The organism is Sphingobium xenophagum NBRC 107872 (assembly GCF_000367345.1).
Taxonomy (GTDB): domain Bacteria; phylum Pseudomonadota; class Alphaproteobacteria; order Sphingomonadales; family Sphingomonadaceae; genus Sphingobium; species Sphingobium xenophagum.
The window spans coordinates 54,580-261,932 of the sequence record NZ_BARE01000001.1 but is presented as its reverse complement, the minus strand read 5'-3'; the positions used below and the strand labels follow the sequence as shown (position 1 = coordinate 261,932).

General features: G+C 63.8%; 206 protein-coding genes, 3 tRNA genes, 4 pseudogenes and 1 riboswitch (1 of these 214 running past the window's edge). Of the genes and pseudogenes, 113 read left to right on the top strand and 100 right to left on the bottom strand.

Features of this window, described 5'->3' with window-relative positions:
* Together SX1_RS01395 and SX1_RS01390 are read right to left on the bottom strand one after the other, a co-directional pair.
* Nucleotides 1-749 (bottom strand): 3-hydroxybutyrate dehydrogenase (locus tag SX1_RS01395; RefSeq protein WP_019051607.1); only part of this gene is annotated, 749 nt, incomplete at its 3' end.
* Complete coding sequence (locus SX1_RS01390; RefSeq protein ID WP_017181544.1) at nt 746-1,921, bottom strand: patatin-like phospholipase family protein; 1,176 nt, start codon at nt 1,919-1,921, stop codon at nt 746-748. The genes SX1_RS01395 and SX1_RS01390, both read right to left, overlap by 4 nt.
* 146 nt (nt 1,922-2,067) lie before the next feature.
* On the opposite strand from SX1_RS01390, the gene ypfJ reads away from it, so the two are divergent.
* Nucleotides 2,068-2,940 (top strand): KPN_02809 family neutral zinc metallopeptidase, encoded by an 873-nt coding sequence (gene ypfJ / locus SX1_RS01385; RefSeq protein ID WP_026149396.1) that lies wholly within the window; start codon nt 2,068-2,070, stop codon nt 2,938-2,940.
* Between the two features lie 2 nt (nt 2,941-2,942).
* Here ypfJ and SX1_RS01380 read toward each other — a convergent pair whose 3' ends face one another.
* Both SX1_RS01380 and SX1_RS01375 read right to left on the bottom strand, forming a co-directional pair.
* Nucleotides 2,943-3,290, bottom strand: a complete 348-nt coding sequence (locus tag SX1_RS01380; RefSeq protein WP_019051605.1) for a hypothetical protein — start codon at nt 3,288-3,290, stop codon at nt 2,943-2,945.
* A gap of 75 nt (nt 3,291-3,365) precedes the next feature.
* Nucleotides 3,366-3,563: a hypothetical protein gene (locus SX1_RS01375; RefSeq protein ID WP_019051604.1), complete on the bottom strand. Its 198-nt coding sequence runs from the start codon at nt 3,561-3,563 to the stop codon at nt 3,366-3,368.
* A gap of 96 nt (nt 3,564-3,659) precedes the next feature.
* On the opposite strand from SX1_RS01375, the gene SX1_RS01370 reads away from it, so the two are divergent.
* The 6 genes from SX1_RS01370 (at nt 3,660) to xth (ending at nt 9,759) form a co-directional block, all read left to right on the top strand.
* Complete coding sequence (locus SX1_RS01370) at nt 3,660-6,350, top strand: bifunctional [glutamine synthetase] adenylyltransferase/[glutamine synthetase]-adenylyl-L-tyrosine phosphorylase (protein ID WP_019051603.1); 2,691 nt, start codon at nt 3,660-3,662, stop codon at nt 6,348-6,350.
* The gene (gene bcp / locus SX1_RS01365) at nt 6,350-6,811 is read left to right on the top strand and encodes a thioredoxin-dependent thiol peroxidase (protein ID WP_019051602.1); all 462 of its coding nucleotides are present in this window, start codon (nt 6,350-6,352) and stop codon (nt 6,809-6,811) included. Before SX1_RS01370 ends, bcp begins: the two co-directional genes overlap by 1 nt.
* Nucleotides 6,808-7,608, top strand: a complete 801-nt coding sequence (locus tag SX1_RS01360) for a ferritin-like domain-containing protein (RefSeq protein ID WP_019051601.1) — start codon at nt 6,808-6,810, stop codon at nt 7,606-7,608. Before bcp ends, SX1_RS01360 begins: the two co-directional genes overlap by 4 nt.
* Nucleotides 7,609-7,729: 121 nt before the next feature.
* Complete coding sequence (locus SX1_RS01355; RefSeq protein ID WP_019051600.1) at nt 7,730-8,443, top strand: M23 family metallopeptidase; 714 nt, start codon at nt 7,730-7,732, stop codon at nt 8,441-8,443.
* A gap of 80 nt (nt 8,444-8,523) precedes the next feature.
* Nucleotides 8,524-8,850 (top strand): iron-sulfur cluster insertion protein ErpA, encoded by a 327-nt coding sequence (gene erpA / locus SX1_RS01350; RefSeq protein WP_017181536.1) that lies wholly within the window; start codon nt 8,524-8,526, stop codon nt 8,848-8,850.
* Nucleotides 8,851-8,985: 135 nt separating this feature from the next.
* The gene (gene xth / locus SX1_RS01345; protein ID WP_019051599.1) at nt 8,986-9,759 is read left to right on the top strand and encodes an exodeoxyribonuclease III; all 774 of its coding nucleotides are present in this window, start codon (nt 8,986-8,988) and stop codon (nt 9,757-9,759) included.
* A gap of 96 nt (nt 9,760-9,855) precedes the next feature.
* Here xth and SX1_RS24125 read toward each other — a convergent pair whose 3' ends face one another.
* The 3 genes from SX1_RS24125 to SX1_RS01330 all read right to left on the bottom strand — a co-directional run bounded on the left by SX1_RS24125 (nt 9,856) and on the right by SX1_RS01330 (nt 11,907).
* Nucleotides 9,856-10,311, bottom strand: a complete 456-nt coding sequence (locus SX1_RS24125) for a hypothetical protein (protein WP_026149395.1) — start codon at nt 10,309-10,311, stop codon at nt 9,856-9,858.
* 123 nt (nt 10,312-10,434) lie between these two features.
* Nucleotides 10,435-11,403 carry a diacylglycerol/lipid kinase family protein gene (locus SX1_RS01335; RefSeq protein ID WP_017181533.1) on the bottom strand — a complete coding sequence of 323 codons (969 nt, stop codon included), beginning with the start codon at nt 11,401-11,403 and terminating at the stop codon, nt 10,435-10,437.
* 9 nt (nt 11,404-11,412) lie between these two features.
* Nucleotides 11,413-11,907, bottom strand: a complete 495-nt coding sequence (locus tag SX1_RS01330; RefSeq protein ID WP_017181532.1) for a DUF2141 domain-containing protein — start codon at nt 11,905-11,907, stop codon at nt 11,413-11,415.
* Nucleotides 11,908-12,035: 128 nt separating this feature from the next.
* Between SX1_RS01330 and lptF the strand changes: the two genes are divergently transcribed.
* Together lptF and lptG are read left to right on the top strand one after the other, a co-directional pair.
* Complete coding sequence (lptF, locus tag SX1_RS01325; protein WP_017181531.1) at nt 12,036-13,247, top strand: LPS export ABC transporter permease LptF; 1,212 nt, start codon at nt 12,036-12,038, stop codon at nt 13,245-13,247.
* A gap of 3 nt (nt 13,248-13,250) precedes the next feature.
* Nucleotides 13,251-14,351, top strand: a complete 1,101-nt coding sequence (lptG, locus tag SX1_RS01320; protein ID WP_017181530.1) for an LPS export ABC transporter permease LptG — start codon at nt 13,251-13,253, stop codon at nt 14,349-14,351.
* Nucleotide 14,352: 1 nt separating this feature from the next.
* On the opposite strand, the gene SX1_RS01315 is transcribed toward lptG, so the two are convergent.
* The gene (locus SX1_RS01315) at nt 14,353-15,420 is read right to left on the bottom strand and encodes a fatty acid desaturase family protein (RefSeq protein ID WP_026149394.1); all 1,068 of its coding nucleotides are present in this window, start codon (nt 15,418-15,420) and stop codon (nt 14,353-14,355) included.
* A 144-nt stretch (nt 15,421-15,564) separates the two neighbouring features.
* Here SX1_RS01315 and SX1_RS01310 point away from each other — a divergent pair, with 144 nt between their 5' ends.
* Entirely contained in the window at nt 15,565-16,722 is a 1,158-nt protein-coding gene (locus SX1_RS01310) for a GNAT family N-acetyltransferase (RefSeq protein WP_026149393.1), read from the top strand.
* Here SX1_RS01310 and SX1_RS01305 read toward each other — a convergent pair whose 3' ends face one another.
* Nucleotides 16,723-17,631, bottom strand: a complete 909-nt coding sequence (locus tag SX1_RS01305) for a diacylglycerol/lipid kinase family protein (RefSeq protein WP_019051594.1) — start codon at nt 17,629-17,631, stop codon at nt 16,723-16,725.
* A 68-nt stretch (nt 17,632-17,699) separates the two neighbouring features.
* Here SX1_RS01305 and SX1_RS01300 point away from each other — a divergent pair, with 68 nt between their 5' ends.
* Entirely contained in the window at nt 17,700-18,566 is an 867-nt protein-coding gene (locus tag SX1_RS01300) for a metallophosphoesterase family protein (protein ID WP_019051593.1), read from the top strand.
* A gap of 310 nt (nt 18,567-18,876) precedes the next feature.
* Here SX1_RS01300 and SX1_RS01295 read toward each other — a convergent pair whose 3' ends face one another.
* Nucleotides 18,877-19,731 carry a class I SAM-dependent methyltransferase gene (locus tag SX1_RS01295; protein ID WP_019051592.1) on the bottom strand — a complete coding sequence of 285 codons (855 nt, stop codon included), beginning with the start codon at nt 19,729-19,731 and terminating at the stop codon, nt 18,877-18,879.
* Between the two features lie 41 nt (nt 19,732-19,772).
* Here SX1_RS01295 and SX1_RS01290 point away from each other — a divergent pair, with 41 nt between their 5' ends.
* The 5 genes from SX1_RS01290 (at nt 19,773) to SX1_RS01270 (ending at nt 22,262) form a co-directional block, all read left to right on the top strand.
* Nucleotides 19,773-20,522, top strand: a complete 750-nt coding sequence (locus SX1_RS01290) for a ComF family protein (protein ID WP_019051591.1) — start codon at nt 19,773-19,775, stop codon at nt 20,520-20,522.
* Between the two features lie 51 nt (nt 20,523-20,573).
* The gene (gene grxC / locus SX1_RS01285; protein WP_017181522.1) at nt 20,574-20,831 is read left to right on the top strand and encodes a glutaredoxin 3; all 258 of its coding nucleotides are present in this window, start codon (nt 20,574-20,576) and stop codon (nt 20,829-20,831) included.
* Nucleotides 20,832-20,836: 5 nt separating this feature from the next.
* The gene (locus SX1_RS01280; protein ID WP_019051590.1) at nt 20,837-21,667 is read left to right on the top strand and encodes a carbon-nitrogen hydrolase family protein; all 831 of its coding nucleotides are present in this window, start codon (nt 20,837-20,839) and stop codon (nt 21,665-21,667) included.
* Entirely contained in the window at nt 21,664-22,149 is a 486-nt protein-coding gene (locus tag SX1_RS01275; protein ID WP_019051589.1) for a DUF1178 family protein, read from the top strand. The genes SX1_RS01280 and SX1_RS01275 overlap by 4 nt, the downstream gene beginning before the upstream one ends.
* A gap of 36 nt (nt 22,150-22,185) precedes the next feature.
* Nucleotides 22,186-22,262, top strand: a tRNA-Arg gene (locus SX1_RS01270).
* A gap of 159 nt (nt 22,263-22,421) precedes the next feature.
* On the opposite strand, the gene SX1_RS01265 is transcribed toward SX1_RS01270, so the two are convergent.
* The 7 genes from SX1_RS01265 to SX1_RS01230 form a co-directional block, all read right to left on the bottom strand.
* A complete protein-coding gene (locus SX1_RS01265; protein ID WP_019051588.1) occupies nt 22,422-23,099 on the bottom strand; it encodes a hypothetical protein in 678 nt (225 codons plus the stop codon).
* Nucleotides 23,081-24,367 (bottom strand): LPD22 domain-containing protein, encoded by a 1,287-nt coding sequence (locus SX1_RS01260; RefSeq protein ID WP_019051587.1) that lies wholly within the window; start codon nt 24,365-24,367, stop codon nt 23,081-23,083. Before SX1_RS01260 ends, SX1_RS01265 begins: the two co-directional genes overlap by 19 nt.
* A gap of 1 nt (nt 24,368) precedes the next feature.
* On the bottom strand, nt 24,369-26,444 hold the full coding sequence (locus SX1_RS23465) for a M23 family metallopeptidase (protein ID WP_019051586.1): 2,076 nt from the start codon (nt 26,442-26,444) through the stop codon (nt 24,369-24,371).
* Nucleotides 26,444-26,713, bottom strand: a complete 270-nt coding sequence (locus SX1_RS01250; protein ID WP_019051585.1) for a hypothetical protein — start codon at nt 26,711-26,713, stop codon at nt 26,444-26,446. Before SX1_RS01250 ends, SX1_RS23465 begins: the two co-directional genes overlap by 1 nt.
* Nucleotides 26,710-27,354 (bottom strand): hypothetical protein, encoded by a 645-nt coding sequence (locus SX1_RS01245; protein ID WP_019051584.1) that lies wholly within the window; start codon nt 27,352-27,354, stop codon nt 26,710-26,712. Before SX1_RS01245 ends, SX1_RS01250 begins: the two co-directional genes overlap by 4 nt.
* Nucleotides 27,355-27,508: 154 nt before the next feature.
* Nucleotides 27,509-27,973 (bottom strand): hypothetical protein, encoded by a 465-nt coding sequence (locus SX1_RS01240; RefSeq protein ID WP_157410053.1) that lies wholly within the window; start codon nt 27,971-27,973, stop codon nt 27,509-27,511.
* Nucleotides 27,974-28,518: 545 nt separating this feature from the next.
* Nucleotides 28,519-30,057, bottom strand: a complete 1,539-nt coding sequence (locus SX1_RS01230; RefSeq protein WP_019051582.1) for a terminase — start codon at nt 30,055-30,057, stop codon at nt 28,519-28,521.
* Nucleotides 30,058-30,124: 67 nt separating this feature from the next.
* Here SX1_RS01230 and SX1_RS22295 point away from each other — a divergent pair, with 67 nt between their 5' ends.
* Nucleotides 30,125-30,451: a hypothetical protein gene (locus tag SX1_RS22295; protein ID WP_019051581.1), complete on the top strand. Its 327-nt coding sequence runs from the start codon at nt 30,125-30,127 to the stop codon at nt 30,449-30,451.
* On the opposite strand, the gene SX1_RS01220 is transcribed toward SX1_RS22295, so the two are convergent.
* The 11 genes from SX1_RS01220 to SX1_RS01170 all read right to left on the bottom strand — a co-directional run bounded on the left by SX1_RS01220 (nt 30,448) and on the right by SX1_RS01170 (nt 36,653).
* Nucleotides 30,448-31,131: a recombinase family protein gene (locus SX1_RS01220; RefSeq protein WP_026149392.1), complete on the bottom strand. Its 684-nt coding sequence runs from the start codon at nt 31,129-31,131 to the stop codon at nt 30,448-30,450. The genes SX1_RS22295 and SX1_RS01220 overlap by 4 nt on opposite strands.
* Nucleotides 31,132-31,518: 387 nt before the next feature.
* On the bottom strand, nt 31,519-31,809 hold the full coding sequence (locus tag SX1_RS22290) for a hypothetical protein (RefSeq protein WP_019051579.1): 291 nt from the start codon (nt 31,807-31,809) through the stop codon (nt 31,519-31,521).
* A 178-nt stretch (nt 31,810-31,987) separates the two neighbouring features.
* Nucleotides 31,988-33,157, bottom strand: coding sequence for an AAA family ATPase (locus SX1_RS23460; RefSeq protein ID WP_019051578.1), 1,170 nt, complete (start codon nt 33,155-33,157; stop codon nt 31,988-31,990).
* Nucleotides 33,154-34,065, bottom strand: coding sequence for a DUF7146 domain-containing protein (locus SX1_RS01205; protein ID WP_019051577.1), 912 nt, complete (start codon nt 34,063-34,065; stop codon nt 33,154-33,156). Before SX1_RS01205 ends, SX1_RS23460 begins: the two co-directional genes overlap by 4 nt.
* 202 nt (nt 34,066-34,267) lie before the next feature.
* The gene (locus SX1_RS24095) at nt 34,268-34,468 is read right to left on the bottom strand and encodes a helix-turn-helix transcriptional regulator (RefSeq protein ID WP_019051576.1); all 201 of its coding nucleotides are present in this window, start codon (nt 34,466-34,468) and stop codon (nt 34,268-34,270) included.
* 100 nt (nt 34,469-34,568) lie between these two features.
* Nucleotides 34,569-34,922, bottom strand: coding sequence for a hypothetical protein (locus tag SX1_RS22280; protein ID WP_019051575.1), 354 nt, complete (start codon nt 34,920-34,922; stop codon nt 34,569-34,571).
* Between the two features lie 3 nt (nt 34,923-34,925).
* Nucleotides 34,926-35,246, bottom strand: coding sequence for a hypothetical protein (locus SX1_RS01190; RefSeq protein WP_019051574.1), 321 nt, complete (start codon nt 35,244-35,246; stop codon nt 34,926-34,928).
* Entirely contained in the window at nt 35,243-35,677 is a 435-nt protein-coding gene (locus SX1_RS01185; protein WP_019051573.1) for a hypothetical protein, read from the bottom strand. The genes SX1_RS01190 and SX1_RS01185 overlap by 4 nt, the downstream gene beginning before the upstream one ends.
* Nucleotides 35,674-36,051, bottom strand: a complete 378-nt coding sequence (locus SX1_RS01180) for a hypothetical protein (protein ID WP_167539628.1) — start codon at nt 36,049-36,051, stop codon at nt 35,674-35,676. The genes SX1_RS01185 and SX1_RS01180 overlap by 4 nt, the downstream gene beginning before the upstream one ends.
* A gap of 226 nt (nt 36,052-36,277) precedes the next feature.
* The gene (locus SX1_RS01175) at nt 36,278-36,478 is read right to left on the bottom strand and encodes a hypothetical protein (protein WP_019051571.1); all 201 of its coding nucleotides are present in this window, start codon (nt 36,476-36,478) and stop codon (nt 36,278-36,280) included.
* Nucleotides 36,471-36,653 carry a helix-turn-helix domain-containing protein gene (locus SX1_RS01170; protein ID WP_019051570.1) on the bottom strand — a complete coding sequence of 61 codons (183 nt, stop codon included), beginning with the start codon at nt 36,651-36,653 and terminating at the stop codon, nt 36,471-36,473. Before SX1_RS01170 ends, SX1_RS01175 begins: the two co-directional genes overlap by 8 nt.
* A gap of 101 nt (nt 36,654-36,754) precedes the next feature.
* On the opposite strand from SX1_RS01170, the gene SX1_RS01165 reads away from it, so the two are divergent.
* On the top strand, nt 36,755-37,441 hold the full coding sequence (locus tag SX1_RS01165) for a hypothetical protein (protein ID WP_157410051.1): 687 nt from the start codon (nt 36,755-36,757) through the stop codon (nt 37,439-37,441).
* Nucleotides 37,438-38,598 (top strand): tyrosine-type recombinase/integrase, encoded by a 1,161-nt coding sequence (locus SX1_RS01160; protein WP_019051568.1) that lies wholly within the window; start codon nt 37,438-37,440, stop codon nt 38,596-38,598. The genes SX1_RS01165 and SX1_RS01160 overlap by 4 nt, the downstream gene beginning before the upstream one ends.
* A 147-nt stretch (nt 38,599-38,745) precedes the next feature.
* Here the strand turns inward: SX1_RS01160 and SX1_RS01155 are convergent, their stop codons facing one another.
* Together SX1_RS01155 and SX1_RS01150 are read right to left on the bottom strand one after the other, a co-directional pair.
* Entirely contained in the window at nt 38,746-38,967 is a 222-nt protein-coding gene (locus tag SX1_RS01155; RefSeq protein WP_019051567.1) for a hypothetical protein, read from the bottom strand.
* Nucleotides 38,958-39,926 carry a magnesium and cobalt transport protein CorA gene (locus SX1_RS01150; RefSeq protein WP_019051566.1) on the bottom strand — a complete coding sequence of 323 codons (969 nt, stop codon included), beginning with the start codon at nt 39,924-39,926 and terminating at the stop codon, nt 38,958-38,960. The genes SX1_RS01155 and SX1_RS01150 overlap by 10 nt, the downstream gene beginning before the upstream one ends.
* A gap of 178 nt (nt 39,927-40,104) precedes the next feature.
* On the opposite strand from SX1_RS01150, the gene SX1_RS01145 reads away from it, so the two are divergent.
* From SX1_RS01145 to SX1_RS01115, 7 genes are all read left to right on the top strand, one after another.
* Entirely contained in the window at nt 40,105-40,635 is a 531-nt protein-coding gene (locus tag SX1_RS01145) for a hypothetical protein (protein ID WP_019051565.1), read from the top strand.
* Between the two features lie 163 nt (nt 40,636-40,798).
* On the top strand, nt 40,799-41,515 hold the full coding sequence (locus SX1_RS01140) for a response regulator (RefSeq protein WP_019051564.1): 717 nt from the start codon (nt 40,799-40,801) through the stop codon (nt 41,513-41,515).
* 143 nt (nt 41,516-41,658) lie between these two features.
* Entirely contained in the window at nt 41,659-42,357 is a 699-nt protein-coding gene (locus SX1_RS01135) for a carbonic anhydrase (RefSeq protein WP_019051563.1), read from the top strand.
* A gap of 3 nt (nt 42,358-42,360) precedes the next feature.
* A complete protein-coding gene (locus SX1_RS01130; RefSeq protein WP_017182200.1) occupies nt 42,361-43,857 on the top strand; it encodes a SulP family inorganic anion transporter in 1,497 nt (498 codons plus the stop codon).
* Nucleotides 43,858-44,123: 266 nt separating this feature from the next.
* Nucleotides 44,124-44,939: a TorF family putative porin gene (locus SX1_RS01125; RefSeq protein ID WP_019051562.1), complete on the top strand. Its 816-nt coding sequence runs from the start codon at nt 44,124-44,126 to the stop codon at nt 44,937-44,939.
* 218 nt (nt 44,940-45,157) lie between these two features.
* Nucleotides 45,158-45,868 (top strand): response regulator, encoded by a 711-nt coding sequence (locus tag SX1_RS01120; RefSeq protein ID WP_006961535.1) that lies wholly within the window; start codon nt 45,158-45,160, stop codon nt 45,866-45,868.
* Entirely contained in the window at nt 45,865-47,187 is a 1,323-nt protein-coding gene (locus SX1_RS01115) for an ATP-binding protein (protein ID WP_019051561.1), read from the top strand. The genes SX1_RS01120 and SX1_RS01115 overlap by 4 nt, the downstream gene beginning before the upstream one ends.
* Nucleotides 47,188-47,247: 60 nt before the next feature.
* On the opposite strand, the gene SX1_RS01110 is transcribed toward SX1_RS01115, so the two are convergent.
* Nucleotides 47,248-48,876: an alkaline phosphatase family protein gene (locus tag SX1_RS01110; RefSeq protein ID WP_019051560.1), complete on the bottom strand. Its 1,629-nt coding sequence runs from the start codon at nt 48,874-48,876 to the stop codon at nt 47,248-47,250.
* Nucleotides 48,877-48,952: 76 nt separating this feature from the next.
* Here SX1_RS01110 and SX1_RS01105 point away from each other — a divergent pair, with 76 nt between their 5' ends.
* The 10 genes from SX1_RS01105 (at nt 48,953) to SX1_RS01060 (ending at nt 59,085) form a co-directional block, all read left to right on the top strand.
* Nucleotides 48,953-50,977 carry a protein-disulfide reductase DsbD family protein gene (locus SX1_RS01105; RefSeq protein WP_019051559.1) on the top strand — a complete coding sequence of 675 codons (2,025 nt, stop codon included), beginning with the start codon at nt 48,953-48,955 and terminating at the stop codon, nt 50,975-50,977.
* Entirely contained in the window at nt 50,977-51,714 is a 738-nt protein-coding gene (locus SX1_RS01100; protein ID WP_019051558.1) for a TlyA family RNA methyltransferase, read from the top strand. Before SX1_RS01105 ends, SX1_RS01100 begins: the two co-directional genes overlap by 1 nt.
* Nucleotides 51,715-51,803: 89 nt before the next feature.
* A complete protein-coding gene (locus SX1_RS01095) occupies nt 51,804-52,847 on the top strand; it encodes an efflux RND transporter periplasmic adaptor subunit (RefSeq protein WP_017182194.1) in 1,044 nt (347 codons plus the stop codon).
* 9 nt (nt 52,848-52,856) lie between these two features.
* A complete protein-coding gene (locus tag SX1_RS01090) occupies nt 52,857-55,961 on the top strand; it encodes an efflux RND transporter permease subunit (protein ID WP_019051557.1) in 3,105 nt (1,034 codons plus the stop codon).
* Nucleotides 55,962-55,985: 24 nt separating this feature from the next.
* Entirely contained in the window at nt 55,986-56,534 is a 549-nt protein-coding gene (locus SX1_RS01085; RefSeq protein ID WP_019051556.1) for a TspO/MBR family protein, read from the top strand.
* Nucleotides 56,535-56,576: 42 nt separating this feature from the next.
* Nucleotides 56,577-56,876, top strand: a complete 300-nt coding sequence (locus SX1_RS01080; protein ID WP_026149389.1) for an accessory factor UbiK family protein — start codon at nt 56,577-56,579, stop codon at nt 56,874-56,876.
* A 42-nt stretch (nt 56,877-56,918) separates the two neighbouring features.
* A complete protein-coding gene (locus SX1_RS01075) occupies nt 56,919-57,425 on the top strand; it encodes a type III secretion system chaperone family protein (protein ID WP_017182190.1) in 507 nt (168 codons plus the stop codon).
* A 7-nt stretch (nt 57,426-57,432) separates the two neighbouring features.
* Nucleotides 57,433-58,245 (top strand): pyrroline-5-carboxylate reductase family protein, encoded by an 813-nt coding sequence (locus SX1_RS01070; RefSeq protein ID WP_019051554.1) that lies wholly within the window; start codon nt 57,433-57,435, stop codon nt 58,243-58,245.
* Nucleotides 58,246-58,262: 17 nt separating this feature from the next.
* The gene (locus tag SX1_RS01065; protein ID WP_019051553.1) at nt 58,263-58,766 is read left to right on the top strand and encodes an asparaginase domain-containing protein; all 504 of its coding nucleotides are present in this window, start codon (nt 58,263-58,265) and stop codon (nt 58,764-58,766) included.
* 79 nt (nt 58,767-58,845) lie between these two features.
* Complete coding sequence (locus SX1_RS01060) at nt 58,846-59,085, top strand: hypothetical protein (RefSeq protein ID WP_019051552.1); 240 nt, start codon at nt 58,846-58,848, stop codon at nt 59,083-59,085.
* A 73-nt stretch (nt 59,086-59,158) separates the two neighbouring features.
* On the opposite strand, the gene SX1_RS01055 is transcribed toward SX1_RS01060, so the two are convergent.
* From SX1_RS01055 to SX1_RS01040, 4 genes are all read right to left on the bottom strand, one after another.
* Nucleotides 59,159-59,686 (bottom strand): CarD family transcriptional regulator, encoded by a 528-nt coding sequence (locus tag SX1_RS01055; protein WP_017182186.1) that lies wholly within the window; start codon nt 59,684-59,686, stop codon nt 59,159-59,161.
* A gap of 245 nt (nt 59,687-59,931) precedes the next feature.
* Complete coding sequence (gene fdxA, locus SX1_RS01050; RefSeq protein ID WP_006963738.1) at nt 59,932-60,270, bottom strand: ferredoxin FdxA; 339 nt, start codon at nt 60,268-60,270, stop codon at nt 59,932-59,934.
* Nucleotides 60,271-60,365: 95 nt separating this feature from the next.
* Nucleotides 60,366-60,662 carry an RNA-binding S4 domain-containing protein gene (locus SX1_RS01045; protein WP_017182185.1) on the bottom strand — a complete coding sequence of 99 codons (297 nt, stop codon included), beginning with the start codon at nt 60,660-60,662 and terminating at the stop codon, nt 60,366-60,368.
* A complete protein-coding gene (locus tag SX1_RS01040) occupies nt 60,655-63,303 on the bottom strand; it encodes a helicase-related protein (protein WP_019051551.1) in 2,649 nt (882 codons plus the stop codon). The genes SX1_RS01045 and SX1_RS01040 overlap by 8 nt, the downstream gene beginning before the upstream one ends.
* A 223-nt stretch (nt 63,304-63,526) precedes the next feature.
* Here SX1_RS01040 and SX1_RS01035 point away from each other — a divergent pair, with 223 nt between their 5' ends.
* Together SX1_RS01035 and SX1_RS01030 are read left to right on the top strand one after the other, a co-directional pair.
* Nucleotides 63,527-65,056 carry a M23 family metallopeptidase gene (locus tag SX1_RS01035; protein ID WP_019051550.1) on the top strand — a complete coding sequence of 510 codons (1,530 nt, stop codon included), beginning with the start codon at nt 63,527-63,529 and terminating at the stop codon, nt 65,054-65,056.
* A gap of 40 nt (nt 65,057-65,096) precedes the next feature.
* Nucleotides 65,097-65,882 (top strand): nucleotidyltransferase family protein, encoded by a 786-nt coding sequence (locus SX1_RS01030; protein ID WP_019051549.1) that lies wholly within the window; start codon nt 65,097-65,099, stop codon nt 65,880-65,882.
* A gap of 115 nt (nt 65,883-65,997) precedes the next feature.
* Here SX1_RS01030 and SX1_RS01025 read toward each other — a convergent pair whose 3' ends face one another.
* Together SX1_RS01025 and SX1_RS01020 are read right to left on the bottom strand one after the other, a co-directional pair.
* Nucleotides 65,998-68,310, bottom strand: coding sequence for a putative bifunctional diguanylate cyclase/phosphodiesterase (locus tag SX1_RS01025; protein ID WP_019051548.1), 2,313 nt, complete (start codon nt 68,308-68,310; stop codon nt 65,998-66,000).
* On the bottom strand, nt 68,307-68,921 hold the full coding sequence (locus tag SX1_RS01020) for a cupredoxin domain-containing protein (protein WP_019051547.1): 615 nt from the start codon (nt 68,919-68,921) through the stop codon (nt 68,307-68,309). Before SX1_RS01020 ends, SX1_RS01025 begins: the two co-directional genes overlap by 4 nt.
* A gap of 112 nt (nt 68,922-69,033) precedes the next feature.
* Here SX1_RS01020 and SX1_RS01015 point away from each other — a divergent pair, with 112 nt between their 5' ends.
* The 3 genes from SX1_RS01015 (at nt 69,034) to SX1_RS01005 (ending at nt 70,654) form a co-directional block, all read left to right on the top strand.
* Nucleotides 69,034-69,909: a DUF3034 family protein gene (locus SX1_RS01015; RefSeq protein WP_019051546.1), complete on the top strand. Its 876-nt coding sequence runs from the start codon at nt 69,034-69,036 to the stop codon at nt 69,907-69,909.
* 7 nt (nt 69,910-69,916) lie between these two features.
* Nucleotides 69,917-70,393: a group I truncated hemoglobin gene (locus tag SX1_RS01010; RefSeq protein WP_019051545.1), complete on the top strand. Its 477-nt coding sequence runs from the start codon at nt 69,917-69,919 to the stop codon at nt 70,391-70,393.
* A gap of 78 nt (nt 70,394-70,471) precedes the next feature.
* Nucleotides 70,472-70,654, top strand: coding sequence for a CsbD family protein (locus SX1_RS01005; RefSeq protein ID WP_017182177.1), 183 nt, complete (start codon nt 70,472-70,474; stop codon nt 70,652-70,654).
* Nucleotides 70,655-70,693: 39 nt separating this feature from the next.
* On the opposite strand, the gene SX1_RS01000 is transcribed toward SX1_RS01005, so the two are convergent.
* A complete protein-coding gene (locus SX1_RS01000) occupies nt 70,694-72,070 on the bottom strand; it encodes an alanine/glycine:cation symporter family protein (protein WP_019051544.1) in 1,377 nt (458 codons plus the stop codon).
* A 123-nt stretch (nt 72,071-72,193) separates the two neighbouring features.
* Here SX1_RS01000 and glmM point away from each other — a divergent pair, with 123 nt between their 5' ends.
* The 8 genes and pseudogenes from glmM to SX1_RS24725 form a co-directional block, all read left to right on the top strand.
* On the top strand, nt 72,194-73,534 hold the full coding sequence (gene glmM, locus SX1_RS00995; protein ID WP_017182175.1) for a phosphoglucosamine mutase: 1,341 nt from the start codon (nt 72,194-72,196) through the stop codon (nt 73,532-73,534).
* 114 nt (nt 73,535-73,648) lie between these two features.
* A complete protein-coding gene (locus SX1_RS00990) occupies nt 73,649-73,873 on the top strand; it encodes a DUF1272 domain-containing protein (RefSeq protein ID WP_017182174.1) in 225 nt (74 codons plus the stop codon).
* Nucleotides 73,870-74,637: a bifunctional hydroxymethylpyrimidine kinase/phosphomethylpyrimidine kinase gene (thiD, locus tag SX1_RS00985; RefSeq protein ID WP_017182173.1), complete on the top strand. Its 768-nt coding sequence runs from the start codon at nt 73,870-73,872 to the stop codon at nt 74,635-74,637. Before SX1_RS00990 ends, thiD begins: the two co-directional genes overlap by 4 nt.
* Nucleotides 74,630-75,229 (top strand): ribonuclease HII, encoded by a 600-nt coding sequence (gene rnhB / locus SX1_RS00980; RefSeq protein ID WP_026149388.1) that lies wholly within the window; start codon nt 74,630-74,632, stop codon nt 75,227-75,229. Before thiD ends, rnhB begins: the two co-directional genes overlap by 8 nt.
* 181 nt (nt 75,230-75,410) lie before the next feature.
* Complete coding sequence (locus tag SX1_RS00975; RefSeq protein ID WP_019051542.1) at nt 75,411-76,058, top strand: L,D-transpeptidase family protein; 648 nt, start codon at nt 75,411-75,413, stop codon at nt 76,056-76,058.
* 263 nt (nt 76,059-76,321) lie between these two features.
* Nucleotides 76,322-76,720 (top strand): VOC family protein, encoded by a 399-nt coding sequence (locus SX1_RS00970; protein WP_019051541.1) that lies wholly within the window; start codon nt 76,322-76,324, stop codon nt 76,718-76,720.
* 137 nt (nt 76,721-76,857) lie between these two features.
* Nucleotides 76,858-78,111 (top strand): annotated as a pseudogene (locus SX1_RS25135) (DUF4062 domain-containing protein); the annotation flags it as partial.
* Nucleotides 78,112-78,147: 36 nt separating this feature from the next.
* Nucleotides 78,148-78,354, top strand: a pseudogene (locus SX1_RS24725) (GcrA family cell cycle regulator); the annotation flags it as partial.
* A gap of 165 nt (nt 78,355-78,519) precedes the next feature.
* Here SX1_RS24725 and SX1_RS22270 read toward each other — a convergent pair.
* The 8 genes and pseudogenes from SX1_RS22270 to ispH form a co-directional block, all read right to left on the bottom strand.
* A pseudogene (locus tag SX1_RS22270) lies at nt 78,520-79,368 on the bottom strand (FAD-dependent oxidoreductase); the annotation flags it as partial.
* 33 nt (nt 79,369-79,401) lie between these two features.
* A protein-coding gene (locus tag SX1_RS00950) for an IS3 family transposase (RefSeq protein ID WP_217996397.1) occupies nt 79,402-80,528 on the bottom strand; the annotation gives its coding sequence in 2 pieces (ribosomal slippage) (nt 79,402-80,297 and nt 80,297-80,528; 1,128 coding nt in all).
* Between the two features lie 63 nt (nt 80,529-80,591).
* A pseudogene (locus tag SX1_RS22265) lies at nt 80,592-81,332 on the bottom strand (thioredoxin family protein); the annotation flags it as partial.
* 92 nt (nt 81,333-81,424) lie between these two features.
* Nucleotides 81,425-81,988, bottom strand: a complete 564-nt coding sequence (gene ahpC / locus SX1_RS00935) for an alkyl hydroperoxide reductase subunit C (protein ID WP_017184095.1) — start codon at nt 81,986-81,988, stop codon at nt 81,425-81,427.
* Between the two features lie 106 nt (nt 81,989-82,094).
* Nucleotides 82,095-82,784, bottom strand: coding sequence for a transcriptional regulator BetI (gene betI / locus SX1_RS00930; RefSeq protein ID WP_019051539.1), 690 nt, complete (start codon nt 82,782-82,784; stop codon nt 82,095-82,097).
* A gap of 73 nt (nt 82,785-82,857) precedes the next feature.
* Nucleotides 82,858-83,307, bottom strand: coding sequence for a ribonuclease HI (gene rnhA / locus SX1_RS00925; RefSeq protein ID WP_017184097.1), 450 nt, complete (start codon nt 83,305-83,307; stop codon nt 82,858-82,860).
* Nucleotides 83,308-83,413: 106 nt separating this feature from the next.
* Nucleotides 83,414-84,391, bottom strand: coding sequence for a homoserine kinase (gene thrB / locus SX1_RS00920; RefSeq protein ID WP_019051538.1), 978 nt, complete (start codon nt 84,389-84,391; stop codon nt 83,414-83,416).
* Nucleotides 84,392-84,394: 3 nt separating this feature from the next.
* Nucleotides 84,395-85,354, bottom strand: a complete 960-nt coding sequence (ispH, locus tag SX1_RS00915; RefSeq protein ID WP_019051537.1) for a 4-hydroxy-3-methylbut-2-enyl diphosphate reductase — start codon at nt 85,352-85,354, stop codon at nt 84,395-84,397.
* Between the two features lie 183 nt (nt 85,355-85,537).
* On the opposite strand from ispH, the gene SX1_RS00910 reads away from it, so the two are divergent.
* The 11 genes from SX1_RS00910 (at nt 85,538) to tatC (ending at nt 94,623) form a co-directional block, all read left to right on the top strand.
* Nucleotides 85,538-86,146, top strand: a complete 609-nt coding sequence (locus SX1_RS00910; protein ID WP_026149387.1) for a hypothetical protein — start codon at nt 85,538-85,540, stop codon at nt 86,144-86,146.
* A 115-nt stretch (nt 86,147-86,261) separates the two neighbouring features.
* Entirely contained in the window at nt 86,262-87,989 is a 1,728-nt protein-coding gene (gene argS, locus SX1_RS00905; RefSeq protein ID WP_019051535.1) for an arginine--tRNA ligase, read from the top strand.
* A gap of 21 nt (nt 87,990-88,010) precedes the next feature.
* Nucleotides 88,011-88,733 carry an SPOR domain-containing protein gene (locus tag SX1_RS00900; protein WP_017184102.1) on the top strand — a complete coding sequence of 241 codons (723 nt, stop codon included), beginning with the start codon at nt 88,011-88,013 and terminating at the stop codon, nt 88,731-88,733.
* Nucleotides 88,734-88,782: 49 nt separating this feature from the next.
* Entirely contained in the window at nt 88,783-89,331 is a 549-nt protein-coding gene (locus SX1_RS00895; RefSeq protein WP_019051534.1) for a TetR family transcriptional regulator, read from the top strand.
* A gap of 86 nt (nt 89,332-89,417) precedes the next feature.
* Nucleotides 89,418-90,473, top strand: coding sequence for a Rieske 2Fe-2S domain-containing protein (locus tag SX1_RS00890; RefSeq protein WP_019051533.1), 1,056 nt, complete (start codon nt 89,418-89,420; stop codon nt 90,471-90,473).
* Nucleotides 90,474-90,530: 57 nt separating this feature from the next.
* A complete protein-coding gene (nagZ, locus tag SX1_RS00885) occupies nt 90,531-91,544 on the top strand; it encodes a beta-N-acetylhexosaminidase (RefSeq protein WP_019051532.1) in 1,014 nt (337 codons plus the stop codon).
* 217 nt (nt 91,545-91,761) lie between these two features.
* On the top strand, nt 91,762-92,538 hold the full coding sequence (locus tag SX1_RS00880) for a segregation and condensation protein A (protein ID WP_019051531.1): 777 nt from the start codon (nt 91,762-91,764) through the stop codon (nt 92,536-92,538).
* Nucleotides 92,535-93,128: an SMC-Scp complex subunit ScpB gene (scpB, locus tag SX1_RS00875; RefSeq protein WP_019051530.1), complete on the top strand. Its 594-nt coding sequence runs from the start codon at nt 92,535-92,537 to the stop codon at nt 93,126-93,128. The genes SX1_RS00880 and scpB overlap by 4 nt, the downstream gene beginning before the upstream one ends.
* A gap of 27 nt (nt 93,129-93,155) precedes the next feature.
* Nucleotides 93,156-93,407 (top strand): twin-arginine translocase TatA/TatE family subunit, encoded by a 252-nt coding sequence (locus tag SX1_RS00870; protein WP_017184109.1) that lies wholly within the window; start codon nt 93,156-93,158, stop codon nt 93,405-93,407.
* A gap of 32 nt (nt 93,408-93,439) precedes the next feature.
* Entirely contained in the window at nt 93,440-93,847 is a 408-nt protein-coding gene (gene tatB, locus SX1_RS00865) for a Sec-independent protein translocase protein TatB (protein WP_019051529.1), read from the top strand.
* Nucleotides 93,844-94,623 carry a twin-arginine translocase subunit TatC gene (gene tatC / locus SX1_RS00860; RefSeq protein ID WP_017184111.1) on the top strand — a complete coding sequence of 260 codons (780 nt, stop codon included), beginning with the start codon at nt 93,844-93,846 and terminating at the stop codon, nt 94,621-94,623. Before tatB ends, tatC begins: the two co-directional genes overlap by 4 nt.
* Nucleotides 94,624-94,695: 72 nt before the next feature.
* On the opposite strand, the gene SX1_RS00855 is transcribed toward tatC, so the two are convergent.
* Both SX1_RS00855 and SX1_RS00850 read right to left on the bottom strand, forming a co-directional pair.
* Complete coding sequence (locus SX1_RS00855; protein ID WP_017184112.1) at nt 94,696-94,824, bottom strand: entericidin A/B family lipoprotein; 129 nt, start codon at nt 94,822-94,824, stop codon at nt 94,696-94,698.
* Between the two features lie 349 nt (nt 94,825-95,173).
* Nucleotides 95,174-96,178, bottom strand: a complete 1,005-nt coding sequence (locus SX1_RS00850; RefSeq protein WP_019051528.1) for a cell wall hydrolase — start codon at nt 96,176-96,178, stop codon at nt 95,174-95,176.
* 157 nt (nt 96,179-96,335) lie between these two features.
* Between SX1_RS00850 and SX1_RS00845 the strand changes: the two genes are divergently transcribed.
* The 29 genes from SX1_RS00845 (at nt 96,336) to SX1_RS00705 (ending at nt 128,362) form a co-directional block, all read left to right on the top strand.
* On the top strand, nt 96,336-97,331 hold the full coding sequence (locus tag SX1_RS00845) for a cysteine synthase A (protein WP_017184114.1): 996 nt from the start codon (nt 96,336-96,338) through the stop codon (nt 97,329-97,331).
* A gap of 41 nt (nt 97,332-97,372) precedes the next feature.
* Nucleotides 97,373-97,702 (top strand): hypothetical protein, encoded by a 330-nt coding sequence (locus SX1_RS00840; protein ID WP_026002570.1) that lies wholly within the window; start codon nt 97,373-97,375, stop codon nt 97,700-97,702.
* Nucleotides 97,699-98,898 (top strand): DUF4350 domain-containing protein, encoded by a 1,200-nt coding sequence (locus SX1_RS00835; protein ID WP_019051527.1) that lies wholly within the window; start codon nt 97,699-97,701, stop codon nt 98,896-98,898. Before SX1_RS00840 ends, SX1_RS00835 begins: the two co-directional genes overlap by 4 nt.
* A 240-nt stretch (nt 98,899-99,138) precedes the next feature.
* Entirely contained in the window at nt 99,139-99,636 is a 498-nt protein-coding gene (locus SX1_RS00830) for a division/cell wall cluster transcriptional repressor MraZ (RefSeq protein WP_019051526.1), read from the top strand.
* Nucleotides 99,633-100,592, top strand: a complete 960-nt coding sequence (gene rsmH, locus SX1_RS00825; protein ID WP_017184118.1) for a 16S rRNA (cytosine(1402)-N(4))-methyltransferase RsmH — start codon at nt 99,633-99,635, stop codon at nt 100,590-100,592. The genes SX1_RS00830 and rsmH overlap by 4 nt, the downstream gene beginning before the upstream one ends.
* Nucleotides 100,589-101,239 carry a hypothetical protein gene (locus SX1_RS00820; protein WP_019051524.1) on the top strand — a complete coding sequence of 217 codons (651 nt, stop codon included), beginning with the start codon at nt 100,589-100,591 and terminating at the stop codon, nt 101,237-101,239. The genes rsmH and SX1_RS00820 overlap by 4 nt, the downstream gene beginning before the upstream one ends.
* Before the next feature lies 1 nt (nt 101,240).
* A complete protein-coding gene (locus tag SX1_RS00815) occupies nt 101,241-102,947 on the top strand; it encodes a peptidoglycan D,D-transpeptidase FtsI family protein (protein ID WP_019051523.1) in 1,707 nt (568 codons plus the stop codon).
* Nucleotides 102,944-104,389 (top strand): UDP-N-acetylmuramoyl-L-alanyl-D-glutamate--2,6-diaminopimelate ligase, encoded by a 1,446-nt coding sequence (locus SX1_RS00810; protein WP_019051522.1) that lies wholly within the window; start codon nt 102,944-102,946, stop codon nt 104,387-104,389. Before SX1_RS00815 ends, SX1_RS00810 begins: the two co-directional genes overlap by 4 nt.
* Nucleotides 104,390-104,513: 124 nt before the next feature.
* A complete protein-coding gene (locus tag SX1_RS00805; RefSeq protein WP_019051521.1) occupies nt 104,514-105,905 on the top strand; it encodes a UDP-N-acetylmuramoyl-tripeptide--D-alanyl-D-alanine ligase in 1,392 nt (463 codons plus the stop codon).
* Nucleotides 105,905-106,978, top strand: a complete 1,074-nt coding sequence (gene mraY / locus SX1_RS00800) for a phospho-N-acetylmuramoyl-pentapeptide-transferase (RefSeq protein ID WP_017184123.1) — start codon at nt 105,905-105,907, stop codon at nt 106,976-106,978. The genes SX1_RS00805 and mraY overlap by 1 nt, the downstream gene beginning before the upstream one ends.
* The gene (gene murD / locus SX1_RS00795) at nt 106,975-108,312 is read left to right on the top strand and encodes a UDP-N-acetylmuramoyl-L-alanine--D-glutamate ligase (protein WP_019051520.1); all 1,338 of its coding nucleotides are present in this window, start codon (nt 106,975-106,977) and stop codon (nt 108,310-108,312) included. Before mraY ends, murD begins: the two co-directional genes overlap by 4 nt.
* A 38-nt stretch (nt 108,313-108,350) precedes the next feature.
* Nucleotides 108,351-109,553, top strand: coding sequence for a putative lipid II flippase FtsW (gene ftsW / locus SX1_RS00790; protein WP_026149384.1), 1,203 nt, complete (start codon nt 108,351-108,353; stop codon nt 109,551-109,553).
* Entirely contained in the window at nt 109,550-110,716 is a 1,167-nt protein-coding gene (murG, locus tag SX1_RS00785; RefSeq protein WP_017184126.1) for an undecaprenyldiphospho-muramoylpentapeptide beta-N-acetylglucosaminyltransferase, read from the top strand. The genes ftsW and murG overlap by 4 nt, the downstream gene beginning before the upstream one ends.
* Before the next feature lie 124 nt (nt 110,717-110,840).
* Nucleotides 110,841-112,268 carry a UDP-N-acetylmuramate--L-alanine ligase gene (gene murC / locus SX1_RS00780; protein ID WP_017184127.1) on the top strand — a complete coding sequence of 476 codons (1,428 nt, stop codon included), beginning with the start codon at nt 110,841-110,843 and terminating at the stop codon, nt 112,266-112,268.
* The gene (locus SX1_RS00775) at nt 112,268-112,465 is read left to right on the top strand and encodes a hypothetical protein (protein ID WP_017184128.1); all 198 of its coding nucleotides are present in this window, start codon (nt 112,268-112,270) and stop codon (nt 112,463-112,465) included. Before murC ends, SX1_RS00775 begins: the two co-directional genes overlap by 1 nt.
* A complete protein-coding gene (gene murB / locus SX1_RS00770; RefSeq protein WP_019051518.1) occupies nt 112,447-113,361 on the top strand; it encodes a UDP-N-acetylmuramate dehydrogenase in 915 nt (304 codons plus the stop codon). Before SX1_RS00775 ends, murB begins: the two co-directional genes overlap by 19 nt.
* On the top strand, nt 113,328-113,849 hold the full coding sequence (locus tag SX1_RS00765) for a DUF4262 domain-containing protein (protein ID WP_255209678.1): 522 nt from the start codon (nt 113,328-113,330) through the stop codon (nt 113,847-113,849). The genes murB and SX1_RS00765 overlap by 34 nt, the downstream gene beginning before the upstream one ends.
* Nucleotides 113,846-114,811, top strand: coding sequence for a D-alanine--D-alanine ligase (locus SX1_RS00760; protein ID WP_026149383.1), 966 nt, complete (start codon nt 113,846-113,848; stop codon nt 114,809-114,811). The genes SX1_RS00765 and SX1_RS00760 overlap by 4 nt, the downstream gene beginning before the upstream one ends.
* Nucleotides 114,804-115,748: a cell division protein FtsQ/DivIB gene (locus SX1_RS00755; protein WP_019051515.1), complete on the top strand. Its 945-nt coding sequence runs from the start codon at nt 114,804-114,806 to the stop codon at nt 115,746-115,748. The genes SX1_RS00760 and SX1_RS00755 overlap by 8 nt, the downstream gene beginning before the upstream one ends.
* A gap of 5 nt (nt 115,749-115,753) precedes the next feature.
* On the top strand, nt 115,754-117,040 hold the full coding sequence (ftsA, locus tag SX1_RS00750) for a cell division protein FtsA (protein ID WP_017184132.1): 1,287 nt from the start codon (nt 115,754-115,756) through the stop codon (nt 117,038-117,040).
* Between the two features lie 108 nt (nt 117,041-117,148).
* Entirely contained in the window at nt 117,149-118,570 is a 1,422-nt protein-coding gene (gene ftsZ, locus SX1_RS00745; protein WP_017184133.1) for a cell division protein FtsZ, read from the top strand.
* Between the two features lie 159 nt (nt 118,571-118,729).
* Nucleotides 118,730-120,547: an SPOR domain-containing protein gene (locus tag SX1_RS00740; protein WP_019051514.1), complete on the top strand. Its 1,818-nt coding sequence runs from the start codon at nt 118,730-118,732 to the stop codon at nt 120,545-120,547.
* Nucleotides 120,548-120,558: 11 nt separating this feature from the next.
* Nucleotides 120,559-121,713 carry a deoxyguanosinetriphosphate triphosphohydrolase gene (locus SX1_RS00735; protein WP_019051513.1) on the top strand — a complete coding sequence of 385 codons (1,155 nt, stop codon included), beginning with the start codon at nt 120,559-120,561 and terminating at the stop codon, nt 121,711-121,713.
* 58 nt (nt 121,714-121,771) lie between these two features.
* A riboswitch (glycine riboswitch) is annotated at nt 121,772-121,872 on the top strand.
* Between the two features lie 166 nt (nt 121,873-122,038).
* Nucleotides 122,039-123,190: a glycine cleavage system aminomethyltransferase GcvT gene (gene gcvT, locus SX1_RS00730; protein ID WP_019051512.1), complete on the top strand. Its 1,152-nt coding sequence runs from the start codon at nt 122,039-122,041 to the stop codon at nt 123,188-123,190.
* A gap of 29 nt (nt 123,191-123,219) precedes the next feature.
* A complete protein-coding gene (gcvH, locus tag SX1_RS00725; RefSeq protein WP_017184137.1) occupies nt 123,220-123,591 on the top strand; it encodes a glycine cleavage system protein GcvH in 372 nt (123 codons plus the stop codon).
* Between the two features lie 119 nt (nt 123,592-123,710).
* Nucleotides 123,711-125,069 carry an aminomethyl-transferring glycine dehydrogenase subunit GcvPA gene (gene gcvPA, locus SX1_RS00720; protein ID WP_019051511.1) on the top strand — a complete coding sequence of 453 codons (1,359 nt, stop codon included), beginning with the start codon at nt 123,711-123,713 and terminating at the stop codon, nt 125,067-125,069.
* A 121-nt stretch (nt 125,070-125,190) separates the two neighbouring features.
* Entirely contained in the window at nt 125,191-126,759 is a 1,569-nt protein-coding gene (gcvPB, locus tag SX1_RS00715) for an aminomethyl-transferring glycine dehydrogenase subunit GcvPB (RefSeq protein WP_019051510.1), read from the top strand.
* Nucleotides 126,756-127,391: a DUF938 domain-containing protein gene (locus tag SX1_RS00710; protein ID WP_019051509.1), complete on the top strand. Its 636-nt coding sequence runs from the start codon at nt 126,756-126,758 to the stop codon at nt 127,389-127,391. Before gcvPB ends, SX1_RS00710 begins: the two co-directional genes overlap by 4 nt.
* A gap of 95 nt (nt 127,392-127,486) precedes the next feature.
* A complete protein-coding gene (locus tag SX1_RS00705) occupies nt 127,487-128,362 on the top strand; it encodes a hypothetical protein (protein ID WP_019051508.1) in 876 nt (291 codons plus the stop codon).
* On the opposite strand, the gene SX1_RS00700 is transcribed toward SX1_RS00705, so the two are convergent.
* From SX1_RS00700 to hrpB, 5 genes are all read right to left on the bottom strand, one after another.
* Nucleotides 128,319-130,316: an ATP-binding protein gene (locus SX1_RS00700; RefSeq protein ID WP_019051507.1), complete on the bottom strand. Its 1,998-nt coding sequence runs from the start codon at nt 130,314-130,316 to the stop codon at nt 128,319-128,321. The two genes, SX1_RS00705 and SX1_RS00700, sit on opposite strands and share 44 nt — an antisense overlap.
* Nucleotides 130,317-130,377: 61 nt before the next feature.
* Nucleotides 130,378-131,604: a serine palmitoyltransferase gene (spt, locus tag SX1_RS00695; protein WP_019051506.1), complete on the bottom strand. Its 1,227-nt coding sequence runs from the start codon at nt 131,602-131,604 to the stop codon at nt 130,378-130,380.
* Nucleotides 131,605-131,715: 111 nt separating this feature from the next.
* The gene (locus tag SX1_RS00690; protein ID WP_017184144.1) at nt 131,716-131,961 is read right to left on the bottom strand and encodes an acyl carrier protein; all 246 of its coding nucleotides are present in this window, start codon (nt 131,959-131,961) and stop codon (nt 131,716-131,718) included.
* Between the two features lie 119 nt (nt 131,962-132,080).
* The gene (locus SX1_RS00685; protein ID WP_017184145.1) at nt 132,081-132,359 is read right to left on the bottom strand and encodes an ETC complex I subunit; all 279 of its coding nucleotides are present in this window, start codon (nt 132,357-132,359) and stop codon (nt 132,081-132,083) included.
* A 55-nt stretch (nt 132,360-132,414) separates the two neighbouring features.
* The gene (hrpB, locus tag SX1_RS00680; RefSeq protein ID WP_019051505.1) at nt 132,415-134,958 is read right to left on the bottom strand and encodes an ATP-dependent helicase HrpB; all 2,544 of its coding nucleotides are present in this window, start codon (nt 134,956-134,958) and stop codon (nt 132,415-132,417) included.
* 148 nt (nt 134,959-135,106) lie between these two features.
* On the opposite strand from hrpB, the gene SX1_RS00675 reads away from it, so the two are divergent.
* On the top strand, nt 135,107-136,732 hold the full coding sequence (locus tag SX1_RS00675; RefSeq protein WP_019051504.1) for an ATP-binding protein: 1,626 nt from the start codon (nt 135,107-135,109) through the stop codon (nt 136,730-136,732).
* On the opposite strand, the gene SX1_RS00670 is transcribed toward SX1_RS00675, so the two are convergent.
* The gene (locus SX1_RS00670) at nt 136,717-137,496 is read right to left on the bottom strand and encodes a TSUP family transporter (RefSeq protein ID WP_017183140.1); all 780 of its coding nucleotides are present in this window, start codon (nt 137,494-137,496) and stop codon (nt 136,717-136,719) included. The two genes, SX1_RS00675 and SX1_RS00670, sit on opposite strands and share 16 nt — an antisense overlap.
* A 130-nt stretch (nt 137,497-137,626) precedes the next feature.
* Nucleotides 137,627-138,655 carry a polyprenyl synthetase family protein gene (locus SX1_RS00665; RefSeq protein WP_017183139.1) on the bottom strand — a complete coding sequence of 343 codons (1,029 nt, stop codon included), beginning with the start codon at nt 138,653-138,655 and terminating at the stop codon, nt 137,627-137,629.
* Nucleotides 138,656-138,752: 97 nt separating this feature from the next.
* Between SX1_RS00665 and SX1_RS00660 the strand changes: the two genes are divergently transcribed.
* Nucleotides 138,753-139,037: a chorismate mutase gene (locus SX1_RS00660; RefSeq protein WP_017183138.1), complete on the top strand. Its 285-nt coding sequence runs from the start codon at nt 138,753-138,755 to the stop codon at nt 139,035-139,037.
* On the opposite strand, the gene SX1_RS00655 is transcribed toward SX1_RS00660, so the two are convergent.
* From SX1_RS00655 to SX1_RS00640, 4 genes are all read right to left on the bottom strand, one after another.
* The gene (locus tag SX1_RS00655; protein WP_019051503.1) at nt 139,038-139,931 is read right to left on the bottom strand and encodes a DMT family transporter; all 894 of its coding nucleotides are present in this window, start codon (nt 139,929-139,931) and stop codon (nt 139,038-139,040) included.
* Between the two features lie 104 nt (nt 139,932-140,035).
* Nucleotides 140,036-140,683 carry a heme exporter protein CcmB gene (locus SX1_RS00650; RefSeq protein WP_026149380.1) on the bottom strand — a complete coding sequence of 216 codons (648 nt, stop codon included), beginning with the start codon at nt 140,681-140,683 and terminating at the stop codon, nt 140,036-140,038.
* Entirely contained in the window at nt 140,680-141,291 is a 612-nt protein-coding gene (gene ccmA / locus SX1_RS00645; protein WP_019051501.1) for a heme ABC exporter ATP-binding protein CcmA, read from the bottom strand. Before ccmA ends, SX1_RS00650 begins: the two co-directional genes overlap by 4 nt.
* Nucleotides 141,288-141,737: a metallopeptidase family protein gene (locus tag SX1_RS00640; RefSeq protein ID WP_017183134.1), complete on the bottom strand. Its 450-nt coding sequence runs from the start codon at nt 141,735-141,737 to the stop codon at nt 141,288-141,290. Before SX1_RS00640 ends, ccmA begins: the two co-directional genes overlap by 4 nt.
* On the opposite strand from SX1_RS00640, the gene SX1_RS00635 reads away from it, so the two are divergent.
* Entirely contained in the window at nt 141,736-142,023 is a 288-nt protein-coding gene (locus SX1_RS00635; protein ID WP_019051500.1) for a 4a-hydroxytetrahydrobiopterin dehydratase, read from the top strand. The two genes, SX1_RS00640 and SX1_RS00635, sit on opposite strands and share 2 nt — an antisense overlap.
* 24 nt (nt 142,024-142,047) lie before the next feature.
* On the opposite strand, the gene SX1_RS00630 is transcribed toward SX1_RS00635, so the two are convergent.
* Genes SX1_RS00630 through SX1_RS00620 form a run of 3 tightly spaced genes read right to left on the bottom strand, consistent with a single transcriptional unit; the run spans nt 142,048 to nt 145,616 of the window.
* Nucleotides 142,048-142,515: a hypothetical protein gene (locus SX1_RS00630; RefSeq protein ID WP_019051499.1), complete on the bottom strand. Its 468-nt coding sequence runs from the start codon at nt 142,513-142,515 to the stop codon at nt 142,048-142,050.
* 29 nt (nt 142,516-142,544) lie between these two features.
* On the bottom strand, nt 142,545-144,878 hold the full coding sequence (locus SX1_RS00625) for a patatin-like protein (RefSeq protein WP_019051498.1): 2,334 nt from the start codon (nt 144,876-144,878) through the stop codon (nt 142,545-142,547).
* Nucleotides 144,879-144,920: 42 nt separating this feature from the next.
* Nucleotides 144,921-145,616, bottom strand: coding sequence for an endonuclease/exonuclease/phosphatase family protein (locus tag SX1_RS00620; RefSeq protein ID WP_019051497.1), 696 nt, complete (start codon nt 145,614-145,616; stop codon nt 144,921-144,923).
* A gap of 89 nt (nt 145,617-145,705) precedes the next feature.
* Here SX1_RS00620 and radA point away from each other — a divergent pair, with 89 nt between their 5' ends.
* Nucleotides 145,706-147,073: a DNA repair protein RadA gene (gene radA / locus SX1_RS00615; RefSeq protein ID WP_026002382.1), complete on the top strand. Its 1,368-nt coding sequence runs from the start codon at nt 145,706-145,708 to the stop codon at nt 147,071-147,073.
* Nucleotides 147,074-147,084: 11 nt separating this feature from the next.
* Nucleotides 147,085-147,597: a CvpA family protein gene (locus tag SX1_RS00610; protein ID WP_019051496.1), complete on the top strand. Its 513-nt coding sequence runs from the start codon at nt 147,085-147,087 to the stop codon at nt 147,595-147,597.
* A gap of 24 nt (nt 147,598-147,621) precedes the next feature.
* Here the strand turns inward: SX1_RS00610 and SX1_RS00605 are convergent, their stop codons facing one another.
* From SX1_RS00605 to SX1_RS00590, 4 genes are all read right to left on the bottom strand, one after another.
* Entirely contained in the window at nt 147,622-148,536 is a 915-nt protein-coding gene (locus SX1_RS00605) for an NAD-dependent epimerase/dehydratase family protein (protein ID WP_017183127.1), read from the bottom strand.
* A gap of 4 nt (nt 148,537-148,540) precedes the next feature.
* A complete protein-coding gene (gene proB, locus SX1_RS00600) occupies nt 148,541-149,683 on the bottom strand; it encodes a glutamate 5-kinase (RefSeq protein WP_019051495.1) in 1,143 nt (380 codons plus the stop codon).
* 97 nt (nt 149,684-149,780) lie between these two features.
* Entirely contained in the window at nt 149,781-150,881 is a 1,101-nt protein-coding gene (obgE, locus tag SX1_RS00595; RefSeq protein WP_026149379.1) for a GTPase ObgE, read from the bottom strand.
* Between the two features lie 90 nt (nt 150,882-150,971).
* Nucleotides 150,972-151,550, bottom strand: a complete 579-nt coding sequence (locus SX1_RS00590) for a TetR/AcrR family transcriptional regulator (protein ID WP_019051493.1) — start codon at nt 151,548-151,550, stop codon at nt 150,972-150,974.
* Between the two features lie 103 nt (nt 151,551-151,653).
* Between SX1_RS00590 and SX1_RS00585 the strand changes: the two genes are divergently transcribed.
* On the top strand, nt 151,654-152,499 hold the full coding sequence (locus tag SX1_RS00585) for a metal-dependent hydrolase (protein WP_019051492.1): 846 nt from the start codon (nt 151,654-151,656) through the stop codon (nt 152,497-152,499).
* A 32-nt stretch (nt 152,500-152,531) separates the two neighbouring features.
* The gene (locus SX1_RS00580; protein ID WP_019051491.1) at nt 152,532-153,083 is read left to right on the top strand and encodes a GNAT family N-acetyltransferase; all 552 of its coding nucleotides are present in this window, start codon (nt 152,532-152,534) and stop codon (nt 153,081-153,083) included.
* A gap of 90 nt (nt 153,084-153,173) precedes the next feature.
* Here the strand turns inward: SX1_RS00580 and SX1_RS00575 are convergent, their stop codons facing one another.
* The 3 genes from SX1_RS00575 to rplU all read right to left on the bottom strand — a co-directional run bounded on the left by SX1_RS00575 (nt 153,174) and on the right by rplU (nt 154,689).
* A complete protein-coding gene (locus tag SX1_RS00575) occupies nt 153,174-153,749 on the bottom strand; it encodes a GNAT family N-acetyltransferase (RefSeq protein ID WP_019051490.1) in 576 nt (191 codons plus the stop codon).
* Between the two features lie 272 nt (nt 153,750-154,021).
* Complete coding sequence (rpmA, locus tag SX1_RS00570) at nt 154,022-154,291, bottom strand: 50S ribosomal protein L27 (protein WP_017183119.1); 270 nt, start codon at nt 154,289-154,291, stop codon at nt 154,022-154,024.
* 32 nt (nt 154,292-154,323) lie between these two features.
* Nucleotides 154,324-154,689 carry a 50S ribosomal protein L21 gene (gene rplU, locus SX1_RS00565; protein WP_017183118.1) on the bottom strand — a complete coding sequence of 122 codons (366 nt, stop codon included), beginning with the start codon at nt 154,687-154,689 and terminating at the stop codon, nt 154,324-154,326.
* Nucleotides 154,690-154,878: 189 nt separating this feature from the next.
* Between rplU and SX1_RS00560 the strand changes: the two genes are divergently transcribed.
* Both SX1_RS00560 and ybaL read left to right on the top strand, forming a co-directional pair.
* On the top strand, nt 154,879-155,271 hold the full coding sequence (locus SX1_RS00560) for a hypothetical protein (RefSeq protein WP_019051489.1): 393 nt from the start codon (nt 154,879-154,881) through the stop codon (nt 155,269-155,271).
* A 225-nt stretch (nt 155,272-155,496) separates the two neighbouring features.
* Nucleotides 155,497-157,134: a YbaL family putative K(+) efflux transporter gene (ybaL, locus tag SX1_RS00550; protein WP_019051487.1), complete on the top strand. Its 1,638-nt coding sequence runs from the start codon at nt 155,497-155,499 to the stop codon at nt 157,132-157,134.
* Here the strand turns inward: ybaL and SX1_RS00545 are convergent.
* The 10 genes from SX1_RS00545 to SX1_RS00495 form a co-directional block, all read right to left on the bottom strand.
* Entirely contained in the window at nt 157,131-158,669 is a 1,539-nt protein-coding gene (locus tag SX1_RS00545; RefSeq protein ID WP_019051486.1) for a cryptochrome/photolyase family protein, read from the bottom strand. The two genes, ybaL and SX1_RS00545, sit on opposite strands and share 4 nt — an antisense overlap.
* Before the next feature lie 265 nt (nt 158,670-158,934).
* Nucleotides 158,935-160,725, bottom strand: a complete 1,791-nt coding sequence (locus SX1_RS00540; protein ID WP_026002380.1) for a DEAD/DEAH box helicase — start codon at nt 160,723-160,725, stop codon at nt 158,935-158,937.
* Between the two features lie 309 nt (nt 160,726-161,034).
* Entirely contained in the window at nt 161,035-161,733 is a 699-nt protein-coding gene (gene rplA, locus SX1_RS00535) for a 50S ribosomal protein L1 (RefSeq protein WP_017183112.1), read from the bottom strand.
* A 4-nt stretch (nt 161,734-161,737) separates the two neighbouring features.
* The gene (rplK, locus tag SX1_RS00530; RefSeq protein ID WP_017183111.1) at nt 161,738-162,169 is read right to left on the bottom strand and encodes a 50S ribosomal protein L11; all 432 of its coding nucleotides are present in this window, start codon (nt 162,167-162,169) and stop codon (nt 161,738-161,740) included.
* Between the two features lie 217 nt (nt 162,170-162,386).
* Entirely contained in the window at nt 162,387-162,923 is a 537-nt protein-coding gene (gene nusG, locus SX1_RS00525; RefSeq protein WP_017183110.1) for a transcription termination/antitermination protein NusG, read from the bottom strand.
* A 39-nt stretch (nt 162,924-162,962) separates the two neighbouring features.
* The gene (gene secE, locus SX1_RS00520) at nt 162,963-163,169 is read right to left on the bottom strand and encodes a preprotein translocase subunit SecE (protein WP_017183109.1); all 207 of its coding nucleotides are present in this window, start codon (nt 163,167-163,169) and stop codon (nt 162,963-162,965) included.
* A 170-nt stretch (nt 163,170-163,339) separates the two neighbouring features.
* Nucleotides 163,340-163,415: transfer RNA gene (locus tag SX1_RS00515), tRNA-Trp, on the bottom strand.
* Nucleotides 163,416-163,468: 53 nt separating this feature from the next.
* The gene (locus SX1_RS00510) at nt 163,469-164,386 is read right to left on the bottom strand and encodes a YihY/virulence factor BrkB family protein (protein ID WP_017183108.1); all 918 of its coding nucleotides are present in this window, start codon (nt 164,384-164,386) and stop codon (nt 163,469-163,471) included.
* 65 nt (nt 164,387-164,451) lie between these two features.
* Nucleotides 164,452-165,675: a dihydroorotase gene (locus SX1_RS00505; RefSeq protein ID WP_019051485.1), complete on the bottom strand. Its 1,224-nt coding sequence runs from the start codon at nt 165,673-165,675 to the stop codon at nt 164,452-164,454.
* Nucleotides 165,676-165,792: 117 nt separating this feature from the next.
* Entirely contained in the window at nt 165,793-166,788 is a 996-nt protein-coding gene (locus SX1_RS00495) for an aspartate carbamoyltransferase catalytic subunit (RefSeq protein WP_019051484.1), read from the bottom strand.
* A 46-nt stretch (nt 166,789-166,834) separates the two neighbouring features.
* Between SX1_RS00495 and SX1_RS00490 the strand changes: the two genes are divergently transcribed.
* The gene (locus SX1_RS00490; RefSeq protein WP_255209677.1) at nt 166,835-167,215 is read left to right on the top strand and encodes a GIY-YIG nuclease family protein; all 381 of its coding nucleotides are present in this window, start codon (nt 166,835-166,837) and stop codon (nt 167,213-167,215) included.
* Between the two features lie 69 nt (nt 167,216-167,284).
* Here SX1_RS00490 and SX1_RS00485 read toward each other — a convergent pair whose 3' ends face one another.
* The 3 genes from SX1_RS00485 to SX1_RS00475 form a co-directional block, all read right to left on the bottom strand.
* A complete protein-coding gene (locus tag SX1_RS00485; RefSeq protein ID WP_026149377.1) occupies nt 167,285-168,895 on the bottom strand; it encodes a phytoene desaturase family protein in 1,611 nt (536 codons plus the stop codon).
* Nucleotides 168,892-170,052: an aromatic ring-hydroxylating oxygenase subunit alpha gene (locus tag SX1_RS00480; protein ID WP_174302217.1), complete on the bottom strand. Its 1,161-nt coding sequence runs from the start codon at nt 170,050-170,052 to the stop codon at nt 168,892-168,894. The genes SX1_RS00485 and SX1_RS00480 overlap by 4 nt, the downstream gene beginning before the upstream one ends.
* A 67-nt stretch (nt 170,053-170,119) precedes the next feature.
* On the bottom strand, nt 170,120-171,106 hold the full coding sequence (locus tag SX1_RS00475; protein ID WP_019051480.1) for a bile acid:sodium symporter family protein: 987 nt from the start codon (nt 171,104-171,106) through the stop codon (nt 170,120-170,122).
* A 95-nt stretch (nt 171,107-171,201) separates the two neighbouring features.
* Here SX1_RS00475 and SX1_RS00470 point away from each other — a divergent pair, with 95 nt between their 5' ends.
* Nucleotides 171,202-171,960, top strand: a complete 759-nt coding sequence (locus SX1_RS00470) for an enoyl-CoA hydratase-related protein (RefSeq protein WP_026149375.1) — start codon at nt 171,202-171,204, stop codon at nt 171,958-171,960.
* Here the strand turns inward: SX1_RS00470 and SX1_RS00465 are convergent.
* The 3 genes from SX1_RS00465 to SX1_RS00455 form a co-directional block, all read right to left on the bottom strand.
* Complete coding sequence (locus SX1_RS00465; RefSeq protein ID WP_019051478.1) at nt 171,947-172,864, bottom strand: DMT family transporter; 918 nt, start codon at nt 172,862-172,864, stop codon at nt 171,947-171,949. The genes SX1_RS00470 and SX1_RS00465 overlap by 14 nt on opposite strands.
* 74 nt (nt 172,865-172,938) lie before the next feature.
* Nucleotides 172,939-173,253 (bottom strand): hypothetical protein, encoded by a 315-nt coding sequence (locus tag SX1_RS00460; RefSeq protein WP_019051477.1) that lies wholly within the window; start codon nt 173,251-173,253, stop codon nt 172,939-172,941.
* Nucleotides 173,254-173,323: 70 nt separating this feature from the next.
* Nucleotides 173,324-173,839 carry a MarR family winged helix-turn-helix transcriptional regulator gene (locus tag SX1_RS00455; RefSeq protein WP_174302216.1) on the bottom strand — a complete coding sequence of 172 codons (516 nt, stop codon included), beginning with the start codon at nt 173,837-173,839 and terminating at the stop codon, nt 173,324-173,326.
* Between the two features lie 288 nt (nt 173,840-174,127).
* Here SX1_RS00455 and SX1_RS00450 point away from each other — a divergent pair.
* Nucleotides 174,128-174,202 (top strand) — tRNA-Gln (locus SX1_RS00450).
* 80 nt (nt 174,203-174,282) lie between these two features.
* On the opposite strand, the gene SX1_RS00445 is transcribed toward SX1_RS00450, so the two are convergent.
* From SX1_RS00445 to SX1_RS24720, 3 genes are all read right to left on the bottom strand, one after another.
* Nucleotides 174,283-178,959 carry an NAD-glutamate dehydrogenase gene (locus SX1_RS00445; protein ID WP_019051476.1) on the bottom strand — a complete coding sequence of 1,559 codons (4,677 nt, stop codon included), beginning with the start codon at nt 178,957-178,959 and terminating at the stop codon, nt 174,283-174,285.
* A 371-nt stretch (nt 178,960-179,330) separates the two neighbouring features.
* Nucleotides 179,331-182,249, bottom strand: a complete 2,919-nt coding sequence (gene uvrA / locus SX1_RS00440) for an excinuclease ABC subunit UvrA (protein ID WP_019051475.1) — start codon at nt 182,247-182,249, stop codon at nt 179,331-179,333.
* Nucleotides 182,250-182,824: 575 nt separating this feature from the next.
* Nucleotides 182,825-182,959: a hypothetical protein gene (locus SX1_RS24720; protein ID WP_019051473.1), complete on the bottom strand. Its 135-nt coding sequence runs from the start codon at nt 182,957-182,959 to the stop codon at nt 182,825-182,827.
* Nucleotides 182,960-183,115: 156 nt separating this feature from the next.
* Between SX1_RS24720 and SX1_RS00425 the strand changes: the two genes are divergently transcribed.
* The gene (locus SX1_RS00425) at nt 183,116-183,448 is read left to right on the top strand and encodes a UrcA family protein (protein ID WP_019051472.1); all 333 of its coding nucleotides are present in this window, start codon (nt 183,116-183,118) and stop codon (nt 183,446-183,448) included.
* A gap of 88 nt (nt 183,449-183,536) precedes the next feature.
* On the opposite strand, the gene SX1_RS00420 is transcribed toward SX1_RS00425, so the two are convergent.
* Nucleotides 183,537-184,280, bottom strand: coding sequence for a LytR/AlgR family response regulator transcription factor (locus tag SX1_RS00420; RefSeq protein WP_019051471.1), 744 nt, complete (start codon nt 184,278-184,280; stop codon nt 183,537-183,539).
* A 5-nt stretch (nt 184,281-184,285) separates the two neighbouring features.
* Nucleotides 184,286-185,398: a sensor histidine kinase gene (locus SX1_RS00415; RefSeq protein ID WP_019051470.1), complete on the bottom strand. Its 1,113-nt coding sequence runs from the start codon at nt 185,396-185,398 to the stop codon at nt 184,286-184,288.
* Nucleotides 185,399-185,532: 134 nt separating this feature from the next.
* Here SX1_RS00415 and SX1_RS22260 point away from each other — a divergent pair, with 134 nt between their 5' ends.
* The 3 genes from SX1_RS22260 (at nt 185,533) to SX1_RS00400 (ending at nt 186,780) form a co-directional block, all read left to right on the top strand.
* Complete coding sequence (locus SX1_RS22260) at nt 185,533-185,745, top strand: hypothetical protein (RefSeq protein WP_241763599.1); 213 nt, start codon at nt 185,533-185,535, stop codon at nt 185,743-185,745.
* Between the two features lie 82 nt (nt 185,746-185,827).
* Entirely contained in the window at nt 185,828-186,082 is a 255-nt protein-coding gene (locus tag SX1_RS00405) for a hypothetical protein (protein WP_017182022.1), read from the top strand.
* A 149-nt stretch (nt 186,083-186,231) separates the two neighbouring features.
* Nucleotides 186,232-186,780, top strand: coding sequence for a hypothetical protein (locus SX1_RS00400; RefSeq protein WP_026002204.1), 549 nt, complete (start codon nt 186,232-186,234; stop codon nt 186,778-186,780).
* A 72-nt stretch (nt 186,781-186,852) separates the two neighbouring features.
* Here SX1_RS00400 and pgl read toward each other — a convergent pair whose 3' ends face one another.
* From pgl to SX1_RS00375, 5 genes are all read right to left on the bottom strand, one after another.
* Nucleotides 186,853-187,542, bottom strand: a complete 690-nt coding sequence (gene pgl / locus SX1_RS00395) for a 6-phosphogluconolactonase (RefSeq protein ID WP_019051468.1) — start codon at nt 187,540-187,542, stop codon at nt 186,853-186,855.
* 4 nt (nt 187,543-187,546) lie between these two features.
* Nucleotides 187,547-188,023, bottom strand: coding sequence for a YbaK/EbsC family protein (locus tag SX1_RS00390; RefSeq protein ID WP_019051467.1), 477 nt, complete (start codon nt 188,021-188,023; stop codon nt 187,547-187,549).
* A complete protein-coding gene (gene galE, locus SX1_RS00385) occupies nt 188,023-189,021 on the bottom strand; it encodes a UDP-glucose 4-epimerase GalE (protein ID WP_019051466.1) in 999 nt (332 codons plus the stop codon). Before galE ends, SX1_RS00390 begins: the two co-directional genes overlap by 1 nt.
* A 66-nt stretch (nt 189,022-189,087) precedes the next feature.
* Nucleotides 189,088-191,265, bottom strand: a complete 2,178-nt coding sequence (locus tag SX1_RS00380; protein ID WP_026149374.1) for a 3-hydroxyacyl-CoA dehydrogenase NAD-binding domain-containing protein — start codon at nt 191,263-191,265, stop codon at nt 189,088-189,090.
* Between the two features lie 118 nt (nt 191,266-191,383).
* Complete coding sequence (locus tag SX1_RS00375) at nt 191,384-192,592, bottom strand: acetyl-CoA C-acetyltransferase (protein WP_019051463.1); 1,209 nt, start codon at nt 192,590-192,592, stop codon at nt 191,384-191,386.
* 181 nt (nt 192,593-192,773) lie between these two features.
* Between SX1_RS00375 and SX1_RS00370 the strand changes: the two genes are divergently transcribed.
* The gene (locus SX1_RS00370; protein WP_017182029.1) at nt 192,774-194,435 is read left to right on the top strand and encodes an MFS transporter; all 1,662 of its coding nucleotides are present in this window, start codon (nt 192,774-192,776) and stop codon (nt 194,433-194,435) included.
* Here the strand turns inward: SX1_RS00370 and SX1_RS00365 are convergent, their stop codons facing one another.
* Nucleotides 194,436-195,035 carry a nucleotidyltransferase family protein gene (locus SX1_RS00365; RefSeq protein WP_017182030.1) on the bottom strand — a complete coding sequence of 200 codons (600 nt, stop codon included), beginning with the start codon at nt 195,033-195,035 and terminating at the stop codon, nt 194,436-194,438.
* Between the two features lie 158 nt (nt 195,036-195,193).
* On the opposite strand from SX1_RS00365, the gene folE reads away from it, so the two are divergent.
* From folE to SX1_RS00340, 5 genes are all read left to right on the top strand, one after another.
* Nucleotides 195,194-195,799 (top strand): GTP cyclohydrolase I FolE, encoded by a 606-nt coding sequence (folE, locus tag SX1_RS00360; RefSeq protein ID WP_017182031.1) that lies wholly within the window; start codon nt 195,194-195,196, stop codon nt 195,797-195,799.
* Nucleotides 195,796-196,632 carry an SDR family oxidoreductase gene (locus SX1_RS00355; protein ID WP_019051462.1) on the top strand — a complete coding sequence of 279 codons (837 nt, stop codon included), beginning with the start codon at nt 195,796-195,798 and terminating at the stop codon, nt 196,630-196,632. Before folE ends, SX1_RS00355 begins: the two co-directional genes overlap by 4 nt.
* An 85-nt stretch (nt 196,633-196,717) precedes the next feature.
* On the top strand, nt 196,718-197,494 hold the full coding sequence (locus tag SX1_RS00350; RefSeq protein ID WP_017182033.1) for an enoyl-CoA hydratase-related protein: 777 nt from the start codon (nt 196,718-196,720) through the stop codon (nt 197,492-197,494).
* Between the two features lie 229 nt (nt 197,495-197,723).
* On the top strand, nt 197,724-200,099 hold the full coding sequence (locus tag SX1_RS00345; RefSeq protein ID WP_019051461.1) for a TonB-dependent receptor: 2,376 nt from the start codon (nt 197,724-197,726) through the stop codon (nt 200,097-200,099).
* Entirely contained in the window at nt 200,099-201,322 is a 1,224-nt protein-coding gene (locus SX1_RS00340) for a dipeptidase (protein ID WP_026149373.1), read from the top strand. Before SX1_RS00345 ends, SX1_RS00340 begins: the two co-directional genes overlap by 1 nt.
* Nucleotides 201,323-201,367: 45 nt before the next feature.
* Here the strand turns inward: SX1_RS00340 and mmsB are convergent, their stop codons facing one another.
* The 3 genes from mmsB to SX1_RS00325 all read right to left on the bottom strand — a co-directional run bounded on the left by mmsB (nt 201,368) and on the right by SX1_RS00325 (nt 204,743).
* The gene (mmsB, locus tag SX1_RS00335) at nt 201,368-202,354 is read right to left on the bottom strand and encodes a 3-hydroxyisobutyrate dehydrogenase (protein WP_255209676.1); all 987 of its coding nucleotides are present in this window, start codon (nt 202,352-202,354) and stop codon (nt 201,368-201,370) included.
* 52 nt (nt 202,355-202,406) lie between these two features.
* Nucleotides 202,407-203,465, bottom strand: coding sequence for an enoyl-CoA hydratase/isomerase family protein (locus tag SX1_RS00330; RefSeq protein WP_019051458.1), 1,059 nt, complete (start codon nt 203,463-203,465; stop codon nt 202,407-202,409).
* Nucleotides 203,466-203,600: 135 nt separating this feature from the next.
* Nucleotides 203,601-204,743 (bottom strand): acyl-CoA dehydrogenase family protein, encoded by a 1,143-nt coding sequence (locus SX1_RS00325; protein ID WP_019051457.1) that lies wholly within the window; start codon nt 204,741-204,743, stop codon nt 203,601-203,603.
* Between the two features lie 144 nt (nt 204,744-204,887).
* On the opposite strand from SX1_RS00325, the gene SX1_RS00320 reads away from it, so the two are divergent.
* Nucleotides 204,888-205,202 carry a GIY-YIG nuclease family protein gene (locus SX1_RS00320; protein ID WP_019051456.1) on the top strand — a complete coding sequence of 105 codons (315 nt, stop codon included), beginning with the start codon at nt 204,888-204,890 and terminating at the stop codon, nt 205,200-205,202.
* 29 nt (nt 205,203-205,231) lie between these two features.
* Here SX1_RS00320 and SX1_RS00315 read toward each other — a convergent pair whose 3' ends face one another.
* Nucleotides 205,232-206,728, bottom strand: coding sequence for a CoA-acylating methylmalonate-semialdehyde dehydrogenase (locus SX1_RS00315; RefSeq protein WP_017182040.1), 1,497 nt, complete (start codon nt 206,726-206,728; stop codon nt 205,232-205,234).
* A gap of 108 nt (nt 206,729-206,836) precedes the next feature.
* On the opposite strand from SX1_RS00315, the gene SX1_RS00310 reads away from it, so the two are divergent.
* A protein-coding gene (locus tag SX1_RS00310) for a LysR family transcriptional regulator (protein WP_026149372.1) crosses the window boundary here: on the top strand, nt 206,837-207,353 show its 5' portion. The gene runs 386 nt beyond the window's last position; 517 of the gene's 903 nt are visible here — the first part of the coding sequence; it begins with the start codon at nt 206,837-206,839; its stop codon lies off the right edge, out of view.

The following is a 207,353-nucleotide window of genomic DNA, read 5'->3' as shown; positions in this document are numbered from 1 at the left end:
GCCATATTGGCGGCGGCGTCGCTGCACAGGAACAGCGCCATGGCGGCGACCTGTTCGACCGTCACGAACTGCTTGGTCGGCTGGCCCGCCAGCAGCACATCGTTCATGACCTGCTCGCGCGTCATGCCGCGCGCCTTCATCGTGTCGGGGATCTGGTTTTCAACCAGCGGCGTCCAGACATAGCCGGGCGAAATGCAGTTGGCGGTAATGCCGCAGGTCGCGACTTCCAGCGCCACGGTCTTGGTAAAGCCTGCCAGGCCATGCTTGGCGGTCACATAGGCGCTTTTGAACGGGGACGCGGTCAGCGAATGCGCGCTGGCGGTCTGGATGATCCGGCCCCATTTCTTGCTCTTCATATAGGGGACGGCCAGCCGCGTCGTATGGAATGCGCTGGTCAGATTGAGCGCGATGATCAGGTTCCACTTGTCGACCGGGAAATCCTCGACCGGGGCGACATGCTGGGTTCCGGCATTGTTGATGAGAATGTCGACCCCGCCAAAGGTAGCGGCGGCCTCCGCCATCATGGCCTCAATCTCTTCCTGCTTGGTCAGGTCATGGCCGCTATAGAGCGCCTTGGCCCCACTCAGTTCCTCCAAGCCCAACCGCTCCTTTTCAATCGCGTCCTTGTCGCCAAAGCCGTTGATGACGACATTCGCGCCTTCGCCAGCCAGTGCCTTGGCATAAGCGAGGCCGATGCCGGATGTTGATCCGGTGATCAAAGCGGTCTTGCCAGCGAGGGACTTGCTCATGCCTTTTTCTCCTTGAGATGATCGGGACGGTCGAGGTCAAACGTGGCGCTCTTGCCATCCAATATGTTGCGGGCGATCAGATCGCCCTTGTGCATCACTTCTTCCACCGCGTCGCGGCCCTGGCTCCAATGGTCCAGCATCGTGGCGCGGGAAAATTCGAAATCCTTCGCGCCGCTTTCCCAGTTGCGGCTGCGGTAGATGAGGTGGACGATGTTGATCGATCCGGTTTCGACATATTGACGCAACTGCTGCGCATCCGCATCGTTCCGCAGCTCTTCGGGCAGTTTGTCGAGCAGGGCGCGGATCGTGCCATGTTCGCGCCGCAGCCGCAGATACTGGTCCGTCACCTGCCGGGTACGGCTGCTATATTGAATGTCCTTGGTCCGCGAATAGACGTCGGTCATCTGCCGCGGCATCGGCCCTTCGGCGGGGAACAGATCGACCTGAAACACCAGCATGTCTTCTGTCTGATGGTCCAGCACATGGGCCAGCGGCGTATTGGATACGATACCGCCATCCCAATACCAGCGCCCGTCAATCTCGACCGGCGGCAGGCCAGGCGGCAGCGCGCCCGACGCCATGATGTGGCGCGCGTCGATCCGGGTGTTGCCGCCCGGCCCGCGCGTGTCCCAATAGGCGAAATTGCCCGTTTCCACATCGACCGCGCCAACCGAAAGCCGCACTGGCCCGTCATTCAGCAAGTCCCAGTCGATACAGGCGTCCAGCGTGTCTTTCAGCGGCGCGCTGTCGTAAAAGCTGATCGCGCCGGCCGATCCTTCGGGCATCATCGTCGCGGGCCACAGGCGCGGGCGGAACATGCCCGGCACGCCGAAGGTCGCGACCGTCCCTGCGGCGGCCAGATGCGCGATCTCGCGGATATGGTCGATGTCGGGCAGCAGGATATTGGGCATCCCGCCCGATACGGTGTACCAGAATTTCTTGAGGCGGCTGATCCGCCGGTGCGGCGGGTTGCCCGCGATGATCGCGGCGTTGACCGCGCCGATCGATATGCCCGCAACCCAGCTGACATCGACCCCCAGTTCGTCCAGCCGTTCATAGACGCCAGACTGGAAGGAACCCAGCGCGCCGCCCCCCTGAAGCAGGAGCGCGACTTCGCGGGGGAGGGGCAAAGGCGTGCGGGCACGGCGGAGGGGCTTTGGCTGAATATCCATGATGCAGTGCAATATAGGCTTTGCGAACGGCAATCCAACTTTATGTCGCCAGATAAAATTTGCTTTGCCCGCAACCCTCTGGCCATTCCGGCGGTTTGCAGCATCCGGTGAATCGGCTAGGCACAGGCCTGAACAGGGAGGGCGTCATGCGTCTCGACGACGAACAGGAAAGCAGTCATTTCGAGGTGCAGGACGGCCGGGGCGGCGGTGGCGGCTTTGGTGGCGGGCTGGGGATGCTCCTGCCGCTGATCGGCAGCAGATTCGGGTGCGGCGGCATTGTCGTGGCGCTGATCATCATGATGGTCATGGGTATGAACCCATTGAGCCTGATCGGCGGCGGCGGGGGCGGCCAGCCTGTGCAGACGCAGCGCCCTGCGACGACCGAACTGACCGACATTCAGCGCACGTCGCTCAAAGTGCTGGGATCGACCGAGCGCCGCTGGGACGAGATTTTCAGGGCGGAAGGACAAAGCTATCCGCCGCCGACGCTGGTATTCTACAGTCAGAACGGCCAGTCAGGCTGCGGCGCGGCGCAGGCGGCGATGGGGCCATTCTACTGCCCCGCCGACCAGCGCATCTATATCGACACCGATTTCTTCAAGGAAATGGAGACGCGGTTCAACGCGCCGGGCGATTTCCCGATCGGCTATATCATCGCCCATGAAGTGGGCCATCACATCCAGACTATCACGGGCGAGGCGGACCGGATTCGCAGGGCGCCGCAGCGCGCATCGGAGGCGGAGGGCAATGCGCTGCAAGTGAAGATGGAATTGCAGGCGGATTGCTATGCCGGGGTGTGGGCGGCGCGCGACACCAATCTGATGGAAGCGGGCGACCTGGAAGAAGGGATGCGCGCGGCAGAGGCGATTGGCGACGACACGCTGCAAAAGGCGGCGGGACGTCGTCCAGTGCCCGAAAGCTTTACCCATGGCAGCAGCGCCCAGCGCATGGCCTGGCTGCGCAAGGGCTTGTCGACCGGCGATCCGGCCCAGTGCGACACGTTCAACGGATCGCTCTGAGCCTATTGTCCTTGATCGTCGGTTGATTCGGCCTGATCTGCCTCCGGGTCGTACATCTGGCCGTTTGCGTCCGTTGGCGCGGCGCTCGTTTCCGGCAGGCCAGCGCCGGGGGCGAGCATCGGTTGCCCCGCTCCGGCCATCGGCTGGCCAAAGGCTGGCGCATCCGCTGGCGGGGGTGGCGGGACGGCCGGTTGGGCTACGGGCACGGTGACGGACGGCGGTGGCGACGTGCCGATTATGGCGGGCTGCGATAGAGAGGATTCGGGACGCCTGGGCAACACGTCCTGCACCGCCAGCACGACCAAGGGTGCTGCGATCACCGTGCAGATGGCAAAATTGCGGTATATCATCGCCTGGACTTCTTGCTGATCGACCGGGCGACAATATCCAAAATCGGTAAATAAATAGCTGTGCCGATCAGCGCTTTACCGGCTGAACACATCGAGTCGGGCCAGCAGGGCGGTCATATCGTCAGGCAGCGCGTCGCGCGGCGGCGCGTAGGTGGAGCGCAGCGCATTGCCAACGCCCTCATAGGGCAGGGGAAGCGCGACAGTCACAACCCGCCCCTTGTCGCCTTGGCGACCCGGTGCCGATCGGCCGGACGATTTGCGCTGCATTTCCATGTCAGTAGAACGGACGTCGCAGGCAAAAGTTTCTGGCATTCGTCGCAAGCCCAAGCGATAGCGCGCGACAGCAGGCCCGGCGCAAGGGGAGAGACGATGGTGACGGACTGGCCCGAAACATTGGCGCGGATACGCGGCCATTCGCCCTTTCTGACGCGCGCGCTGGATCGCTACCCTGAAGTGGCGGCGGCGCTGGCGACCGGAGACATGGACGCGGCTATGGCTGTGGCGCAGGCGCTTGGCCAGCCGGAGGATGGCGTCGCCCGGTCCTTGCGGCGGCGGCGCACGGGGATCGCGCTGGTGACGGCGGCTGCCGATCTGTCCGGGGCATGGGGGCTGGACCGGGTGACGCGCACCCTGTCCGATTTCGCCGATACCGCCGTGGAGGAAGCGCTGGCCGCCGCCATGGCCGAACGCTATCCCGATGCCGAGCATAAAGGGTTCGTCGTGCTGGCGCTGGGCAAGCATGGCAGCCGCGAGTTGAACTATTCGTCGGATATCGACCCCATACTGCTCTACGATCCCGCCACTCTGCCGCACGGCCCGCGCGAAGATCCCGCCGATGCAGCGGTTCGGATCGGGCGGCGGATGAGCGAATTGCTGACTGCGCGCGATGGCGACGGCTATGTATTCCGGGTTGACCTGCGCCTGCGTCCCTCGCCCGAAGCGACGCCGATCGCCCTGCCGGTGGAAGCGGCGATCGGCTATTATGAATCGACCGCCCTGGGGTGGGAACAGGCGGCCTTCATCCGGTCGCGCGCGGCGGCTGGGGACATGGCGCTGGGCGACTATTTCCTGCGCCAGATTCGCCCCTTCGTCTGGCGGCGGCATCTGGATTTCAGCGCGATCGACGCGATCGTCGACATCAGCCGCCGGATTCGCGACCATTATGCGCAGGGGCAGGCGTTCGGGACGGGATTTGACCTGAAACGGGGGCGGGGTGGCATCCGCGAAGTCGAATTTTTCGCGCAGGTTCACCAGTTGATCCATGGCGGTCGCGACCCGGCGCTGCGATCGGGCAATACGCGGCAGGCATTGGCGGCGCTGGCGCAGGCGGGGTTGATCGAGCCTGACGTCGTGGCACGGCTGGACGAGGCTTACGTCCTGTTCCGCACCATCGAGCACCGGCTTCAGATGGTGGAGGATTTGCAGACCCACGAACTGCCCAAATCGGCAGAAGCGATGGACAATGTCGCGCGGCTCCATGGTTTGGCCGATGGCGACGCGCTGCTGGACCTGCTGCGGCCGCAGGTCGAATGGGTCGGGCAGAATTATGACCGGCTCAGCCCCGAACAGGATGACGCCTCCCTGTCGCAGGATGAGGCGCTGCTGGCCGGGCAACTGGTCGAGATGGGCTTTGCCGATCCTGAAACGGCGATGGCGCGGATCGCCCACTGGCGCGCGGGCAAGGTGCGGGTGCTGCGCAGCGGTCCCTCACGCGAAGCGCTGGAAAGCCTGCTGCCCGGCCTGATGCGCGCGCTGGCGACCGCGCCCGATCCGTCGCGCGCGCTCAACCGGCTGGACGACATGATCGGACGACTGCCCAGTGCGATCAATTTCTTCAAGCTGCTCGCCGCGCGGCCTGCGCTGGTCGCGCTGCTGGCGGAGATATTGAGCCATGCGCCGACGCTGGCCGATGCGCTGGCGCGGCGGGCGGAACTGATCGACGGCCTGATCGACGCCACGGCCTTCGACCCGCCGCCGCCGGTCGATATATTGGCCGGGCAACTGGCCGCGCTGGAGCCGGGCGAGGATTATCAGGCCTTGCTCGACCGGGTGCGCCAGCGCGTGGGCGATCGCCGTTTCGCGCTGGGCGCGCAGATCATCAGGGGCGGCGATCCGCTGGAGGCCGGGCGCGGCTATGGCCGGGTGGCGGAGGCCGCGATCGAGGCATTGGCGGCTGGGACGGTTGCGGAGTTCGAGGCTGCACATGGCCGGGTGCCAGGGGGCGAGATCGTCATTCTGGCGCTGGGGCGGCTGGGGGGCGGGGTGTTGACCCATGCATCGGACCTGGATGTCATCTTCCTGTTCACCGGCGATTTCCGCGCCGAATCCGATGGTCGGAGGCCTCTCGGCGCGACCCAATATTTCAACCGGCTGGCGCAGCGCATCGTCAACGCCCTGTCGGTCCATACCGCGTCCGGCCCGCTCTATGAGGTCGATACGCGGCTCCGCCCATCCGGCGCGCAGGGCCTGCTGGCGGTCAGTTTCGACAGTTTCGCCAAATATCAGCGCGAAGAGGCGTGGGCTTGGGAGCATCTGGCGCTGACGCGGGCGCGGCCGATATTCGGATCGGCCAAGGCCCGCAAGACGTTGGCTGCGATTCTGACGGAAACATTAGAAAAAGAGCGTAATATCAATGATCTACAGCGAGAGGCCGTCAAGATGCGCGGCGACATCGCAACCCATAAGCCACCAGCCAGCGAACTGGACGTCAAATTGGTGCCGGGTGGTCTGGTTGATCTGGAATTTCTGATCCACATCAATCAATTCCGCCACGGCATGGCGTTCGACCCCGATCTGGGCAAGGCGCTGGCCATGCTGGTGGAGGCGGGTCATCTGCCTGCCGATCTGATCGAGGCCCATGCGCTCATCACGCGCTATTTGATTGTGTCGAGGTTAGTGTCGCCTTCTTCCACCGAACCGCCCGAAGCGACGCGCCCGCTGGTCGCCCGCGCCTGCGGCGCTGAACATTGGGACAGGTTGCTTGAAAGCTATGCCAAGGCGCGGCAAAGCATAGCCCAAGCCTGGGCCGCGCTCGCCGCGCCCTATCAGGAGGATATGTGATGCTGGTTCAAGGCGACAGCGCGCCCGACGTCGCGCTCAAGGATGCTGATGGCGCGGATTTCACCCTTGCCCGCTATCGGGGCAAGCCGGTCGTGGTCTATTTCTATCCCAAGGCCGACACGCCCGGCTGCACCAATGAGGCCAAGGATTTCACCGAACTGGCCAGCGATTTTGCCGCGCTGGGTGTGCCGGTGGTCGGCGTGTCGAAGGACAAGCCCGCCAAGCTCAAGAAATTCGCCGACAAATATGGCCTGACGGTCACATTGGCGTCGGACGAGCCGGGCGATGCCTGCGAGGCGTTCGGGACATGGGTCGAAAAGTCGCTCTATGGCCGCAAATATATGGGGATCGAGCGGGCGACCTTCCTGATCGGTGCGGACGGCGTTGTCGCGCGGGTCTGGCCCAAGGTGAAGGTCAAGGGGCATGCCGCCGAGGTGCTGGAGGCGGCGAGGGCGCTTTGACCCTGCCCGATAGTGTCGGGGCGGCATGCCGCCATGTCCTGCTGACCGCTGATCCCCATGCCAAGGTGATGGCTGCGCGCGCCGTCGCGCGGGCGTGGCGGCTGGGACGGCTGGCGCACTGCTTCGATGGGGCGATGCCCGATCAGCCCGCGCGCCCGGACGCGCCCGTCCTGCTGCATCCTGGCCAGATGCCCCGGCGCGGCAAGATGGGGTCGGCGCGATCACGCATCGCCATGCTCCACGCGCTCGCCCATATCGAATTTGTCGCGATCGACCTTGCGTTCGACCTGATCGGTCGTTTCGGCGATCAGTTCCCGCCTGCCTTTGTCGACCAGTGGATGCAGGTCGGTGCTGAAGAAGCGATGCATTTCGCGCTGCTCGACCGGCGGCTGCGCCAGTGCGGCAGCCATTATGGCGCGCTCCCCGCCCATGACGGGCTGTGGCAGGCGGCGGAGGAGACGGCGCACGACGTTCTCGCCCGGCTCGCCATCGTCCCGATGGTGCTGGAAGCGCGCGCCCTCGACATCACGCCAGCGACGGTCGAGCGGTTCGAAGGGGCGGGCGACTTTGTGTCGGCAAAGTCCCTCCGCCGTATCATGGCGGATGAGATTCGCCATGTCGCCGCGGGGACGACATGGTTTCTTGCGGCGACGAACCGATTGGGCCTGTCCGCCCCAAATCATTACCAAATGCTTGTGAAAAGGCATTTTCGTGGTTCGGTTAAGCCACCGTTCAACGACTCAGCGCGTCGGCAGGCCGGTTTGACGCTAGAATTCTACGCCGCGCTTGCAACATGACCGCCGATTTGCAGTCTGCCTAACAGCGGGGGCGATCCAGGTCGCCAAAAAGTAACACGGGAAGCGCCGAGGGGCATAAGCCTCCGGTGACATAGTCGGGGTCGGCATGTTTGAACGTCATATGATCAATACTCGTGGTGCGCGTTTGTTCCAATCTGCCGTAAAGGCGACAAAGATTTTCGCAGGACTCGGTATTGCAGGCGCGCTCTGCGCCGCTGCATCGGCCAATGCGACGGAAACTGACGATCCCTATGGTGATGCGTCGGAAATCAACACCAGCGCCCTTGGGCCGCAGGATGTCGGTTTTTCCAACCTCTTCTCCAGCCTTCAACGCCTTGATGGCAATGCCAAGACCGCTGCCTATATCCCGTCGGGCCGCCCGGTCGAAAAACTGGCGCTGACCTCCAATTTCGGCGTCCGGTCCGATCCGTTCAATGGCAGCGCCCGGATGCACAAGGGCATCGATATTCCCGGTCCTGTCGGCACGCCGATCCACGCGACCGCCGACGGCATCGTCAACCGTGCTGGCTGGGCCAGCGGCTATGGCAATCTCGTCCAGATCTCTCATGGCAATGGCATGGAAACGCGCTATGGCCATATGTCCAAGCTGCTGGTGCCCGCCAACAGCTTCGTCAAGCGCGGCCAGATCATCGGCCTGATGGGATCGACCGGCCGCTCGACCGGCAGCCACCTCCATTATGAAGTCCGTGTCGACGGCGCCGCGATCAACCCGCTGCCCTTCGTCGCTGGCACCGACTATCTGGTGGCGATGAACAACAAGCCCCCGGTCGCCATGGGCGGCCCGACCAAGGCGCAGGAAAAGAGCATCGACTGATCGCGCTTTTATCGACTTTCGCAAAAGGCCCGGTACCCTATGGGTTGCCGGGCCTTTTGCGTCATCCTATCTAGGCTATCATGACCGATATTGATCTCACCTCATCTGCCGCTGCCCGTGTTGCCGCGATCGCTGCCAAGCAGGGCAAGCCTGCGATCCTGCGGCTGGCGGTGGAGGGGGGCGGCTGCTCCGGCTTCCAATATCGCTTCGGCCTGGCCGATGCGGTCGAGGCGGATGACCTGGCGGTCGAGCGCGACGGGGTGACGCTGGTGGTGGATGACGTCAGCCTGGACCTGGTGCGCGGGTCGGCGGTCGATTTCGTTTCCGACCTTGGCGGCGCGGCGTTCAAGGTGACCAATCCCAACGCCACTGCTGGCTGCGGCTGCGGCACAAGCTTTTCGGTCTGATTTCATCCATGACGTGCTCCCGCGAAGGCGGGAGTCCGGTCCAGCCATCGGAACGGGGCTCCCGCCTTCGCGGGAGCGCATTTCATGCTATGGGCGGGGCATCGACATTGGAATCGAAACGGATTGGGTCAGGTCATGCGCATCGCCACCTTCAACATCAACGGCATCAAGGCGCGCCTGCCGCGCCTGCTGGAATGGCTGGACGAAACGCGGCCTGACATTGCCTGCCTGCAGGAAATCAAGACGTCCGACGAGACCTTTCCGGCCAAGGATATAGAAGCGGCGGGCTATGGCGTCATCTGGCACGGGCAGAAGGGGTTTAACGGCGTCGCCATCCTCGCGCGCGGCGAAACCCCGGTGGAAGTGCGGCGCGGGCTGGAGGGTGAGCCGGAGGACGAGCATAGCCGCTATCTGGAAGCGGATGTGAAGGGCGTGCGCGTCGCCAGCATCTACCTGCCCAACGGGAATCCGCAGCCCGGCCCCAAATTCGATTACAAGCTGCGCTGGATGAAGCGCCTGCGTGCCCGTGCGGCGGAAATCTGGGCGGAGGAAGTGCCCGCAATCCTGGCGGGCGACTATAATGTCATCCCGCGCGACGATGATGTCTATTCGGTCAAGGCGATGGCGGACGACGCGCTGATGCAGCCCGAAAGCCGCGCTGCCTATCGCCGCCTGCTGGCCGATGGCTGGACCGACGCGCTACGCAGCCGCCATCCCGCGGGTGGGGTGTGGACCTATTGGGACTATCAGATGAACGCCTGGCCCCGCGACGCGGGCTTCCGCATCGACCATCTGCTGCTCAGCCCCGCCGCCGCCGACCGATTGGTCGACGCGCAGGTCGACAAGGCCTTTCGCGGCAGAGAGAAGGCCAGCGACCATGCGCCGACCTGGGTGGAATTGCGGGGCTGAGGAAGAGCGGTTTGGGAGGTGAGTGTAATGGCCGCTTCCGGGAAAGCAGAGCGGAAGCGGTTTCAGGCGTGAAGACATCACTATATCAGGAACGTCTTACCGCCCGTTATGATAATTGATCGGGGTTATTTCCAGGCGGGTTATGTATTCACTCAGCCTATCTAAACTATAGCTCTCATAATATTCTTGTTCGCGCCGTAAAATGAACACACATTGCACCTCGGTTTCGCGATCATACTGTTCGCAAAGTCTATTTTTATCGATCATCCAGACGCCATAGCACGTCCCGTTACAGTCTCTTATGGCTTGTCGGTTTTTGTAGAACTGGCGATAAGCTAAATCGTGAATATTTGGTATTCGAACCAATTTGTGTTCAGCGATCGTGTTTCTTAAATCGTTACCGCTTATTATCTCGTAGGTTAGACCGTTCGCGGTAACGCTGCCCTCTAATGCATTGGACGGGCTTTCGGGCTCTTGCACATTACAAGAAGTCAGGGCCATGATGATCGTGCTGCACATGGTAAGGTTGATTGAAGAAAAACCTTTAGCCATGGCGGCGATCCTGCATCAAAATTATAATGCCCGCTTACATGACATTCTCGGACTACGGCAAGGACGGCAGCTTCGGACTAACGTTGGCGGTTTCGTGATCGGCAACAAAAGGTCGCTTCTTCCCTACGCCGCCAGCCGCAGGAACGGCACCGGCTGGGTCGATCGCAGCACGATCGGCTTGCCCTCCGACGCTTCGAACAGTTCGCCGTCCAGAATGACGCTGCTGTGATTGCCCTCGATCCGGATGGTGTCGCCCTGTTCCAGATGGATGCCCTGCATCTGGCTCTTGCCCACGCGCTTGAAGAGGCTTGCAAAGATCAGGCGCAGCAGGGCTGGCAAGCTCTGCTCCACCGCCATCAGCTTCATATTGCCCCGGCGACTGTCGCCCGGCTGGACGCCGAGCAGCAGTCGTTCCAGCGTGGTGACGATCAGCACGGAGAATCGACCGGCCAGTTGCCCGTCGCGGATCAGGGATATGCTGACCGGCTTGCTGGATGGCGGCAGGAATTTGGCGCGGATGCCGAAAATCAGGGAAACCAGCACCGCCATCGCCGTCAGGAAATGGCTGAGGCCGTTGGACAGGCCCAGCGGATAGATCTGGTTGCGGCAATAGAGCATGTAATCGGCCAGCCCCGCGCCGCCCAAAAACATGCCCAGCACCGGGCGGCTGCCGACCTGCCCGTCCGACAGGGCGATCAGTTCGCGCGCGACGACATGGTCGTCAACGCCAGCCTTGGCCAGCGCGACGATTCGTTCCAGCGCCTTGATGGGATCGCCATGAATGCCAAGGTCGAGCGCGATCAGGTTGGTCTTGCCATTGGGCAGCACGGCGATCGGCGGCACCCGGCCCTTGAAATGTTCGCCCTGGTAAAGCTCGGTCAGCGCCGCCTGCACCGTACCGTCGCCGCCATTGATGACAATGACGACGGGATCGACGCGGGCAATCGTCTGGAGCGCGCGGCCGATCTGGTCGACATGCTCCACTTCATAATGGAAGATGTCCGGGTTGCTGGCGCAATAGCTGCGAACGCGCGGCAGGGTCTGGCGGTTGCCCGTGGACTTGGGATTGGACAGGAGCGCGACGCAGACCATGGCTTTTGATCACATATATTTGAGGGTGATGGTGATTTTCGTCACGCCGGGACCGGCATAGAAAGCGGCCTTTTCGACGCCGGGCTTGCCCAGATTGAAGATGTTGATCGACGGATTGTTGGAAAAACCGCCGCCGTCGCGGCTGATGTCGGTCTTGCCATTGCCATCGCGATCATGACGCACGGCGATGCCATATTTGCCCGGTTGCGGCACCGGCATGCAAAAGCGCATCGTGCCATTGGACGGGCGAACCGGAATGTCGATACGATTGAGCCATTCGCCCTTGCTCAACCAGGCGGATTTGGTGGCGGGGTAGGATTGGACGCGCACCTTGCCGGTTTCCGCCGCAAAGCCGCGCACGTCGACCAATACGGCCGGGCCGTTCCGGCTGCCGCCGCAACGTTCCAGATCGTTGGGAATGACCTGACCATGGGCCATTGCCGGGATAGCTGCGATCATCGCTGCCACCGACATCAGACCCACTGCAACTTTTACCATGACCATTAGACTCCTGGAAGCTATAGCCGCCCGATCGGGTCGGACGGCAGCCCCTGTTCGCCCCGCTATTTTCCTGATTCCAATATGGAATGGGTTTGCGGCCAAAACATGGTGATGGGACGACGACTTAGAGAATGCTGACCGCCACCGATCGTTATCTTGCCCGCCTGATCGCGGTGCCCATGCTGGGTACGCTTGTGATCGCCGCGATGCTGCTGGTGCTGGACAAGATGCTCAGCCTGTTCGATTTCGTCGCGGCGGAAGGCGGGCCGGTCAGCGTCGTGTGGCGGATGCTGGCGAACATGCTGCCCGAATATCTCTCGCTCGGCATTCCCATCGGCCTTATGCTTGGCATCCTGCTGGCCTTTCGCAAGCTGGCGCTGTCGTCGGAACTGGACGTGATGCGCGGAGTAGGCCTGTCCTACGGGCGGCTGCTGCGGGTGCCGTACATGTATGCGATCGCGCTCGCGCTGCTTAATTTCGGCATTGTCGGCTTCGTCCAGCCGCTGTCCCGCCACGCCTATGAAGCGCTGCGATTCGAATTGCGGTCGGGTGCGCTGGGCGCGTCGATCAAGGTCGGCGAGTTCACCAATCTGGGCAAGCGGATGACGATGCGGATCGAACGCAGCCTGGACGGTGGGCGCAATCTGCAGGGGATTTTCGTCCGCGCGGTCAGCCGGGACGGACAATCTGTCGCGGTCACGGCGGCGCAGGGCATGTTCCTGGCGACGGACGATCCCGACACGATCATCTTCCGCCTGCGCGACGGCGTTCTGGTCAACGACGCGCCCAAATATAAGACGCCGCGAATCCTGTCCTTTTCCAGCCACGACCTGCCGATCGACCTGCCGCAGATCGAAAATTTCCGCGGGCGCGACGTCGACCGGGAAAAGACGATCCCCGAACTGATCGTGATTGGTCGCGATCCGGCCACCCCGGACAAATTGCGCAACGAAGTGCGCGCCAATTTCCATTTCCGCATGGTGGAAGTGGTGATGATGATGCTGTTGCCGCTGGCCGCGCTCGCCTTTGCGATCCCGCCCAAGCGGTCGACATCGGCGCTGGGCGTGTTCCTGTCGATCATCTTCATCGTGACCTATCACAAGGTCAACCAATATGGCGAAAGCGTGGGCGCGCTGGGCAAGGTTGATCCGATCATCGCGCTATGGGGACCATTTCTGCTGACGGCGGGCCTGATCTTCTGGATGTATCATGTCATTGCGCACCGCCCCGGCGGGCAGCCGATCGGCGCGCTGGAAGTCGCCTTTGCCAAGGTGGGCAAGCAGATCGTGCGCCTGTTGCGGCTGGGCCGTCGACGCCCGCCTGCGGCGGAAGGAGCCGCCTGACCCATGCAATTTGCTTTCTTCCCCTCGCGCCAGATCAGCTGGTACATGGCGCGCCTGTTCCTTACGCGGACGCTGGCGGTTCTGGCGCTGCTGGTGCTGGTGCTACAGACGCTCGACCTGCTGGGCCAGTCAGGCGACATCCTTGCCTATCCCGGCAATGGCGACGCGCAATTGTGGCATTATGTCGGCCTGCGCGTGCCGCAGATCGTGGCGCGCTTCCTGCCTTTTTCGGTGCTGCTCGGCACGCTGGTGATGCTGGCGACGCTGAACCAGAATAGCGAGATCATCTCGATGAAGGCGGCGGGCCTGTCCGCGCACCAGATATTGGCCCCGCTTGTGGTGTCCGCGCTGGGCGTGGCGATCATCAGCTATGCCTTCAACGACCGGATCGTCGCCCGGTCCACCGCGGCGCTCAGTGCCTGGCAAGCGGTCGATTACGGCCCGATCCCGCGCGATAGCGGGGTCAAAAGCAACCCCTGGGTGCGCGACGGCAATAATCTGGTCAACGCGGCGATCGTCGCCGGGCGCGGTACGCAGGTGCAGTTGCGCAAGGTGGAGATTTTCAACCGCATCAACAACAGCCTGACGACCATCATCCAGGCGCCGCGCGGCCATTATGACGCGGCGGACAAGAGCTGGGTGCTGGAAGAGGCGCGCCAGTTCGACGTGGCGCGCGGCACCGTGACCAATGTCGGCACGGTGCGTTTTGGCCGCGACATTCGCCCCGACCAGTTCACCCTGGCCAAGGTCGATCCCGATGCCCTGACCTTCAGCCAGCTTCAGGCCGCGATTTCCGACCTGCATGATGCCGGGCGGCCCACGGCGGAGTTGGAGGCCAATTTGTGGCACAAGCTGTCCGGCCCGCTTTCGGCCCTGCTGATGCCGATATTGGGGTCGGTCGCGGCGTTCGGGCTGGCGCGATCGGGCCAGTTGTTCGTGCGCGCAGTGATGGGCATGGCGCTGGGCTTTGCCTATTTCGTCGCCGACAATTTCTCGCTCGCAATGGGCAGCCTGGGCGCTTATCCGCCGTTTCTGGCGGCCTGGGCGCCCTTCCTGCTGTTCCTGCTGGTCGGTGAGACTGTGCTGTTCAGGACGGAGGAATAGCCTAGCGCGCCCCCATGGTGCTGCGGGCGATCTTGCCGACCAGCGGTATCATCCCGCGATAATTGCCGCGATGATAGGGCGATTGCGGGTCCAGCGTCGCCACCAGCTTGCGGTGCGCGGCGGCCAGATTGTGATAGGGCACGCTGGGCAGCAGGTGGTGCAACGCATGATAGCGCAGGCCGACCGGCGCCCACAGCGCAGGCAGGCTGCCGGGCGGGGGTACATTGACCGAATCGAGATATTGCGCCGTCACGGTCATCGGTTCGCCTTCATTCTCCCACAAATGCGCGACCAGGGTGCGCAGCTGGTTGATGACGGTCATCGCCGAATGGACGGCCATATAGACCAGCAACGGCTTCCACCCGAACAGGAACACGCTGCCGACCAGCGCCAGCGCGAACAAGGACGCGCCAGCCTCCTGCCACGCCCACATGCGGGCGAAGGCCCCTTCGGGCTTGCGGCGGCGATAGGCCGGATTGATCGACAGCGCGGACAGTTCACCGATCATCTTCGCGCGGAGCGGCGGGATGATCAGCGACAATGGCGTCAGCACAGCAAAGCGCAGGATAAGGCCGACCGGCGCCAGCGCGGCGACGAGGATGAACAGCGGCAGCGACCAGGGCTTCATGAGCGCCAGCGGCAGATATTCCGGATCTTCCGCCGTGCCGTAGCGGGTGCGGGCGTGATGCTGGGTATGGACGCCTTCATACATGAAGGACGGGATCATCAGCGGAATGCCCACGATCAGGTTCCACGCGGCGCGGAAACCGGGCAGCGCGCCGGCGCGGATATGGGTGAGTTCGTGGATGAAGCTGGCCGCCCGATACAGCGCCAGCATCGCAATAACCGCGCAGGCAAGGGCCAGCGGCACGTTGTCGATCAGGATAGCACCCGCCAGCGCACCCCAGCCGATCAGCGCGGACGCCAGCATGTCGGGCCAGTAGATGCGCGGATTGGCGGTGGACAGGTCGCGCGTCAGTTCGGCCGCCGCACGCAGCATCGCCACGTCATCGGGAATGGTCGCACGGGCGCGCTGCGCGGCGGCAAGGATGGGATCATGCATAGTCATGGCAGGCGTCCTAATCTCCAAATGCGCTGACATCGTGGCAGCACGATGACATTATCCGCCCAATAGCGGGCTGGCGGCGGGCTGTGATTGACAATCCGCAAACAAGCGGCGAACTGCTGCCATCTTTTGGTGAAAGCGGCAGCCGTGGCACATTCTGATCTGGTGATTACGCCCGTTTCGGGCAAGGGCGACCTCAAGGCCTTTATCGACCTGCCCTGGTCGATTTACGCCACGGACCCCAATTGGGTGCCGCCACTGAAGGCGGAAATGTACGAATTGCTGACGCCCGGCAAAAATCCCTTTTTCGAACATGCCAAGGCGCAATATTTCCTGGCTCGCCGCAACGGCCGTGTCGTTGGCCGCATTTCGGCCCATTATGACGAACTGGCGCTGTCGATGCCGCCGGAACAGGGCATGGGGGCAGGGACCGGCAATTTCGGCCTGTTGGAGGCGGAAGATGATGCGATTGGCGCGGCGCTGATCGCGCAGGCCGAGCAATGGCTGCGTCAACAGGGCATGACCCGCGTGGTCGGCCCGATCTCGCTGTCGATCTGGGAGGAGCCTGGCCTGCTGATCGCCGGGCATGACCATCCGCCAACGGTCATGATGGGGCATAACAGCCCGACCTATCAGGCGATGGTCGAGGGGGCAGGGTATCAGCCGGTCAAGACGCTCAACTGTTTTGAGCTGGACATCACCCAGAATTTCCCCCCGCTGATCCAGCGCATCGTCGCTTCGGGCCAGAAAAACGAGCGCATCCGCATTCGCAAGGTCGACAAGTCGAAATTCGATGCGGAGGCGGCGATCATCCTCAACATCCTGAACGATGCCTGGGGCCGAAACTGGGGCTTCGTGCCGATCACCGATGCGGAAATCGCGCATACCGGCAAGAAGCTGAAACCCATCGTGTTCGAAGATCTGATCATGATCGCCGAACTGGACGGTGAGCCGGTCGCCTTCATGATGACGCTGCCCGACCTTAACGAGGCGATCAAGCCGCTCAACGGCGCGCTGTTTCCCTTTGGCTGGGCCAAGCTTCTCTGGTGGCTGCGCAAGCCCAAGGTCCGCACAATGCGGGTGCCGCTGATGGGCGTGCTGCAACGGCTGCAATCGTCCCGGCTGGCCAGCCAGCTGGCCTTCATGATGATCGAGGCGATAAGGCTGGAAGCGATCGCCCATTATGGCGCGACGCGTGGCGAGATTGGCTGGGTTCTGGATGACAATCAGGGCATGAACGCCATTGCGCAGGCGATCAACAGCAAGGTCAACAAAGTCTATCAGCTGTACGAAAAGCCGCTCTGATCATGGATCGGCGGGCACGGCGACATCGACCGCGCCTGCCGCAATCCGCGCCACGACCGGCGTTTTCGCCAGCACTTCGCCGTCGATGGATATGCGCTGGCGCGGGCGGGTGGTGATGGTGAAAGCCTTGCCATGCCATTCCTGCGTATGGGCGTCGCGATCGCGCAGCTTGAAGAATTTGGCGTACCAGTCCCACGCCAGCCGCGGCTTGCTGCGCCCGACAACCGCCTGGACCACGATTTCGCCGCTATCGACGTCGGCATGATCGGACAGTTCGACCCCGCCATGAAAGGGGCCGTTCAGGATGCGTACTTCGGTCGACCATAGCCGCCGTTCCTGCTGGCCATCGTCGATGATCAGGCGGAAGGCGCGGAAGCCGACCGAACATTTGATCGCCCATAGCAGATAGCCGATCCGCCCCAGATAGCGTTTCAGCTTGTGCGGCACCGTCCGGCCGATCATCGGCGACAGGCCGAGCGAGGCGGCGTTAACGAAATAATCCTGGTCGATCATGCCCAGGTCCACCCGGCGTCGGCGTCCGTTGGCGATGGCCGCGATCGCGCCGTCCAGATCGAGCGGCAGGCCCAGCGTTCGCGCAAAGCTGTTGGCGGTGCCCAGCGGCAGGACGGCGAACACGCAATCCTTGCCGACAAACTGGTCGACCGTGCTGGACATGGAGCCATCGCCGCCGCCCACGATCACCATCGGCGCGCCATCGGCAATCGCCTTTGCCACGGTTTCTTCCATCAGTGCGGGGTTTTTGACTGCATGGGCGGCGAGCAGGTCGATGCCCGCCTCCTCCAGTTTTTCCTTCGCCTCCGCAAAGAGCGCTTCGCCCTTGCGGCTGTGCGCGTTGACGATCAGCGCGGCCTGACGCGGGAGGGGGCGATTGGAGGATTTCGTTATCATACCACAACAACTCGCGAAGGCGGGTTAGGCTCCGGGGAAACCATGTCCCGCTGGATCGTTACCTGATCATGGCCCGTATCGCTCATCTGTCCGACATTCATTTCGGCGCGCACGATCCGCGCATAGTCGACGCCGCCACAGCCTGGCTGGAGGAGCGTCGGCCCGACCTGGTCATCATCAGCGGCGACCTGACCCAGCGCGCGCGGGTCGAGCAGTTCCGCGCGGCGTCTGCATGGCTCAACCGGCTGCGCGCGGCGGGGCTGAAATTACTGGTCATCCCCGGCAATCATGACATTCCGCTCTATGACGTTGTGCGGCGCTTCGCTGCTCCGCTCAAACGCTACAAACGCTATATCAGTCACGACCTGTGCCCCTGGTATGAGGATGACGAAGTCGCGATCCTTGGCCTCAACACCGCCCGCTCGCTGACCATCAAGGACGGGCGGATCAATCATGACCAGATGGACATGCTGCGGGACTATTTCGCGCCGGTCGCCAGCGGCAAGACGCGCATATTGGTGACGCACCATCCCCTGTTCGCCATGCCGATCGGGCGGGGCGGTGAACTGAGCGAAGCGGTCGGCCAGCATGACGACGCGGTCCAGGCGGCATGCGAAGCGGGCGTCCATCTGGCGCTGGCGGGCCATTTCCACCGCACCTATGCGCAGGCAGCGCGCAAGATGGTGGAACGGGCGGGCGGCGCGTTGATCATCCAGGCCGGCACCGCGACATCGACCCGGCTGCGCAACGCCGAACCGCAAAGCTTCAACTGGCTGCACGTGCGGCGCAACAATGCGATGGAGTTGCAAGTGATCGTCTGGGACGGCGCAGGCTTTCGCCGGGCGAGCCATGTGGAATATGTCCGCGACGGGCAGGATTGGACCGGACACGATATGCGCGATGCGCCCGTCGTTGGGGCTTTGCCGGACGAATAGGATTTGCGGGGCTTAACTTCGCATATTTCCCGGCAATCGAGACATTTACGAACTGAATTTGGTAATAATATTACGTCAATACTTTCTGGCTGGCCGCAGGCCGGACGGAGGGGTATCGCGCCGTGGATAGGGCGACACCCCTCCACCACCGCTACGCGGCGGTCCCCCTCCCCTTGCAGGGGAGGATGGTTTTGTACCGGGTTTGCAAAGCGCATGATCACCAATAGTGTGAGAGTCTGGACAAGCGGCTACTGGAACCAGGCAGGTGCGGCTTTTTAGCATGGGCTATCCTTGTAGGACAGCCGACGGCTCACGCATGATCCTTCCCCTTCAGCGCCTCCGCCAGCGATACTGTCGCGCTGCCGCGTCGGGCCGGGGCGGCCTGGCTGGGGTCGGGTTTCCAGCCTGACAGATAGAGGATCGCCATCTGCTCCGCCGTCCGGCCATCCGGGTCGGCTGCATCGGCAAAATGGCGCGCGGCGGCGACAAGCGCGTCCCGACGCAGCGCGGGGGCGCGCGCCGTCAGCACGTTGCCCGCGCCCATGCCGCGCAGGTCATGCATCAGCCGCAGCAGATCACCATAGCGGATCGTCAGCGTTTCGCCATCGGCCACCGGCATCGCAAAGCCCGCGCGGCTGAGCAGGTCGCCTGCCGATCGCACATCGACCTGCGGGTAGATATGCTGGCCCGGCCGGTCGCCTTCGCCCGCCATCAGCGCGGCGCGCAATCGCGGCAGGCTGCCAGCGCCGGTGAAGGCCGCCAGCATCAGCCCGTCCGGCCGCAGCACCCGCCGCATCAGGATCAGCGCGCCGGGCAGGTCATTGACGCTGTCGAGCGTGCCGCAGGCGATGACCAGATCGAAACTATTGTCGGCAAAGGGCAGGGCGTCCTCATCCCCCTGCACCCCATTGCCGGCACGGGCGGCGCGGAAGCCGGGGTCGATGCAGGCGACCCGCTTGCCCATCGCTTCCAGAGCGGCCCTGGCGCTGCCGTCCGGGCAGCCGATCACCAAGGCTTCGGGCAGGTCGCGCTGCACATCGCCCAGCCGGTCGAGCAGTTCGTCCAGCATGGCGCGATAGAGAAAGTCATGGGTCGCAAAATCGGCCAGCATCCGGTCCCGCCGGATGCTGCGCAGGGAACGGTCGAATATGTCGGGGCTGCTCATGCCGGGCCTTGTGCAACGGGCGGGAAGGGGGGACAAGGCAGATGATGCCTTTCCTGCCGCTTCTCAAGAGCGCGATCCGCCCCGCGCTTGATTATACATTGCCGCCGCGCTGTCCCGGTTGCGGCGTGATCGTGGGGGAAGATCATGGTTTCTGCCTGTCCTGCTGGGACGGCATGGAATTTTTGGGCGAACCCTGTTGCGCGCGCTGCGGCACACCCTTTCCGCATGACATGGGGGAGGGCGCGGAGTGCGGTGCCTGTCTGGCCGATCCGCCGCCCTTCGACAGCGCGCGGGCGGTGCTGGCCTATGGCGATGTCGCGCGCACGGTCGCGCTGCGGTTGAAATATGGGCGGCGCATCGGCCTTGCCCGGCTGGTCGCGCGGCAGATGTTGCGCCATGTGCCCGCGACCGGCGAAGATCCGCCGCTGATCGTGCCGGTGCCGCTGCATCGTTGGCGATTATGGGGGCGGGGGTTCAACCAGTCGGCGCTGATCGCGGATCATCTGGGGCGACTGACCGGGCTGGCGGTGGACAAACATGGTCTGCTGCGGGTCAAGCGGACGGCGCCCTTGCGCGGCATGCATCCGGGGCAACGGGCAAGGGCGGTGCGCGGCGCCTTTGCGCTGGCGGCCGGGCATGGGATGACGGGACGACGCATCCTGCTGATCGACGACGTTCATACCAGCGGCGCGACGGCGGCGGCCTGCACCCATATTCTCAAGCGCGGCGGGGCTGGCGAGGTGCGGTTGCTGTGCTGGGCGCGGGCCTTGCCACGCGAAAGCGCTGATTGACAATGCGGAGCAAAGCCCCAATTTCAGGGAATAAGGAGCAACGACGGACAGATGGCAAAGGTCGAAATCTATACCAAGGCGTTTTGCGGCTATTGCGCGCGGGCCAAGGCACTGCTGAACGACAAGGGTGTCGCGTTCGAGGAATATGACATCACGATGGGCGGGCCGAAACGCGCCGAGATGCTGGAACGCAGCCGGGGCGGCAGCACCGTGCCGCAAATCTTCATCGACGGACAGCATATCGGTGGTAGCGACGACATGGCGGCGCTGAACCGGCAGGGCAAGCTCGACCCGCTGCTGGGGTTGTGACCACGATGCGCGCCGCGCTGTTCCAGATGACCAGCGGCATTGATCCTGCCGCCAATGCCGCTGCCATCGTGGCGATGGCGGCGCGGGCCAGGGGGGAGGGGGCGGACATGCTCTTCACCCCGGAAATGGCGGGCTATCTGGACCGCGACCGCGCGCGCGCTGCTGCCACATTGCGATCCCAAGCCGATGATGCCGTGCTGGCCGCCGTGCGCGATGCGGCGGCCAGGGAGGGCCTGTGGATTCATATCGGATCGCTGCCTCTGAAAGATGAGCGTACCGACGGTCGCTGGGCCAATCGCAGCTTCCTGATCGACGACACCGGCGCGATCCGGGCGCAATATGACAAGATCCACCTGTTCGACGTCGATCTGGCGACGGGAGAAAGCTGGCGCGAATCGTCGGTCTATGGACCGGGCGAACAGGTGGTCGCTGCCGATACGCCCTGGGGCCGTATGGGTTTTTCGATCTGCTACGACATGCGCTTTCCCGACCTGTATCGCGCGCTGACCAATGCCGGGGCAACGATCCTTCTGGCCCCGGCCGCCTTCACCGTGCCGACCGGACAGGCGCATTGGCATGTGCTGCTGCGCGCCCGCGCGATCGAGGCGGGCTGTTTCGTCATTGCGACGGCGCAGGTCGGCGCGCATGCGGACGGTCGCGTGACCTATGGCCATAGCCTGGTGGTCGATCCATGGGGCGAGGTGCTGCTCGACATGGGGGAGTCCGGGGGACTGGGGCTTGTCGATATCGACCTGACGCGGCTAGGGGAGGTGCGGGCGCGTGTGCCCGCCATCGCCAACCGCCGTGCCATTGCGCAGGAAGTGCAAATTTCGTGATCGTGTTCGACCTCAAATGCCAGTCGCAGGGCCATGTGTTCGAAGCCTGGTTCGGTTCCAGCGCCGACTATGCGGACCAGCAGGAACGCGGACTTCTGGCCTGCCCGATATGTGGCGACCCGCAGGTGACCAAAGCGGTGATGGCGCCCGCGGTGGCGGCCAAGGGTAATAGCCGCTCGGTCGTGGTGCAGGATGCTGCCGCGCCCACGCCCGACGCCCCTGTCGCGATCAGCACGGGCGACGCGGCCAAGATGCGCGCGATGGTCGAAGCGCTTGCGCAGGCCCAGCAAAAGCTGCTGGAAGGGTCCACCTGGGTCGGCCGCGGCTTTGCCGAACAGGCGCGCGCCATGCATTATGGCGAACAGGCCAGCGGCAGCATCCATGGCGAGGTCGCCCCGGCAGAGGCGAAAGCGCTGATGGAAGAGGGCGTGCCGGTCGCGCCGCTGCCTTTTCCCGTCATTCCCCCCGAAGCGAAGAATTGACCGCGTCGTCTGCCCATAATAGAGGCCAAGCGATGGGCACCCGTAGCTCAGCAGGATAGAGCATCAGATTCCTAATCTGAGGGCCATGGGTTCGAATCCCGTCGGGTGCACCACTTTTCACATATAATTCAATGGCTTAGATTCTCCTGCTGCGGCCTAGCCGGATTTTCATGTGCCAAGTGTGTGCCGCGCTTTTCCTTGGTTTTCCGCCGATTCCCGCACCATTCCGGCAAGTCCATGGCACATAGATGGCACATGGACTGCGTATCTTGTTACGCGCAAACTCGATCACCAACACGATCGTTATGCTGGCTCAAAATCTCAAAGTGCAACCCCCGTGCAGACACTTCAGTCATCAGCACATCACCCGCCACTCGGCTCCCGTCCGCTACGCCATGGCTCCAGCCAATAATTTTGCGACGCTGCGCGGCGACCAGCTCGCGCCCATCAGCGATAGGATCAAACGCCGCCGATGACGTGACGTTAATCTTACGCTCCCCGAACGCATCAGACGGCGGCACCATGGGCGCAATCACTATGTCAGCGGTGTGATATTCATAGGGTGCCTTGCCATCAGGCCCCATGCCGGGCGTAAAAAGCGTAAGCCCAAATGCGCGTCGATAAGCATGGGAGTAGAGGCCAATCACAAAGCGCCGGTCCTCCCGATCAGGGCCGGTCGCGTCATCAGGACATAGTTCACAAACCAGCAGCCGAAATGCCGCCACAAAATCTATCTGGTCGAGCTTGTCCAGGCCGCGCCGCTCGATCTCATCGAACAGACTAGTCGCGCTCAATTTTCCCGCACCGACCATGGCGATCGCCAACGACTGGCGAGGGAAAGGCATAATCTTGTGCTCAAGCCGAAGGACACACCCCTCACGGTCAAAATAGCCCTGATCGGTGTAGAGATAGGCCGCTTGAGGCTGAACAATCAGGTTCGCCAGGGACATGCTTCGTCTCCAAAATAGTTGTTGTCGACATCGGCGGAAAGATAGGCGTCAACAGCCTCACCGGGCAGGAACACGCGATCGGTGCCGGTATCATCGCCGAGCTGCTGCACCAGATCGGCAATAGCATCAGGCGAGCGCGTGGCCGTCTTAGCCTTCGCGGTGGCTTCCGCGATCTGGTCGAGGAATGCACCGCCAGCCTTGGCCTGTTGGGCTTTCTCGCGACGATCTATGATTTCACCCACAACGCGCGCAGTGCGTTCGCCCGCCTTAGCCAGTGATACCGTGGTCCCCACGCCAGCAGTGGTTGCGACCAGCGTATCGAGCGCAGCACCGGGACGGGCAGCCCAAAAGTCCTTCACCGTCTTATCGGGATTGAGCGTGGCCCATTCGTTCAGGTCTTGCAAGAATGTCGCGGCCTGCTCCCCCGGCACTTCCGCCATTATCTGGCGCACGAATGTCTTGCCCAGCGGAGTCTTGTTGGCGATGTCGCCCACCAACTTACTGACTGGCAGCTTTTCGGTCAGAATTTCGATAGAGCCTTGCACCAAGGCATAACCTTGCGCAGCAAACGGGTCCAACCCCTTGCTCCGCGCTGCCTTGTATTCGGTCCCCGCCGTTGCAGCCCCCGCAAACGACACACCAGCCTGTGGCCCGGCAGTCAGCCCAACTGCTACCGATCCAAGGGCAATCGGGGCGCTCTCGACCCCAGAAAATGCAGCATCGACAAAACGATTGCCTGAGCGAACCCGCCAGCTATCAGCCTTTTTGTCCGCCCAATTCTGAACACTGGTGGCACCTTCCGCGAGAAGTCCCTCCAGCGATCCGCCAAACAGCTTCTCTTGCGCCCACGCGATTGGGCTATTCTGTTCCGCAGTCTCAGACAAGCCACGGATGAACCCAGCAGGCGCACCAACAAGGGCGCTGTAGCCGCCAGTGGCAAGGCTAGAACCAACTCCTTTGACGGTGTAGAACGCCTTACCGAACAGTCCCAGATTGTCGTAATCGTCGGCGGCGATGGCGGCGTTGTCCGGCTTGGCGGACCAGCGCCCGATGGCGGGATGTTGGCGCATGACCTCATTTGCACGGGCCGCGCGCTGTTGTGCCTCGAAATTTGGTAGATCAGATTGGACGACAACTGCGGGGAGGCCACGCTCTTTGGCTATGGCATTTGCACGCGCTGCCTCATCAGGCTTTGCGACCTGTATGCGGAAAGCAGTCTGGGCCGAGCGCTGCTTCTCGAAATAGTCGTCATAAGGATTGGTCGCCATATCAACGCACCTTCATTGACTGATAGGCCTCGGCCACAACTTCCGGAGGAACGTCCTTCACACCAAACTTGCGCTTGTAAGCGTCCTCAATCTGCCACCTGACATTGGGAGGAATGTCGTCTACCTTGATCTCATATCGTCTAAACTTCTTGTCAGACACACCGCCAAAGAAGCCTTTGTGTGGGATGATCACCTCTTTGGTAGCCGAGATGAAGGCCTGATATAATTCCACTTCTGTTGGCTTGCGCTTGCCGCCAGTGGCCGCGATCAGTTCGCTCTCCATGATTTTCTGCACCGCGACCCGCTTAACAGCGCCGGTTTCCTTATCGCTGAACCCCAAGTCGGGCGTGTCATATGTGCTAATCGTTGCGGCAACCTTGGCGCGGATACCTGCGTCCGGGTCACCCTTCTTCATCTTTGCCTGGGCGATGAGGAAGCCCTGAAGCTCGGCACGGGTCATCTCGCCAGCAAAACGACCAAGTGGCCTGTTCATAAACGCTTCGGGTTTGTTAATTCGTTCGATTTCAAGCTCAGTCGCGCGCGCGCCGTGGGCCGCCACATCTTTTGGCGTGGCATTTGACTTTGCTGTGCTGATGTATCCCTTCAATGCGTCGGCGTTGAGGCCACTACGGATGCCTAATGGCATCTGCGAAATGTCGGTGAAGGCGTCGCCGCGCTTGATTACCCACTCGCTGGCCGCACGGTCGGCGTCAGCCTCCTTGCGGGCGATCAGGCTATCATTCACTGACACATACCGCCTGATACCATCCTTCACGCGCTCGCGCTTTTCCGGTGTCCAGTCGGTACGGGCATCGACCTGCGCCAGTTTGCTTTCCAGATCAATGCGCGTGGACGACTGCTGCGCCTGCCCGATGACCTTGGTAGGATCGACCACCTTGCCGTTCTGTTTGACCACCATGTGGAGGTGCGGCCCTGTCGAATGGCCAGTAGAGCCAACCCCACCAAGCCGCGTGTCTGGCGTCACCATGTCGCCAGGCTTGAGCGCCGAAGCACCCTGCATGTGCGAATAACTGGAGGTCATGCCGTTGCCATGGTCGATGACCACGAAATTGCCGCTCTTATCGTCATAGCCCGACCGCACAACCTTACCCGCGCCGGTCGCATAGATCGGCGTGCCGGGGAAGGCAGGGAAATCGACGCCGTTGTGCCTTTTGCCGCCGCCACGATCCACGCCGAAGGCAGATGAAACACCCTTGCCAGCGCCCCGGAGAGGATCGGAATAGTTGACGCCAGCCCCGTCAGCCGGGAGCGAGAGGCCCAATATCTCCCTGACGCCATAGTCCGTATCGCGGGCCAGCAATGGAGACTTGAGAGATTGCAGGGCCGCATTGCGATCCTTGCCCGTCATGCCATCCTCATTGGCGTCGAAATAGGCCTTCGCCAGATCAACATCCTCACCAGAAAGGTAGCGATCTACGATTGATAGGTGGATGCCAGAGACGGCTTTACGCTCTTCCGCCTTGATAATATCGGGATCGTTCAAACCAGCCATGCGGGCGTTTTCTGCTACTTGCGCGCGGGCGCTGGCGATGAATTGCGAGCGCTCATCGGGACTGGCGGAATCGATCGCGCTTTCCATGAAGTTTATCAGCTTCGCGCTGCCGGTTTCCTGGCCATAAACGCGCGCCTGGCTTGCTGCATAAAGGCCGATTTCGTTGCGGGCGCTCGCGCGAAGGCGGGCAATCTGTGGCTCCAGATATTTTTTGGTCCGAGGATCAGCCTGCGTCAGCACCTCATTGAGTGCCTCATCTATGGACTTTTCAGCATCAGGGATTGCATCAAGCGCCAGCTTCCCCGGCTTCGATTTGAGATCAGCCAATATGCCCGATACGGACGAATGGGCAGTCAATTGCCGATCGTCCGAGTTCGTTTTGGCCAAACCTTCCTGAATCTGATCCTGCGCGACAGCATAGTCACCTACCGCACCGCCAATTTGCTGCAAACCGCGAGCGATGGCTCCAGCTACGCCCCCATCGTTGTCTGCTGCACGAAAGCGCGCCCGCGTCGCTTCGACCGGACCAACGGCAGGACTGCCATATGTCTGGATACGGGGCATCAGCTCGCTAAGCCGCTGACAGGCAGAGCCTTGGCACCGACAGGCGACCAGACGCCCTCTGGCGCAGGAACCTCCTCTTGGGGGCCAAACTGGCGTCGGTTCTCAGACACCCGAAAATCGTCGCGGTGGTCGGCTTCCCATTCCGCCAGTTCGCCGGGATCTGTCGGCTTCAGCTTCCAGTTGAGGCCCGACCATTCGACCAGATCGCCGGGCAGGCCCCACGCGCCATCGGGCAACTGGAGGCGGACTAGAGCGAGCTGGATGCTCATGCGACGGCCCCCGGTTCGATGGCAGCGCAGCGCTGGCGCAAACTCGAATTCGTTCTCTCCACCAAGCCCATCACGCCGCCTTGGCGCTCCAACTCAAAGCGATCATTCCCCGGATTGGTCATGCTCATATCGAGACCATTGTTGAACAGTAGGCCCGCGATCATGCGGAGGTGGCGAGAATCGCGCGCGTCCGACATGATAAATTGAAAGTCATCCTGCCGAATGACCCCGGCATCATACATCGGCTTTACCGCGACTACGACTGCCTCCCCGGCTTCGCGATAGATGACGGCCTGCTCTGCCAATTCCTTGGCGAATTTTTCCATCTTCCGTGCCGCTGCGAGCCGCGTTTTGATCTTGCCCTCGACCATGTCGATCACGGCTTGCTGGTCTGCGCGGCGCGCATCTGCCTTTTCCGCCGCAGCCTGAATCTTGGTTGCTTCCCACGCGCCATCCAACTGGCGACGCTGCGCCTTCACAGCCTCCAGATGGACGAATGCCTTATCAACATCGTCCTGTGTCGCTTCACCGATAGTTTTGCGATAGGCCGCGAGATTGTGGTGCTGTTGCGCCCCGGTCAGCAGCGCCTCCAGTTCAGCGCATTGCAGATCATAGTCGGCCTGGGTCAGTCGTTCCGTCATTGTCACACTCCTTTTTGATCGTCGGAGCCGACGATAGGGTCAGGAGGGCGGCGGGTTGAATCGACTACAAAGATGGTTGTGAAAGTGTCTCGGAGTGCGTGGCTTGTTCGGTCGGTGGAGAAATCGGGCTTTCGCTGCAATGGGAGATTGCGCGTCAGCCGAGCATCGAAGAGCGCAGCTGGTGATCTTGCAAGTTATCGGGCAGAGGGTGGCGCTTCGGCCAATACCCTACGCCCTTGATGTTGTGGAAGCGTTTAGACCGCCAGATATTGGTGCCCAAAACCTTAGACTTGTCGCCACCTTCTATATGGAAGCCGCGCGATTGCAGAGCATCTAGTAGCTCCGATCGCGTCAATGGCCTCTTGGTCGCCATGATTATCTCTTCGGCTGCGTCCATCATTTCAAAAACGTATTTGGAGCGCTCTGCCCTGTTCATAGCAGGGGCGGCAAATAGGTCCGCTTGCTGACTCCCATCGCGGCGCGGCTTACGCGCCCCGGAAATCAAATCTTGATAGCTGTTAACGAGTGCATTTAGGTTCTCGACACGTTCCTGCCACTCGCGCGCGGCTTGAATTGCTTGGTCCCTTTGCTCGATCAGCTTTTTCAGCACATCGTCCATGACACCCTCCGAGGACTCCAATACACGACTTTCCTAGGAATTCAACCCTTGGTTGGATTTGGAGTCCAGAGAATTGCAACAGACACTCGCATGTGTTATGCCCTGAGCGTCTTTAGTGAAGGAATCGGTTATCAAGATCATGCAAGCCAGCGCGGCGCTGATGAAAACGACAGAAAAAAAAGGGCCAGCAAAAGCCAGCCCTCTTCCGATTTCTGTCCCGGTAGGAACATGCGAAACCGTCGTTGCAGACAAAGAATCGCACTTCCTATCGGGCAGGTCAACACTTGTTTGAAGGATTTGCGACAATGGCAAAGACTGTTATTTTCCGACAATGCATAACCCTCAAAAACGGAAGGCGCATTTGCCTTCCCAAGGGCAGAGCCTTTCCCATCACCATTGATGTGGACGAGCCTGAAAAGCCGAAGGGCGAATAAGACAAGGAACAGGGCCGGAAGTTACCGGCCCTGTTTTCATTCGGCCCGCTGCGAATACCCCTTTCACTGGGGGCTACCTTGCCAGCCTGCGCAACATTGGCCCCGCAGTGCTCAGTGGTAGCGGACATCAGGTCCGTCCAATTCTGCATAGCGATCAATCGGGCGCATCGACGTGTAGTTGTCGGGATTGAGATAGCCCGGCACATCCACCGGCATCACCGCCTCCGCAAAGGTCAGAGCCAGCGCGTCGCCATCATCAGGAGACGATAGACCGCGCGCCTTCATGTCCTTCTTGCGCTCCAGCTGGATCGACACCTGATCGGGACCATAGCCATATTCAGGCCCGGTCAGATCGGCCTCCAGATCGTCGCAGTCAGGGATAGCGCCAGTGGGCAACCAGGCGCGCAGCTTCGTCCACATCTCGGCCCGCTTGTTGGCCGTTTTCACCCGAACGCCGGTGGCCCAATCGACCTCCCGCCCCTTGCCCCCGAAATTGACCTCAAAGACGTTCTGAACCTGAAGCTGGCGCAAGCGATCCACCACGCCCGCACCCATTGCGCCCACATCGACAAAGATGGCTTCGGGGTTCCAACGCCGTGCCTCCAGCGCAATATCACCGGCCACCGTCATAGTGTCAGCGCCGTGCCAGCGTTTCCATTCTATGCCCCGCGCGTCTCGCCCACGCCGGATTGCCAGCGTGCTATGATCATCGCCGAAACGGGCAATATCGACGCCAAAGATCAGCGGATCGGAACGCAGCGGGTCTAGCGCCTCCCGTTTGCGCGCCTGCTGCACGATTTCCGAGGATATGAATTGCGTCGACCCGGCGCGGGGGAATTGCCCTTTGACACGGACGCGGACAAAATCGCTGTCCTCCCCGTAGGTTTCGATCCACGTCTGAAGGAGCGCCTTGTTGGTTCGCTTCACATATCGGCCATCAACCTGCCGGTGCGTCCACTGATTGCGGAACCGGCCCGCTATCGCCTCCCTAAAACGCCCGGTGTTTCGCGTTGGGTTGCCATAGGCCATCCACAGGATTTCGGTCTTGGCATCGGTCAGGCCTCCCGACGCGGTATCCCAGATGGCATCAAGGATGGCCGACGCTTCATCGAATAGCAGGATGACGCGTTTCCCGGCATTGTGCAGCCCGGCGAATGCTTCCGTATTGCGCTCGCTCCATGGGATCGCGTCGATACGCCACGTCCGATCATGCCCGGCCTCCGTCGAATGGATGCTGGTTGCCTCTAGGGCGAACATGTCGCGCAGCACGTCGAATTGCAGAAGGCCATACCACTTGGCCAGTTCCGGCCATGTTTTGGTGCGCAACTGCGTGTCGGTATTAGCCGTCACGACGCCGCGCGTATCCTCCCGCGTCATGATGGCCCACAGGATCAGCCAGGACACTTCAGACGATTTGCCGATGCCGTGGCCCGATGCCGTAGCGTCCTGAATGACCTTGAAGGGATCAGCCGTCAGGCTGTCACCGATCGCAACGAGCTGCTCGCGCTGCCACTGGTCGGGGCCGTCCTCATCGACCAGTGAGGTTCCCTCTCTACCCCATGGGAAAGCCCAGAGGACGAAGCCAAGCGGATCATGGGTAAAGCGGGCAAGGTCGCCTATGACCTCACGGCGAATTTCATCTGGTGTCACTGTCACGCTCCTTATCGGAGCGAGGGTAGCGGGGTATGCCGGGGGTTGAATCGACGGGTCGCCAACTATGACGTTGGTAAGCGCCGATGCTGTGCTACTGGGCGGAACTAAGAATTTTGGGGGAATTCAGATGCTCAAGCAAACCGTCGCAGTCATGGTCATCAGCCTGATAGCTACAGAGGCAAATGCCGAACGCTACAGCGTTTCCCTCACCCGCAAAGAGTCGAATTTCTACCAGGTCGACGGCCAGCAGATATTTGTGCGAACGAAATATTGTTACGAATATGGCTATAGCGAAGAGGCTATCATCGACACCAATAAGCGCGAAGTGTATTTCCTTGGCTCTACTCCAGCCAAGTGCGATTTGGATATGCTACTAAAGCAGATCGGTTAGCCGGATTGGCCAATCCTACCAATCAGGTTCCGCACCGATGAGGCGTGCCATTGGCCACCGCGCGCCGTGACAAACCCGCCATCGTTTAAGGCCTTCGCCAGCGCACCGAGCGACGCAATGCCCCGACCCTGCATATCCTCGATCACAGGGCGCATCTGGTCGGCACGAGACGCTGCCCCTGACTTGATCGCATCGACGCTGGCCACATTGCCCTTGGCTGCCCGACGCAAAGCCGCTGCGCCGTTAGGGTTGCCCAATCGCTGCCCACGCGCCTTTGCGGCCTGTAGGGCTTCCTGCGTCCGCTTTGAGATAGCTTTGCGCTCAGCCTGCGCGACGGCAGCCATGATATGCACGGTCAGTTCATTCGCTTCTGGCATGTCGGCGGCAATGAATTTGACGCCACTGTCCTGAAGCGCCGCAAGGAAGGCGACATTGCGCGACAGCCGATCCAGCTTTGCAACAACCAGCGTAGCGCCAGTGACTTTGGCGCGGTGCAGAGCCTTCAAGAGTTCAGGGCGATCAGCACGCTTGCCGCTCTCTACCTCTGTGAAAGGCGGCGCGGTCAGTTCCCAACCCCGCGACCGACAAAGGCTCTCTACGGCCTCCCGCTGCGCCTCTAGCCCCAAGCCTGACCGTCCCTGCGCGGCGGTTGATACGCGGTAATAGGCAACGGCTTTCATCGCTCGATAATCCCATACAAAATAGACTAACGAACGATACGCCATTTTGTATGACATGGGAAGAGCGCTTTTTGCAGGACATTCAGCTATTACAGCGAGATTATTACAGGGGCGGCGCTATGGGCTTTGATGAATGGTGGGGCAGGACATTCGAGCGGCGCGGATCAGTGTCCCTCCACAATATGCCAGACAGTACGATAGTAACTCTGCGCCGCCTATCGACCGAAGACGTGGCAGAACTCATCAGGTCGGAGGAAAACAGATCGACGCGGGGGATATTGGCTCAGGCCGAATTGCGCCGTCGCGAAAACTGGACTGCACGGTTTGCCCTAATCGTCTCTGTAGCCGCGCTGGTCGCGTCGATCCTAGCCATCGTCGCAGAGCGCCCTAACCAGCCGCCCGCTTCCGTGCCGCCTCCAGCAGCGCCGCAATCCCCTCATCAGACTTCATCTCAACCCCAACGTCCTGGCGCGGTCGACCCCAGCCGCGATCCAGCAGCGCAGTAGCAGCCGACACGCGGGCCGCGTCGGAAGTTTCTGCGCCTTCCAGCACGTCCACCAACGCTTGCACCGCCTTGGGCGTATGCTCGCGGGCAAGGTCCGTCAGCGTCTTGCCGTCAGCCATGGTCACCTTTGCACGGCCACCCGGATTGCCGCTCTGTCCCTTCTTAAATCCCATCACCGTCGCCCTGAATGTTGAGAGCAACAGATAGGCTGGAACGGGAGATGCCTTGAATCGACATTACACCCCCACTTGGAACCGGGACACAGGGACAGGGTCTAAAGACCCTTGTCCCGGTTGTCCCGCTGTCCCGCCTCTGTCCCGATCATCGTCCCGCCTCTGTCCCGCTTAATCATCAAAGCTGGTGCGTGATCCATGCCCAATCGTTCCAAACACGCGCAATTCCAGCCTTTCGCAGAGCAGGAAGCGCCCGATTAAATGCACGCTTCCCGCTGTCCCGGTTATGTCCCGCCTCTGTCCCGGCAGCCGAAATGGACTTGTCCCGCCAAGCTTCCAGCGAGACCACCCGGCAAACCCAATCGCGGTTGATTTCGGTGTCGGGAATGTCGGCAGGGACCGGTTCCCCAGCAGCCTCGATAAGCTCGCCCAACTGTTCATAGACCAAGCGATTTCCCACGCTCAGCTTGCCAACAGCCTGCGCAAATGGACTGACAACCGGGTTCATATTGGTGGCAGTATGTTCCACCACGCACGAAGTCACAGGATCGCCATCCTCATCTACGCCCAATTCAACGACGCCCAGATTGAACAGGAACCGCTCGCCTATCTCCCCGTCCTTTTGCTTCGTCACCTCCGCGCACTTCGTCTTACCCGCCTCGATCAGGATCACCGTATCAACGCCGCCCTTGAGGCTACCATGCCCGCGCGGCTCAATACTTTCCGCGTCCTTGGGCCGATGGTGGACGGGCATCACGAGGCAATCGAACTCGGACGCAATGCGCTGGCAGTTGGCGATATAGGTGGCCATGTCGTCGGTGTTTTCTTTGCCGCCACCAAAGGTCTTGCTCAGCGTGTCGATGATGACCAGCGCAGGGACAGCGCCAGATTTAAGGGCAGCGGCACGGACAGTCTCCGCCAGGCGTCCGGTGTCCGCATTTGGGTCCTGCATGTCGATCGGCGTAGGGATCAGCGCGAAGGGTATCTCGCCTTCAATGTTGTGCTGTATGCGGAATGCCGCGAGGCGATTGCGCAGGCCCGCGCCACCTTCCGCCCCCACATAGACGACAAGACCTTGCTTGACGCGACGGGACGCCCATTCCCAGCCCAGCGACACATGCAGCGCAATATCGAGCGCGAAGAAGCTTTTGCCGCTACCCGGATGGCCATAGACCAGCGCCAGCCCCTGAGACGGTAGCAAGCGCTTTATCAGCCACATGCCGTCCAGTTGCGGTTTGATGTCCGCGAACCATTCGACGGGCAGAGGTTCCGGCAAACGGTTAGCAGCGGCAGGATGGCTTTCCACCACGCGCGCACGCGCCCGATCTTCCAACGCCGCCGCCTTCACTGGCCCACCCCGCGCAATTCATCGTTGAAGTCCTTGAACCCGTCGACCGGGAAGAACACGCGCGTCGAAAGCCCACGCTCTGCATAGGCGCTGGCCGCAGCCCCCGCCGCGTCACGCCCGGCCTGATCGCCATCGCCGCCGATCGCCACCTTCCGCACCCCGACAGGGAATTGCATTTTCGGAAGCATTGAAGCGCCAGCAGCGACCCAGACGGCCCGGCCAAGTTCCTGCATCAGCGTCAGGCCATCCTCCAGCCCTTCGCAGACGATCAGGTCAGACGCAGCAGGCGCGAGACGGATTGCCCCGCCCGCAACATGCCCCAGCGACAGTTTCGCCTTGGGAACGCTCGCCTTGCCCGTCCCCGCCTCGTTGAGAAACGTCCGCTGGATACCCACGATCTTGTTATCGATGGACCCGACGCAAGCCACCAGACAGGGACGCTCAGGGCCGCGCTTGCCATAGCGGAGGCGCGCAAAGCGGATGCTGCGCGGGATTGGCAGGTGCAGGCCGCGAAAGCGCAAATAGCGTTCAGCCTCCGTCCCCTCGATCGGCACGGCATTGCGCCATATCTCCAGCGCCTCCCCAGACCGATCAGGCCCAGGACCAGACTCAACCACAGGCGCGACCTCTACCGATGGCAGATTGCCGCCGCAGAGCATGTCAGCCGCCGTTCGCAGGTCAACGCGGTGCGCGCGCTGCACGAAATCCAGCACGTCGCCCGTTGCGCCACAGCCGAAGCAATAGAAGCGCTGGCCATTCGCAAAGATCGTGAACGAGGGCGAGCTGTCATCATGGAAGGGACAGCAGCCCTTAAACTCATTGCCAGCCTTGAACAGCTTGACGCTGGCCCCGGCGATGGCTGGCAGAGGATGGGCGGTGCGGATCGCCATCACATCGAGCAGACTCATGCCGCGCCCCCAACGCCGTGTCGCGCAACAGGGAACGCAACCACATTGCCGCCGATCGTCCCGCCATGGCCCGTCGATTCAACCGAACCGCAGCCAGAAGTATCAGAGCGGGGTCCACACTCCTTATGGGAAGCGGCTCCGGGTTCACGTCCGGGGCCGTTTTCTTTTGGGGGGCCGTCTGCCCAGAAGGGACCGCGCGCCATTATGCCGCACTCCGTTCCGACGCGCGCCGCGCGATCCAGTCGTTGACCTCATGTTCCAACCAGCCGACAGCGCCGGGGCTGAGTTGCAGCGGCTCAGGGAAATCATTGTTGCGCCGAAGGGTGTGGATCGTGACGCGGCAGAGGCCTGTGCGCGCACAGACCTCCCTTACCCGCAGAATCCGAGAAATCTGGTTATTCATGGGTCGCTCCGTCAAAAGTGCGACCCCCCTAATAAACAGGTTTTGGCCGGGTTGAATCGACGCAAACCGGTTTTTACGGGCGCGGTGATGTTCCTTGAAATCAGCATAGCAGCGCCTCCCAGCCGATAGCATCGCCATCCTCTGCGGGGTCGTCGTCCTCTGCGTCCTCGCTGTCCTGCAACAGCGCCGTTGTCCGCATTTCCGGCCCGCCTAGATAGAGGGTTTGCCGGTCGCGATTGTGCCATTCGATCCAACTAAGATCGCCCTGATCGTCGCCTTCATAGGCTTCCTGATCGTTGCCGTCCTCCAGGTCGGTGTCGCCGTCCATAAGGTCGAGCAAGTCAATGGCCGTGGAAACAAAGTCCTCTAGTAGGCCACGGTCGAACCGCGCGAGAATGCCGGATATAACAGCGGCTGGCACCGGCATGGCGGCGGGGTGGTTCATGACGCCCATGGCTCAAGCCTCCCCAACAAAGCGCTTGCCCTGCGCGATCATGAGGGCAATCCGGTCATCAGGCGGCGGCGCGTCAAAGTCGTGAAACATCGTGACGACCTTGCGGATAAAGTCCCGCTGTGTGACAGGCTCCCAATAGTCGAGAGCATCCATCGCCCGCGCGAAAGCATCCTGCGAAACGGTGCCGTCATTGATGCCGTGCCACGCTGCCCAATAGGCCGCGACAGGATCGGGCGAAGGTGTGGCCATGATGGCCATGGCAGGCGCGGCGGCGATGACTGGCGCGAGCGCCAGCCCCGTGATGAAGTTGCGGCGGTCGGTCATGCTGTTACACTCCCGCCAAGGCGTCGGACATCGGCGGCGATCAGTTCGAGCATTCGGGTCGCTTCGCTGGTCCCGTCGAATATCCAGTCTTTCAGCCCCCACTCGATCTTGACGGCAATGTCCGCGATCGTAGGTGCTGGCATCATCACCAAAGCTTTTACGGCATCCGCATAGACATCGACATAGGTGTCAAAGCGACCCTCTGCCGCCGCTGCCGCTTCATAGGTTCCGGTGCCGTTGTCGTGGGCATCATTGAGCGGGCGGACATGATCGTTGTAGTAGGCGTCCATGGCGCTGTGGGTTGCCGCGACAGCGGACAGCGCGGCGCTCCATGCTGTGGTATCGACGGCCATGGGCGCGGCAATAGCTGGAGCGACAAGGGCGACGGGAGCGAGCATCAAGCCCGACAGGAAAGCGCGACGGTCGGTCATGCCACAGCCTCCCCGATCAGAAGCCTTTGGAAGTCGGACCGAATGGTCAGCGCGATCGTTTCAGACCAGAGCGCAATCTCGCCATCGTCATCGAACGTCTGTTCCAGCTTCCACCGCAATGCGGCCATGTCAGGCGCGGGCAGGCGCAGCAGCGCCGTATGCGCTTCGCCTTCAACCTGGGTCATCAAATCCCAGCGATCCATGACAGCCTCATAGCCGCTGGCCTCGCGCCACTCCTTGTATTCCGCCCAGCCGGGGGCGTCCTTCATCGGCTGTTTGTTGCCGAATTTGGCCCGCGCTGCTTCAAACTGCGGCCCAAGGCGCTCGCGATCGAACGTCTCCCCGTCCGCCTTCGCCTTGAGGTAATGCGTCATGGCAGCATTCCACGCGCGGGCTTCGACGGCTATTTGGTCGGCAGGTGCGCAAACCAGCATCGTCGCAGCGCTGGCCATGGTCGGCACAGACGCGACCGAAAGAGTTGCAAGCGCACGGATGACATCGCGCCGCGAGGGCGCTATAGAGCATTCAATCATTGTTGGTTCCTCCACTATGATAAGGTCGGGGTTGATGGGTTCCAGCCATCGCCTCGACCGCCTTCCTTCACTTCATGCTGTCGACTACCTCGGTGCGATCCACGATCCGCCAGCCGCGCGTCAGACGAAGGCCACTGGCCCACCCCCGCGCCTTGCGGTGCGTCTGAAACTCAGCATCGAGATGCTCACCCTCGACAGGCGGCTTTACCCGCACATCAAAGCCCGCACCGAACGGCTCGTAGGTGATTTCGATAATGCGCTCAGCCATTGGCCGCGTCCGATCGGAACGCTGCTTCCAACTCCGACTTACGGAAATATAGGCGCTTGCCCTTGCGGATCACCGGTAGGTGGCCCGCCTCGACAAGGTGATAAATGGCGCGGGGCGTGAGGCCCGCATAGGTCGCGGCAGCCGTAGCCCCCGCGATAAGGTCTTGTGACAGCATTTACGTTGCCTCCATTAATACCGGGACGAGTATTCGTCTTTCGTGACATACCGCTAATTCCGTGCCACACGCAAGACTATATTTCGTCCTTGGAGATTCGAGTGGTCGATTTGGCCTTTGCAGACGTGGAAGCGACGCTGGCTGCTGTGCATCGTATCCGGCCAGAGAAGCGTGTTGCGTTCAGGGCGCGGCTTAAGCATCTACAGCGCGAGGGGTGGCCGCTTGGAGCCAACACTGGCACCGGAAAGCGATTCAGTTATTCCATAGACTCGTTGATGCAGCTCGCGCTTGCGTTGGAATTAATGCAAGCGGGCCTCAGTCCCCGGAGGATCGTTGCAATCCTCAAAACCGATTGGGGAGAAACCGCCGTCAGTTTGGCGCTGGCGCGCGTCACTGAGAACGTCTTGATCGAATGGGGTTTGCTAGGTTCTGAAGACCTCAAGGAATTCTTTTGGTGCGTCCATCCTGAAGCCCTTGCCGAACTGGCGAGGGAACGTAAGGAATCTGCACATGAAAGCCCCGTTGAAATACTGCGCCCCTCTCAATTGGCCTTTCACTTGTCCCAAGCCATAGAAGACGCTGGGTTTGGTGGACAAAATAGAACTTTGGTTGTGGGCTTGCGGGCGCTCACTATCGCGGTAGATATGAGTCTCTTAGACATTTTGCCGACACTTGACCCAGAGGCTCTTCCGCTATTGTATTTTGAAGAATTGCTTCAGTCACCTCTCTCAAATCGTCATTCTTCTACCATTCAATCGCTGCACCGATTTATCGTAGGTAGAAGATGACCTCGATCCGCAAGCGTAGCTGGACCGCTCCAGACGGCACCGCCAAGACAGGCTGGCAGGTCGATTACGTCGATCAGGCGGGCAAGCGCCGCCGCAAGCAATTCGCCCGGAAAAAGGATGCCGATAGCTGGATCACGCAAGCCGCGTGGGAAGTGTCCAAGGGCGTCCATACCGCCGACAGCCAGAGCGCGACCGTTGCCGCCGCCGCGAAGCTGTGGATCGCCAAAGCGGAACAAGAGGGCAGGGAGCGCGCTACGCTCCAGCAGTATTGCCAGCTTGCCGACCTGCACATAGCGCCGCTGATCGGTGGCGAGCGTCTGACACGCCTTACCCGGCCCATGGTCGAAGGTTTCCGCGACGAGCTGGTCAGGACGCGATCTAAGGTCATGGCGGGAAAGGTGGTGCGCGCGCTGTCCAGCATCCTATCGGAGGCGCAGCGCCGGGGTCTGGTCGCGCAAAACGTCGCCAGCGATGTAAGGGTGATTCGGTCGGCGCGGGAAAAAGGCAAGGTCGAGATACCCACTAAGCCCGAATTGAAAGCCTTGCTGGATCATGCGCCCGCCACCTTGCGGCCTATGGTGATGACCGCGATCTTCACCGGCCTGCGCGCGTCGGAACTGCGCGGCCTGCGCTGGTCGGACATAGACTTGAAGGCCGCGACGGTCACGGTTGCCCAGCGCGCGGACAAGTTTGGTGAGATTGGCGCGCCCAAGTCCGATGCGGGCCATCGCTCGATACCAATCCCCCCGGCGCTGGTCGCGGAACTGCGCGAATGGAAACTGGCCTGCCCGAAAGGCGACCTGGGGCTGGCGTTCCCGAACTCGCAAGGCGGGGTCCAGCAATATGGCCATCTGCTCCGGCGCAAATTCTTCCCGCTCCAGATAGAGGCGGGCGTCTGCGACCTGGCGCTGGTCGCTGGCAAGCCAAAGCTGGACGCGAAGGGCAGGGCGGTCATGATCCCCCGCTATGGCTTCCATGCCCTGCGCCACGCCGCCGCGAGCGCATGGATCAAGCAACGGATCGACTTGAAGCGCCTACAGGTATGGATGGGCCATTCGTCGGTGCAAATCACTCTCGACACATACGGCCATCTGCTATCGGACGCCTCTGGAGACGCCGCACTGATCGCCGCCGCGCAGGCCGAACTGTTAGGCTAGTTGGCACACGGTTGGCACATGGGGCATTAAACCATAGCTTTCCGTAGGGTCAGAAAAAGATTCCTAATCTGAGGGCCATGGGTTCGAATCCCGTCGGGTGCACCATTTTTTCCAGCCTCAGGCGTCACGCGGGCATGCGTGTCCCGTTCAGCCTTCTGCCAGCATGGCGTCGATGATCGCCTGCCAGGCGGCAAGCGCGGTGCTATCCATCGACAGGTCGGGATCGCGGATCGTGGCCAGCACGACGCGGGCATTGTCGCGATACATGCGCCGCATCGGTTCTGCATCGGGATCGTCCCAGTCCCAGTCGGGTGCGATATTGGCGTACATGGCGCGGGCGGCGCGCTCCAGGGTGTTGGTTACAGCCATTTGAGTTTCCTGAAGCGAGCATAGAGCAGGGCGCAGATGATGCTGATCACGCCCAGCACCACGAAATAGCCATAGCGGGTGCGCAGTTCGGGCATATGTTCGAAATTCATGCCGTAAATGCCCGCAATCGCGGTCGGTACGGCCAGGATGGCGGCCCAGGCCGCCAATTGGCGGGTGATGACCCCGGTGCGCTGCTGTTCCAGCAAATTGCTGAATTCGAACACGGACGCCAGAATCTCGCGCAGATCCTCCACCATCGTCTGGACCCGGCGCACATGGTCGCGCACGTCGCTGAAATAGGGGCGGGCCTCCGCATCGATGCAGGGCAGTTCCTGCTTGACGAATTTGGTCGCGACTTCGTGCATCGGTGTCAGGATGCGCTGGAAACGCAGCAGCTGGCGGCGCAGATTGAAGATGCGGGTGATGTCGTCATGCCCCAGGAACGTGTCGATGGTATGCTGTTCCATCGCCAGCACCTCTTCTTCTATCCCCTCGATGATCGGCAGATAGCCATCGACCACGAAGTCGAGAATGGCGTGCAGGACATAATCGACCCCCTGGGCGAGGCGGGCGGGCACCGCCTCCAGATCCTGCCGCAGGGCAAGGTGCGCGCGGGAAGAGTCGTGGCGGACGGTGATGATATGGCTGTGCCCCACGAAGATCGCGGTTTCGCCGTAGCAGATGCTGTCATCTTCGACATGGGCGGTCCGGGCGACGACGAACAGCTGGTCGCCATAAAGGTCGACTTTGGGCAGCTGGTTGGCCTTGACCGCATCCTCGACAGCCAGCGGATGCAGATCATAGGTGCGCTGGAGCGCCTGCATTTCCGCCAGCGTGGGGTCGGCGACGCCGATCCAGACAAATTCGGATTTGTCGTGGGCGCAGTCGATTCGCTCGTCGATCGACACCGACCGGACACGGGCGCCGTTGCGATAGAGATAGGCAGCGATGACAGTCATGAACAGGTCCGGCTTGGGGCAAGGCGAGGTTCGATTAGCAGATGGCGGGGACGGCGTCCTATCCCAATCAGGCCACGGCCCGCATGATTTTTCGACGAAGCGGTGGCAGGTGACTTCGCCCTGACATAGTTGGGGGCGAGAGGGGGATTGGAAATAGCAGGCGAAGGCGGTCCCCATCATGTTGGCCATAGATTTCGAGGCATCCTGCCTGCCGCGCCACGGGCGGTCCTTTCCGATCGAGGTCGGACTGGCGGGAGCGGATGGCGCGCGCAGCTGGATCATAAGGCCGCATCCCGACTGGGCGGGCTGGGGCTGGACGGCGGAGGCCGAGGCCTTGCACGGGCTGAGCCGAGCGCGGATCGAACAGGACGGGCTGCCTGCCCATGTCGTGCTGGATCAACTGGTCGAGGCGGTGGGTGGCCAGCGCGTGGTCGCCGACAGCCTGATCGACCCCTATTGGCTGGAGACGCTGGCGGCGGCGGCCGGTCGGTCGGCCCCCTTTGCGATCGATCATGTCGCAACGCTGCTGGACGAACGGCAGGTCGATGAAGCGCAAATCAGCGCGGCCGTGCGGATCGCCGACCAGCGCTGTCCGACGCGGCACCGGGCAGGCAGCGACGCCCTGTGGCTGGCATGCGTCATGGCGCAGCTCTGGCCCGACCTTGCCGCTGCTCCGCCGGTGCGGATGCCGCTGATGTCCTGCTACTGATCCAAATCTGCCGTCGGCCATTAGCAACAATTTGTTACCTCCGGCAAATTTCGGAGACATTCGCCTGCCCTAATTCGGGCGCGCCGGCTTCGCAGGGGCCGGATGCTTTCGCCTGAGCAGGAGTTGCGATGATGACGCACAATGCCGCGCCGAATGGTCCGCGATGCCGGTAACCGCGCCGTTGATCATGGTCGCCGAGACGCAGCCGGATCTGCGCCGGACGATCCGCGAGTTTCTGGAGGAAAGCGGCTTTCGCGTCCTGCCTGCCCAATCGTCCGACGATGTGTTTCAGGCGCTTGGTAAAGTGCCTGTGGGCGTCGTGGTGCTGGATTCGGCGTTGCGCGGGGCGGATGGGCTGGACCTGTGCCGCGACGTGCGCGAACGCAGCGACGTGCCTGTCATACTGGTCGGCGCCAACAGCAGCGAAGTGGACCGGGTGGTCGGGCTGGAACTGGGGGCGGACGATTATATGGCCAAGCCCTATTCGGGACGGGAACTGGCTGCGCGCGTGCGGGCCGTGCTGCGCCGCGGGAGGAGCGATCGGTCCTCCGGCCTCAATCGCCAGACCCAGGCGGTGTTCGACGGCTGGACAGTCGATTTCGGACGGCGGACCATCCTTGATCCAGCCGGCGCGCCGGTCGATCTGACGGCGGCGGAGTTTACATTGCTGACTGTGTTGCTGGACCATCCCCAGACGGTGATCGCGCGGGCGCGGCTGATGGAACTGGCCGGTGTGCGCGACGCGCCATCGTCGGATCGCAGCGTCGACGTGCTGATCAGCCGCCTGCGCCGCAAATTGCGCCATGGCGACCAGCCCGCGCCGATCGTGACCGCCCGCGGCATCGGCTACATGTTCAGCGCCACCGTCGATCGCTGCTGAAATATGCTTTCGCCGCACTGCAACATCGATTCAACGTTCAGACATACTATTTAACAAAGCCGCTGCGACCTAGCAAAGCCGCTCTCCTATCTATCCTGACAGGCCGGTCTGTTCCGACTGGCAAACAACGAAGGAGAGACTCCATGAACGAGCTCATCGGTCGCGTTTTCAACTTCGAAAAGCACACGTTTCCGAACGAAAGCGCGCTTTACAACCGACTCGCCAGTGACGGTCAGAGCCCCAAGGCGCTGATGATCTCCTGCGCCGATTCGCGAATCGTTCCCGAACATATCATGCAGGCGCAGCCGGGCGATCTGTTCGTATGCCGCAATGCAGGCAACATCGTCCCGCCGCACGCGACGCAGAATGGCGGCGTCACCTCCACGGTCGAATATGCCGTCATGGTTCTGGGCGTCCGCGACATCATCGTTTGCGGCCATAGCGATTGCGGCGCGATGAAGGCTTTGTCGACCGAGGCCGACCTGACCGCCATGCCCAATGTCGCTGCCTGGCTGCGGCACAGCCATGCCGCGCAGCAGGTCTGCAAGGCAAGCTATCCCGCCGATCTGAGCGACGCGGACAAGCTGCGCAACATGGCGCTGGAAAATGTCGTCGCGCAACTCGCCCATCTGCGCACCCATCCATCGGTCGCATCGGGCATCGCCCGTGGCGAGATTGCGCTGCATGGCTGGTATGTCGACATTCATGCCGGTCTGGTGATGGGCCTTGATGGCGAAACCGGCCGTTTCTCGCCGCTGCGCGAAGGCCAGCCGCTGCCCGTAGCGCTCCCCCACGCCCGTCGCCTCGCTGGCGAAGGCGAATATGCCCTGGCGGCGGAGTAAGCCATGTTGAAAGCCTTTTCCGGCGGCACATTCAGCCGCGATTTCGTAGCGTCGATCGTTGTCTTTCTGGTGGCGATGCCGCTGTGCATGGGCATTGCGGTTGCTTCCGGCGTGCCACCGGAAAAGGGCCTGATCACCGGGATCATCGGCGGCATCGTCGTTGGTCTGATGGCAGGTTCGCCCTTGCAGGTCAGCGGGCCGGCGGCGGGCCTGGCCGTCATCGTCTTTGAAATCGTCCGCGAACAGGGGCTTTCCGCCCTTGGCCCCATCCTGATCCTGGCAGGCGCGATCCAGGTGATCGCCGGGCTGTTGCGGGTCGGCGGCTGGTTCCGCGCGATTTCGCCCGCGGTCGTACACGGGATGCTGGCTGGCATCGGCGTGCTGATCGTGGTCGGCCAGTTCCATGTGCTGTTCGACGACAAGCCCTTGTCGAGCGGCCTGCACAATCTGATCGCTATGCCGGGCCAGATTTTCGGCCTGACCAACGGCGACGCGGCGACGGCCTTCGCGGTCGGCCTCATCACCATCTTTGGCATGCTGGGTTGGGAGAAATTCCGCCCCGCCTCGCTCAAGCTGGTGCCCGGCGCGCTGGTTGGCGTGGTTGCGGCCACGCTGGTCGCCTTCCTGCTTGCCCTGCCGGTTGCGCGGGTCGTCGTGCCGGAATCGATTGTCGGCGCCATCACGCTGCCCGAAGGCGGATTGCTGGCGCAATTGCTCAATCCGACCGTGATCACCACCGCCGTTGCGATCGCCTTCATCGCGAGCGCCGAAACCCTGCTGTCGGCTGCTGCCGTCGACCGGATGCATGATGGCGTACGCACCAATTACAACCGGGAACTCAGCGCGCAGGGCGTTGGCAATCTGCTTTGCGGCTTTGCCGGGGCGCTGCCGATGACCGGCGTTATCGTGCGCAGTTCCGCCAACGTGCAGGCGGGGGCCAAGACCCGGATGTCCACCATATTGCATGGCATCTGGATTTTGGGCTTCGTGGCGCTGCTCCCCTGGTTGCTGCGTGAAATTCCGATGGCTGCGCTGGCGGGCATATTGGTTGTCACCGGCGTCCGTCTGGTCAGTGTCGATCATGTTCGCCATCTGCTGCACCGCTATGGACCGTTGCCGGCCATCGTGTGGGCCGCAACGCTGATCTGCGTGGTCGCGACGGACCTGTTGACCGGTGTGCTGGTCGGCATTGGCCTGTCGATGCTGGAACTGATCCCGCATCTGAGCCGTCTGCGGCTGAAGATGGAGGAAGAAAGCCGTGGCGACACGCATGAAGTGGCGCTGCGCGGTTCGGCCACCTTCCTCAACCTGCCCAAGCTGTCGGCCAAGCTCGACTCGCTGCCTGCGGCCGGCCTCGTCATCCTGAATGTCGAGCGGCTGGGGCATATCGACCATACCTGCGCCGAAATGGTGCGGGAATGGGTCGATCGCCGCCGCGGTGCCGGTTCCCCCGTGGAGTTGTTCGGTGCAACCGGACGGATGCGCCAGCTCGTCGCCTGATCATCCCCCCCCCTGATCAGGCGACCAAAATGCCGCCGTGTTCCTCCCGACACGGCGGCATTTTGCCGTTTCAGAGCGGCGAGGGCGACGGTCAAATCGTTACTTTTATGTCACAGCAATTTCCAACATCTCGCATATGCGAGAAAAACCTGTTTGCCTGTCGGGCATTTGAGAATTAGTCAGACGTCGACCACAGGCACTGGAAGCGGCAGCAACAGACTTTCGGGCCAGTGGACGCAGGACGGAACATTCTTTCGTAAAGGGGAATGTTCATGAAGTATAAGATCGCTACCGCCGCCCTCGCCCTTATGTCGAGCGTCCCGGCTTTCGCGCAGGAAGAACCTGCCGGTCCCATCACCGTATCGGGCAGCGTTGCCCTGGTTTCCGACTATCGCTTCCGTGGCGTGTCGCAGACGGACAAGGGCATGGCCGTTCAGGGCGGCATTACCGCCACGCATGAAAGCGGCGCCTATGTCGGCACCTGGGCATCGAACCTGGGCGGCTGGGGCCGTTTCGGTGGTTCCAACATGGAACTCGACCTGTTCGCCGGTTACGCCATTCCGCTGGGCAGCGCGACGCTCGACGTCGGTCTGACCTGGTACATGTATCCGTCGGGTGCCGACACGACCGATTTCGCCGAACCCTATGTCAAGCTGTCCAGCACCGTTGGTCCGGTCAAGGGTCTGGTTGGCGTCGCCTATGCGCCCAAGCAGGAAGCACTGGGTAATGTGTGCAGCGACGCGGCTTGTACGATCTTCAACCCGGGCGACAAGGAAGACAACCTCTACGTCTGGGCTGACGTGAGCGGCGCCATCCCCAACACACCTGTCTCGCTGAAGGCGCATATGGGCTGGTCGAACGGCAACCCCGGCCTTGGCCCGAACGGCACGTCGATTGCCCCGACCGGCAAATATCTCGACTGGCTGGTCGGCGCGGACGTCGCCATTCCCGGCACGCCGCTGACGCTGGGCGTCGCCTATGTCGATACCGACATTGCGCGCGTCGAGGAAAATTACCTGCGCCCCAACTTCATGGTGTCGGGTGACAGCAAGGATGTCGGCAAGTCGATCGCACGTAGCTAGGTCGTCTTCTCGCTGACCGCAGCCTTCTGATCCAGATGCGCCGGGCCTGTCACGCAGGCCCGGCGCAACCTGTCGTGCCGCGTCAATCCGCCGATGTCGCGGGCATGACAAATTGTTGCTGTCGCGCTTGCAGTTCGTTTCCCAAGCGTCTCATGGTTGACCCCTGTTACGGGCGACCTTATCCCTGCTGACATGACCAACGTCCTGTCGTTCCCATCATGACCGCCCCCACCATCATCCTGGTCGAGGACGACCCGCCGCTGCGTACGCTGACCGCGCGGGCGTTGCAGGAACATGGCTATCAGGTCCGTCCTGCCTCTTCGGGACCGGAAATGTGGGTGGCGTTCGATGCCGGGCCGGTCGACCTGGTCGTGCTGGACGTCATGTTGCCGGGCACCAACGGCATAGACCTGTGCCGCCAGATCCGGCGCAAGAGCGATGTTCCCATCATCTTCATCAGCGCCAAGGGCAGCGAGACCGATCGTATCGTCGGGCTGGAACTGGGCGCGGACGATTATCTGCCCAAGCCGTTCGGCACCCGCGAACTGATCGCCCGCATCCGCGCCATCCTGCGCCGTGTCGGGCTGGAGCGCGGGCCGGACGATCATCGCGAAAATGAAGCGCGCTTCGACGATTGGGTGGTCAATTTCCCCCGCCGCGAACTGCGGTCGCCCACGGGCGCTATCGTCGACCTGACGGGCGCGGAATTCGACCTACTGGGCAGCTTCCTCAGTCATCCGCAGCGGGTGATCGCGCGTGAGCGGCTCATAGAATTGTCGCGCACCCGCATGGGCGACAGCAGCGACCGCAGCATCGACGTACTGGTCAGCCGCTTGCGCCGCAAGCTGACCACCGAGGATCGGCCAGCGCCCATCACCACCGTGCGAGGCGTCGGCTATATGTTCAATGCTGAGGTCAGCCGCGCTTGAAACGGCATTTCAAAGGATCGCTGGGGCTGGTCGGCCGCATTTTCGCGATCCTTTTGCTGACGGTGACGCTGGAATTTGCCGTTGGCACGCTGATGTACGAGCGGGCCAGCCAGCTATCCTTGCAGGATGACGAGGCGCGGCGGCTGGCCGAGCATCTGGTGATCGCGCGCAAGCTGCTGACCGAACAGCCGGTCGAGGAGCGGCGCACGATGGGCGTTCAGCTGACCACGGACCGCTATGACGTGCATTGGTCGCCCGCTGCGCCACCGCCGCCGCCCCTGTCGCCCGAACTGGAGCGGATGCGCCAGCAGATCATCGCCTGGGAACCCAGTCTGGAACGATCCCGCCTGTGGCTGCGGCTCGCGTCGCCGGGCCGCCATTCGGAAATCAATGGCGGGCTGCAATTGCCCGATGGCAGCTGGCTCTATTTCGGCATGCATCATGGCGGGGGCAAATGGGCCTTCACCATCGGACGGATGGGGATGGCGCTCATTCCCGTGCTGGCGCTGTTGATTGCGGGTTGGGTTCTGATCCGCAAGACGCTGGACCCGCTGCGCGACCTGACCCGCGCGACCGAGCAGATCGGCCTGGGGCGCGAGGTGATCCTGCCAGAAGCGGGCACCAACGATGTGCGCAACCTGATCCGCGCGTTCAACGTGATGCAGACCCGCATCCATCGTCTGATCGATGAACGGACGGAGACGCTGGCGGCGGTTGGCCATGACATGCGTACGCCGCTGGCGCGGCTGCAGTTGCGGCTGGAAACGGTGCCCGACGGGGAAACGCGCGAGGCGATGGATGGCGACCTGGAGGAAATGGGGCAGATGATCGAATCGCTGCTCGATTTTCTGGGCGGTGAGAAAGACCCCGAGCCTGCGGTGCGTACGGACCTGGCAGTCACGGTCGCGACGATCGTCGATTCGTTTCAGGACCATGGCCATGATGTCGAATATGCCGGGCCGGATCATCTGGAACTGGCGGTGCGGGCGCTATCGCTCCGCCGGGCGGTGCGCAACCTCATCGAAAATGCGCTGCATTATGGGAAGCGCGCCCGCGTGAGCCTGGAGCGCAAAGGGAATGAGGTGCTGATCCGCGTCGATGATGATGGACCGGGCATCCCGCGCGACCAGCTTGACGCCGTACTCAAACCCTTTGCCCGGCTCGACACCGCGCGCCAGCGCAATACCAGCGGATTGGGGCTGGGGCTGGCGATCGTGCAGAAGGCGGTCGATGCCGAAGGCGGCAAGCTGACGCTCGCGAACCGGCCCGAAGGGGGCTTGCGCGCTGAAATCTGCCTGTTCCTGCCTTCGGGCAAATGAGAAACCGCGGCCGCGAGCGATATTCGCGGCGCGAACCGGAATAGCCCGGCCAAAGCCTCGTCATTGCGCGGGGCAACTGCTCCCTTCACCCGCCACCAGATCCAGGCAACGGCCATCAATCTCGCTCTTGGGGACGGGCAGGCCGATCAGAGCCGCCAGCGTCGGCATGATGTCGACCGTTTCCACGCCCAGCGGCTGCTCGAAATGGGTTAGCCCATGGCGCCAGAACAGGATGGGCACGCGGCGATCATAGTCCCATGGGCTGCCATGGGTGGCGACATAGCCCTTGGTCGGATCGACGATCGGCGTGATCCGGGGCTTGAGCAGCAACAGGATGTCGCCCGACCGCGCCGGATCGAAACTGGCGCGCGCTTCCTGTAGCAGCGACCAGCTTTCCGGCGGGCCGGACGGGGATGGGACGGCGGCGATCTGCGCCTTGGTATAGGCGGCCTCGACCTGCGGATGCGCGCGCAGCAGCTTGAGCGTCTCGGCCTCCACCTTCGCGCGCTGGGCGGCAGTCAGCCCCTTGTCGATATAAAGGTCGCCCGCCGGGCCGTCGCCCCAGATCAGCGTCTTGCCGGACAGGCCGGTCATGGCCCCGATCGTCGCGCTCAGCGCCTTGGGCGTCAATGCCGCGTCGACACGGTTTTCCATCGGCATGGCATTTTCGCGGTGACGTTCGGGCAGGTCGTGGCCGCCATGGTCGGCGGTCAGTACCACCGCATAGTCGATGCCATCCTTGTCGAGCCGGTCGAAGAAAGCGCCCAGTTCGCGGTCCAGACGGTCGATCTGGATGCAGCTTTCGGTGCCTTCGGTGCCGTAGGTGTGGCCGACATAATCGGTCGCCGACAGGCCGATCGAGATGATGTCGGTCTGCGCCTGCTTGCCCAGCGCCATGCTTTCGATCGCACCAGCAGCCAGCACAAGCGTCATCGCATCCTGTTCGGGCGAGGCGCGGAAGGCCTTGAAATCACCGGCTGCGCGCGCGAAGCGCCCGGTGCCAACGCTCTTGCCAGCGCCGATCGCGACCGGGAAATCCTTGGCCACGCATTGCTGCGGCAGGTCGAATCCCGCATTGGGCTGGGCCAGGCGCGCGGCAAAAGCGTCGTTGATCTTCGCCACCAGTGGCGGGGTGACGACGCCCTTGTAGCTGACGAAGCCTTGCGCGCCGCCGATCCACCATGTCTGATCAGCGGTCGGTCCGCCCATCATGATCGCGGCGCGATCCTTCCCCGCGACCGATACGACGCGGGTGGTGGGGTTGGCGATCTTCATCCGGCCGCCCAATGTGGGGACTTTCAGGTGAATGGGGGAGGCGACATAATTGCCGCTGTTGCTGCCCGGCTGACTTTCATCCTCGGCGCAATAGACAGCCTTGTCCTCTCGCGCGGTCGACAGGTCGAACCATGTGTTTGCGATGATCCCGGTGCGCGACGGGCGGCTGCCGGTCAGGATGGTCGAATGGCCGGGGCAGGTTTCGGTTGCGGCATGGCTTTGATAGCCCTTGGGGAACACGACCCCTTGCGTCAGCCGCTTCAGGCCGCCGCTATAATATTGGCGATATTCGCTGAACAGGTCGGCGGAAAACTGGTCGACCGATATGGCGACGATCAGCTTGGGCGGCGTCGTCTGGGCCGTGGCCGGGATCGCGGTGGCGAGCAGCAGAGCTGTGGCGACTTTTCTCAACATCTACTCTACCTTCTCCAGCCTTGACGGCGAACGTCACCCGACCTAGCCCGCTGACACCCACGCGACCAGAGGCCCGATGCGGATTTTTCATGTCATATTGATGACGCTGGCTTTGCTGGCCGGGGTTTCAGGCGCGCAGGCGCAGGGCGCGTTCGGGGGCGGTGCGCCGCATATTTCCGCGCATCTGGTGGCCGAAAGCGCCACGCCCGCACCGGGCAAGACGACGAACATAGCCTTTGCCATGGTGCCGGAAGCGGGATGGCACGGCTATTGGGAAAATCCGGGCGACGCGGGCCTTGGCATGACGGTGAGCTGGACATTGCCCAAGGGCGTGAGCGTCGGTCGCCTGCGCTATCCGGTGCCCGAAACGCTGCTGATTTCTGGCCTGATGAACCATGTGTATGAAGGCCCCTATGGCATATTGGCGACCCTGACGGTTGCGCCCGATGTCGCGGCAGGCACGCGCCTGCCGGTGCGGGTGAAGGCGCAATGGCTGGCCTGCACCGACAAGGTGTGCGTGCCGGAAAGTGGCGAGATGGCGCTGGATCTGGTCGCGGGCGACGGGCAGGTGGCGGCAGCCGATCGGGCGCGGTTCGACGCCTGGCGCAGCCATCTGCCGCGGCCGCTGGGGTCCGAAGCGACCTACGCGATTGCCGATGGCAAGCTGCGCCTGTCCGTACCCTTTCCCGCCGATGCGCAGGCGGATCAGGTGCATCTGTTTCCCTTGGGCGAAGGGCTGGCGCGCTATGCCGCGCCGCAGAGCGTGACCCGCGATGGCGACCGGCTGCTGGTGGAAACCGATGCGGGCGAGGGCGGCAAGGGCGGCGCGGTGCAGGCGGTGCTGGCCACGGGCGACCATGTCGGCTTTCTGCTGACGGCCCGTCCCGGCCAGGTGGCGGCATCGGGCGGCGGCGTGACCGGCGCGATCCTGATCGCGCTGGGCGGGGCGCTGCTGGGCGGGTTGCTGCTCAACATCATGCCCTGCGTCTTCCCGATACTGGGCCTTAAGGCCATGAAACTGGCCAAGGCTGGGGGCGATGAACGGACCGTGCGGCGCGAAGCGATCGCCTATGCCGCCGGGGTGATCGCCACCTGCCTGGCGCTTGGCGCAGCGCTGCTCGCGTTGCGCGCGGCGGGGGCGGCTGTCGGCTGGGCGTTCCAGTTGCAGGACCCGCGCATCATCCTGACGCTGCTGTTGCTGGTCGGCGCGATCGCTTTCAATCTTTCGGGCCTGTTCGAATTGCAGGCGGTCGGCGGGGGCGAGGGGCTGGCGGGCAAGGGCGGCATGGCGGGCGCCTTCTGGACCGGGGCGCTGGTCGCCTTCGTCGCGACGCCCTGTACCGGGCCATTCATGGGCGCGGCGATGGGCGCGGCGCTGGTGCTGCCGCTGGCCGCCGCGCTGGCGGTGTTTGCCGGGCTGGGGCTGGGGTTGGCGCTGCCCTTCCTGCTGTTGGCCTATATTCCCGCGCTGCGCACACGGCTGCCGCGACCGGGGCCGTGGATGGGGCGGTTCCAGAAGATATTGTCGATCCCGATGTTCCTGACCGCGCTGGGCCTGGCATGGCTGCTGGGGCAACAGCGCGGCGTGACGGGCATGACGATCGGGCTGGCCGCGATGCTGGCGCTGGTGCTGCTGCTCTGGTGGCTGGGCAGCCGACAGCGGGCCGGGCGGGGCGGCGGCTGGATCGTGGCGCTGGCGGCCCTTGCGGTGCTGGGCGGGGCGGCGGCGCTGCTGCCGTCGCGCGCGCCTGCCGCCGCCGCGCAGGAGGGGGCGGCGCTGCCGTTCGACGAAGCGCGGCTGGCCAGCCTGCGCGCGGCGAACAAGCCGGTATTCCTCTATTTCACCGCCGACTGGTGCCTGACCTGCAAGGCCAATGAAGCCGCCGCGATCGACCGCGCCGAGACCCGCGCCGCCTTCGACAAGGGGGGTGTGACGGTGATGGTCGGCGACTGGACCAATGCCGATCCGGCGATCACCCGCTTTCTGGAAGGTCAGGGCCGGTCGGGCGTGCCGCTCTATCTCTGGTATGCGCCGGGCAAGGACGCGCAGACGCTGCCGCAATTGCTGACGCCCGCGACGCTGACGGCGCTGGTGGGCTGATGGCGAAGATTCGCGCCGACCAGTTGCTTGTCGACAATGGGCTGGCGGAAAGCCGCGCGCGCGCGCAGGCGCTGATCCTGGCTGGCCTCGTCTTTCTGGGCGACAGGAAGATCGACAAGGCCGGGCAGCAGGTCGCGCCCGATGCCGAACTGGACGTACGGGGCCGGGACCACCCCTGGGTGTCGCGCGGCGGCATCAAGCTGGCCCATGCGCTGGCCGAATATGCCATCGACGTGACTGGCATGGTAGGGCTGGACGTGGGCAGCTCGACCGGCGGCTTTACCGACGTGCTGCTGACCAATGGCGCGGTTCGCGTCTATGCGGTGGACAGCGGCACCAATCAGCTGGCGTGGAAGTTGCGCAGCGATCCGCGCGTCATCGTGCATGAACAGACCAGCGCGCGCATCCTGACACAGGCCCATATTGCCGAGCCGATCGACATCATCGTGTGCGACGCCAGCTTCATCGCGCTTGCCAAGGTATTGGAACGGCCGCTGACCTTCGCCCGGCCCGGCGCGTCGCTGGTGGCGCTCATCAAGCCGCAGTTCGAGGCGGGACGTGAGGAGGTCGGCAAAGGCGGGGTGGTGCGCGATCCGGCGATCCATGATCGTGTCTGCCAGGACGTGCGCGCGTGGATAGAGGGGCAGGGCTGGACCACCATCGGCATCACGCCCAGCCCGATCACGGGACCGCAGGGCAATGTCGAATTTTTACTCTATGCCCGGCTTGGTGGATAAGCGTCCTGTATTCGTTATTTGCGACGTTGTTACATCTTGCGACAAAAGGCCATGTTGTGTCGCATCGAAAGGCCCGATAGCCCTCCACCATGCGCAAATCCCTGTTTCTTATCACCGCCCTATGCCTTGCCGGTTGCAGTGGCGACAAGACATCCAAGCCGCGCCAGGCCGCGCTGGTCGAGGCAGCGCCGATTGCGAAGGCGGATTTTGCCGATACGCTGGATGCCGTCGGCACGGCGCTGGCCAATGAACAGGTGATCCTGTCCGCGCCCGTGACCGAACGGGTCACTTCGATCAACTTCGCCGATGGCGGCTATGTCGCCAAAGGGCAGGTGATCGCGACCATGGCGATCGCGCAGGAACAGGCCGAACTGGCCGCGGCGCAGGCACAGGCATTGCAGGCGGGACAGCAACTGCAACGGGTGCAGGCGCTAAAGGCGCGCGGCTTTGCCACGGCCGCCTTGCTGGACCAGCAACTTGCGCTGGCCAACGCAGCCAAGGCCAGTGCCGATCAGAGTCGTGCCGCGATCAACGACCGGGTGATCCGCGCGCCCTTTGGCGGCTGGCTCAGCCTGCGCACCGTGTCGCCCGGCGCAATCGTGACGGCGGGCACGGCCATCGCCACGGTCAGCGACATTTCACGGATCAAGCTGGACTTCACCGTGCCCGAAACCCGCCTGTCGACCATTCGCGAAGGGCAGACTATCCGCGCCGTGTCCGCCGCCTGGCCCGACCGGCCGTTCAACGGCACGATCGCGACCATCGACCCGGTGATCGACCCCGCCACGCGCGCGGTGCGTGTCCGCGCGATCCTGCCCAATCCTGATCATGCGCTGAAACCCGGCATGTTGCTGACCGTCAGCATCGTGTCGCGCCAGCGCCAGTCGCTCGCGCTGCCCGAACTGGCGGTGGTGGGCGATGGCGAGGATCGCTTCGTGTTCGTGGTGGAGGATCGCAAGGCCAAGCGGGTCAAGGTCGATACCGGGCTGCGGCAAAACGGGCTGGTCGAGATATTGGGCGGGGTGAAGGCGGGCCAGCAGGTGGTGACCGATGGCGTCGTCAAGCTGAGCGATGGCGTGCCGGTGCGGCTGGCGGGGGACAAGCCTGCGCCGTCTTCCAAATCGGCGGGGTAGGGCACCGCCATGCAATTGTCCGACCTGTCCGTCCGCCGCCCGGTATTCTCCGCGGTCATCGCGATCCTGCTCTGCATCGTCGGGGTGGTCGGCTATCTCAGCCTGTCGGTGCGCGAATATCCTGACACGGACCCGCCGATCGTGTCGGTGGAGACCATCTACACGGGTGCTGCCGCTTCGGTCGTCGAAACCCGGATCACCCAGCTGATCGAGGATGCCGTCGCAGGCGTTCAGGGCATTCGCACCATCACGTCGACATCCCAGGACGGCACGTCCGACATCAGCATCGAATTCGATCCCTCTCGCGACATCGACACTGCGGCGAACGATGTGCGCGACCGGGTGGGATCGGTGGTGGAGGATTTGCCGGAAGAGGCGCTGGCGCCCGAAATCCGCAAGGTGGATGCGGATGCGCGGCCGATATTGTTCCTGTCCTTTTCCCGCCCCGGCTGGAGCGAAATCCAGCTGAGCGACTATATCGACCGCAACATCGCCGATCGGTTTTCCGCCATTGACGGGGTGGCCCGCGTCACGATCGGTGGCGAGGCGCGTCCATCGACGCGTGTGTGGATGAACGCCGAACGGCTTGCGGCCTTCGGCCTGACGCCAGCCGACGTCGAAAATGCGCTGCGCACGCAGAATGTCGAACTGCCTGCCGGTCGATTTGAATCGAAGGATCAGAACCAGACGCTGCGCGTCGAGCGGCCCTTCGCCACGCCCGACGAGTTCGCCCAGCTGGTCGTTGGCCGGGGCGCGAATGGCTATCAGGTCAAGCTGGGCGATGTCGCCCGGATCGAGGAAGGGGCGGAAAACCCCTATAGCAGCTTCCGTTCCAACGCGGGGACGGCCATCGGCCTGGGGATCGTGCGGCAATCGGGCGCCAACACGCTGGAGGTGGCGGACAAGGCCAAGGCGCTGGTCGAGCAATTGCGCCCGAACATGCCGCAGGGGATGCGGGTGGCGGTCGGCTCCGACGAGTCGCTGTTCATCAGCCGCGCGATCGACAACGTCTATGACACGCTGCTTGAAGCGGCGCTGCTCGTCATCCTCGTCATCTTCCTGTTCCTGGGATCGGTGCGTGCGACGATCGTTCCCGCCATCACCGTGCCGATCTGCCTGCTGGCGACCTGCGCGGTCATGTGGCTGCTTGGCCTGTCCATCAACCTGCTGACCTTGCTGGCCTTCGTGCTGGCGATCGGGCTGGTGGTGGATGACGCGATCGTCGTGCTGGAGAATGTCTATCATCGGATCGAGCAGGGAGAAGACCCGCTGGTCGCCTCCTATCTCGGTACGCGGCAGGTGGGTTTTGCGATCATTTCCACCACATTGGTTGTGTGCGCGGTGTTCGTGCCGGTGATGTTCCTGGCGGGGCAGACCGGGCTGCTGTTCCGCGAACTGGCGGTCGCGATGATCGCCGCCATCGCTTTTTCGGGCTTCATATCGCTCAGTCTGGCGCCGATGCTCTGTTCCAAGCTGCTCAACAATGCCGAACGCGGGCGACTGGCGCGCTGGGTGGATGCCCGGTTCCAGCGGCTGGAGGGCGGTTATTCCCGCTGGCTGGATCATGTGCTGCGCAAGCCGCTGCTGCCGTTGATCGGCGTCGGACTGTTCCTGGTGCTTGCCGGGGGGATGTTCACCCTGCTGCCGAGCGAACTGGCGCCGGCGGAGGATACCGGCGTCGTCGACAGCCAGATCAGCGCGCCGGAGGGCACCGGCTATGACCGGATGCTGGCCTATATGCGCAAGATCGAAGCGGCGCTGGCGCCGCTGCGGGAAGACGGGACGCTCCAGAATCTGGTCGTCCGCACCCCCGCCGGTTTCGGCACGTCGGACGATTTCAACAGCGGCAACGTGATCGCCTTCCTGCGCCCATGGGAGGACCGCACGATCACGACGGCGGAAGTCGCGACCATCATCAACAAGGTGATTGCCGAGCAACCCGGCGTGCGCGGCAACGCCGCCCCCCGGTCGGGCCTGGGGCGCGGGCGCGGGCTGCCGGTCAATATCGTGCTCGCTGGTTCGACCTATGAAGGGCTGGTGGCGGCGCGCGATCGCGTCTTTGCGGCGGCGGCCAACTATCCGGGGCTGATCAACCTGGACAGCGACTATAAGGAAACCAAGCCGCAGATGCGGATCGACGTCAACCAGCAGCGCGCGGGCGATCTGGGCGTGTCGGTGAACGACATCAGCCAGGCGTTGCAAAGCCTGCTGGGGTCGCGCCGCGTGACCACCTATGTCGACCGGGGCGAGGAATATCGCGTGCTGGTGCAGGCGGAGCAGGAGGGACGCCAGACGCTCGCCGATCTGGAGCGGATTCAGGTGCGCGCGAACAAAGGGGCGCTCGTCCCGCTGTCGGCGCTGGTCACCGTGCGCGAAGTCGCCGGGCCGCGCCAGCTCAACCGCTACAACAAGCTGCGCGCGATCACTTTGTCAGCAGCGCTGGCCCCCGGCACGTCGCTGGGGCAGGCGCTCGCCTTTCTGGAAAATGAAGCGCGCCAGTCGCCGGAAGTGCTGGCGATCGGCTATCGCGGCGAAAGCCAGTCCTTGCGCGAAACCGGCGGGTCGATCTGGCTGATCTTCGGCCTCACCATATTGATCGTCTATCTGTTGCTGGCCGCGCAGTTCGAAAGTTTCATTCACCCCGGCGTGATTATCGCCACGGTGCCGCTGGCGGTGGCGGGCGGTGTGCTGGGGCTGATCGTTACGGGCGGATCGGTCAATCTCTACAGCCAGATCGGCATCGTCATGCTGGTCGGGCTGGCGGCCAAGAACGGCATATTGATCGTCGAATTCGCCAACCAGTTGCGCGACGAGGGCATGGAGGTGGCGCAGGCCATTCGCGAGGCGGCGACCCGGCGTTTGCGGCCGATCCTGATGACGTCGATCGCCACGGTCATCGGCGCGGTTCCGCTGGTGATTCGCGGGGGCGCTGGCGCTGCTGCGCGCAATTCGATCGGCGTGGTCATCGTGTTCGGGGTCAGTCTGGCGACGCTGATAACATTATTCCTGATCCCCATATTCTATTCGCGTGTTGCGAAGCGGACCGTTTCTCCGCAAACCGTTGGTCGCAAGCTGGATTCGGCGTTGAAGGATTCGCCCGATCCAGCCGAATAGGATGAGCGTGGAGAAGCGTTGCCGATGAACGAAATCGCGTCCCCCGGCCAGTTGCGCCTTGCTTATCTGCGCTGGGCGCTGGTGACTGTGCCGGTCATCGTCCTGCTGGGCTTTCTGTCGGGCCAGCTCGCCAATAGCGGCTTTGACAATCGCTGGTTCGACGCGCTGGAAAAACCGGCGCTGATGCCGCCGGGCTGGGCGTTTGGCGTTGCCTGGACCATCCTGTACATCGCCATGGCGCTGGCGCTGGCAATCGTGCTGCATGCACGCGGGGCCAACGGGCGGGGCACCGCCATCGCCCTGTTCGTGGTCCAGTTCGTCCTGAACCTCGCCTGGTCACCGCTATTTTTCCGCGCACATCAGGTCGGCAGCGCGCTGGTGCTGATCCTCGTCCTGATTGTGCTGGTCGCCATCACGACCTGGCTGTTCAGCCGCATCCGCCGTGTCGCGGGCTGGCTGCTGCTGCCCTATCTGGCATGGCTGGCCTTCGCGTCTTTCCTCAATTTTGAGATTAATCGCCTGAACCCGGACGCGGAAACCCTTGTCGCGCCCGCGCTCCAGACCCAGATATGAGTTTTGGCGCGGCTTTCCGCGCCCGTTGAGAGGATGAGCATCATGCAGAGCGAGAACCGCTTTTTCGACGATCTGGCCAAGCTGGTGAACGGCGCAGCCGGGACCGTGGCGGGCATGAGCCGTGAGTTTGAAGCCAATGCGCGCGAGAAGGCGCGGGAATGGATGGGCGGCGCGGACTTTGTGTCGCGTGAGGAATTCGACGCGGTCAAGGCGCTGGCCGCAAGCGCGCGCGAAGAGGTCGAATTGCTCAAGGCGCGCATCGACGCGCTGGAAGGCAAGACCCCTGAACCTGTCAAGAAAAGCGTCAAGGCGACCAAGCCCAAGCCCGGCGAGGTGGACTGATCCTGTCTGTCCTTTCATCCTTCACGGTGTTAAGGCGCGCCGATGATGGACAGTGACGAGTTTGAACATGGCGGCCAGGAAGCCGCGCCGATCGACATGCTGGCGGCGTATTTCGAGGCGCATGGCTGGACCTACGAGCAGGTCGGCGAGGATGAGATCGTCGCCAATACGCAGGGGTCGTGGGCGCAATATGAACTGCGCGGCATCTGGCGTGACGAGGATCAGGTGCTGCAACTGCTGGCGCTGCCGGACATTCGCGTCACCGACGAAAAGCGCGGCACGATCTATGAGGCGCTGGGGCTGATCAACGAACAGCTGTGGCTCGGCCATTTCGAGCTTTGGTCGTCGAGCGGCATCATCCTGTTCCGCCACGGCGCGCTGCTGGGCGTTGGCGGCACGTTGACGCTGGATCAGGCGCAGTTGCTGGTTGAAACCGCGATCGACGAGTGCGAGCGTTTCTATCCGGTGTTCCAGTTCGTGCTGTGGGGCGGCAAAAGCCCGACCGAGGCGATTGCCGCCAGCCTGATCGAAACCCGCGGCGAAGCCTGAGCGCGCGATGACGATCTGCTGGCCCGATCATCTTTTCCTTGTCGGCTGCGGTAATATGGCCGGTCAGATGCTGGCGCGCTGGCTCGACTGCGGGCTTGATCCTGCGCGGGTAACGGTGCTGCGGCCAAGCGGGCGGTCGGTTGCCGATGGCGTGGCAGTCGTGACGACCTACCCCGCCACATTGCCGGCCGGGACGACCATCTTGCTGGGCATGAAGCCCTATCAGATTGCTGATGTCGCCACGGCGCTGGCGCCCTTGTGCGGGGCGGACGTGCGGATCGTCTCCATCCTGGCGGGTACGCCGATCGCCGATTTGCGGGCGCGCTTTCCGGCCGTGCGCGACATGGTGCGGGCGATGCCTAACTTGCCGGTGGGGCTGGGGGAGGGCGTCACGGCGCTGTTTGCCGACGACGGGACATCCGCGCAGGCCAGGGCCGATATTGGCGGACTGATCGAGCCGCTGGGCCTGGCCGAATGGATTGGCGATGAAGCGCTGTTCAATCAGGTGACGGCGCTATCGGGATGCGGCCCTGCCTTTCTGTTCCGCTTCATCGACGCGCTGGCGCGGGCTGGCGAAGCGCTGGGCATTCCCGCCGATCAGGCCGCGCGCATGGCGCTGGCGACGGTGCAGGGTTCGGCCAACATGGCTGCGCGGGCGAGTGACAGTCCCGGCGTGCTGGCCGACCGGGTCGCCAGCCCCGGCGGGATGACGCGCGAGGGAATGAATGTGCTGGACGCCGACGACCGCCTGCTGACCCTGATGACCGACACGCTGGCCGCAGCCCGCGATCGTGGCGAAGCCATGGCGCGCGGGGCTTGAACCTGACCGGAGCCATTATGCTGACCCCCGACACGCCTATCCTGATCCTGACCACTGGCGGCACGATCGACAAAATCTATTTCGATGCGCTGTCCGACTATCAGGTCGGCGAAACCGTCATGGCCCGTTTGCTGGATGTGGCGCGGGTCAAGCGGCCCTTCCGCGTCGAGGAAGTCGTGCGCAAGGACAGTCTGGAACTGGACGATGCCGATCGGGCGTTGATCCGTGCCCGCGTCGCCGCTGCGCCGGAAAGCCATATCGTCATCACCCATGGCACCGACACGATGACCGATACGGCCAAGCTGCTGGCCGATATTCCCGGCAAGACGGTGGTGCTGGTGGGCGCGCTGGCCCCGGCGCGATTTGGCGAGAGCGACGCGAGCTTTAATCTGGGCATGGCCTTTGCCACCGTTCAGGTGGCGGAGCCTGGCATCTACATCACGATGAGCGGGTCCGTGTTCCGGGCCGACGCGGTCGTGAAGGACCGCGCGAAGGGCGCCTTCGTTCCGATCGACCAATAGGTCCGACCCCGCCGGGCGGGAACCTCCCTCAACAGCCGCGCATTATGCGGCCATCTATTGTGTTGAGGAGGAGAGGATCATGGCCGATTATCAGGAGCGTCCGGCAACGACGACGACAGTGATCGAAAAGCGCGGCAGTGGCGGCATGACATTTGCGATCCTGCTGCTGGTCGTCGTGGTGGCGGTCGCCGCCTTCTTCCTGGTCAGCAGCGAGACGAGCAAGGATAATGCCGTGACCAGCGCTGCGACGCAGGTGGGGCAGGCCGCCAGCGATGTCGGCGACGCGGCACAGGATGCAGTTGGCAGCAAGGGCGAATAAGCCCGCATTGCGCTCATAAAAAAGGGGCGCGCCTTGCGAAAGGCGCGCCCCTTTTTTGCGTCAGTGGCTGATGTCAGCCTTCGACCTTGGCATATTTCGGCGCGGCTTCGTTGAGGATCGCGAGGATCTTCTTGAGCGCGGCAGGCTCGTCCGTCTCTTCCATCGCCGCCAGTTCGCGGGCGAGGCGGCTGGACGCAGCCTCGAAAATCTGGCGTTCGGAATAGCTTTGTTCCGGCTGGTCATCGGCGCGGAACAGGTCGCGCGTCACTTCGGCGATCGACACCAGGTCGCCCGAATTGATCTTCGCTTCATATTCCTGCGCGCGGCGCGACCACATGGTACGCTTGACCTTGGGCTTGCCCTTGAGCGTTTCCATCGATTCTTCGAGCGTCTTGTTGGACGAAAGCTTGCGCATGCCCACGCCTTCCGCCTTGTTGGTCGGCACGCGGAGCGTCATGCGCTCTTTTTCGAAGCGGAGCACATAGAGCTCCAGCTCCATACCTGCGATCTGCTCCTTTTGCAGTTCGATCACACGGCCCACGCCATGCTTGGGGTAAACGACATAATCACCAACGTCAAAGGACAGCGCCTTGGCAGCCATTTGGAACCTTTCCAATCAACCGGGGAACGGGGCCGTCGCGGAACATATGCGCTAGGGGCATATGCATGAGGGGTCCACGGCGCCACCGTCAGGACATGAAGCTAATTCTCCAGGGACGGACAGGAGGGTGTCCGACCGTTGGGAAGGTACATAGCAGATTCGTAACAAAATTGCCACCCCCGGACATAATCGCCGGGCGTGGTTGGCAAAAGGAACAAGAAGGCAGCGGCGCGGGGCCGCCCGGATCAGTCGCCTGAGCCGGGTTCGGGAGAGAAATATTTCTCCAGCTTGCCTTCAACACCCTTCATTTCGTCGGCGTCGGCGGGCGCTTCGCCCTTGACCGTGATGTTGGGCCATTCAGCCGAATATTTGGTGTTGAGTTCCAGCCATTTTTCCAGGCCATTCTCGGTATCGGGCAGGATCGCTTCGGCCGGGCATTCCGGCTCGCACACGCCGCAGTCGATACATTCGCTTGGATTGATGACCAGCATATTCTCGCCCTCGTAGAAACAGTCCACGGGGCAGACCTCGACGCAATCCATATATTTGCAGCGGATGCAGTTGTCGGTCACGACATAGGTCATTGTCAGGGCACTCTTGGTTGGAAAAGCGCGGTCCTGCTATGCGCAGGCACGCCCAAGGTCAATGAGGATAATCTTGGCAGCCGACAGCTTGGGCTTCATCCCCCGACCGTCAATTCCTCATAACAGCGCTGCGCTTCCACCGCGGGGCCACGGCGGACCGGCAATTGCGCCACGCGCACCACGCGCACGCCCTGCCCGTGGGGAAAGGTGATGAGGTCGCCCACGCGGATGGCGGCGTGGGCGCGTTCGATGCGGCGGCCATTGACGCGGATATGGCCGTCCTCGGCCAGTTTCTGCGCGCTCGACCGGCTGGGGCACAGGCGGACGAACCACAGATATTTGTCGATGCGCAGCGTGGGGCCATGGCCGCCCACCGCGACCGGATCAGCCATTGCGGCCGAGCAGCGCGGCAAGACCGGCAAAGGCGTTGTTGGCTGGCGCTGCGGGCGCTCTGGCGGGCGTTGCGGCGGCAGGGCGGGGCGCTGGCCTGCCGCCGCGTGGCTTGCCCTCGCGCGCCGGGGCGGGCTGCTGCTGGGGTGCGCGCGCTTTCTGGCGGCCCTTGAATATCCAGTTGGGCTTGCCTTCTTCCGCGCCTTCGACCGGGCGGAAGCCCGCCGCGCGCATCAGCGCCAGGAAGGCGGGTTCGGACAGGCCGAGCGAGACGATCTGCGGACTGGCGACGGTGAAGGCTTCGCCCTTGGCAATGGCTTCATGCGCGGTGCGGGCCATGCGTTCGGCCATGTCGATGCGCAGCATCTGTTCGCCAAAGGTGCGGAAGCCCGCGATCCGCGCGCCCATCTGGTCGAATTTCTCGCCCGCCGGGATCAGGGTAAGGCCGGGCAGGGGCAGCGGCAGGCAGGGCTTGCCGATCCGCGCCGCCAGCAACGCGCCGCGCCAGCGCGCAGCGCCGGGCTTGAGCAGGCCGGGATGATACAGGTCGAGCACGCCAATATCGATGCCTGCCCGGCGCAGCAAATGGCGCTGATCCTTGTCCAGATGGCCCAGCGCCGAATCGAGATCGGTGCGCGGGCTGACCCCGCCAGCGTCGCCCAGTTGCGCAAACACGGCGCGCACCACGGGGGGAACCTGCGGATCGGCGGCGCTTTCGGCCATCTTGACGAGCGGCAGCAGATGCTTCTGCTTTTGCGCATCGACCCAGTTGGTCAGGCGCGCCGATACCTGCTTCTGCACATCCTGATCCAGCGCCAGAATCGCGCGATCCAGCCGGATTTCGGGGGTCAGCAGGGTTGGCCCGGCCAGCAGCGTTGCGACCGGCGTGCCGTTCCACGCGATGCAGGGCGCGTCACCCGCTGCGTCCAGAAGCGCGAAATCCACGTCCGCCGCGCCGATCAATTCGTCTGCCTTCACCCGTAATACCTTTCCAAGGCGCCTTTCCGCCGCAGCCAACAGCAATTTCCTGTCCTGATGGCGCGTAGCGGGATCGACCGAGAATCGGAAGCCGTCAAGTCGTCCTATCGTTTCGCCATCTACACAGACATTGCCGTCGGGCTCCACGATTACGGGCAACTGGTTCACATTTTGGCCGATGTCACGCAACAGAACGGTGGTGCGGCGGTCGACGAAACGCTGCGTCAGCGCGGCGTGCAGCGCGTCGGACAGTTTTTCCTCCAGCGCGCGCGTCCGTTCGGCCATTTCGGCGGGGTGGGCCAGCCAGTCGGCGCGATGGGCGATATAGGCCCATGTCCGCGCCGCCGCGATCCGGCCCGACAGCGTGTCGATATCGCCCTGCACCGAATCGAGCCGGGCGAGTTGCTGGGCGAACCAGTCGCGCGGAATATGGCCGTTTCCTTCCGACAGAAACTGCCAGATGCGATTGACCGTGCGGGCATGATGATCCGCGCCCAGCTTCTGAAAGTCGGGCAGGCCGCACGCATCCCACAGCCGGGCGACCTGTCGCGCGCCGCGCAACCGATCGGTGACTTGCGGGTCGGCGGCCATGCGCTTCAACACGGCAAGGTCGACCGCTTCCGGCGCGGCGCGCAGTTCGGGACGGTCGGGCCGCGTCTCCAGATCGGCGATCAATGTCGCCAGACTGTCGAGCCGGGGTGCGCCGTCGCGCCAGTATAGATGCTCGATGGGCGGAAAGCGGTGCGCTTCTATCGCCTCTATCTCTTCCGGGGTGAAGGCGGCATGGCCATCTTCCCCGCCCAGGCTGCCGAATGTGCCGTCCTTGTGATGGCGGCCCGCGCGCCCGGCGATCTGCGCCATTTCCGCGACGGTCAACCGGCGGCTGCGGCGGCCATCGAACTTGCGCAGCGAGGCGAAGGCGACATGGGCGACATCGAGATTGAGGCCCATGCCGATCGCGTCGGTGGCGACCAGATAATCGACTTCGCCATTGAGGAACATCTGCACCTGCGCGTTGCGGGTGCGGGGGCTGAGCGCGCCCATCACCACCGCCGCACCACCGCGAAAACGGCGCAGCATTTCAGCGACGGCGTAGACTTCCTCGGCCGAGAAGGCGACGATGGCCGATCGTTTGGGCAGGCGGGACAGCTTCTTTGCGCCCGCATAGGACAGGGTGGAAAAACGCGGCCGACCGATAATGTCGACATCGGGGATCAGCGATTTGACCAGCCGCGCGATGCTGGCCGACCCAAGGATCATTGTTTCCTCGCGCCCGCGCGCGCGCAGCAGCCGGTCGGTGAAGATATGGCCGCGTTCCGGGTCCGCGCCGATCTGCGCCTCGTCCAGAGCGACAAAGGCGTAATCGGACTGGCCCTGGGTTGCGGCTCCGGCCTGTCGGCCTATGCCGAGCGGCATGGATTCGGCGGTGCAGAGGAAATAGCGGGCCTGCGGCGGCACGATCTTTTCCTCGCCCGTGATCAGCGCAACCTGGGCCGGTCCCTTGATCGCTACCACCCGGTCATAGACTTCGCGCGCCAGCAATCGCAGCGGAAAGCCCATCATGCCGCTGGAGTGGCCGCACATGCGTTCGACGGCCAGATGGGTCTTGCCGGTATTGGTCGGGCCCAGAACGGCGGTAACGGGCGAACGTGTGAGCTGGACCATGGCCCATTCTGTCGGGCAGGACGGGTTCGGGGGCAAGTGGATTCCGTGGTTCCATGGTCTGCCGCGATCCTGTCGGACCGCTGGCACCGTTCGTCGCATGGATGCGTGTCGCGGCCCCGTCTTAAATTGACTTTAACCTTGGGCGTTCACAACAGTCGCGCTCGACGCACGGCGCGCGGGGCCGTTGCGGACGCAATGAGAAAATGCCCTGGGGGTCGCGGGTTTGTTTCAGGAAAGCCAGTTTGGATCGCAACAGGGCGGCGCGTCCGTGTCGCTGTGGCTGGCCGACTCGATCGCCCGGACGCCGGTAGCCCAGCCGCCACAGGACTGGCGCGCGCGTTTGCGCGAATGGTCGGACGCGGTGGAACTGGTCCCCGATCTTGGCCAGCGCGTTGGCAGCCTGACCTGGTTTCGCGGCCTTGCCACCTGTATCGGCCTGTGCGCCACGGCCATCTATCTGTCGCCCGGTTTTCAGCCCGTGCCCGGCGCGCCCGGCGCGCTGCTTGGCGAAAAGCAGTTCGACGAAGTGCGCAGCCAGATGATTACACCATTGGCGCTGGGTGCGGACAGTGGCCATCGCATGGGATCGACCGATGCGGTCCAGCCGCTGCGCCAGACACCCGAACGCCCCCAGATCGAATTGAATGCCCAGGTCGGCAGCAGCGATACGCTGTCGCGCGCCTTGTCGCGCGCTGGCGTGAGCAGCGGTGACGTCGCGACGATCAACGCGCTGGTCGGCAGCGATGTCGCTGGCGGGGTGAAGCCCGGCACGCGGCTCGACATCATATTGGGCCGCCGCGCCAGTCGCGACCGGCCCCGGCCGCTCGACAGGCTGGCGTTCCGCGCCCGGCTCGACCTGGGGATGGAACTGACGCGCGCAGGTGGCGTGCTGTCGGTCAAGCGCATCCCCATTCGCGTCGACGATACGCCGCTGCGTATTCAGGGCGTGGTTGGCGACAGCATCTATCGCTCGGCCCGCGCAGCCGGTGCGCCGCCCAAGGCGGTGCAGGCTTTCCTGCGGGTGATTGCGGGGCAGGTCGATCTGGGCAGGATCGGGGCGGGGGACCGCTATGACATCGTCACCGCCTATCGCCGCGCCGAAACCGGCGATGTCGAGGTGGGCGATCTTCTCTATGCCGGCCTTCAGCGGGCCAGCGGCAAGTCCATCGACATGCTGCGCTGGACCAAGGATGGCCGCACTGAATGGTTCGAGGCGTCGGGCGTGGGCGAACGGCGCGGCGTGCTGTCATCCCCGGTCGCCGGGCGCATGACGTCGGGCTATGGCATGCGTCGCCATCCGATATTGGGCTATACGCGCATGCACGCGGGCGTCGATTTCGCCGCGCGCTACGGATCGCCCATCTATGCGGTGACGGATGGGGTTGTCGCCTTTGCCGGGCGGCATGGCGGGCATGGCAATTATGTCCGCATCCAGCATGGCGGCGGCCTGGCCAGCGGCTATGCCCATATGAGCCGTATCGCCGCCGCGCCGGGTCAGCAGGTGCGCCGCGGGCAGGTGATCGGCTATGTCGGGTCGACGGGCCTGTCGACCGGACCGCACCTCCATTATGAACTGTATCGCAATGGCGCGACGATCAATCCGCTGTCGGTGAAGTTCACCACAACCGCGCAACTGGCCGGGGCCGAACTGTCCGCATTCCGGGCCAAGCTGGCCCAATATAAGGGGCTGCATGTCGGCGAGCAGGACCGCTTTGCGCAAAAGGCGCTGGGGCCGGTGACGAGCGGGAAATAAGCCGCTTTCCGCGCTGCCCCGGCTTGGGTAGAGGGCGGACATGACCACGCCCATCACCGCCATCCTGCTTGCCGGATCACGCCCCACGCCCGATCCTTTGGCGGTCGCTGCTGGCGTGGCGATCAAGCCGCTCGTCCCGGTCGCGGGCGAACCGATGATCAATCGTCCCGCGCGCGCGTTGCTGGCACATCCGGCAGTGGGGCAGGTTGTCATCCTGACCCAGTCGTCCGCCCCCTTTGCCGCTTATCTAGCGACGGCTTGGCTGACGACACATCCACAGGTCCGGTTCGAGCAGAGCGGGGCGGGCATAGCCTCCTCCCTGCTGGCGCTGCTGGAGCGGGGCGATGTCCCCTTTCCGATCCTGCTCACCACTGCCGATCATGTGCTGCTCGACAGCGCGATGCTCGATCAGTTTGCACAAGAGGCCGCAGGCGCCGACATCGCCGTGGCGATGGTGGAGCGGCGCATATTGCTGGCGCGCTATCCTGGGTCGCGCCGCACATGGCTCAAATTTCGCGATGGCTGGTGGTCGGGCGCCAACATCTTCTGGTTCGGCAGCGACCGGGCGCGGTCCATCATCGCCTTGTGGCAGGAGGTTGAGCAGGATCGCAAGAAGGGGTGGAAGATCGTATCGGCCTTTGGCCCGGTTGCGCTGATCGGCACGCTGCTGCGCCTGTTGACGTTGCGCGGCGGGATTGCGCGGATCGGGCGGCGCTTCGGGCTGACCGCGCGGCTGGTGGCGATGGAGAAGGCCGAAGCCTGTATCGACGCCGACAAGCCGGATGATGTGGTCCTGATCGAACAGATCGTCGCCGCGCGCGGTTAGGCGCGCAATCACCTTGATCCGTTCGTTTCGAGCGAAGTCGAGAAACTTGTGCGCTACGTTTCTCGACTTCGCTCGAAACGAACGGAGGTAGGTTCAATCTGGCGCGACGATGCGCCTAGGCCGCCTTTCGCGCGCCGTCCAGCTTGTCCAGCAGCGCGTCGACATCTTGCGCCGGGATCGGGCGGCTAAACAGATAGCCCTGGATCTGGCCGCATCCTTCGGCGCGCAATATGTCGAGCTGGTCGCTATGCTCCACGCCCTCCGCCGTCGTTTCGATGCCCAGCGCGTCGGCCAGCGTCGTAATCGCGCGGATGATGGCGGTTGCGCCCTGATGTTCCAGCAGATCGACGATGAAGCTGCGGTCGATCTTGAGCTTGTCGAACGGGAAGCTGCGCAGATAGCTGAGCGAGGAATAGCCGGTGCCGAAATCGTCGAGCGCCACGCGCACGCCCAGCGCCCGCAGGCTGTGGAGCGAGGATAGCGTCGCCTCGACATTGTCGATGAACAGGCTTTCGGTGATCTCCAGTTCCAGCCGGTTGGGCGCAAGGCCCGACCGCGCCAGCGCCTGAAGGACGACGGCGGCCAGATTGGGGCTGCGAAACTGGATCGGCGATATGTTGACGGCCACGCGGATATGGTCGGGCCAGGTCGCGGCGATCCGGCAGGCTTCATGCAGCGCCCATTCGCCGATCGGGATGATGAGGCCGGTTTCCTCCGCCAGCGGGATGAAATGGACCGGCGACACCATGCCGCGCGTGGGATGCTGCCAGCGCAGCAGTGCCTCGAACGCTGTCACGCGATTTTGCGACAGGCCGAACAGCGGCTGGAAATGCAGCGCCAGTTCGCCATTGCGCAGCGCGTCGTGCAGGTCGGTTTCCAGCGCGCGGCGGGCCTGCGCCTCTGCATCCATGGCGCTTTCAAAGAAGCGATGGCTGCCCTTGCCCTCGCTCTTGGCCCGGTGCAGCGCCAGTTCGGCATTTTTGAGCAGGCTGGTTGCGTCCGCGCCGTCCTGCGGGCTGAGCGCAATGCCCACGCTGGCGCTGACGATGATGCGATGACCATCTATGTCGAACGGTTCGGCCAGCGCCGCGACGATGGCGCGACCGGCCTGATCGGCTGTCTGGCCCCCGGCGCGCAGCTTGATGGCAAATTCATCGCCTGCCAGCCGGGCGGCAAAGCCGCTGGGGCAGGTCGCCTTCAGTCGTGCGCCGACTTCGCACAACAGGGCGTCGCCAACCGGATGGCCAAGCGATTCGTTGATCGATTTGAAATTGTCGATGTCGATGCAGAACAGCATCAGGTTGCCGCCTTCGGCGCGGGTGAGGCCAAGCGCAACCTGTTCGCGCAGCATCGCCCGGTTGGGCAGGCCGGTCAGCGCGTCGTGAAAGGCCATATGCGCAATCTGCGCCTCGCGCGCCTCGACCGCATCGACCATGCGGTTGAAGCTTTGCGCCAGCCGCCCGATTTCGTCGCGCGTTTCGACCTTCACCTGCGCATGTTCGCCTGCGCTCACCTTGCGGGCGGCGGCTTCCAGCGCGACGATCGGCCGCGACAGGCTGCGCGATGCGGCAAATGCGCCGGCCACGGCCAATACGCCGCCAACCGCGCCGAAACCGAACAAGGCCCACAGTATCGGCGCATAGCCAGCCATCGCGCGGGTCAGGCTATATTCCAGCACCAGCATTTCCGGCGCAGTCTCTATCAGCGTTTCAACGGGCCGGGTCTGCACCAGCATCAGTTCGCCGTTCCGCACGACTTCGCGCAGGCCACCATTGGCCGTGTCCGTCCGGGCGACACGTGCCAGCGGCATGAGTTGCGGATGCAGGTCGATCGAGGACAGTTTCGCCAGCGCCTTCAGGTCGGTCGGGCCCATGTTGCGGGCAAAGACGACCCAGCCGGTCAGTATCGGCGCGCGGACGGGCGCGGCTGCCACGATATGACCCTCGCTGCCCCATCGCACCACGCCCTGCATCCGACCGGCGTCGAGCGCGTCGTAAAGCTGGTCCTGATCGGTACGGCCAAGATGTTGAAGGTCGCCCACCACCGTGCCATCGACCCCGACGAACATTGCATGGTCGAGCTGGAAGCGGCCCTTGAGGCTATGCAGCGCGGATTCGATCGTCGGGGCGTCATTGGTGCCCACCGCCTCGCGAAAGCCGAAATCGCTGGCCAGTACGTCGGCCCCCTGGCTCAGTTGACGCCGTTGCATCGCCGAAATCCGGTCGAACAGGGCGCTGCCGACATTCATCTCATGCCGGATGGCATTTTCGGCATAGCTTTCGATGGCCTGGCGCGTGCCCAAAAGCGTGAGCGTCATTACGGCCAGAAACAGCGCGCCGTAGAACAAGGTCATCCTGATCGTCAGGGTCGACTGTGCCGCGCGCCGCCAGCGCAGCCACCGTCTTTTCAGGCGAAGGGGTAGGCTCATTTGGACGCGCGCAACGCCAATGGCACGGTCTTGCTCACCATGCCGCTCGCCGGAATGGGCAGGTTGATCAGCATTTCATTATCCTTGCCCTTGAGCAACGGGTGCCAGACCGTGACCCGCGCCGTGCCGGTCCCCAGCCCGTTTATCCGCGCCTGTCCGGCGGCATTGCTCTTGGCGGCGAAGGGGGTGTCGACCACCTTGATGAAGCCGCTCATGGCATCATGAATATTGCAGCCCAGCGCCACCGCGCCCGGACTGGTGAAGGTGTAGCTGCGGCTTTCATCCTGTCCGAACAGCTTGATTTCAAACTTGGCCGCCTTGGAGAAGGAATAGACATGATGTCGCACCTTGTCCTTGTTGGGGAATTTGACCGTCGCACCGACGGGTACGATCAGCACATGGGGCGAAAAGGCGATATTCTGCTGCACCATGGTCGTACCCCATGGGAAGCGGATCGGGCCAGCCGGGATGCCGCCGGCGGGACGGACGGTGACGACCGCATCGCTGACCGGGCGGCCAGCGGCATCGACGATCCGAAGATCGATGTCGCCCGCCATGGCCGGGCTGGCGATCAGGGAGAGGGCGGCGAGGAAAAGGCGTGGCGCGTTCATGGTTACTGTTGGTAAAAGCAAACATTGAACAAATGTTTAGTTCGTTATGGACCGCATTTTCACGCTGACGGGACGGGAAACATTATTTTAACCATGATTTGCCTATCTGCCGATGATGACCTGTTTCCGTCCTTTCCTGTGCATCATGCTCGCGCTGGCTGCTTTGTCCCCGCAACAGGGCATGGCCAGACCGATCCGCAATGGTGGCAAATTGCTGCTGACCAATGGCATCAGTTCGCTGGAAGGGGCGTCGGGCGGTGGCCTGACTCCCTGGGCGGTGATCGCCGGCAATGAAACATCGGACGGCTTCGGCATGTCGGCTCATGGCACGCTGGTCGAGGTCAAGGATTATGACTATCAAAGCGCTGGCGTCGCGATCGGCATCCGCGATCGCATCGAGCTGAGCTACACGCATCAGGATTTCAACACGAACGAGATTGGCGCGGCGCTGGGGCTGGGCAAGGATTTCGCCTTTTCGCAGGATATTTTCGGCGCGAAAATCCGGGTTGCGGGCGATCTGGTCTATGACCGGCTGCCAGCCATCGCGGTCGGCGTTCAGTATAAGAATAATAATCAGGGTGCGATCGTCCGGGCGGTGGGGGCCAAAGGGGACGAAGGCGTCGATTATTATGCGTCGGTCAGCAAATTATTCCTCGCGCGCTCCATCCTGCTGTCGGCGACCGCGCGCCTGACCAAGGCGAACCAGATGGGGCTGCTGGGCTTTGGCGGCGGCAAGCAGGGCAATCATACGCTTCAGTTTGAAGGATCGGCCGCCTGGCAATTGTCGCGCCGCATCGCGATCGGCGGGGAATATCGGCGCAAGCCTGACAATCTGAACATCGCGCGGGAAGATGACTGGTTCGACGCCTTTGCCGCCGTCGCCATCAGCCGCAATGTCACCGCGACCATCGCCTATGCCGACCTGGGCTCGATCGCCACGGTGAAGAAGCAGCGCGGCGTGTTTCTCCAGCTTCAGACCGCCTTCTAAAGGACGCATGCCCATGTCCATCATCCTCTCGCTGCTCTTGTTGCAGGCGCCCTATGCTTTGCCGGGGGAGGCCGCCGTGGACCCTTATGTCGCCGACAGTCGCCACGCCGGGGCCGTGCCTTTTACGGGCGACGGCATGGCAAAGGCGTTTGGCGGGCAGGACGGCATCCGCCGCATCGTCGATCGCTTCGTCGCGATCAATTTCGCCGACCCGGTGATTGGCGAGATTTTCGCCAATCATGACAAGGTTCGCCTGAAGCGTACCTTGTTCGAGCAATTCTGTTTCATCCTGAATGCCGGCTGCACCTATAGCGGGCGGGACATGGCCAGCGCGCACAAGGATCTGGGCGTGCAGAAGGCGGACATGAACCGCCTCGTCGAAACGCTCCAGCGCGCGATGAGGGAGGAAGGGATCAGCTTCCAGGCGCAAAACCGCTTTCTCTCCAAACTCGCGCCGATGCGCCATGATGTGATCGAAAAGTAACGTTACGCCTGCGTTCTGGCTGAAACCCTTTCTCCCCGCGTTGGTTTAACTTGTGGAAATCACGCAAGGAGTATTCACATGGGTGAAGTAACCGACAAGTTGAAGGCCGCTGGCAACAAGGCGGCGGGCGCCGTCAAGGAAGGCATCGGCAAGGCGACCGACAATGAGCGCATGGAAGCCGAAGGCAAGGCACAGAAGGCAAAGGGCACGGCTCAGGACGTTTCCGGATCGGTCAAGGGCGCCCTTGGCGACAAAATCTGATTTTGACTTGCTCCCAAGCAGGAGAAAGCCCCGCCCTAATCAGGCGGGGTTTTCTTTATCAGCCAGATAGGCGCGCACGTCCCGGCGCAATTCGCCCGCGCACAGATATAGCGCGATGACATTGGGGATCGCCATCAGGAAGAAGCTGCTGTCGACGATGTCGACGACACGGCCAAGGTCGATCGCTGCTGCGGGCGGCAAAGCGACGATGTAGAGGATTTTATAGGTCCATTGCGCGCGCGGACCATGGCCGAACAGATAGCCCCAGGCCTGCAAGCCGTAAAATCCCCAAGCGACCAGCGTCGAATAAGCAAACAGAAACACCACGACCGCCAGCAGCCAGGGGAACCAGGGCGACACCTGCGCAAAGGCGGCGGAGGTAATCGCAATGCCCTCCAGCCCCATATTCCATGTCCCCGCGACGACCAGCGCCAGACCGCCCAACGCGCACACGATCATGGTGCCGAGTAGGGGTTCAAGCAGCGCGACCAGCCCTTCGGACACCGGGTGGCGCGCCCGCGCCAGGCTGTGCGCCATCACCGCCGATCCGACGCCCGCCTCACTGGCGAACACCGCGCGGCGCATCCCGGCGACGAACGCGCCCACAGCGCCACCTGTCGCCGCCTGGCCATTCCACGCCCCGTCCCAGATCAGCGCCAGCGCGCCGGGGATGGCATCCAGATGCAGGATCAGGATCGCCAGCACGCCAGCCAGATAGACCGCGACCTTGAGGGGGGTCAGCCTTTTGGCGACTTCCCCCAGCCAGGCCGCGCCGCCCAGCGTCACCAGCGCGACTGCCCCGGCCAGAAACACGCCATAGGCCCATCCGTTGGTCAGGCCCGTCACCACCTTCACTTGCGCGAAACTCTGATTGACCTGCACCATCGGTATGGCGCCGAACAGCGCGAAAAAGGCGTAGGCACCGCCCAGCAGCATGCCGATTTTCGGCCATCCGCGCGCAGCGCCGACGGATTTGAGCACATACATCGGCCCGCCATGGACATGGCCAGCATCGTCAAAGATGCGATATTTGAGGCCCAGCGTGACCTCCGCCATTTTCACCGTCATCGCGAACCAGCCGATGATGAACATCCACAATATTGCGCCCGGCCCACCCATGGTCAGCGCCACCGCAACGCCCGCGATATTGCCAAGCCCGATCGTGCCGGACAGCGCCGTGCTGAGCGCTGCCCACTGGCTGACATCGCCCTTTGCCTCGCCCTTGTCCGGCTGGGTCCGCAATATGCGGATCGCGCGGCCGACCTGGGTGATATTGGGAAAGCCCAGCCACAGGGTGAAGAACAACATCGGCAGCGCCAGATACAGCACGATCAGTTCGATCTGCGCGCCCGCCACCGGCACCTTGAAAAACACCGCGCCCGACAGCGCGTCGATAAAGCCATTGAAACTGTCCATCGCGCGGGGATGCCGCGAGGCTGCTGGAAAGTCGATCAAGAAAAACTTGGCTTTCTCTCATCCCGCTCCTCCCGAACGGTTCTGGGGTTGATACCGGGCGTCTCTCCGGTGCATGAGAAACGCATGACCAGACGATATTTCGGCACCGACGGCATACGCGGGCGCACCAACGCATGGCCGATGACGGCGCAACTGGCGATGCAGGTCGGCATGGCGGCGGGCACCCATTTCCAGCGCGGAGACCATCGCCATCGCGTGGTGATCGGCAAGGATACGCGGCTTTCCGGCTATATGGTTGAAAATGCGCTGGTCGCTGGCTTTACCGCCGTGGGCATGGACGTGGTGCAGTTCGGGCCGATCCCGACGCCCGCTGTCGCGATGCTGGCCCATTCGATGCGCGCGGATCTGGGCGTCATGATTTCCGCCAGCCACAATCCCTATTTCGACAATGGCATCAAATTGTTCGGCCCGGACGGCTACAAGTTGTCGGACGAGGATGAATTGAAGATTGAGGCGCTGATCGAGCAGCAGGTGCCGCTGGCCGCGTCCAAGGATATTGGCCGCGCCCGCCGGGTCGAGGATGCGCGTGGCCGCTATATCCATGCGGTCAAATCCAGCTTTCCCGCCGACCTGCGGCTCGATGGCCTGAAAATCGTGATCGATTGCGCCAATGGCGCCGCCTATCAGGTCGCGCCGTCCGCCTTGTGGGAACTGGGCGCGACCGTCGTGGCGGTTGGCGTCAATCCCAATGGCACCAACATCAATGACGGCTGCGGATCGACCGCGCCCCTGCTGTGCCAGGAAACCGTCGTATCGTCGGGCGCGGACATTGGTATCGCGCTGGATGGTGACGCGGACCGGCTGATCGTGGTCGATGAGAAAGGCCAGATCGTCGATGGCGACCAGATCATGGCGCTGATCGCCGCCAATTTCGCGCGCGCGGGCACGCTGCGCGGCGGCGGGCTGGTGGCGACGGTCATGTCCAATCTGGGGCTGGAGCGCTTTTTGACCGGGCAGGGCATTGCCCTCGAACGCACCAGCGTGGGCGACCGCTATGTGCTGGAGCGGATGCGCAGCGGCGGCTTCAATGTCGGCGGGGAGCAGTCGGGCCATATGATCCTGTCCGATTATGCGACCACCGGCGACGGCACGGTCGCGGCGTTGCAGGTGCTGGCTGCACTCGTCCGGTCCGGCAAGCCCGCCAGCGAGACGCTGCACCAGTTCGATCCGGTGCCGCAATTGCTCAAAAATGTTCGCTTTTCCGGGGGCAAGCCGCTGGAGCATGACGATGTCCGGCGCGTCATTGCGCAGGCGCAGGCGGAACTGACCGGCGTTGGCCGGCTGGTCATCCGCCCGTCCGGTACGGAACCTGTGATCCGGGTGATGGCCGAAGGCGATCGCGAGGAACAGGTGCGCGATGTTGTCGACCGTATCTGCGCCGCGGTCGAGAAGGCGGCGGCGTGAGGCCTGTTTCCAACCGTCATCCTGACGAAAGTCAGGATCCAGAGTCTCTCTCGCAGCGCCCGGCGCTCTTGATCCCGGATCAGGTCCGGCATGACGAGGATGGGAGGTGGCTCCATGCTTGAAATGCGCCCCGATTGCGAACGCTGCGGCACGGACCTGCCCGCCGATGCGCCCGGCGCGTTCATCTGCTCGTTCGAATGCAGCTTCTGCGCGCCCTGTGCCGAGGCGCTGGACGATCGCTGCCCCAATTGCGGCGGCGAGCTGATGGACAGGCCGACCCGCACGGGCAAGGCGCTTGCTGGCAATCCCGCGTCCACCGTGCGTTACTTCAAGGGATGAGCATCGCGCGCATTTTGATCATCGCCGGGTCCGACAGTGGCGGCGGCGCGGGCATACAGGCGGATCTGAAGGCCGTGACGATGCTGGGCGGCTTCGCCATGACCGCGATCACCGCGATCACGGCGCAAAATACGCTGGGGGTGCAGGGCGTGCATCCGGTGCCCGCCGACATGGTGCTGGCGCAGATGCGCAGTTGCATCAGCGACATTGGCGTCGATGCGGTGAAGATCGGCATGATTGGCTCGGCGGAAACGGCGATGGCGGTGGCCGATCTGCTGACGGGTTTGCGCGATGTGCCGATCGTCTTTGATCCGGTCATGGTGGCGACCAGCGGGTCGGTGCTGGCCGATGCGGAAACGATCGCGGCGTTCGAGAAACTGATGGCGATCGCCACGCTGGTGACGCCCAATATTCCCGAACTTCTGGCGCTGGGCGGGGAGCGGGTTGCCGCCCGCTTTGGCACGCATGTTTTGGCCAAGGGCGGGCATGGCGTCGGCCCGGTGCTGGTCGACCGGCTGCTTGGTCCCGACGGGCTGGTCACCGACTGGACCGATCCGCGCATCGACACGCCGCACACCCATGGCACCGGCTGCACCCTGGCCAGCGCGATCGCGACCGGGCTGGGGCAGGGGATGGCGCTGCCGGGTGCGATCGCGCGGGCGCGGGCCTATGTGCGCGCGGCGCTGACGATCGCGCCGGGGCTGGGTGGCGGGCATGGGCCGATGGGCGCGCCGCGCGGGTTCGAAGCGCCCTTCCGTGCCTGATTTCGCCTATGAACTGCGCCACCATCCGGGGCTGGTCGCCGGGGTGGATGAAGCGGGCAGGGGGCCGCTCGCCGGGCCGGTGGTCGCGGCGGCGGTGATTTTGCGGGCGGAGGATTGCCCGGAGGGGCTGGACGACAGCAAGGCATTGTCGGCGAGGCGCCGCGCCACGCTGGAGGCGGAGATCAAGGCGCGGGCGCTGTGCTGGGGGCTGGGCGTCGCCAGTGTCGAGGAGATCGACCGGATCAACATATTATGGGCGACGATGCTGGCCATGACCCGCGCGGTCGATGCGCTGGGGCGCGATTGCCAGCATGTCCTGGTCGATGGCAACCGCGTGCCCGACTGGCGCTGGCCGGCCACCCCGGTCGTGGGCGGCGACGCGCGATGCCTGTCGATCGCCGCGGCCTCCATATTGGCCAAGGAAGCGCGGGACCGGATGATGCGAGAGGCGGCCGTCATCCATCCCCATTATGGCTGGGAAAGCAACAAGGGCTATGGCAGCGCGCAGCATCTCGCCGCGCTGCGCACCCATGGGCCAACGCCGCTGCACCGGCGCAGCTTTGCCCCCGTGGCGCAGATGCTGCTGATTTAAGGGCATTGTCCCACACAAGCTCCGTTCGTTTCGAGCCCAGAGCGTCTGCCGCAGGCGGGCAGTCGAAGGACTCGAAACGACCGGGGAACGCCGTTCTCTCCCCTGTCCCAAGTCGGGACCAATGCGGCAAAGCGCAGCGTCCCCCTCTGGCGCGACGCTGGCATATGGTTAAGAAAGGCTTATGCTTTTCGCCCGGTTGTTCGTCCTGTCATGCTGTCTGATCCTGGGCATGCCGTCCGCGCGGGCGGAACTGGCCGACCTGCCGCTGGCGCCGGGGGCGTATCGTTGGGCCGATGATGCCGCCGCCAGTGGGCCGCTCTACCTGATCATCAGCTTGGAACGGCAGCGCGTCCATGTCTATCGCGGCGACCGGCTGATCGGCGCGGCCAGCGTGTCCACGGGAACGAAGGGCCACCGCACCCCCACCGGCAGCTTCCCCATCCTGCAAAAGCGCCAGTGGCACCGCTCCAACCTCTACAGCAATGCGCCCATGCCCTTCATGCAGCGGCTGACCTGGGACGGCATAGCGCTCCATGCCGGGCATAATCCCGGCTACCCCGCCAGCCATGGCTGCATCCGTCTGCCCTATGCCTTCGCCCGGCAACTCTTCGCCCTGACACAGATCGGCACGCTGACGCAGGTGACCACCAACCGTCTGAACGCCGCGATCCTGCTCGACCCGCTGGTGCTGGGCGACAAGGGGAGCAGCGTGGTGACGTTCGGGATGGAGGGCGGCATGGGCGGAGGGGATATGCGGACGGGCGCGGCGACGCGGGTGCCGTTGCTGGAGATCGACCCGGATATATTCGGGGTCTGGGGTCGGCGGTGAGGGGGCGGGGATTGGCCGATTGCAGAATGTCAGCTCCCTGGTGGGAAGGAGGCGATAGCTGCCGGTCCTGTTTGGGGCAGGCGACACGATCATGGGCGGAAATGGCTGCCTGTCGCCCATCGGCCAAGGTGCGACTTCTGTCCCTATCGATTCGAGCATGCCAACGTCAGCCCAACGATTCAAGCGTGACCGCGCGTTCGATCCTGCTATGGCCGAGCGCGGGCAGTGTTCAATCATGGCGTGGCCCAAGTAGGAGAAGATGCATGCTTTTTCACACGATGGTGGGGTCGAACGACATCGACCGGGCGAAGCGCTTTTACGACACGGTGCTTGGTACCCTCGGAGTTGGGGAGGCGACGATCAACGTGGCCGACAGTGGCCACACGCGCCTGATCTACAACAGCGGGAATGGGGCCAATTTCATTGTCACCCAGCCGATCAATGACGAACCGGCAACTGTCGCGAACGGCAGCACCATTGCTTTTTCATGCAATTCGTCAGAGCAGGTGAAGCAGTTTCATGATGCTGCAGTTGCCAATGGTGGCATGTCGATCGAGGTAGCGCCCGGTCCTCGCGAAACAGCGTCTATGGGTACGATCGTACTCGCGTACTTCCGCGATCCAGATGGAAACAAGCTATGCGGCATCCACTTCCCCAAATGACGCTGCTTGGCATCGTTTAGCCTGATTCAGCTGCCCGCCAATGATTTGGTGGGGCAGCTGGTCGCTCTCTTCCCGTTCCATTTTGGCCGATAGCGGAATGTCGGGTTCGGAGCAGGGGCGGCGCATAGCTGTCGTTCGTGTCGCTTCATCCCGGCCAGACTCGATCGTTTATATCATTCGGTGAAAGTCGATTCCTCACCGAAGTTACCAATCGCTTAAATCGGTCTATATCGAGCAAAGGGCGTCGCCGTTGCTACTTTAACCTTCGGGCACTAGCATCGAGGAAGATTCGAGAGAAGCTAGGGAAAACAGTGCCAGCACTTAGGGTATTTGTATCGTCAACGTGCATCGATTTGGGGTCGCATCGGGAACAGATCAGAGCGTTGTTGATACGTATGGGCTACGATCCAGTGATGAGCGATTATTCTGACGTTCTTTACGATCCCGCCAAGCACACCCATTCCAGTTGCATCGCGGAAGTTCAGAACGCTGACATGGTAGTACTCCTGATCGGTTCGCGCTTCGGCGGGACCGCTGTGCCCGAGGCACTCTCCGAGCTCGATGCCGGGAACGTCTCATCCAAACTGACAGGAGATGGATCGGCAAGCGACGGAGTGAAATACTCGATCACTCAGCTTGAAGCCCTTCGCGCTATGGACCTCGGCATCCCCATCTTTACGTTCGTGGACGCGAAAGTCTACGCCGACCATCATACCTACACAAAAAACAAAGACGAGGATTTCGCCGACAGGATTTCCTACGCTTCGATACAGAAACCGGAGACGTCGAAGTATATCTTCGAGTTCATAACGTTCCTCACTCACTTGTCATCCAACAATGCTTTGACGCCCTATAGCAATTATGGTGAGATCGAAGCCCATCTGGTCAAGCAGTGGTCCGGGCTGTTTCAAATGCTGCTAAGGGATTCTCGGGCAAAAAAGTCGGAGGGACGGAGGGCAGATGCGATCATTGAGCAGATCCAAGATCTGAAGGCCGCTATGTTGCAAACAATTAGCGCTGGCACCGTTCGAGATGCGGCGCGCGCTGTCATCAAGTATAGGCGCGTTGTCGACTTCGTCATCGCTATGCGTCACTATACTCAATCGCTGGATATCGCCGACTACCGAGGATCGTTTAATGATCTTCTGGCCGATTTCGGAGTTACAGAGGTGGTCCAAGCGGTTGAAGGCGGTGGCAGCGGATTTCCCAGGACCGTGCTCATCCTAAATGACGACACGTATCTTCGCGTCCGCGTTCCGGACCGGCGTTTTGAGGCGTTCGCGGTCGAGTGGGCTGAATTTTCGCAGTTGGAGAAGGAGACTAAGGTTGCGGTACTGCAAGGCGTATCCGACGTCGGCGTTACAACGCTAAGCATCGTTCAGCATTACAATCGGCCATTCCAACCTGAACAGGCTCGGACGGATGCAATGATAGACGAAGTAGAGGGAACTCTTTCCTCTGAGGTAGCAAGCAAATGGACAGATGACCGTATCGACTTGCTGCGTACGATGTGGTCGGATGGCAAGACGGCGTCGCAGATTGCGGAAGCGATAGGTGACATGAGCAGGAATTCGGTGATTGGAAAAGCGCACCGGCTCGGCCTTAAGTCTAGGCCGTCTCCCGTCAAAGCAAATGGTAACGCCTGAAGTTCAAAGAACGACTACTTTCGGGAAATTAAAATGAGCCACTGGGCGGCTACAAATGGCGCAATTCTGCCATTCCCCACCCCAAAAAAGCGGCCGACCCGTCCCCGGATCGGCCGCTTCATATATGTCCAACTCGCTGTCGGACTTACCTCGTCACGCCGCCTGCGCGGCTTCTTCGCTGGCGGGCAGGCGGATCAGATAGTCGAAGGCTGACAGGCCCGCCGTGGAGCCTGCGCCCATGGCGATGACGATCTGCTTGTAGGGCACGGTCGTGCAGTCGCCTGCCGCGAAGATGCCCGGCACGCTGGTTTCGCCGCGGGCGTCGATTTCTATTTCGCCGCGGGGTGAAAGGGCGACCGTGTCTTTCAGCCATTCGGTGTTGGGGACCAGACCGATCTGGACGAAGATGCCTTCCAGTTCGATGTCATGTTCCTCGCCGCTGTTGCGGTCCTTGTAGGACAGGCCGGTGACGCGATCGCCATTGCCGTCGACCTCGCTGGTCAGCGCCGATGTGATGATCTTGACGTTGGGCAGGCTGGCGAGCTTGCGTTGCAGCACCGCGTCGGCGCGCAGCTGGCTGTCAAATTCGATCAGCGTCACATGGGCGACGATGCCCGCCAGGTCGATCGCGGCTTCGACGCCGCTATTGCCGCCGCCGATCACCGCGACGCGCTTGCCCTTGAACAGGGGGCCGTCGCAATGGGGGCAATAGGCCACGCCCTTGTTGCGATACTCGTCCTCGCCCGGCACGCCCATCTGCCGCCAGCGCGCGCCGGTGGAGAGGATGAGGGTGCGGCCTTTGAGCGACGCGCCGTTTTCCAGCACAACCTCATGATAGCCGCCTTCGGTGCGGGCGGGGATCAGCTTCGTCGCCTTTTGCAGGTTCATGATCTCGACGTCATAATCCTTCACATGGGCTTCGAGCGCGGAAGCGAGCTTTGGCCCTTCGGTGCGCGACACGGAGATGAAATTTTCGATGTCCATCGTGTCGAGCACCTTGGACTTGTAACGGTTTTGTGCCGGTCACCTACCTCATTATGCCACCTTGGCTTCGAACGCGAGCGGGCTAATGCCGCCCAGATATGAATGGCGACGGCGGGTGTTGTAGAACCCATTGATGTACTGGAAGATGGCAGCCTCTGCTTGTCGCCGCGTTGGCCAGCTCTGCCGCCAGATGAGTTCGGCCTTCAGGGATTTGAAGAACGTCTCGACGGACGCATTGTCGTAGCAATTTCCCTTGCCGCTCATCGATGGACGCAGGCCATAGGCCTGCAGCTTTTTCTGATAGTCGTAAGAGCAATATTGGCTGCCGCGATCCGAATGGAAAAGGCAGCCTTCCGGAGGCTGGCGCAGGCGCACCGCCATATCCAGCGCCCTGATCGCCAGGTCCTTCTTCATCCTGTCACTGACAGCCCAGCCCACGACGCGGCGGCTATGCAGGTCCAGGATGACGGCGAGGTAGAGCCAGCCTTCGGATGTCCAGATATATGTGATGTCGCCGGCCCATTTACGGTTGGGCGCATCTGCGGCAAAATCGCCGTCCAGCCAGTTCGCTGCGACACCCAGGCGATGGTGGCTATCAGTCGTAACCTTGTGCTTGCGCGTGCGGACTGGCTTGATCCCGTTGATCTTCATCAGGCGCCCGACCCGGCGCTCGCCAACATCGAGCCCCACCTCCTTCAACTCCATCGTCATGCGAGGACGGCCGTAGCTGCCAAGGCTCAGCCTGTACTGTTCCCGGATATGGGCCAGCACTTTCATATCTGTCCGCTCCCGCCTGCTAATCGGGCGCGAGCGCCAGGAACGATAGCCGCGTTCACTGACATCCATGACACGGCAGAGCAGTTCAACGGGCCAACGATGCCGCCAGCTATGCACAAAAGCGAACTTCACGGCCTTTGGCTCGCGAAGAACTGCGTGGCCTTTTTTAGCACTTCCCTCTCCTCCCGCAGCACACGGTTCTCAAGACGAAGGCGTTCATTCTCACGCGCCAGATCTGCCTGCGGCGCTGCCACCAGGTCAGATGGCCGATACTGTGACACCCATTTGCCCAGCGTCGACTTCCCTATCCCCAAATCCGATGCAACCCTGTCGCGGGGTAACCCGCTGGTCAGTGCAATCCGCACCGCCTCCTGCTTGAACTCTTCTGTGTGCTTGATCATCTCGTCGGTCTCCTGTTGCGAGCTCTAATCGCTCAGGTGACCGGCGCAAATCCGTTACAAGTCCACCTGACCGCCGAAGCGTTCGGCGGCAACGCCGGTGCGGATGCCCTTGCGCGCGGCATAGATGGCCGCCGCCGCCCCGGCAGGCCCGCCGCCGACGATCAGCACCTCGAACGGGTCCTGGCGCTTGATCTTTTCCGCCGCGCGGGTGGCCGCGCCGCTGTCGATTTTGGCAACGATCTGCTCCAGTTCCATGCGGCCCGACCCAAAGGGTTCGCCGTTCAGGAAGATGGTGGGCACGGCCATCACCTTGCGCTCGTCCACCTCCGCCTTGAACAGCGCGCCGTCGATGGCGACGTGGCTGATGCGGGGGTTGAGGACGCTCATCAGGTTCAAAGCCTGCACCACGTCCGGGCAATTCTGGCAGGACAGGGAGAAATAGGTTTCAAAGGCAAAGTCGCCGTCCAGCCCCTTGACCTGTTCGATCAAATCCTGCGCGGCCTTTGACGGGTGGCCGCCGACCTGGAGGAGGGCGAGGACCAGCGACGTGAACTCATGGCCCATCGGAATCCCCGCGAACCGGACGCCGATGTCGGTGCCCACGCGGCGGATCATGAAGCTGGGGACGCGCTTGTCAGCGCCGGTGGTCACGCTGACCTTGTCGGACAGGGCGGCGATTTCATTGAGCAGGTCATTGAGTTCGCGCGATTTGGCGTCGTCACCCAGAGAGGCGACGAGTTCGATAGGCTCACGGATGTTGACCAGATAGGCCTTGAGCTGCTGCGTCAGGGTGGCGTCGAGCATGGAATAATCCTTACGTTAGATACAATAATGGCCCGGAGCGGAGGAGAGGTTCCACTCCGAGCCACTTTGCGACCCGCTAGGGGAGCGATAATTTAGATCTTGCCGACCAGGTCGAGCGAGGGGGCGAGGGTTTCTTCGCCTTCTTCCCACTTGGCCGGGCAGACTTCACCGGGGTGCGCGGCGACATATTGCGCGGCCTTCACCTTGCGCAGCAGTTCGGTCGCGTTGCGGCCCACGCCTTCGGACGTGATTTCCATGAACTGGATCACGCCTTCGGGATCGACCAGGAAGGTCGCGCGGTCAGCCAGACCAACGCCGGGGCGCATCACGTCGAAATTATTGGTGATCGTGCCCGACTGGTCGCCCAGCATGTAATAGTTGATCTTGCCGATGGCGGGCGACGTGTCGTGCCATGCCTTGTGGCTGAAATGCGTGTCGGTCGATACCGAATAGACTTCGACGTTGAGCGACTGGAGGGTCGGGTAGATGCCGGCCAGGTCTTCCAGTTCGGTCGGGCAGACGAAGGTGAAGTCGGCGGGGTAGAAGAAGAAGATCGCCCACTTGCCCTTCACGTCCGCGTCGGTGACGTCGACGAACTTGCCTTCCTTGTAGGCGGTCGCGGCGAACGGCTTGATGGTGGTGTTGATGAGAGCCATGGGCTTGTCAGTTCCTTCTGAGGGGTTGCTGTTGCCGACCCCATGTAGGGTAGCGGCTGAGTCGAGGGAAATTGGTTTTATCGGACTTGGAGAGTGAGAAAAACGATCACGGCTTATCTGATTGATCGATCCAGTCACCGCGCCCTGCGTCGCCCCGCCATTGCCCCAGCGCGAGCATCATCGCGCGCTCGACCATGGCCTGGGCTTCCTCGGCGGAAAAGGTGGTGGGATCGAGGCAGATTTCGAGCCACAGCCCATCGACCAGAGCAGTCAGGCTGATCGCCGCCAGGCGGGCGCGGTCCTGCGGCATTTCCGGCACGATCGCGCGCAGCAGCGCTTCGAGCTGGGCGCGGGTGCGCCGGTAGACATCGGCATGGATGGCGGCGATGCCGGGGTCGGTCCGGACCAGGCTCCAGAAAGCGGTCCAGGTCGCGAGCAGATCGGGATCAAGGATGGGCGCGCGGAAATTGGCCTGAAGGCAGGCGCGGAGCTGGTCGCGCGGATCGTCGCCCGCTTCCTCGACCGCCTGTTCCAGCGCGGCGGACACACGCACGCCGACATCCTCATAGGTGGCGAGGATGAGGGCGTCGACGCCGTCGAAATAATGGGTGAGCAGGCCAGACGAAACACCCGCGCGCGCGCAGATGGCGCGAACGGACGTGCCAGCGACACCTTTTTCGGCAAGGCACCGCGCGGTCGCTTCGATCAGCGCCTGTCGCCGCACGTCCGCGCTTTCGCGAATGAAGCGCGCGCGTGCCTTTGAAATTCCCTTACGGTTTACTGGCTTTTCTGTCATTTCTTCCCCCGAAGGCCCGCTTTGGGGTCTGGCGATGCGTCTGGCAAGATACGCTGTTGCTTCGGGCGTGTCTCTAACGGCGAAAACTGTCGGCCGCAGCGCTGGCCAGACGGTCGGCGCGTTCATTTTCGGGGTGGCCGGCATGACCCTTGACCCATTTCCAGGTCATTTGATGCGGGGCGGCGGCCTTGACCAGAGCCTGCCAGATTTCGACATTCTTGACCGGCTTGTTGTCGGCGGTGCGCCAACCCTTCTTCTGCCAGCCGAACACCCATTTGGTGATGCCGTCCATCACATATTTGCTGTCGGTATGAAGGGTGACGCGGCACGGCTTCTTGAGCGCATTGAGCGCCTCTACCGCGGCCATCATCTCCATGCGGTTGTTGGTGGTGAGTGCTTCGCCGCCCGACATTTCCTTTTCCGTGTCGCCAAACCGCAGCACCGCGCCCCAGCCGCCCGGACCCGGATTGCCCTTGCACGCGCCGTCGGTGAAGATGTCGACGATAGGCAGGTCAGTGCTCATGCTGCGTGCTCCTGCACAGGCGGGAGCCCGTTCGCGCCGCCAGGATAGGCAGGCATGGAACCGGGTTCCCGACTGTGCGGGAACAGGTTGCTTTTGTCTGCTGCTCTCATGCGCCCAATAATTCCGCTGGATTGGCGCTGGCGTAGAAATCGAGGCGGCGCAGATAGGCGAGCGGGTCCTTGCGAGTCACCAGCGCATCGGGCGGCGTGTTGATCCAGTCATAGGCGCGGGTCAGCAGGAAGCGCAGCGATGCACCCCGGCACAATATGGGGAAGGCCGCGCGCTCTGCGTCGGTCAGGCCATGGGCCAAGTCATAGCCAGCGCCAAGCGCCGCCGCGCGATCAGCAAAGAAGCTGCCGCCGTCATGGCTGAACACCCAGGCGCTGTGGGCGATGGCCAGATCATAGGCGCGAATGTCGGTGCAGCTGAAATAAAAATCGATCAGGCCCGTCACCCTGTCGCCCAGCATCAGCACATTGTCGGGGAACAGGTCCGCATGGATGACGCTGCGGGGCAGGTCGGCGGGCCAGTGTGCGTCGAGAAAGGCGAGTTCGTCGCGGACGCGGGCGGCAAGGCCGGGGGCGATCTGGTCGAAATCCTCACCGCAACGGGCCGCCAGATCATGCCATCCGGCAAGGTCCAGCGTGTTGCGCCGTTCGAGCGGGAAGCCCTCTGCCGCGCGGTGCAACTCGCCCAGTGCCGCGCCGGTCGCGCGCGCCTGTTCCGGGGTCGGTTCGGTCAGCGAAATGCCGGTCAGAAATTCAATGAGGCAGGCGGGGCGGCCCGACAAGGTCTGGAGCCGCTGACCGTCGCGATCGGCGATGAAGCGCGGGACAAGGCAGCCGCGCGCGCCCAGATGATCGAGCAGGTCCATGAAGAAGGGCAGGTCGGCCTCATCCACCCGCTTTTCATAGAGCGTGAGGATATAGCGGTGGCCAGAGCCATCATGGCCGGTGGTCTCCAGCAGATAATTGCTGTTTTCCACCCCTTCGGCGATCCCCTTGGCGGATACGAGGCGGCCTGCGTCATAGCGGCTGAGGAAGGCGTCAATCTCTTCGGCGGGAACATGGGTATAGACGGCCATGATTCAGACGGTCTCCAGCCCGCGTGGCAGCTTGAAAGCGATGGTCTCACGCGCGGTTTCAACCTGTTCCTCGGTCACGGTGAAGCGGCTGGCGATCGCATCGACCACTTCGCGCACCAATATTTCGGGTGCGGATGCCCCGGCGGTCAGGCCCAGCGTGGTAACGCCGTCCAGCCAGCCAAAATCGATGTCGTCGGCGCGCTGGATCAGGCGGGCTGGCGTGCCTTCGCGTTCGGCGACTTCGACCAGTCGCAGGGAATTGGAACTGTTGGGCGCGCCGATGACATAGAGCGCTTCGCAACGCGCGGCGATCGCCTTCACCGCTGTCTGGCGGTTGGATGTGGCGTAGCAAATATCCTCGCCCTTGGGCGCGACGATCGCTGGAAAGCGCTCTTGCAGGGTGGCGACGATCGCGGCTGTATCATCGACCGACAGGGTGGTCTGGGTCAGGAAGGCAAGATTGGCGGGGTCGGCGGGGGTAAAGGCCTGCGCGTCCTCGACCGTTTCGATCAGGGTCATGGTGCCGTCCGGCACCTGGCCGAACGTGCCGATGACTTCGGGATGCCCCTTATGCCCGATGAACAGGATGTGGCGGCCATCCTTGACCTGCCGTTCGGCCTGGCGATGAACCTTGCTGACCAGCGGGCAGGTGGCGTCGAGATAGGAAAGGCCGCGTTCCTCCGCCTTGGCAGGGACGGCCTTGGGCACGCCATGGGCGGAAAAGACGACCGGCACGCCGTCGGGCACCTGGTCCAGTTCCTCTACGAAGATCGCGCCCTTCGCCTTCAGGCTGTCCACCACATATTTGTTATGGACGATTTCATGGCGGACATAGACCGGCGCGCCATAGGTTTCGATCGCCCGTTCGACGATGATGATGGCGCGGTCGACCCCGGCGCAGAAACCGCGCGGTGCGGCGATCAGAAGGGTCATGGGCGGGCGGGCGGCGGCGCTGTCGGTCATGGCTTTGCGCTTAGGCGAATGTGGGCCGGGAGGAAAGCCGCTTCCTTGCGGTTGCGCGAGGGGCGGGGGATGGATAAGGAAGCGCAAAGCTTCTGGCCGACGGGCCATGCCAAGGAATTTCTGCCTGTGCCAAGGAACATCTGCCTGCCTCATACTGCCCTGAACCGTGTCGTTGTGACCGGCATGCTGGCCCTGGCCCTGGCGGGCTGTTCGCGCCGGGGTGAAATCGACGCATCCGGCGGTATCGTCGCTGTGCGCTCTGCCTGCCCGACGGCGGCCGTCCCGGCCTATACCGGCGACATCACCCTGTTCAATCCGGCCCAGAGCCGCGATGCTTCCGCGATCGACGTGGTGGCCGACATTACCAATCTGCGCTCGACCTGCGCCGATGGGGCGCAATTCTATACCGAAGCGAGCTTCACCGTGAACGCCCGGCGCAGCGACGCCAGCGTGGCTCGGCAAGTGACGCTGCCCTATTTTTCCGCCGTGGTGCGTGGCGGCAACAGCGTGATCGCCAAGCGGGTCGGCCAGGTGACGCTGAACTTTGCTGCGGGCGAATATCGCGCCAGCGCGCAGGCGAAGGCGGGTTCCTATGTCGACAAGGCATCGGCAACGCTGCCTGCCGACATCCAGGCCAAGATCACGCAGAAGCGCAAGGCGGGCGACGCGGATGCCGCGATCGATCCCTTTGCCCAGCCAGAGGTCAAGGCGGCGCTGCAACGAACCAGTTTCGAGCTGCTCGTGGGGTTCAACCTGACCCAGGACCAGCTCCAATATAACGCCACGCGTTAACGGCCAGCCCATCATCCGTTCGGGCTGAGACAAGTCGAAGCCTTGCACTTCTTGAAGACAAGAGCAGCCCTTCGACAGGCTCAGGGCGAACGGGACTTGTAGAAAGTTTCGTCTCGTGTCCCTCTATACCCGTTTCACCGCCCATCTCGACACTGTGCTGGACATATTGGAAGCCGACGGCGTCCTGCCTGCCGGCCTCAATCGCAAGCCGGTGACGGTCGAGCCGCCGCGTGACGCCAGCCATGGCGATCTGGCGACCAATGCCGCGATGGTGCTGGCCAAGCCGGCGGGGACGAACCCGCGCGCGCTGGCCGAGGCGATTGTCGGCAAGCTGGAGGGGCTGGCCGAGGTCGAGAGCGCGTCGATCGCCGGGCCGGGCTTCATCAACCTGACCCTGACCGACGCGACATGGCGCTCGGAGCTTTCCGTTATGGCGGAAGAGGGCGACGATTATGGCCGGTCCGACATCGGGCAAGGTGTCACGGTCAATGTCGAATATGTTTCCGCCAATCCGACCGGCCCCATGCATATGGGGCATTGCCGGGGCGCCGTGGTGGGTGACGCGCTCGCCACCCTGCTGGAATATGCCGGGCACAAGGTGATCCGCGAATATTATATCAATGACGCTGGCGGGCAGGTGGATGTCCTCGCCCGATCGGTGCATCTGCGCTACGCGCAGGCGCTGGGCGAGGATGTGGGCGAGATTCCTGAGGGTCTTTACCCTGGCGATTATCTGGTGCCGGTTGGGCAGGCGCTGGCCGCTGAATATGGCGACCGCTTTTTGAAGGCGCCGGAAGCCGACTGGCTGGTCACGTTCCGCAGCTTTGCCGTCGCAAAGATGATGGACATGATCCGCGCCGATCTGGCGCTGTTGGGCATCCATCACGACATTTTCGCGTCCGAGGCCGAATTGCAGGCGGCGGGCAAGCCTGACGAGGCCGAAGCCTGGCTGCGGGCGCATGATCTGGTCTATGACGGGGTGCTGGAAGCGCCCAAGGGCGAATTGCCCGATGACTGGGAGCCGGTGGTGCTGCCGCTGTTCCGATCGACCAAATTCGGCGACGATCAGGACCGGCCGATCAAGAAGTCCAACGGCAGCTGGACCTATTTCGGCGCCGACATGGCCTATCATTATCAGAAGGCCCAGAGCGCCGATCAGCTGATCGACATATGGGGGGCGGACCATGCCGGGACGGTCAAGCGTATCCAGGCGGCGGTCGCGGCGCTGACGGAGGGCAAGGCGCGTTTCGACGTGAAGCTTATCCAGATGGTGCGGCTGTTGCGCGATGGCGAGCCGGTGAAAATGTCCAAGCGCGCGGGCAATTTCGTGACGCTGGCCGATGTCGTGCGGGAAGTGGGCAAGGATGTCGTTCGCTTCACCATGCTGACGCGCAAGGCCGATGCGCAGATGGACTTCGACTTTGCCAAGGTGGTCGAGGCGTCGAAAGACAATCCGGTCTTTTACGTCCAATATGCCCATGCCCGCATTTCATCGCTGGGACGGCGGGCGGAAGAGGCGGGGATCGAACTGCCTGCCCCGGACCTGTCCCTTCTTGGGACGGCGGAGCTGGGCCTCGTCAAGCTCGCGGCGCAGTTCCCCCGTGTGGTCGAAGGCGCGGCGCTGACCCGCGAACCGCATAGAATTGCCTTCTATCTCAATGATCTGGCTTCGGCCTTTCACGGCTGGTGGAATATGGGCAATGATGATCCGCGCGCGCGCGTCATTCTGGCCGACGATCCGGCCGTTACGTCGTCGCGGCTTTTCCTGAGCCGTGGAATAGGGCAGATTATCCGCAATGGCCTTGCGCTGATGGGCGTGGCGGCATTGACTGAGCTGAACTAAAGGCGGGCGGAGTTTCGGACGATGGGCGATTATGCACGAGGCCGGCTGGATTTTGACGATGAGGACCGGCTGCCCTGGCTGGAGCCTGCGGTCGATGACGAGGACGACAACAGCATCTCGCCACTGCGGCTGCTGAGCCTGATCCTGCTCGGTCTCGCGCTGATCGGTGTCGTGGTGGCCGGGATATGGTGGTTGCAGAACCGCAATGGTCCCGGCGCTGCGGGTGAGGGCCAACTGATCGAGGCGCCCGCGGACAATTACAAGATCGCCGCCAATGAGGCTGACGCGAAGAAATTCGACGGTGAGGGCGATGCGAGCTTTGCGGCAAGCGAGGGCGTGCCGCGTGATGGACGGATTGACGCCAGCCGCGTCCCCGAAGCACCGATCACCAAGACCGCGCCCGCGCCCACCGGGACCAAGCCGGCCGTCCCGGCCAAGCCCGCACAGAGCGTGACCGCGCGCGTCGCCGACGAAACCAGCGATCGCGCGACCGTGGCGCCCAAGGCGGCCAGCGGCGGCGCGCTGATTCAGCTGGGCGCCTATGGCAGCGCGTCCGGCGCAAAGGATGCCTGGACCAGATTGTCCAAGCGCTTTGCCTATCTCGCCCCGCTCGCCATGACCGTCGAACCGGCGGAAGTTGGCGGCAGCACCGTCTATCGCCTGCGTGCGAGTGCTGGCGGGCAGGCCAGCCTGATCTGCGGCAAGCTGAAGGTGGCGGGCGAAAGCTGCATGGTGGTGAACTGAGCCTTCGCGTTACGATGGACATAGGCGTCATGCTGTTCGAAGGAAGGGCATGACCGAACGGAAACTGACCCGCGCCGCGATCGCGGCGGCGGCGCTTCATGTGCTGAACGAACAGGGGCTGGACCAGTTGAGCCTGCGCAAGGTCGCGGCGCGGCTGGATGTCAAAGCGCCCTCGCTCTACTGGCATGTCGCCGACAAGAATATGTTGCTGGCGCTGCTGGCCGAAAGCATCTTTGCAGATTGCCTGTCGAAAATTCCGGCCTGTGCCGACTGGCGCGACTGGTTGCGCGCGTTCGGCAAGGCGCTGTGGCAGGCGCAGAATGCGACGCGCGACGCGGGGCGCTTGATCCTGGGGGCGGGGCAGCCGGTCGAGGTGCTCAAAGCGATGCAGGATGCGACCAGCGCGCCCCTGATTGCGCTGGGGCTGGAACCGGAGCGCGCCATGATGATGCAGGCGTCGGTGCAGGCGCTGGTCACTGGCTGGACGACATTCGCGCAAGGACCGAACGCGGCCTATCTCCAATCCCAATTGCCCATCGACACCGCCTTTGCCGAGGGGTTGGACGCGCTGATCCATGGCCTTGATCCTGTTCCCTAACAGTGTTAGACTAACATTGTTAGTTTAACTGGTCCGGCACCAATCGCGACAGACGAGGATGCCGGCCTTTGTCAGGGAGAGATGCCATGTACCCATTTCGGGAAGGGTCGTTTGCCGTTCGCAATGGCTGGTATGTTGCCGCGTTTCGCAACGAACTGGGCCGTGATCTGCTGGCGCGGACGATCCTGAACCAGCCGGTCGTCCTGTATCGCAAGGAAGATGGCGAGGCGGTTGCGGTCGGCGGGCGCTGTCCGCACCGACATTTCCCCCTGGGCAAAAGCTGTCTGAAGGGCGATGCGATCGTCTGTGGCTATCATGGCATCGCCTTTGGCGCGGATGGCCGGTGCGTCGATATTCCATCGCAGGATGTCGTGCCGCGCGCCTACAAGATCCCGACCTATCCATTGGTCGAGCATGGCCTGTGGGCGTGGATATGGATGGGGGACGCGGACAAGGCCGATGTCGCGCTGCTGCCCGATCTGGAAGAGATCGGGGTGACTGCGGCGGGCATGACGGCGCGGCCCTTTTATGTGCAGGAGGTGCAAGGGCGCTACCAGTTGCTCAACGACAATCTGCTCGACCTGTCCCATCTCGCCTTCCTCCACGCCAACAGCATCGGCACGGTGGAAAATGCGCAGGCGCCTGAAGAACTGGTCAAGCGCCCCGGATTTCTGAGTTGCCGCCGATATATCCGTAATGCCGACGCGCCTGCCGTGATGGCGGCGACCGGGCGCTATGCGGGCAAGATCGACCGGGTGACGGGGATGGATTTCTACCTGCCGGGCTTTCATGCCGGGATAGGCGACATGGCCTATCCGCAGGACCACCCCGAACATCCCGGCGAGATGATCGTGACGAGCCGGGTCTATCATGCCGTTACGCCGGCGACGCCGCATAGCTGCATCTATTTCTTCGCCATGGCGTCCGAGGATGTGGCGGGCATGGATTTCATGTTCGATTATCTGAAGCCCGTGCTGGAGGAGGACAAGTTCGCCACTGAAGAGATTGAGAAGATGCTGGCGATCGTCGGCGAAAATCCCGACGAACTGCTGATCAAGACCGATCGCAACGCAGTGGAGGGTCGGCGCATGTTGCAGGCGATGATGGACGCGGAAAGGTCTGCGGCGGTTGCGCCAGCCTGATCGCGGATCATCAATTCGCCTTCGACAGGGGCGGGACTTGGCGCTACCATCTGCCGCATGAAACCCGTGATCTTCGGCCTGTCCGGCGCAACACTGACCCCTGACGAACGCGCTTTTTTCGCGGATTCACAACCGGCCGGCTATATCCTGTTCCGGCGCAACATCATCGATCGGGCGCAGCTGCGTGCGCTGACCGACGATTTGCGGGCGCTGCATGGCCGCGACGACCTGCTGATCATGATCGATCAGGAAGGGGGGCGGGTGGCGCGGATGCAGCCGCCGGTCTGGCCTGCCTTTCCGGCGGGAGCGGTGTTCGACCGGCTTTATGACGTCGCGCCGTCCAGCGCGATTGCCGCGGCGCGCGCCAATGCCCGCGCGATCGCGCTGACGCTGGCGGAGGTCGGCATTACCGTCGATGCGCTGCCGTTGCTGGACGTGCGGCAGGATGGGGCAAGCGACATCATGGGCGATCGCACCCTGGGCGCCGAGCCGATGCGGGTCGCCGCGCTGGGGCGGGCGACTCTCGAAGGGCTGGCCGATGGCGGGGTGGTCGGCATCGTCAAGCATATGCCGGGCCATGGCCGGGCACTGGTGGACAGCCATCTGGAATTGCCGGTGGTGCGTGCGGATGCCGATACGCTGGCGAGCGATCTGCAACCGTTCGAGCGGTTGCGGGACGCGCCGATGGGGATGACCGCGCATGTGGTTTACACCGCCTGGGACGCGCAGCGCCCCGCCAGCCTGTCGCCGACCGTGATCGAGGATGTTATCCGCGCGAGGATCGGCTTTGACGGGCTGCTCATGTCCGACGATCTGGATATGAAGGCGTTGCAGGGCGGCATCCCCGATCTGGCGGCGGGCGTGGTCGCGGCAGGGTGCGATCTGGCGCTCAACTGCTGGGGGCGGATGGACGATATGCTGGGCATTGCCGACCAGTTGCCGGAGATAACGGACGCGGGACGCGCGCGGCTCGACCGGGCGATGGGGTCGGTCGAGCGTGATGGCGATCAGCCGGAACTAGCGGAATTGCTGGCGACGCGGGACAGTTTGCTGGGGTTGGTGGCGGCTTGACGAGCGAACTCGAAAATGCCCCCCATAGGGCGACGACCATTGCGCATGACCTTCGGTCATCCCTCCAACGTCATGCTGAATTTGTTTCAGCATCCATTTCTCGTCACGAGCAACTGTGTGAGCTGGAAAAATGGATGCTGAAACAAGTTCAGGATGACGGTGAAGCAGAGGGCCGTTTCATATGCCATAATCCTGGCCCATGCCGGAGGGACTAGACGTGGACGACCTGTTCATTGCCCCCGCCATTCCCAGCCCCGACACGCTGACCGTCAGTTTCGATGCGTGGGAAGGGCCGCTGGACTTGCTGCTGACGCTGGCGCGGTCGCAGAAGGTGGATTTGCGCGAGATTTCGATTCTGGCGCTGACCGAACAATATCTGAAGTTCATCGACGGCGCGCAGCAGGTGAAGCTGGAACTGGCCGCAGATTATCTGGTGATGGCAGCGTGGCTGGCCTATCTCAAATCCGCGCTGCTGCTGCCGCGTCAGGAGCAGGCCGATCCCAGCCCCGAAGAGTTGGCCCTGCGCTTGCAATTGCGGCTGCAACGGCTGCATGCGATGCGCGATGCGGCGGCGCGGCTGATGGCGCGCGACCGGATTGGACGCGACGTGTTCGTGCGGCGCAATCCCGAAGGGCTGCGGCTGGTGCGCAAGGCCAAATGGCAGGCAAGCCTTTACGACCTCATCCAATCCTATGGGCAAATCCGCGCCCGAACACAGCCCATGGTGCACACCATCGCGGTGCGGCCAGTGATGACGCTGGACGAGGCGATCCAGCGGGTCGGTGCGCTGGTCGGCGCGGCGATTGACTGGACGCGGCTGGAGGCGTTTCTGCCCGCCGGGCTGGACAATGCCAAGGCAAAGTCGGCGCTGGCCAGCAGCTTTGTCGCGGCATTGGAACTGGCCCGGCAGGGGCGGCTGGAAATCCAGCAGGACGGGATTTTCCAGCCCATTTTTCTGCGCGCCGGGGTGCCGGACATGGAGGCGGGGGCATGAAGGGGGAACCCGACGATTATGTGCGCGCGGTGGAGGCGGCGCTGTTCGTCGCCGAAGCGCCGCTGACGCTTGCGGAATTGAGGCTGCATGTCGGCGAGGCGGGCGATCTGGCGGCGGCGCTCCGGCAATTGGCGGACGATTATGCCGGGCGCGGCATCAACCTGGTGGAGCGGGGCGGGCGCTGGCATTTCCAGACGGCGGCGGATCTGGCGCATATATTGCGGCGCGAGAAGGATGAGGCGCGCAAATTGTCGCGCGCGGCGATGGAGACGCTGGCGATCATCGCCTATCATGAGCCGGTCAGCCGCGCCGAGATAGAGGCGATAAGGGGCGTTCAGGTGGCCAAGGGAACGCTGGACGTGCTGATGGAGGCAGGCTGGGTGCGTCCCGCCGGACGGCGCGAGGTGCCGGGACGACCGCTCATCTATGCGACGACCGTAGATTTTCTGTCACATTTCGGGCTTAGCAGCCGCCGGGACTTGCCCGGTATCGACGATCTGCGTGCGGCCGGGCTGCTTGATCCGGTCGATTTGGCGCTGGAGGGTCTGGGCGGGCAATCCGTTCTGGAAAATGACGATGATGTGGCCTAGATAGGTTGCCTTACAGGAGTATTTGAAATGGGTTCCTTCTCGCTGATGCACTGGGTGATCGTGCTCCTGGTCGTCATGCTGCTGTTCGGTGGCGGCCGGATTTCCGGCCTGATGGGTGACGTGGCCAAGGGCATCAAGAGCTTCAAGAAGGGCATGGCGGACGATGACGACGATGTCGCCCCGGCCAAGCCCGCGACCCGGCTGGAGGGTCATCGCGTGCCTGAACAGGATGCGGGGACGACGGCGACCGGCGCTACCGAAGAAAAGACCAAGGCCTGACGTTCAAGCGCCGGGTGGTAGGGTAGCCACGCATGTTTGGTATCGATTCGACCGAGTTCCTGCTGATCGTCATCGTTGCGGTGATCGTGATCGGGCCGAAGGATTTGCCGCGCGCGCTTTATAAAGTGGGTCAGATCTTCGGCAAGGCGCAGGGCATGGCGCGCCATTTCCGCACTGGCCTCGACGCCATGGTGCGAGAGGTCGAGCTGGAGGAACTGGAAAAGAAGTGGGCCGCGCAGAACAAGCGGATCATGGAAGAGCATCCGCCAGAGGTTGCCGCTCCAGCCATGGAGGCGCTGCCGCCGCCGGATGTTGAGGCCGCGCCGGACGGGCCGCCGCCCTTCGTAGCGGAATCCGCGCCCGTGGCGCCGCCGGCCGATGCGCCCCCCTATCTGGCCGGGGAAGCGGCTGCTGACCAGAAGAGCGGGTCGGCGGCATGATCGGCGATATTGATGATAGCAAGGCGCCCTTGCTCGACCATCTGATCGAGTTGCGTGGCCGTTTGTTGAAATGCGTCTATGCGCTGGCGCTGACCGGCGCGCTCTGCTTCTATTTTTCCGCCGAACTGTTCGCGATCCTGGTCCATCCGCTCAAGGAAGCCTTTGGCGATGGCGGCGGCAAGCTGGTCTATACCAAGCTGTACGAAGCCTTTTTCGTGCAGGTGAAGATCGCCTTTTTCGGGGCCTTTTGCCTGTCCTTCCCGATCATCGCCAACCAGCTATGGGCGTTCGTCGCGCCGGGCCTCTATGCCAAGGAGAAGAAGGCTTTGCTGCCCTTCATCCTGGCGACGCCCTTTCTGTTCGCGATGGGCGCGAGCCTTGCCTATTTCGTGGTGATGCCGACCGCCTTCCATTTCTTTCTGGAATTTCAGGGCGACAGCAGCGGTTTGCAGGTCGAGGCTTTGCCAAGCGCCGACGCCTATCTGGGGCTGGTGATGCAGTTCATTCTGGCGTTCGGGATCAGTTTCCTGATGCCGGTGCTGCTGATGCTGCTCAACCGGGCCGGTTTCGTCAGCCGCGCGCAGCTGATCAGCCTGCGCCGCTACATGATCGTCGCGGCCTTCATCCTGGCTGCTGTGCTGACGCCGCCCGACGTCGTGTCGCAGCTGATGCTCGCGATTCCGCTGTTGCTGCTGTACGAAATCACCATCGTGGCGATCTGGTTCACCGACCGACGGCAGGCCAATATGCAAGAGGTCGAGGAAGCGTCGACCTGAACAAAAAGCGGCCCGCCTTTTAAGGGGCGGGCCGATGCTAGGGGAGTTGGGTAGTCGTATTGCTGGCGGCGATCAATCCGCCGCCTTCTCCACGGCTTCGCCCGCGCTCTGCACGTCGCGGCCAGCGCCTTCGACGGTGTTGCAGGCGGCGACCATCAGCGAACCAGTGAGCAGCAAGGCTGCGAGGATCTTTTTCGTCATCGAAACTCTCCTTGAGAAACATGCGACCATATGGGGTGAGCCATGTTGGTGACGAGGAACAGAACCCGCTTCTTACACAAGCGTTCCGACCATCAAAAATTTAATGATTTCAACAGGAAGGTCGCCCAAAAAATCTGAGCCCGGAACGCGTCGGGGGGGGGAGGCGTTCCGGGCTCATATTATGTGGATAGCAAGAGCGGGGGGCAAAAGATTTGCTATCCGAAGTGAAGAACCCGCAATGGTGCGGATCGGTTCCCGCACTGCCCGGAAAATTGCATTTTTTAATCCCGCGCAATTCCAGACATTTGGCTGGTGCAGCGCGCGTTAACCTGAAAAAAGTTGGCGCTGCTCAGACGATCGGGCGACCGCTGTTGCGATATTCGGGACGGATAGTGGATTCCGGCAGGCTGTCTTCGCGAGCGGATGGCGCAGGATGGGCGACAGGCGCGATCCAGCCCGTAGATGGGTTCGCGGCGGTTGCGTTGCCGACAGGTGCGGGCACGGCGAACGCTTCCACGGGCGCGACCGGCTTGGTCGGCCAGACCCGGCGCGCTGGACCGGATATGGTTTCCCGCCCCAGATAGGGGGTGCGGAAAGCCGCCAATGTGCCGTTGAAGCCGGGATTGCGATAAAAGATATGCGCGCCGATCACCGCGACCGGGTGCAGGCTGGACGACCAGGCGGGGCGGACCGCCAGCGTGTGATAATGGGTCGCGAGGCCGACCGGGGCGTAGACGCGGCCCGCCAGCGCGTCCTGCGCGACCCGCCGCGCGCGTACCCATTGGGCAGCGGCAGGCAGACGCGCCATCGCGCCGTCACAGCTGAAGGTGAACTGGCATTTATAGTCGGTGCGTTCGGAGCCTTCATAGACGACGCCGCACACCGTATTGGGCCAGAGCTGGCTGCGTACGCGGTTGAGCACGACCTGTGCGACGGCCCGCTGGCCATCGTCCGGTTCGTTGCCTGCCTCATAATAGATGGCGGAAGTCAGGCAGTTGAGCGCGCGATAGCTGTCGAGGCCCGTCATGCCGCGAAAGATGGCGGCGGGCGCGGCCTTCACCTCGTCCAGCCCCATGACATGCTCACTCTGTACCGTCTGCGCGCCGGGAACGGGATCGAAAGCGCCTTCTGCAAAGAAGAAGGCGGAGCCGGGGAAGTTGGCGGCGGCCTCTTCGGCCGGGTCGTCATGGGCCTGCTGCCCGTCGAGCATGTCGAGCGGGGCGGCGGTGATGAAGCGCGGTGCGACGAGCGCGGCAAGGACAAGGGCGACGATGCCGCTGCGTCCCTTCCACCCGATCGCGCCCATGTCCAGATCCTTCATGTGCGGCGACCCGCCGTCGCCCATGCCGCCCATAGACGCATTTCCTTTCCACTTCCTCCCCCGATTCCGCCCTGTGCCGTGTTGGGACAGGGTGAGGGGCAGGGGTTAACGCGGCGGTGAAATCGCCTCTTTTGACCGCGCATCATTCCCTTGCTTGGCAAAGGCGTATGGGGTCCGCTATGCGTGCGTCATGCTGCTACAATCCAATAGTCTCGCGCTGATCGGCAATACGCCGATGGTGCGCCTTGCCGGTCCCTCCGCTGCGACGGGCTGCGATATTTTCGCCAAGTGCGAATTTGCCAATCCCGGCGCGTCGGTGAAGGACCGGGCTGCGCTGTTCATCGTCAATGATGCCGAGGAGAGGGGGTTGCTGAAGCCCGGCGGCACCATCGTCGAAGGGACGGCGGGTAATACCGGCATCGGCCTGGCGCTGGTCGCCAATGCCAAGGGGTACAAGACGATCATCGTCATGCCCGAAACCCAGAGCCGCGAGAAGATGGACACGTTGCGCGCGCTGGGGGCGGAACTGGTGACGGTGCCCGCGGCGCCCTATTCCAATCCGGGGCATTTCGTCCACACCTCGCGCCGGCTGGCGGAGGAGACGGAAGGCGCGATCTGGGCCAACCAGTTCGACAATATCGCCAATCGCAAGGCGCACATCGTCGGCACTGCCGAGGAAATCTGGACCCAGATGGAAGGCCGGATCGACGGCTTTACCTGCGCTGCGGGCACGGGCGGCACGATTGCGGGCGTGGGCCTGGGCCTCAAAGCCAAGGATGAGGCCATCACCATTGCGCTGAGCGATCCGCACGGCGCGGCCCTGTATCAATATTATGCCTGTGGCGAACTGAAGGCGGAGGGTAGCTCCGTTGCCGAAGGGATCGGGCAGGGCCGGATCACCGCCAATCTGGAAGGCGCGCCGATCGACACGCAGTTCCGCATTTCCGACGAGGAAGGGCTGGAGTGGGTCCGTCGCCTGCTGGCGGAGGAAGGGCTGTGCCTGGGCCTTTCGTCAGGCATCAACGTCGCGGGCGCGGTGGCGCTGGCGCGGCAGTTGGGGCCGGGGAAGCGGATCGCGACGATCCTGTGCGATACAGGCTTTCGCTATCTGTCGACGCTATACAACCGGCAATGGCTGGAATCTAAGGGCTTGACGGTCTTTCCCTGGCTGGCGCAGACTGCATGAGCGCCGACACGGGTCGCGGCGATGTACAAATGAGCGCAGGCATGGCCGAAACACCCCGCCGACTGGAAGGGTTGCAGCGCGTTCAGATCGGGCTGACCGGTCTGGCAGGTGTCGTGTTGCTGGTGGGTCTGGCCAATATCGTCATCGACAAGGCGCGCAAGGACGATGCCGCGCTGCCGCCGCCAGTGGTGCCGACATTGTCCACTGCCCCCACCAATGTCGTGTCGCCCAAGGATCCGCTCGCTGAACTGGGCGTGCAGCCCGCGCCGGAGCAGGCGCCGGTGGTGCCCGATCAGGCGCCGGTCGTGCCCGATCTTCAGCCCGATCCCAATCTGCGCAAGCCGATGGACCGCGATCCGCAGCCGCGTTGAATGATGGGCGGGTGAAGGTGCCGCGCCGCCTGACGATCTTTCTGACTCTGTTTCTGCCCGTTGTTGCGGCGTTGGTGGCGGGGTTGGCGCGCGCCTGGCGATCGGGCGGGCAGGCCGATCCATGGACATGGGCCTTGCCCGCTGCGCTGATGGTGGCGCTGATGGGGCAGTTGCTGGCGAAAAATCTGTGGCGGTGGTTGCTATGGATCGCGATCGGCGCGACCGGGGCGGCACTGATTTTCTGCACGATAGCCGCGGCGCGTCCGCCCGATCTTTGGGCGGCTGTGGGATTGCTGCTTATGACGCTGCTGGCCGGGTTCGGCAGTCGCGGGCTGCGCGAAGGCGGGACAAGATTGATCGCGGTCGGGCTGCTTGTGCTGGCCGGGTTGCTGACCTGGCGCGGTCCGTCGCAACCGTTGACGGCTGTGGCCGACCGGCCCGTGCTGGCGGTGATCACGGCGCTGCCGCTATTCTGGGCCGAAGGGTCGCGCGCCGACGCGCCGATCATCACTGTGCTGCGAACGCGCTTCACCGTGCGTCCGCTGGATGATCCGCGCGCATTGGCCGGATCGGGCGCGCGCGCCTTGCTGTTGGCCCAGCCGCGCGCGATGACGGCGGAGCAACTGGTAGCCATCGACGCCTGGGTACGGGCAGGCGGCACGGCGCTGGTGCTGGCCGATCCGCTGTTGCGCTGGCCGACCGCGCTGCCGCCCGGCGACCGTCGGCGCGCGCCATCGGTCAGTCTGCTAGGCCCGCTGCTGGCGCATTGGGGCGTTGAGCCGGGCGTGCTGGACGAGGCGGAGACGCGCCACTTTCTGGATGATGGGCGGCTTGTCACCCTGTCCGGGACGCAGGCATTTACGGGGAGGCAGCCGGGCTGCGTCCCGCCGCACGGCGCAATCATGCGCTGCCGGATCGGGCAGGGGCGCGTCGTACTGGTGGGCGATGCCGACCTGATCGACGACCGGCTTTGGCTCGCCGATCCGGCCAGTCCGCTCGATCCGCGCGCCTGGGCGGCGGATACGCCCGCATTGGTCGGGCATTGGCTGGGTGTTTCGATTGCACAAGGGCGGTACTGGTTTCGCGAGGCTGGCGACGTGGTGACAGGGCTACGCTGGGCGCTGATCTTTGGGACGGGATGGGCGATCCTGGGAATGGTGCTGTTCCGCCGGACTGAACAGCGAGTTGAACAATGAGGAGAATGAGAACAAATCATGAAAATATGCTGGAAAAGCCGAGGAAAATCCGTTAGACCCATTTTCTAACAGCTCAGCCCACTTTCTCCCGACTTTTCCCTTTTCAGTTGGCCCCTTGCTTGGTAGGTAATCAGCAATTGGGGTTAATCAGGTGTTGGCGATTCCTGCGTGCCGGATGTCATTCCAGTGATTCCGGCGACGGGTGGCCTGTGCCCCGCATGAAAGGGGCGAATTTCCAGCGTGTCGGATGTCATTCTCTATTCGGGCAACGCGTTCAGCGTCGCGGACGGCAAGGGCCGTTTCGTGTTGCCCCTGGAGATGCGCAAGCTGGTTCGCCAGGCGAGCGGCGATGAAAATCGCCTGTGCCTGTCCGTCCACATGGACAATGGCTGCGCCACCGGCTTTGGCCTGTCCCACAAGCGTTTCCTGTTCGATGAAGTCGCTGAACTGGAACGGCTGGCGCGCGAGGCGAACCGGCCCTTCAACGGCGATCTGGAACGCGAAAATCGCCTCGGCACGATCGAGGACGTCAATTTCGATGATGGCGGTCGCTTCTTCCTCCACCCCGATATCAAGGAAGAAGCGGGCATCACCGACGTGGCGTTTTTCTATGGCGTGGGCCGCTATTTCCAGATCTGGAAGCCCGAAGCTCTTGTGGAAAGCCCCGATCGCCCGGCGCTGATCCGCAACAAGGTGAAGCGCTGGCTCGACGCGCGCGCAGCGGAGTGCGGCAAGTGAGCCTGTCTGACGCTGATACCGCCCCGCACATCCCCGTGCTGCTCGACGAAGTGCTCCATGCTCTTGCCATCACCCCTGGCGAGATTCATGTGGATGGCACGTTCGGCGCGGGCGGCTATTCGCGCGCCATGGCGAAGGCAGGGGCGACGGTCTATGCGCTGGATCGCGACCCCGATGCGATCCGCGAAGGCCAGGCGGTTGCTGATGCGCATGGCATCACGCTGATCGCGGGCGAATTTTCGCGCATGGCGGAATTGCTGGCGGAACGCGGGATCGACAAGGTGTCGGGCATCACGCTCGACATTGGCGTATCCTCGATGCAGCTGGACCGGGCCGACCGTGGCTTTTCCTTCCAGTCCGATGGCCCCCTGCTCATGACCATGAGCCAGGACGGGATGAGCGCGGCCGATTTTCTGAACAATGCGCCGGAAGAGGAGATCGCCAACATCCTCTACCGCTATGGCGAGGAGCCACGTTCGCGCCGCGTCGCCCGCGCGATTGTCGAGGCGCGTCCGCTGGAGCGGACCGGGCAGCTGGCCCATGTCATCCGCCGCGCTCTGGGCCACAAGCCGCATGACAAGAAAGACCCTGCAACCCGCGCCTTTCAGGCGATCCGCATCCATGTGAACCGCGAACTGGAGGAGCTGGAGCGCGCGCTGGAGGCGGCCGAGGCGCTGCTGGAGGAAGGCGGGCGTCTGGCCATCGTCAGCTTCCACAGCCTGGAGGACCGCATCGTCAAGCAGTTCCTGCGCAACCGCAGCGGCGGGGAAGGCGGCTGGTCGCGGCACATGCCCGAAAAGCGTGCCGCCGATGCGCCGACCTTTGCCAAGCCCGCCAAGGCGGTGCGCGCGGGTGATGCTGAACTGGCGCGCAACCCCCGCGCCCGATCAGCCACGCTGCGCAGTGCCGTGCGTACATCTGCCCCTGTTTCGTCCTCCGGGAGTCCCCGCGCATGATCGCCGTCAAAAGGTTGCAGAGCCTGATCTGGGTATTGCTGGTCGCGCTGGGCGCGCTGGGCGCCTATCTGGTATCGCTCAAGGTCGCGACCGAGCGCAACGAATTGATGCAGGTGCGGATGCAGATTGCGCGGGCGAAGGGGGATATTCGCTATCTGGAGACGGAATTCAGCGCGCGCGCGTCGATGCGGCAGCTGGAAAGCTGGAACCAGCATGATTTCATGTACGGCACGCCGACCGCTGGCCAATATCTGGCGGGCGAACGCGCGCTGGCGCAACTGGACGGGGTGCAGCCCAACGGGCCGGACTATGTCGCGCCGCCGGTGATGGTGGCGATGGTGGAAACCCCCGCTGACCTGCCATCCGCCCCGCAGGCGGCGCCCGCCAGCCCCGCCGCCACCCAGATCCGTAGCGACATCGCCGTGATTCGCGAGGCGCACGCCGCCGACAATGTCGAGAAACTGGCCAAGCCCGCGCCGCGCACGCCTGCGGTGCAGGCGAAGGTCGACGCCGATGTGTCGAGGCCCAATCCGGTGGCGCGCAAGGCGGAGCGCATGGCGATGCTGGACGCCAAGCTGCTGGACGACAATACGCTGGGCGAACTGAGCGCGACGGCGGCGCGCGAGCGCAAGAAGGGAGCGCGCTGATATGGCGACGATCATCGTTCAGCCGGGTGTGGCGCGGGCGGGGCGGCAACGGGTCAGCCTGACCGCCATTGCACATCACCGGCTGATGCTGCTGCTGATCCTGTTCATGGCGGTGACGATGGTGCTGGTTGGCCGGCTGCTGTGGGTCGGCGTGTTCGCGCACAGCGGAACGGGCGACGACGCCCTGTCGGCGTTCCTGCCGGCCCGCGCCGACATAGTCGATCGCAACGGCGTACCGCTGGCGCGGACGATGGACGCCTATTCGGTGGCGGTGCGCCCGTCCAAGCTGATCGGCGAACCGGCCGAACTGGCGCGCAAGCTGCACGAGATTTTTCCCGATGAGGCCGAGGCGGTCTTTTACAAGAAGTTGACCGGCCGTGGCTGGGCCTATCTGCGTCGCCGGGCCTTGCCTGAGCAGGTGGCGGCGGTGAATGCGCTGGGCGAAATCGGCATCGAATTCCCGCGCGAGAAGGAGCGGCTCTACCCGCAGCGCACGCTTGCCGCGCATGTGCTGGGCTTTGCGCCCAATGCCGACGGGGTCGGGGGCATGGGCGTGGAGGCTGCGTTCAACGATCGGCTGACCGATGCGGCGCTGCGCGGCCAGCCCTTTGCCATTTCCATCGACAGCCGGGTGCAGGGCGCGCTGGAAAGCGAGCTTTACGCCCAGATGGTCGCGCAACATGCCAAGGGTGCGGGCGGCATCATATTGGACGCCAATACGGGCGAAGTGATCGCCATGGCCTCCATCCCCGTGTTCGATCCCAACAAGCTGCAAAATTATGCGGGCAAATCGTGCAGCGAGTCACCGCTGTGCAACCGGATGGTGCAGGCCCGTTACGAACTGGGATCGACCTTCAAGCCGATCTCGATCGGGGCGGCCATGGACCATGGCATCGTGACGTCGATGAGCAAGCGTTATGACGCGACCGCGCCGATCTCCATCGGCGGGTTCCGCATCAAGGACGATCATTCGCTGGGACGCTGGATCAACGTGCCTGAAACGCTGGTCCACAGCTCCAACATCGCGACCGCGCGGATTGCCGATGAAATGGGCGCTGCGCCGATGCAGCAGATTTTCCGCACGCTCAAATTCGACCAGCGCGCGCCGATCGAACTGAAGGAGCGGGCCGGGACGATCTGGCCGAGCAATTGGGGACGGATCACCACCATGACCGTATCCTATGGCCATGGCATTGCGGTAACGCCGCTGCATCTGGCCAGCGCCTATGCCGCGCTGGTCAATGGCGGCATGTATCGCCCCGCGACGCTGCGCAAGTTGAAGCCCGGCGAAGCGCCGGTCGGGCAGCGCGTCTTTTCCGCCGCCACCAGCGCGCGGATGCGCCAGCTGTTGCGATTGATCGTTGCGGCGGGTACAGGGCGTAGCGCCGACGCCACGGGGTTCCGGGTGGGCGGCAAGACAGGTTCCGCCGAGAAACCTGAGGATGGTCGCTATAATAAGAGTTCGCTGGTGACGACATTTGCTGCTGCTTTCCCGATGGATAATCCGCGCTATGTCGTCCTGACCATGATGGATGGCGCGACCAGCGCGATCGGCCTGCGCACCGCCGCCTGGACCGCTGCGCCGGTGGTCAAGCGGGTGATCGAACGTACCGGGCCGATGCTGGGCGTGATGCCCGACGAGCGCCGCGACGTCGATATTTCGGACCTGACGCCATTGCTGTGGAAACCCAAGGGGGAAGCCGAATGACGCGCCTTGCCGGGCTGATCGACGGGCTGGACGCGGCTGTGAGCGCCGGAGCGGTGCTGGACGCCAATGTCACCGGCTTTGCCATCGACAATCGCAAGGTTGCGCCCGGCACGGTGTTCGGCGCCTTTCAGGGGCTGCGCGTCAATGGCGAGGATTATATTGCCGACGCGGTGAAGGCGGGGGCGATCGCGGTCGTCGCGCGGCCAGAAGCCAGGGTCGAAGGCGCGATCCATATCGCGCACGCCAATCCGCGCCGCCTGTTCGCGCAGCTTGCCGCACGCTATTTCGCGCCCTTTCCCGATGTGACGGTTGCCGTCACCGGCACGAACGGCAAGACCAGCACGGTCGAACTGACCCGGCAATTGTGGCGGATGATGGGCCATCATGCCGCGTCGATCGGCACGCTGGGCGTCACGACATCGGTGGATCAGGTGTCGACGGGGCTGACCACGCCGGACATCGTCACTTTCCTGTCGAACATGTCGGGCCTGCGCCGCGAAGGCGTTACCCATGCCGCGTTCGAGGCGTCGAGCCACGGGCTGGCGCAATATCGTACCGAAGGGCTGCCGGTGCTAGCGGGCGGCTTCACCAACCTGTCGCGCGACCATCTCGACTATCATGGCGACATGGACAGCTATTTCGACGCGAAGATGCGGTTGTTCGATGAAGTCGTGGCGTCGGATGGCGCGGCGGTGGTGTGGGCGGACGATGCCTGGTCGGACAAGGTGATTGCGCGGGTGGCCGCGCGCGGCCTGCGCCTGTTGAGCGTTGGCGAGAAAGGCGAAGCGCTGCGGCTCGTCACGCGCACGCCGACGCAATTGGGACAGACGCTGGGCATTGAGGCGGACGGCAAGACATATAAGGTCAATCTGCCGCTGATCGGTGCCTATCAGGCGGCCAATGCGCTGACGGCGGCGGGCCTGGTGATTGCGACTGGCGGGGACGTGGCGAAGGTGCTGGAGTTGCTGGGCCGGGTTCAGCCGGTGCGCGGGCGGCTGGAGCGCGCGGTCATCAGCAAGGCGGGCGCCCCGGTCTATGTCGATTATGCCCATACGCCCGACGGCCTGCGCGCCGCGATCGAGGCGCTGCGGCCGCATACCAAGGGCAAGCTGATCGTGCTGTTCGGCGCGGGCGGGGATCGCGATGCGGGCAAGCGGCCCTTGATGGGGCAGGTGGCGGCACAGCTGGCCGATCATGTGATCGTGACGGACGATAATCCACGGTCGGAGGAGCCATCCGCGATCCGTGCCGCCGTGATGGCGGGTGCTACTGGCGCAGAGGAAATTGGCGGGCGGCGCGCGGCGATTGCGGCGGCGATTGCGCAGGCGGGCGCGGATGACATCGTGCTGCTGGCGGGCAAGGGGCATGAGCAGGGCCAGATTATCGGCGACCGGGTGCTGCCTTTCGACGATGTGACCGTGGCGCGGGAGTGCGCGGGTTGATGCGGTTCTCAATTCCGCTCGCCCTGAGCGAAGTCGAAGGGCTCGGCCGACCGATAGGGAGGCGACTTCGCTCCGCTCAGTGGAGGGCTTCGACTTCGCTCAGCCCGAACGGTGGGGGCGATTGATGGCGGACCTGTGGACCTCTGCCGAGATCGCCGAGGCAACGGGCGGCGCCGCGTCGGCGCCGTTTGCCGTTTCAGGCGTCGCGTTCGACAGCCGCGAAGTGACCGGCGGCGACCTGTTCGTCGCGATGAAGGGCGAGGCGACCGACGGGCACAAATTCATCGGCAAGGCCTTTGCCCAAGGTGCGGCAGGGGCGATCGTCAGCGAAGCGGTCGATCACCCGCACATATTGGTGAAGGACAGTGCCGCAGCGCTCGAAGCATTGGGCCGGGCATCGCGCAAGCGGATGGGCGGCAAGGTGATCGGCGTCACCGGGTCGGTTGGCAAGACCGGCACGAAGGAAGCGCTGTTTCAGGCGCTGGATCGCGCCCATCCGGGGCAGGTGCACCGCTCCGTCAAGAGCTATAACAATCATGTCGGCGTGCCGCTGAGTCTGGCGCGGATGCCGCGCGATACCGCCTTTGGCGTGTTCGAAATGGGGATGAACCATGCGGGCGAACTGGCGGCGCTGACCCGGCAGGTGCGCCCCCATGTCGCGATCGTCACCGCCATTGCGCCCGCCCATATCGAATATTTCGGCACTGAGGCGAAGATTGCCGAGGCCAAGGCGGAGATTTTCGAAGGATTGGAGCCGGGCGGCACCGCGATCATCCCCTATGACAGTCCGCATGTGGCGCTGCTCTACAACAGGGCGGAACGGCACGCCGCCAATATCCTGACCTTTGGCATGAGCGCCGACGCGGACGTTCATGCGCGCGAGGCCGTAGCGGCGCCGGGCGGCGGGACGCTGGTGACGGCGAAGCTGCCTGACGCGGAACTCTGCTTCACTGTCGCAGCGCCGGGCGATCATTGGGTGTCCAATGCGCTGGCGGTGTTGGCGGCGGTGTCGGCTGTTGGCGGTGATCTGGCGGCGGCCGGGCTGGCGCTCGCGGAAATGCCGGGCCTGCCGGGCCGCGGCGAGCGGCGCATAGTGCCGGTTGCGGGCGGAGAGGCGCTGCTGATCGACGAAAGCTATAACGCCAACCCGCTGTCCATGGCCGCAACGCTCAAGCAATTGGGGCGCGAGCAGGCAGACCGTCGCATTGCCGTGCTGGGCGGGATGCGCGAACTGGGCGCGCGCAGCGCTGAGTTGCACGCCGATCTGGCCGGGCCGCTGGAGGCGGGGCAGGTCGACTATGCCATCCTGGTCGGCGCGGAAATGGCGCCGCTGGCCGATGCGCTGGACGGCAGCATCGCCTATGTGCACGTTCCCGACACGGCCAGCGCCACCACCCTTTTGACCACCGAGATACGCGCGGGCGATGCTGTCCTCGTCAAGGGCTCCAACGGCATCGGGCTGTCCCGCCTTGTCGCGGCGCTTGGCGAACCCGCCCGCGACGGAGAGACCAACTAATGCTCTACTGGCTTGCCCAGACCATGGATTTTGCGGGTGGGTTCAACCTGATCCGTTACCTGAGTTTCCGCGCGGGCGCGGCGATCTTTACCGCGCTGTTCATCGGCCTGCTGATCGGCCCCAAATTCATTGGCTGGCTGCGCGTGCGGCAGGGCAAGGGGCAGCCGATCCGCACCGACGGGCCGCAGACCCATCTGGCCAAGCGCGGCACGCCGACGATGGGCGGGCTGATGATCCTGACCTCCATGGTGGCGTCGGTCCTGTTGTGGATGGACCTGAGTTCCATCTATGTCTGGGCCTGTCTGTTCGTGACGCTGGGTTTCGGCGCGATCGGTTTTCTGGACGATTATGACAAGGTGACCAAGGCCAGCCACAAGGGGCTGTCGGGCAAGGCGCGGTTGTTGTTCGAATTTCTGATCGCTGGCTTTGCCGCCTGGCTGATCGTGTCGCAGCACGGCAATACCGCGCTTTACGTGCCTTTCTACAATGGCCCGGCGATCGAACTGGGGCCGTTCTATTTCCTGTTTGCAGCCTTCGTGATCGTGGCGTTCGGCAATGCGGTGAACCTGACCGACGGGCTTGACGGCCTCGCGACCATGCCGGTGATCATCGCCTGCCTGGCCTTCATGCTGATCGTCTATCTGGTGGGGCGCGCGGATTTTGCCGAATATCTGGGCATCCCGCATGTGCCGGGCGCGGGCAATCTGACGATCCTTTGCGGGGCGATCATTGGCGCGGGGCTGGCCTTTCTGTGGTTCAACGCGCCGCCAGCGGCTGTATTCATGGGCGATACCGGCAGCCTTGCGCTGGGCGGGACGATCGGCGTGATCGCGGTGACTGCGCATCATGAAATCGTGCTGGGCATCATTGGCGGGCTGTTCGTGGTGGAAGCGATGAGCGTCATCATCCAGGTGTTCTTCTACAAGCGCACCGGCAAGCGGGTGTTCAAGATGGCGCCGATCCATCATCATTTCGAGCAACTGGGCTGGGCCGAGCCGACCGTGGTGATCCGTTTCTGGATCATCGCCTTCATCCTAGCGCTGGCCGGCCTTGCGACGTTGAAGCTGCGATGATCGTTTCGGACGCCTTTGCTGGCAAGACCTATGCGGTGCTGGGGCTGGCGCGGTCTGGCCTGGCCACCGTCAATTGCCTGTCGGCCAGCGGCGCGCGGGTCGTGGCGTGGGACGGGCGCGAGGAAGCGCGTGCGGCGGTCGCGGGCAAGGCGGAACTGGGTGATCCGATGGAGATCGACCTTAGCGGCTTTGATGGCATCGTCGTGTCGCCGGGCGTGCCGCTCAATCGCCATCCCATTACCATGCGCGCGAAGCTGGCTGGCGTGCCGATCATCGGTGACATCGAACTGTTCGCGCTTGCCCGCCCGACGCTGCCGCCGCACAAGGTGGTCGGCATCACCGGCACCAACGGCAAGTCGACCACCACGGCGCTGATCCACCATATCATCGCGCAGGCCGGTTATCCGACGGTGATGGGCGGCAATATCGGCCTGCCGATCCTGGGCCAACCGCCGCTGGAGCCGAACCTGAAGGGGCCGGGCGTCTATGTGCTGGAACTGTCGAGTTACCAGATCGACCTGACGCATAGCCTGGACTGCGATGTGGCGGTGCTGCTCAACATCACGCCTGATCATCTCGATCGCTATGACGGGTTTGAGGGCTATGTGGCGAGCAAGGCGCGGCTGTTTGCGATGCAGTCGGCGGATCATGTCGCGGTGATCGCGACGGAAGATGAACCGAGCCGGGCGATTGCTCAAAACCTCCGTCATTCCCGCGAAAGCGGGCGTGGGGACGACGTGAAAGCGGTTGGGTCGAGCGACATTGATCCCGTCGCCCAACTGACGTGGCCAGCCCTGCAAGGCCCGCATAATGCGCAAAACGCCGCTGTCGCAATTGCTGTGGCCAAAGCGCTGGGCATTGATGAGGCGACCATCGCCAATGCGCTGATCAGCTACGCCAGCCTCCCGCACCGGATGCAGGCGGTCGGCACGCGCAACGGCGTTCTCTACGTCAATGACAGCAAGGCGACCAATGCGGCTTCGACCGCGCCTGCGCTCGCCGCATGGCCGCCGGTCGATGGACGGCCGCGTATCCACTGGATATTGGGCGGGGTGGCCAAGTCGGATAATCTGGACGAGTGCGTGCCGCATTTCGGCAATGTCGCCCATGCTTATACCATCGGTGAGGCGGGGCATATGTTCGCTGACCTGCTGCGCGGGTCTATGGCGGTGGACGATAGCGAGATGCTAAGCGCCGCGGTGCGCCGTGCCGCGCGGATCGCGCAGCCCGGCGACGTGGTGCTGCTGTCGCCCGCCTGCGCCAGTTTCGACCAGTTTCGCGATTTCGAGGCGCGCGGCGATGCTTTTGTCGCGGCGGTCGGGGCGCTGGAATAGGGTGATGGCACGGGCCGAACAGGGAAGGGACGGGGCACATGTCTAGGGCAGGCGAACTGGTGAAGGGGTTTCGCACCCGCACCGTGCCGCGCGAACGCACCGCGCTCGCCATCTGGTTCTGGGAAATCGACCGCGTCCTTCTGTCGCTGATCGTCGCGCTGATGGCGATCGGTCTGGTGGCGGTCGCGGCGGCATCGCCGGTGGCGGCGATCGACCGGTCGACCGCGCAGGTTGCGGTCAACCCGCTCAACTATTTGTACCGCCAGCTTGTGTGGGTCGGCATCGGCCTGCCGATCATGCTGGTCATATCCATGCTGCCCCGACCGCAGGCGCGGCGGCTGGCGACCTTTCTGTGCGTCTTTTTCTTTATCATGCTGTTGTTCGTGCCGTTGCTGGGCAGCACGGTGAACGGGGCGAAGCGCTGGATCGACCTGCCTGGATTTCGCTTTCAGCCGTCGGAGTTTCTGAAACCCGTCTATGTCGTGACGCTGGCCTGGCTGCTGTCGCTGCGCGGCAAGGATGCGACATTGCCGGTGATCCCGCTGACCGGCGCGATGACGTTGCTGATCGCGGCGATCCTGATGCGTCAGCCCGATTTTGGCCAGACCGTCATTTTCCTGGCTTGCTGGGGCTGCCTGCTGCTGCTGTCGGGCCTGCCGATGCGCTGGATAGCGGCGCTGGGCGGCATGGGGCTGGCTGGGCTGGTCGCGGTCTACATGTTCTATGAAAATGGCCGCCAGCGGATCAATGACTTTCTGGGGATCGGCGTCGATCATAGCGCCGGGCCGGATCAGACGGACCTGGCCTTCCGCACCATCACCCATGGCGGCTTTACCGGCGTGGGACCGGGCGGCGGGCAGCACAAGTTCCGCCTGCCCGAAGCGCATACCGACTATATCTTTTCGGTGATCGGGGAAGAGTTCGGGCTGCTGGCCTGTATCGCCATCGCTCTGGTCTATCTGGCCGTCGTCGTGCGGGTGCTGCTGCGCCTGCTGGACGAGGAGGATAGTTTCACCATTTTGGCGGCGGCGGGGCTGACGACGCAGTTCGGATTGCAGGCGATCATCAATATGGGCGTCAATGCGCAGATATTTCCGTCAAAGGGGATGACGCTGCCCTTTATCAGCTATGGCGGCTCCTCTATGCTGGCGCTTTGCATCGGCGTCGGCCTGTTGCTCGCCTTCACGCGACGCAACCCCTTCATGGGTCGGCATACGGTCGTCAAATGGAGTGGTCGATGAGCATTTCCCGTCACTTCGTCCTCGCTGCCGGCGGGACGGGCGGTCATATGATTCCAGCGCATGCCGTGGCCGAGGAACTGATGGCGCGCGGCCATCATGTCGCGCTGGTCACCGATGAGCGGGGGGCGAAGATCCCCGGCATTTTCGACAAGGCGCAGGTTCATGTGTTGCCTGCCGGGCGCATGACCAAGAATCCCAAAAGCTGGCCGGGCGCATTGAAGGCGATACTGGCAGGCCGGGCGATGGCGCGGCGGCTCAATGAGACGTTCCGCCCCACCGCCGTCGTCGGCTTTGGTGGCTATCCGGCGATGCCGGCTCTGCTCGCCGCGCTGGCCGATGGCGTGCCGACCGCCGTGCATGAACAGAATGCGGTGCTTGGTCGCGTCAACCGGCTGGTGGCGGGTCGTGTCGATGCGATTGCGACCGCCTATCCGGGGGTCGAGCGGCTGAAGGAAAAATATGCCGCCAAGGTGCATTTGATCGGCAATCCGGTGCGCGAGGAAGTGAAGCAGTTGCGCGAGGAGGATTTCCCGGCGCTGACCGAAGAGAGCGTGTTCCGGGTGCTGGTGATCGGCGGTAGCCAGGGCGCGTCGATTCTGTCGAGCGTCGTGCCGGAAGGGCTGTCGATGCTGCCGGTCGCGCTGCGCCGCCGCTTGCAGGTGACGCAGCAATGCCGGGCCGAGGATATTGAGCGGGTACGCAAAACCTATGCGGAGATGGAGATTCCCGCCGACCTTGCCACCTATTTCAACGATGTGCCGGAGAAATTGGGCTGGTCGCATCTGGTGATCGCGCGTGCTGGCGCGTCGACGCTGGCGGAACTGACCTGCGCCGGGCGGCCTGCGATACTGGTGCCGTTGCCAAGCGCGATGGACGATCACCAGACCGCCAATGCCCGTGAAATGACCGAGGCAGGCGGTGCGCGCACCATTCCGCAGGCGCGCTTTACCGCAGTGGAACTGGCCAAGCAGATGCAGAAGATGGCGATGGAGCCGGGCGCTTTGCAAAATGCCGCAAAGCGCGCGCGCGGCTGTGGCCGTCCCAATGCGGCGCGGGACATGGCGGACCTGCTGGAAAGCATCGGCCATGCGCCGATCGTCAATGATGCGGTGCGGGTCGGGCCGACGCCGACGTCGCTCAACCTGGCGGGGGTTCCTGCTTGATGGCTTCCCTCTTCCGTCATGCCAGCGAACGCTGGCATCCCACTTCTTCTTTCTCCGTCGCTCTTGAAGAAAAGAGAGATCCCAGCCTTCGCTGGGATGACGGCATTGTTTCGGAGATTATCGCATGAAGGGTGTCGGCACGGACATCGGCACGATCCATTTCATCGGCATTGGCGGCATCGGCATGTCGGGCATTGCCGAGGTGATGCACAATCTGGGCTATGATGTGCAGGGCAGCGATGTGGCCGAAGGCTATGTGGTCGAAGGGCTGCGGGCCAAGGGCATTCGCGTGATGATCGGCCACAAGGCGGAAAATCTGGGCGATGCCGCCGTGGTGGTGACGTCCACCGCGATCAAGCGCGGCAACCCGGAGGTCGAACTGGCGCTGGAAACGCGCGTGCCGGTGATCCGCCGCGCGGAGATGCTGGCCGAACTGATGCGGCTCAAATCCACCGTGGCCGTGGCGGGGACGCATGGCAAGACCACGACGACGTCGATGGTCGCGGCGTTGTTGGACGCAGGCGGGGTGGACCCGACCGTCATCAATGGCGGCATCATCAACAGCTATGGCTCCAACGCGCGGCTGGGCAATAGCGACTGGATGGTGGTGGAGGCCGACGAGAGCGACGGCAGTTTCCTGCGGCTCGACGGCACGATTGCGGTCGTCACCAATATCGATCCCGAACATCTCGATCATTATGGCAGTTTCGACCGGGTGAAGGATGCGTTTGTCGAGTTTGTCGGCAATGTGCCTTTCTATGGCGCGGCGTTGCTCTGTCTCGACCATCCCGAAGTGCAGGCGATTTTGCCGCGCGTGCAGGATCGGCGGATCGTCACTTACGGCTTTTCCGCGCAGGCGGATATTCGCGGCGACAATGTGGTGAGCTTTCCCGGCGGCAACCGCTTCGACGTGCAGATCCGCGAACGGGACGGGTCGACGCGCAAGATCGAGGGGATCGAGATGCCGATGCCCGGTCGCCATAATGTGCTGAACGCCATGGCGGCGATCGGCGTGGCGCTGCACATGGGGATCGACGATGCGACGATCCAGACGGGTTTTGCCAAGTTCGGGGGGGTGAAGCGGCGCTTTACCAAGGTCGGCGAGATCGCCGTCGATGGCGGCGTCGCCACCGTGATCGACGATTATGGCCATCACCCGGTCGAGATCAAAGCCGTGCTGGCTGCCGCCCGCGAAGGCGCGCAGGGACGGGTCATCGCCGTCGTCCAGCCGCATCGCTTCACCCGGTTGCGCGACCTGATGGATGATTTTCAGCAGGCGTTCAACGATGCCGACATCGTCTATGCCGCGCCCGTCTATACCGCTGGCGAACAGCCGATCGAGGGCGTGGACAGCGCGGCGCTGGTCGCGGGGCTGAAGCGGCGGGGGCATCGCAATGCTTCCACCATCGCGGACGCCGATGCGCTGGCGACGGCGCTGGCCGCCGACATTCAGGCGGACGATATGGTCATCTGCCTGGGTGCTGGCGACATCACCAAATGGGCGGCGGGACTGGCCGCTGCCGTTTCCGCCAAGGTCAAGGAGTCGGCCTGATGTTCGAACTGTTCGCGGTTGGACTGGAAATGCAGAAGCGCATGATCGACGTACAGATGCAGGGCGTGGAGGCCGCGCGCGACATGGTGCAGGCGGCGCAGGAAAATGCCAAGGCAGGCATGGCCGCCAATCAGGCGGGCGAGGCGGGGCTGACGGCGATGAAAAGCTGGATGAAGTTGTGGGGCATGCGCGGTTGACGGCCACGATTGCCCTTCCGCCCGTGCGCGGCAGTTTGAAGGCGGATGCGCCGCTGGCCCCGCTCGTCTGGTTCAAGGCGGGCGGCGCGGCGCAATGGCTGTTCGAGCCGAAAGATGCCGATGACCTGTCGGATTTCCTGGCGATGCTGGACCCCGATGTGCCGGTCATGGCGCTCGGCCTCGGCTCCAACCTTATCGTCCGTGATGGCGGGGTGCCGGGCGTGGTGGTGCGGTTGGGCAAGCCGTTTGCAAAGGTCGAGCGACTGGACGAGGTGACGCTCACCTGTGGCGGCGGCGCGTCGGGTATATTGGTGTCATCGACCGCGCGGGATGCGGGCATTGCGGGGCTTGAATTTCTCCGCTCGATCCCCGGCACGGTCGGCGGTTTCGTGCGGATGAATGGCGGCGCCTACGGGCGTGAGACCCGCGACATATTGGTGGAATGCCAGGTGGTGTTGCGGTCGGGCGAGCAAGTGACGTTGCTCAACCGCGATCTTCATTACACCTATCGCCATTCGAACCTGACCGACGGTGCGATCGTGGTCAGCGCGACGTTCCGGGGCGAACCGGGCGAACCCGCCGCGATCCAGGCCGAAATGGACCGCATCGCCGCCGCGCGCGAGGAAAGCCAGCCGCTGCGTAGCAAGACCGGCGGATCGACCTTCAAGAACCCGGATGGGCACAAGGCCTGGGCTTTGGTCGACGAAGCGGGCTGTCGCGGGCTGCAACTGGGCGGCGCGCAGGTGAGCGAGAAGCATACCAATTTCCTGCTCAACCTGGGCGAGGCGACCAGCACCGACATCGAAGCGCTGGGCGAGGAAGTGCGGCGGCGGGTAAAGGACAAGAGCGGCGTGGAGCTGGAATGGGAAATACAGCGGGTGGGGTTGGTGAAGTGAGTGACCGCTCCCTTACAGATTATGAAATGCGGATCATCGCGAACGTCCGCGATGAGGGATGCCAAGTTGTGTCGGTTTTTGATCCAGAGGATGATGCAAAGTCCTTTGCTTATTCGGTGGGCTTTTGGGAAAGCGTCCATCAGCCGGAAGTCATCATTCTCGGGCTTCCCTCACAAATGGGCGTGTTTGCTGTCAACGAAACCCATCGGCAATGCGAAGCTGGCTTAACACTGTTTGATGGGCAAAGCGTCGAAGGCCTGTTTGAAGATTATGACGTGACTTGCATCGCCCGCTCGGTGGACAAGCAGCATTTGACCCCGGAATATCTCAATTCGGCGCTCTGGTATCATAATTTGCGCACTGGAAAGCCGCTCGACGCAGCTTATCAGTTGGTGTGGGCTTATGAGGGACTTTGGCCTTGGGACGCGGGCGCGCCCGCTGAACTCCTTGAAGACCAACCTCAACTCTATTCGGGGATACTCCATTGACTCTCAAACCGCTTCATGTCGCCGTCCTGATGGGCGGCTGGTCGGCGGAGCGGCCTGTTTCCCTCATGAGCGGGGAGGGCGTCGCCAAGGCGCTGGAATCGCGTGGGCATCGAGTCACGCGGATCGATATGGACCGTGATGTCGCGGCGCGGTTGGCGGAAACAAAAGCCGACGTCGTGTTCAACGCGCTGCATGGCGTGCCGGGCGAGGATGGCACGGTGCAGGGGATGATGGACCTGATGGGGCTGACCTACACCCATTCGGGCCTGGCCACTTCTGTCATCGCGATCGACAAGCAGCTGACCAAACAGGCACTGGTGCCGCACGGCATCCCCATGCCCGGCGGCCATATCGTGCAGAGCGAGAGCCTGTTCGAAGGCGATCCGCTGCCGCGTCCCTATGTATTGAAGCCTGTCAATGAAGGCAGTTCGGTCGGCGTCGCCATCGTCACGGCGGAGGGCAATTATGGCAACCCCATCGCGCGCGACAGTGTGGGGCCATGGCAGGATTTCCCCGAATTGCTGGCCGAACCCTATATTCGCGGGCGTGAACTGACCACCGCCGTACTGGGCGACGAAGCGCTGCTGGTGACGGAGTTGCGGCCCAAGAGCGGCTTTTATGATTTCGACGCCAAATATACCGATGGCATGACAGAACATGTCTGCCCCGCCGACATTCCCGACGAGATTACGCAGGCGTGCAAGGCGTTGGCGTTGCGGTCGCACCAGTTGCTGGGGTGCAAGGGGGCATCGCGGTCCGATTTTCGCTGGGACGATGAACGCGGCGTCGAGGGGCTGTTCCTCCTGGAGGTCAATACCCAGCCGGGCATGACGCCGCTGAGCCTGGTTCCCGAACAGGCGGCGAAGCTGGGCATTGACTATGCCACGCTGGTAGAGACTATTGTCGAGGAAGCACTGGCAGGTGCCCGGATGCCGGACAGGGCGGGAGCGAAACATGGCTGAAGCACGGATCAGGCGCGGGGGCACGGCGCGGCTGAGCAGCGCGAAGGGCAGGGCGACCAAGGGCGGTCGCGGCCGGACGCTCAAGCGCCAGTCCTCGCTCGATCGACTGATCGAGGCGCTGCCTGTCAGCGAAGCCACGCTGCAACGCATGGCGAGCTGGACGATCGTGGGCATTTTCGCCGCGATCCTGATCGGGTTCGCGATTTTCTTCGGCCTGCCCGCCATGGTGCAGCAACAGGCCGCGCTGATCGCGGCGCGCGCGGGTTTCGAGGTCGACAAGGTCGAGGTGCGCGGCGTCGAGCGAATGGACGAACTGCCGGTCTATAATATCGCGCTGGGGCAGGTGGATCGTTCGATGCTCTCGCTCGATCTGCCCAAGGTTCGCGCCGACATGCTGAAACTGGGCTGGGTCAAGGATGCGCGCATTTCCCGCCGCCTGCCCGATACGCTGGTGGTCGACATTGTCGAACGCGATCCGGTGGCGGTGTGGCAGCATGGCGGGCAGTTGCACCTGATCGACGTGGCGGGCGTGGTGCTGCAACCCGTGTCGGCCAGCGCCATGCCGGACCTGCCGCTGGTGGTCGGCCCCAACGCCAATCGCCAGACGGCAGGGCTTAATCGGCTGATGGAAAATGCCCCGGCGCTCAAGCCGATGCTGGCGGGTGCCACCTGGGTCGGCAATCGCCGCTGGGATTTGCGCTTCCAGTCGGGCGAGACGCTGTTATTGCCCGAAGGGGACAAGGTTTCCGCAGCCGCCCTGGTCAATTTCGCACGGATGGACGGGGTCAACCGGCTATTGGGCCGGGGTATCGTGAAATTCGACATGCGCGATCCTGACCGGTTCGTCCTGCGGCTGCCGCAGGGCAAGGTCGAGGAACGGCCGGTCGATGCGGCCGACACCGCGGCCAGCGCCGCGCCGTTGGGCGAGGAAGGCTAAGCCCCATGGCGCAGCCCAAGGTCGAAAAGCTGATCACCGCGATCGACATCGGATCGTGGAAAGTGTCTGCGCTGATCGCGGGGCGAACCGACACCGGCGAACTGGCGATTTTGGGCACGGGCCAGCGCGAAAGCCGGGGCGTGCGGCGCGGCTTCATCGCCGACATGGAGCGCACCGAACTGGCGGTGCGCGAAACGATCGAGCAGGCCGAGCGGGTCGCTGGCACCAATATCGAGGATGTGTGGGTCAGCTTTTCGGGCGGCAGCCTGGTCAGCGATGTCGTGACGGTAGAGCGCGACATGGGCGGCTATCGCATCGAGCAGGCCGATATCGACGATTTGCTGACGACCGGGCAACAGGGCATCGACCCGGATGGTCGCGTGGTGCTGCATGCGCAACCCACCTGCTTCACCATCAATGGCAAGGTGCCGGTCAAGAAACCCGCCGGGATGCATGCGGACCTGCTGGGCGTGGATATTCATGTCGTGCTGGCCGACGGCGCGCCGCTTGCCAATCTGGACCTGTGCGTGCGTGGCGCCTATCTGAACGTCAATTCCATCGTCGCATCGCCGATCGCGACGGGCCTCGCTTGCCTGTCCGAAGAAGAACGCGATCTGGGCGTGGCGTTGGTGGAGTTGGGGGCAGGGGTGACCAATGTGTCGCTCTATGCCGGGGGAATGTTGGTGGGCCTGCATTCCATTCCCATCGGGGCGTCCGACATTACCGACGATATTGCATCGGCCTTTGGCATTCGCCGCAGCCAGGCGGAGCGGATCAAATGCTTCTATGGTTCGGCGATGCAGAACCGCCGCGATTTCCGCGAGATGATCGAGATCGCAACCCCTCATGGTGACGTCGCCCTGCCGGGGCAAAGCGCCGGTCCCAATGCGGAAGGGGGCAAGATCACGCGCGCGGCGCTGGTCGGCGTCATCTGCGAACGGCTCAATCAGTTGATGTCCGAAGTGAACGCCGCGCTGGCGGGCATGGGATTCAATTCCCCCACCGGGCGGCAGGTGGTGCTGACCGGGGGCGGCGCAGAAATGAAGGGCATTGCCGACTATGCGCAGGGCGCGTTGGGCCGCGCGGTGCGGATTGGTAGGCCAAGGGGCTTGTCCGCCATGCCCGAAGCGCATAGTGGCCCGGCCTTCGCGACGCTGGCGGGGCTGGCGCTTTACGGCGCTTCCAACCCGGTTGATCTCCGCACGATGGCGCCCGCGCCGCAAACCGTGCATCGTCTGGGCGCGCCCTTGTGGTGGCAGCGGATGATGCGGGCGATAAAGACCAACTATTGAACGAATTTACAGTAAGACGAAATTAACTGGTGAAATACTCCAGTTTCTGGTGTTAACATTTGATGTCGGTTGTTGCTTCCTGACGAGGAAGCTGAGGGAGCAGAATATATGAGCATTGAGATCAGCCCTCCGCATGTGGATGAACTGAAGCCGCGTATCGCGGTGATCGGTGTCGGCGGCGCGGGCGGCAATGCCATCGCGAACATGATTGCAGCCCATGTCGAGGGCGTGGACTTCATCGTGGCGAATACGGATGCGCAGGCGCTCAACGCCTCGCCAGCGGAACGCCGCATCCAACTTGGCCCGCAAATCACCGAGGGTCTGGGCGCAGGATCGCGTCCCGAAATCGGCAAGGCGGCTGCGGAAGAAACGATCGTGTCGGTCGAGCAGGCGCTGGAGGGCGCGCATATGTGCTTCATCGCCGCCGGTATGGGCGGCGGTACCGGCACCGGGGCGGCCCCCGTCATCGCCAAGGCGGCGCGCGAACGCGGCATCCTGACCGTTGGCGTCGTGACCAAGCCGTTCACGTTCGAAGGCAATCGCCGAATGAAGTCGGCGGAATCGGGCATCGACGAACTGCAAAAGCATGTCGATACGCTGATCGTCATTCCCAACCAGAATCTGTTCCTGATCGCCAATCCGAACACGACCTTCAAGGAAGCGTTCCAGATGGCGGACGAAGTGCTGCAACAGGGTGTGCGCGGCATCACCGACCTGATGGTCATGCCCGGCCTCATCAACCTCGACTTTGCCGACGTGCGTTCCGTGATGGGCGAAATGGGCAAGGCGATGATGGGCACCGGCGAAGCCGAAGGCGACGGTCGTGCGCTTCAGGCGGCGGAGAAGGCGATCGCCAACCCGCTGCTCGACGGCGTGTCGATGCGCGGGGCAAAGGGCGTCATCGTGTCGATCGTCGGTGGCGAGGATATGCGCCTGATGGAAGTGGACGAAGCCGCCAACCATATTCGCGAACTGGTGGACCCGGACGCGAACATCATCTGGGGCAGCGCGTTCAACGACAATCTGAATGGCAAGATTCGCGTGTCGGTTGTCGCGACGGGCATCGACAATGATGTTGGCAATCATGCCGCGCCGCTGACCCAGCCTTTCAGCTTTGCCAGCCGCCCTGCGGTGTCGGTGCCCCAGTCGGCAGCGCCCAAGGCCGCTGCACCCGCGCCCGCGCCACAGGCAGCTCCCGCGCCAGCACCTGAACCGGAAACGCTGGAACTGGACGTCCCCGAAGCGCCGGCCCCCGCGCCGGTGGCAGCCGCCGCGCCCGCGCCGTTCGCTGCGCCGCGCCCGGTCGCTGTCTTTTCGGACGATGACCCGGCAGAGGATGAACTGGTCCTCGGCGCGGAAAGTGCAGCACCACCTCCGCCAGCAGAGCCCGCACCGCGTGTCGCATCGGGCGGCACCCTGTTCGAGCGGATGGCGGGCCTGACGCGTGGCACGGAAAAGTCGCCAGCCGCCGACGAAGGCGCGCCGGGGATGGACATTCCGCGCTTCCTCAATCGCCAGAACAACCAGTAAGCGATCCGCTTGCCGGGGCATCTGCTCCACCAGAAGCGCGCCGTCGGTCCCACAAGGCAACCGGGCGCGCTTTTTCGTTGGCGGTCATTTCCCATTCATGGCGGCATCGGTTAAGGCACGGGTGTGAAACGCTCTCTTCCCTGGATAATTGCCGCGCTGATGCTTCCGGGCGGCGCATTCGCGCAGGTTGACCAATCGCAGCTGGTCCGTCCGCCCGACGCGGCCGGCCTCAACAGCTACCTTGCCCGTCTGTCCACCAATCCGCGCGATGTGGCGGCGCTGATCGGCGCGGGGGAGGCTGCGCTGGCGTTGGACGACCCGCGCGCCGCCACCGGCTTTTTTGCCCGCGCCGATGCGATCGCCAGCGGTAATGGCCGGATCAAGGCCGGGCTGGGGCGGGTGATGTTGAAGCTGCAAAATCCCGGTGAAGCGTTGCGCCTGTTCGATCAGGCGGCGCGGCTGGGCTATCCCGACGCCACGATCCTGGCTGATCGCGGGCTGGCGCGTGACATGACCGGGGATCAGGCGGGGGCGCAGCGCGATTATCAGGCGGCGCTGCAACGCACGCCCGACGATGCGGAACTGATTCGCCGCTATGCATCGTCATTGGGGATAGCCGGGCAGATCGATGCGTCGGACAAGGTCATGCAGCCGCTATTCTACAAGAGCGATCGCGCGGCATGGCGATCGCGCGTATTCATATTGGCGATGAACAACCGGCAGGCTGAAGCGCAGAAGATAGCCGAGCAGACCATGCCGCCGCAGCTCGCCGCCGCGATGATGCCCTATCTGCGCAAAATGCCCTATCTGACGCCAGCGCAGAAGGCTGCTGCGATTCATTTCGGGCATTTCCCGGCGCAGGTCGGCACTACCATCGCCGCGATCGTGCCGACGCCACCGGCTCCCGGCTACAGCCAGCCGGTGGCAACCAAGGCACCACCGCCGGTCGCTGTGGCGGCCGCCCCGACCAGCCCGGCGCAGGATCGCCGCACGCGTCGTGCTGAGCAGCAGCGCCAGCGCCGCGAAGCAACGCGGCTGGCGCGGGCCGAAACGCCGCGAACGGCGACGGTTCAACCGACGCCGGCACCGACGCCCACCCCGACTCCAGCGCCCACACCGAGTTCTGCGCCAACCCTGCAGCAGCCTGCGCCGCAAACCGTCCAACCGACACCGACACCGGCACCGGCGCAGGTGCAGATGGTCCAGCCGACGCCCGGCGCACCGGCCCCGACCCAGTCTGCTCCGCCACGGCAGCTTGCCGCCGCCACGCCGCAGGTGCAGGGACCGCCAGCGCCCGGTCTTGAATCGCTCGACACGCCGCGGACCGCGGCGCCTGCCGCCAATCAGCCTGCGACCACGGTAGCGAATAATGCCACCGCGCTGGCCCAGGCTTCCGCACCGGCATCGACGCCCGCTGCTTCGCCTGTTGTGCAGCCCACGCCGCCCGCGCCGCCGCCTCAGCCCGATCCACAGGCGACCCGCACGCTGGCCGACATCATCCGCGCCATCGATGTGCCGGACGCGGAACGGCGACCCACCGTCGCGGCCGTCGATCTGGCCGAAATCGAGAAAATGCAGGCCGCGCGCCGCGCCGAGCGTCTGGCCGCCGCCGAAAAGGTGAAGAAAGCCGCCGCAGCCAAGGCCAAGGCGGAAGCCGATGCTAAGGCGAAGAAGGAGGCGGAGGAAAAGAAGCGCCTGGCCGACAATCCGTCACGCAACTGGCTTCAGATCGCGACCGGCGCGAATAAGAGCGCGCTGGCATTCACGCTGAAGGCGCTGCGCAAGAAATATGACGAGCTAGCCCCGCAAAGCGCCTGGATCGCCAGTTGGGGCCGGACCAATCGTATGGTCGTCGGTCCTTTCGCCAGCTTCACCCGCGCCAGGACGCTCGAAACCAAGCTGAAGGGCAAGGGCGCAGATGTTTTTGCCTGGCAAAGTGATGCCGGAGAGGTGGTCGAAAGGCTGAGCGGCGAGTAGAGGGGCGTCCCATGACGACCCTTGCTTCCTATGCCTGCCATCCCGCCGCCAGCCGTGGCCGCCTCCACCCCGAAGAGGGGGGCGAGGTGCGTGGCCCGCGCGACATGTTCCAGCGGGATCGGGATCGCATCATCCATTCGATCGCATTTCGCCGCCTGCGCCACAAGACGCAGGTCTTTGTGTCGCCCGATGGCGATCATTTCCGCGTCCGCCTGACCCACAGTCTGGAGGTTGCGCAGATCGGCCGCACCACCGCGCGGACGCTGGGGCTGAACGAGGATCTGACCGAGGCTTTGTGCCTGGCCCACGACATTGGCCATCCGCCCTTTGGCCATGCTGGCGAGGATGCGCTGGAGGCGGCGATGGAGGCGCATGGCGGCTTTGATCATAACGCCCATACGCTGCGCACGCTGATGCTGCTGGAAAGTCCCTATCCGCGGTTCCGGGGACTCAATCTGAGCTGGGAAATGCTGGAGGGGCTGGCCAAGCATAATGGGCCGATCCGCAATCCCGGCTGGGCGATGCGCGAACTCGACGCTTTATTCCCGCTAGACCTGACCAGCCATGCCTCGCTGGAGGCGCAACTGGCGGCGATTTCGGACGATATCGCCTATGACAATCACGACATTGACGATGGGCTGCGCGCGGGGCTGCTGGTGCTGGAGCAGTTGCTGGAGGTGCCGTTCGTGGCGCGCTGTTGGGACCGGGTGCGGGCCCGCTATCCCGATGTCGCGCAGGACAGGCTGCTGCGCGAACTGGTGCGCGAACAGATTGGCGTGATGGCCAATGACCTGATTGCCGCGACCCGCGCCAATATCGCAGAATCGGGGGTGCGGACGGTGGAGGATGTGCGCGCGCTGGGCCGCACGCTGGTTGCCTTCTCGCCCGAACTGGCGGCACAAGAGCGTGATCTGAAGCGTTTCATGTATGCCAGCCTCTATCATCATCCCGAACAATTGGCCGCTGCCGACCGGGCGAGGGTGATCGTCACCGACCTGTTCGCCGCCTATCAGGCCGATCCCGCGCTGATGCCGGGTGAATGGCGCGATGAGTGCGTGACCGGCGAACCCGACCGCAGCCGCCACATCGCCGATTTCATCGCGGGCATGACCGACCGCTACGCCGAAAAACGCCATGCCGAGATATTCGGGGCGGTGGCGGATTGACGCGCCGGTGCGTTTGACGCAATGCAAATCATGTCGTCGGCGCTGAGGATTCGGCGCCGGGCATGATGCGGGAGAGTATGGGCGGCCTTTCAGGCCAAGCCTGTCGCCGAAGGAGCAACCGCCCCGGAATCTCTCAGGCCAAAGGACCGCATCACGCGCAGACGCTCTGGAAAGCGGATGGGGGAACCTGTCCCACCGAAGGGGTAAGCCGTTTCCCGCAAAGGACGGTCAAAGCTCTCAGGTTCCCGTGACAGAGGGGGTGACGAAAAGGCGGTCCGTTGGCCGGGTCGATCGTCGCTGTGCCCTCTTACGGAAAGGTCGTTTCATGACCGCCACGGACAATATCGCCACGCTGGAAGAAAGCCTGCCGCTGGAGGCCTTGCCGCTCGACGCCTGGCATCGCGCGCGCGGCGCGCGGATGGTGGGGTTTGCCGGTTATCACATGCCGATCCAATATGATGGCATCATGGCCGAACATGGCTGGACCCGCGAACATGCGGGCCTGTTCGACGTCAGCCATATGGGGCAACTGACCTTTTCGGGTGAGGGCGTGGACGAAGCGCTGGAGCTGTTGCTGCCCAGCGATATCAAGGGATTGAAGCCCTTTCGCCAGCGCTATTCGATGTTGCTGGATCGCGATGGCGGCATATTGGATGACCTGATGGTATCGCGCCTTGGCGATGGGGCGTTCGATGACGCGGCGATCTACATGGTCGTGAACGGCGCGACCAAATATGACGATATTGCCTGGATGATCGAGCATTTGCCCGATGCCGTGATCATGAACCATATGGCCGATCAGGCGCTGCTGGCGTTGCAGGGGCCGGAAGCGGGCGAGGCGATGGCTGTGCTGGTGCCGGGGACCGCCGAGCTGACTTTCATGCAGTGCGGCGCGTTTGAGTGGAACGGGGTGCCGCTGTGGATCAGTCGGTCGGGCTATACCGGCGAGGACGGGTTCGAGATCAGCCTGCCCGCCGATGCAGCGAACGCCTTTGCCGACGCCTTGTGTGCCCTGCCGCAGGTGAAACCAATCGGCCTTGGCGCGCGCGATTCCTTGCGGTTGGAGGCGGGGTTGCCGCTCTATGGCCATGACCTGACCCCTGCGGTCAGCACCATCGGCGCTGATCTGGGCTTTGCGATTTCGAAGCGCCGTCGTGAGGAAGGCGGCTTCATCGGCCATGGCCGGGTGATGAAGGAACTGGCGGACGGGCCGGGCGCAAAGCGCGTGGGCCTGACCATCGAGGGTCGCCTGCCCGCGCGCGAGGGCGCGCAGATTTATGTCGGCGATGTGCAGGTGGGCGACGTCACCTCCGGCGGTTTTGCCCCGACCGTGGGTGCGCCGATTGCGATGGGTTGGGTCAGCCTGCCCCATAGCGCCATCGGCACCGCGCTGGAAATTGAAGTGCGCGGCAAGCGCATCGGCGCAAAGGTCGCGCCCATGCCGTTTGTGCCGCACAATTATCGCCGCAAAGCCTGAATTTTTTGTCCGATAGGGGAGACAGACCCATGAGCCGCTATTTCACCGACGAACATGAATGGATCGATGTCGAGGGCGAGATCGCCACGGTCGGCATTACCGACTATGCGCAGGAGCAGCTGGGCGACATCGTGTTCGTCGAACTGCCCGCCGAAGGCACCACGTTCGACAAGGGCGACGATGCCGCCGTGGTCGAATCGGTCAAGGCCGCGTCGGACGTCTATGCGCCGATTTCCGGCGAAGTGATCGAAACCAATGGCGCGCTGGAGGATGAGCCCGCGCTGGTCAACAGCGACGCGGAGGAAGATGGCTGGTTCTTCAAGTTGCGCATGACCGACCCGTCCGAGCTGGAAGGGCTGATGACCGAAGCGGCCTACAAGAAGTTTGTGGCCAGCCTTTGATATTTTAATCGCCCCTCCTCTTCAGGGGAGGGGTTGGGGTGGGGGCTTGCCTCACGCGCCGCGTCGAGCCGACAGCGCCCACCCCCGGCCCCTCCCCAGAAGGGGAGAAGGAGAAATTGATGCGCTACCTACCCCTGACCGACACTGACCGCGCGGACATGCTGTCCGTCGTCGGCGCGGCGTCGATCGACGATCTGTTCGTCGATGTGCCCGCCGAAGCCCGGCTGTCCGCCAAGATCGCGGGCCTGCCTGATCATGCGAGCGAACTGGCGGTCGAACGCCATATGAGCAAGCTGGCGCGGCAAAATCTGTCGGCGGGGGAAGCGCCCTTTTTCCTTGGGGCGGGCGCCTATCGGCATCATGTCCCGGCCAGCGTCGATCATCTGATCCAACGTGGCGAGTTTCTGACCGCCTACACGCCCTATCAGCCGGAAATCGCGCAGGGGACGTTGCAGGTATTGTTCGAGTTCCAGACGCAGGTAGCGCGCCTGCTGGGCTGCGACGTGGCGAACGCATCCATGTATGACGGGTCGACCGCCTGCTGGGAAGCGATCGGCATGGCGCGGCGGATCACCAAGCGGGGCAAGGCGATCTTGTCGTCGGGCCTGCACCCCCATTATGTGTCGGTCGCCAATACGATGGCGAAATTCACCGGCGACCAGTTGGTGCATGACGCGCCGACCCTGAGCGCCGACACCGATATCAACGCGCTGATCGCGGGCATCGACAAGGATACAAGCTGCGTCGTCGTCCAATATCCCGACATTTTGGGCCGCATTGCCGACCTGACCCCGCTGGCGGACGCGGCCCATGCCGCCGGTGCGCTGCTGGTCGCCGTGGTGACCGAGCCGGTGGCGCTGGGCGCGCTGGTACCGCCCGGCGAGATGGGCGCGGACATCGTCGTGGGCGAGGGCCAGTCGATCGGCGTTGGGCTGCAATTTGGCGGGCCGTATCTCGGCCTCTTCGCTTGCAAGCAGAAATATGTCCGCCAGATGCCGGGCCGCCTGTGTGGCGAGACGGTGGACGCGGCGGGCAAGCGCGGTTTCGTGCTGACGCTCTCCACGCGTGAACAGCATATCCGGCGCGAGAAGGCGACGTCGAATATCTGCACCAATTCAGGGCTTTGCGCGCTGGCGTTCAGCATCCACATGACCCTGCTGGGTGAGCGCGGGTTGCGTGAACTGGCGGCGCTCAATCATGGGCTGGCCTGCCAGGCGGCGGATCGTCTGGCGCAGGTGCCGGGCGTGACGCTGCTCAATGAGAGCTTCTTCAACGAATTCACGCTGGTCCTGACGAAGGATGCGCGGGACGTGGTGCGCAGCCTGGCCGACAAGGGCGTGCTGGCCGGCGTGTCGCTGGGCCGTCTGTTCCCGCAACACGCATCGGTCGGCAACGGGTTGGTCGTCGCTGTGACCGAGACGGTGACGGCGGAGGATATCGAAACGCTGGCCCAGGCGCTGGAGGAGGAACTGGCATGACCGTTCATAGCCTCAGTGCTGCCGCGAAGGCGGTAGCCCAGTCCGGCCGTTCAGCTACCCGCAAGGGCGGGACTGGGTTCCCGCCTTCGCGGGAATACGGCGCGAACAAGGAGAGTGTCGCATGACCATGCTCAAGGAAGGCCGTCCCACCGCGCCCGTCACCGTCAAGGACGCGCATATGGCCCCGGCCACGGCGACGGGAAACCGCGCGCTGATGCTGGAAGAGGCGTTGATCTTCGAGATTGGATCGACCGATACCACCGGCGTCGATTTCGCGCCCGCGCCCAAGCTTGCCACCCGCCTTGGCGGACTGGCGCGTGGGGCGATCGGCTTGCCTGGCCTGTCCGAACAGGAAACGGTGCGGCATTATACGCGCCTTAGCCGCCAGAATTATGCGATCGATCTTGGCCTGTTTCCGCTCGGCAGTTGCACGATGAAGCATAATCCGCGCCTCAATGAAAAGGTCGCGCGGATGCCCGGTTTTGCCGATCTCCACCCGCTCGCTCCGCAATCGACGGTGCAGGGCGCGCTGGCGGTGATCCATGAACTGGCGGAATGGCTGGTGACGCTGACGGGGATGCATGCGGTGGCGATGTCGCCCAAGGCCGGGGCGCATGGCGAATTGTGCGGCCTGCTGGCGATCCGTTCGGCGCTGGAGGCGCGCGGTGACGCGCGCAGCGTCGTGCTGGTACCTGAAAGCGCGCATGGCACAAACCCTGCGACGGCAGCCTTTTGTGGCTATAAGGTCGAGGATATTCCGGCGACCCCGGAGGGCCGTGTCGATTTGGCGGCACTGACCGCGCGGCTGGGACCGGACGTTGCGGCGGTGATGATCACCAACCCCAATACGTGCGGCCTGTTCGAGCGGGATCTCAAGACGATTTCCGACGCGGTTCATGCGGCTGGCGCGTTCGTCTATTGCGATGGCGCGAATTTCAACGCCATTGTCGGCCGGGTCCGCCCCGGCGATCTGGGCGTCGATGCGATGCACATCAATTTGCACAAGACCTTCTCCACGCCCCATGGCGGGGGCGGTCCCGGTTCCGGCCCGGTCGTGCTGTCGGAGGCGCTTGCCCCTTATGCGCCTTTGCCCTTCGTCGAAAGGCAGGGCGATCGCTTCGTCCTGATCGAGGAGGAATCGGCTGAGGATCATCATGCCGGCACGTTCGGGCGGATGGTCGCTTTCCACGGTCAGATGGGGATGTTCACCCGCGCGCTGGCCTATATTCTGAGCCACGGCGCGGACGGCCTGCGGCAGGTGGCGGAGGATGCGGTCCTCAACGCCAATTATATCCTGCGTAGCCTGAACGACGTGCTGGACGCGCCGTTCGGCGGCAGCGGCCCCTGCATGCATGAGGCGCTGTTCAGCGACAAGGGGCTGGCCGATGGCTTTACCACGCTCGACATCGCCAAGGGGCTGATTGACGAGGGGTTCCACCCGATGACCATGTATTTTCCGCTGGTCGTTCATGGCGCGATGCTGGTCGAACCGACCGAGACGGAAAGCAAGGCGGCCCTCGACCAGTTCATCATGGCGCTGCGCAGCCTGGCGCAGCGGGCCAAGGCAGGGGATGAGGCATTGAAGGGCGCGCCCTATCATGCGCCGCGCCGCCGTCTCGACGAAACGCTGGCGGCGCGCAAGCCCGTGCTGACATGGGAAGCGCAGACGCTGGCGCAGGCGGCGGAATGACGCCCTGGGTTCCGGGTGAAGCGGGCGGCGAGGCGCAGAAGCGCCACGCCCCCGCGACGTTGCGGAACAGGGACGCCATCCTGACCATCCTGCGCGATGCCTTGCCGCCATCCGGTCTGGTGCTGGAGGTGGCGAGCGGTAGCGGCGAACATATCATCCATTTCGCCGCCGCGCTGCCCGCGCTCGATTGGCAGCCAAGCGATCCCGATATGGCTGCGCTGGCCTCCATCGCGGCATGGCGGGCGGAGGCGGACCTTTCCAATCTGCATGAACCGATCCGGCTGGACGCGGCGGGAGACTGGCCGGTCGACCACGCCGATGCGATATTGTGCATCAATATGGTGCATATCAGCCCATGGGACGCGACGTTGGGGTTGATGCAGGGGGCAGGGCGGGTTCTGCCGCCGGGTGGGCCGCTCTATCTGTACGGACCCTATATACGCGATGATGTGGAAACTGCGCCCAGCAACCTGGCGTTCGATGCTTCGCTCAAGGCCCGCGACCAGCGCTGGGGTCTGCGCCGGGTGGAGGATGTCGTGACCGCAGCGGAGGCGCAAGGGTTGCGCCTCGACAGGATGGTGGACATGCCGGCGAACAATCTGTCGCTGATTTTCAGGCGAGCGGACTTCTGAAATTCGTTCGCGCTGCGCCTGTCGAAGCGCTTTACAGTCCCGCGAACAGGAACAGGCCTTCGACAAGTTCAGGCCGAACGGATAAGGGGAGCGCAATGTCCAGCCAACTCCTTCCCCTTGTCGCCGCCGAGATGCTCCAGCCCGCCGATCCGCGTGCGGCGGCGATGGCCGGGGCGATCGCGGCGCAACATCCGCACGCGGCCCGCGCGGTCCTATTCTACGGCTCCTGCCTGCGGGAGGCCAATCTCGACGGGCTGATGCTGGATTTCTACCTGATCGTGTCGGACTATCGCGCTGCATATGGCAAAAGCTGGCTGGCGCGGGCCAATGCGCTGATCCCGCCCAATGTGTTTCCGTTTGAATATAGTGGCTTGATCGCCAAATATGCGGTGTTGTCCGAAGCGGACTTCGCCCGGCTGTGCAGTCATGCGGCGGATAATGTGTCGGTCTGGGCGCGCTTTGCGCAGCCGTCGCGATTGCTGTGGGCGGTAGATGAGGATGCGCGGGCGCGGGCCATCGCGGCGGTGGCTCAAGCCGCGCCGACCCTGTTGTCGCTGGCCCTGCCTATGGCGGAAGGTCAGGATGCGCTGTCCCTGTGGAAGGCGGGCTTCACCCTGACCTACCAGGCCGAGTTGCGGGCGGAGCGCAAGGGGCGGTCGCTGTCCATCGTTGATGCGGACCCCGATCGCTACCGCCGTTTTGGCGAGGCGGCGCTGGCCGATGGCCTGCCCCGGTCACCGGAGCAGGCCGCGCAGCGCTGGCGTGCGCTTCAGCGGCGGGGCAAGTGGCTGTCGGTCGTGCGACTGGCCAAGGCGAGCTTCACCTATGCGGGCGGGATCGATTATCTGGCGTGGAAAATCAACCGTCATGCCGGGACGGCAATCGTCATCAAGCCATGGCAGCGGCGCTGGCCGCTTCTGGGCGCGGTCACTCTGCTGCCGCGACTGTTCCGTTCTGGTTCGATCCGCTGAGCGCGACGGACAGGGCATTGGCGAGCGACATCAGCGTATAGGGTTTGCGCAGTACTTCATGGCCCGCAAAATCGGCGCTGGCGGTTGCGTCGCCCGCATAGCCGGTGACGAACAGCACCGGCAGATGGCGATATTGCTGCGGCAGGGCGCGGATCATTTCCGGCCCGGTCAGGTCCGGCATCAGCACGTCGCTCATGATCAGGCCAATATCGCTATTATTGGACAGCAGCTTTGCGGCCTTGGACGGATGATCGCAGGCGATGGGCAGGTGCCCCAGTTCCGCCAGCGCCGCCATGGTCTGTTTCAGCACACGCGGATCATCCTCCACCACCAGGATGCGGGTGGGCGGATGAAGCGTTGCGTCGTGCGGGGAGGATATGGCCTCGCTGGCATCGGCTGCCGCGTCGCCCATCCGCCGGGGCAGGTAGACATGGACGCTGGTGCCCTTGCCCGGTTCGGACTCGATGCGGATTTCGCCTTCGCACTGGCGCACGAAGCCGAAGATCTGGCTAAGGCCTAGACCCGTGCCCTTGCCGACCGGCTTGGTGGTGAAAAACGGCTCGAACACGCGCGCCAGTACCTCGGCGCTCATGCCGCAGCCATCATCAGTGACACTCAGCACGACATAGTCGCCCGCTTGGCAATCGCCGACCTCACCCGCCGCCAGCGCGGTCTGGCTGGTGCCGATGGTCAGCCGCCCGCGCCCGTCCATGGCGTCGCGCGCATTGACGCACAGGTTCAGGATCGCATTTTCCATCTGGTGCTGGTCAACGAAGATGCGCCATCCCTGCGCCCTGGGTGCGAGCGCCACGGTGATCTGGTCGCCGATGGTGCGGTCGATAAGGTCCGCCATGCCCGACACAAGCGCATCGGGATCGACTGCGCTGGGCAGCAATGGTTCGGACCGGGCAAAGGCAAGCAGGCGACGCGTGAGGGCGGAGGCGCGATTGGCCCCCTCCATCGCATTGTCGAGATGACGGGATGCTTCCTGCGGCTTTAGCCGGATATTGCGCTTCGCCAGTTCCAGTCCACCGACAACAACGGCCAGCATATTATTGAAATCATGGGCGATACCACCGGTCAGCTGACCCACCGCGTCCATTTTGTGCATCTGGCGCAGATTTTCCTCCGCCGCCGCGCGATCGATCGATTCCTGTTGCAACCGCTCATAGGCATCGGTCAGTTCCGCCGTGCGTGCGCGCACCGCCAGGTCCAGCCGGTCGGCCCGTTCCGCCTCCGCCTCCGCCTCCGCCAGTCGCCGCGCGTTGCGGCGATCGCTATAGGCGACATGGGCGAACCAGGCGGCGAACAGCACACATACCAGCATCGCCAGCCCCAGCAGGCGTGAGGTCTGCCCCATCCATTCGGTACGGTCCCCCGCGAGCGCCACGGCAAGGCTGCGTTCGCGCAGGCGCAGATTTTCCGCCTCTATGACGCGGTTGAGCAGCGCGGTGATGCGTTTCAGATCGCGCGACGTCCCCGCTTCGTGAAAGCGACCGAGCGCTGCCATCTTCTGGTCGTAGGTGGTGCGCAGGCCGATTTCGTTCAGTGTCTTGCCGCGCGCCATGAAGGCTTGTTGCAGCGCCTCCACATTGCCGCGCTGCCATCCGGTGCCGCGCGTCGCAAAGGCCAGCGCCTTCAATTGCGCGCCAGCAGTGCGCCACTGGTCCTGAAACAGGCGGCCGGTATCGGGGTTGAGGCCAATGACATAGCGGGCCAGCGTCACTTCCGCGCGCGCAGTCTGTGCCTCGAACGCGCGGGCCAGCGCGATGATCTCGAAACTGCGCTGCTGTTCGGCCAGCGCCAGTTGATGATCGCGCGAGGCGTTGCTGGCGCTATAGAGCAAAGCGCCGAGCGACCCGACCAGCAGGATGCCGAGCAGGAATGGCAGCAGGCGTCGTGCCTTAACGCGCAAGCTGCTGCCTTCATGATCCAAAGTGTCGCTGTCCGCCATCACTCGTCACACTAGCGGAACAAGCATAGCAGCGAAACAGCGCTGATCAACGGCGTGCCGGTCAGGCGATCGCGCCGGTCGCCTGACCCGCGGCCTTGAACATGCCGATAATCTGTTCGACCTGTTCGTCGCTATGATCGGCACATAGCGAGCAGCGCAGCAGGAAAGTGCCGGCCGGGGTTGCGGGCGGGCGCGCCATGTTGACGTAGAGGCCCAGTTCGAGCAGCGTCTGCCAGATGGCCACCGCCTGCGCCTGATCGGTCAGGATCACCGCGATGATCGCCGATTGCGGCGTCGTGGTGCCCAGGGTGAAGCCAAGGTCGGTCAACCCCTGATGCAGCCGCTTGCTGTTCTTCCACAAGTGGGCGCGCTTTTCGCCCGCATGCATCAGCTTGCGGATGGAGGTCGCGGCGGTCGCGACCACGCTGGGCGGCAGCGATGCGGTGAACACATAGGGACGGCAGACCAGCCGCATGATTTCGAACTTGGGATGGTTGGAAACGCAGAAGCCGCCGACCGTGCCGACCGATTTGGAAAAGGTGCCGACGACGAAATCCACGTCTTTTTCGACGCCCTGTTCCTCATAGACGCCCCGGCCATTGGGACCAAAAAAGCCCATGCCATGCGCTTCATCGACCAGGATCATGCAATTTTGATGCTTGCGCACCGCAGCCACCATGTCGGGCAGGGGGGCAATGTCGCCCAGCATCGAATAGACGCCTTCCAGCACGACCAGCTTGAGCGCATCGGCGGGCAGGCGGCCCAGGCGCTTGTCCAGATCCTCGACGCTATTATGGCGGAAGCGGACGATTTCGGCGTCGCCCAGGAAGCAGCCATCATAGATGGACGCATGGCTGTCAGCGTCCAGCACGACATAGTCGCCGCGTCCGGCCAGCGTCGAAATCATGCCCAGATTGGCCTGATAGCCGGTCGAAAAGACCATGGCGGACGATGTGCCGTAAAATTCCTTGAGCGCGTCCTCGACTTCGCGATGGCCCTGATAGGTGCCGTTGAGGACGCGGCTGCCGGTCGTGCCAGCGCCAAATTCGTCCAGCGCTTTCTTGCCCGCCGCGACCACGTCCGGGTCGAAGGTCATCCCCATATAGTTATAGGTGCCCAGCAGGATGGTTTCCTTGCCCTTGATGATCGCGCGCGTCGGCGAAAGCACCTGATCCATCACGATCGAGAAAGGATCGCGCACGCCGGTGTCGAGCAGGGCTTGCCGCTCGGCGATCAGGGGATCGAATTTGGACAGCAGGTCGCGGGTTTCAGTGGCGGTGTCGGTCATATCTCTTCTGTCTTTCCCAATTCGTCATGCCGGACCTGGTCCGGCATCCAGGGTTCCATGCGGAGTGCCTGGCGCACTGGACCCCGGATCAAGTCCGGGGTGACGACAAACTCAGGCGGCCTTCAGCTTCGCGACGGCATCGACCAGCTGGCCGACCGTCTCAATTTCCGCCTGCATGTTCATGGTGATCAGAATGTCGAATTCATCCTCGATCGCGGCGACAAAATCCATGACCGTCAGGCTGTCCCATTCCAGATCGCCGGCAAAGGTGGTGGTTTCGGTCAGCGCGACGCCCTTCTTGTTGAAGGGGGCGACCTGCGCGGCGACGCTGTCGAAAATTTCGGTGCGATCCGTCATCTTTTGCTTCTGTCTTTCCGTAAAGCACGGCTTTTGCCGCCTTGGCCTGCCCTATGGCAAGGGAATAAGGCGGTAATCGGGCAGCATCGCGCCCGAATTTGCACGGTGTTTTTGCGCCTTTAGCGGAAATTGTCGGCGTAGGCCTGCAATTTCAGCGTCTTGGGGGGTGTCGCTATCACGGTGTAGGGCACGCCCTGCTTTTGCGCATAGGCGATGGCGGCTTCCTGCGAGGGGAAGCTGAGCTTGAGCTGCTGCTGCGTGTCGCCAGAGCCAGCCCACCCGGTCAGCGGATCGGCCTGCTTCGCTTCTGCCGGTGCATATTCCAGCACCCATTTATGGGTCAGCGCCTTGCCCGATTGCAGGGCGTTCTTCTGGATCTGGTAAATGCGCGCGCTCATCGCGAAAGACTCCGGTAAATCGTCATGCTGCGTTGCACCAGCGTCCGGCGTGAAGTCAAGTGCGCGTGCGGGCATCGGCGCGCTTGGTGCGCAGCGTGGGCGGGGCGGCGGTCGGATCGTCGGGCCATGGGTGCCGGGGGTAGCGGCCGCGCATTTCCTTCGCCACATCGCGCCAGTTGCCCGCCCAGAAGCCGGGCAGGTCGCGCGTCGTCTGGATCGGGCGGCCAGCGGGCGAGGTGAGCGACAGGACGAGCGGGATGCGCGCGCTGCCCACGGTCGGATGCTCGGCAAGGCCGTAGAGCGCCTGTACCCGCAATTCGACGCGCGGGCCGCCATCGGCCATATAGTCGATCGCATGGGTGCTGCCTGCCGGAGAGCGGAAATCGGGCGGGGCGAGCCGGTCCACCTGCTGCTTGCCATCCCACCCGATCAGGCCGTCCAGCACCCCCGACAAGTGCGACCGGTCGATGTCCGACAGGCGGCGCTTGCCCGCCAGCAGCAGCGGGAGCCATTCGTCCAGGCTGGCGATCAGGGCGGCATCGCACAGCGCCTCCACCCCGGCAAAGTCGGCGCGCATCCGCAGCGACTGTGCGGCCTCCGACCAGGGAAGGAGATCTAGGCCACCCTGTCGCACGCCGTCCAGCAGCGCCGCCACTACCGCCGCCGGATCGGGCCTGTCGTCGGAGCCTGACGACAGGCGTACCGCGCCCAGCCGCCGTTCGCGCAGCGCCTCTATCCCGCCATTGGCGGAGCGGAAGCGGACGGTGCGGCTCGTGATGATCCGGTCCGGAAACAGCGCCAGCACGTCCGCTTCGGCGATCGGCGCGGCGGACAGGATGCGCGCGCCTGCCGCGCTGCCCTGCACCTCTCCCACCGCCAGCCATTCTTCGCGGGCGAGCGGCGACAGGGGATCGAGCCGGAAACCGCGCCCGCCCACACTGGTCCAGTCCGCGCCATCGGCGGAGCGGCGTTTCGACACGCGATCGGGAAAGGCGAGCGCAAGGCAGAGGCCGGTGGCTTCCGTCGCGCTGACTGTCCCCCTCCCGCTTGCGGAAGGAGTTAGGGGAGGGCGTGTCGCCAGATTAGCTGGTACAGACCCTCCCCCGGCCCCTCCCGCAAGCGGGAGGGGAGCAAGATGGTTGGGCGTCGCCACAAGACCCGCCCAGCGCTTGGCCAGCGCGCGGCCAGCATCGGCCCGCTTGCCGCCCTCCCGCCGCCAGCGTTGCAGGCGCAGCGTAAGGTCGGTGTCCTGTCCGCCAATGCCGCGTTCGCCCAGCAGCACGGCAATGTCGGCGGCTGTCTGCGCCAGCCCCATTTCGGCTGCGCGCACCAGCATATGCGCGATGCGCGGGCTGAGCGGCAGTTTCGCCAGCGCCTTGCCATGGGGCGTGATCCGACCGTCGCCATCCAGCGCCTCCAGCGCGGTCAGCCTTGTCCGCGCCTCGGCGACGGCTGCGGCGGGCGGGGGATCGAGCCAGCGCAGCGTCCCCGGATCGCTCACGCCCCACAGTGCGCAGTCGAGCAGCAGGCTGGAAAGGTCGCTTTCCAATATCTCCGGCGGATCGAAGGGGGGCATGCCAGCGCTCGCGGCTGCTTCCCACAGGCGATAGGCGACGCCGGGCCGCTGCCGCGCGGCGCGGCCCGCACGCTGGGTCGCCGACGCCTGGCTTGCCCGTTCGGTCACCAGCCGGGTGACGCCCGCCGCCCGGTCATAACGGGGGCGCCGCGCCAGCCCGCTGTCGACGACGATCCGCACACCGTCGATGGTCAGGCTGGTTTCCGCGATGCTGGTCGCCAATATGATCTTGCGCGCGCCCGACCGTGATGGCCGGATCGCGGCCCGCTGCGCGGCGGGATCAAGCGATCCGTGCAGGAGATGCACGTCATAGGGGCCGCCGTCGATCCGCTCCGCCGTGCGTTCAATCTCTCGCACGCCCGGCAGGAAGGCGAGCAGGTCGCCTTCCGCTTCCTCGCTGATGGCGCGGCGGATGGCGGCGGCCATCTCATCCTCGATCTTGCGTTCGGCATGGCGGCCGATATGACGCAGTTCGAGCGGCTGGATGCGGCCTTCGCTCTCGATCACCGGTGCGTCGCGCAGCAAGGCGGCGAAGCGCGCGCCGTCGAGGGTTGCGGACATGGGCACGATGCGCAGGTCCGGGCGCAGCGCCTCCTGCGCGTCGAGCGCCAGCGCGAGGCCGAAATCGCTGTCCAGACTACGCTCATGCACTTCGTCGAACAGCACCGCCGACACGCCCGTCAGTTCGGGGTCGTCCTGAATCCGGCGGACGAAAATGCCCTCCGTCAGCACCAGCAAACGGGTACGCGCCGACATTTTGCTGTCCATCCGCGTGGCATAGCCGACCGTGCCGCCCGGCTGTTCGCCCAGCATTTCGGCAATCCGTTCGGCAGCGGCGCGGGCGGCGAGACGGCGGGGGGAAAGCAGCAAGACCTGACCGCTGCACCACAGTTCGTCCAGCAGCGCGGGCGCCACCGCCGTCGTCTTGCCAGCCCCCGGCGGCGCGACCAGCACGGCATTGCTGCCGGTGCGCAGTGCAGCGAGCAGGTCTGGCAGGACGGCATGGATGGGCAGGGCGCTCATGGCCCTTCCTCTTGCCCCATTGACGCGAAATCGCAAGTGGAACGGAAATTGCGCGGTGAGGGAAAGATTAGCTGTTTCAGGCGTTTGCGTGATAGGCAGAAATTATAGCCCTTGCGCGCGCGAGCATGGGTCGGGGGATAAACAGGGCATGTCGGCATTTACCGAAGATGCGGAACGCTATCGTACGCTGTTTGAAACGATGGACGAAGGCTTTTGCGTCATCGAATTTTTCGACGGGCCGCATGGACCGTTAAGCGACTATATTCATATCGAGGCGAACCCCGCCTATGAACGCCATGCCGGCATTTCCAATGTCGTTGGCCAGACATTGCGTGAACTGGTCCCGGATGAGGCTGATGGCTGGCTGGAACTATATGGCCGCGTGTTGCGCACCGGCGAGCCGATCCACTTCCAGCGCGAACTGATCGCTACCGGCCGCCATCTCGACATTTCCTCCTTTCGCATCGGCGCGCTGGAGGACAAGCAGGTTGCGGTTCTGTTCAAGGATGTGACCCATCGCATTCGCATCGAAACCGAGTTGCGGCAGCTGAACGAAACGCTGGAGACGCGGATCGCGCAGGCGCTGGCCGAGCGGGAGGAAGCGGAAGCCGCGCTGCGACAGGCGCAGAAGATGGAGGCGGTGGGGCAATTGACCGGCGGCCTGGCCCATGATTTCAACAATTTGCTGGCCGGGATTTCCGGCGCGTTTGAAATGATCGGCCTGCGTCTGGCCGAGGGGCGCACGGCGGATGTCGAACGCTATCTGGCCGCCGGGCAGGGCGCGACCCGGCGCGCCGCATCGCTGACCCACCGGCTGCTGGCCTTTTCCCGCCGTCAGACGCTGACGCCCAAGCCAACCGTCATCAACCGCCTGTTCACCGACTTTACCGAACTGGTGCGCCGGACCGTGGGGCCGCAGATCGAGGTGCAGACGATCGCGGCGAGCGGGCTATGGCCTGCGCTGGTCGATGCCAACCAGCTGGAAAATGCGCTGCTCAACCTGTGCATCAATGCGCGCGACGCCATGCCGGACGGGGGCAAGATCACCATCGAGACCGCCAATCGATGGCTGGACGATCGCACCGCCCGCGACCATGGGCTGACGCCGGGCCAATATGTTACCGTGTCCGTCAGCGATACCGGGACCGGCATTGAAAAGACGCTTCTGGACCGGGTGTTCGATCCCTTCTTCACCACCAAGCCGATGGGGCAGGGGACGGGGCTGGGCCTGTCGATGGTTTATGGCTTTGCCCGGCAGAGCCACGGCCATGTCCGCCTCTATTCCGAAATCGGACAGGGGACGACGGTGTGCGTCTATCTGCCGCGCCATCGCGGCGAAGAGGATGAGGAAAGTCCGGCCCTGCCCGACGCCGCCACCGAAGCCGAAGCGGGCGAGACGGTGCTGGTAATCGACGATGAACCATCGGTTCGCATGCTGATGGTCGATGCCCTGACCGATCTTGGCTATGCCTGCGTCGAAGCGGGCGATGGGCCATCGGGCCTCAAGGTGCTGGAATCACCGGCGCGGATAGACCTGCTGGTTACCGATGTCGGCTTGCCGGGCGGGCTGAACGGGCGGCAGGTAGCCGACGCGGCGCGGGCATTGCGGCCGGACCTGCGCATCTTGTTCGTGACGGGTTATGCTGAAAATGCCGTGCTGAACCACGGGCATATCGAACATGGCATGGAAGTGCTGACCAAGCCCTTCGCCGTCGAGGAATTGCGCCGCCGGGTCGCCGCCTTGCTCCAGTCCGACGATCAGCCGAACAGGTAGATGTGAATCGGGTTCTTCGGATCGATCAGCATCTTGGTCGTCAGCGCCAGCGACATGATGATCAGCAGCGGCTTGATCAGCCTGGAGCCGAAGCGCATGGCCAGATGCGATCCCACCTGCCCGCCGATGATACTGCCGATCGCCATGGTGAGGCCCGCGACCCATAGCACATGGCCGCCAGCCACCATGGTCAGCAGGCCTGCAACATTGCTGGCGAAATTGGCGGCCTTGGTCTGGGCGGTGGCGCGCAGGATCGACAGGCCGCCCAGCGCCAGAAAGATGGTTGTGTAGAAAGCGCCCGCGCCTGGACCGAAAAAGCCGTCGTAAAAGCCGATGACGCCGATCAGGCCGCTTAGCGCAGCAATGCCGACGCGCGCGTGCCGGTCTGCCTCGCCCAGCTTGGGAGAGAAGGTGAAATAGGCGGCGATGGTGATGAGCAAGGCAGGCATCAGCCCGGCCAGGATCGACGGATCGACCCGCTGGAGCAGCCATGCGCCGCCGACCGAGCCGATGAAGGCGGCGATCACCGGCGCCTTGTAGGTTTTGAGGTCCATATGCCCGCGCCGGGCATAGGCGAGGCACGCGCCGAATGTGCCAAAGCAGCTTTGCAGCTTGTTGGTGGCGACAGCCTGCACCGGCGGAATGCCGGCGGCCATCAGCGCGGGCAGGGTGATAAGCCCGCCGCCACCCGCCATCGCGTCGATACAGCTCGCCGTCAATGCGGCGGCCATCAGGAAGGCGAGGGTTTCGGGGGTCAGGATCATGGGTGCTTTGGCCCGCCACCCCATCCCGTTCGGGCTGAGCCTGTCGGAGCCTGATACTTTCTAAGGAGAATGACCCTTCGAAACAGGGCGAACGGCCTTTGCTGGTCAGACGAAATGCGGGCCCAAATCCTCAATAGGCGCGGATCGTTGCAAATTCGACGGCTTCGGTCAGCGCGGCCTTGGCCTTGCCATTGTCGAACATGCCCAGCGCGTCGATCGCGCGCTGGCCGTAATGGCGGGCGCGGGCGAGCGTGTCGGCGATCGCGCCGGTGCGGCGCAGCAGGCCGGTGGCGTGGGTCAGATCATCATCGCTGATCTTGTGGCCCGCGATCGCCGCCTTCCAGAAGGCGCGATCCTCATCGCTGCCACGGGCATAGGCCAGGATCACCGGCAGCGTCACCTTGCCATCGCGGAAATCATCGCCCGCATCCTTGCCCATGGTCGCGCCGTCCGATTCATAATCGATCGCATCGTCGATCAGCTGGAAGGCGATGCCCAGATTGCGGCCATAGACGTCGAGCGCCTGCTCCTCCCGCTCGTCCCGGTCGGCGACCACGGCGGAAATGCGGCAGGCGGCGGCGAACAGCGCTGCGGTCTTGGCGCCGATAATGTCGAGATACTGGTCCTCGCTGGTGTCGATCTTGCGCTGGGCGGTCAGCTGGTTGACTTCACCCTCCGCAATCACCGCCGATGCGTTGGCCAGGATTTTCAGGACTTTGAGCGATTCCGCCTCGACCATCAGCTCGAAGGAGCGGGAGAAGAGGAAGTCGCCGACCAGCACGCTCGCGCTGTTGCCCCAGATGATGTTGGCGGTCTTGCGGCCCCGGCGCAGGCCCGATCCATCGACGACATCGTCATGCAACAGCGTAGCGGTGTGGATGAATTCGACCGCGGCGGCCAGCTTGTAGTGGCGCGATCCGGCATAGCCGACCAGATCGGCGCAGGCCAATGTCAGCATAGGCCGCAGCCTCTTGCCGCCGCCTGCAATCAAATGCCCGGCCAGTTCGGGGATCAGCGGGATGCGCGACTGCATCCGGTCCAGAATCACGGCATTGACCTGGTTCATGCCGTCGGCGACCAGATTCATGATGGGGGCCAGCGACGGCGCGCTTTTGGCGCGGCCGATGGGGTGGACGTTACCGGGGGCGGGTGCTGTCATGATGTGCGTCCCTTGGCCGGGCAAAATGCAGATGGCAAGCGGGAATAGCTTGCCTGTGAGGCCAGATGGCGCAAAAAGCGCGCCGATTGACCGGAGGATGAACGTGACCGACACATTGCAGCGCTACCGCGAAAGCATCGACAATATCGACGCCGCGCTGGTGTTCATGCTGGCCGAGCGGTTCAAGGTGACGCAGGCGGTGGGCGAATATAAGGCGAGCCATGCGCTGCCCCCGGCCGATCCGGGGCGGGAGGAACGGCAGGTCGCCCGCTTGCGGCAGCTCGCGCTGGACGCGAAGCTGGACCCTGACTTCACAGAAAAATTCTTGCGCTTCATCATCGACGAAGTGATCCGCCACCATGAAAGGCTGCGCGAAGGCTGATCAGGCCGGTTCGGTAAGGTCTGTTTGTCTGGCGGGCGCCGATCGACCGAGCAGCACTCCGCCCAGCGCCAGCGCAAAACCGACAAGCTGGATCGGGCCAAGCCGTTCGCCAAAGAGCAGCCAAGCCTCGATCGCGGCAAGCGGCGGGACGAGCAGCAACAGCATCGACATGGCGGTCGGCCCCTGATGGCGGACCAGCCAGACGAGCAGGCTGAGACCAGCCGCCGACAGGACCAGCACCGACCAGCCGAGCGCGGCCCAGAGCATGGGATCATTGTCCCAACGCCATTCGCCCACGATCAGCGTGGCGGTGATCGCGACCAGTGCGCCGCCGATATTCTGCACCCCGCCCGACACCAAAATCGGATCACCCGCCAGTCCGCCGCGCTGGATCAACGTGCCGCCGGTCATGGCGATGACCGCGACAAGGCCCGCAATCGCCAACCCGATGGAGATGGAGCCGGTGCCGCTGCGCATGATGGCGGGCAGCAGGACGCAGGTGACGCCCAGGATCGCGATCGCAAGCCCCACCCAGGTGCGGCGCGGTAGCCGGTCGCCCAGCAGGACGACGCTGGCGACCGCGACCATCAGCGGCTGAAGCGCCCCCAGCAGCGACATGATCCCGGCGGGCATGCCACGGCTGATCGCCCACCAGCCGACCGTAAGATAGACGCCGTGCAACATGGCGCCGGCAAGCAGGTGGAGGGCCAGCCTGCGCCCGCGCGGAAAGTCCTGCCGCGCGAACAGGGCCGCGCCGCACAACAGAATCGCAACCAGCGTCAGGCGGATCGCCAGCACCAGTTCGGGCGCGCCATGCGCCACCGTCGCGCGGGCGACGATGAATCCGGTGGACCAGATCAGGACGAACAGGATCGAGGCAGCAAGGGCAAGCATGGGGCGGCTGTGGCGCAGGCGAAGAGCGATGTCGAGAGGCGGAAGGAACAGGGCCGTGTCGGGCTTGTTCGCCTTCTACAGCCTCGCCATCAGCGGATGCCGCACTATTCCCGCCCCGCCCGTATCGCTGCGCCACCGGCAAATGGCGTGATCGCGACCAGCAGCAGCGAGGCGGCGGCGAGGAATTTGAGTGCTGCGCCACTGCCATCGCCCAGCGTGCCGGCGCCAAAGATCAGCAGCGGCACCGCCAGCGGCAGAGCGAGCAATCCCGCCAGCGCACCGCTGGATCGCAGGCCCGCCGTCAGCGTCGCGACCAGCAGGCCGAGCGCGGCCAGCGCAGGCGTGCCGATCAGCAGGCCAGCCTCCAGCATCCAGATCGTCCCGCCATCCAGTTTCAGCAAGGCGGCGGCGGGCAGAGTGGCGATCATCAGCGGCGGGCCAAAGCCCAGCCAGTGAGCGATCAGCCGGGCCAGCACGACCATTTCGTCGCCAATGCCGCGCAGCGCCATCTGATCCAGCACCCCCGCGTCGCGATCCGGCGCGATCAGCCGGTCGACCGGCAGCAGGCTGGCCAGCAGCGCGGCGATCCACACCATCCCGCCCCCGGTGCGGCGCAGCAGGCCAAGGTCCGGGCCGACCGCAAAGGGATAGAGGCTGGCAACCAGCAGCAGGAAGGCAACCGGCAGCCACAGGCCGGACGAGCGCCAGGCGGTGCCCAGATCGCGCGAGGCGAGCAACCAGAGCATCCTCATGCGTCCCACTCCGCCGGATCGGGCAGATGGTCGGCCAGCGACAGCACGACCGGCGCGCCTAGCGGCAGCGGCTGGTGCGACGCTGTAACGACGATGCCGCCGCCCGCCAGATGCGCGGACACGGCCGATCCCAGCAGGTCCAGCGAGGCGCTGTCCAGACCATTGCCCGGCTCGTCCAGCAGCCAGATCGGCGCGCCGCTGGCGATGACCCGCGCCAGCATCGCCCGCTTGCGCTGCCCGGTCGACAACATCCGAACCGGCACGTCGGAAAGCCGCGTAAGCGCCATCGCCTCGAGCGCCGCGGCGACGGCATTCTCTGCGCTGCGGTCCAGCCGCGCCCAGAAATGGAGTGCGCGCGCCAGCGACAATTCACTGTCGAGCGTCAGCCGCTCATCGGCCAGCGCGACCGCGCCGTGGCGTTCCATCGTACCGGAAAAGGCGGGGAGAAGCCCGGCGCATAGCCGCAACAGGCTGGATTTGCCGACGCCATTGGGGCCGGTCAGCAACGCGCTGGCGCCTGCATCGAGCGTCAGGTTGACGCCGCGAAACAATATCCGTCCGCCGCGCAGGCAGGCGACGTCCGACAGGGCCAGCGCCGCACGGCTCATGGCGCGACCATATCCTCCAGCACATGCATGTCGATGTCCGACAGGCCGAAATGATGGCCGATTTCATGAACGACGACATGGGTGATCAGCGCGTCCAGCGGCACCCCGGTTTCGATCCATTCGTCCAGCAGGGGTCGGCGGAACAGGTGGACGGTGGGCGGCGCATCCCCGGTCTGCGCCTCCTGCCCGACGGGGCGGCCGGTATAGAGGCCGGTCAGGCCGAACGGATCGTCAATGTCCATGTCCTTGAGCGTCTGCGCATCGGCAAATTCCTCGACGAACAGGACGACATTGTGCAGATGGTCGGTAAAGGGGGCGGGCAGGCGCGCGAGCGCTTCAAGCGCCAGCGCCTCAATATCCTGCGCAGTGGGAGCGAAGCGGTGCGGTTGACCTTCGTGCGACATGGCTGCCACATAGGCGAAACTATTTTCAGAGGATAGGGACATGATCGAGAAGCTGAGCGATGAGGCGCGCGCGCTGGCGCTGGCCGACCTGCCCGAATGGTCCGCGGTCGCGGAGCCGGACGGCATTTCGCGCCGTTTCACCTTTCCGGATTTCGTCGCCGCCTTCGGTTTCATGACGCAGGTGGCGATCCTGGCCGAGAAGGCGGATCATCATCCCGAATGGAGCAATGTCTATAACCGGGTGGACATGGTTTTGACCACGCATGACGCAGGCGGCCTGTCGCAGCGGGACATTGACCTGGCGCACCAGGTCGACGGGTTGTTGTAATACCGAACGGGTGGGGGGGAGCGCCTATTCTTCGTCGCGCCCTTCGATCCGGTCCTCATAGCCATGCAGTGCGGCGGTGACGGACGGATCGGCGGCGTAGCGGCGGCGGAGCGTCGCCAGCATCGCGTCGGACCCGTGGCACAGTTCCGCGACATTTTCCTCGATATAGGCGCGCCGTTCCGCATCATAGGCTTCTTCGCCCCGGAAATGGTCGCAACTGTCGCGCTCCACCATGAACTGGGTCACTTCGCGCGGGAAGGGGGCCGCGCTGGCAGCGACGTCCGACGGCGGCAGGTCGAGCGAATGCCATGGCGCGGGCTGGGCGCGAACGGTAACGACCGGCCCGGCTTTGGGCGCAGGTGGTGGGCTGACGACCGCTTTGGGCGGGGGTGGCGCGGCAGGCGCGGGAACGACCGGCGGGCTGGGGCTGGGATCGGCCTGCGCAACCTGCGGTGACGAATCTCCGCAGCCGGCGACGAGCGCCAGCGTCATGCCTATCGGAACCAGCCTCAAACGCCTGCTCACCCGATTTCCTCCCGCAAGCTGGCGATCAGGTCCGCGGCATGCGGTAGCCGCGACTCTTCTTCGTCCAGGATCGCCAGAAAAGCCGCCCGCCTATAGTCGCGCAGCGCGTCGGGGGAAAGGCGGCTTGCGGTGGGCATGGCTGAAATCACGATGTCCAGCAGCCGCTCGACCCCATGAAGGCGGCCCCACAGATAGTCATTTTCTCGATAGACCCGGCTGAAGAAAGCGCCGAAATTATTGAATTCAATGCCTTTAAGTGTGGCGGCAGCGCCGCCGGGCCGGATCGCGGAGCAATCTTCGGGCGAAATCCGGTCGACCTTCACCGGATCATATTCGTCCATAGTGTCACCCTGAAGCAACGGTAGGGTGGCTATGTCGTAGAAGGGGAAGCCCAGATAGGCGAGCAGCATGGACCTGCGACCGGCCTTGGGCAGGGCGGCGAAGGCTTCGGCCAGGATCATGTCCGCGCCCTCGTCCCGCGTCCGAAGGCCGCGTTCCTGCGCGACCGCTTCCAGTGCGGCGGCGGCATCGCCCGGCACGTCGCGCGCGGCGGCCAGCACGGCGGCCCCGTGAAAATCGCTCTCCTCGCATTCGGCATAGAGCGCCAGCGCGCGGTAGATCGCGTCATGCATTGCCAGTACCGCTTCATCCTCCGCCGCGCCCTCGCTTTCCAGCGTGTCGGCCAGATGTCGCGCCAGAAAGCGCAGGCGGCGAATGCGGAACGCCAGATCATGGGTGCGGAAGAAGGTGACCGGCCCGGAAGCCGACCCGCCGCTCCCGTCCAGTTGATCCGCGCCATCCTTGCGCACCTGCGCCCATATCGCCGCGCGATAGGTTTCGCGCAGCATCCGGCTGTCCTCCCCCGACAGGCGGAACAGCAAGGTCGCGAGCGATTCGACGATGCCTGACAATTTGAGGTGGCCATAGGCGGGAAAGGCGAAACCGGCGGAACTGGCCGCCCGCTGCTGCGCCTTGGCGCGCCAGGCCGACAGGCGCGACGGGGTTGGCCGGTCGAGGAACAGCATCCCGCCGATCGCCCCTTCCACCTCCGCCTCGATACCGGGGCGCAGCGCGTTCAATATGCGGCGCATCCGGCGAATGCGCGAGGAATGGCGGTCGATCGCCTCAAGATTGTCGCGAATCGGCTGTTCGCGCGGAATGTCGCTCAGCGCGCCGAAGATGGTGCGGAAGAAGCCGGGCAGCGGCGCATCCTCGCCCGTGGGCACCGCGACCTGATCGCCATGGCGGTTGAGCTGGATGGTGCGATGGCCGGGCTTTGGATCGATATAGACGAAGCGCCGGTCGACCTCCCGCCGCGATGGCCGGTTGCGCAGCGCGCCGATGGCCTGCGCGAACGGCGCATTGGCCAGCACCGACCCGTCGATCAGCACCGCATCCTCGGCCGTGCCGCGCGCCCAGTGGCGCGGCAGCGCGCGGGCCAGGAAGGCGTCGCGCGTCGGCCAATTACGATGGCGGCGCTTGAGCACCCGGTCCAGTTCGCGCACGGTGAAGGGGGGGAAGGCGCCCGGAAAGCTGGCGGTGGCGCGCGCCGCGAACACCAGTTCGGCGGTATCGGCAAATTCTCGCGCTCCCCGGCCCCGCGCCCGGAAGCCGATCGACAGGCGATGTTCGGTCTCGATCACCTGGGGCGGGCTGTTGAGGGTCAGGCTTTGCGGATGCCCTTCAAAATCGGTGACGGTGACGAACAGGTCGAGCGGATGGCCATCGGGCAACAGCACCGGCCCGCGCTCGCTGGCCGCCATCGCGTCGAAGGCGTCGAGGATCAGCGTCGTGAAAATCTCCCCGCCAAAGGGCGGTTCGAACCAGCGGGAGCGGATGAAGCGGGACAATTTCATCCGCACTTCCTCGCGCGTGTCCGGCGCGACCGTGCGCTCCACCGCATCGCCGGGCCGCCGCGCCGCCATCCAGACCAGCGGCGTCGCCCAGAATTTGGTGAGCGCGCGGGTCGGGCGGGCGTCGGGATCGAGCAGGCTGTCGACATCGGCATTGTCGAGCCACAGGTTGGTCAGCGGCTCCAGCGACTGGCCGGTCTCGATCGCCTGCGCCAGAAAGATGCCATTGATCCCGCCGGCGCTGGCCCCGGCGATAATGTCCGGCAGCACGCGCAGCCGCACCCCGCTGGCCTCCTCCATATCGGCAAGCAGCTTGTGATAGACGGCCTCGCTGCCTGTCTCCGGCTGCACGCCGTCATGATAGGCGCGGCTGGCGCGCGCCAACCGCCATACCTCCTTGGTGATGCCATGCATGTAAATGGCCAGGCTGATGCCGCCATAGCAGACCAGCCCAAGCCTGAGTTCCCTCTCCTTCATGGCGTGAACGTCGCAGAGCGGAGACGGCTTGTCGAGGGGCTGTCAGGCGCGGAAATCGGCCCAGATCGGTAAATGGTCGGACGCCTTGCGCGACGAAGCGCTGTCATGGACGCCGCAGTCGGTCAGCGTCAACCGGTTGCAATGCATGATCCGGTCGAGCCGCGCCACCGGACGGCGCGCATGGAAACTGCGTCCGCACGGCGCGAAACTATAATGATGCGCAAAGTCGGCCAGGCAGCCGCGATTGGCGCTCCATTCGTTAAGATCGCCCATCAGCACGGTGGGCATGGGCGCGCCCTGTGCCGCCGCATTGATGACGGCCGCGGCCTGCCGCCGCCGCCACAGACCCGATAGATCCAGATGCATGCCGAACACGCGCAGCGACAGGCCGTTCAGCGTCACTTCCGCCATGGTCGCGCCGCGCGGTTCCAGATAGGGCAGATGCAGCACGTCGCTCAGGTCGATCTGTGCAGCCTTGCGCACCAGCAGGGCGTTGCCGTGCCAGCCCATCGAATCGACCTGCACGTCGAGCGGCACCGGCTTGTAATCGCTCAGGCGCTCCATCAGCAGTGGTGGAATGGCCGCCGATCGCACGCCAAAGCGCCGGTCGGCTTCCTGTAGCGCGATGATGTCCGCGTCCACCTCGCCCAGCACCTCCAGCACCCGTTCGGGTATCCGCCGCCGGTCAGTGCCGATGGCCTTGCGGATATTGTAGCTGGCAACGCGGATTGTCTTCATTACCGCTTCAATGCCTGAGCCGCGATGATGTTTCCAGTCCGTCGCCGGATGTTCTTGCAATGTTCGCGCATGGTCGGCATATCTCCGCCATGGCCAAGGCAAAGCGGAAATTCGTCTGTCAGCAATGCGGCACAGTCTCGCCGCGGTGGCAGGGCCAGTGCGAGGATTGCGGCGAGTGGAACAGCATCGTCGAGGAAGCGCCGGAAACCGCGTTTTCGGCGCGGCACGACCTGCATGCTGGCGGACGGGCGATCACGCTGATCGGGCTGGACAGCAAGGTCGAGCTGCCGCCGCGCACCAGCACCGGCATTGCCGAGTTCGATCGGGCGTTGGGCGGCGGAATCGTGGCGGGATCGGCCACGCTGATCGGCGGCGATCCGGGCATCGGCAAATCGACCCTGTTGTTGCAGGCCGCGGCGCGGGTGGCGGCGCGCGGGCTGTCAGTCGTCTATATCAGTGGCGAGGAAGCGACCGATCAGGTGCGGCTGCGCGCGCAGCGGCTGGGCCTGGGGGGCGCGCCGGTGATGCTGGCGAGCGCCACGTCGGTGCGCGACATATTGACGACGCTGGGGGAGGGGGAGCCGCCCGCCTTGCTCATCATCGATTCGATCCAGACGATGCATAGCGACCTGATAGAGGGTGCGCCCGGCACGGTCAGCCAGGTGCGGGCATCGTCTCAGGAACTGATCCGCTTCGCCAAGCAGCGCAACAGTGCGCTCGTGCTGGTCGGGCATGTGACCAAGGATGGCAGCATCGCCGGGCCGCGCGTGCTGGAACATATGGTCGATACGGTGCTGGCGTTCGAGGGGGAGCGCAGCCACCAGTACCGCATCCTGCGCGCGATCAAGAACCGCTTTGGCGGCACGGACGAGATCGGCGTGTTCGCGATGGTGGCTGAGGGGCTGGAGGAAGTCGCCAACCCGTCCGCCTTGTTCCTGACCCATCGTGATGAAAGCGTGACCGGCGCGACCGTGTTCCCGGCGCTGGAAGGAACCCGGCCAGTGCTGGTGGAGATACAGGCGCTGGTCGTGCGCCTGTCGAGCGGGGCGACGCCGCGCCGGGCTGTGGTAGGCTGGGACAGCGGGCGGCTGGCGATGGTGCTGGCGGTGCTGGAATCGCGCTGTGGCCTCAGCTTTTCGACCTGCGAAGTCTATCTGAACGTCGCGGGTGGCTATCGCCTGTCGGACCCGGCGGCGGACCTGGCGGTGGCAGCGGCGCTGGTCTCCGCCCTGTCGGAAAAGCCGGTTCCCGCCGACGTCGTGCTATTCGGCGAAATCGCGCTGTCGAGTGAAATCCGGCCCGTCGCCCATGCGCCGCTGCGGCTGCGCGAATCGGCCAAGTTGGGGTTCAATCGCGCTTTCATCCCCGCCGCGGCGGCGGACGGGGTGAAGGGAATTGCGGTCAATGGCTTTCGCACCCTTGCAGGGCTGGTTGACCAGATGCTGGGCAGGGGATAGCCACGCAGGCGATGAACGCCGTCGATATTCTTGTCCTGCTCGCCATTGGCGGTTGCGCCATATTGGGCTTGCTGCGCGGTTTCGTGCTGGAAACCCTTTCGCTGATGGCGTGGGTGCTGGCGATCTTCGCCATTCGCCTGTTCCATGCCTCCGCCACCGAATTGCTCAGCGCCTTTGTCGGGACGACCAGCGGGGCCGCCGTGCTGGCGCTGGGACTGGTGTTCGGCGTCACCTTCGCAGCGGGCAAGATGGTCGCCCACGCCATTGGCCGCCGTACCCGCCAGTCCGTGCTGGGGCCGGTCGATCGGGTGCTGGGCGGCGGCTTTGGCGCGGTCAAGGGACTGATCGGCGCGACCCTGATCTTCCTGGCGTTCAGCCTGGTCTATGACACCATGTATGGCAGCGGCGCGCGCCGCCCGGACTGGCTGTCCGACGCGCGCACCTTTCCGCTGCTCAATGCCAGCGGGCAGGCGATCAGCGAATTTCTGGCGGAACAGCGAGCGAAGAAGCCCGTCGAATCATAACGGAGGAGGGTCAGGCGCGCGGACCTACACCCAGCCCTTGGCCCGATAGGCCTCCGCCGTCGCCTTCAACCCCGCTTCGGTCGGCACCTGCGGCATCCATAATTGCCGGGGGACATGCGCGCCGGTCGCGGCGACCCAGTCGGGATGGCAGAAATAATCGACCCGGTCGGGGGTCAGCTTCGCGCCCTTGCCCCGGATCATCCGGTCAGTCCGTGCCGCCACGCCCAGCAGCCATGCCGGGGTCGCCAGCGTCCGTACGGTGCGCCCCATAGCGCGGCCGATCGCTGCGCCAAAATCCTTGTGGTCCCACCCGCCGACAGTGCCGTCGTCCGCCTCATAGATGTGCGTCAGGCTGATTTCCTGCTCGCCCGCCAGCGTCAGCAGCAGCCTGGCAAGATCGCCCACTTCGATCACCGACAGGCGCCCGCCGGGCGGCAGCATCATGACGCCGCGCTTGGCCATGCGGAACAGTTCCAGCATCTCCCGATCATTGGGTCCATAAATGGCGGGCGGGCGCACGATCGTCCAGTCAAGGCCGCTGGCCTGTACATGGCGTTCGGCCAGCGCCTTGGACCAGCCATAGTCGGACAGGTCCGGTTCGCGCGCCGCCAGTGAAGAGACGTGGATCAACCGCCGCACGCCACGTTTGCGCATCGCGTCGATCACCGCGATGGTCCCGCGCGCATTGCCGACAGCGAAAGCCGCCCTGTCAGGCGCGTTCACCACGCCCGCGATATGCACCACGACATCGGCGTCGCGGACCAGCGTATCCAGCCCCGCGGCGTCCTCCAGCGATCCCGGCACCCATTTCAGCCGCGCGCGCGGCGGCTGTGCCTTGCGGGTCAGCGCGGTGACATGATGCCCCGCCGCCAACGCCTGATCCAACGTCTCCGTGCCGACGAAACCCGTCGCGCCGGTCATCGCAATCCGCAATGTCATGGCGTCAGACCATCGCCATATGGTCGCGATGGACCAGCACGGATCGTGGCAGGTGGCCCAGCAGCACGGCAATATCCTCGCTGCGCTTGCCCGCGATCCGCGCCGCTTCCTCGCTGTCATATTCGCTGAGGCCGCGCGCGATCGTCCGGCCATCGGGGGTCATGATATCGACCACGTCGCCGCGCGCAAACACGCCTTCGACACTGGCGACACCGGCCGGCAACAGGCTGTTGCCCTGGCCCAGCGCCCGTTCCGCGCCCGCATCCACGATGATCCGCCCGCTCACGGTCAACCGCCCGGCAAGCCAGCCCTTGCGCGCACGTTTCGCTGGCGCGGCGAGAAAGATCGACCCCTTGCCGCCATTGGTCCAGTGCGACAGGGGCGCATCGACCTTGCCCGAAATGATGGCCAGATGGGCGCCCGCGCCGGTCGCGATCCTGGCCGCCTCGATCTTTGAGGTCATCCCGCCCGATCCCATGCCGGACGCGGAACCGCCATCGGCCATGGCAGCGATTCGCGCATCGATGCGTTCTATTGTCTCTATCAGCATCGCGTCCGCATCGACGTGCGGGTTGGCGGTGTAAAGCCCGTCGACGTCCGACAGCAGGACAACTGCGTCAGCCCGTGCCGCCTGTCCGATACGCGCCGCCAGCCGGTCATTATCGCCAAAGCGGATTTCGGCGGTAGCGACGCTGTCATTCTCGTTCACCACCGGCACGACGCCCAGCGTCATCAGCCGTTCGAGCGTAGCGGACGCATTGAGATAGCGGCGGCGATTTTCCAGGTCGTCGAGCGTCACCAGCATCTGCGCGGCAGTGATGCCGCATTCGTCCAGCAGGCTGGCCCAGCATTGCGACAGGGCGATCTGTCCGGTTGCCGCCGCTGCCTGCGCATCCTCCAGGCTGCCGCGTCCGCCCTTGGGCAGTTTCAACCGGCGCGCGCCGAGCGCGATCGCGCCGGACGACACGATGATCACCTGCTGCCCCGCGCTTTTCCGCGCCGCGACGTCGGCGACCAGCGTACGCAACCAGTCCACCCGCACCTGACCCGCCGGATCGACCAGCAGGGCAGAGCCGATCTTGATAACCAGACGGCGAACGAGGGCGGGGGGAAAGCCGGAGAGGGGGGGCATGGACACAGCTATCATTCCGTTCGCCCTGAGCTTGTCGAAGGGCCGTTCTTTCTTGAAGAGACGTGCAGGGCTTCGACAGGCTCAGCCCGAACGGGGGTGGGTTGGTTGACGCCTAGAGCGGCGACCATGGGCCTTCGCCTTCGTCATCCGCGCTGCCTTCAGCCTTCGCATCGTCCAGCGCCTGTCCCACGATCGGCAGGATCGCGTCGAGCAGCGCTTCCACGCCCTCGCCAGTGCCTGCCGAGATGATGAACACATCTTCCACGCCTTCTTCGCGCAGTTGGCCGGCAATATCTTCCATCAGTTCCGGGCCAAGCAGGTCGCCCTTGTTGAGCGCGACGATCTGCGGCTTTTCGTCCAGCCCCTCGCCATAGGCGGCCAGTTCGTCCTGTACGATGTGGAAAGCCTCGATCGGATCGTCTCCGGTCGCGTCGATCAGATGGAGCAGCACGCGGCAGCGTTCGATATGCCCCAGGAAGCGGTCGCCAATCCCCACGCCCTCGGCCGCGCCCGCGATCAGGCCCGGAATGTCCGCCAGCACGAATTCGCGATTCTTGTGCAGCACCACGCCCAGTTGCGGCTTGGTGGTCGTAAAGGCATAGGCGCCGACCTTCGCCTTGGTATTGGTGACCTGATTGATCAGCGTCGATTTGCCCGCATTGGGCATGCCGACAAGGCCGACATCGGCCAGCAGCTTGAGCCGCAGCCACACCCACATTTCCTGGCCCGGCCAGCCCGTGCCATGCTGGCGCGGCGCGCGGTTGGTGCTGGTCTTGTAGGACATGTTGCCCCGGCCGCCATCGCCGCCGCGCAGGAAGGTGATGCGCTGTCCCACTTCGGTAAAGTCGGCCAGCACTTCCTGATCCTCATAATCGGGAATGCCGTCCTCATCCTCGCTGCCCTCGATCGGCTTGGGATCGGACAATATCTGCGTGCCGACCGGCACCTTGATCACCAGATCCTTGCCGCCCGCGCCATAGCGATTCTTGCCCATGCCGGGCGTGCCGCGCTGCGCCTTGAAATGCTGGGTGTAGCGAAAGTCTATGAGGGTGTTGAGGCCCTGCACCGCTTCAAAGATGATGTCGCCGCCCTTGCCACCATTGCCGCCGTCCGGGCCGCCATATTCTTCATATTTTTCACGCCGGAAACTGACCGCGCCGGGGCCGCCCCAGCCGGATTTGATAAAGATTTTTGCTTGATCGAGAAAATGCATGGGGCGCCCATAGAGCATTCTGAACTCTGCTGGAACAGCCGAGCGTTCGCGGAATGCGGAAAATGAGAAATAGCGTGCAATCGCACAAGGTTAAACCTTGGCCTGCGCCGCTTCGGTCGCGGCAAAGGCGGCAGCTTCGGCCATCAGGGCAGCGACCAGGCTGCGCGTGGCGATCTCGCGCGCCTTTTCGCGCGGCAGGCCCAGCGACGCCGCCATCGGCCCGCCCATCTGCGAATCGCCCAGCGCCAGCAGAACCAGCATCAGCGTATTGTCGCGGATTACATCGCCCAGGTCCGGGGTCAGCGCGGTGGCGACCAGCTTGTCGACCAGCCGGTGGATCGCCTCTACCACAGGGTCGAGCGCATCCTCATTGCCCGACGCCAGCATCCAACTGGCCAGCGCGCCCGCGCCCCCCGCGTCGAACGCATCGAACGTCATGTCGACGATCAGGCGGGGGGCGACTTCGCCGCGCCGCATGGCGTCCACCGCTTTGCCGATCGTCGCGGTGATCGTTTCGCCCAGATGCGCCGCCAGCGCCTTTTGCAAGCCCGCGGCCGACCCGAAATGATGGAGAAGATTGGCATGGGTCCGTCCGATCCGCGCCGCCACGGCCTTGAGCGTCACGGCTTGCGGTCCGGCCTCGATCAGCAGCACGCGCGCCGCTTCCATGGCCGCGTGACGGCTTTCATCGGGGCTAAGGCGGGCACGTTTTATTGACATTAGTGTAAGCAACTCATATTTACATTCATGTAAGTAGTGAGGAGATGTCCCCATGACCCCGACTGACTTGACCATCACGCCGCGCGACCGCCGTTTCGGGCGCGGGCAAGGGTCCGCCCGACATTGGCTGAATGGCGATCCGATCGCCACGGCTTTCTTCAACGCCCTGTCGATCACCTTTCCGCGCGGCGAAGCCTATTTCATCGACAGTGTGCGGGTTTTTCGCGAAGGCGTGCCTGATCGGCTGGCGCAGGAGATCGCGGCCTTCACCAGGCAGGAAGTGGTCCATAGCCGCGAGCATTTGGCCTTCAACCGGCAAGTGACGGACAATGGCTATGACGTGTCGCTGCTCGACGCCGACGTGGTTCGCTTGCTGGACCTTGCCCGGCAGCGCCCGCCGATCATCAGCCTGGCCGCGACCATGGCGCTGGAACATTTTACCGCCATCCTGGCCCATGAACTGCTGCGCGATCCGCGCTACCTGGTCGGGGCAGAACCGGAAGCGGCCGCGATGTGGCGCTGGCACGCGATCGAGGAGATCGAGCATAAGGGGGTGGCGCATGACACATGGATGCATGCAACCCGCAACTGGAGCAGGGCGAAACGCTGGCGCGTCAAGACGCTGATGATGCTGATCGTGACCAAGCATTTCCTGCACCATCGTGCGCGCGGGATGATGGAGTTGTTGCGGCAGGACGGGATTACAAATGTGCGCGCATGGGGCGGGTTGCTGCACTATGCTCTGGTGCGGCCCGGCATATTGCGGCGCGTGGCACGACCGTGGATGAGCTACTTCCTGCCGGGCTTTCATCCGTGGCGCGTGGACGACCGGGCATTGATCGCGCTGGCCGACAGCGCCTATGCCGATGCGCGGATGGCGGCGCCCGCCACGGCTTGACCGGCGGGGCGGGGTGCGGTCTTATCGTGGCCATGCTCCATCCCCCGACGCTCCAAACCGACCGGCTGATCCTGCGTCCGCACGGCGTTGCGGACTATCCCGCCTGTTGTGCGCTGTGGGCCGACGCCGATGTCGTGCGCCATATCGGCGGATCGCCGCAGGATGCGCAGGCGGTGTGGTTCCGCCTGCTGCGCTATGCGGGCATGTGGTCGCTGCTGGGCTATGGCATGTGGGTGATGGAGGACCGGGCGACCGGCACGCTGATCGGGGAGGCGGGATTGCTGAGCGCCGCGCGCGGTTTGCCCGAACTGGAGGGCGTACCCGAAGCCGGCTGGGTGCTGGGACCGCAGGCCTGGGGGCGGGGATTGGCGACCGAGGCGATGACGGCAGTGCTGGGCTGGGCGGACGCCCATCTGGACGCGGCCACTATCCGCTGCATCATCGAACCCGATAATGGCGCGTCAATCAAGGTCGCGGGAAAGCTGGGCTTTGCCGAATTTGGCGATGCGATGCTGGCGGGCAAGGCGATCAGGCTGTTCGATCGTTCGCCATCTTGCCAGACACGGGAAGGGGGACCGGCATAGCGGGTGGAGGGGATTTAGATGCCTGACACAAATTTCATGTCCGGGCACTGACCCCCTCCGTCTTGTCACGGCCCGGTTAACGGGGAAGGATCAAGCCGCCATAGCAGGCATGGCGTCAGCGTACAGATCCATCGCCGGGTCATCGCCCCGTCGGGCCACGCCGCCTTCCTCCAGGATCAGGCAGGGCGCAGTGTCGCCGCGCGCCGGGCTGAAACGGGGTTCGACGCGGCCAGTCTGGCGAAAGCCCAGCTTGCGCAGGACATTGCCCGACGCGCCATTGTCGGCGAAATGGGCGGCACGGATGCCGCTGACGCCATTGGCGCGCGCCATGCGCAGCACGGCCTGTGCGGCTTCCGTCGCGAAACCCAGTCCCCAATAGGGGCGGGCGATCCAGTAACCCAGTTCATGGCCGCCATCTTCGGCGCGGGTGATGCCGCAGCCGCCGACCAGGCGCGGCGCGCCGTGGGTGCGGGTGAAGGCAAGCAGGCTGGGCAGATGCACGTCCTGCGGCCTTTCCAGAAACGCCAGCGCGTCTTCCAGGCCATAGGGGCTGGGCACGCGCGTCAGGTTGCGCAGGACGGCAGGGTCGCCAATGGCCTGGGCCAGGGCAGGGGCATCTTCCATCCAGCCCGGACGCAGGAGCAGGCGGGGGGTACGGGCGAACATTCTCGTCTCTCCTCTTTGTCGGCGCCGATAGCCGCCAATGATGACGGCTTGACGACGGCGTGGGTTCATGGACTGGCCCCGCCCGCATGACGCGCGAGAAGGGCTTAAGTTCCAAGGACTTGAGGGAAAGTGGAGGGGAGGCCCGTGACAATGAAAAAGGGGCGCTCCTTGTGGAAGGAGCGCCCCTTTTTCCCTCGAAAACCGACAGTGCCTATTGGCCCTGTCGGGAGGATCGCCCCTTTGCGGAGGGACGATCCGTCATCGATCGTCCGTTATTCAGCAGCCTGTGCGACGGCGTCTACCGACACATATTTGCGGCCCTGCTTGCCAGCGTGGAATACCACGCGGCCTTCGCCCAGTGCGAACAGCGTGTGGTCCTTGCCCATGCCGACGTTGCGGCCGGGATAGACGCGGGTGCCGCGCTGGCGAATGATGATGTTGCCGCCGATCACTTCCTGACCGCCGAACTTCTTGACGCCAAGGCGCTTCGATTCCGAATCACGACCGTTGCGCGACGAACCGCCAGCTTTCTTATGTGCCATTGTCTAAACTCCTAATTCTAGTCGCGAAGCGATCAGGCTTCGGCAGCGGCAGGGGCCGCGTCTTCGGTCTTGGCAGCGGCCTTCTTGGCCTTCTTCGCTTCGCTGCCGATCGAAACGATCCGCAGGATCGTGTGACGCTGACGGTGGCCGTTCTTGCGGCGATAATTGTGGCGGCGACGCTTCTTGAAGACGATGACCTTCTCGCCCTTCGCCTGCGCGATGATCTCGGCTGCGACGGTCAGACCGGCCACATCCTTCAGATCGCCGCCTTCACCGGCCAGCAGGACGTCGTCCAGCGTGATCTTGTCGCCGGCCTCACCGGCCATCTTTTCGACGACGATCTTGTCTCCGGCGGCGACGCGATATTGCTTGCCGCCCGTGCGCACGATAGCGAACATGGCTTGTCTCTTCTCGTTCAAATCTGCTTTACGCAGATCACCAAAGACATGAAGCCTTAGCCGACCCGCGCGGGAATGTGGCCCGGTAGTGGAATGACTCGGACCTGTCAACCACGATAGGCTGGTTCGAGGGGTGGTTTTCGACCTGCCTTGCCCTATCTATAGCAGGATAAAGGGATAGTGACACCTATGAAGCGCATCGCAACGGACAGTGGAGCATCGGCGGGCCAGCGCCTGTCGGTCATCGCTGCTGTGTGGACGCTGATTGCGGTCATCCTGCTCTCCGCGCTTGCGCCGCTTGGGCCGCCGCTTAGCCGGGTAGCGGGTTCCGCCTTCAATCCCGCGACGATCGATGTCGTGATCAAGGCGCGCGCGCCTCTGGCCCCGCAGGCGGTGCAGGCCACGCAACCGGACGGCGAAGGTCCGTCGGTCCCGCTGCTGTTGCCGGCGGCGTTTGCCGCCGCTTTGGTGATCCTGTGGCGGCAATCTGCTGCCCCCGCCTTCGCCCCTGTCGGGGAAAGAGCGCGATCGGGCTTCCACTCCAAAGATAGACGCGCCCGCGCTCCGCCCGCCAGTTCCTGACGAATCGAGTCCCGGCCCGCCTGTGCGGCCCTTCGTTCGGAACAAGGAGCTTCGCTCATGCCCCGCAAACGCCCGCCCTGGTGGTTCATGCCGGCCGTCATGGTCGCGCTGGCCATTGCCGCTGCCGCGCTATCGCTCGCCATGCTGCCCACCGCCCAGGGATAGGTCGCCCGGCTGGCCGTGCCTGTCATGCGCGTGGCCGCCGTGCAGAATAGAAAGCCTGCTATGCCCCATCACACGCCCCTGATCGGCACGATTGTCGCCGGTCTCGTTGTTGCCTTCATCATGGGGGCGATCGCGCATCGCCTCAAACTCTCGCCGCTCGTCGGTTATCTTGTCGCCGGGATCATGGTTGGTCCCTTCACCCCCGGTTTCGTTGCCGACACTGCGCTGGCCAACGAACTGGCCGAAATCGGGGTCATCCTGCTGATGTTCGGGGTAGGACTGCATTTTTCGCTGAAAGACCTGCTGTCGGTCAAGAATATCGCCATCCCCGGCGCACTGGTGCAGATTGCAGTCGCGACCGGCCTTGGCATGGCGTTGGCGCATGTCATGGGCTGGCCGCTGATGGGGGGCATCGTCTTTGGCCTTGCCTTGTCGGTCGCCAGCACCGTCGTACTGCTGCGGGCGTTACAGGGCGCCGATTTGGTCGAGACGCGGCGGGGCCGCATCGCGATCGGCTGGCTGATTGTCGAGGATCTGGTGATGGTCCTGGCGCTGGTCCTGCTGCCCGCACTCGCCACCGTCATCAACGACGCCAATGCAGGGGTGGGGGCAGGCGCCCTGATCGCGCCGCTGGTCGGTACCCTGCTCAAGGTTGCGGGCTTCGTCGCCCTGATGCTGGTGGTGGGACGACGGGTGATCCCCTGGGCGCTGCACTGGGTGGTGCATACCGGATCGCGCGAACTGTTCCGGCTTGCGGTCCTGGCCATCGCGCTGGGCGTGGCGTTCGGCGCGGCCTATGCGTTCGATGTGTCCTTCGCGCTCGGCGCATTCTTCGCGGGCATGATTTTGGGCGAAACGCCGCTCAGCCGCCGCGCGACCGAGGAGACGCTGCCCCTGCGCGACGCATTTGCGGTGCTCTTCTTCGTATCGGTCGGCATGTTGTTCAATCCGGCTGTGCTGGTTGAACAGCCGCTGCCGCTGCTGGCCACCGTGGCGATCATCATCGTGGGCAAATCGATCGCCGCCTATGCCATTGTCCGGCTCTTTGGCAAGCCAGCCGACACCGCCATGACCATCGCGATCAGCCTGGCGCAGATCGGCGAATTTTCCTTCATCCTCGCCACGCTGGGGACGGGACTTGGCGTCCTGCCTGCCGATGCGCGAGATTTGATCCTGGCGGGCGCCATCGTCTCGATCTTCCTCAACCCCATCCTCTTCTCCCTGGCCGTGCGTGGCCGCAAGCAGGACGAGGTGGATGCAGAAGCCGCCCGCGTCGCGGCGGAGCGCCCGCCGGTGGGGCATGTCGTGCTGGTAGGCTATGGCCGCGTCGGCAAGCTGATCGCCACCCGCCTGACCGAGCGATCCGTGCCGTTCGTCGTGATCGAGGGCGATGGCGCGAAAGCCGAGGATGCCCAATCCGCCGGCCTGTCCGTGGTACGCGGCAGCGCACTGGAGGACCGGCACCTTACAAAGGCGGGGGTTAAAAAGGCGCATCATCTGCTGATTGCCGTGCCGGAAGGTTTCGAGGGCGGGGCGATTTTTGAACATGCGATCCGCTTGAACCCCAACCTGGCCGTCGTCGCCCGCGCGCACAGCGACGCGGAGGTCGACTATCTGGAGAAGCTGGGCGTGCCGCAAATCGTGATGGGGGAACGGGAACTGGCGGGCCGCATGCTCAGCCTGTGCGGAGCCAATTAATCGAGAGACGTCAGAAACCGCGCGGCCTGATCCCGGATCGCCGCGCGGTCGGGCTGCGCCATCTTCGCCCAGCTGCGATAGGGCATGGCCAGCCGCATATTGCCACCCAGCAGCTTTTCATTGCGGGCCAGGAAATCCCAATAAAGGGCGTTGAAAGGACACGCATCCTCGCCCAGCTTCTGCTTCACGTCATAGCGGCAGGCCTTACAATAATCCGACATGCGGTTGATATAGGCGCCGCTCGCGGCATAGGGCTTTGACCCCAGCAGGCCGCCATCGGCAAACTGGCTCATCCCCAGCGTATTGGGCAGTTCGACCCATTCATAGGCGTCGGCATAGACTTCCAGATACCAGACATGAACCTGGTGCGGATCGATCCCGGCCAGTAGCGCGAAATTGCCGGTGATCATCAGTCGCTGGATATGATGGGCATAGCCATGGTCGATGGTCTGGCCGATGGCCTGCGCCATACAATGCATGTCGGTTTCGCCGGTCCAGTAAAAGCCGGGCAGGGGCCGCGTCGCCCCCAGCGCGTTACGCTGCGCATAGTCCGGCCCTTCATGCCAGTAGATGCCACGCACATATTCGCGCCAGCCGATGATCTGGCGGACAAAGCCCTCCGCTGCGTTCAACGGCACCTTGCCCGCCCGATAGCGCGCCTCGACCGCGTGGCAGAGCGCCAGCGGATCGAGCAGCCCGGCATTGATATAGGGCGAGAGGATCGAGTGCCACAGGAACGGCTCGTCCGTCAGCATCGCGTCCTGATAGTCGCCAAAGCGCGGCAATGCCTCGTCCAGAAAGCGGTGCTGCTGGCGCATCGCTTCCTCATGCGTCACAGCGAAATGGAAATGGTCAAGGCTGCCGATATGGTCGGCAAAGCGATCCGCAACCAGCGCCAGCACATCTTGCGTCATCGCGTCAGGCCGGAACCGGACGGGCTGCGGCATCAACAGGTCGCGCCCCGGCGGGGGCTTGCGATTTTCCGCATCATAATTCCATTCGCCACCCTCCGGATTGCCCGCGCTCGTCATCAGCAGTCCGGTTTTTCGCCGCATGTCGCGATAGAAAAACTCCATCCGCAACTGCTTGCGCGCCGCCGCCCAACTGTCGAATTCCGCATGGGAACAGAGGAAGCGGTCATCCTCATGGATCGTGACCGGCAGCCCGAAACGCAGTTCCCAATCTTCCAGCATCGCGCGCACCCGCCATTCACCTGCCTCCGTCACGTGAATGGCGGCGGGATCATGCCGCGCGATGGCGCGCGCGACCTCGGCAGTGAAGCTGCCGCTATTGGCCGGATCGTCGAGTTTCACATAATCGACTGTCCACCCCAGCGCGCGCAGCCTATCGGCATGGTGGCGCATGGCGGACAGGATGAAGGCGATCTTCGCCTTGTGATGGCGGACATAGCGGGTCTCATCCGCCACCTCCATCATCAGCACGACGCTGCGTGCCTTGTCAGCGTGCCGCAGCGCGGCGATGTCGGGCGTCAACTGGTCGCCCAGCACCGGAATGAGAAAGGGGCCGTCGGTCATGCTTCATAGCAATGACCGACGGCCCCTTTTGCTCCTAGCTGTTCTAAAGGGTGCTGGTTTACATCAACACCGTTCGTCCTGAGTAGCCATTGAGCGAAGTCGAAATGGCGTATCGAAGGATGCGTATGCGCACGATGCTTCGATACTTGAACAGGTGAACCATCCCCCGGATGGTTCAGGATCGTCCGGGGGACGATCCGACCTGTTCAACTTCGACAAGCTCAGTCTCTACTCAGCACGAACGGATGTGTAAGTATCTTGCAACTTACCCCCGGCTGCGCGGCGGACCCTTGCGCGGGCCGCCCGCGCCAGCGCCCTTGAACGGGCGTGGGCTATGCGGCGCTGCGCCGCCACGCGAAAAATTGCCGGGACCGCCGCGGGGCGGACCGCTGCGGTTGGGCCGGTCGCCATTGGCAGGGCGCAACTGCTTGCGCTTTTCGCGCGCTTCCTCGCGCGGCGCACCATCGACCGGATCGAACAGCACGTCCGCGCCCTCGTCACCCGCTTCGCCGGTGCGGCGAACGGCGGCCAGGAATTTGGACGCGATCGCCTTGGGAATTTCGAACATCGTGTCGTTGGTGGTGATGCGGATTGCGCCGATGTCACCGCGCGACACATGGCCGCGACGGCAGATCAGCGGCAGGATCCAGCGCGGATCGGCATTCTGGCGGCGACCGATATTGATGCGAAACCACTGCGTATCCTCAAAACCGGGACGTGGCCCGTCGCGGCGGGCGGGCGCTTCGCTGCCGTCCAGCAACTCTTCGGGCGCAGGCAGGGCGGCGCGGGCGGACCGCACCAGCATGGCCGCGATTTCCTTGGCACTCTTGGCTTCCAGCAGTTCGCCGCCCAGCGCCCAGTCGGACTCTTCCAGTTCCATCGGCTCCAGCAGGCGCGCGCGCAGCCGTTCGGCATCCTGCGCGGCGATCGCTTCCTTGGTGGGGGCGGACGTCCATTCGACGGGGATTTTCGCGCCTTTCAGCATCCCTTCCACCCGGCGGCGGCGCGGATAGGGGACGATCAGGACGGCGGTGCCCTTCTTGCCCGCGCGGCCGGTACGACCGGAGCGATGCTGCATGGTTTCGACGTCACGCGGGATTTCGACATGCACCACCAGCGTCAGCGTGGGCAGGTCGATGCCGCGCGCGGCCACGTCGGTCGCCACGCACACGCGCGCCCGCTTGTCGCGCAGCGCTTGCAGTGCATGGTTGCGCTCATTCTGGCTATGTTCGCCCGACAGCGCGACGGCGGCAAAGCCACGCTCGGTCAGGCTGGCGTGGAGATGGCGGACATTGTCGCGCGTGGCGCAGAACAGGATCGCCGTCTCCGCCTCATGGAAGCGCAGCAGGTTGACCACGGCATTTTCAATGTCGGCTGGCGCGACGGTCATCGCCTGATAGCTGATGTCGCCATGGCCGCGATCATTGCCGGCGGACTGGATCTGGAACGCATCCTTCTGATAACGGCGGGCCAGCGCCACGATCGGCTTTGGCATGGTCGCCGAGAATAGCAGGGTACGACGGCCATCAGGGGTGGCGTCGAGAATCCCTTCCAGATCTTCGCGAAAGCCCATGTCGAGCATTTCGTCGGCCTCGTCCAGCACGGCGGTTTTCAGCGCCGACAGGTCGAGCGCGCCGCGTTCCAGATGGTCGCGCAGGCGGCCCGGCGTGCCGACGACGATATGCGCGCCCTGCGCCAGCGCCTTGCGCTCGCGAGCGGCGTCCATGCCGCCAACGCAGGTGGCGATGCGCGCCCGCGCTCCGGCGTAGAGCCATTCCAGTTCGCGGCTGACCTGCAATGCCAGTTCGCGCGTCGGCGCGATGACCAGCGCCAGCGGCCAGGCGGGCGGGGGAAGGCGGCCTTCCTCGTTCAGCAATTCACCCGCCATGGCCAGGCCAAAGGCGACGGTCTTGCCCGACCCGGTCTTGGCCGACACGATCATGTCGCGGCCAATCGCTTCGGGTTCGATGACCGACGCCTGCACTTCGGTCAGGTTTTCATACCCCTTGGTCGTGAGCGCCTGCGCCAGGATGGGGGGGAGAGTTTCAAATGCCATATTGTTGTATTCCATCGGATAATAGCGACCCGCCATATACCGACGGATACCAAAAGACCTGTTCCTTCCGCCCGTTCAATCGGACGCCCGAAGCGCAAGGTCGCACGCTTCGGTTCCAGGTTGGAAACCAACCTCCGTTCGCCCTGAGCCAGTCGAAGGGCCGCACTTCTTGATCAGAAGGACGAGGCTTCGACAGGCTCAGCCCGAACGGTCGAGGGGAACGACCTGTTCGCCGTTCCCCAAAACAGGAAAGCCTCCTTCCCCATTTCGCGAGGAAGGAGGCTTGCCTGATTGTCTATAACGCAAAAATCAGACTGCGGCGACTTCCGCCACATCGACCTTCACGCCCGGACCCATCGAGGAGGACAGGGCGATCTTGCGCACATATTTGCCCTTCGAACCGGTCGGCTTAGCCTTGACGATCGCATCGACGAACGCGTCGAAATTCTTGCGCAGGTCTTCGGCGGTGAAGCTCGACTTGCCCAGGCCCGCATGGATGATACCGGCCTTTTCGACGCGGAATTCGATCTGACCACCCTTGGCGGCCTTCACGGCTTCGGCGACGTTCGGGGTCACGGTGCCCAGCTTGGGGTTCGGCATCAGGCCCTTGGGGCCGAGAACCTTACCCAGGCGACCGACCAGGCCCATCATGTCCGGCGTCGCGATGACGCGCTGGAAGTCGATGTTGCCGGCCTGGATCGATTCCAGCAGGTCTTCTGCACCCACGATGTCGGCACCGGCGTCGAGCGCCTGCTGAGCCTTGTCGTTACGGGCGAACACGGCGACGCGAACGTCCTTGCCGGTGCCGGCGGGCAGGGTGACGACGCCACGGACCATCTGGTCGGCATGACGGGGATCGACGCCCAGATTGATCGCGATTTCGACGCTTTCGTCGAACTTGGCGGTCGCGTGGGTCTTGATCAGGCCCAGCGCTTCGTCAACGCCGTGCAGCTTGTTCTTGTCGATCGCGGCGGCGAGAGCCTTCGCCTTCTTGGTCTGCTTTGCCATGGTCTTAGCCCTCCACCACGTCGAGGCCCATCGCGCGCGCGGAGCCTTCGATAATCTTCGTTGCTGCGTCGATGTCGTTCGCGTTCAGGTCAACCATCTTGGCCTGGGCGATTTCGGCGAGCTGGGCGCGGGTGATCTTGCCAGCGACGACCTTGCCCGGTTCCTTGGAACCCGACTTCAGGTTGATCGCCTTCTTGATCAGGAAGGTCGCAGGCGGCTGCTTCGTGGTGAAGGTGAAGCTGCGGTCGGCATAGACGGTGATGATCGTCGGCAGGGGCGTGCCCTTGTCGACATTGGCCGTCTGCGCGTTGAACGCCTTGCAGAATTCCATGATGTTCACGCCGCGCTGACCCAGGGCCGGGCCGATCGGCGGTGCAGGCTTGGCGTCTCCAGCGGGCACCTGGAGCTTGATATAGCCCGTAATTTTCTTGGCCATTATGACTCACTCTGTTGCTGGGCGGACCCGAAAGCCACGCCCGGTTCAAGTTTAGCGGTACTAACGAAGGCGAAGCCTCCTCCCGCGCTTATTCCCGGTCGCCCGGAAATTCTGTTTGCCCCGTCATGCCGGACTTGATCCGGCACCCAGGGCGAAATCATGCGACGTCACGCCCAGACGCCCTGGATCCCGGCCTTCGCCGGGACACGAGCTTTCCTTATTTGGAAAGCTCTACCTGCTCGAAATCCAGTTCCACAGGCGTGGCGCGACCAAAGATCGACACCGACACCTTGACCCGGTTCTTTTCGAAATCCAGTTCCTCGACCGTGCCGTTGAAGCTCGCGAAGGGACCGTCCAGCACCTTGACCGCATCGCCGATTTCGTAATCGACGCTGACCTTGTGCTTGGGCGCGGCCTCGGCTTCCTTGCGGGCGCCGAAATAGCGTGCGGCTTCCGATTCGCTGATCGGCTGCGGCTTGCCCATCGAACCCAGGAAGCCTGTCACCTTGGGCGTGTTCTTGATCAGGTGATAGATGTCGTCGTTCATCGCCAGCTTGGCCAGAACATAGCCAGGCATGAACTTGCGCTCGACCTGCACCTTCTTGCCGCGCTTCACTTCGGTCACGGTTTCAACAGGCACTTCGACCTGTTCGACCAGCTGGGAAAGGCCCATGCGCTCGGCTTCGGACAGGATCGATTCCTTGACCTTGTTCTCGAAGCCCGAATAGGCGTGGATGATGTACCAGCGCGCCATGTTACCGTTTCAAACTCCCAAAAACCAAGGCGGTCATGCTCAGGCCCGACCCGCCGCGAGGCTCAGCAGCCACTGGACGATCGCGCCGAAAAAAGTGTCGATGCCAAAGAAGAACAGGCCCAGCATCGTCGTCATGATGACGACCATCACGCCGGTCATGATCGTTTCGCGACCCGTGGGCCACACGATCTTCGACGCTTCGGTCCGCACCTGATTGACGAATTCGCCGGGGGAAACCTTCGCCATCGCCTGCCTCAAACCCTTCGCACAAACACCAAAACGCGAAGCAATAGTCCGCCCTCCCGATCCCGCCCATATCGGCGTCCGGGGGATGCGGCCGCATAGCTTCGCGACACAATTTCGACGGCGCGTCTAGCGGCAAACCTCATGCAAGACAAGGATGCTGCTGGAACGCCTGGCAGGAGTGGAGGGACTCGAACCCCCGGCATTCGGTTTTGGAGACCGACGCTCTACCAACTGAGCTACACTCCTGTGCCGGCGAAGGAGGGCGCTTTAGCGTGGCATGACGGGCAGGGCAAGCGCGATTATGCAGCTTTTTCCTGGCGGTCCGCGATGCTCGTTTCGGCACTGGTCTGCCGCTCTGCCTCCGCATTGATCTGCGCGCCCAGCAGCACGACATAGGCCGACACGAAAAGCCATAATTGCAGCACGACGACCGCGCCCAGCGACCCGTATGTCTCGTTATAATTGCCAAATGTCGCGACATAGAAGGACACGCCCAGCGTGACCACCAGCCAGAACAGGGTGGCTGTGACCGACCCGACCGTCAGCCATTGCCACTGCGCCTGCCGCCGGTGCGGCCCGAAACGGTAGATCAGTCCGAATATCAGGCTGGCGAACAGGCCGGCGCAAATCCATGTCACGGCCTTGATCGCGAACAGTACGCCCGGTCCCCAGTTGACCAGCAGCTTTTGCAGCAGGCCGATGACCGTGGCGGTAAAAACGCCCGCCACCATCACCAGCACGGCGGAACAGGTAATGCCCATCGACACGCGGGTGAACGCGATGATGCCGCGCCCTTCCTTCTGCCCATAGACGATGTTCAGCGCCTCCATGATGGCCGATGCCGCGCGCGTCGCGCCATAGATCGCAATGCCGAGCGCGGCGGCCAGGCCAAAGCCGATCGCCGGTTTGGCGGTGCTGACGACGCCCAGCAACTGGTCGTTGATCAGCTTGGCGGCATCGGCCGGCACGACCGCGATGATCGCCTGCATATGCCGTCCGACCATCGCCGGATCGCCAAACAGGCCATAGGTCAGCACGACGGCCGCCATCATCGGCGCAATCGATAGGAACGCATAATAAGCGACGCCTGCTGCAAGCAAACCGACATGGTTGGCCGACAGCGCGCCATAAACCCGCTTCAAAATCTCCCACCAGGCCCGCGGCGGAATTTTCCACGGCGCATCGACATGCACCTGCTGCGCGACTGGCTGCTTCATCGGTTTCCCCTGTTGCTACACCAGGCAAGCGCATGAAGGGGGAGGGCGGTTCCCGCCCGCAGGGGTTACAAAAACACGCCGCCCTTCATGATCCGCCGGGCGCGGCCCTGCACCGGCACCCGGTCGAACGGTGTGTTGCCTGCCGCCGCCGCCATTTTTCCGCTGTCGACGATCCACGGCGCGTCGGGGTCGACAAAGATCAGGTCCGCCGCGCTGCCGCTTGCAAAGCTGCCCGCATTGACGCCCAAAATCCTGGCCGGATTGGCGCTCAGCAGTGTCATCAGCCGGTTGAGCGACACATGCCCATCCCGCACCAGATTGAGCGAGAGCGCCAGCAGCGTCTCCGCCCCCGCCATGCCGGGCGAGGCGTCGGCGAAGGGCAGGCGCTTGTCCTCCGCCCCGCGCGGATCATGGCTGGACGTGATGACGTCCACCGTGCCGTCCGCGACCGCCGCGATGCTCGCCTTGCGATCATCCTCCGACCGGAGCGGGGGCGACAGGCGGGCGAAGGTGCGGAAATCGGTCACCGCATTGTCGGCCAGGAACAGATAGGCAGGACTGATGCCGCAACTGACCCGCAGCCCTTCCGCCTTGGCCGCGCGAATGAGGTCGAAGCCAGCCCTGGTCGTCACCAGCCGGAAATGGATCGCCGCGCCCGCCTGCCGCGCCAGCATGATGTCCCGCGCGATCGCCATGGCTTCGGCGCAGGCGGGCGCGTGCGGCAGGCCCAGCCGCGTCGCCGTCTCACCGCTCGTCGCCACCGCCTTGCCCGCCAGCCCGCCATCCTCGGCATGGGCGATCACCGTCTGCCCCAGCCCGGCCGCATAGGATAATACCCGCAGCATCACGCCCGAATCCGCGATCCACTGCCGCCCGGTGCCGACCGCCTTCGCGCCGGCCGCCTGCATCATGCCAATCTCGGCCAGTTCCGTTCCCTTGAGGCCGCGCGTCGCCGCCGCGATCGGGTGGACCCAGAAATCGGGCTTCCCCGCCCGCGTCGCCTGCCGGATCAGCGCCGCATCGTCCAGCAGCGACGACTGGTCGGGCATCAGCGCCGCGCGCGTGATCCCGCCAAAATGAAAGGCGGGCTTGTCCGTCGCAAAGACGCCCAGGTCGACAAGGCCCGGCGCGACAACCTGCCCCTGCGCATCGATCCGCTCCGCGTCCGCAGGCACGGCGATGTCCCCGGCTGCGACGATCCGATCGCCTTCGATCAGGATGGAGCCGGAGAGCAGCGCATCCCCCGCAGGATCGGCCAGGCGACCGTTGATGATGGCGAGTTTAGTCACCGAGAAACACCCCTAAACCGTTCGCCCTGAGCCTGTCGAAGGGCCGTTCTTTCTTTTGCGTCAAGGAAAAGGTCAGGGCTTCGACAGGCTCAGCCCGAACGGAGGTTGTGGAATTCATCACGCCCATCCCTCCACACCCCGCGCGCCGCGCGTCAGTACGTCCAGGCACGCCATGCGGATCGCCACGCCCATTTCCACCTGTTCGGTGATCGCGGAGCGCGTGGGATGATCCGCCACCACGCTGGCAATCTCCACGCCCCGGTTCATCGGGCCGGGATGCATCACCAGCGCGTCGGGCTTGGCCAGCGCCAGCCGCTCAGGCGTCAGGCCGTAGAGCATGTGATATTCGCGCGCCGACGGAATGAACGCCCCGTCCATCCGCTCATTCTGAAGCCGCAGCATCATCACCACGTCCGCACCGTCCAGCCCCTGCGCCATGTTGGTGAAGGGCGTCGCGCCCAGCATCTCCACTTCCGGTGGCATCAGCGTGGGGGGCGCGACCGCCCGGACCTGCGCGCCCAGAGCGGCAAGGCACAGCATGTTGGAGCGCGCGACCCGGCTGTGCAACACATCGCCGCAGATCGCGACGACCAGCCCTTCGAAACCGCCCTTGCGCCGCCGGATGGTCAGCGCGTCCAGCAGCGCTTGCGTGGGATGCTGGTGCCAGCCATCGCCCGCGTTCAGCACCGGGCAGTCCACCTTGTCCGCGATCAGCGCGACTGCGCCGGAACTGGCATGGCGGATCACGATGACATCGGCGGCCATGGCGTTCAATGTCATCGCCGTGTCGATCAGCGTCTCGCCCTTCTTCACGCTCGACTGGCCCGCATGCATATTGACCACGTCGGCGCCCAGCCGCTTGCCCGCAATCTCGAACGACAGCAATGTCCGCGTGCTATTCTCGAAAAAGGCGTTGATCTGCGTCATCCCGGCCAGCCGGTCATCATGCTTGCGCGCGCCGCTGCGGTTCGCCCGCGCCCAATGCTCCGCCTCGTCCAGTAAAAAACGGATTTCCCAGGGCATCAGGTCCGCAATGGACAGCAAATGCCTGTGCGGAAACAGCGCCCGACCGGTCAGGTCGGACGAAGCGGGCGCGGCGGTCGTTTCGGGCATGGGATGCGCTTTAGGCGAGGGGAGGAGAGAGGGCAAGGGAGCGGTGATGAAGTTGAACGCAAACCCGACATCCGTTCGGGCTGAGCTTGTCGAAGGCCCGCTCTTCTGTTGTTCTGTCCCGATGCCATTCTGGACCTATATGCTGCATTGCGCAGGCGGCGCTTTCTATGTTGGTCATACCGACAATCTGGAACAGCGTATCGCTCAGCATGAGCAGGGGAGTATCGCCGGTTTCACCAGTGACAGGCTGCCGGTAAAACTGGTCTGGTGCGAATGTTTCACCCAGCGCATTGAGGCGCTGGAAATGGAGCGTCGTTTGAAAGGCTGGAGCAGGGCCAAGAAAATGGCGTTGATCCGGGGCGATTGGGACGAGATCAGCGTGTTGGCACGAAGCAGAAAGGACGCCCCTTCGACAGGCTCAGGGTGAACGGGGATAGAATATCTCAACCGTTCGGGCTGAGCTTGTCGAAGCCTTGTTCTTTCCTTGGGATCGGAGTCACCCTCGGCCCCGAAGCCGCCCCAGCAGCGCCCCGTCCCGCAACACCTCCCGCGCGGCGTTATGCCCCGGTGCGCCGGTCACGCCGCCGCCGGGATGCGTCCCCGCGCCGCACATATACAGGCCCTTCACCGGCCCGCGATAGGAGCCATGGCCCAGCACCGGGCGCGCGGCCCACATCTGGTCCAGCGACAGATGGCCGTGCATGATGTCGCCGCCGACCAGCCCGAATTTGCGCTCCAGGTCCAGCGGCGAGTGGATTTGCCGCGCGATCACGCTTTGCGCAAAGCCGGGCGCGGCGGCCTCCACCGTGGCGATGATGCAGTCCGCCGCCGCCTCCCGCTCATCGTCCCAGCTACGGCCATCCGGCAGTTCAGGCGCGAATTGCTGGCAGAAGAGGCTGGCGACATGGCATCCTTCAGGCGCCAGAGAGGGGTCGATGGTGGACGGGATCAGCATTTCGACGATCGGCGCTTTCGACCAGCCATCGCGCTTGGCGTCCATGAACGCCCGATCCATATAATCCAGCGTCGGCGCCAAGATAATGCCCGACTGATGATGCTCCCCCACGCCGGGCAGGCAGGTGAAATCGGGCAGGGCGCTCAGCGCCACATTCATGCGGAACGTGCCGGAACCGGCCTTGAACGCCTTGATCCGCCTGGCGAAATCGGCGGGCAGATCGGCCGGAGCCATCATCCGTTCATACAGAAGTTTCGGCCCGACATTGGCGATCACTGCCTTGCCCATCACCTCTTCGCCGCTCTCCAGCCGCACGCCCACGGCCCGCGCGCCGTCCACCAGCACGCGCCCGACCGGCGCTTCCAGGCTGATCTCCACCCCCATGGCGGTCACGACCCGTGCCATGATCTGGGTGATCATCCCCATGCCGCCGACGCTGTGGCCCCAGGCGCCCTTCTTTCCGTTCACCTCGCCAAAGACATGGTGCAGCAGCACATAGGCACTGCCTGGCGTGTCGGGCGACGCATAATTGCCTACCACGGCATCGAACCCGAACGCAGCCTTCACCGCGTCACTCTCGAACCAGCCGTCCAGGAAGCTGCGCGCCGATTTGGTGAACAGGTCGAGCGTATCGCGCTGCTGTTCGATGGTCAGTCCCGCAATGCGTCGCCCCTGTTTCAGCGCGTCGATGATCATCGACAGGCCGTCGCCGACATTGGGCGGACTCTTCAGCACCAGGTCGCGCAATATGTCGGCCACCACCTCCAGCGCATCATAATAAGCGGGCAGGGCGGCGGCGTCCTTCGTGCTGAACCGGGCGAATTCCGCCTGCGTCCGTTCCAGCCCGCCGCCCAGTTTCAGATAGCCGCCATCGGGCTGGGGCAGGAAATTGCTGATGGGCCGTTCGATGACGCGATAGCCGTGATCGGCCAGCTTCATATCGGCAATGACCTTGGGATTGAGCAGGCTGACCGTGTAGCTGGCGGTCGAGTTGCGGAAACCGGGGTGAAATTCCTCCGTCACCGCGGCACCGCCAACGACGTCGCGGCGCTCCAGAATACGCACCTTATAGCCAGCCCGCGCCAGATAGAAGGCGCACACCAGCCCGTTATGCCCCCCGCCGATGATGACGGCGTCGTAGCTTTTGGTCATGCGTTCGCGCTCCATCCCGCCGCGGGTGCGCGGTGCTGCCGCGCCTGTGGAATAATCGCCCGTATCCGCCCGCAAAAATGGCGCAGCGCCACTTCATCATGATGCAGCGGCCCGACGGTGAAACTGTGCGACGCCATGCCCGCCTGCACCCGCGCGACCAGCGCCGTATCCTCTGCATTGACCTGCCGGTTGATCCGCCAGTTGAGATAGCGCGCCGCCTTCATCTCCCTACGGTCATCCGGCACCGCATAGCTGATCTCGCGGATCAGCGTCTGCGTCGGCGACACGGGCAGCCAGGCCATGAAATCGACCTGATCGGGATAGATGTCGAACGCGAAATTGGGCCACAGCTTGAAATAGGTCCATAGCCGCTGCCGCTCCGGCGACAGGTGCGGCACGGCGGGCAGGAAGTGCTGATAGGCGCGCTCCGACCAGTTGGCCGATGGCCGATCGACGATCGGCCCCCACATCTTGTCGACATGGGCGCTGGCCTCCACGCCATAGCCGTCGCCCATCAGCCGTTTAAGGCCCGGATGCGCGACGTTGATGTGCAGCCCGTCGGAATAATTGTCGCCGATGTTCTTCCAGTTCACGCTGCGTGGCCGCAACGTCACCCGCCCCAGCGCGCGCAGGTCGGCAAAGCGATAGGGCGCGATTTCCTCGACATAGGGGGCCATCATCTGCGCGACCGAAGGGCCACCATCATCGGTCAGGCGGACGAAGAGAAATCCGTGAAAATCCTCGACCTGCACGGGCGTCAGGCCATGGTCGGCCAGGTCCATGGCATAGCCCGCCTTCATCGGCACGCCGGTCAGCCGTCCGTCACTCTCATAGGTCCAGCCATGATAGGGGCAAACCAGCTTTCTGGCGCAGCCCGACACCCCGTCGACGATCCGCGCGCCGCGATGGCGGCAGACATTGGTAAAGGCGCGCACCGCGCCATCCTCGCCCCGGATGACGATGACGCTTTCACCGATATAGTCGAGCGTCTGGAAATCGCCCGGCTGGGCTATGTCGCTGATGTGGCAGACGATCTGCCAAGCGGGGCGAAAGATGCGCTCGACTTCGGCGGCGAAAAATTCCGGGTCGCTATAGGTCCAGGCCGGCAGGCTCCAGCCCGCATCCGGGTCTGCCCCGCTTCCTGCCTGCTCCACCATTTCCGCGCATCCCCCGACGCTGCCGATCAATTTTACAAACGTATAATATAACCCGCGTTCATGCCAGCTATATGTCCAGCTCAGTGTCGGCTTTGTCGACCTGCGCGCCATAACGCCGCGCCAGCACGGCGCAGGCCATCAACTGGATCTGGTGGAACAGCATCACCGGCAGCAGGATCGCGCCGACGCTACTCGCCGGGAACAGCAATCCGGCCATCGGTACCCCGGTTGCCAGGCTTTTCTTCGACCCGCAAAAGACCAGCACGATCCGCTCCGCCCGCGCCAGGCCCATCATCCGCCCCAGCCCCCAGGTGAAGCACAGGACCACCGCCAGCAGGGCAACGCAAAGACCCGCCAGCAGCGCCATTTCCCCCGCAGACACCGTCTGCCACAGCCCCTCAACCACTGCCGCGCTGAAGGCGGCATAGACCACCAGCAATATCGATCCGCGATCGACCCGTCCGATCATCGCCTTGTGCCGCGCCACGAACCCGCCAATCCAGGGCCGCGCCAGATGCCCGATCAGGAAGGGGAGCAGCAATTGCAGCACGATCCCCTCGACCGAGGCCAGCGAGATCAGACTGCCGCTGCCCGTCCTCTGCATCAGCAGCGCGACCAGCAAAGGCGTCAGGACAATGCCCAGCAGATTGGAGAAGGAGGCGCTGACGACCGCAGCGGCGACATTCCCCCGCGCGATAGCGGTAAAGGCGATGGACGATTGCACAGTCGATGGCAGCAGCGTCAGGAACAGCAGCCCGGCCCGCATCCCGTCTGGCACCGCGCCGATCTGCTGGCTTGCCAGCCCCAGCAGCGGAAAGACGGCGAAAGTCGTCGCCAGTACCGCCAGATGCAGCCGCCAGGCCTTGGCCCCGTCCCAGATTGCGGCGCGCGACAATTTTGCGCCATGCAGAAAAAACAGCAGGACGATGCCCGCATCCGCCACGGCATCCGCGATCCGTGCCCCGTCACCACGCGCGGGCAGCAATGACGCTAGCGCAACCGTGCCCAGCAGCAGCAAGAGGAATGGATCGATCAGTTCACGAAGGCGGGTCATGGGTCAGCCTTGGGCAGGGAAGGGCGCAAAATCGGGGATAGACGCCGCCTCTTCATTGAGCCAACAGATTCGCACAAGCAGGCAAGGAGCGGATGATGAGCGAACATATTGCGGTGATCGAGCAGGCTGGCGTGCTGGAAATCCACATCGACCGACCCGACAAGAAAAATGCGCTGACCGCCGCCATGTATCGCGCCATGACCGCCGCGCTCGCCGATGCGTCTGCCCGTGCGGACATTGGCGCCGTGCTGTTCGCGGGGCGTGGCGACGCCTTTTGCGCGGGCAATGATCTGAAGGATTTTCTGGCCGGGCCGGAAGGGGGCGCTGCCGCCTTCGCTTTCATCCGCGCGATCGCCGCGTTCGACAAACCGCTGGTCGCGGCGGTGCAGGGGCTGGCCGTTGGCGTCGGCACGACCATGTTGTTCCATTGCGACCTGATCTACGCCGCGCCCGATGCGCGCTTCGTCATGCCGTTCGTCAATCTGGGGATCGTGCCGGAAGCCGGGTCCAGCCTGCTCGCGCCAGCGTTGATGGGTCATGCGAAGGCCGCAGCGATGCTGATGCTGGGCGAACCCATGGATGCGGAAGGGGCCGATCGCGCAGGGCTCGTCACCGCCATCGTTCCGGCCGACCAACTGCTCGACCATGCCCGCGCCAAGGCCGCTGCACTGATGGCGAAACCGCCCCAGGCTCTCGCCGTCACCCGCCGCTTGATGAAGGGCGATCCCGCCATGCTCACTGCCCGGATCGACGAAGAGGCGCGACTGTTCCGCGAATCGCTGACATCACCCGAAGCACAGGAAGCCTTCACCGCCTTCTTCGAAAAGCGCGCGCCGGTGTTCAGGCGAGGCTAGGGCCGTCGGCCTGCTTGCCCAGCCGTAATTCGCTCACGATCACCGCTGCGACGATCATCGCCCCGCCCAGCAGCGCCATGGGCGGCAGCCGGTCGCCAGCGATCCGCCCGATTATCCCGGCCCAGACCGGCTCGCCCGCATAGATCAGGGTCGCCCGCGTCGGCGACACGGTGCGCTGCGCCCAGTTCATGACCAATTGGATGATCGCCGTCATCGCGCCCAGGCCGCAGGCGGCGATCACCACCGCCCAGGAAAAGGGCGGGATTGCCTCGCCCACGGGCACCATGCAGGCGAAGGCCAGCAGCGACGTTACCGCGAGCTGCACCACCGTCACCCGCAATATGTTGACGCTGCCTGCAAACAGGCTGATGAAAATAATCTCCAGCGCGATCGGCACCGTGCTGACCAGCGTGATCAACTCGCCCTTGCCCATCTTCACCCCGTCTTGCGGCGCGGCGACGAGCAGCAGGCCGATGAAGGCCAGAACCACCCCGATCCAGCTGGCAAGACGCGGGCGGCGGCGCAAAATGATCCATTGCAGCACCGGCACCAGCGGGACGTAGGCCGCCGTGATGAAGGCCGAAGAACTGCTCGAAATCGTCTGAAGGCCCCAGGTCTGGAGCGTGTAGCCCGCGAATATGCCCAGCCCGATCACCAGCCCGGCCCACAATTCGCGCAACGTCATGCCCCGCAGCAGCGGAGCCGCCAGCGGCAGGGTGAGCAAGGCCGCCGTACCGAAGCGCAGCCCGACGAAATAGAGCGGGCCAGAATTGGCTACCGCGCCATGCACGATCAGAAATGTGCCGCCCCACAGGATCGTTATGCCGATCAGGGCCAGTTCCGCGCGGCCGATCAGCCAGCGGCTTGGGACGGGCTTATGGTCTAGGACGGCGGCATGGGTCATGACCGACCGCTATGGACCGCGCAGGGCGCGGTCAAGCCAAGGGTGCGCGGGATGTGCCCGCGCACCCGGACGGATTATTCGTTCTTCAGATCCTTGCCCGCTTCTTCCAGCGACGCGCCAACATCGCGCTTGGCGGCGTCTGCCTTGCGTTCCGCGTCTGCGGCGGCATCGCTCGTCGCGGCGCCGATCTTGTCCGTGCCCTCGTCGATCGTCCGTCCGGCCTCATCCAGGCCATTGTCGATCTTGTCGCCAGCCCGATCAACCGACTGGCTGATGTCATTGCCGATCGAAGCGCCAGCATTTTCGACGCTATCCTGGGTCTTTTCCGAGCAAGCCGACAGGCTGGCGATAGACAGGACCGCGAGGGCGGCCAGAACTGAAGTGCGCATGATGTCTCCTTTTCCCCATGGCATGGAAGGAGATAAGCGCAGCAGGCGCGATAAGGTTGCGTCGGCGGGCCTATCCTCCGCGCAGGCCGAACACCATCGACCGGTCCTGATCGGGGATCAGCCCTTCCAGCACCCGCCAGAAGCCGGTGACCGATCCTTGTCCCGCCTGCGCATAGGCAGCCGCCATCTTCTCGCGCAGGGCGCGGAACAGTTCCGCCTCCAGCGCTGCGCCCGCTTCGCTCAGCCGCAGCAATTTCTGGCGGCGATCGCTGGCGCCGGGCCGCGTTTCGATATAGCCGCGCTCGATCAGGTCGTTAAGAACCCGACCCAGTGACTGTTTGGTAATGGCCAGAAGCCGCAGCAGATCTTTGACGGTCAGGTCGGGCTGGCGCGAAATGAAATAGAGCGCGCGATGATGCGCCCGGCCCAGCCCGATCGCGGCCAACCCCTCGTCGATGGACCGGGTCAGCGCCGAATAGCCGAAATAGAGCATTTCGATCCCGCGCCGTATCTCATCCTCGCGCAGGAACAGCGGGGAAGCGGGCGACATCTGGGCCGAGGAAGGCGATGAACTGGTAACGGTCATGGCTGTGATGATCCAGCGCGGGAGGAAAATATCTTATTGCCGTCCCAAAAGGATGATGACTAGTGGTCCGATTCTGACATTTGCTACCTTATGGGGTAAGGCCTGTTCAAATGTCAGAATCTTTTCGGACCGCTAGCCCGCTTTTATCCTGGTGGATTTTGCGATTTTGACATTTGCAGGCCCATCCCAGCCGCCAGGGGGATGCAAATGTCAAAATCAATTCACCGGGCTTTCCTTTCGCCAATCACACGCTATATGCCTGACCGCGTCGACGATAGTCGGCCCTGCTGGGGCGTCGCCAAGCGGTAAGGCAGCGGCTTTTGATGCCGCCATGCGCAGGTTCGAATCCTGCCGCCCCAGCCAGTTTTTCTGAACATCATCGAATCATGCGGGAAGCGGAGACGGCGATGACCGCCGCCTCCTTCGTTCCTCAGCGGGGCTGGTTACCGGCCCAGCAGTCCGCGCGCTTGACCGGCAATCTCGGCCAGCATAGCCACATTGGGGGTCGCCGCGGCCTTGGCGCGTTGCACCAGGGTGCGGAACTGGCGGATGCGGGGGCCGCGCTGGATCAGCCATTGCTCGACATGGTCTGATATGTCCTTGCCTTTGCCATGGGCCAGGAAATCGAGCCGGACCTGCTGCATGTCGCGGGCGACGCCCGAAATCAGCAGCCGCTCCCACGGGTCGCTCGGTTCCATGCGCGCGGCGGCGGACTGGACCCAGTCGATTCCGACCGCTTCGCCCAGATGGGTGAAGGCGCGGGTCAGCGCGACTTCATCCACGCCCATCTTTCCGGCCAGGGCCGCGATTCCGACTGCGCCGTCCAGCTTGAACAGACCCGCCGCACGCCGCGCCAGAGCCTCCGGCGCGCCGAGGGCCAGCAGCCTGTCCGTCACCGCATTGGTGCGGCGCTGCGCTTCGCTCGTCAGCAGATCGTCGACCTGCGCCGCCAATGTGCCGACTCCCTGCTTAAGGGCAGCGAGTCCGGCGCTGGGCAATGTTCCGGCCGGTTGGCTGCGCAAGATATCGGCAATCTGCGCCCGCATCCCGCTCGCAATGTCGCCGAACAGGGCAAGGCGCGCGCTTTCCGCCATCTCGGCGGCGTCAATATCCGCCCATAGCGCGTCGATGTCATAGAGGCGCTCGGCAATCAGGAAGGCGCTGGCCATGTCGCCCAGCGAACAGCCTTCCTCCTCCACCATTTCGAACGGATGGATCAGGCCCAGCCGGTTCACGATGCGATTGGCGACCTTGGTGGCGATAATTTCCCTGCGCAGCGCATGGGCGGCGATTGCATCAGCCTCCTTTTCCTGCATCGCAGGCGGGAAGGCGGCCATCAATTCGCCAGTCATGCTGTCGTCGCTGGCGATGTCGCTTTGTTCGATCGCATCCTGCAAGGACAGCTTGGCGGTCGACAGCAGCACAGCCAGTTCGGGTCGGGTCAGCCCCTGGCCGTCCTGCCCACGCCGCAGCAACTGGTCATTGGCGGCCAGTCCTTCAACCTGCCTGTCAAGGCGCCCGCTTTCCTCGAATGTCTCGATCAGGCGGACATAGCTTGCCAGATCCGCCGCGCCGCCATTTTCGGCGATCGACAGTCCCAGAGCCTGAAGGCGATTATCCTCCAGCACGATCGCGCCGACGGCATCGGTCATGCTTTCCAGCAGCGCATTGCGCTCCTCGAACGGCAGGCGACCCTCGGCCATCTCCTTGTTGAGCGCGATCTTGATATTGACCTCATTATCCGAACAATCGACGCCCGCGCTATTGTCGATGAAATCGGTGTTGATCCGTCCGCCATGCAGCGAAAAGGCGATGCGCCCAGCCTGCGTCGTGCCCAGATTGGCACCTTCACCAATCACCTTGACGCGCAGTTGCTCTGCATTCACGCGCAACCGGTCATTGGCGGGATCGCCGACATCGCTGTGGCTTTGCGCGGCTGCCTTTACATAGGTGCCGATGCCGCCGAACCAGAGCAGGTCGGCCGGGGCCTTGAGGATCGCGGAAATCAGCGCAGTCGGCTCCATCTCGGCATCGGTGACGCCCAGTATCGCCTGAATTTCCGGGGTCAGCGTTATGCTCTTGAGCGCGCGGGAAAATACGCCGCCGCCCTTCGAGATCAGCGCCTTGTCATAATCGTCCCAGCTTGAGCGGGGCAGCTGGAACATGCGGTTGCGCTCCTCCCAGCTTCTGGCGGGATCGGGCGCAGGATCGAAGAAGATGTGACGATGATCGAAGGCGGCGACCAGCTTGATCGCCTTGCTGAGCAACATGCCGTTGCCGAACACATCGCCCGACATATCGCCGCAGCCCACGACGCTGATCGGCTCGTTCTGCACGTCGACGCCCATTTCGGCAAAGTGGCGCTGGACGGAGATCCACGCCCCGCGCGCGGTGATGCCCATCGCCTTATGGTCGTAACCGTTGGACCCGCCGCTGGCAAAGGCATCGCCCAGCCAGAATTTGCGGTCGAGCGCAATGGCATTGGCCACGTCGCTGAAGGTCGCCGTCCCCTTGTCGGCGGCGACCACGAAATAGGGGTCGTCGCCGTCGCGCACGACGACCTGGGCGGGGTGCTTTACATGATCGTTGACGATATTGTCGGTGACCGACAGCAGCGCGCGGATGAAGATGCGGTAGCTTTCCGTGCCCTCGGCCAGCCAGGCATCACGATCGGCCTGCGGATTGGGCAATTGCTTGGGATAGAAGCCGCCCTTGGCCCCGGTCGGCACGATCACGGCGTTCTTCACCCGCTGCGCCTTCATCAGGCCCAATATCTCGGTGCGGAAATCGTCGCGCCGGTCGGACCAGCGCAACCCGCCGCGCGCGACCGGCCCGGCACGCAGATGGATGCCCTCTACCCTGGGGGAATAGACCCAGATTTCGCGCCATGGCAGCGGCGCAGGCAGGCCGGGAACCTGGGCGCTGTCCAGCTTGAACGCCAGCGCCTCGACTGCGGCCTTGCTGAAGAAATTGGTGCGCAGCGTCGCGGTGATGACCGCGCGCAACAGGCGCAGCACCCGATCCTCGTCAATCGCGGTCACGGCCTCCAGCCCGGCGTCGATCGCCGCCTGCGCCTCCGTCACGCGCGCGTCCGCGCCATCGCGCGCGGCGGGATCGTGCAGCGCTTCGAACAGGGCGACCAGATTGACCGCAACCCCCTGCGCACGGCGCAGCGTTTCGGCAAAGGTCGCCATGCCATAGGCCATGCCGGTCTGGCGCAGATAGCGGAACAGTGCCCGGAACAGCACGACCGATCGGGGCGTCAGCCCGGCGGTGACGATCAGTTCGTTGAAGCGGTCATTTTCCGCCCGGCCTTCCAGCACCTGGGCGATCGCTTCGGTGACGATGTCGGCGCGGTCGACCACGCCCTGCGCATCGCCGCCAGCGGGCAGTTCCAGCACGAAACGCTGGACATGGCCCAGCGCACCCTTCTGGCCATTGGCGTCGATGGCCGTCGTCATCTCCTCGATCACGCGAAAACCGAAATTCTCGAACGCCGGGACGACTTCGGACAAGGCGATCGTCATATGGCTGTAGAGTTTGAGCCGCAGCCGTTCCGCGCTATCCTCAGGATTGCGATAGATGCGGATCGATTTGTCGTCCGCCCCGGACAGACCATGGATCAGGCGGATGTCGATAGCCGCTTCGGCTGGCCCGGCGCCGTTGCGATAGACCGCAGGGAAACCCCCGGCGTAGCGTTGCGCCAGCGCGGCGGCGCGGCCCGGCTCCTCGGTCTGGGCCAGCGCTTCCTCGACGGCGGGCAGCCAGCCGCGCACCATCTGCTTGAGTTGATGGTCCAGTTCCGCGTCATCCGGCACCACGCCGCCTTCGCGCAGGTCGAGCGTGATGCGCAGCAGCGCCAGTCCGCCTTCCTCCAGCGCGATCGACCAGCTGAGAACCGGCCCGTTCGACGCCTGCGCCAGCATATCCTGCACCGCCATCCGGCGTGCGGTCGACAATTCGTCGCGCGGCAGCCAGACAAAGGCATAAAGATGGCGCGCCAGAGCGCTGGTCGCGAGCGCCAGTTTCGGCCGCGGCCGGTCCGTCAGCGACATGAAGGTCAGCGCCAGCCGCTCCAGCGTCTCGCGATCAAAGCCGATCGTGATGTCATGGGGCAGGGCGGTGAGCGCGTGGGCCAGCGTCTTGCCCGCATGGCCCGCCGGATCGAAGCCGAACTTGTCCATCAGGTTCGACAGCGTCGATCGCAGCAGAGGCACCTTGTCCGGGGTCGCCGACAGGCCCGAACTGGTCCACATGCCCGCATGGATCGACAGCGCCTTGACCTCGCGCCCTTCGCGCACGGGGATGATGATCAGGTCGAGCAGCACATGGCGATGAATGCGCGAAAGGCGGCTGGACTTTATGATCAGCGGCGTGCGCTTGCCTTCCTCGAACCACACGAAGGCGGCTTCCAGCGAAGCCGGGGCGATCAGCGTCTTGTCGCGCAGGGTGCAGATGCCGAGCTGCGACTGGGTGGTGCCGTCGCGGTTGCACAGTTCGTGCCCGGTCTGGGTGAAATGGCGCGCCAGGAACCAGCGCAGCAGCGCCGCGCCTTCCTCATCCGGCACAGCATCGGCGTCCGCCGACATCGCCGCCTGCATCGGCGCCCAGTCCGCCACCGCCGCCCGCACGTCGGCCAGCGTATCGCGCATCGCCTTTTCCAGCGCCCGTCGCGCCTTGGCGTCTGCCCGGTCCGCTTCCATGTAAATCATCGATTCGCGTCGCGCGCCCGGCGCGTCATCGTCCAGAATGGCGGCGATCGATCCATCGGCATGCCGGGTTACCGACAGGACGGGGTGCAGCAGGCGGTGGATGGTGATGTCGGCGGCCGCCAGCGCGTTGGCGATACTGTCGACCAGAAACGGCATGTCGTCGTTGACGATCGCGATCCGCATGTAGCGGCCATTGGCGCCTTCGCCCAATGTTTCGACCATGATGGCGGCTTCGCCCGGCTTGCGCCCGTTGGCGGTGCGGCCCAGAAAGGCGGCGGCGGCGGCAATGCCATGCTCGTCCAGCCCTTCGCGTTCGCCGGGCAGCGCACCACGCTCCAGCGCTGCCTCCAGCGCCTCCCGAATGAACTTGTCGACTTCCTTGATGTTCGCGTCCGCCAGCGCCGTCATTCGCCTAACCTCTCATGCGGGTTCGTCCCGCTTGGAATTGAACGGAGGAGGCACTGGATCGCCGCCATGCGTCTCCTCGGCTTTCGAGCGTCTATATGCCTCCGCCCATCGGGAGGCTCAAGTCTGATTGCGAAATAAAGTGTCTTAACATTGAAATAATATGATGCACCGCAACATGCCCCAAACAGGCCGGCGGGGCAGGTCGTGACGTGACTATCGGCCAGCCCGCGCCGCATGTCGAGCGGGGATCAAGGCGCTTTCGGCGCATTTTGCCGCGATCCGCCCAAGCCAGGCGGTGCGTCGTGCTGCACCACGCTGATGCAGGCAAGATTATGCAGCTTTGGAGATCGCTCCGTTCATCAGCATTACTGTCACTCCGCCGCCACACTCTCCAACCCCAGCAACGGTGCGAGATAATGTCCCGTAAATGACCGCGGTTCCTTGGCGACCTTTTCCGGCGTGCCCTCGGCGACCACTTCGCCACCCTTCACGCCGCCTTCCGGTCCCATGTCGATGATCCAGTCGGCGGTCTTGATGACGTCCAGATTATGTTCGATCACGACGACGCTGTTGCCCTGGTCGACCAGCGCGTGGAGGACTTCGAGCAGTTTGCGGACATCCTCGAAATGCAGGCCCGTGGTCGGTTCATCCAGAATGTAGAGGGTGTTGCCGGTGGCGCGGCGGGAAAGTTCCTTGGCGAGCTTGACCCGCTGGGCTTCGCCGCCGGACAGGGTCGTGGCCTGCTGGCCGACCTTGATATAGCCAAGGCCCACTTCGGCGAGCATCGCCATCTTGTCGCGGATAGGGGGGACGGCCTTGAAGAATTCGACCGCGTCCTCGACCGTCATGTCCAGCACGTCGGCGATCGACTTGCCCTTGAACTTCACCTCCAGCGTTTCGCGATTGTAGCGTGCGCCGTGGCATACGTCGCATGTCACATAGACGTCGGGCAGGAAGTGCATCTCGATCTTGAGCACGCCGTCGCCCTGGCACGCTTCACAGCGGCCGCCCTTGACGTTGAAGCTGAACCGACCGGGCTTGTAGCCGCGCGCCTGGGCTTCGGGGAGGCCTGCGAACCAGTCGCGGATGTTGGTGAAGGCGCCGGTATAGGTGGCCGGGTTGGAGCGGGGGGTGCGGCCGATCGGTGACTGGTCGATGTCGATCACCTTGTCGCAATGTTCCAGGCCCGTCACCTTGTCATGCGCGCCGGCCAGAATGCGGGCGCCGTTCAGGGCGCGGGCGGAGGCGGCGTAGAGCGTGTCGATGGTGAAGCTGGACTTGCCGGAGCCGGAGACGCCGGTGATGCAGGTGAAGGTGCCAAGCGGGATCGATGCGGTGACGCCGCGCAGATTGTTCGCGCGGGCATTGTGGACGGTGATCTTCTTGCCCGATCCCTTGCGGCGCTTCTTGGGCACGTCGATGCGGCGGGTGCCGTTCAGATAATCGGCGGTCAGCGACCCTTTGGCGGCGAGGATGTCGGGCAGCGTGCCCTGGGTCACGATCTGCCCGCCATGGATGCCCGCGCCCGGCCCCATGTCGACGATATAGTCGGCGTGGCGGATCGCATCCTCGTCATGCTCGACGACGATCACGCTGTTGCCCAGGTCGCGCAGGCGCTTCAAGGTCACGAGCAGACGGTCATTGTCGCGCTGGTGCAGGCCGATCGAGGGTTCATCGAGGACGTAAAGGACGCCGGACAGCCCGCTACCGATCTGGGACGCCAAACGGATACGCTGGGATTCGCCACCGGACAGCGTGCCGCTGGTGCGGTCGAGATTGAGATAATCGAGACCGACATTGTTGAGGAAGCCCAAGCGCTCGACGATTTCCTTGAGAATGGCCTTGGCGATCTGGTTCTGCTGATCGTTGAGCTTGTCCGGCATCGCGGTGAAGAAATTGAGCGCGTCCACGACCGATCGGCGGGTGGAGAGGGAAATATCCTCGCCCGCAATCTTGACCGCCAGCGCTTCGGGTTTGAGGCGCGCGCCATGACAGGTTTCGCAGGGTTGGGCGCGCTGATATTTGCTCAGTTCCTCGCGCATCCAGGCGGATTCGGTTTGCAACAGCCGGCGGTTGAGGTTGCCGATGACGCCTTCAAACGCCTTCTTGACCTCATAGCTTTTGCGGCCATCCATGAATTTCAGGGTGACCGGCTTGCCGCCGGTACCGTGCAGGATGATGAGCTTCACTTCGCCCGGCAGGTCCGCCCAGGGCGTGTCGAGGCTGAAGCCGAATTCCTTGGCCAGTGAGCCGAGCACTTGCATATAATAGGGACTGGGCGGGTTGGATTTTGCCCAGGGGACGACCGCGCCCTTCTTGAGGCTCAGGGCTTCGTTGGGGACGACCAGTTCGGGGTCGAACTCCAGCCGTTCGCCAAGGCCGTCGCACGCCGGACAGGCGCCCATGGGCGCGTTAAAGGAAAAGAGGCGCGGCTCGATCTCCGCGATGGTGAAACCGCTGACGGGACAAGCGAATTTTTCACTGAACACGATGCGGTTGGCGGGGATGCCGGACCCCTTCATCTTCTTGTCGGCGGCGGGGGCTTCATCCTCGCGGCCCGGCACGACGCCATCGGCCAGATCGACATAGGCCAGGCCGTCGGCAAGTTTGAGCGCCTGCTCGAAACTGTCGGCGAGGCGGGTGCCCATGTCGTTTTCCACGGCCAGGCGGTCGACCACGACTTCGATGTCATGCTTATATTTCTTGTCGAGCGCGGGGGCGTCCTCGATCAGCATCATCTCGCCGTCGATGCGGACGCGGGTATAGCCCGCCTTCTGCCATTCGGCCAATTCCTTGCGATATTCGCCCTTCCGCCCGCGCACGACGGGCGCAAGGAGGTAAAAGCGCGTGCCCTGCGGCAGCAGCATCACGCGATCGACCATCTGGCTGACGGTCTGGGCGCTGATCGGCAGGCCGGTGGCGGGGCTGTAGGGGATGCCGACCCGCGCCCATAACAGGCGCATATAATCGTAGATTTCGGTAACGGTCGCGACGGTCGAGCGCGGATTCTTGGATGTGGTCTTCTGCTCGATGCTGATTGCGGGGCTCAAACCCTCGATATGCTCCACATCGGGCTTCTGCATCATCTCCAGAAACTGGCGCGCATAGGCGGAAAGCGATTCCACATAGCGCCGCTGTCCTTCGGCATAGATGGTGTCGAAGGCGAGCGAGCTTTTGCCCGATCCCGACAGGCCAGTAATGACGATGAGGGAATCGCGGGGCAAATCGACATCGACGCCCTTGAGGTTATGCTCGCGCGCGCCGCGCACACTTATGTGGGTCAGACTCATGGGGCGTGTTGTTCCAGATTTGTTCTGTTCGGGCAAGTCCATCTGCCGATCGTCCCGACAGATGGGACGGGAGCAGGGATTTGAGAAGGGAAAATCCGCATCGTGGAGCGCAAAGCTGGCGGCCCTGTACCAAAGACATGGGCGTTGATTTGCGCATCATTGCCGATTTTGTCGGCCATGACGTAGCGTCCTGTCGACCGATTCATCCTGTCCCGGCCAACGCAGGATCGCAGCCAACGGCGCGTCCCATGTCGTTGGTGGATGTCGGTCGGCGGTTTGTCGCCGGGGAATGCCGCCGGGCGTATTGCCGGGGCAGGTTGTCGAACGGCGCGTTCGCGCAGCGGCATTGCAGCTATGATGAGCGCCATGCAGAAAACGGCTGTGCCCATGTCGCACCGTCTTTTCCGCAACAGTTCATCCCGATCCCGGTGCCCGACAGCATCCTGGATACGCCCCCGGCCATCCCTTGCGCCGGGGGCGTTTTCGCGTCTGGCTGGCGCGGACCGATGCGCTGACCCTGCTGTTGCAGGCGAGCGAATTCCGCATCCGCCATTCGTTGCGATTCCCGCTTTCCGTTACGGCAAATGTCGTTTGGCGGCTTGTTCATGTCGTTCGTCGCGCTGTTTGTCCGAGCCGTGCGGCGCTTTGTCGATGGGAGCGTCGTTGGCCGATGCGGAGTGCCGCCGGTCGAACCAGGCGGGCGTCATCATCGGCCCGCGCCTAAACAGGGTGGGCGAACGGGAGACGGCGCCGACCCCAAATGACCCCCAGGCCCGCCCCGTTCGCACCCGGACCGCCGCCCGCCCCTAACAGGCGGTGGTCGATAAGTGGCGATTGAGCCACAGCAGATTTGAGGAGATAAGCCCATGTTCTGTTCGACCCTTTTCGCCGCGCTCGGTTCCTTCGCGCTGATCGCCACCGCCGGTTCGGCTTCGGCTGGTGAATTTATATCCAATGGCCGCACGAGCGAAGTGCGCCATGGCGACCTGAACCTGTCCAAGGCGTCCGACCAGCGGGAATTGCGTCAGCGCATTTCCCGCGCGGCAAACCAGGTTTGCAAGTCGACCGACTATGCCACCAAGCAGGCATGCAAGACGCAGGCGGTCGCGCATGTCGAAGCGCCGGTCAACGCCGCCATCGCTCGCGCCGAAACCAGCGAACGCTATGCCGATGCAGGCGCGAAGGGCATGCAGAACTGATTGCCGGTATACCCGCCAAATCGTGAAGAAGCCCGGCCAATGCCGGGCTTTTTTGCGTGAGGGCAGGGCGACGCGCCGTTGTTCCGCCTCAGCGTCCCGTCATGGCACGGGCGTTCGCCAGGAAGGTGCGGCCAATGCGGATTTCGTTACCGTCGACGAGCGCGGCGAACCAGACGCCGCTGCCGTCATGGCGCAGGCGCGCAATATGATCGCGCCGGACGATGTGGGAACGGTGGAGACGCACGAACTGCTGCGGATCGAGCCGCTCCTCCAGGCTGCTGATCGTCTGGTGCAGCAGATAGCTGTGGCTGCCGACATGCAGGCGCATATAGTCGCGCTCTGCTTCGATCCGGTCGATCTGGTCAGTGGCGATGCGGATCAGTTCGGAACGATGGGGCACCCAGAATTCTTCGGCCCAGTCGGGTTGGGGTTCGGCGGGTGCAGGGATGCCTTCGGGCGCGCGATTGCGCAACACTGCCTCGACCCGGTCGATGGCGCGGGTCAGGCGATCGTGCGCCACGGGCTTGAGCATATAATCGATGGCGGCCAGGTCGAAGGCTTCGACCGCGAACCCTTCAAAGGCGGTAACGAAGATGACGGCCGGGCGGATGCCCATGCGCCCGACCGCGCGGGCAACGCCGATGCCGTCGAGCAACGGCATGGCGATGTCGAGCATGACAAGGTCGGGCTTCAATCCTTCGATCAGGCGTAGCGCAGCTTCGCCATCGGTGGCGGTGCCCACAAGCGCGATGCGCGGTTCACGCGCGCACAGCATCTGGAGCCGCTCGACGGCAAGCGGTTCATCGTCAACGATCATGGTGCGGATGGACATGGGCGTCAGCAACCCCGGCGGATAATGGGTAGGGTGAGGAGGACGGAAAATCCTTTCTCCTCGCGCGGACCATAGGCGATCTGGCCCTGATCGCCAAAGCGCGCCGACAGCCTGTCCCGCACATTGGCAAGGCCAATGCCGCTGCCGCTGTCCGACAGGCTGGGCGGGTTGTCGCCATCGTCGGTGACGGCGATGTGCATCAATCCACCATCTTCCCTTGCGGTGATACGGATCTCGACCGGGCTGGAGGTGCGCGAGACGCCATATTTTATGGCATTTTCGACGAGCGGCTGGAGGATGAGGCCGGGGACGCAAGCGCTCATCAGGCCGGGAGGAATATCGATCACCGTATTCAGCCGGTCGGGGAAGCGAACCCCCTCAATATCGAGATAGAGTTTCTGGAGATGGACTTCCTCCTCCAACGGCACGTCGTCCAGCGGATCGCCGGTCAGGCTGGTGCGGTAAAAGTTGGAGAGTGACATGATCATCTGCTCCGCCTCGTCCCGCCTGTCTTTCATGATGAGGGAGGAGAGGGAGTTGAGCGTGTTGAACAGGAAATGCGGGTTCACCTGATAGCGCAGTGAACGCAGTTCGGCCTGCTGGGCCGCGCGCTCCAGCCGGGCAGCGCGGCGTTCCGTCCGATGGGCTTCGCTGGCGTAGGACAAGGCGAGATAGAGGCCAGCCCAGGCGGCGAGGAAGAAATAGCGGCTGATCGCATCTTCGACGATCTGGATCAGGGCAAAAGCCTCTTCGCTGGCATATTTGCCCCGATCGCCGTCGGTGAAGATATTCACCGGGTCATAGACGTTGAACATGTAGAAATTGGCAGACGCCATGGCGAGCGCGAAGGGGGCGGCGAGCGAGAAGGCGGCGACGATGCGGACGCTTAAAGGCTTGGCGTCGAAGCGGCGCAGCACCAAGTAGAGAACCCATGTGACGACTATGCCGATCACCGTGACGACGGCGCGGCGAATACCCAGTTCGCCCTGCGATTCAAAGCCCATCACGGCGGCGCGCAGGGTTACGAGTATGGCGTAAAAGAGCCAGAAACCAAGAATGGAATAAAGCGCGATCGCGGGGGATACGCCGCGTTCGCCATCGTCGGGAAGGCTTGTCATCTTCACCTTTTACGCGCTGGCGGGGGAAATGTCGCCCCATGGCACGGTAGCTGGTCGAACTGCCCCGCCCGTTGGTCGAACATGGGAACCGCCGCCCGTCGCCGCCCGTTGAAACAGGCAAGAAGGAGAGTGTGATGAACGATCAGGATGATGTCCGCCCCAACAGTCGCGAGGAAGCGGGCGATGCGCGTGAATCCGATGCTCAGGATCATGTGCTGAGCGAGGAAGAGAAGCTGGACGAAGGGTTGAAGGATTCGATGGACGCGTCCGATCCGCCAGCAGCCACCCGTCCGGGTGACAAGGGCGATCCAGTGCCTTCGTCGGGCTTCAAGGAAGGGCAGGATTGATGGTTCTTTGCCGCAAATCATGCTAGTTTTGCTTCGCGGGACTGCGAATACGCACCTGCGTTTTTGAGAGGAGCGATCATCCATGCCGACATCTGCCACCCCCGCGATCGAACGCATAGCCCGCGTTCTTGCCGGCCGTCAGCTTAGCCTGAATGGCGGCGGCAGTGATCCCCATGCGGCAGGCGCGGTGGATGCGGCGTGGCCCAGTCATGTCGATGATGCCTATGCAATATTGCACACCCTCCGCGAACCGGACGCGCAGATGGCGCAGGCGGGCGACGTGGCGGTGTGGCGCAGCATGATCGGCGCAGTGCTGGAGCGACAAACGGGCGCGTGAAAGATTGCGCAACCGAGGCCAAATTTTCATGTTGCGCCGCACAACAAAATCTGGTCCGTTGTGAATGGCCGTGGAACAGGCGCTTAAGCCTTTAGCAACCATAAGAGGCGCATGTTCCTACGATCGACTTGGAGTCGGAGGGCATGACAATGGGTACGAGTGCAAGACCTGCGGACGGGGCCGTAACCTTGGCTGAATTGCGTGAATTCGCCAGTTTCCCGTCTGCCACGCAACGCTATATTCGTCGGTCGCTGGATATTGGCCTGCATCGTCGCGATGCCATGAAGCTGTGGTCGCGCGACATGGTGGAGGAAGCCTCCATCCGTGCGCAGGCGCGGATCTATGGTCGGATCGAGGAGATCAAGGCGCGCGTGCCCGATGATAGTGGGCTGGACCAGGTCGAGCCATTCATGGCGCCGCTCGTTACCATCTCCGCCTTCGATCTGGGGCAGGACCGGCTGGCAAGTTTTTCGGCCTATCGTTTTCTTTATGAGCGGCTGCTGGGTGCGGGGGCACGGCCCTGGCTTCCAGGCGCTTTCTGCGCGGCGGCCAGTCTGCCGCATCTGCATCCCGAAAAGCGTCGTACGCTGCTTCAGTCGATCAGCGAAGCGGCGGCGACGGCGGCTGGCTGGTCCAACCGTGAGCCGACCTTCTACCCCGAATGGGTCGAGAAGGTGGATATGAGCAAAGCCAACTAAGGCTGGCAGGACGCCGCTTCCGGGGGGAGGCGGCGTTTCGTCGTCAATCCTCTCCTGCCAGGGGAAGCCTTTTCAGGCGCTGATCCAGACTTCCACCGGCGTCTGCGCCTGAAGCAGGGCAAGGCGGATAGGCAGTGTTTCGACCGGGCCATCCTCCAGCGCTTGGGCATAGACCGCCTTCTTGGCGTCGCCGCTGATTTGCAGAAAGATGTGGCGCGCGGCCAATATGGCGCTGGCGGTCAGCGAGAGGCGCTGGTGCGGCGCTGCGGGGGGCGTGACCGCGATGGTGCGGGCGGTGCTCGATAGGCCATCGGCCAGTTCCGCCGCAGCGGGAAAGAGCGAGGCGGTGTGGCCATCCTCCCCCATGCCCAGCAGCACTATGTCGAGCGGCCAGGGAATGGCGGCGAAGGCGGCTTCGACGACGGGCTGGCCTGCATAAGCATCTGCCGCGTCATTTTTCATCGGCACGAAGTGCGCGGCGGCGGCCGGGCCGGTCAGCAGGGTATCGCGCAGCAGCCGTTCATTGCTGTCGGGCGCATCGGGCGCCACCCAGCGTTCGTCGACCAAAGTTACGACAATCTTGCTCCAGTCGAGCGGGGTGCGGGCGAGTGCCTCCAGCACGGGCTTTGGCGACCGGCCACCGGACAAAGCGAGGCTGGCAGTGCCGCGCGCTGCGATCGCTTCGCTCAGCAGGGTCGCGATGCGGGTGGCGAGGTCGGCAGCGGCTGCACCACCGTCGGTGAAATGATACTCTGTCGGCATGTGATTATTCCACGGTTTCAGGCAGGGTGCAGATGTCGATCCATGTAGCGTCAGTCAGTTGCGCGAGGCGGGCGGGGGTGAGTTCGACCGAACTGGTGCGTGAACCGGCGGCGGGAAAGACGGTGGCGAAGGCTTGGAGCGAGATGTCGCAATAGACCGGGAGCGGCGCAGCGAGGCCGAAGGGGCAGACGCCGCCGACCGGGTGGCCGGTGATGGCTTCGACTTCGTCAGCACCAAGCATGCGGGGTTTGGCGCCGAGCGCGGCTTTCGCCTTGGCGTTATGCAGGCGGGCATCGCCGCGGGCGCAGACCAAGGCGACGGTGTCACCGACGCGCAGCGACAGCGTCTTGGCGATGCGAGCAGGCTCGACGCCCAGCGCCTGCGCTGCCTCCAGCACGGTAGCTGTGCTGACGCCCTGGTCGATGATCGCGATGTCCGGCGCATTTGCAGCGAACCAGGCGCGTACGGAGGCTTCGCTCATCAGGCGCGTTCGCTCAGGCTGCGCTCCCATGCCAGGGCGTGGCGGACGATGAGGTCGAGATCGGCGTAGCGCGGTTCCCATGGGAAGGTGGACAGAATGGCGCGATTGTCGGAGATCAGCGCATCGGGATCGCCCGCGCGGCGCGGTCCCAAGGTGCGGTTGATGGTCATGTTGGTGACACGATCCACCGCATCGAGCACTTCAAGGACGGAGAAGCCCCGGCCATAGCCGCAATTGAGCAGATGGCTGCGCGCGGGATCGGCCATCAGCGCTTCGAGGGCGAGGACATGGGCGGCGGCAAGGTCCGTTACATGGATATAGTCGCGCACCCCGGTGCCGTCAGGGGTGTCGAAGTCCGTGCCGAAAACCGAGACGCCAGCCCGCTTGCCGAGCGCCGCTTCAACCGCGACCTTGATGAGGTGGGTGGCGCCTGCGGTCGACTGGCCGCTGCGTCCCTGCGGGTCTGCCCCCGCGACGTTGAAATAGCGCAGGGCGCAAAAGTTCATCGGATGGGCCGCCGCGACATCGCGCAGCATATATTCGGTCATGAGTTTCGACATGCCGTACGGGTTGATCGGCCGTTGCGGCGTCGTTTCCTTGACCGGGCTTTCTTCGGGAATACCATAGGTGGCGGCCGTCGAAGAGAAGATGAAATGTTTGACGCCGACGCGAACCGCGCTCTCTATCAGGTCGCGGGTCTTGGCGCTGTTATTGTGGTAATATTTGAGCGGGTTTTCGACGGACTCCGGCACGACGACCGATCCTGCAAAATGCATGATCGCGCGGATTTCATGCTTGCGCAGGGTGGCTTCGACCAAAGGCTGATCGGCAATGTCGCCACGCACCAGCGGTACGCCATCGGGCACCGCCCAGTCGAACCCGGTGACAAGATTGTCGATGACGACGACGCCATAGCCGGCGTCCTTCAGAGCCAATACGGCGTGGCTGCCGATATAGCCTGCGCCGCCTGTTACCAGGATCGTCGGTTTGTCGCTCATAAAGAATAGGTCTCCCCAGATGTCATGGGGAGACCTAAACGAGCGACGCTACGATTTACAGTCTTTTCATGCCGCAGCGCGGGATGGCGCAGGGCGGTAGAATGTGCCGCCGGTGGACGCCATCTCGCGCAGTTGCGCCGTGGGCGCGAAGCGATCGCCATGGGTCGCTGCCAGCCGGTCCAGCACCGCAACGACATGGGCGATGCCGACCGTGTCCATATGGGCAAAGGGACCGCCGGTGTAAGGCGCAAAGCCCCAGCCGAAGATCGCGCCAATGTCCCCATCTTCAGGCGTTTCCAGCACGCCTTCCTCGAAACAGCGGGCGCATTCGACCAGTTGGCGATAGAGAAGGCGCTCCTTGACCGCCTCGACATCCGGCTGATCCTCGGCACGGGGGAACAGATCGGCGATACCGGGCCAGAGCGCTTTCTTGCCATTTTCGGGATAGTCATACCATCCCTTGGCATTTTTGCGGCCCAGGCGATCGAGTTCCACCATCTGCGTCATGACATCGTCGGAACGTTGCGCGACATAGGCGTCGCCAAGTTCCTTCTTGGCCGCCGTCATTACCTTGTAACCCAGTTCGATCGACACTTCGTCGCTGACCGCGAGCGGGCCGACGGGCATACCCAATTGCTTGCCCGCATTTTCGATCAGCGCGGGATTGATCCCTTCGGCCACCAGTTCCGCACCTTCCTGCACATAGGTGCCGAAGCAGCGCGAAGTGTAGAAACCGCGCGAGTCATTGACGACGATCGGCGTTTTCTTGATCTGGGCGACGAAATCGAGCGCCTTGGCAATGGCGGCGGGGCCAGTCTGCTTGCCCAGGATGATTTCGACCAGCGGCATTTTTTCGACCGGCGAGAAGAAATGGACGCCGATGAAATTTTCCGGCTTGGACCATGCGCCCGCCAGCTTGGTGATCGGCAGGGTGGAGGTGTTGGACCCGAAGATGACGTCTGGGCCAAGCACAGCCTCGACCTGCTTCGTCACTTCGGCCTTGATGGCGACATCCTCGAACACCGCTTCGATCACGAAGTCCGCGCCTGCCAGGTCGGCATAGGTTGCGGTGGGCGTGACGCGGGCGAGGGTGGCAGCCAGCTTTTCGGGCGTCATCCCCTTGCCAAGCCGCTTGGACAGGACGGATTCGACATGCGCCTTGCCCTTTTGCGCATAGGCAATGTCGCGGTCGAACAGGATGACCTCCATCCCCGCCTGCGCGGCGACGGTGGCGATCCCTGCACCCATCATGCCCGCGCCCAGCATGGCGAGCTTCATGGTCGGGGCCTTGGGCTGGTCCTTGGGCCGGCGCGCGCCGCGTTCGGCGGCCTGCTTGTTGACGAACAGGCTGCGGATCATGTTGCCGGCCTGCGGATCGGCCGCGACCCTGGCGAAATATTTGCTTTCGACGCGGATCGCGCGGTCGAAGGGCAGGATCGCCCCTTCATAGACCGCCGACAGCAAGGCGATGGGCGCATTCATGTTACGCTGGGTCTGCTTGAGCGTCATCGGCAGCGCGCCCACCATGGTCTGCACGAAGGCGGGGTTGAACCCGCCCGCACCGCCGGGAAATTTGAAACCCTTGACGTCCCATGGCTGGCTCGCGGCGTTGGGGTTGGCCTTTACCCATTCGCGCGCGGTTTCCAGCGCCGTGCCCTGCGGCACGACCTGATCGACGGCTTTCAGCATCGCCGCTTCGGCGGGACGGAACAGCTTGCCTTGCAGCATGTACATGAGCGCAGCCTGCACGCCGATGAGGCGTGGTAGACGCTGCGACCCGCCGCCGCCGGGGAACAGGCCGATCAGGATTTCGGGCAGGCCAAGCCGGGTTTTGGGGCTGTCGCCGACGATCCTGCGGTGGCAGGCAAGGGCGAGTTCAAAGCCCCCGCCCACGCAGGTACCTTCGATCGCGCAGGCAATGGGCTTGCCACAGGTTTCGAGGCGGCGGAACAGCTGGTTGAGAACGAACACCTGATCGAAGATCGCAGAGGGCTGCGGGCGGCTGCCATCGCTGGTGGCAAGCATCGAGCCGAAATATTTAAGGTCCATGCCGGCCATGAAGCCGCTATCCTTGCCCGACGCGATCACGGCGCCCTTGATCGCGTCGTCCGACGCGATGCGGGTGATCGCGGCGTCCAGATCGGCGATGAAATCCGGGCCGATGACGTTCATCGACTGGTCCGGCACGTCGATCATCAAGGTGGCGATACCGTCGGCGTCGGTGCTGATAGTGATGCTGTTCATTTTGATCTCCTCTCCCCCGTTCGCCCTGAGCCGGTCTAAGGGCTCGCCTGAGCGGAGCGAAGGCATCTCACTGCGTTCGATGGTGGGCTTCGACGTCGCTCAGCCCGAACGGAAATAGCTAGATACGTTCGATGATGATGCCGGTGCCCATGCCTGCGCCAACGCACAGGTTGATGAGTGCAGTGCCCTTGCCTGACCGTTCCAGTTCGTCGAGCGCGGTGCCCAGCACCATGGCGCCGGTCGCGCCGAGCGGATGACCCATGGCGATCGCGCCGCCATTGACGTTGATCTGGTCATGGTCGAGCTTCATCGCTTGCATGTAGCGCAGCACGACGCTGGCAAAGGCTTCGTTGAGTTCCCACAGGTCGATGTCGGCGGCAGTCATACGGGCGCGTGACAGCAGCTTGCCTGCGACAAATTCCGGCCCTGTCAGCATGATGAGCGGTTCCGAACCGATTGAGGCCATGGCGCGGATGCGGGCGCGGGGTTTCAGGCCATATTTGTCGCCAATATCCTTGCCACCGACCAGAACGGCGGCGGCGCCATCGACGATGCCGCTGCTGTTGCCGGCATGGTGAATATGGTTGACCCGTTCCAGTTCGGGATAGCGCAGCAGGGCGACGGTGTCGAAGCCGGGCATCTCCTCACCAAGGGCGGTGAAGCTGGGTTTCAGCGCGCCCAGCGACTGCATCGTGGCGTCCGGGCGCATATGTTCGTCATGGTCGAGCACGATCTGGCCGATCACGTCGCGCACGGGGACGATTGATTTGGCAAAGCGGCCTTCGTCCCACGCCATCTTGGCGCGCTTCTGGCTTTCCACGGCATAGGCGTCGGCATCGTCGCGGCTGATGCCGAATTTGGTGGCAATGACGTCCGCGCCGATGCCTTGGGGCGCGAAATAGGTCTTGTAGGCGACTGCGGGGTCCATCGCGATTGCGCCGCCGTCAGATGCCATCGGCACACGGCTCATCGATTCGACGCCACCGCCGATGGCGAAGAGCGCTTCGCCCGACATGACCTTCGCCGCCGCGATGTTCACGGCCTCAAGGCCAGACGCGCAGAAGCGGTTGACCTGCACGCCCGGCGTTGTCTGAGCATAGTCGGCGTTCAGCACGGCGGTGCGCGCAATGTCCGCGCCCTGTTCGCCCACTGGGGTCACGCAGCCCAGAATCACATCGTCGACATCGGCGGTGTCGATGGCGTTGCGATCACGGATCGCTTCCAGCGTCTGCGTCGCCAGCTGGATCGGGGTGATTTCGTGCAGCGACCCATCGGGCTTGCCCCGACCACGGGGCGTCCTGACGGCGTCATAAATATAGGCTTCCATAAGATTTTCCCTCTCCGTGGGTCACCCTTGCCGGGGGCATCGGATACGCACATGAATGTATTTACGTTTACGTAAAGTGCAAGCAAGAAATGCAGTTTTTGCGTGGCGTGGCTCTGACGTAGGGGCAGGGGCCAAAGACTGACGGGTTTGACCGCCGGACGATATTCCGCTTCATGGGCATGTGCCCGATGTTGATTCCCCCAAAGCCCCGTCGCCGCTTTCCATTCCCATTTTTCGTGCGATCTGGACGGCCAGTCTGGTGTCGAATTTTGGCGGGTTGATCCAGTCTGTCGGCGCGGCATGGATGATGACGTCGCTTTCGGCTTCCCCGTTGCTGATCGCGCTGGTTCCGGCGGCGACGACACTGCCGATCATGCTGCTGTCGCTATGGGCGGGGGCGGTTGCGGACAATCTGGACCGGCGCATGGTGATGATCGGCTGCCAATTGGCGATGCTGATCGTGTCGGCTGCGCTGGCAATCACGGCCTGGGCGGGGATGATTACGCCATGGCTGCTGCTGGCCTTCACCTTTGCGCTGGGCTGCGCCACGGCGATCAACGGCCCGGCCTGGCAGGCATCGGTGGGCGATATGGTCCCGCGCGCAATCCTGCCGAGCGCGGTGGCGATGAACAGCATGGGGTTCAACCTGGCGCGCAGCGTCGGCCCGGCGCTGGGCGGGGTCATCGTCGCGACCGCAGGTGCCGCAGCCGCATTCCTGACCAATGCGCTGACCTATATCGCGCTGCTGGCGGTGCTGTTCCGCTGGCGGCCCGACCTGCCAGCCAAGCTGTTGCCGCGCGAACGGCTGGGCGTCGCTATGCGCGCAGGCGTGCGTTATGTGGCGATGTCGCCCAAAATCCAGCTGGTCCTGTTGCGCGCGGGCGTGTTCGGCATCGGCGCGAGTGCGGTGTCGGCGCTGATGCCGCTCGTCGCGCGCAACATATTGGGCGGCGGGGCGCTGACATTCGGCGTGACTAGCGGGGCTTTCGGCATCGGCGCCGTGATTGGCGCGCTGTCCACGCGCCGACTGCGGACGCGCTATTCCGTCGAAACCATCGTGCGGACAGCGGCGCTGACGCTGGCGCTGGGAACCGCGATCACCGGCGCGAGCGGTTGGCTGGCGCTGGCCTTGCTGGGCTATCTCCTCGCCGGGTTCGGCTGGGTGACGGCGCTGGCGACGTTCAACGTGTCGGTGCAGATGTCCGCGCCGCGCTGGGTGGTGGCGCGCGCGGTCTCGCTTTATCAGATGACGGCCTTTGGCGGCATGGCGATCGGCGCCTGGCTGTTTGGCTGGCTCGCCGAGTCTCATGGCGTGGTCGAAGCGCTCTATGCGTCGGCGGCAGCCCAGTTTGTCGCGGCGATGCTGGGCCTTGTCTGGCGCTTGCCACAAACGGGCGATGATAATCTGGATCTGCAAAATAGCTGGCGTGAACCTGATACCGCCGTGCCGGTCGAACCGCGTAGCGGGCCAGTGGTCGTGACGATCGAATATCGCATTCCGGCGGGGTCGATCGTCCCCTTTCTGGCGGCGATGAGCGAGCGGCGACGGATCAGGCGGCGCGACGGCGCGCATGGCTGGTCGCTGATGCGCGATCTTGGCGATCCGGAACTATGGCTGGAACGCTATCATGTGTCGACCTGGCTGGACTATGTGCGCCATAACCAGCGGCGCACCGTGGCCGATATTGCCAATAGCGACGCGATCTGGGCGCTGCACACCGGCCCGATCCCGCCAGTGGTTCACCGGATGCTGGAACGGCAGACCGGATCGCTGCCGATCAGCCGCGCGCCCGATCCACGCGAAATGGGCGATGCGATGACGGACCCGACGCGATCGAGCTGATCAATCGGAGGGTGCCGGTCGCCAGCCGGGCAAGTCCTCCGGCGTGTCGATGTCATGCAGGACATTGCCGGTGGTTTCGATCTGAAGCCCGTGACTGAGCAGCGCCCGCGCCCCTTGATCGCCCTTGAGCGCCAGCAATTCGGGGAAATGCTTGCGGCCTATGAAAGCGGGCGGGGAAGAGGAGAAGCCGTCGGTGCTGGCGACGACCGATCTTATGTCCTCCGCTGCCAGGCAGATGCGGTTATAGTGGGTCTGGGGCACTTCGGGCATATCGGCCAGGCAGATAAGGATGCCGCGGATGCGGTTCACCGGCATGACATGCTCGACCGCGCGCACGATGCTGCCCGAAATTCCGTCTTCGGGACGATCGTTGACGATGATGGTGTAGCCGCGCCGGTCAAGCTTGCGATGCAGGACGGGGGCGACCTCTATCGGACGGACGACGGCGATCAGTTCGGCAAACGCCATCGAAGCTACGGTTTCAAGCGTGTGGGCGGCGAGCGGCTTGCCGCGCAGCTCCGCCATCAGCTTGTCCTCCTCACCAAAACGCGATGATGTGCCGGCCGCCAACAAGACAGCTGCGATCCGTTCAGTACGCATGAGACGAGACAATGATTGGCATATTATGTGTGGCGACCTTCTGTTTTTGTCCGATTTGCCACCGCCGCGATCTTGTGTCCACCACCGTCAAAGGGTCTGGTCATCGGCGGGGCTAGTCGCCATATGCGGGGCCGATACGATAAGGAGTGGCCCTGTTCATGGCATGTGATCCCGATGCGGAGATGGTTGGCGAAGGCAAGGAGCCGGTTCCGGCAGAGGTTTCGGAAGCGATCCGCACGCTGATCCGCTGGTCGGGCGATGCGCCCGAACGCGAAGGGTTGATCGAGACGCCTGAACGTGTGGCGCGGGCCTGGCGCGAATATTGCCGGGGCTATCATGACGATCCCGCCTATCATCTCTCGCGCATTTTCCATGAGGTGGGCGGATATGACGATGTCGTGTTGTTGAAGGACATTCCGTTTCAGTCGCATTGCGAACATCATATGGCGCCGATCGTGGGGAAGGCGCATATCGCCTATCTGCCGGGCGACTATGTGGTCGGCATTTCCAAGCTGGCCCGCGTGCTGCATGCCTTTGCCAATCGCCTGCAGGTGCAGGAGCGGCTGACGTCCGAAGTGGCCAACTGCATCTGGGAGCATCTGAAGCCGCAGGGTGTGGCCGTCGTGATAGAGGCGACCCATGGCTGCATGACCGGTCGTGGGGTCAGGACGCCCAATGTCATCATGAAAACCAGTCGGATGCTGGGCGTATTCCGCGATGATGAAAAATCGCGCGAGGAAGTGCTGAAACTCATCTCGTCATGATCGAGGAGGACGTCCCCTATCGCCCGTTGGGCAGCGCGCGCGGTCAGGGCGAGGCGGGTGCCCTGCCGATCGCGAACAAACGGCTGGCGCTGGTGACCGGCGGCCATCGGCGTCTGGGCGGGATCATCGCCGGGGCGCTGGCCAGGGCGGGCCATTCGCTGGCGATCCATGGCAGCCATGATACGCGGCTCGATTCGCATCTGGCGCTGACGCTGGAGGAGGAGGGGACGCAGTGGGAAGGCTTTGTCGTCGATTTCGCCGACCCCGAAAATGCCGAGGAGCTGATTGCACAGGTCGCGGCGCGCTTTGGCCGCCCGCCCGACATCCTTATCAATAGCGCTGCGCTGTTCGGGCAGGACCGGCTGGACGATGTGACAGCCGAGGATCTGATGCGCCATTATGCGGTCAATTGCGCCGCCCCGGCCATGCTGACCAAGGCATTCGCAACCGTCCCGGCCGGATCGGGCGACAGGTGCATCATCAATATATTGGACCAGCGGATCGACCATCCCCATGGCGACCAGCTGGCCTATACCTTGTCCAAACTGGCGCTGGCGGGTCTGACCCGGACGACCGCGAGCAGTCTGGCGCCGCAGGTGCGGGTCAATGCGGTGGCGCCGGGGCTGACGATCGCGACGCCCGACTATGATGCGGATCAGATGGCGCGGCTGGAGCATATGATGCCGCTGGGTCGCCTGCCGCAGGCGGAGCAGATTGCGCAGGCGGTCCTCTATCTGGTCGACGCCAGTGCGGTGACGGGGCAGACGCTATATGTCGATGGCGGCGCGCATATGCGCAGCTACGACCGGGACTTCATGCATCTGTGCCGATAGGTGCGGCGCAAATGCGGCGGAGTAGGGGCTGGCGGTCGACGCGCGTCGACCATAGAGCCTGTCCAAAGGCATAAGGGAGACGGCGATGACCTATGAGACGATTTTGGTGGAACAGCGCGACGCGGTAACGCTGATCACGCTCAACCGCCCGCAGGCACTGAATGCATTGAATGGGCAGGTGTTGACGGACCTGAGCGCCGCCTTTGCCGCCTATGACGCTGACCCGACCCAGCATTGTGCGGTCCTGACCGGCAGCGAAAAGGCGTTTGCGGCGGGCGCGGACATCAAGGAAATGGTCGAAAAGGAAGCGGCCGATTTCTTCCTGCAGGATTTCTTTTCCGGCTGGCAGACCGGCGTGGTTGCGACGCGCAAGCCGTGGATCGCGGCTGTGGCCGGTTTTGCGCTGGGTGGCGGATGCGAACTGGCGATGATGGCGGACTTCATCATTGCGGCGGACACGGCGAAATTCGGCCAGCCCGAAATCAAGCTGGGCGTCGCGCCGGGCATGGGCGGGTCGCAGCGCCTGACCCGCGCGGTGGGCAAGGCCAAGGCGATGGAAATGTGCCTGACCGGGCGCATGATGGGCGCGGAGGAAGCCGAGCGGTCCGGGCTTGTCAGCCGTGTCGTGGCCGCCGCTGATCTGCTGGACGATGCGCTCAAGACGGCCGCCGCGATTGCCGCGATGCCGCCGATGGCCGCGATGGTGAACAAGGAAATGGTCAATATCGCGTTCGAAACCGGCCTTGCCCAAGGGCTGCTGACCGAACGGCGCATGTTCCAGATATTGACGGCGACGCAGGACAAGAAGGAAGGCATGACTGCCTTTGTCGAAAAGCGGCCGGGCGTCTGGAAAGGGCGCTAAGCGTTCAGGGTGCTGTGGTCTCCTGCGAAGGCGGGAGACCAGTCGGCCCGCTGAACTGGGTTCCGCCTGCATGGGACCATGGCGGTTGATAGTCTGCTGACAAATTCGCATCGGCCCATGGAGGGGTTTTCCGGCATTTTCGTTTCACTTGGAAACGGAACAAAAGACATGGAGAGGTGTGGCGCAGCGCGCCGCCCTGAAAGGCTCATAATATGCAGGGAGCCTCTTCATGTCCGACCTATTTTCCGCCCGCCCGTCCATTCGCGCGCTGCTGCTCGCCTGCGCGGCGGGCACACTGACGCCGGTGGCCTTCGCGCAGGAACCGGCCGCCGACGACGAAATGAGCATCACCGTCACTGGCCGCCGCATTTCGCAATCGTCCGAAGCGATTGGCGAAGATAAGGTCAGCAATGTCGTGGCGGTCACGCGGGAAGCGCTGCTGTCGGCCCCTTCGGGCATTTCGGGCCTGAAAATGCTGGAGCAGTTGCCCGGTTTCAACGTCCAGACCGACGGCGCTCTGGGCCTGTATGAATTTGGCAACAGCGTGCAGACCCGCGCCTTCAACCTCGACCAGATCGGCTTTGTGGTCGACGGCATTCCGACCGGGCGCAGCGACGCCTTTGGCGGCAGCCCGGTATTCCGGTACGTCGACAATGAAAATCTGGGCGTGGTGGAAGCCGCGATCGGCGCGGGCGACGTCAGCCTTCCCAGCTATTCGACGCTGGGCCCGGTCATCCAGTATAACAGCATCGCGCCACAGGAAGAGATGGGCCTGTTCGTGTCGCAAAGCTTTGGCGATCAGGATCTGCGCCGCACCTTCATTCGCGCGAGCACGGGGCGGGTCGGGCCGTTTACGGCCTATGTCAGCCGCACCAAGCTGGACACGGAATTGTGGCGCGGTCCCGGCACGGTCGATCGCGAGCATTGGGAAGGGCAGATTCACGCGGACCTGGGCGGCGACAGCTGGGCGCGGTTCAAATTCGTGTCGAACGACTTTTTCGATTATGATTCGCCCACGATCAGCCGGGCGCAATATAATTGCACGGTTCGGAATGCGCTGGGCCAGTGCGGCCGGAATTTTGCGCTGATCGAAAATGTGCCCAACACAACGCCCGGCTTTGCGCCATTGGCGACCGCGCCCGGCGTCTATTATTCGAACGCCGCCTATACCGCTGTCTATAATCTGGCGATCAACGTGCGGAAGGACAAGCTGTATGGCGCGACCTTCCATGCCGGGATTGCCGAGGGCGTATGGGCGGAATCCACCCTCTATTGGGAGGATAAGGACGGCTATGGCGTGTCGCCCGATGGCTATGCCAACTCGCTGGGCCGCTACACGCCGCAGGCGCAGGCGGGGCTGCCCGTGGTCGCACCCAAGGGCGTGCAATATGGCCTGTCGGGCGTGGGCGGTGACCGCTACGGCATTACCAGCAAGCTGCATTGGGAGATGGGCGCCAACACGGTCGAGGCGGGCGTGTGGGCCGAAGTCGATAAATATCACCGGACGCAGGCACGGTATAATACGGTCGGCGGCGCGCCCGATGGCGCACCCAATCTGGATGAACTGGTCTATCTGCGCCGCGATTATCGGACGAAGCGCGATACGCTTCAGATCTTCCTGAAGGATACGCTCAAGCTGGCGGATGATCGTTTCATCATCGATGTCGGCTTCAAGGGGCTGAACCTGGACTATGTCCATAACGGCTATCGCGAATTTGACGATTTTTATCGCGTCGTCGGCGGGGTTGGCGTGCCCGGCTATGGTCCGCAGATCAACATGGCGCACTATAGCGATTTCTTCCTGCCGATGGCGGGGCTGCTCTACAAATTTGACGAGCGCACGCAGGTCTTTGCCTCCTACGCCGAAAATATGGCGCTGCCCAAGGGGCTGGACGACATCTATTCGGTCATCCGCCCCGGCGGCGGGCTGGTGCCGGAGCCAGCGCCCGAACGATCCAAGAATATGGAACTGGGCATCCGCACCAACCAGGGGCAGCTTTATGCGTCGCTGGCAGCCTTCTACACCAAATTTGACAATCGCATCCAGTCGATCACCAGCCTGATACCGGGCGGCGGCCTAGCGACCGAAACCTTCTTCCAGAATGTCGGCCGGGTCCGTTCCTATGGCGTGGAATTTGCCGGAACCTATAAGCCATCCTTCCTGAACGGACTGGCGTACGGCAATCTGAACGTCACCTATAACAATGCCAAGTTCAAGGATGACGTGCCCGCGGCGACGCCGATCCTGATCGCCGACAAATATATCCCCGACAGCGCAAAATGGATCGTCAGCGGCGGCGTGACAGTGGAGCCGGCGAGCTGGCTGGTGGCCAATATTTCGGGCAAATATACGTCCAAGCGCTGGTCGACCTTCACCAACTCGCCCGGTTCCAGCGTGCCGGGGTTCACCGTGTTCAGCGCTTATGTCGATATTGGCGACGGCATCAGCTTCGGTCCGGTCAAGGGGATAAAGGTGCGCGCCAATGTCGACAATCTGTTCGACAAGGATACGCTGTCCTATATTTCGCCGGTGGTGACGGGTGACGGCTTCTTCCGTCCCCTGTCGCCGCGCACGTTCCAGCTGACCATTTCGGGTGAAATCTGATGCGGAGGACTTTGGTGATGGGGGCAGCGCTGGCGGCGCTGCTTGCAGGTCCGGCGTCGGCGCAGGCGGTGCCCAAGAAGGTGCAGCAATTGCACCAGAAATTACTGACGCTCGACAGTCATATGGACACGCCTGCCTCTCTGGACCTGCCGGGTTGGTCGATCGAAGAGGAGCATGACGTCCATCTGGATTATACCCAGGTCGATCTGCCGCGCATGAAGAAGGGCGGGCTGGATGGCGGTTTCTGGGCGATCTATACGAGCCAGGGACCGCTGACGGTCGAGGGTTTCCACAAGGCGCGCGATTTTGCGATCCTGCGGGGCGTGTCGATCCGCCAGATGGTGGCGGCGGACCCGGCCAATTTTGCGCTGGCGCTGGAAGCCAAGGACGCAGCGCCGATCGCGGCGGCGGGCAAGCGGGTCGTCTATATGTCGATCGAAAACGCCTATCCGCTGGGCGAGGATGTGTCGCTGCTCCAGACATTTTACGATATGGGCGTGCGGGTGGTGGGCTTTGCCCATTTCGCGCACAACCAGTTTGCCGACAGTTCGACCGACCCGTCGAAAAAGCCGCGTTATGGCGGGCTTAGTCCACTGGGCAAGGAATTGCTCAAGGAGATGAACCGGCTGGGCGTGGTGCCCGATGCGTCGCATAGCTCAGACCAGGTACTGGACGATCTGCTGGCGCTATCGACCACGCCGGTGCTGCTCACCCATTCGGGATGCAAGGCGATTTATGACCATCCGCGCAATATTGACGATGATCATCTCAAGGCGCTGGCGGCGAAGGGCGGCGTCATTCAGATGAACGCCTATGGAAGCTATCTGAAAGCATCCAAACCCAACCCGGAGCGGCAGAAGGCGATGGGCGCGCTGTTCGCGTCGCTGCGCGAGGGTGGGGCGATAACGGCCGAGAAGCGCGCCGAACTGCTGGCCAGGCGGCAGGAGATCGACAGGCTCTATCCGGAGACCGACCGGGCGACCTTCGACGATTTCATGGCGCATATGCTGCACGCGCTGAAGGTCGTGGGGCCGGACCATGTCGGGATCGGCGCGGACTGGGATGGCGGCGGCGGCGTGGTCGGGATGGAGGATGTGGTCGACCTGCCCAGGATCACCGACGCGCTGCTGAAGGCGGGCTATAGCGAGGCGGACGTCCAGAAAATCTGGTCGGGCAATGTGCTTCGCGTGCTGGCGGCGGCGGAGGCCGGGAAGGGGAAGTAGATACTGCCCCCGTCATCCCGGCGTTCGCCGGGATGACGGATAAGCTCATTTTCCTTCCAGCATTTCGATCATCAGCGAGAAGTCGCGGCCTGCTTCGCCCCGATTGGCGAGCAACTGATAGAGGGCTTCGGCGGCATTGCCCATCGGCACCGACGCGCCGACCAGCGCGGCGGCTTCGGTGGCGAGCTTCAGATCCTTGAGCATCAGGCCGACGGCGAAGCCGCCCTGATAGCCATTGTCGGACGGGCTTTGCGGGCCGACGCCGGGGACGGGGCAATAGCTGGTCATCGACCAGCTCTGGCCCGACGAGACGCTGCTGATGTCGTAGAAGGTCTGGGGATCGAGGCCCAGTTTCTTTGCCATGGCGAAGGTTTCGCAGGTCGCGACCATGGTGGCGCCCAGCAGCATGTTGTTGCAGATTTTCGCCGCCTGGCCATTGCCTGCGCCGCCCGCGTGGATCACTGCCTTGCCCATGGCGGAGAGGATGGGCTTGGCCTTGGCAAAGGCGGCGTCGGTGCCGCCGACCATGAAGGTCAGCGTGCCGCCATTGGCCGCCGCGATGCCGCCGGAAACAGGGGCGTCGACCATGTCGAAGCCGCGATCGGTGGCCGCTTCGATGACGCGGCGGGCGGTCGCGACGTCGATGGTCGAGCAGTCGAGGAACAAGGCGCCCGGATTGGCCGCGCCATAGACTTCACCGGCATAGACGCTTTCGACATGCTTGCCCGCAGGCAGCATGGTGACGACGGCGTCAGCGCCGGTGGCGGCGTCGGCAGCGCTGCTGGCGCGGATCGCGCCATGGGCCTGCGCCTTGGCCAGCGCATCTTCCGACAGGTCGAAGGCGCGGACGGCATAGCCGTTCTTGATCAGATTGGCGGCCATGCCGCCGCCCATATTGCCAAGGCCGATGAAGGCGATCGTCTGGGTCATGATGGCATTTCTCCTGCTTAACTTCGCATATTTCCCGGTAAATCGGACATATTCTTGCGTGGCCCTGATCCTATCGGAAAGCGGCCGGTACTGGGCAGGCAAGGCGCGCCGGGATCATAACGGGCGTCTGCCATGTAGGACAGCTTACCCCCCTTTAGGTCGCGACGTCGGGCAGCGGCGTCCATTGCCGGTCGGTGGGCAGGGGCGTGAAAATCGCGTCGATCATCGCGTCGCTCACCTGCTCCAGCGTCGCCGGGTTCCATTGCGGCTTGTTGTCCTTGTCAAAGATCAGCGCGCGCACGCCTTCGACAAAATCCGGGCGGCGGATGATCGCACAGGCCAGGCCATATTCCATCGCCATATTGGCGGCGAAATCGGGCTGGGCCGCGCCCTCGATCAACTGGCGCAGCGCGACCTTGATCGTCTGGGGCGATTTGGTGGCAAGGGTGGCGCGCTGCTTGGCGGCCCATTCGCCACCGTCGGCGTCGAGCGCGGCGACGATCTCCTCCGCCTTGTTCGATGCGAAGAGGCGGTCGATGTCGGGACGGGCAGCGTCGAGCTTGGATGGGGGCGGGGTCTGCGCGGCAGCGTCCAGAACGGCGGTCAGGCTGGCGGGATCGGCCAGGATGCGCGCCTTCACATCGTCCAGCGTGTCGGACGGCATATAGTGCGTGGCGATGCCGATGGCGGCGCAATCCGCCCCGTCGATCCGCGCGCCGGTGGCAGCCAGCCATGCGCCGACCCGGCCGGGCAGGCGGGGCAGATACCAGCCACCGCCGACGTCGGGGAACAGGCCGATGCCGGTTTCGGGCATGGCGAAGGTCGTCCGTTCGGTCGCGACGCGGTAGCGGGCGGGAAGGGAGATACCCACGCCGCCGCCCATGACGATGCCGTCGATGAAGGCCATGATCGGCTTTTCATAGACGAACAGCAGATGGTTCATGCGATATTCGAGATGGAAGAAGCGTTCAGCCTCCACGCAATCGGCCTTGGCGCTGTTGGCGATAAGGGCGATGTCGCCGCCCGCGCAGAAACCCCGCCCTTCGGTGTGATCGATCATCACCGCGGCGACGCTGTCATCGGTGCGCCATGCCAGCAAGGCGGTGTTGATCGCGTCGCACATATCGGGCGTCAGTGCGTGGATCGCCTTCGGGCGGTTCAGGCTGATGCGGCCGATATTGTTTTCGATGAAGGTCAGGACTTGGTCGGTCATGTCTTTTCCTCAAAATCCGTTCGTCATCCCCGCGAAGGCGGGGACCCATCTCCGGCCTTATCGACAGGTGTGAGGTGGGGAGATGGGTTCCCGCCTTCGCGGGAATGACGCCATTTCATTTTGCTTGGTCCGCGATCACCGCAACATATCCCGCGCGACGATCATCCGCATGACCTGGTTGGTGCCTTCCAGGATGGAATGGACGCGCAGGTCGCGCCAGAAGCGTTCGATGGGATAATCCATCAGATAGCCGTAGCCGCCATGCAGTTGCAGCGCGCGGTCGACAACCGACGATCCGGTGTCGGTGGCGAAGCGCTTGGCCATGGCGGCAAAGCGGGTCTTGTCGGGCGCGTTTTCGCTCACCTTGACAGCAGCGGCGTAGAGCAGGGTGCGGGCGGCCTCCAGCTCGGTCTGCATGTCGGCCAGGGTGAATTGGGTATTCTGGAAATCCGCGATGGATTGGCCGAACTGCTTGCGGTCCTTGGTATATTGGACAGCTTCGTCGATGCAGCGCTGCGCGCCGCCCAGCGAACAGGCGCCGATGTTGAGGCGGCCGCCGTCCAGCCCCGCCATGGCGATGGCGAAGCCCTGACCCTCGCTGCCGACAAGGTTGGCGACGGGGACGCGGACGGCATCGAAATTCACCTGCGCTGTGGGTTGGCTGTGCCAGCCAAGCTTGCGTTCCTGCGCGCCGAAGCTGACGCCGGGCATATCCTTGTCGATGACAAGGCAGCTAATGCCTTTCGGCCCATCCTGACCTGTACGGACCATGACGACATAGACTTCATTTTCGCCGCCGCCGGAGATGAATTGCTTGGACCCGGTGACGACATAATGGTCGCCATCGCGCACCGCCTTGGTCTTGAGGCTGGCGGCGTCGGACCCTGCGCCTGCCTCTGTCAGGCAGTAGCTTGCCATGCGGTTCATGGGGATGAGATCGGGAAGATAGGCGTCCTTGACCGCCTGCCCGCCAAATGTGTCGATCATCCAGGCGGCCATATTGTGGATCGAGATGAACGCGCTGGTGGACGGGCAGCCATAGGCCATGGCTTCCATGATCAGCGCGGATTCGAGCCGGCCAAGGCCAATGCCGCCGGACGCTTCGGAGACATAGATGCCGCCAAAGCCCAGTTCCGCCGCCGCGCGGATGGTGTCGCGCGGGAAGATATGCTTCTCGTCCCAATCCGCCGCATGGGGCGTGATCGCGTCGGCGGTGAAGCGGCGGGCGAGATCCTGGATTTCGCGCTGGTCGTCGGTCAGGTCGAACTGATTGGTCATTGCCTTACCCTAAATTGCCGTCATGCCGGACTTGATCCGGCATCCAGAGCGTCATGGGTCGCGCCTGGAACCCTGGATCCTGACTTTCGTCAGGATGACGATGATTGGCTTGATTCGTCATCCGGAGCATCGCAGCATTGCCCTATGGATCGTCAACCTGCCGCTTATATCATGGCCAGTGATCGCAACGGGACGCTTTATATCGGCGTCACGTCCAACCTGATGGCGCGCATCTATCAGCATCGCACGAAAGCCATGGACGGATTTACTGCGCGATATGATGTGAACCGGTTGGTCTGGTTCGAGATGTGCGACACCATGGAAGTGGCCATTGTTCGAGAGAAACAGTTGAAGAACTGGAAGCGGAAATGGAAGCTCGATCTGATCGAGGCAGGCAATCCCCGCTGGCGCGATCTTGCCGAGGATCTGGGGTTCGATCCACTTTCGCCGTCATCCTGACGTTCGTCAGGATGACGGCGAAATAGGGCTTACCCCATCGTCGGGATGACGAAGGCGCTGTCGGCCGATGCGCCGCCGTCGGGCCAGCGCTGGGTGACGGTTTTCACCTTGGTCCAGAACTTCACGCCTTCCATGCCGTGCTGGTTGGTGTCGCCAAAGGCCGAGCGTTTCCAGCCGCCGAAGGTGTGATATGCGACCGGGACCGGGATCGGGACGTTGATGCCGACCATGCCGACATCGACGCGGGCGGCGAATTCGCGGGCGGCGTGGCCGTTGCGGGTGAAGAGGGCGACGCCGTTGCCATATTGATGCTTGCTGGGGAGCGAGACCGCTTCCTCGAAGCTTTCGGCGCGGACCATTTGCAGCACGGGGCCGAAAATCTCTTCCTTGTACGCGCTCATGTCCGTGGTGACATGGTCGAACAGGGTGGGGCCGACGAAGAAGCCGTCCTCATGACCCTGAAGCTTGAAGCCGCGCCCGTCGATCACCAGTTCCGCGCCTTCATCGACGCCGGTCTGAATCCAGTTTTCGATCTTCTGCTTGTGCGCGGCGGTGACGACCGGGCCATAATGGGCTTCGGCATCGGTGGAGACGCCGACGCGCAGCGCCTCGATCGCTGGGATCAGCTTTTCGCGGAGCGCAATCGCGGTCTTTTCACCCACCGGGACGACCACGGGGAGCGCCATGCAGCGTTCGCCAGCCGAGCCGAAGGCAGCACCCGACAGGTCGTTGACGACCTGATCGAGATCCGCGTCGGGCATGACGATGCCATGATTCTTCGCGCCGCCCATCGCCTGGACGCGCTTTCCGGCGGCGACGCCGCGATTATAGACATAATGGGCGATGTCGGAGGAGCCGACGAAGCTGACGCCCTTGATGTCAGGATGGTCGAGGATGGCGTCGACCATTTCCTTGTCGCCCTGAACAACCTGCAAAATGCCTTCGGGCAGGCCCGCTTCCAGGAAGAGTTCGGCCAGGCGGACGGGCACCGACGGATCCCGTTCTGAGGGCTTGAGGATGAAAGCATTGCCGGTCGCGATCGCGACGCCCGACATCCACAGCGGGATCATGCCGGGGAAGTTGAACGGGGTGATGCCAGCGCCAATGCCGATCGGCTGGCGGAAGCTGTAGACGTCGATGCCCGGCCCGGCGCCCTGGGTATATTCGCCCTTCAGCACATGGGGGATGCCGCAGCAGAATTCGATGACTTCCAGACCACGCTGAATGTCGCCCTTCGAATCCGCGATCACCTTGCCATGTTCGGAGCTGAGCAGGTGCGCCAGTTCGTCCATATTGGCTTCGACCAGCGCCTTGAAATTGAACATGACGCGGGCGCGGCGCTGCGGGTTGACGGCGGCCCATGCGGGCTGCGCCTTCTTGGCGGCCGCGACGGCAAGGTCGAGCAGCGCAGCGTCGCCCAGCGCGACACGGGCCTGAACCCCGCCATTATTGGGATCGAACACGTCGCTGTAGCGCGTGGGCTGTGTGTCGTGGGCGAAGGCGAGCTTGTGCGAAATCTCACGCATGGGGAGGCATCCTCTCGGTTAATGGCGGCCTTCTAGTCTGGTTGCGTTATTGCAAGCAATGGGGAAGTCTTGCATAGCCGCGCTGCAAATATGCAGGTGGTGGCGGCAATGTTCGATTGGGATGATCTGCGCGTATTTCTGGCGGTGGCGCGGGCGCGCAAGGTCGCCCCGGCAGCGCGTTCGCTGGGGATCGACGCGACGACCATCGCCCGGCGGCTGGCGCGGCTGGAAAAGGCGCTGGGGGCCGAACTGTTCGAGCTTGGCGTTGGCGAACGGACGCTGACGGCGCGGGGGCAGGAATTGCTGGGCCATGCCGAAGCGGCTGAAAGCGCGGCGCTGGCGGCGATGGAGGATGCGCAGGGCCAGGAGCATCGGCTGGCGGGGCAGGTGCGGCTGTCGGTGGCGGAAGGGTTCGGCACCTGGGTGCTGGCGCCGGGCATGGGCGATTTCAACCGGCGGCATCCGGGCATAAGGCTGGACCTGATCACCGCGTCGGGCTTTCTCAATCCGTCCAAGCGAGAGGCGGACATGGCGGTGATGCTGGCGCGGCCGCAGCGCGGGCGGTTGCTGGTACGGCGGCTGGGGGATTATCGGCTGCACCTCTATGCATCGCCCGATTATCTGG

Coding starts and splice junctions, on each gene's coding strand:
- SX1_RS01390 (WP_017181544.1), bottom strand. CDS start 1,921: ATGGATATTCAGCCAAAGCCCCTCCGCCGTGCCCGCACGCCTTTGCCC.
- ypfJ (WP_026149396.1), top strand. CDS start 2,068: ATGCGTCTCGACGACGAACAGGAAAGCAGTCATTTCGAGGTGCAGGAC.
- SX1_RS01380 (WP_019051605.1), bottom strand. CDS start 3,290: ATGATATACCGCAATTTTGCCATCTGCACGGTGATCGCAGCACCCTTG.
- SX1_RS01375 (WP_019051604.1), bottom strand. CDS start 3,563: ATGGAAATGCAGCGCAAATCGTCCGGCCGATCGGCACCGGGTCGCCAA.
- SX1_RS01370 (WP_019051603.1), top strand. CDS start 3,660: ATGGTGACGGACTGGCCCGAAACATTGGCGCGGATACGCGGCCATTCG.
- bcp (WP_019051602.1), top strand. CDS start 6,350: ATGCTGGTTCAAGGCGACAGCGCGCCCGACGTCGCGCTCAAGGATGCT.
- SX1_RS01355 (WP_019051600.1), top strand. CDS start 7,730: ATGATCAATACTCGTGGTGCGCGTTTGTTCCAATCTGCCGTAAAGGCG.
- erpA (WP_017181536.1), top strand. CDS start 8,524: ATGACCGATATTGATCTCACCTCATCTGCCGCTGCCCGTGTTGCCGCG.
- xth (WP_019051599.1), top strand. CDS start 8,986: ATGCGCATCGCCACCTTCAACATCAACGGCATCAAGGCGCGCCTGCCG.
- SX1_RS24125 (WP_026149395.1), bottom strand. CDS start 10,311: ATGGCTAAAGGTTTTTCTTCAATCAACCTTACCATGTGCAGCACGATC.
- SX1_RS01335 (WP_017181533.1), bottom strand. CDS start 11,403: ATGGTCTGCGTCGCGCTCCTGTCCAATCCCAAGTCCACGGGCAACCGC.
- SX1_RS01330 (WP_017181532.1), bottom strand. CDS start 11,907: ATGGTCATGGTAAAAGTTGCAGTGGGTCTGATGTCGGTGGCAGCGATG.
- lptF (WP_017181531.1), top strand. CDS start 12,036: ATGCTGACCGCCACCGATCGTTATCTTGCCCGCCTGATCGCGGTGCCC.
- lptG (WP_017181530.1), top strand. CDS start 13,251: ATGCAATTTGCTTTCTTCCCCTCGCGCCAGATCAGCTGGTACATGGCG.
- SX1_RS01315 (WP_026149394.1), bottom strand. CDS start 15,420: ATGACTATGCATGATCCCATCCTTGCCGCCGCGCAGCGCGCCCGTGCG.
- SX1_RS01305 (WP_019051594.1), bottom strand. CDS start 17,631: ATGATAACGAAATCCTCCAATCGCCCCCTCCCGCGTCAGGCCGCGCTG.
- SX1_RS01300 (WP_019051593.1), top strand. CDS start 17,700: ATGGCCCGTATCGCTCATCTGTCCGACATTCATTTCGGCGCGCACGAT.
- SX1_RS01295 (WP_019051592.1), bottom strand. CDS start 19,731: ATGAGCAGCCCCGACATATTCGACCGTTCCCTGCGCAGCATCCGGCGG.
- SX1_RS01290 (WP_019051591.1), top strand. CDS start 19,773: ATGATGCCTTTCCTGCCGCTTCTCAAGAGCGCGATCCGCCCCGCGCTT.
- grxC (WP_017181522.1), top strand. CDS start 20,574: ATGGCAAAGGTCGAAATCTATACCAAGGCGTTTTGCGGCTATTGCGCG.
- SX1_RS01280 (WP_019051590.1), top strand. CDS start 20,837: ATGCGCGCCGCGCTGTTCCAGATGACCAGCGGCATTGATCCTGCCGCC.
- SX1_RS01265 (WP_019051588.1), bottom strand. CDS start 23,099: ATGTCCCTGGCGAACCTGATTGTTCAGCCTCAAGCGGCCTATCTCTAC.
- SX1_RS01260 (WP_019051587.1), bottom strand. CDS start 24,367: ATGGCGACCAATCCTTATGACGACTATTTCGAGAAGCAGCGCTCGGCC.
- SX1_RS23465 (WP_019051586.1), bottom strand. CDS start 26,444: ATGCCCCGTATCCAGACATATGGCAGTCCTGCCGTTGGTCCGGTCGAA.
- SX1_RS01250 (WP_019051585.1), bottom strand. CDS start 26,713: ATGAGCATCCAGCTCGCTCTAGTCCGCCTCCAGTTGCCCGATGGCGCG.
- SX1_RS01245 (WP_019051584.1), bottom strand. CDS start 27,354: ATGACGGAACGACTGACCCAGGCCGACTATGATCTGCAATGCGCTGAA.
- SX1_RS01240 (WP_157410053.1), bottom strand. CDS start 27,973: ATGGACGATGTGCTGAAAAAGCTGATCGAGCAAAGGGACCAAGCAATT.
- SX1_RS22295 (WP_019051581.1), top strand. CDS start 30,125: ATGACGTTGGTAAGCGCCGATGCTGTGCTACTGGGCGGAACTAAGAAT.
- SX1_RS01220 (WP_026149392.1), bottom strand. CDS start 31,131: ATGAAAGCCGTTGCCTATTACCGCGTATCAACCGCCGCGCAGGGACGG.
- SX1_RS22290 (WP_019051579.1), bottom strand. CDS start 31,809: ATGGGATTTAAGAAGGGACAGAGCGGCAATCCGGGTGGCCGTGCAAAG.
- SX1_RS01205 (WP_019051577.1), bottom strand. CDS start 34,065: ATGAGTCTGCTCGATGTGATGGCGATCCGCACCGCCCATCCTCTGCCA.
- SX1_RS24095 (WP_019051576.1), bottom strand. CDS start 34,468: ATGAATAACCAGATTTCTCGGATTCTGCGGGTAAGGGAGGTCTGTGCG.
- SX1_RS22280 (WP_019051575.1), bottom strand. CDS start 34,922: ATGGGCGTCATGAACCACCCCGCCGCCATGCCGGTGCCAGCCGCTGTT.
- SX1_RS01190 (WP_019051574.1), bottom strand. CDS start 35,246: ATGACCGACCGCCGCAACTTCATCACGGGGCTGGCGCTCGCGCCAGTC.
- SX1_RS01185 (WP_019051573.1), bottom strand. CDS start 35,677: ATGACCGACCGTCGCGCTTTCCTGTCGGGCTTGATGCTCGCTCCCGTC.
- SX1_RS01180 (WP_167539628.1), bottom strand. CDS start 36,051: ATGACGCATTACCTCAAGGCGAAGGCGGACGGGGAGACGTTCGATCGC.
- SX1_RS01175 (WP_019051571.1), bottom strand. CDS start 36,478: ATGGCTGAGCGCATTATCGAAATCACCTACGAGCCGTTCGGTGCGGGC.
- SX1_RS01170 (WP_019051570.1), bottom strand. CDS start 36,653: ATGCTGTCACAAGACCTTATCGCGGGGGCTACGGCTGCCGCGACCTAT.
- SX1_RS01160 (WP_019051568.1), top strand. CDS start 37,438: ATGACCTCGATCCGCAAGCGTAGCTGGACCGCTCCAGACGGCACCGCC.
- SX1_RS01155 (WP_019051567.1), bottom strand. CDS start 38,967: ATGGCTGTAACCAACACCCTGGAGCGCGCCGCCCGCGCCATGTACGCC.
- SX1_RS01150 (WP_019051566.1), bottom strand. CDS start 39,926: ATGACTGTCATCGCTGCCTATCTCTATCGCAACGGCGCCCGTGTCCGG.
- SX1_RS01145 (WP_019051565.1), top strand. CDS start 40,105: ATGTTGGCCATAGATTTCGAGGCATCCTGCCTGCCGCGCCACGGGCGG.
- SX1_RS01140 (WP_019051564.1), top strand. CDS start 40,799: ATGCCGGTAACCGCGCCGTTGATCATGGTCGCCGAGACGCAGCCGGAT.
- SX1_RS01135 (WP_019051563.1), top strand. CDS start 41,659: ATGAACGAGCTCATCGGTCGCGTTTTCAACTTCGAAAAGCACACGTTT.
- SX1_RS01130 (WP_017182200.1), top strand. CDS start 42,361: ATGTTGAAAGCCTTTTCCGGCGGCACATTCAGCCGCGATTTCGTAGCG.
- SX1_RS01125 (WP_019051562.1), top strand. CDS start 44,124: ATGTTCATGAAGTATAAGATCGCTACCGCCGCCCTCGCCCTTATGTCG.
- SX1_RS01120 (WP_006961535.1), top strand. CDS start 45,158: ATGACCGCCCCCACCATCATCCTGGTCGAGGACGACCCGCCGCTGCGT.
- SX1_RS01110 (WP_019051560.1), bottom strand. CDS start 48,876: ATGTTGAGAAAAGTCGCCACAGCTCTGCTGCTCGCCACCGCGATCCCG.
- SX1_RS01105 (WP_019051559.1), top strand. CDS start 48,953: ATGCGGATTTTTCATGTCATATTGATGACGCTGGCTTTGCTGGCCGGG.
- SX1_RS01100 (WP_019051558.1), top strand. CDS start 50,977: ATGGCGAAGATTCGCGCCGACCAGTTGCTTGTCGACAATGGGCTGGCG.
- SX1_RS01095 (WP_017182194.1), top strand. CDS start 51,804: ATGCGCAAATCCCTGTTTCTTATCACCGCCCTATGCCTTGCCGGTTGC.
- SX1_RS01090 (WP_019051557.1), top strand. CDS start 52,857: ATGCAATTGTCCGACCTGTCCGTCCGCCGCCCGGTATTCTCCGCGGTC.
- SX1_RS01085 (WP_019051556.1), top strand. CDS start 55,986: ATGAACGAAATCGCGTCCCCCGGCCAGTTGCGCCTTGCTTATCTGCGC.
- SX1_RS01080 (WP_026149389.1), top strand. CDS start 56,577: ATGCAGAGCGAGAACCGCTTTTTCGACGATCTGGCCAAGCTGGTGAAC.
- SX1_RS01075 (WP_017182190.1), top strand. CDS start 56,919: ATGATGGACAGTGACGAGTTTGAACATGGCGGCCAGGAAGCCGCGCCG.
- SX1_RS01070 (WP_019051554.1), top strand. CDS start 57,433: ATGACGATCTGCTGGCCCGATCATCTTTTCCTTGTCGGCTGCGGTAAT.
- SX1_RS01065 (WP_019051553.1), top strand. CDS start 58,263: ATGCTGACCCCCGACACGCCTATCCTGATCCTGACCACTGGCGGCACG.
- SX1_RS01060 (WP_019051552.1), top strand. CDS start 58,846: ATGGCCGATTATCAGGAGCGTCCGGCAACGACGACGACAGTGATCGAA.
- SX1_RS01055 (WP_017182186.1), bottom strand. CDS start 59,686: ATGGCTGCCAAGGCGCTGTCCTTTGACGTTGGTGATTATGTCGTTTAC.
- fdxA (WP_006963738.1), bottom strand. CDS start 60,270: ATGACCTATGTCGTGACCGACAACTGCATCCGCTGCAAATATATGGAT.
- SX1_RS01045 (WP_017182185.1), bottom strand. CDS start 60,662: ATGGCTGATCCGGTCGCGGTGGGCGGCCATGGCCCCACGCTGCGCATC.
- SX1_RS01040 (WP_019051551.1), bottom strand. CDS start 63,303: ATGGTCCAGCTCACACGTTCGCCCGTTACCGCCGTTCTGGGCCCGACC.
- SX1_RS01030 (WP_019051549.1), top strand. CDS start 65,097: ATGACCACGCCCATCACCGCCATCCTGCTTGCCGGATCACGCCCCACG.
- SX1_RS01025 (WP_019051548.1), bottom strand. CDS start 68,310: ATGAGCCTACCCCTTCGCCTGAAAAGACGGTGGCTGCGCTGGCGGCGC.
- SX1_RS01020 (WP_019051547.1), bottom strand. CDS start 68,921: ATGAACGCGCCACGCCTTTTCCTCGCCGCCCTCTCCCTGATCGCCAGC.
- SX1_RS01015 (WP_019051546.1), top strand. CDS start 69,034: ATGATGACCTGTTTCCGTCCTTTCCTGTGCATCATGCTCGCGCTGGCT.
- SX1_RS01010 (WP_019051545.1), top strand. CDS start 69,917: ATGCCCATGTCCATCATCCTCTCGCTGCTCTTGTTGCAGGCGCCCTAT.
- SX1_RS01005 (WP_017182177.1), top strand. CDS start 70,472: ATGGGTGAAGTAACCGACAAGTTGAAGGCCGCTGGCAACAAGGCGGCG.
- SX1_RS01000 (WP_019051544.1), bottom strand. CDS start 72,070: ATGGACAGTTTCAATGGCTTTATCGACGCGCTGTCGGGCGCGGTGTTT.
- glmM (WP_017182175.1), top strand. CDS start 72,194: ATGACCAGACGATATTTCGGCACCGACGGCATACGCGGGCGCACCAAC.
- SX1_RS00990 (WP_017182174.1), top strand. CDS start 73,649: ATGCTTGAAATGCGCCCCGATTGCGAACGCTGCGGCACGGACCTGCCC.
- thiD (WP_017182173.1), top strand. CDS start 73,870: ATGAGCATCGCGCGCATTTTGATCATCGCCGGGTCCGACAGTGGCGGC.
- SX1_RS00975 (WP_019051542.1), top strand. CDS start 75,411: ATGCTTTTCGCCCGGTTGTTCGTCCTGTCATGCTGTCTGATCCTGGGC.
- SX1_RS00970 (WP_019051541.1), top strand. CDS start 76,322: ATGCTTTTTCACACGATGGTGGGGTCGAACGACATCGACCGGGCGAAG.
- ahpC (WP_017184095.1), bottom strand. CDS start 81,988: ATGGCTCTCATCAACACCACCATCAAGCCGTTCGCCGCGACCGCCTAC.
- betI (WP_019051539.1), bottom strand. CDS start 82,784: ATGACAGAAAAGCCAGTAAACCGTAAGGGAATTTCAAAGGCACGCGCG.
- rnhA (WP_017184097.1), bottom strand. CDS start 83,307: ATGAGCACTGACCTGCCTATCGTCGACATCTTCACCGACGGCGCGTGC.
- thrB (WP_019051538.1), bottom strand. CDS start 84,391: ATGGCCGTCTATACCCATGTTCCCGCCGAAGAGATTGACGCCTTCCTC.
- ispH (WP_019051537.1), bottom strand. CDS start 85,354: ATGACCGACAGCGCCGCCGCCCGCCCGCCCATGACCCTTCTGATCGCC.
- SX1_RS00910 (WP_026149387.1), top strand. CDS start 85,538: ATGCTGGCCCTGGCCCTGGCGGGCTGTTCGCGCCGGGGTGAAATCGAC.
- SX1_RS00900 (WP_017184102.1), top strand. CDS start 88,011: ATGGGCGATTATGCACGAGGCCGGCTGGATTTTGACGATGAGGACCGG.
- SX1_RS00895 (WP_019051534.1), top strand. CDS start 88,783: ATGACCGAACGGAAACTGACCCGCGCCGCGATCGCGGCGGCGGCGCTT.
- SX1_RS00890 (WP_019051533.1), top strand. CDS start 89,418: ATGTACCCATTTCGGGAAGGGTCGTTTGCCGTTCGCAATGGCTGGTAT.
- nagZ (WP_019051532.1), top strand. CDS start 90,531: ATGAAACCCGTGATCTTCGGCCTGTCCGGCGCAACACTGACCCCTGAC.
- scpB (WP_019051530.1), top strand. CDS start 92,535: ATGAAGGGGGAACCCGACGATTATGTGCGCGCGGTGGAGGCGGCGCTG.
- SX1_RS00870 (WP_017184109.1), top strand. CDS start 93,156: ATGGGTTCCTTCTCGCTGATGCACTGGGTGATCGTGCTCCTGGTCGTC.
- tatB (WP_019051529.1), top strand. CDS start 93,440: ATGTTTGGTATCGATTCGACCGAGTTCCTGCTGATCGTCATCGTTGCG.
- tatC (WP_017184111.1), top strand. CDS start 93,844: ATGATCGGCGATATTGATGATAGCAAGGCGCCCTTGCTCGACCATCTG.
- SX1_RS00855 (WP_017184112.1), bottom strand. CDS start 94,824: ATGACGAAAAAGATCCTCGCAGCCTTGCTGCTCACTGGTTCGCTGATG.
- SX1_RS00850 (WP_019051528.1), bottom strand. CDS start 96,178: ATGGGCGGCATGGGCGACGGCGGGTCGCCGCACATGAAGGATCTGGAC.
- SX1_RS00845 (WP_017184114.1), top strand. CDS start 96,336: ATGCTGCTACAATCCAATAGTCTCGCGCTGATCGGCAATACGCCGATG.
- SX1_RS00840 (WP_026002570.1), top strand. CDS start 97,373: ATGGCCGAAACACCCCGCCGACTGGAAGGGTTGCAGCGCGTTCAGATC.
- SX1_RS00820 (WP_019051524.1), top strand. CDS start 100,589: ATGATCGCCGTCAAAAGGTTGCAGAGCCTGATCTGGGTATTGCTGGTC.
- SX1_RS00815 (WP_019051523.1), top strand. CDS start 101,241: ATGGCGACGATCATCGTTCAGCCGGGTGTGGCGCGGGCGGGGCGGCAA.
- SX1_RS00810 (WP_019051522.1), top strand. CDS start 102,944: ATGACGCGCCTTGCCGGGCTGATCGACGGGCTGGACGCGGCTGTGAGC.
- SX1_RS00805 (WP_019051521.1), top strand. CDS start 104,514: ATGGCGGACCTGTGGACCTCTGCCGAGATCGCCGAGGCAACGGGCGGC.
- mraY (WP_017184123.1), top strand. CDS start 105,905: ATGCTCTACTGGCTTGCCCAGACCATGGATTTTGCGGGTGGGTTCAAC.
- murD (WP_019051520.1), top strand. CDS start 106,975: ATGATCGTTTCGGACGCCTTTGCTGGCAAGACCTATGCGGTGCTGGGG.
- ftsW (WP_026149384.1), top strand. CDS start 108,351: ATGTCTAGGGCAGGCGAACTGGTGAAGGGGTTTCGCACCCGCACCGTG.
- murG (WP_017184126.1), top strand. CDS start 109,550: ATGAGCATTTCCCGTCACTTCGTCCTCGCTGCCGGCGGGACGGGCGGT.
- murC (WP_017184127.1), top strand. CDS start 110,841: ATGAAGGGTGTCGGCACGGACATCGGCACGATCCATTTCATCGGCATT.
- SX1_RS00775 (WP_017184128.1), top strand. CDS start 112,268: ATGTTCGAACTGTTCGCGGTTGGACTGGAAATGCAGAAGCGCATGATC.
- SX1_RS00765 (WP_255209678.1), top strand. CDS start 113,328: ATGGGAAATACAGCGGGTGGGGTTGGTGAAGTGAGTGACCGCTCCCTT.
- SX1_RS00755 (WP_019051515.1), top strand. CDS start 114,804: ATGGCTGAAGCACGGATCAGGCGCGGGGGCACGGCGCGGCTGAGCAGC.
- ftsA (WP_017184132.1), top strand. CDS start 115,754: ATGGCGCAGCCCAAGGTCGAAAAGCTGATCACCGCGATCGACATCGGA.
- ftsZ (WP_017184133.1), top strand. CDS start 117,149: ATGAGCATTGAGATCAGCCCTCCGCATGTGGATGAACTGAAGCCGCGT.
- SX1_RS00740 (WP_019051514.1), top strand. CDS start 118,730: ATGCTTCCGGGCGGCGCATTCGCGCAGGTTGACCAATCGCAGCTGGTC.
- SX1_RS00735 (WP_019051513.1), top strand. CDS start 120,559: ATGACGACCCTTGCTTCCTATGCCTGCCATCCCGCCGCCAGCCGTGGC.
- gcvT (WP_019051512.1), top strand. CDS start 122,039: ATGACCGCCACGGACAATATCGCCACGCTGGAAGAAAGCCTGCCGCTG.
- gcvH (WP_017184137.1), top strand. CDS start 123,220: ATGAGCCGCTATTTCACCGACGAACATGAATGGATCGATGTCGAGGGC.
- gcvPA (WP_019051511.1), top strand. CDS start 123,711: ATGCGCTACCTACCCCTGACCGACACTGACCGCGCGGACATGCTGTCC.
- gcvPB (WP_019051510.1), top strand. CDS start 125,191: ATGACCATGCTCAAGGAAGGCCGTCCCACCGCGCCCGTCACCGTCAAG.
- SX1_RS00710 (WP_019051509.1), top strand. CDS start 126,756: ATGACGCCCTGGGTTCCGGGTGAAGCGGGCGGCGAGGCGCAGAAGCGC.
- SX1_RS00705 (WP_019051508.1), top strand. CDS start 127,487: ATGTCCAGCCAACTCCTTCCCCTTGTCGCCGCCGAGATGCTCCAGCCC.
- SX1_RS00700 (WP_019051507.1), bottom strand. CDS start 130,316: ATGGCGGACAGCGACACTTTGGATCATGAAGGCAGCAGCTTGCGCGTT.
- spt (WP_019051506.1), bottom strand. CDS start 131,604: ATGACCGACACCGCCACTGAAACCCGCGACCTGCTGTCCAAATTCGAT.
- SX1_RS00690 (WP_017184144.1), bottom strand. CDS start 131,961: ATGACGGATCGCACCGAAATTTTCGACAGCGTCGCCGCGCAGGTCGCC.
- SX1_RS00685 (WP_017184145.1), bottom strand. CDS start 132,359: ATGAGCGCGCGCATTTACCAGATCCAGAAGAACGCCCTGCAATCGGGC.
- hrpB (WP_019051505.1), bottom strand. CDS start 134,958: ATGAGCGCCCTGCCCATCCATGCCGTCCTGCCAGACCTGCTCGCTGCA.
- SX1_RS00675 (WP_019051504.1), top strand. CDS start 135,107: ATGTCGGCATTTACCGAAGATGCGGAACGCTATCGTACGCTGTTTGAA.
- SX1_RS00670 (WP_017183140.1), bottom strand. CDS start 137,496: ATGATCCTGACCCCCGAAACCCTCGCCTTCCTGATGGCCGCCGCATTG.
- SX1_RS00665 (WP_017183139.1), bottom strand. CDS start 138,655: ATGACAGCACCCGCCCCCGGTAACGTCCACCCCATCGGCCGCGCCAAA.
- SX1_RS00660 (WP_017183138.1), top strand. CDS start 138,753: ATGAACGTGACCGACACATTGCAGCGCTACCGCGAAAGCATCGACAAT.
- SX1_RS00655 (WP_019051503.1), bottom strand. CDS start 139,931: ATGCTTGCCCTTGCTGCCTCGATCCTGTTCGTCCTGATCTGGTCCACC.
- SX1_RS00650 (WP_026149380.1), bottom strand. CDS start 140,683: ATGAGGATGCTCTGGTTGCTCGCCTCGCGCGATCTGGGCACCGCCTGG.
- ccmA (WP_019051501.1), bottom strand. CDS start 141,291: ATGAGCCGTGCGGCGCTGGCCCTGTCGGACGTCGCCTGCCTGCGCGGC.
- SX1_RS00635 (WP_019051500.1), top strand. CDS start 141,736: ATGATCGAGAAGCTGAGCGATGAGGCGCGCGCGCTGGCGCTGGCCGAC.
- SX1_RS00640 (WP_017183134.1), bottom strand. CDS start 141,737: ATGTCCCTATCCTCTGAAAATAGTTTCGCCTATGTGGCAGCCATGTCG.
- SX1_RS00630 (WP_019051499.1), bottom strand. CDS start 142,515: ATGACGCTGGCGCTCGTCGCCGGCTGCGGAGATTCGTCACCGCAGGTT.
- SX1_RS00625 (WP_019051498.1), bottom strand. CDS start 144,878: ATGAAGGAGAGGGAACTCAGGCTTGGGCTGGTCTGCTATGGCGGCATC.
- SX1_RS00620 (WP_019051497.1), bottom strand. CDS start 145,616: ATGAAGACAATCCGCGTTGCCAGCTACAATATCCGCAAGGCCATCGGC.
- radA (WP_026002382.1), top strand. CDS start 145,706: ATGGCCAAGGCAAAGCGGAAATTCGTCTGTCAGCAATGCGGCACAGTC.
- SX1_RS00610 (WP_019051496.1), top strand. CDS start 147,085: ATGAACGCCGTCGATATTCTTGTCCTGCTCGCCATTGGCGGTTGCGCC.
- SX1_RS00605 (WP_017183127.1), bottom strand. CDS start 148,536: ATGACATTGCGGATTGCGATGACCGGCGCGACGGGTTTCGTCGGCACG.
- proB (WP_019051495.1), bottom strand. CDS start 149,683: ATGATAGCTGTGTCCATGCCCCCCCTCTCCGGCTTTCCCCCCGCCCTC.
- obgE (WP_026149379.1), bottom strand. CDS start 150,881: ATGCATTTTCTCGATCAAGCAAAAATCTTTATCAAATCCGGCTGGGGC.
- SX1_RS00590 (WP_019051493.1), bottom strand. CDS start 151,550: ATGGAAGCGGCGCGCGTGCTGCTGATCGAGGCCGGACCGCAAGCCGTG.
- SX1_RS00585 (WP_019051492.1), top strand. CDS start 151,654: ATGACCCCGACTGACTTGACCATCACGCCGCGCGACCGCCGTTTCGGG.
- SX1_RS00580 (WP_019051491.1), top strand. CDS start 152,532: ATGCTCCATCCCCCGACGCTCCAAACCGACCGGCTGATCCTGCGTCCG.
- SX1_RS00575 (WP_019051490.1), bottom strand. CDS start 153,749: ATGTTCGCCCGTACCCCCCGCCTGCTCCTGCGTCCGGGCTGGATGGAA.
- rpmA (WP_017183119.1), bottom strand. CDS start 154,291: ATGGCACATAAGAAAGCTGGCGGTTCGTCGCGCAACGGTCGTGATTCG.
- rplU (WP_017183118.1), bottom strand. CDS start 154,689: ATGTTCGCTATCGTGCGCACGGGCGGCAAGCAATATCGCGTCGCCGCC.
- SX1_RS00560 (WP_019051489.1), top strand. CDS start 154,879: ATGAAGCGCATCGCAACGGACAGTGGAGCATCGGCGGGCCAGCGCCTG.
- ybaL (WP_019051487.1), top strand. CDS start 155,497: ATGCCCCATCACACGCCCCTGATCGGCACGATTGTCGCCGGTCTCGTT.
- SX1_RS00545 (WP_019051486.1), bottom strand. CDS start 158,669: ATGACCGACGGCCCCTTTCTCATTCCGGTGCTGGGCGACCAGTTGACG.
- SX1_RS00540 (WP_026002380.1), bottom strand. CDS start 160,725: ATGGCATTTGAAACTCTCCCCCCCATCCTGGCGCAGGCGCTCACGACC.
- rplA (WP_017183112.1), bottom strand. CDS start 161,733: ATGGCAAAGCAGACCAAGAAGGCGAAGGCTCTCGCCGCCGCGATCGAC.
- rplK (WP_017183111.1), bottom strand. CDS start 162,169: ATGGCCAAGAAAATTACGGGCTATATCAAGCTCCAGGTGCCCGCTGGA.
- nusG (WP_017183110.1), bottom strand. CDS start 162,923: ATGGCGCGCTGGTACATCATCCACGCCTATTCGGGCTTCGAGAACAAG.
- secE (WP_017183109.1), bottom strand. CDS start 163,169: ATGGCGAAGGTTTCCCCCGGCGAATTCGTCAATCAGGTGCGGACCGAA.
- SX1_RS00510 (WP_017183108.1), bottom strand. CDS start 164,386: ATGAAGCAGCCAGTCGCGCAGCAGGTGCATGTCGATGCGCCGTGGAAA.
- SX1_RS00495 (WP_019051484.1), bottom strand. CDS start 166,788: ATGCCCGAAACGACCGCCGCGCCCGCTTCGTCCGACCTGACCGGTCGG.
- SX1_RS00490 (WP_255209677.1), top strand. CDS start 166,835: ATGAAGTTGAACGCAAACCCGACATCCGTTCGGGCTGAGCTTGTCGAA.
- SX1_RS00485 (WP_026149377.1), bottom strand. CDS start 168,895: ATGACCAAAAGCTACGACGCCGTCATCATCGGCGGGGGGCATAACGGG.
- SX1_RS00480 (WP_174302217.1), bottom strand. CDS start 170,052: ATGGTGGAGCAGGCAGGAAGCGGGGCAGACCCGGATGCGGGCTGGAGC.
- SX1_RS00475 (WP_019051480.1), bottom strand. CDS start 171,106: ATGACCCGCCTTCGTGAACTGATCGATCCATTCCTCTTGCTGCTGCTG.
- SX1_RS00470 (WP_026149375.1), top strand. CDS start 171,202: ATGAGCGAACATATTGCGGTGATCGAGCAGGCTGGCGTGCTGGAAATC.
- SX1_RS00465 (WP_019051478.1), bottom strand. CDS start 172,864: ATGACCCATGCCGCCGTCCTAGACCATAAGCCCGTCCCAAGCCGCTGG.
- SX1_RS00460 (WP_019051477.1), bottom strand. CDS start 173,253: ATGCGCACTTCAGTTCTGGCCGCCCTCGCGGTCCTGTCTATCGCCAGC.
- SX1_RS00455 (WP_174302216.1), bottom strand. CDS start 173,839: ATGACCGTTACCAGTTCATCGCCTTCCTCGGCCCAGATGTCGCCCGCT.
- SX1_RS00445 (WP_019051476.1), bottom strand. CDS start 178,959: ATGACGGCGCTGGCGGACGCGAACATCAAGGAAGTCGACAAGTTCATT.
- uvrA (WP_019051475.1), bottom strand. CDS start 182,249: ATGAGTCTGACCCACATAAGTGTGCGCGGCGCGCGCGAGCATAACCTC.
- SX1_RS24720 (WP_019051473.1), bottom strand. CDS start 182,959: ATGATGACGCCCGCCTGGTTCGACCGGCGGCACTCCGCATCGGCCAAC.
- SX1_RS00425 (WP_019051472.1), top strand. CDS start 183,116: ATGTTCTGTTCGACCCTTTTCGCCGCGCTCGGTTCCTTCGCGCTGATC.
- SX1_RS00420 (WP_019051471.1), bottom strand. CDS start 184,280: ATGTCCATCCGCACCATGATCGTTGACGATGAACCGCTTGCCGTCGAG.
- SX1_RS00415 (WP_019051470.1), bottom strand. CDS start 185,398: ATGACAAGCCTTCCCGACGATGGCGAACGCGGCGTATCCCCCGCGATC.
- SX1_RS22260 (WP_241763599.1), top strand. CDS start 185,533: ATGAACGATCAGGATGATGTCCGCCCCAACAGTCGCGAGGAAGCGGGC.
- SX1_RS00405 (WP_017182022.1), top strand. CDS start 185,828: ATGCCGACATCTGCCACCCCCGCGATCGAACGCATAGCCCGCGTTCTT.
- SX1_RS00400 (WP_026002204.1), top strand. CDS start 186,232: ATGGGTACGAGTGCAAGACCTGCGGACGGGGCCGTAACCTTGGCTGAA.
- pgl (WP_019051468.1), bottom strand. CDS start 187,542: ATGCCGACAGAGTATCATTTCACCGACGGTGGTGCAGCCGCTGCCGAC.
- SX1_RS00390 (WP_019051467.1), bottom strand. CDS start 188,023: ATGAGCGAAGCCTCCGTACGCGCCTGGTTCGCTGCAAATGCGCCGGAC.
- galE (WP_019051466.1), bottom strand. CDS start 189,021: ATGAGCGACAAACCGACGATCCTGGTAACAGGCGGCGCAGGCTATATC.
- SX1_RS00380 (WP_026149374.1), bottom strand. CDS start 191,265: ATGAACAGCATCACTATCAGCACCGACGCCGACGGTATCGCCACCTTG.
- SX1_RS00375 (WP_019051463.1), bottom strand. CDS start 192,592: ATGGAAGCCTATATTTATGACGCCGTCAGGACGCCCCGTGGTCGGGGC.
- SX1_RS00365 (WP_017182030.1), bottom strand. CDS start 195,035: ATGCGTACTGAACGGATCGCAGCTGTCTTGTTGGCGGCCGGCACATCA.
- folE (WP_017182031.1), top strand. CDS start 195,194: ATGGCATGTGATCCCGATGCGGAGATGGTTGGCGAAGGCAAGGAGCCG.
- SX1_RS00355 (WP_019051462.1), top strand. CDS start 195,796: ATGATCGAGGAGGACGTCCCCTATCGCCCGTTGGGCAGCGCGCGCGGT.
- SX1_RS00350 (WP_017182033.1), top strand. CDS start 196,718: ATGACCTATGAGACGATTTTGGTGGAACAGCGCGACGCGGTAACGCTG.
- SX1_RS00345 (WP_019051461.1), top strand. CDS start 197,724: ATGTCCGACCTATTTTCCGCCCGCCCGTCCATTCGCGCGCTGCTGCTC.
- SX1_RS00340 (WP_026149373.1), top strand. CDS start 200,099: ATGCGGAGGACTTTGGTGATGGGGGCAGCGCTGGCGGCGCTGCTTGCA.
- SX1_RS00330 (WP_019051458.1), bottom strand. CDS start 203,465: ATGACCGACCAAGTCCTGACCTTCATCGAAAACAATATCGGCCGCATC.
- SX1_RS00325 (WP_019051457.1), bottom strand. CDS start 204,743: ATGACCAATCAGTTCGACCTGACCGACGACCAGCGCGAAATCCAGGAT.
- SX1_RS00320 (WP_019051456.1), top strand. CDS start 204,888: ATGGATCGTCAACCTGCCGCTTATATCATGGCCAGTGATCGCAACGGG.
- SX1_RS00315 (WP_017182040.1), bottom strand. CDS start 206,728: ATGCGTGAGATTTCGCACAAGCTCGCCTTCGCCCACGACACACAGCCC.